Annotated in this window: 214 protein-coding genes and 4 pseudogenes (1 of these 218 running past the window's edge); 111 read left to right on the forward strand and 107 right to left on the reverse strand. The window is 70.8% G+C overall.

All coding sequences use genetic code 11. The annotated features are described in order from the left end of the window. Positions 1-103, reverse strand: a pseudogene (locus OC490_RS26630) (esterase); the annotation flags it as partial. Positions 104-288: 185 nt separating this feature from the next. Here OC490_RS26630 and OC490_RS26635 point away from each other — a divergent pair. Both OC490_RS26635 and OC490_RS26640 read left to right on the forward strand, forming a co-directional pair. Beyond that, positions 289-744 carry a MarR family winged helix-turn-helix transcriptional regulator gene (locus OC490_RS26635; RefSeq protein ID WP_262060539.1) on the forward strand — a complete coding sequence of 152 codons (456 nt, stop codon included), beginning with the start codon at positions 289-291 and terminating at the stop codon, positions 742-744. A gap of 297 nt (positions 745-1041) precedes the next feature. After that, the gene (locus OC490_RS26640; RefSeq protein ID WP_262060540.1) at positions 1042-2673 is read left to right on the forward strand and encodes an MFS transporter; all 1632 of its coding nucleotides are present in this window, start codon (positions 1042-1044) and stop codon (positions 2671-2673) included. Positions 2674-2758: 85 nt separating this feature from the next. On the opposite strand, the gene OC490_RS26645 is transcribed toward OC490_RS26640, so the two are convergent. From OC490_RS26645 to OC490_RS26655, 3 genes are all read right to left on the reverse strand, one after another. Next, complete coding sequence (locus OC490_RS26645; RefSeq protein WP_262060541.1) at positions 2759-3412, reverse strand: TetR/AcrR family transcriptional regulator; 654 nt, start codon at positions 3410-3412, stop codon at positions 2759-2761. Between the two features lie 124 nt (positions 3413-3536). After that, positions 3537-4433, reverse strand: a complete 897-nt coding sequence (locus tag OC490_RS26650; protein WP_262060542.1) for an SGNH/GDSL hydrolase family protein — start codon at positions 4431-4433, stop codon at positions 3537-3539. 271 nt (positions 4434-4704) lie between these two features. Then, a complete protein-coding gene (locus tag OC490_RS26655) occupies positions 4705-5559 on the reverse strand; it encodes an oxaloacetate decarboxylase (RefSeq protein ID WP_262060543.1) in 855 nt (284 codons plus the stop codon). A 156-nt stretch (positions 5560-5715) separates the two neighbouring features. Here OC490_RS26655 and OC490_RS26660 point away from each other — a divergent pair, with 156 nt between their 5' ends. Then, on the forward strand, positions 5716-6756 hold the full coding sequence (locus OC490_RS26660; RefSeq protein WP_262060544.1) for an LD-carboxypeptidase: 1041 nt from the start codon (positions 5716-5718) through the stop codon (positions 6754-6756). Positions 6757-6763: 7 nt separating this feature from the next. Here the strand turns inward: OC490_RS26660 and OC490_RS26665 are convergent, their stop codons facing one another. The 3 genes from OC490_RS26665 to OC490_RS26675 form a co-directional block, all read right to left on the reverse strand. Further along, positions 6764-7585, reverse strand: coding sequence for a class I SAM-dependent methyltransferase (locus OC490_RS26665; protein WP_262060545.1), 822 nt, complete (start codon positions 7583-7585; stop codon positions 6764-6766). Positions 7586-7737: 152 nt separating this feature from the next. Beyond that, positions 7738-8079: a helix-turn-helix domain-containing protein gene (locus OC490_RS26670; protein ID WP_262060546.1), complete on the reverse strand. Its 342-nt coding sequence runs from the start codon at positions 8077-8079 to the stop codon at positions 7738-7740. Further along, positions 8076-8657 carry a hypothetical protein gene (locus OC490_RS26675; RefSeq protein WP_262060547.1) on the reverse strand — a complete coding sequence of 194 codons (582 nt, stop codon included), beginning with the start codon at positions 8655-8657 and terminating at the stop codon, positions 8076-8078. Before OC490_RS26675 ends, OC490_RS26670 begins: the two co-directional genes overlap by 4 nt. A 780-nt stretch (positions 8658-9437) precedes the next feature. Here OC490_RS26675 and OC490_RS26680 point away from each other — a divergent pair. The 4 genes from OC490_RS26680 to OC490_RS26695 all read left to right on the forward strand — a co-directional run bounded on the left by OC490_RS26680 (position 9438) and on the right by OC490_RS26695 (position 14539). After that, a complete protein-coding gene (locus OC490_RS26680) occupies positions 9438-10658 on the forward strand; it encodes a cytochrome P450 (protein WP_262060548.1) in 1221 nt (406 codons plus the stop codon). A 227-nt stretch (positions 10659-10885) separates the two neighbouring features. After that, positions 10886-11587: a G1 family glutamic endopeptidase gene (locus OC490_RS26685; protein ID WP_262060549.1), complete on the forward strand. Its 702-nt coding sequence runs from the start codon at positions 10886-10888 to the stop codon at positions 11585-11587. Positions 11588-12149: 562 nt separating this feature from the next. Beyond that, positions 12150-13715 carry an MFS transporter gene (locus OC490_RS26690; RefSeq protein ID WP_262060550.1) on the forward strand — a complete coding sequence of 522 codons (1566 nt, stop codon included), beginning with the start codon at positions 12150-12152 and terminating at the stop codon, positions 13713-13715. Positions 13716-13816: 101 nt separating this feature from the next. Continuing rightward, positions 13817-14539 carry a GntR family transcriptional regulator gene (locus tag OC490_RS26695; protein ID WP_262060551.1) on the forward strand — a complete coding sequence of 241 codons (723 nt, stop codon included), beginning with the start codon at positions 13817-13819 and terminating at the stop codon, positions 14537-14539. 38 nt (positions 14540-14577) lie between these two features. Here the strand turns inward: OC490_RS26695 and OC490_RS26700 are convergent, their stop codons facing one another. The 4 genes from OC490_RS26700 to OC490_RS26720 are packed head-to-tail and all read right to left on the reverse strand — an operon-like array spanning position 14578 to position 19389. Then, a complete protein-coding gene (locus OC490_RS26700; protein ID WP_262060552.1) occupies positions 14578-14892 on the reverse strand; it encodes an L-rhamnose mutarotase in 315 nt (104 codons plus the stop codon). After that, complete coding sequence (locus OC490_RS49605; protein ID WP_410099008.1) at positions 14880-17234, reverse strand: ATP-binding cassette domain-containing protein; 2355 nt, start codon at positions 17232-17234, stop codon at positions 14880-14882. Before OC490_RS49605 ends, OC490_RS26700 begins: the two co-directional genes overlap by 13 nt. Continuing rightward, a complete protein-coding gene (locus OC490_RS26715) occupies positions 17231-18319 on the reverse strand; it encodes a mandelate racemase/muconate lactonizing enzyme family protein (protein ID WP_262060553.1) in 1089 nt (362 codons plus the stop codon). Before OC490_RS26715 ends, OC490_RS49605 begins: the two co-directional genes overlap by 4 nt. A gap of 53 nt (positions 18320-18372) precedes the next feature. Continuing rightward, a complete protein-coding gene (locus OC490_RS26720; RefSeq protein WP_262060554.1) occupies positions 18373-19389 on the reverse strand; it encodes a sugar ABC transporter substrate-binding protein in 1017 nt (338 codons plus the stop codon). A 251-nt stretch (positions 19390-19640) separates the two neighbouring features. Here OC490_RS26720 and OC490_RS26725 point away from each other — a divergent pair, with 251 nt between their 5' ends. After that, complete coding sequence (locus OC490_RS26725) at positions 19641-20546, forward strand: helix-turn-helix domain-containing protein (RefSeq protein WP_262060555.1); 906 nt, start codon at positions 19641-19643, stop codon at positions 20544-20546. 27 nt (positions 20547-20573) lie between these two features. Here OC490_RS26725 and OC490_RS26730 read toward each other — a convergent pair whose 3' ends face one another. The 6 genes and pseudogenes from OC490_RS26730 to OC490_RS26750 all read right to left on the reverse strand — a co-directional run bounded on the left by OC490_RS26730 (position 20574) and on the right by OC490_RS26750 (position 27596). Then, entirely contained in the window at positions 20574-21389 is an 816-nt protein-coding gene (locus OC490_RS26730; RefSeq protein WP_262060556.1) for an SAM-dependent methyltransferase, read from the reverse strand. Positions 21390-21572: 183 nt separating this feature from the next. Continuing rightward, on the reverse strand, positions 21573-23042 hold the full coding sequence (locus OC490_RS26735; RefSeq protein ID WP_262060557.1) for an MFS transporter: 1470 nt from the start codon (positions 23040-23042) through the stop codon (positions 21573-21575). 420 nt (positions 23043-23462) lie between these two features. Further along, entirely contained in the window at positions 23463-24569 is a 1107-nt protein-coding gene (locus OC490_RS26740; RefSeq protein WP_262060558.1) for a sugar ABC transporter substrate-binding protein, read from the reverse strand. Between the two features lie 313 nt (positions 24570-24882). After that, positions 24883-25315 (reverse strand): annotated as a pseudogene (locus OC490_RS49610) (dehydrogenase); the annotation flags it as partial. A gap of 41 nt (positions 25316-25356) precedes the next feature. Beyond that, complete coding sequence (locus OC490_RS26745; RefSeq protein ID WP_262060559.1) at positions 25357-25563, reverse strand: hypothetical protein; 207 nt, start codon at positions 25561-25563, stop codon at positions 25357-25359. 251 nt (positions 25564-25814) lie between these two features. Further along, on the reverse strand, positions 25815-27596 hold the full coding sequence (locus OC490_RS26750) for a protein kinase domain-containing protein (protein WP_262060560.1): 1782 nt from the start codon (positions 27594-27596) through the stop codon (positions 25815-25817). 423 nt (positions 27597-28019) lie between these two features. Between OC490_RS26750 and OC490_RS26755 the strand changes: the two genes are divergently transcribed. After that, positions 28020-29723: an esterase gene (locus OC490_RS26755; RefSeq protein ID WP_262060561.1), complete on the forward strand. Its 1704-nt coding sequence runs from the start codon at positions 28020-28022 to the stop codon at positions 29721-29723. 81 nt (positions 29724-29804) lie between these two features. On the opposite strand, the gene OC490_RS26760 is transcribed toward OC490_RS26755, so the two are convergent. Beyond that, complete coding sequence (locus tag OC490_RS26760; protein ID WP_262060771.1) at positions 29805-30059, reverse strand: TetR-like C-terminal domain-containing protein; 255 nt, start codon at positions 30057-30059, stop codon at positions 29805-29807. Positions 30060-30516: 457 nt separating this feature from the next. Between OC490_RS26760 and OC490_RS26765 the strand changes: the two genes are divergently transcribed. The 6 genes from OC490_RS26765 to OC490_RS26790 all read left to right on the forward strand — a co-directional run bounded on the left by OC490_RS26765 (position 30517) and on the right by OC490_RS26790 (position 38364). After that, a complete protein-coding gene (locus tag OC490_RS26765) occupies positions 30517-30987 on the forward strand; it encodes a VOC family protein (protein WP_262060562.1) in 471 nt (156 codons plus the stop codon). A 124-nt stretch (positions 30988-31111) separates the two neighbouring features. Next, complete coding sequence (locus tag OC490_RS26770; protein WP_262060563.1) at positions 31112-31552, forward strand: VOC family protein; 441 nt, start codon at positions 31112-31114, stop codon at positions 31550-31552. A 104-nt stretch (positions 31553-31656) separates the two neighbouring features. Then, positions 31657-32532: a PhzF family phenazine biosynthesis protein gene (locus OC490_RS26775; RefSeq protein ID WP_262060564.1), complete on the forward strand. Its 876-nt coding sequence runs from the start codon at positions 31657-31659 to the stop codon at positions 32530-32532. Positions 32533-32645: 113 nt separating this feature from the next. After that, entirely contained in the window at positions 32646-34385 is a 1740-nt protein-coding gene (locus OC490_RS26780; RefSeq protein WP_262060565.1) for a serine/threonine-protein kinase, read from the forward strand. Positions 34386-34697: 312 nt separating this feature from the next. Beyond that, the gene (locus OC490_RS26785) at positions 34698-36452 is read left to right on the forward strand and encodes a hypothetical protein (protein WP_262060566.1); all 1755 of its coding nucleotides are present in this window, start codon (positions 34698-34700) and stop codon (positions 36450-36452) included. A gap of 187 nt (positions 36453-36639) precedes the next feature. Next, on the forward strand, positions 36640-38364 hold the full coding sequence (locus OC490_RS26790; RefSeq protein WP_262060567.1) for an LCP family protein: 1725 nt from the start codon (positions 36640-36642) through the stop codon (positions 38362-38364). 7 nt (positions 38365-38371) lie between these two features. Here the strand turns inward: OC490_RS26790 and OC490_RS26795 are convergent, their stop codons facing one another. From OC490_RS26795 to OC490_RS26815, 5 genes and pseudogenes are all read right to left on the reverse strand, one after another. Beyond that, complete coding sequence (locus OC490_RS26795) at positions 38372-38836, reverse strand: DUF5990 family protein (RefSeq protein ID WP_262060568.1); 465 nt, start codon at positions 38834-38836, stop codon at positions 38372-38374. Between the two features lie 338 nt (positions 38837-39174). Next, a pseudogene (locus OC490_RS26800) lies at positions 39175-39577 on the reverse strand (short-chain dehydrogenase); the annotation flags it as partial. A gap of 66 nt (positions 39578-39643) precedes the next feature. Next, positions 39644-39874: a hypothetical protein gene (locus OC490_RS26805; RefSeq protein ID WP_262060569.1), complete on the reverse strand. Its 231-nt coding sequence runs from the start codon at positions 39872-39874 to the stop codon at positions 39644-39646. Beyond that, a complete protein-coding gene (locus OC490_RS26810) occupies positions 39862-40281 on the reverse strand; it encodes a nitroreductase family deazaflavin-dependent oxidoreductase (protein ID WP_262060570.1) in 420 nt (139 codons plus the stop codon). Before OC490_RS26810 ends, OC490_RS26805 begins: the two co-directional genes overlap by 13 nt. Positions 40282-40355: 74 nt before the next feature. Next, positions 40356-40805, reverse strand: a complete 450-nt coding sequence (locus OC490_RS26815) for an OsmC family protein (protein ID WP_262060571.1) — start codon at positions 40803-40805, stop codon at positions 40356-40358. Between the two features lie 267 nt (positions 40806-41072). On the opposite strand from OC490_RS26815, the gene OC490_RS26820 reads away from it, so the two are divergent. From OC490_RS26820 to OC490_RS26830, 3 genes are read left to right on the forward strand one after another with little or no spacing between them, the layout of a single operon-like run. Beyond that, positions 41073-42320, forward strand: coding sequence for an NAD(P)/FAD-dependent oxidoreductase (locus OC490_RS26820; RefSeq protein ID WP_262060572.1), 1248 nt, complete (start codon positions 41073-41075; stop codon positions 42318-42320). 18 nt (positions 42321-42338) lie between these two features. Beyond that, positions 42339-42656: a TusE/DsrC/DsvC family sulfur relay protein gene (locus OC490_RS26825; protein WP_262060573.1), complete on the forward strand. Its 318-nt coding sequence runs from the start codon at positions 42339-42341 to the stop codon at positions 42654-42656. Positions 42657-42697: 41 nt separating this feature from the next. Further along, the gene (locus OC490_RS26830; protein ID WP_262060574.1) at positions 42698-43171 is read left to right on the forward strand and encodes a DsrE/DsrF/DrsH-like family protein; all 474 of its coding nucleotides are present in this window, start codon (positions 42698-42700) and stop codon (positions 43169-43171) included. Here OC490_RS26830 and OC490_RS26835 read toward each other — a convergent pair whose 3' ends face one another. From OC490_RS26835 to OC490_RS26860, 6 genes are read right to left on the reverse strand one after another with little or no spacing between them, the layout of a single operon-like run. Beyond that, positions 43172-44152, reverse strand: a complete 981-nt coding sequence (locus OC490_RS26835) for an ABC transporter ATP-binding protein (protein WP_262060772.1) — start codon at positions 44150-44152, stop codon at positions 43172-43174. A gap of 23 nt (positions 44153-44175) precedes the next feature. Further along, complete coding sequence (locus tag OC490_RS26840) at positions 44176-45222, reverse strand: ABC transporter ATP-binding protein (RefSeq protein ID WP_262060575.1); 1047 nt, start codon at positions 45220-45222, stop codon at positions 44176-44178. Next, the gene (locus OC490_RS26845) at positions 45215-46183 is read right to left on the reverse strand and encodes an ABC transporter permease (RefSeq protein WP_262060773.1); all 969 of its coding nucleotides are present in this window, start codon (positions 46181-46183) and stop codon (positions 45215-45217) included. The genes OC490_RS26840 and OC490_RS26845 overlap by 8 nt, the downstream gene beginning before the upstream one ends. 5 nt (positions 46184-46188) lie before the next feature. Beyond that, entirely contained in the window at positions 46189-47217 is a 1029-nt protein-coding gene (locus OC490_RS26850; RefSeq protein WP_262060576.1) for an ABC transporter permease, read from the reverse strand. Beyond that, complete coding sequence (locus OC490_RS26855; protein WP_262060577.1) at positions 47214-48938, reverse strand: ABC transporter substrate-binding protein; 1725 nt, start codon at positions 48936-48938, stop codon at positions 47214-47216. The genes OC490_RS26850 and OC490_RS26855 overlap by 4 nt, the downstream gene beginning before the upstream one ends. A 56-nt stretch (positions 48939-48994) precedes the next feature. After that, positions 48995-49891 carry a proline iminopeptidase-family hydrolase gene (locus OC490_RS26860; RefSeq protein WP_262060578.1) on the reverse strand — a complete coding sequence of 299 codons (897 nt, stop codon included), beginning with the start codon at positions 49889-49891 and terminating at the stop codon, positions 48995-48997. 299 nt (positions 49892-50190) lie between these two features. Between OC490_RS26860 and OC490_RS26865 the strand changes: the two genes are divergently transcribed. Further along, the gene (locus OC490_RS26865; protein WP_262060579.1) at positions 50191-50892 is read left to right on the forward strand and encodes a FadR/GntR family transcriptional regulator; all 702 of its coding nucleotides are present in this window, start codon (positions 50191-50193) and stop codon (positions 50890-50892) included. A gap of 15 nt (positions 50893-50907) precedes the next feature. Here the strand turns inward: OC490_RS26865 and OC490_RS26870 are convergent, their stop codons facing one another. Then, complete coding sequence (locus tag OC490_RS26870) at positions 50908-51741, reverse strand: PhzF family phenazine biosynthesis protein (protein WP_262060580.1); 834 nt, start codon at positions 51739-51741, stop codon at positions 50908-50910. 49 nt (positions 51742-51790) lie between these two features. Between OC490_RS26870 and OC490_RS26875 the strand changes: the two genes are divergently transcribed. The 3 genes from OC490_RS26875 to OC490_RS26885 all read left to right on the forward strand — a co-directional run bounded on the left by OC490_RS26875 (position 51791) and on the right by OC490_RS26885 (position 56774). Continuing rightward, positions 51791-52834: a permease gene (locus OC490_RS26875; protein WP_410099013.1), complete on the forward strand. Its 1044-nt coding sequence runs from the start codon at positions 51791-51793 to the stop codon at positions 52832-52834. Then, positions 52831-53556: a TIGR03943 family putative permease subunit gene (locus OC490_RS26880; protein ID WP_262060581.1), complete on the forward strand. Its 726-nt coding sequence runs from the start codon at positions 52831-52833 to the stop codon at positions 53554-53556. Before OC490_RS26875 ends, OC490_RS26880 begins: the two co-directional genes overlap by 4 nt. Positions 53557-53645: 89 nt before the next feature. After that, positions 53646-56774 carry an ATP-binding protein gene (locus OC490_RS26885; RefSeq protein ID WP_262060582.1) on the forward strand — a complete coding sequence of 1043 codons (3129 nt, stop codon included), beginning with the start codon at positions 53646-53648 and terminating at the stop codon, positions 56772-56774. Here OC490_RS26885 and OC490_RS26890 read toward each other — a convergent pair. After that, positions 56755-57546 (reverse strand): ABC transporter permease, encoded by a 792-nt coding sequence (locus tag OC490_RS26890; protein WP_262060583.1) that lies wholly within the window; start codon positions 57544-57546, stop codon positions 56755-56757. The two genes, OC490_RS26885 and OC490_RS26890, sit on opposite strands and share 20 nt — an antisense overlap. Then, on the reverse strand, positions 57543-58514 hold the full coding sequence (locus tag OC490_RS26895; RefSeq protein ID WP_262060584.1) for an ATP-binding cassette domain-containing protein: 972 nt from the start codon (positions 58512-58514) through the stop codon (positions 57543-57545). The genes OC490_RS26890 and OC490_RS26895 overlap by 4 nt, the downstream gene beginning before the upstream one ends. A 242-nt stretch (positions 58515-58756) precedes the next feature. On the opposite strand from OC490_RS26895, the gene OC490_RS26900 reads away from it, so the two are divergent. Further along, positions 58757-59209, forward strand: coding sequence for a phospholipase (locus OC490_RS26900; RefSeq protein WP_262060585.1), 453 nt, complete (start codon positions 58757-58759; stop codon positions 59207-59209). Positions 59210-59284: 75 nt separating this feature from the next. On the opposite strand, the gene OC490_RS26905 is transcribed toward OC490_RS26900, so the two are convergent. Further along, on the reverse strand, positions 59285-60064 hold the full coding sequence (locus OC490_RS26905) for a DeoR/GlpR family DNA-binding transcription regulator (RefSeq protein ID WP_262060586.1): 780 nt from the start codon (positions 60062-60064) through the stop codon (positions 59285-59287). A 124-nt stretch (positions 60065-60188) separates the two neighbouring features. Here OC490_RS26905 and OC490_RS26910 point away from each other — a divergent pair, with 124 nt between their 5' ends. Continuing rightward, positions 60189-61070, forward strand: a complete 882-nt coding sequence (locus tag OC490_RS26910) for an SIS domain-containing protein (RefSeq protein WP_262060587.1) — start codon at positions 60189-60191, stop codon at positions 61068-61070. A 16-nt stretch (positions 61071-61086) separates the two neighbouring features. Beyond that, complete coding sequence (locus OC490_RS26915) at positions 61087-61956, forward strand: ketose-bisphosphate aldolase (RefSeq protein WP_262060588.1); 870 nt, start codon at positions 61087-61089, stop codon at positions 61954-61956. Here OC490_RS26915 and OC490_RS26920 read toward each other — a convergent pair. After that, positions 61946-63079, reverse strand: coding sequence for a methyltransferase (locus tag OC490_RS26920; protein WP_262060775.1), 1134 nt, complete (start codon positions 63077-63079; stop codon positions 61946-61948). The genes OC490_RS26915 and OC490_RS26920 overlap by 11 nt on opposite strands. Positions 63080-63157: 78 nt before the next feature. On the opposite strand from OC490_RS26920, the gene OC490_RS26925 reads away from it, so the two are divergent. The 4 genes from OC490_RS26925 to OC490_RS26940 all read left to right on the forward strand — a co-directional run bounded on the left by OC490_RS26925 (position 63158) and on the right by OC490_RS26940 (position 66699). After that, the gene (locus tag OC490_RS26925; RefSeq protein ID WP_262060589.1) at positions 63158-63799 is read left to right on the forward strand and encodes an alpha-ketoglutarate-dependent dioxygenase AlkB family protein; all 642 of its coding nucleotides are present in this window, start codon (positions 63158-63160) and stop codon (positions 63797-63799) included. A 136-nt stretch (positions 63800-63935) separates the two neighbouring features. Beyond that, positions 63936-65150: an ROK family protein gene (locus OC490_RS26930; protein ID WP_262060590.1), complete on the forward strand. Its 1215-nt coding sequence runs from the start codon at positions 63936-63938 to the stop codon at positions 65148-65150. A 106-nt stretch (positions 65151-65256) separates the two neighbouring features. Further along, a complete protein-coding gene (locus OC490_RS26935; RefSeq protein WP_026178689.1) occupies positions 65257-65508 on the forward strand; it encodes a hypothetical protein in 252 nt (83 codons plus the stop codon). 9 nt (positions 65509-65517) lie between these two features. Further along, entirely contained in the window at positions 65518-66699 is a 1182-nt protein-coding gene (locus OC490_RS26940; RefSeq protein ID WP_262060591.1) for a flotillin family protein, read from the forward strand. A gap of 21 nt (positions 66700-66720) precedes the next feature. On the opposite strand, the gene ilvY is transcribed toward OC490_RS26940, so the two are convergent. Further along, complete coding sequence (ilvY, locus tag OC490_RS26945) at positions 66721-67575, reverse strand: HTH-type transcriptional activator IlvY (RefSeq protein ID WP_262060592.1); 855 nt, start codon at positions 67573-67575, stop codon at positions 66721-66723. Positions 67576-67663: 88 nt separating this feature from the next. Here ilvY and OC490_RS26950 point away from each other — a divergent pair, with 88 nt between their 5' ends. Together OC490_RS26950 and OC490_RS26955 are read left to right on the forward strand one after the other, a co-directional pair. Next, a complete protein-coding gene (locus tag OC490_RS26950) occupies positions 67664-69133 on the forward strand; it encodes a ketol-acid reductoisomerase (RefSeq protein ID WP_262060593.1) in 1470 nt (489 codons plus the stop codon). 174 nt (positions 69134-69307) lie between these two features. Continuing rightward, complete coding sequence (locus tag OC490_RS26955) at positions 69308-69712, forward strand: hypothetical protein (protein WP_262060594.1); 405 nt, start codon at positions 69308-69310, stop codon at positions 69710-69712. A 26-nt stretch (positions 69713-69738) separates the two neighbouring features. Here the strand turns inward: OC490_RS26955 and OC490_RS26960 are convergent, their stop codons facing one another. The 6 genes from OC490_RS26960 to OC490_RS26985 form a co-directional block, all read right to left on the reverse strand. Continuing rightward, a complete protein-coding gene (locus tag OC490_RS26960; RefSeq protein ID WP_262060595.1) occupies positions 69739-70509 on the reverse strand; it encodes a TIGR03943 family putative permease subunit in 771 nt (256 codons plus the stop codon). Continuing rightward, positions 70506-71516: a permease gene (locus OC490_RS26965; RefSeq protein WP_262060596.1), complete on the reverse strand. Its 1011-nt coding sequence runs from the start codon at positions 71514-71516 to the stop codon at positions 70506-70508. Before OC490_RS26965 ends, OC490_RS26960 begins: the two co-directional genes overlap by 4 nt. A gap of 129 nt (positions 71517-71645) precedes the next feature. Further along, positions 71646-72566, reverse strand: coding sequence for a phosphotriesterase (locus OC490_RS26970; protein ID WP_262060597.1), 921 nt, complete (start codon positions 72564-72566; stop codon positions 71646-71648). After that, on the reverse strand, positions 72566-73150 hold the full coding sequence (locus OC490_RS26975) for a DUF4865 family protein (protein WP_262060598.1): 585 nt from the start codon (positions 73148-73150) through the stop codon (positions 72566-72568). Before OC490_RS26975 ends, OC490_RS26970 begins: the two co-directional genes overlap by 1 nt. Before the next feature lie 11 nt (positions 73151-73161). Continuing rightward, complete coding sequence (locus tag OC490_RS26980) at positions 73162-73557, reverse strand: cupin domain-containing protein (RefSeq protein WP_262060599.1); 396 nt, start codon at positions 73555-73557, stop codon at positions 73162-73164. 12 nt (positions 73558-73569) lie between these two features. Then, the gene (locus tag OC490_RS26985) at positions 73570-74169 is read right to left on the reverse strand and encodes a TetR/AcrR family transcriptional regulator (protein ID WP_262060600.1); all 600 of its coding nucleotides are present in this window, start codon (positions 74167-74169) and stop codon (positions 73570-73572) included. A gap of 176 nt (positions 74170-74345) precedes the next feature. On the opposite strand from OC490_RS26985, the gene OC490_RS26990 reads away from it, so the two are divergent. The 3 genes from OC490_RS26990 to OC490_RS27000 are packed head-to-tail and all read left to right on the forward strand — an operon-like array spanning position 74346 to position 77946. Further along, positions 74346-74642, forward strand: a complete 297-nt coding sequence (locus OC490_RS26990; RefSeq protein ID WP_262060601.1) for an SHOCT domain-containing protein — start codon at positions 74346-74348, stop codon at positions 74640-74642. Further along, positions 74639-75388, forward strand: a complete 750-nt coding sequence (locus OC490_RS26995) for an ABC transporter ATP-binding protein (RefSeq protein WP_262060602.1) — start codon at positions 74639-74641, stop codon at positions 75386-75388. The genes OC490_RS26990 and OC490_RS26995 overlap by 4 nt, the downstream gene beginning before the upstream one ends. After that, the gene (locus OC490_RS27000; RefSeq protein ID WP_262060603.1) at positions 75385-77946 is read left to right on the forward strand and encodes an ABC transporter permease; all 2562 of its coding nucleotides are present in this window, start codon (positions 75385-75387) and stop codon (positions 77944-77946) included. The genes OC490_RS26995 and OC490_RS27000 overlap by 4 nt, the downstream gene beginning before the upstream one ends. A gap of 155 nt (positions 77947-78101) precedes the next feature. Here the strand turns inward: OC490_RS27000 and OC490_RS27005 are convergent, their stop codons facing one another. Both OC490_RS27005 and OC490_RS27010 read right to left on the reverse strand, forming a co-directional pair. Further along, positions 78102-78677, reverse strand: coding sequence for an ATP-binding protein (locus OC490_RS27005; protein ID WP_262060604.1), 576 nt, complete (start codon positions 78675-78677; stop codon positions 78102-78104). Positions 78678-78966: 289 nt separating this feature from the next. Continuing rightward, on the reverse strand, positions 78967-79293 hold the full coding sequence (locus tag OC490_RS27010) for a hypothetical protein (protein ID WP_262060605.1): 327 nt from the start codon (positions 79291-79293) through the stop codon (positions 78967-78969). A 330-nt stretch (positions 79294-79623) separates the two neighbouring features. Here OC490_RS27010 and OC490_RS27015 point away from each other — a divergent pair, with 330 nt between their 5' ends. Next, on the forward strand, positions 79624-80748 hold the full coding sequence (locus OC490_RS27015) for a PLP-dependent cysteine synthase family protein (RefSeq protein WP_262060606.1): 1125 nt from the start codon (positions 79624-79626) through the stop codon (positions 80746-80748). Between the two features lie 113 nt (positions 80749-80861). On the opposite strand, the gene OC490_RS27020 is transcribed toward OC490_RS27015, so the two are convergent. Both OC490_RS27020 and OC490_RS27025 read right to left on the reverse strand, forming a co-directional pair. Then, positions 80862-81332 (reverse strand): SRPBCC family protein, encoded by a 471-nt coding sequence (locus tag OC490_RS27020; protein ID WP_262060607.1) that lies wholly within the window; start codon positions 81330-81332, stop codon positions 80862-80864. Positions 81333-81448: 116 nt separating this feature from the next. After that, complete coding sequence (locus tag OC490_RS27025) at positions 81449-82279, reverse strand: DeoR/GlpR family DNA-binding transcription regulator (protein WP_262060608.1); 831 nt, start codon at positions 82277-82279, stop codon at positions 81449-81451. 290 nt (positions 82280-82569) lie between these two features. On the opposite strand from OC490_RS27025, the gene OC490_RS27030 reads away from it, so the two are divergent. Further along, on the forward strand, positions 82570-84909 hold the full coding sequence (locus tag OC490_RS27030; RefSeq protein ID WP_262060609.1) for a lipase family protein: 2340 nt from the start codon (positions 82570-82572) through the stop codon (positions 84907-84909). Here OC490_RS27030 and OC490_RS27035 read toward each other — a convergent pair. The 4 genes from OC490_RS27035 to OC490_RS27050 all read right to left on the reverse strand — a co-directional run bounded on the left by OC490_RS27035 (position 84879) and on the right by OC490_RS27050 (position 89503). Beyond that, positions 84879-87314 carry a right-handed parallel beta-helix repeat-containing protein gene (locus OC490_RS27035; RefSeq protein WP_262060610.1) on the reverse strand — a complete coding sequence of 812 codons (2436 nt, stop codon included), beginning with the start codon at positions 87312-87314 and terminating at the stop codon, positions 84879-84881. The two genes, OC490_RS27030 and OC490_RS27035, sit on opposite strands and share 31 nt — an antisense overlap. Before the next feature lie 106 nt (positions 87315-87420). Then, complete coding sequence (locus tag OC490_RS27040; protein WP_262060611.1) at positions 87421-88026, reverse strand: hypothetical protein; 606 nt, start codon at positions 88024-88026, stop codon at positions 87421-87423. Positions 88027-88204: 178 nt separating this feature from the next. Further along, positions 88205-89029, reverse strand: coding sequence for an MOSC domain-containing protein (locus tag OC490_RS27045; RefSeq protein ID WP_262060612.1), 825 nt, complete (start codon positions 89027-89029; stop codon positions 88205-88207). 42 nt (positions 89030-89071) lie between these two features. Beyond that, positions 89072-89503: a DUF6643 family protein gene (locus OC490_RS27050; RefSeq protein WP_019075119.1), complete on the reverse strand. Its 432-nt coding sequence runs from the start codon at positions 89501-89503 to the stop codon at positions 89072-89074. A 297-nt stretch (positions 89504-89800) separates the two neighbouring features. Here OC490_RS27050 and OC490_RS27055 point away from each other — a divergent pair, with 297 nt between their 5' ends. Then, positions 89801-91096 carry a TerD domain-containing protein gene (locus tag OC490_RS27055; protein WP_262060776.1) on the forward strand — a complete coding sequence of 432 codons (1296 nt, stop codon included), beginning with the start codon at positions 89801-89803 and terminating at the stop codon, positions 91094-91096. Positions 91097-91100: 4 nt separating this feature from the next. On the opposite strand, the gene OC490_RS27060 is transcribed toward OC490_RS27055, so the two are convergent. Beyond that, positions 91101-92267, reverse strand: a complete 1167-nt coding sequence (locus tag OC490_RS27060; RefSeq protein WP_410099052.1) for a glycosyltransferase — start codon at positions 92265-92267, stop codon at positions 91101-91103. Positions 92268-92336: 69 nt separating this feature from the next. Between OC490_RS27060 and OC490_RS27065 the strand changes: the two genes are divergently transcribed. Together OC490_RS27065 and OC490_RS27070 are read left to right on the forward strand one after the other, a co-directional pair. Next, positions 92337-93122: a glutamate racemase gene (locus tag OC490_RS27065; protein WP_262060614.1), complete on the forward strand. Its 786-nt coding sequence runs from the start codon at positions 92337-92339 to the stop codon at positions 93120-93122. 106 nt (positions 93123-93228) lie between these two features. Further along, positions 93229-93774: a hypothetical protein gene (locus OC490_RS27070; protein WP_093630682.1), complete on the forward strand. Its 546-nt coding sequence runs from the start codon at positions 93229-93231 to the stop codon at positions 93772-93774. A 6-nt stretch (positions 93775-93780) separates the two neighbouring features. Here OC490_RS27070 and OC490_RS27075 read toward each other — a convergent pair whose 3' ends face one another. Further along, positions 93781-94848 carry an O-antigen ligase family protein gene (locus tag OC490_RS27075; protein ID WP_262060777.1) on the reverse strand — a complete coding sequence of 356 codons (1068 nt, stop codon included), beginning with the start codon at positions 94846-94848 and terminating at the stop codon, positions 93781-93783. A gap of 232 nt (positions 94849-95080) precedes the next feature. On the opposite strand from OC490_RS27075, the gene lnt reads away from it, so the two are divergent. The 4 genes from lnt (at position 95081) to OC490_RS27095 (ending at position 100135) form a co-directional block, all read left to right on the forward strand. Beyond that, complete coding sequence (gene lnt, locus OC490_RS27080) at positions 95081-96691, forward strand: apolipoprotein N-acyltransferase (RefSeq protein WP_262060615.1); 1611 nt, start codon at positions 95081-95083, stop codon at positions 96689-96691. Positions 96692-96768: 77 nt separating this feature from the next. Next, positions 96769-97248: an NUDIX hydrolase gene (locus tag OC490_RS27085; protein ID WP_262060616.1), complete on the forward strand. Its 480-nt coding sequence runs from the start codon at positions 96769-96771 to the stop codon at positions 97246-97248. 54 nt (positions 97249-97302) lie between these two features. After that, entirely contained in the window at positions 97303-98106 is an 804-nt protein-coding gene (locus tag OC490_RS27090) for a 3-hydroxybutyrate dehydrogenase (RefSeq protein WP_262060617.1), read from the forward strand. A 76-nt stretch (positions 98107-98182) separates the two neighbouring features. Beyond that, complete coding sequence (locus tag OC490_RS27095) at positions 98183-100135, forward strand: helix-turn-helix domain-containing protein (RefSeq protein ID WP_262060618.1); 1953 nt, start codon at positions 98183-98185, stop codon at positions 100133-100135. 287 nt (positions 100136-100422) lie between these two features. Here the strand turns inward: OC490_RS27095 and OC490_RS27100 are convergent, their stop codons facing one another. From OC490_RS27100 to OC490_RS27125, 6 genes are all read right to left on the reverse strand, one after another. Beyond that, positions 100423-101973 (reverse strand): MFS transporter, encoded by a 1551-nt coding sequence (locus tag OC490_RS27100; RefSeq protein ID WP_262060619.1) that lies wholly within the window; start codon positions 101971-101973, stop codon positions 100423-100425. Between the two features lie 77 nt (positions 101974-102050). Beyond that, the gene (locus OC490_RS27105; RefSeq protein ID WP_262060620.1) at positions 102051-103403 is read right to left on the reverse strand and encodes an alpha/beta hydrolase; all 1353 of its coding nucleotides are present in this window, start codon (positions 103401-103403) and stop codon (positions 102051-102053) included. A 147-nt stretch (positions 103404-103550) separates the two neighbouring features. After that, positions 103551-104411 carry a PaaX family transcriptional regulator C-terminal domain-containing protein gene (locus tag OC490_RS27110; protein WP_262060621.1) on the reverse strand — a complete coding sequence of 287 codons (861 nt, stop codon included), beginning with the start codon at positions 104409-104411 and terminating at the stop codon, positions 103551-103553. 109 nt (positions 104412-104520) lie between these two features. After that, positions 104521-105069 (reverse strand): hypothetical protein, encoded by a 549-nt coding sequence (locus tag OC490_RS27115; protein ID WP_262060622.1) that lies wholly within the window; start codon positions 105067-105069, stop codon positions 104521-104523. Between the two features lie 156 nt (positions 105070-105225). Continuing rightward, positions 105226-107334, reverse strand: coding sequence for an NAD-dependent DNA ligase LigA (gene ligA / locus OC490_RS27120; RefSeq protein ID WP_262060623.1), 2109 nt, complete (start codon positions 107332-107334; stop codon positions 105226-105228). Positions 107335-107407: 73 nt separating this feature from the next. Continuing rightward, positions 107408-108055: an Lrp/AsnC family transcriptional regulator gene (locus OC490_RS27125; RefSeq protein WP_262060624.1), complete on the reverse strand. Its 648-nt coding sequence runs from the start codon at positions 108053-108055 to the stop codon at positions 107408-107410. Positions 108056-108216: 161 nt separating this feature from the next. Here OC490_RS27125 and OC490_RS27130 point away from each other — a divergent pair, with 161 nt between their 5' ends. From OC490_RS27130 to OC490_RS27165, 8 genes are all read left to right on the forward strand, one after another. Then, on the forward strand, positions 108217-109803 hold the full coding sequence (locus OC490_RS27130; RefSeq protein ID WP_262060625.1) for an ABC transporter substrate-binding protein: 1587 nt from the start codon (positions 108217-108219) through the stop codon (positions 109801-109803). Beyond that, positions 109778-110857 (forward strand): ABC transporter permease, encoded by a 1080-nt coding sequence (locus OC490_RS27135; protein ID WP_262060626.1) that lies wholly within the window; start codon positions 109778-109780, stop codon positions 110855-110857. Before OC490_RS27130 ends, OC490_RS27135 begins: the two co-directional genes overlap by 26 nt. Then, on the forward strand, positions 110854-111768 hold the full coding sequence (locus OC490_RS27140) for an ABC transporter permease (protein WP_262060627.1): 915 nt from the start codon (positions 110854-110856) through the stop codon (positions 111766-111768). Before OC490_RS27135 ends, OC490_RS27140 begins: the two co-directional genes overlap by 4 nt. Further along, positions 111765-112550 carry an ABC transporter ATP-binding protein gene (locus OC490_RS27145; RefSeq protein WP_262060628.1) on the forward strand — a complete coding sequence of 262 codons (786 nt, stop codon included), beginning with the start codon at positions 111765-111767 and terminating at the stop codon, positions 112548-112550. Before OC490_RS27140 ends, OC490_RS27145 begins: the two co-directional genes overlap by 4 nt. Beyond that, positions 112547-113482: an ABC transporter ATP-binding protein gene (locus OC490_RS27150; RefSeq protein ID WP_262060629.1), complete on the forward strand. Its 936-nt coding sequence runs from the start codon at positions 112547-112549 to the stop codon at positions 113480-113482. Before OC490_RS27145 ends, OC490_RS27150 begins: the two co-directional genes overlap by 4 nt. A 78-nt stretch (positions 113483-113560) precedes the next feature. Continuing rightward, a complete protein-coding gene (locus OC490_RS27155) occupies positions 113561-114703 on the forward strand; it encodes a M24 family metallopeptidase (RefSeq protein ID WP_262060630.1) in 1143 nt (380 codons plus the stop codon). 52 nt (positions 114704-114755) lie between these two features. After that, positions 114756-115229, forward strand: coding sequence for a nuclear transport factor 2 family protein (locus OC490_RS27160; RefSeq protein WP_262060631.1), 474 nt, complete (start codon positions 114756-114758; stop codon positions 115227-115229). A 110-nt stretch (positions 115230-115339) separates the two neighbouring features. Continuing rightward, on the forward strand, positions 115340-116974 hold the full coding sequence (locus tag OC490_RS27165; RefSeq protein ID WP_262060632.1) for a protein kinase domain-containing protein: 1635 nt from the start codon (positions 115340-115342) through the stop codon (positions 116972-116974). A gap of 21 nt (positions 116975-116995) precedes the next feature. Here OC490_RS27165 and OC490_RS27170 read toward each other — a convergent pair whose 3' ends face one another. The 3 genes from OC490_RS27170 to paaI all read right to left on the reverse strand — a co-directional run bounded on the left by OC490_RS27170 (position 116996) and on the right by paaI (position 119727). After that, entirely contained in the window at positions 116996-117784 is a 789-nt protein-coding gene (locus OC490_RS27170) for an SAM-dependent methyltransferase (protein WP_262060633.1), read from the reverse strand. A 150-nt stretch (positions 117785-117934) separates the two neighbouring features. Continuing rightward, positions 117935-119299 (reverse strand): phenylacetate--CoA ligase PaaK, encoded by a 1365-nt coding sequence (paaK, locus tag OC490_RS27175; RefSeq protein WP_262060634.1) that lies wholly within the window; start codon positions 119297-119299, stop codon positions 117935-117937. Next, complete coding sequence (paaI, locus tag OC490_RS27180; RefSeq protein ID WP_262060635.1) at positions 119296-119727, reverse strand: hydroxyphenylacetyl-CoA thioesterase PaaI; 432 nt, start codon at positions 119725-119727, stop codon at positions 119296-119298. The genes paaK and paaI overlap by 4 nt, the downstream gene beginning before the upstream one ends. A 94-nt stretch (positions 119728-119821) precedes the next feature. On the opposite strand from paaI, the gene OC490_RS27185 reads away from it, so the two are divergent. From OC490_RS27185 to paaE, 8 genes are all read left to right on the forward strand, one after another. Further along, the gene (locus OC490_RS27185; protein ID WP_262060636.1) at positions 119822-121027 is read left to right on the forward strand and encodes a thiolase family protein; all 1206 of its coding nucleotides are present in this window, start codon (positions 119822-119824) and stop codon (positions 121025-121027) included. Further along, positions 121024-121803, forward strand: a complete 780-nt coding sequence (locus OC490_RS27190; protein WP_262060637.1) for an enoyl-CoA hydratase/isomerase family protein — start codon at positions 121024-121026, stop codon at positions 121801-121803. The genes OC490_RS27185 and OC490_RS27190 overlap by 4 nt, the downstream gene beginning before the upstream one ends. Beyond that, a complete protein-coding gene (locus OC490_RS27195; protein ID WP_262060638.1) occupies positions 121800-122666 on the forward strand; it encodes a 3-hydroxyacyl-CoA dehydrogenase family protein in 867 nt (288 codons plus the stop codon). The genes OC490_RS27190 and OC490_RS27195 overlap by 4 nt, the downstream gene beginning before the upstream one ends. Positions 122667-122808: 142 nt before the next feature. Further along, positions 122809-123801 (forward strand): 1,2-phenylacetyl-CoA epoxidase subunit PaaA, encoded by a 993-nt coding sequence (gene paaA, locus OC490_RS27200; protein WP_262060639.1) that lies wholly within the window; start codon positions 122809-122811, stop codon positions 123799-123801. Beyond that, positions 123798-124082: a 1,2-phenylacetyl-CoA epoxidase subunit PaaB gene (gene paaB, locus OC490_RS27205; protein ID WP_019075091.1), complete on the forward strand. Its 285-nt coding sequence runs from the start codon at positions 123798-123800 to the stop codon at positions 124080-124082. The genes paaA and paaB overlap by 4 nt, the downstream gene beginning before the upstream one ends. Positions 124083-124091: 9 nt before the next feature. Continuing rightward, positions 124092-124928 (forward strand): 1,2-phenylacetyl-CoA epoxidase subunit PaaC, encoded by an 837-nt coding sequence (paaC, locus tag OC490_RS27210; RefSeq protein WP_262060640.1) that lies wholly within the window; start codon positions 124092-124094, stop codon positions 124926-124928. Further along, positions 124922-125428 carry a 1,2-phenylacetyl-CoA epoxidase subunit PaaD gene (gene paaD, locus OC490_RS27215; protein ID WP_262060641.1) on the forward strand — a complete coding sequence of 169 codons (507 nt, stop codon included), beginning with the start codon at positions 124922-124924 and terminating at the stop codon, positions 125426-125428. The genes paaC and paaD overlap by 7 nt, the downstream gene beginning before the upstream one ends. A 76-nt stretch (positions 125429-125504) precedes the next feature. After that, positions 125505-126617, forward strand: coding sequence for a 1,2-phenylacetyl-CoA epoxidase subunit PaaE (gene paaE, locus OC490_RS27220; protein WP_262060642.1), 1113 nt, complete (start codon positions 125505-125507; stop codon positions 126615-126617). Positions 126618-126705: 88 nt separating this feature from the next. On the opposite strand, the gene OC490_RS27225 is transcribed toward paaE, so the two are convergent. Beyond that, a complete protein-coding gene (locus tag OC490_RS27225) occupies positions 126706-128328 on the reverse strand; it encodes a protease pro-enzyme activation domain-containing protein (protein ID WP_262060643.1) in 1623 nt (540 codons plus the stop codon). 141 nt (positions 128329-128469) lie between these two features. Further along, a complete protein-coding gene (locus tag OC490_RS27230; RefSeq protein WP_262060644.1) occupies positions 128470-131355 on the reverse strand; it encodes a helix-turn-helix transcriptional regulator in 2886 nt (961 codons plus the stop codon). Positions 131356-131625: 270 nt separating this feature from the next. On the opposite strand from OC490_RS27230, the gene OC490_RS27235 reads away from it, so the two are divergent. Further along, positions 131626-133233, forward strand: a complete 1608-nt coding sequence (locus tag OC490_RS27235; RefSeq protein WP_262060645.1) for an amidohydrolase — start codon at positions 131626-131628, stop codon at positions 133231-133233. Between the two features lie 7 nt (positions 133234-133240). Here the strand turns inward: OC490_RS27235 and OC490_RS27240 are convergent, their stop codons facing one another. Further along, entirely contained in the window at positions 133241-133900 is a 660-nt protein-coding gene (locus OC490_RS27240; protein ID WP_262060646.1) for a YceI family protein, read from the reverse strand. A gap of 193 nt (positions 133901-134093) precedes the next feature. Further along, positions 134094-134876: a polysaccharide deacetylase family protein gene (locus OC490_RS27245; RefSeq protein ID WP_262060647.1), complete on the reverse strand. Its 783-nt coding sequence runs from the start codon at positions 134874-134876 to the stop codon at positions 134094-134096. Positions 134877-135584: 708 nt separating this feature from the next. Between OC490_RS27245 and OC490_RS27250 the strand changes: the two genes are divergently transcribed. Continuing rightward, complete coding sequence (locus tag OC490_RS27250; RefSeq protein ID WP_262060648.1) at positions 135585-135890, forward strand: hypothetical protein; 306 nt, start codon at positions 135585-135587, stop codon at positions 135888-135890. Positions 135891-135960: 70 nt separating this feature from the next. Here OC490_RS27250 and OC490_RS27255 read toward each other — a convergent pair whose 3' ends face one another. Continuing rightward, on the reverse strand, positions 135961-136575 hold the full coding sequence (locus OC490_RS27255) for a PASTA domain-containing protein (RefSeq protein ID WP_262060649.1): 615 nt from the start codon (positions 136573-136575) through the stop codon (positions 135961-135963). Positions 136576-136852: 277 nt separating this feature from the next. On the opposite strand from OC490_RS27255, the gene OC490_RS27260 reads away from it, so the two are divergent. The 5 genes from OC490_RS27260 to OC490_RS27280 all read left to right on the forward strand — a co-directional run bounded on the left by OC490_RS27260 (position 136853) and on the right by OC490_RS27280 (position 141720). Further along, complete coding sequence (locus tag OC490_RS27260; RefSeq protein WP_262060650.1) at positions 136853-138334, forward strand: purine-cytosine permease family protein; 1482 nt, start codon at positions 136853-136855, stop codon at positions 138332-138334. Continuing rightward, positions 138331-138885 (forward strand): cysteine hydrolase family protein, encoded by a 555-nt coding sequence (locus OC490_RS27265; protein ID WP_262060651.1) that lies wholly within the window; start codon positions 138331-138333, stop codon positions 138883-138885. The genes OC490_RS27260 and OC490_RS27265 overlap by 4 nt, the downstream gene beginning before the upstream one ends. Beyond that, on the forward strand, positions 138882-139589 hold the full coding sequence (locus tag OC490_RS27270) for a GntR family transcriptional regulator (RefSeq protein ID WP_262060652.1): 708 nt from the start codon (positions 138882-138884) through the stop codon (positions 139587-139589). Before OC490_RS27265 ends, OC490_RS27270 begins: the two co-directional genes overlap by 4 nt. A gap of 28 nt (positions 139590-139617) precedes the next feature. Next, on the forward strand, positions 139618-140622 hold the full coding sequence (locus tag OC490_RS27275) for an ADP-ribosylglycohydrolase family protein (protein WP_262060653.1): 1005 nt from the start codon (positions 139618-139620) through the stop codon (positions 140620-140622). Positions 140623-140805: 183 nt separating this feature from the next. After that, complete coding sequence (locus OC490_RS27280; protein WP_262060654.1) at positions 140806-141720, forward strand: PfkB family carbohydrate kinase; 915 nt, start codon at positions 140806-140808, stop codon at positions 141718-141720. Between the two features lie 13 nt (positions 141721-141733). On the opposite strand, the gene OC490_RS27285 is transcribed toward OC490_RS27280, so the two are convergent. From OC490_RS27285 to OC490_RS27330, 10 genes are all read right to left on the reverse strand, one after another. Further along, positions 141734-143155, reverse strand: coding sequence for a family 2B encapsulin nanocompartment shell protein (locus OC490_RS27285; protein WP_262060655.1), 1422 nt, complete (start codon positions 143153-143155; stop codon positions 141734-141736). Between the two features lie 194 nt (positions 143156-143349). Further along, positions 143350-144732: an FAD-binding oxidoreductase gene (locus tag OC490_RS27290; protein ID WP_262060656.1), complete on the reverse strand. Its 1383-nt coding sequence runs from the start codon at positions 144730-144732 to the stop codon at positions 143350-143352. Positions 144733-144760: 28 nt separating this feature from the next. Then, on the reverse strand, positions 144761-145867 hold the full coding sequence (locus OC490_RS27295; RefSeq protein WP_262060657.1) for an acyl-CoA dehydrogenase family protein: 1107 nt from the start codon (positions 145865-145867) through the stop codon (positions 144761-144763). Further along, complete coding sequence (locus OC490_RS27300; protein ID WP_262060658.1) at positions 145864-146874, reverse strand: ABC transporter substrate-binding protein; 1011 nt, start codon at positions 146872-146874, stop codon at positions 145864-145866. The genes OC490_RS27295 and OC490_RS27300 overlap by 4 nt, the downstream gene beginning before the upstream one ends. 45 nt (positions 146875-146919) lie before the next feature. Next, on the reverse strand, positions 146920-148020 hold the full coding sequence (locus OC490_RS27305) for an LLM class flavin-dependent oxidoreductase (RefSeq protein WP_262060659.1): 1101 nt from the start codon (positions 148018-148020) through the stop codon (positions 146920-146922). Between the two features lie 24 nt (positions 148021-148044). Beyond that, positions 148045-149013 (reverse strand): ABC transporter substrate-binding protein, encoded by a 969-nt coding sequence (locus tag OC490_RS27310; RefSeq protein WP_262060660.1) that lies wholly within the window; start codon positions 149011-149013, stop codon positions 148045-148047. Beyond that, positions 149010-149726, reverse strand: coding sequence for an ABC transporter ATP-binding protein (locus OC490_RS27315; protein WP_262060661.1), 717 nt, complete (start codon positions 149724-149726; stop codon positions 149010-149012). The genes OC490_RS27310 and OC490_RS27315 overlap by 4 nt, the downstream gene beginning before the upstream one ends. Positions 149727-149728: 2 nt before the next feature. Beyond that, positions 149729-150613, reverse strand: coding sequence for an ABC transporter permease (locus tag OC490_RS27320; RefSeq protein WP_262060662.1), 885 nt, complete (start codon positions 150611-150613; stop codon positions 149729-149731). Next, the gene (locus OC490_RS27325; RefSeq protein WP_262060663.1) at positions 150610-151455 is read right to left on the reverse strand and encodes a sulfurtransferase; all 846 of its coding nucleotides are present in this window, start codon (positions 151453-151455) and stop codon (positions 150610-150612) included. Before OC490_RS27325 ends, OC490_RS27320 begins: the two co-directional genes overlap by 4 nt. Next, the gene (locus tag OC490_RS27330) at positions 151452-152162 is read right to left on the reverse strand and encodes an alpha/beta hydrolase (protein WP_262060664.1); all 711 of its coding nucleotides are present in this window, start codon (positions 152160-152162) and stop codon (positions 151452-151454) included. The genes OC490_RS27325 and OC490_RS27330 overlap by 4 nt, the downstream gene beginning before the upstream one ends. Before the next feature lie 338 nt (positions 152163-152500). Here OC490_RS27330 and OC490_RS27335 point away from each other — a divergent pair, with 338 nt between their 5' ends. After that, complete coding sequence (locus OC490_RS27335) at positions 152501-153349, forward strand: LysR family transcriptional regulator (RefSeq protein ID WP_200713807.1); 849 nt, start codon at positions 152501-152503, stop codon at positions 153347-153349. Positions 153350-153502: 153 nt separating this feature from the next. Next, positions 153503-154384: a pyrroloquinoline quinone biosynthesis protein PqqB gene (gene pqqB / locus OC490_RS27340; RefSeq protein WP_262060665.1), complete on the forward strand. Its 882-nt coding sequence runs from the start codon at positions 153503-153505 to the stop codon at positions 154382-154384. 21 nt (positions 154385-154405) lie between these two features. On the opposite strand, the gene OC490_RS27345 is transcribed toward pqqB, so the two are convergent. Together OC490_RS27345 and OC490_RS27350 are read right to left on the reverse strand one after the other, a co-directional pair. Further along, positions 154406-154807 carry a MarR family winged helix-turn-helix transcriptional regulator gene (locus tag OC490_RS27345; protein WP_262060666.1) on the reverse strand — a complete coding sequence of 134 codons (402 nt, stop codon included), beginning with the start codon at positions 154805-154807 and terminating at the stop codon, positions 154406-154408. A 97-nt stretch (positions 154808-154904) separates the two neighbouring features. Next, positions 154905-155255: a VOC family protein gene (locus OC490_RS27350; protein ID WP_262060667.1), complete on the reverse strand. Its 351-nt coding sequence runs from the start codon at positions 155253-155255 to the stop codon at positions 154905-154907. A gap of 301 nt (positions 155256-155556) precedes the next feature. On the opposite strand from OC490_RS27350, the gene OC490_RS27355 reads away from it, so the two are divergent. Beyond that, the gene (locus tag OC490_RS27355; RefSeq protein ID WP_262060778.1) at positions 155557-156273 is read left to right on the forward strand and encodes an alpha/beta hydrolase; all 717 of its coding nucleotides are present in this window, start codon (positions 155557-155559) and stop codon (positions 156271-156273) included. Here OC490_RS27355 and OC490_RS27360 read toward each other — a convergent pair. After that, on the reverse strand, positions 156243-157163 hold the full coding sequence (locus OC490_RS27360; protein WP_410099028.1) for a YihY/virulence factor BrkB family protein: 921 nt from the start codon (positions 157161-157163) through the stop codon (positions 156243-156245). The two genes, OC490_RS27355 and OC490_RS27360, sit on opposite strands and share 31 nt — an antisense overlap. A gap of 144 nt (positions 157164-157307) precedes the next feature. Between OC490_RS27360 and OC490_RS27365 the strand changes: the two genes are divergently transcribed. Next, positions 157308-157793 (forward strand): cation:proton antiporter regulatory subunit, encoded by a 486-nt coding sequence (locus tag OC490_RS27365; RefSeq protein ID WP_262060669.1) that lies wholly within the window; start codon positions 157308-157310, stop codon positions 157791-157793. 5 nt (positions 157794-157798) lie between these two features. Then, on the forward strand, positions 157799-159034 hold the full coding sequence (locus OC490_RS27370; protein WP_262060670.1) for a cation:proton antiporter: 1236 nt from the start codon (positions 157799-157801) through the stop codon (positions 159032-159034). A 21-nt stretch (positions 159035-159055) separates the two neighbouring features. On the opposite strand, the gene OC490_RS27375 is transcribed toward OC490_RS27370, so the two are convergent. After that, the gene (locus OC490_RS27375) at positions 159056-160378 is read right to left on the reverse strand and encodes a hypothetical protein (RefSeq protein ID WP_262060779.1); all 1323 of its coding nucleotides are present in this window, start codon (positions 160376-160378) and stop codon (positions 159056-159058) included. A 218-nt stretch (positions 160379-160596) separates the two neighbouring features. Here OC490_RS27375 and OC490_RS27380 point away from each other — a divergent pair, with 218 nt between their 5' ends. Further along, positions 160597-161835, forward strand: a complete 1239-nt coding sequence (locus tag OC490_RS27380) for a molybdopterin-dependent oxidoreductase (protein ID WP_262060671.1) — start codon at positions 160597-160599, stop codon at positions 161833-161835. Positions 161836-162157: 322 nt separating this feature from the next. On the opposite strand, the gene OC490_RS27385 is transcribed toward OC490_RS27380, so the two are convergent. Genes OC490_RS27385 through OC490_RS27395 form a run of 3 tightly spaced genes read right to left on the reverse strand, consistent with a single transcriptional unit; the run spans position 162158 to position 164345 of the window. After that, entirely contained in the window at positions 162158-162982 is an 825-nt protein-coding gene (locus OC490_RS27385) for a class I SAM-dependent methyltransferase (RefSeq protein WP_410099030.1), read from the reverse strand. Continuing rightward, positions 162979-163596: a DUF2064 domain-containing protein gene (locus OC490_RS27390; protein ID WP_262060672.1), complete on the reverse strand. Its 618-nt coding sequence runs from the start codon at positions 163594-163596 to the stop codon at positions 162979-162981. The genes OC490_RS27385 and OC490_RS27390 overlap by 4 nt, the downstream gene beginning before the upstream one ends. Continuing rightward, the gene (locus tag OC490_RS27395) at positions 163593-164345 is read right to left on the reverse strand and encodes a glycosyltransferase family 2 protein (protein WP_262060673.1); all 753 of its coding nucleotides are present in this window, start codon (positions 164343-164345) and stop codon (positions 163593-163595) included. The genes OC490_RS27390 and OC490_RS27395 overlap by 4 nt, the downstream gene beginning before the upstream one ends. Positions 164346-164450: 105 nt before the next feature. Between OC490_RS27395 and OC490_RS27400 the strand changes: the two genes are divergently transcribed. Next, a complete protein-coding gene (locus OC490_RS27400; protein WP_262060674.1) occupies positions 164451-165206 on the forward strand; it encodes a response regulator transcription factor in 756 nt (251 codons plus the stop codon). A gap of 2 nt (positions 165207-165208) precedes the next feature. Next, positions 165209-166321, forward strand: a complete 1113-nt coding sequence (locus OC490_RS27405) for a sensor histidine kinase (RefSeq protein WP_262060675.1) — start codon at positions 165209-165211, stop codon at positions 166319-166321. Positions 166322-166348: 27 nt separating this feature from the next. Here OC490_RS27405 and OC490_RS27410 read toward each other — a convergent pair whose 3' ends face one another. The 3 genes from OC490_RS27410 to OC490_RS27420 are packed head-to-tail and all read right to left on the reverse strand — an operon-like array spanning position 166349 to position 169345. Then, positions 166349-167347: an NAD-dependent epimerase/dehydratase family protein gene (locus OC490_RS27410; protein WP_262060676.1), complete on the reverse strand. Its 999-nt coding sequence runs from the start codon at positions 167345-167347 to the stop codon at positions 166349-166351. Between the two features lie 40 nt (positions 167348-167387). Next, positions 167388-168122, reverse strand: coding sequence for a response regulator (locus tag OC490_RS27415; RefSeq protein ID WP_262060677.1), 735 nt, complete (start codon positions 168120-168122; stop codon positions 167388-167390). After that, the gene (locus OC490_RS27420) at positions 168119-169345 is read right to left on the reverse strand and encodes a sensor histidine kinase (protein WP_262060678.1); all 1227 of its coding nucleotides are present in this window, start codon (positions 169343-169345) and stop codon (positions 168119-168121) included. The genes OC490_RS27415 and OC490_RS27420 overlap by 4 nt, the downstream gene beginning before the upstream one ends. A gap of 127 nt (positions 169346-169472) precedes the next feature. Here OC490_RS27420 and OC490_RS27425 point away from each other — a divergent pair, with 127 nt between their 5' ends. The 3 genes from OC490_RS27425 (at position 169473) to OC490_RS27435 (ending at position 172790) form a co-directional block, all read left to right on the forward strand. After that, on the forward strand, positions 169473-171002 hold the full coding sequence (locus OC490_RS27425) for a nitrilase-related carbon-nitrogen hydrolase (protein ID WP_262060679.1): 1530 nt from the start codon (positions 169473-169475) through the stop codon (positions 171000-171002). A gap of 37 nt (positions 171003-171039) precedes the next feature. Then, complete coding sequence (locus tag OC490_RS27430; protein WP_262060680.1) at positions 171040-171171, forward strand: hypothetical protein; 132 nt, start codon at positions 171040-171042, stop codon at positions 171169-171171. A gap of 269 nt (positions 171172-171440) precedes the next feature. Continuing rightward, on the forward strand, positions 171441-172790 hold the full coding sequence (locus OC490_RS27435) for a hypothetical protein (protein ID WP_262060681.1): 1350 nt from the start codon (positions 171441-171443) through the stop codon (positions 172788-172790). Between the two features lie 39 nt (positions 172791-172829). On the opposite strand, the gene OC490_RS27440 is transcribed toward OC490_RS27435, so the two are convergent. Continuing rightward, positions 172830-173861, reverse strand: coding sequence for a LacI family DNA-binding transcriptional regulator (locus OC490_RS27440; protein WP_262060682.1), 1032 nt, complete (start codon positions 173859-173861; stop codon positions 172830-172832). A 177-nt stretch (positions 173862-174038) separates the two neighbouring features. On the opposite strand from OC490_RS27440, the gene OC490_RS27445 reads away from it, so the two are divergent. Beyond that, on the forward strand, positions 174039-176060 hold the full coding sequence (locus OC490_RS27445; RefSeq protein WP_262060683.1) for a beta-galactosidase: 2022 nt from the start codon (positions 174039-174041) through the stop codon (positions 176058-176060). Between the two features lie 306 nt (positions 176061-176366). Then, complete coding sequence (locus OC490_RS27450) at positions 176367-176648, forward strand: ArsR family transcriptional regulator (protein WP_262060684.1); 282 nt, start codon at positions 176367-176369, stop codon at positions 176646-176648. A 20-nt stretch (positions 176649-176668) separates the two neighbouring features. Here OC490_RS27450 and OC490_RS27455 read toward each other — a convergent pair whose 3' ends face one another. After that, positions 176669-177499, reverse strand: coding sequence for a ribonuclease BN (locus tag OC490_RS27455; protein ID WP_262060685.1), 831 nt, complete (start codon positions 177497-177499; stop codon positions 176669-176671). A gap of 179 nt (positions 177500-177678) precedes the next feature. Between OC490_RS27455 and OC490_RS27460 the strand changes: the two genes are divergently transcribed. From OC490_RS27460 to OC490_RS49410, 12 genes are all read left to right on the forward strand, one after another. Further along, entirely contained in the window at positions 177679-178641 is a 963-nt protein-coding gene (locus OC490_RS27460; protein WP_262060686.1) for an SMP-30/gluconolactonase/LRE family protein, read from the forward strand. Positions 178642-178805: 164 nt separating this feature from the next. Further along, complete coding sequence (gene crcB / locus OC490_RS27465) at positions 178806-179267, forward strand: fluoride efflux transporter CrcB (protein WP_262060687.1); 462 nt, start codon at positions 178806-178808, stop codon at positions 179265-179267. Continuing rightward, positions 179264-179644: a DUF190 domain-containing protein gene (locus tag OC490_RS27470; protein ID WP_262060688.1), complete on the forward strand. Its 381-nt coding sequence runs from the start codon at positions 179264-179266 to the stop codon at positions 179642-179644. The genes crcB (OC490_RS27465) and OC490_RS27470 overlap by 4 nt, the downstream gene beginning before the upstream one ends. Beyond that, on the forward strand, positions 179641-180015 hold the full coding sequence (gene crcB, locus OC490_RS27475; protein ID WP_200708777.1) for a fluoride efflux transporter CrcB: 375 nt from the start codon (positions 179641-179643) through the stop codon (positions 180013-180015). The genes OC490_RS27470 and crcB (OC490_RS27475) overlap by 4 nt, the downstream gene beginning before the upstream one ends. Positions 180016-180103: 88 nt before the next feature. Further along, positions 180104-180940, forward strand: a complete 837-nt coding sequence (locus OC490_RS27480; RefSeq protein ID WP_262060689.1) for an undecaprenyl-diphosphate phosphatase — start codon at positions 180104-180106, stop codon at positions 180938-180940. A 182-nt stretch (positions 180941-181122) separates the two neighbouring features. Then, positions 181123-181791 carry a FadR/GntR family transcriptional regulator gene (locus OC490_RS27485; RefSeq protein WP_262060781.1) on the forward strand — a complete coding sequence of 223 codons (669 nt, stop codon included), beginning with the start codon at positions 181123-181125 and terminating at the stop codon, positions 181789-181791. After that, a complete protein-coding gene (locus OC490_RS27490; RefSeq protein ID WP_262060690.1) occupies positions 181788-183251 on the forward strand; it encodes an amino acid permease in 1464 nt (487 codons plus the stop codon). Before OC490_RS27485 ends, OC490_RS27490 begins: the two co-directional genes overlap by 4 nt. Before the next feature lie 32 nt (positions 183252-183283). Further along, on the forward strand, positions 183284-184303 hold the full coding sequence (locus OC490_RS27495) for an asparaginase (RefSeq protein ID WP_262060691.1): 1020 nt from the start codon (positions 183284-183286) through the stop codon (positions 184301-184303). A 106-nt stretch (positions 184304-184409) separates the two neighbouring features. Beyond that, complete coding sequence (aspA, locus tag OC490_RS27500; RefSeq protein ID WP_262060692.1) at positions 184410-185810, forward strand: aspartate ammonia-lyase; 1401 nt, start codon at positions 184410-184412, stop codon at positions 185808-185810. Positions 185811-185845: 35 nt separating this feature from the next. Next, a complete protein-coding gene (locus tag OC490_RS27505) occupies positions 185846-186778 on the forward strand; it encodes a glutaminase (RefSeq protein ID WP_262060693.1) in 933 nt (310 codons plus the stop codon). Positions 186779-186913: 135 nt separating this feature from the next. Then, positions 186914-188308 carry a polyprenol phosphomannose-dependent alpha 1,6 mannosyltransferase MptB gene (mptB, locus tag OC490_RS27510; RefSeq protein ID WP_262060694.1) on the forward strand — a complete coding sequence of 465 codons (1395 nt, stop codon included), beginning with the start codon at positions 186914-186916 and terminating at the stop codon, positions 188306-188308. Further along, on the forward strand, positions 188305-189681 hold the full coding sequence (locus OC490_RS49410; protein ID WP_315986709.1) for a glycosyltransferase 87 family protein: 1377 nt from the start codon (positions 188305-188307) through the stop codon (positions 189679-189681). The genes mptB and OC490_RS49410 overlap by 4 nt, the downstream gene beginning before the upstream one ends. Before the next feature lie 59 nt (positions 189682-189740). On the opposite strand, the pseudogene OC490_RS27520 reads toward OC490_RS49410, so the two are convergent. From OC490_RS27520 to OC490_RS27530, 3 genes and pseudogenes are all read right to left on the reverse strand, one after another. After that, positions 189741-190517, reverse strand: a pseudogene (locus OC490_RS27520) (D-alanyl-D-alanine carboxypeptidase family protein); the annotation flags it as partial. 172 nt (positions 190518-190689) lie between these two features. Next, positions 190690-191829: a transcription termination factor Rho gene (rho, locus tag OC490_RS27525; RefSeq protein ID WP_262060696.1), complete on the reverse strand. Its 1140-nt coding sequence runs from the start codon at positions 191827-191829 to the stop codon at positions 190690-190692. A 286-nt stretch (positions 191830-192115) separates the two neighbouring features. Next, positions 192116-192943 (reverse strand): class I SAM-dependent methyltransferase, encoded by an 828-nt coding sequence (locus tag OC490_RS27530; RefSeq protein ID WP_262060697.1) that lies wholly within the window; start codon positions 192941-192943, stop codon positions 192116-192118. Between the two features lie 22 nt (positions 192944-192965). On the opposite strand from OC490_RS27530, the gene OC490_RS27535 reads away from it, so the two are divergent. The 7 genes from OC490_RS27535 (at position 192966) to OC490_RS27565 (ending at position 198486) form a co-directional block, all read left to right on the forward strand. Further along, entirely contained in the window at positions 192966-193220 is a 255-nt protein-coding gene (locus OC490_RS27535) for a zinc-binding dehydrogenase (protein WP_262060698.1), read from the forward strand. A gap of 162 nt (positions 193221-193382) precedes the next feature. After that, positions 193383-194153, forward strand: a complete 771-nt coding sequence (locus OC490_RS27540; RefSeq protein ID WP_262060699.1) for an SDR family NAD(P)-dependent oxidoreductase — start codon at positions 193383-193385, stop codon at positions 194151-194153. A 6-nt stretch (positions 194154-194159) separates the two neighbouring features. Beyond that, entirely contained in the window at positions 194160-194573 is a 414-nt protein-coding gene (locus OC490_RS27545) for a VOC family protein (protein WP_262060700.1), read from the forward strand. A gap of 11 nt (positions 194574-194584) precedes the next feature. Next, a complete protein-coding gene (locus OC490_RS27550; protein ID WP_262060701.1) occupies positions 194585-196117 on the forward strand; it encodes an MFS transporter in 1533 nt (510 codons plus the stop codon). A gap of 130 nt (positions 196118-196247) precedes the next feature. Continuing rightward, positions 196248-196892: a YciI family protein gene (locus tag OC490_RS27555; RefSeq protein ID WP_262060702.1), complete on the forward strand. Its 645-nt coding sequence runs from the start codon at positions 196248-196250 to the stop codon at positions 196890-196892. Next, the gene (locus OC490_RS27560) at positions 196889-197230 is read left to right on the forward strand and encodes a YciI family protein (protein ID WP_262060703.1); all 342 of its coding nucleotides are present in this window, start codon (positions 196889-196891) and stop codon (positions 197228-197230) included. The genes OC490_RS27555 and OC490_RS27560 overlap by 4 nt, the downstream gene beginning before the upstream one ends. Then, on the forward strand, positions 197227-198486 hold the full coding sequence (locus OC490_RS27565; protein WP_262060704.1) for an RNA polymerase sigma factor: 1260 nt from the start codon (positions 197227-197229) through the stop codon (positions 198484-198486). The genes OC490_RS27560 and OC490_RS27565 overlap by 4 nt, the downstream gene beginning before the upstream one ends. Before the next feature lie 13 nt (positions 198487-198499). Here the strand turns inward: OC490_RS27565 and OC490_RS27570 are convergent, their stop codons facing one another. Further along, a complete protein-coding gene (locus OC490_RS27570) occupies positions 198500-199342 on the reverse strand; it encodes a helix-turn-helix transcriptional regulator (RefSeq protein ID WP_262060782.1) in 843 nt (280 codons plus the stop codon). 153 nt (positions 199343-199495) lie between these two features. On the opposite strand from OC490_RS27570, the gene OC490_RS27575 reads away from it, so the two are divergent. Continuing rightward, a complete protein-coding gene (locus OC490_RS27575; protein WP_262060705.1) occupies positions 199496-200455 on the forward strand; it encodes an NADP-dependent oxidoreductase in 960 nt (319 codons plus the stop codon). A 10-nt stretch (positions 200456-200465) separates the two neighbouring features. On the opposite strand, the gene OC490_RS27580 is transcribed toward OC490_RS27575, so the two are convergent. After that, positions 200466-200948, reverse strand: a complete 483-nt coding sequence (locus OC490_RS27580; RefSeq protein ID WP_262060706.1) for a MarR family winged helix-turn-helix transcriptional regulator — start codon at positions 200946-200948, stop codon at positions 200466-200468. Between the two features lie 145 nt (positions 200949-201093). Between OC490_RS27580 and OC490_RS27585 the strand changes: the two genes are divergently transcribed. Both OC490_RS27585 and OC490_RS27590 read left to right on the forward strand, forming a co-directional pair. Then, positions 201094-202059 carry a zinc-binding alcohol dehydrogenase family protein gene (locus tag OC490_RS27585; protein WP_262060707.1) on the forward strand — a complete coding sequence of 322 codons (966 nt, stop codon included), beginning with the start codon at positions 201094-201096 and terminating at the stop codon, positions 202057-202059. A 55-nt stretch (positions 202060-202114) separates the two neighbouring features. Beyond that, a complete protein-coding gene (locus OC490_RS27590; protein WP_262060708.1) occupies positions 202115-203914 on the forward strand; it encodes an FAD-dependent oxidoreductase in 1800 nt (599 codons plus the stop codon). A 49-nt stretch (positions 203915-203963) separates the two neighbouring features. On the opposite strand, the gene OC490_RS27595 is transcribed toward OC490_RS27590, so the two are convergent. The 8 genes from OC490_RS27595 to OC490_RS27630 form a co-directional block, all read right to left on the reverse strand. After that, on the reverse strand, positions 203964-204734 hold the full coding sequence (locus tag OC490_RS27595; protein ID WP_262060709.1) for an SDR family NAD(P)-dependent oxidoreductase: 771 nt from the start codon (positions 204732-204734) through the stop codon (positions 203964-203966). 38 nt (positions 204735-204772) lie between these two features. Beyond that, complete coding sequence (locus tag OC490_RS27600; protein ID WP_262060710.1) at positions 204773-205765, reverse strand: LysR family transcriptional regulator; 993 nt, start codon at positions 205763-205765, stop codon at positions 204773-204775. A gap of 160 nt (positions 205766-205925) precedes the next feature. After that, positions 205926-206882, reverse strand: coding sequence for a fumarylacetoacetate hydrolase family protein (locus tag OC490_RS27605; RefSeq protein ID WP_262060711.1), 957 nt, complete (start codon positions 206880-206882; stop codon positions 205926-205928). Between the two features lie 3 nt (positions 206883-206885). Next, positions 206886-208256: an FAD-binding oxidoreductase gene (locus tag OC490_RS27610; protein ID WP_262060712.1), complete on the reverse strand. Its 1371-nt coding sequence runs from the start codon at positions 208254-208256 to the stop codon at positions 206886-206888. Positions 208257-208264: 8 nt separating this feature from the next. Then, positions 208265-209245: a cyclase family protein gene (locus tag OC490_RS27615; RefSeq protein ID WP_262060713.1), complete on the reverse strand. Its 981-nt coding sequence runs from the start codon at positions 209243-209245 to the stop codon at positions 208265-208267. Continuing rightward, positions 209242-210249 (reverse strand): amidohydrolase family protein, encoded by a 1008-nt coding sequence (locus OC490_RS27620; protein WP_262060714.1) that lies wholly within the window; start codon positions 210247-210249, stop codon positions 209242-209244. Before OC490_RS27620 ends, OC490_RS27615 begins: the two co-directional genes overlap by 4 nt. Next, entirely contained in the window at positions 210246-211370 is a 1125-nt protein-coding gene (locus OC490_RS27625) for an FAD-dependent monooxygenase (protein ID WP_262060715.1), read from the reverse strand. Before OC490_RS27625 ends, OC490_RS27620 begins: the two co-directional genes overlap by 4 nt. 38 nt (positions 211371-211408) lie before the next feature. After that, on the reverse strand, positions 211409-211714 hold the full coding sequence (locus OC490_RS27630; protein ID WP_262060716.1) for an antibiotic biosynthesis monooxygenase family protein: 306 nt from the start codon (positions 211712-211714) through the stop codon (positions 211409-211411). Positions 211715-211942: 228 nt separating this feature from the next. On the opposite strand from OC490_RS27630, the gene OC490_RS27635 reads away from it, so the two are divergent. The 5 genes from OC490_RS27635 (at position 211943) to OC490_RS27655 (ending at position 218195) form a co-directional block, all read left to right on the forward strand. After that, positions 211943-212914: a fumarylacetoacetate hydrolase family protein gene (locus tag OC490_RS27635; protein ID WP_262060717.1), complete on the forward strand. Its 972-nt coding sequence runs from the start codon at positions 211943-211945 to the stop codon at positions 212912-212914. Further along, positions 212911-213846 carry a VOC family protein gene (locus tag OC490_RS27640; RefSeq protein ID WP_262060718.1) on the forward strand — a complete coding sequence of 312 codons (936 nt, stop codon included), beginning with the start codon at positions 212911-212913 and terminating at the stop codon, positions 213844-213846. Before OC490_RS27635 ends, OC490_RS27640 begins: the two co-directional genes overlap by 4 nt. Positions 213847-213864: 18 nt before the next feature. Further along, positions 213865-215184, forward strand: a complete 1320-nt coding sequence (gene hisD / locus OC490_RS27645; RefSeq protein WP_262060719.1) for a histidinol dehydrogenase — start codon at positions 213865-213867, stop codon at positions 215182-215184. A 14-nt stretch (positions 215185-215198) separates the two neighbouring features. Beyond that, the gene (locus OC490_RS27650; protein ID WP_262060720.1) at positions 215199-215987 is read left to right on the forward strand and encodes an SDR family NAD(P)-dependent oxidoreductase; all 789 of its coding nucleotides are present in this window, start codon (positions 215199-215201) and stop codon (positions 215985-215987) included. Between the two features lie 297 nt (positions 215988-216284). Continuing rightward, complete coding sequence (locus OC490_RS27655) at positions 216285-218195, forward strand: hypothetical protein (RefSeq protein WP_262060721.1); 1911 nt, start codon at positions 216285-216287, stop codon at positions 218193-218195. 21 nt (positions 218196-218216) lie between these two features. Here OC490_RS27655 and OC490_RS27660 read toward each other — a convergent pair whose 3' ends face one another. After that, positions 218217-218615: a nuclear transport factor 2 family protein gene (locus tag OC490_RS27660; RefSeq protein WP_200708746.1), complete on the reverse strand. Its 399-nt coding sequence runs from the start codon at positions 218613-218615 to the stop codon at positions 218217-218219. 70 nt (positions 218616-218685) lie between these two features. On the opposite strand from OC490_RS27660, the gene OC490_RS27665 reads away from it, so the two are divergent. Next, positions 218686-219249 (forward strand): PadR family transcriptional regulator, encoded by a 564-nt coding sequence (locus OC490_RS27665; RefSeq protein WP_262060722.1) that lies wholly within the window; start codon positions 218686-218688, stop codon positions 219247-219249. Between the two features lie 5 nt (positions 219250-219254). Then, complete coding sequence (locus tag OC490_RS27670) at positions 219255-219980, forward strand: class I SAM-dependent methyltransferase (protein WP_262060723.1); 726 nt, start codon at positions 219255-219257, stop codon at positions 219978-219980. Positions 219981-219995: 15 nt separating this feature from the next. Here OC490_RS27670 and OC490_RS27675 read toward each other — a convergent pair whose 3' ends face one another. Both OC490_RS27675 and OC490_RS27680 read right to left on the reverse strand, forming a co-directional pair. Further along, the gene (locus OC490_RS27675) at positions 219996-220808 is read right to left on the reverse strand and encodes an alpha/beta fold hydrolase (protein WP_262060724.1); all 813 of its coding nucleotides are present in this window, start codon (positions 220806-220808) and stop codon (positions 219996-219998) included. A 41-nt stretch (positions 220809-220849) separates the two neighbouring features. Further along, the gene (locus OC490_RS27680; RefSeq protein ID WP_262060725.1) at positions 220850-221683 is read right to left on the reverse strand and encodes an alpha/beta hydrolase; all 834 of its coding nucleotides are present in this window, start codon (positions 221681-221683) and stop codon (positions 220850-220852) included. Between the two features lie 143 nt (positions 221684-221826). Here OC490_RS27680 and cynS point away from each other — a divergent pair, with 143 nt between their 5' ends. After that, positions 221827-222273 carry a cyanase gene (gene cynS / locus OC490_RS27685; RefSeq protein WP_200679243.1) on the forward strand — a complete coding sequence of 149 codons (447 nt, stop codon included), beginning with the start codon at positions 221827-221829 and terminating at the stop codon, positions 222271-222273. On the opposite strand, the gene OC490_RS27690 is transcribed toward cynS, so the two are convergent. From OC490_RS27690 to OC490_RS27705, 4 genes are all read right to left on the reverse strand, one after another. Further along, a complete protein-coding gene (locus OC490_RS27690; RefSeq protein WP_262060726.1) occupies positions 222233-222595 on the reverse strand; it encodes a winged helix-turn-helix transcriptional regulator in 363 nt (120 codons plus the stop codon). The genes cynS and OC490_RS27690 overlap by 41 nt on opposite strands. Positions 222596-222717: 122 nt before the next feature. Further along, positions 222718-224247, reverse strand: coding sequence for an MFS transporter (locus tag OC490_RS27695; RefSeq protein ID WP_262060727.1), 1530 nt, complete (start codon positions 224245-224247; stop codon positions 222718-222720). 288 nt (positions 224248-224535) lie between these two features. Beyond that, on the reverse strand, positions 224536-225681 hold the full coding sequence (locus tag OC490_RS27700) for an RNA polymerase sigma factor (RefSeq protein WP_262060728.1): 1146 nt from the start codon (positions 225679-225681) through the stop codon (positions 224536-224538). Beyond that, positions 225678-226097 carry a YciI family protein gene (locus tag OC490_RS27705; protein WP_262060729.1) on the reverse strand — a complete coding sequence of 140 codons (420 nt, stop codon included), beginning with the start codon at positions 226095-226097 and terminating at the stop codon, positions 225678-225680. Before OC490_RS27705 ends, OC490_RS27700 begins: the two co-directional genes overlap by 4 nt. A gap of 261 nt (positions 226098-226358) precedes the next feature. Here OC490_RS27705 and OC490_RS27710 point away from each other — a divergent pair, with 261 nt between their 5' ends. Both OC490_RS27710 and helR read left to right on the forward strand, forming a co-directional pair. Further along, on the forward strand, positions 226359-227594 hold the full coding sequence (locus OC490_RS27710) for a glycosyltransferase (RefSeq protein ID WP_262060730.1): 1236 nt from the start codon (positions 226359-226361) through the stop codon (positions 227592-227594). 95 nt (positions 227595-227689) lie between these two features. Next, positions 227690-227978, forward strand: partial view of an RNA polymerase recycling motor ATPase HelR gene (helR, locus tag OC490_RS27715; protein ID WP_262060731.1) — the start only. Its footprint extends 1886 nt past the window's final position; the window shows 289 of its 2175 coding nt (coding positions 1-289); its start codon is at positions 227690-227692; its stop codon lies off the right edge, out of view.

A 227978-nucleotide genomic window follows, 5' to 3' on the forward strand; every position in this document is an offset into this window, starting at 1 on the left:
CCGCCGGGGGCAGGTCGAAGAGGTAGGGCGGGTTCGCGGTCGCCTCCGCGAAGGCCTGTGCGGCGGGTTCGAGGACGGGGCGGGGTGCGGTGCTGTCGGTCATGACGATCTCCTCGCAAGCGGGTGCCGCGGACGGGCCCGGTGGGGTCCGGGCCGGTGGTGCGGCACGAGGATGAGAGTAGCGTGCGATTAAGTCGTGCACAACTTAAGTGTGCTCGATAGAATCGACCGGACCCGAACGATAAGGTGGTGATTGCCCTGAAGAGCACCCGAACGAGGAGCCGCACCATGAGCCCAGCCGCCGCGGAACCGGCCGAGGGATCGCTGCTCCTCGACGACCAGCTGTGCTTCGCGCTGTACGCGGCCTCCCGCGCGGTGACCGCCCGCTACCGGCCGCTGCTCGACGAACTGGGCCTGACCTACCCGCAGTACCTCGTCATGCTCGTCCTCTGGGAACAGGACTCGATCTCCGTACGTGAACTGGGCGCCGCGCTCCAACTGGAATCCAGCACGCTGTCCCCGCTGCTGAAGCGGCTGGAGGCGAACGGACTGCTGCGCCGCGAACGCCGGCGCGACGACGAGCGCTCGGTCGCCCTCCGGCTCACCGACACCGGCGCGCGGATGCGGGAGCGGGCCGCCGCCGTACCCCTCGCGATCGGCGACGCGATGGGCCTGACCCCCGACCAGGACGCCCTGGCCAAGCAGCTCCTCCGGCTGATCACGGCCAACGTCGCCGCCGGCTGACCGGCCTCCCACCTGCGCGTTCATGCCCCGCGGAGCGGTGTGTCGTCGCCGCTGTTCAGCTTAGTTTGCAGGTCCAACGGCATCTCCAGGACCGGGTCCCCGGTATACGGTCCGAAGCGATTTCCCGAAAGGAAATGGCTTACGTCAATGGAGATTCAAGCCGTACAACCACGTCAGCCTCCGGGCCCCGGGACACGACTGACGGAGTCGGCACCGTCACCCCCGCCCTAGCCGCGCACGCCACGCGCAGTTCACTCCCGGTCAACCCGCCCCCGTACGACGACGTTTAGAGGTGCCATGCCGACCCTGGTCTCCGAAGTCTCGCCTCCGTCCCCCCAGCCGGACTCCCCGTCCCGCCACGTCACCGCCACCATCCTGCTGGCCTGCCTGGGAGTCTTCGTCTCCTACCTGCCGGTCGTCGGTGTGTCGGTGGCGCTTCCGGTGATCCAGCAGGCGCTGGACGCCTCCACCACCGGGCTCCAGTGGATCACCGACGCGTTCATCCTCCCGACCGCCGCCCTGCTCCTGACCTGCGGTGTCATCGGTGACCTCTTCGGCCGCAAGAAGATGTACCTGATCGGCCTGGCGCTGTCCTGCGTCGGCTGTCTCGTCGCCCTCACCGCGCACAGCGTCGTCCAGGTCTGCGTCGGCCAGGCCCTCACCGGGGTCGGCACCGCCGCACTGCTCCCCGCCACCCTCGGCCTGATCAGCCACGTCTGCCCCGACCACCGCAAGCGGGCCGGTGCGATAGCCCTGTGGACGGCCGCCCTCGGCCTCGGCCTGACCCTGGGCCCCCTCTTCAACGGCCTGATCGTCGAACACGCCAGCTGGCGCTGGATCTTCCTGCCCACCCTGGCCATCGGCGCCCTCACGATCCTGGTCGGCGTCTTCGTCCTGGTCGACTCCCGCTCCGACCGCGAACGCCACCTCGACATCCCCGGCCAACTCCTCGCGATCGTCGCCATCACCAGCATCGTCTACGGCGTCATCGAGGGCGGCGGCGCTCCGGGCTGGAGCTCGGCGGAGGTCGTGACCGCGTTCGTCGTGGCCGCCCTCGCACTGCCGGCCTTCGTGGTCGTCGAACTGCGCTCCCGCTGCCCGATGTTGGACATGCGCCTGTTCACGTCCAAGGCGTTCTCCGGGGCCGCGTTCGTCATGGCGCTCACGCTGTTCGCCCAGGTCGGTCTGGTCTTCTCGCTCAGCGAGTACTTCGGCCTGGTCCACCACGCCTCGACCTGGGACATCAGGGTGCGCCTGATCGCGCTCAACGGCTTCACCGTCGTCCTCGGCCCGGTCGTCGGCCGGCTGATGCACCGCTTCTCGCCCGGCCTCGTGCTGGTGACCGGCCTGCTCGTCGGCGGTATCGGGGCGCTCCTGGTGAACCTCTTCGACGCCGGCACCGGCACAGGCGAAGCGGTCCTCGTCATCGCGGTGCTCGGCCTCGGTATCGCGCTCGCCATGGCCCCGATCACCACGATCGCCATGAACAGCCTGCCGCGCCGCCTCGGCAGCACCGCCGGCGCCGCCAACAGCGCGCTCCGCCAGATCGGCAGCGCCCTGGGCCCGGCCATCTTCGGCGTCATCCTCACCAACCGCACCCTGGAAACCCTGCCCGGCCACGTCGCCGCGTCCGGCCTGGGCCCGGCCGACCAGGGCCAGGTCATCGGCACGGTGAACGGCGTCGGCATCCAGGCGGGCGCCTTCCTGCACCTCAACTCCGGCGAGGCGACCGGCCGGGCCCTGGCCGCCTACGGGGCGAGCTTCACCGACGCACTGCACACCTGCGCCCTCGTCGGCGGAGTCGGCATGCTCGTTGCAGCCGCCGTGGCCCTCGTGACGATCGGCATCCGCGCCCGCGCTCCGCACACGGAGCCCGCTGTAGCGACACAACCGGCCGCCGGGGCAACGGCCGTTGGTGAGACCGGCTGACCAACGACCGCTGCTCCAGGGGTGGTTGGCCCTCGGCTACGACACCGACGGCCAACCACCCCTGCCGTACGGTCCGTTGGGCGGGTCAGTCGGAGGCGCCGTCGTTCTCCAGCGCGGGGGCGAGGAGATGACAGAGTGAGTCGGCCAACAGCCGCAGCGGGTCGGCGGTTTCCAAGGGCCACTCGACGGCGATCCAGGCGGAGAAGAACGACTCGGTCTGCAGTACGGCCATCAGCGCACGCTGCCGGGCCTCCGCGGGGTCCACGCCCCGCCACCGCGCGTAGTCACCGACCAGCATCCCGACATACCGCTCGTGCGCCTCGACGTACTGCGTCCGGCCGTCGCCCAGGCTGCGCAGCGCCGTCGGGGCCGCCGCGTTGGCGACGCGACGGATGGGCGCCATCTCGCGCCAGCGGTCCGCCGCCCCCTCCAGCCACGCCCGGATGTCCGCCGGCGTCCACCGGGGCAGCGCGGCCAGCTCGCCGTAGGCCTCGCCCATCAGGCCGTACAGGCGCTCGACCAGCGCGTCCACGATCTCGGCCTTGCCGGGGAAGTGGGCGTAGACCGTCACCCGGGTCACCCCCGCTGCCTGGGCGATGTCCTCCATCCGCGCTTCGAGAAAGGGCTTCTCGGTGAACACCGTGACGGCCGCTTCGAGCAGTCGGCGATGGGTGAGGATCTTCTGCTCTTCGCGCAGGTTCCTGCGGGGCGTCGGCTCCATCCGCCCAGTCTCTTGCATGACGCGACTATACGGCGGGTGGGGCGCGGTCCGTTGACCGATGTTGCCCTGACCTGGTGTTTCCCCGGGGCAGGCACTGCCGTGGGCATGTCGGAAGCCTTGGTGTCCCGCCCCCTCACCACGCCTACGACATGCGAAACGGCTTGTAGATCTGCCAGAGCGCTGACGCTGCCATGGCCGACTGGCCAAGGGAGTTGGGGTGTGCGGCCATGGTGTTCGCGGCGGGGCTGAGGGACTCGATCCACCGTTCGGCGCGGGGTCGGCACATGTCGTGGCCGATCGTCGGCGTATAGGTGTCCGCGAAGGACGTACCGGCCCCGGCGGCCACCGCCTGACGCGCCAGTGCCCGGTTGGCCTTCTTCGTAGTGTCCCGCAGATAGGCGAAGTCGCCCTTGGCGAAAGGGACTTCGGGGCAGGAGACGCCGTCGTCGGGGAAGAGCGCGGGATACCCGACGACGATCATCTTCGCGTGCGGGCTGCGCCGCCTGATGTCGGCGAGCACGTCATGGACGCGTCCCTCCATGGTGGCGACGCGTTCCTCCAGTACGTCCTTGCCGTCCGCCGTGAAGTACCGCTCGCACGGGCTGCCGTCCCGGTCGGAGGAGGCGAGGCGCGCGCAGGTGGCGAGCACACCGGAGAAGCCCACGTCATTGCCGCCCAGCGTCAGGGTGACGAGTTTCGTGTCGGGGGTGAGGGCGTCGATCTGGGGAGGCTTGCTGCCCCGGGCGTTCCAGAAGTCGTGCGTGGTGGCACCGCTGCAGGTGACGTCCTTGAAGGTGTGGCGCGGCCCGACGGCGGCGAAGAACCTGGCGATCAGACTGGGGTAACTGCCGCTCGTACGGTCGCACTCCGCGTCCTTCACCCCGACCAGTCCGGCGCCGGAGGCGTAGGAGTCGCCGAGCGCGACGTAGGGGGAACCGCTGCCGGCGCTGGCCACCGAGGTCTCGGCCGACGCGGACACGGTCGAGATCGGGGTCGCCGTCGGCGCGCTCAGCGTGAACGTGGCGGCCGAGATGACCACAACTGCCGCGGCGGTACGGCGGTTTCGCGACCGTCGGCCAGCGGAATAGGGTAATCCGGAAAAGGGCACAACGCCTCCGCGCTCTCGTGGAATGGGATCGACCCGGCGTGCTGTACTGCCGGCGCCGCGGCCTACCGGAGAGCGGGCGGCCGGCTCCGTCGAGGGGCCGCGCGCTTTCTCGATGTGATCGAGGCTATGGCGGGGGCGGGGCGCCGTCCTCGTGCCGCGGGACGATCACCGGGTCCAACCGGAGATAGAGAGCGCTGTCGTGTCAGCCGTGGTGAGCGCTCTGTGATCCCTGGAGATTGCGGGTGAGCAGTTCGACGGACTGCGGTACGCCGACTCCGGTGTCCCCCGTCTCCGGGAGCCGTCCGTCGGTCACCTTGAGGTCGGTCAGAGCCCTGTCCATCGCCTCGTGCGCGGCGAAGAGGCAGGGGGTGCTGTAGATCGCGACGTCGACGCCGAGTTCCGCCAACTCGCCCAGGGACAAACGGGGGGAGCGGCCGCCGGCGATCTGGTTGAAGAGCAGCGGCTTGTCGCCGATGGAGTCGCGGATCCGGCGGATCGCGTCGACGTCTCGCACCCCGTCCACCAGCACCACATCGGCTTCGGTGGCGGCGAGCGCCTTGGCACGCGTGAGGATCTCGGCCTCGTCGGTCGCGTCGGTCCGTGCGACCACGGTGAGATCGGTGGTCCGGCAGGCCAGCACACGTTCGAGTTTGTCGAGGTACTCGTCGAGCGGGAGGAGCTGCTTGCCCGCCACATGACCGCACCGGCGCGGGCGCTTCTGGTCCTCCAGGATCACCCCCGAGGCACCGGCCCGCTCCAGCCGCCGTACGACATGACAGGCCACCTCCGGGTCGCCGTAGCCGTCGTCGATGTCCACCAGCAGGTGATGGCGGGGGAAGGCCCAGCGGAGGCGTTCCGTGAAGGCCACGATGTCCGGCCACGCGATGAAACCGATGTCCGGCAGGCCGTAGAAGGACGCCGCGAATCCGAACCCGGAGACGAAGAGGCCGTCGTAGTGCTGGGCGGCGATCGACGCCGAGTACATGTCGTACACGCCGATCAGAGGAGTCGTGCCGGTAGCGGTGATCGCGCTGCGCAGTGCGCTGCCGTGAGGCATTGAACGGGTCCTCTTGTCTTGTGCGGTAGCTGTGATGTGCGCTTACGCAACGACCGTTATGTTTTTGGGGTTACGCGGGTGTCGGCGGGTACCCGCGGGTAGCGGCCGCTCGGTAAATGGGTGGCGTGGTGTTGTGGGAGTCGGGACACTCCCTCGGTGACCCGTACCGTGCTGCCTCAACTGCTTCGGCCTCGTGCTCTGGTGCCGGGGGATCTCGTCGTCATCGCGTCGCTGTCCGGACCGCTGCACGCCGTCTACGAGCCGGACCTTGAGCAGGCGGTGGTCGTGCTGGAGCGGATGGGGTTTCGGGTGCGGCGGGCGCCGCTTCTCCAGGCAGGGCGGCAGCGTTGGTGGAGTGCGGCGCGGCCTGCGGAGATCGCCGAGGAGTTCAATGGCCTCCTGCGTGATCCCGAGGTGCGGGCGATCGTCGCGCACGACGGTGGTCAGACGGTGCTCGGTTACCTCGACCTGATCGACTTCGAGGCGGTCGTCGCCGATCCCAAGCCGGTCCTCGGCTACAGCGACATCTCGCTGCTGCATCTGGTGCTCTACGCGCGCACCGGGTTGGTCGGTTTCCACGCCGACCTGGCTACCCCCGGACTCGGCGGGCACTGGCAGGCCGTACCCGCAGCGCGCCAAGTGGTCCTTGAACAGCTCTACTTGAGGCTGCTGACCGGCGACGAGGCGATCGGTGCGCTGCCGGCCACTCCGTCGTGGGAGTGCTGGCGTGCCGGTCGCACCGAGGGCCCGCTGATCGGCGGGGGGATCAACCGCATCGTGCTCGCGCAGGCGACGCCGTACGCGCTGCCGCTCGAACGGTTCGACGGCGCCGTGCTGTTCTGGGAGGAGACGGGTGGCCAGGCGGCGTATGTGTGGAGCTATCTGCAGGTGCTGCGGCACTGCGGCATCCTCGACCGGATCTCCGGCATGGTCGTGGGCGTCCCGCACGAGATCGACGGGCTCGGGGCGCCTGGCGGCGAATCCCCGACCCTGCGCGAGATGGTTCTCGATGTCCTCGGCGACCGTGACATCCCGGTCCTGGGCAACGTCGAGTTCGGGCATGCCGGGCCGAATCTGCCGATGCCGGTCGGTGTCCGTGCCCAACTGGACGCCGGGCAGCGGACGTTGTCGTTGCTCGAATCGGCTGTCGTCGCTTCTCAGGCCGATGGCTCGTCCGCCGCGAGGTCCGAGGGGTGACGATGTCTCAGTCCAACTCGGCCCACGCGGCCACGAGTTCCGGGACGTAGACCGTTGCCTGAACCTCCGTGCAGGCGCGTGACATGCGGGCGCGCAGGGTGTCGAGGTCCGCTTCCCTGGCGGTGGTGATTCCGCCGCGCTCCATCACCGGCAGCAGACTGCGCGCCGACTCGGCGATCAGGGTCACCGCGGCCGAGTCGGGCCCGCCGGTGGGCACGGCGACCGCCACCCGGGGCTCGGGCAGGCCCGAAAGCCTTAGCACATGGGCCAGTTGCTCACCCATGTCAGGGTTGCGGCCCCCTTCCCTGAGCGCCGCGCTGATCCAGCCCACGGTCTCCGTCACCAGGGGTACTTCGGGGACGGCGCGCGTCCTTGAGATGTTGAAGTCCTGGAAGGTGATGACGCCACCAGGGCGCACCAACCGTGTCAGTCCTTTCACGACCGCTGCCGGATCGTCGAGGTGAATCAGGATCAGCCGCCCCACCACGGCGTCGAAGAGCCCGGTTGTGCGGAGGTCGGAGAGATCGTCCTGTTCGAAGGTGACGTTTCCGAAGGAGGACGCCGCCGCGTTGGCGCGTGCGCGCTCCAGGACCACCGGTTCCATGTCGACGCCGAGGACCCGACCGCTCGGGCCGACGATCCGCGCGGCGCAGAGCGACACCTCACCCGTACCGCAGCCGACGTCGAGGACACGCATTCCCTCCTTCAACCCCGCGGTCCGCAAAAGGTATTCGCTGTGGCGGTCGTAGAGAGAGGCCTGTATTCCGAGCCTGTCCGCCTCCTCCGAGCTATTTCCCATGACATAGGAACCCGGGTCCGTCTCTGCCATTCCTGATCCGTTCCATCGTTTATGGGGTGTCCTGAACGCGGCACGTCATCAACTACGGAGTGTAGGAATCGGGCGGTGGGCGGTCTTCGGCGTGACCATGGAGTGATCGGGCGGTTCTTTGTGGATTCCACAGTCGAGGTCAGCTGGTGACGTCAGCTCGTGATGCCGACGACCGAGCGCAGGAGGCCGTCGAAGGTGCGCGGGTCGGTGCCGGTGAGCTTGTGCCACTGGCCGAGCCGGTAGGCCACGGTGTTGGGGTGGACCCGGAGCGCGTCGGCGGCGTGCGCGAGCGACAGCCCGGCGTCGGCGAACGCGAGGACGGTTTCGGCCAGTTGGGGCTGCTCGCCCGCGACCCGGCGGACCTCGGTGAACAGCGGAAGCAGCCGGTCCCGGCTGTCGACGAGGCTCGCCCGCAGCCAGGCGTCCTCGAACGACGTGGCACGGCCGCCCTGTTCGGCCACCACGAGGGCGCGCTCGGCGTCACTGATGCTCATCTCCGCGCCGGCCAGCCCGGGCCGTACGAGGCCGACGCCCACGAGAGCGTCGTCGCCGCCCAGCTTGACCACGCGGGTGACGAGGTCGGCCGGTCGCTTCGCTGTGTGACGGCGACCATCAGCTGTCCGCTCAGGCCGCAGGAGACCTTTCCGGCGACCTGCTGTGCCGCACGCTGCAACAGACCGAGGCGCCCTTCCGCGGCCCACACGGCGGCCGTCGTGCACAGGGCCTGGAACTCGCCGTCCGGGTCGAAGCCCAGTTCACGGGCGATCTCGGCGGTGTGTTCGCGGGGCTCCCCGCCGGTGCGGAGCAGTTCCAGGAAGCGCTGGCGCAGACCGGCCTCGCGTCCGTACCGTGCCCCGGCCTCGTCCGCGTAGACGTCCGCGACGACACCGCTCATCGCCTGGACCCACAACCACAGCGGCGCGACCAGCTCGATCGCGGTGTCCTCGGCCGCCGTACCGCGCGCCGCGGCCCGCAGCTCGTCCCACAGCCGGCGGGAGACGAGATGGAAGGTCGCGAGCACGTCCTGGACGGGCAGACCGTAGTACGCCCTTCTGCGGGACGCGGTCTGCACTCCAGCAGGTCTTCGGCCGTCGGTTCCACATCGAGGGCGAGGCCGCGCAGCACATAGCCGAGGCGGACCCGTACCGTCCTGCGCTGCTCGGCGAGCGGCATCGCCGCGTAGGAAGGGATCTGGCGTCTGATGTCGTCGGTGAGCTCGACGCTGAGTTCGTCGAGCCGGGACTGCAGCGATTCGCACAGCAGACGAAGCGGATGCCCGACCGGTCGTACCGCGGAGGATGTCACGCCCGACACTGTCGAATCGACAACGAGCCGGCGTCAAGCGCGCTCACACGGAGTGACGGGAACGTTTCGCGTGAGTGGCCGACTGGAGCGGAGTTGGTCCTGTTCGTCGAGCAGGCGTCGGAGTTGTCGCACTATGACGTTCACTGTGGCCCCGTGCGGACACCGAGGGCTGCTCGAAGCGGACGCCGCTCTCCGGAGCGGCGCGGTCACCCGGCCACCTCGTCTGAGTCCGGAGCAGGACTACTGGCGTGGCGTCGGTATGACACTGGTGATCCTTCGGCTTCGGCGGAGTTTCTCGGTCATCTGCCAATTGAGCCGGGGACCACACCGCACTACCGACCTCGCGGCTGAGATCAACGCCGGCATCGCAAGGAACCGCGATGTCACGGGAAACCGCACGATGTCGGAGAAGGTCCTCTGGGACACCCTGTCTGAGGGTCATTCAGAGGCGCCGGAGCCTTGCACATCACGCTGAACCTCTAGAGGATCTGCAGAGTTGACGCTCCATCAGATAGATCCGGCCGAGCATCTACCTGGGAGGAGTTCCATGGTGCCGGACACCAGCGAGACAACCAACGACGAGGCCACGTTCCCGTTCCCGCCGGGACCTTGTGGCAGCCCGCCCGGAGCGTACGAGAGCAGACGACGTGGCTGCCCACTGGCACCCGTAGTACTGCCCAGCGGCGACGAAGTCCTCCTGGCCACTACCTATGACGATGTGCGAGAGGTCTACGCGGACCCGCGCTTCAGCCGGAACCTGCGTTACGCCGGCGCTCCGCGCATGCTGCCTGACGCCGACTTCTCGGACGATCCGAACGCGCTGGTCAACATGGACCCGCCGGATCACGCCCGGCTTCGGCGCATAGTGCAGGCGGCGTTCACTCCCCGGAGGGCGGAGAGCTGGCGGCCCCGGATCCAAGCTGTCGCAGACCAACTGCTGACGGAGATGCGTGTCGGGTCGCGTCCGGCGGACCTGATGGCAGCCTTCGCCTTTCCGCTACCGATCAACATCATCTGCGAACTGCTCGGTGTCCCGGCTGAGGACAGTCCGTACTTCCGCAGCTGGTCGGACACGTTCCTGTCCACCAGCACCGCTTCCGCACCGCAGCGCTTCAAGGCCGCCGCGGAGTTCACCGCCTACGTCGATGCCCTCATCGCCGCGCGCCGCAGGAATCCGGGCGAAGATCTGCTCGACGCCCTCATCAATGCGCACGACGAGAACGACCGGCTCAGCGCGGACGAACTGGCCCGCATGGTACGAGGGTTGATTGTCGCGGGCCACGAGACCACCGGCAACGTCATCGGCCGCGGCATCCTCGCTCTCCTACGGCACCCGAACCAACTCACGACGGTCCGCCACGATCCCGCACTCGTGCCCACTGCCGTGGAAGAGATCCTCCGCATGGAAGTCCCGGGCCACGGAGGCCTGTTGCGAGTGGCAACCGAAACCGTGGCGCTTCCCTCGGGGGCCACCGTCGAGCAAGGTCAGGGCGTTCTCGCCCCTGTCGTGGCCGCGAATTTCGATCCGCGGCACTTTCCTGCCCCTGATGCATTCGACATTCGTCGCGCCGACGACAAGCACCTCGCCTTCGGCCACGGCCCTCACTACTGTCTCGGAGCCAACCTCGCTCGCGTTGAGTTGCAAGTGGCCATCGGCTCGGTGATTCGGGAATTTCCCACTCTCGCCCTTGTGGGCACAGCGGAGGAACTCGCATGGACCAACGGAAGCCGGGTCTGTGGCCTTTCGCGTCTCCCCGTCACCTGGTAGCGGAGAACCTGAGGGCCAGTTTTGAAGGCCCGTCAGTAGAGGACTGACGGGCCTTCTCGGTCGTGATGGTGATTCGTGATGGACCGGCAGGTACGCGCGCAGGCACGGCTCCTGACGAAGAGTGGTCGCGAGCGTGGGCGGGACGGAATGATGGCAGACCCGGCGGCGGGAGCCGACCGCCGCCGGGCCCTCCGACCTTCCCAGGGAGCACCCCCTTGTTAGGACGCATGTGCATCTTCCTCGCCTCGCTCGTCCTCGCCGCCGCGTCCGTGCTGTTCTCGGCGAGCGCCGCCGGCGCGGCCCCCGTGCTAAGCGCCGACTGGTCCGGGTACGCCGCCGTAGGCTCCTACAACCTCGTCCAGGCCACGTGGGAGCTGCCGGCGGTCAGCTGCGCCTCCGGCAGCCAGTACTCCAGCGTCTGGGTGGGCCTGGGCGGCTACAACAGCAGCACGGTCGAGCAGATCGGTACCGAGGCCGACTGCTCGAACGGCACCCCGGTGTACTACGCCTGGTACCAGTTCTACCCGGATCAGCGGCACACCTTCAGCGAACCCGTCCACCCTGGCGACGAGTTGACCGCCTTCTCGGCCTACAACGCCGTCCTCAAGAACTACGACATGGGGATCCTGGACTACACCGGGTACTGGTCGGAGCGTCCGGTCGGCGCGGCCTCGAGCCCGCCGCCCAGTTCCGCCGAGGTCATCGTGGGGCTGCCCCCCTGTGACAACGGCTGCATCCCGCCGCTGGCGAACTTCGGCACCGTCTCCATCACTGAAGCCCAGGTCAACGCCGCCCCGCTCGGCAACGCCAACCCGTCGCAGATCATCATGACCACCGGCACGAGGGGCCGGAACAAGGACACCGTCAGCGCGCTGAGCACCAACATCACCGGCAGCGACTTCACCGCAACCTGGGCCAGTGCCGGCTAGGCCAGAACCCGCTGACGTCATGAGACCCCCCCCGTGACCCGAGCCGCCCGGTTCAGTGGGCCGCGCAGTCGTACAGGAATAGTGGCTCCGCGACCGACAACCGTTCCAGTTCACCAGGGGAGACGCTCTTCATGACCCGGCCGTCGGCGACCCTCGGGCTCAGCCCGGGGCGCCTGTCGGGCAACTCGGTCGGCGCCGAGCGCTTGCGGCACAAGTTGAGATCATGTGCTGCTGCCAGTGCGAGTATCCCGAACAGTGCCGCCACGGTGAAGAAGCATCCCTAGCCGCTGGTTCTGCGCATTCCTCTTCCACTTCCTCGATCTGGCGAGAACGAAGATGAGGGCGAGATGAGGTCGATGGCCGGGGAGCCGGGGGCAAGTGGGCGGGCCCTGGTGATTCTCGCCCGTGGTCATGTGCACGCGTTGTGCACTGGCTCAGGTCACGCGCGGCGTCCGAACAGGTCGGACACGACGGCACTCTTCCCCGCCGCTGTACGCCATGTATGGTGAGGCGATGTCGCTATACGCGGTGTATAGCGAGCTGGGTGCTGGGGGTTCGTAGGATGAGCACGGCAGTGAACGGGGCGAGTCCCACGGACACGTCTCCCGCAGCCCGTCGCAAGGTGTTGAAGGCGCTCAGCGGGCTGCTGCTCGCGCTGTTCGTGTCGACCCTCAGCAGTACGGTCGTCTCCAGTGCGCTGCCGAAGATCATCGGGGCGGTGCACGGATCGCAGACCCAGTACACGTGGGTCGTCACCGCGACCCTTCTCACCACCACGGCGACGACACCGATCTGGGGCAAGCTCGCCGACCTGTTCAGCAAGAAGACCCTCGTGCAGGCGTCCATCACCGTGTTCGTGCTGGGGGCCGTGGCCTCCGGGATCAGTCAGACCGCCGGGCAGCTCATCGCCTCACGGGCTCTGCAGGGCGTCGGCGTGGGCGGTGTTCAGGCCCTCGTCCAGATATCCCTGGCGGCGATGATTCCGCCCCGCGAGCGCGGTCGCTACAGCGGCTACCTGAGCAGTGTCACCGCGACGTCGACCATCGGCGGACCGCTGCTCGGCGGGGTCATCGTCGACACCTCGTGGCTGGGGTGGCGGTGGTGCTTCTTCATCGGCGTGCCGATCGCCGTCGTAGCCCTGTTCATGCTCCAGCGGACGCTGAACCTGCCCGTCATCCGCCGTGAGAACGTCAGGATCGACTACCTGGGGGCGACCCTGATCGCCGCCGGGGTCAGTGTGCTGCTGGTGTGGGTGTCCTTCGTCGACAACTCCTTCGGCTGGGCCTCCTGGCAGACCGGGGCCATGGTGGGCGGCGGGCTGGCGCTGATCGCGGTCGCCGTGTGGGTGGAGTCGCGGGCCGCCGAACCCGTCGTACCGCTCGGCATCGTGCGACAGCGGACGACCGCCCTGGCGATCGTCGGCAGCCTCGCCGTCGGCACGGCGATGTTCGGCGCCGCCGTTTTCCTCAGCCAGTACTTCCAGCTCAGTCGGGGGCACAGCCCGACCGAGGCCGGTCTGCTGACGATTCCCATGATGGTGGGCATCCTCGTCGCCTCCACCGTCGCGGGCCGGCTGATCAGCAGGACCGGGAAGATCAAGCCGTTCATCATCACCGGCGCCGTCCTGCTCACGGTCGGCTTCGCCGGTCTCGGCACCCTCGACTCCAGGACGCCGATCCTCCTGCTGAGCGTGGAGATGCTCTGCGTCGGGATGGGCGTCGGGATGACGCTGCAGAACCTCGTGCTCGTCGTGCAGAACACCGTGCCCCTGAAGGACATCGGCGCGGCCAGCTCCACGGTGTCCTTCTTCCGTTCGCTCGGCGGCACGATCGGTGTCTCCGTGCTCGGCGCCGTACTGGCCCGGCACGTCCAGGACCAGATCGCACACGGTCTCGCCGACGCGGGACTGCGGAGCACCGGCACCGCCACCGGAGCGGACGCCGTCGCCGTGCGGGAGATCGTCCGTGTCGCCTACGGCGACGCCACCGCGCAGATCTTCCTGCTCTCCGCCGGGGCGGCCCTGCTCGCGGTGATCGCCGCGATCCTGCTGAAGCCGGCCGGCCTGCGCAGCAGCCTCGACCTGACCGAGAAGAGCGAGGGGGCGGCGGTTCCCGCAGAGGCGGGGTGACGGTCACCCGTCGCCGGACCGAGGTGTTCCGTTCACGGCGGCCCGCTCTGCCCACCTGGCTAAACTGTGCGGATACGCCGAGCCTTTGAGGGGGAGTGGGGATGCCGCCGCACAGTCCTTCCGCGGCCGGGGTTCCGGACGAAGGCGACGAGCCGAGCGTGCCGCCCGCCCGGCTCGCACTGTCGGACAGCGTGTACGAGAGCATCAAGGCGATGGTCATGGACCACGAGATCGCCCCCGGCGCACGTGTCGGCATCGAGGCGCTGGCCCGCACGCTCAAGGTCTCGCCGACCCCCGTCCGGGAGGCGCTCGCCCGGCTGGAGTCCGAGGGCCTGGTCGTGAAGCGCGCGCTCTCCGGATACCGGGCCACGCAGTTGCTGACCCGCCGGGGTCTTGAGGAACTCTTCGAGATGCGGCTGCTGTTGGAACCCAGGGCAGCCGCGCTGGCCGCGGTGAACGCCACCGAGGCACAACTCGACGGCCTGGAGCGGATCGTCGAGGACCTGCAGGCCCACCCGAGCCCCAAGGGCCGGTACGCGTCCTACCGCGACTTCGCCGCTCTCGACCAGCGCTTCCACGAGGCGATCGGACAGGCCACGCACCGGCCGCTGCTCGCGGACGCGGTGGAACGACTCCACGCCCATCTGCACATCTTCCGGCTCAGCAAGGTGGTCGGTGCCGAGGGCCCGACCGTCGCGGAGCACGAACGGATCGTCCGCGCGATCCTGCGCCGCAACCCCGAGCGGGCGGCCGAGGCGATGACGGAGCATCTCACCCGGAGTCTGGAGCGGCAGATCGACGACGGCCCGGACCCTGTTGCCTGAACGGCCCCCGCAGCAGCCGGAGTTGGGACCCGCCCCCGTCACTCCATGAGGAACACCTGTTCCGCCGTGGCCCACCATTCACCGGGCGCCGCCTCCGGTACGGGCACCTGGCAGGGGGCGGTGAGTTGCCACCACCGCTGTGTGGCCTCGTCGTTCGCCATCGCGGCCAGGTCCGCCGCGAGATCGTCGCCGTGGTACTCGAAGTAGCTGAACAGGCGGTCGCCCAGCAGATGGATCGAGTAGTCGGAGATGTGGCTGCGCCGGATCCGGTCGAGCACCGGCTGCGGTACCCGGCGGTGCAACTCCCGGTATTCGTCGAGCAGTTCCGGATGTACGGCGATCACCTGGGCCACGCGCCTCGTGAGCACACCGCGTCGCGGTCATGGATCAGCCGGATCACCCGGCCGCTCACCCGGTCGTAGTCACGGTCGTTGTCGATCTCGCCGCGGACCCGGTGGTCCGTCATGACGACGATGCGGTCGGCAAGGGTGACCATCTCCGCGAGGTCGCTGCTGATGAGGAGGATGGGCAGGCCGCCGGCGGCCAGGTCCCAGATCAGTTCGTGGAAGGCCCGCTTGGTGCGCACGTCGACGCCCACGGTCGGTTCGTCGATGACGAGCAACTTGGTATCCGCGGCGAGCCACTTGGCGAGGCTGACCTTCTGCTGGTTCCCGCCCGAGAGTTCACCGGCGTTCTGCTGGAGTCCCGAGATCCGGATGCCGAGCCGGTCGACGAGATCCTGAGCGGTGTCGCGCTCCTCGCGGGCCGACACGAACCCGAGGGCCCGGGCGAGCCGCTTCCACACCGTCACCGTGATGTTGCGGACGACGGGCTGCTCCAGGAAGACGCCCTCCTCCTTGCGGTTCTCGGTGACGTATCCGATGCCGAACTCGTGCAGGGCCTGGCGGGGTGAGGTGATGCGGGCAGGCGCGCCGTGCACCCGGACCTCGCCGCCGGTGATGCGGTCCAGACCGAGCACCGACTTCACCAACTCGCTGCGCCCGGCGCCGACCAGGCCGTACAGGCCGACGATCTCCCCGGGCCGGACCTCAAGGCTGATGTCACGGTGTCCGCCGGCCGTGGACACCGCTTCCAGTACGAGAGTCGGGGCGGCGGAGCGGTCTACCGTGCGCGGGCGCAGCTCCGTCGCCGTGTGGGCGCGGCCCACCATGAGGCCGACGATGTCGTCGTGGGTGTGGTCGGCCAGGGGCGCGGACTCCAGTACCGACTTCCCGTCGCGCAGCACGGTGACCGTGTCGCAGACCGCGAAGACCTCTTCCAGCTTGTGGCTGACGAACACCACACAGGCACCCCGCCCGGCCAGTCGCCGGATCACCTCGAAGAGGCGCTCCGCCTCCTGCGGTGAGAGGGAAGCGGTGGGTTCGTCCAGCAGCAGCACCCGGCTCTGGGTGTGGAGCGCCTTTGCTGTCTCCACCAACTGCTGCTGGGCGACGGACAGTTCACGTACCAGTTGTCGCGGATCGAGCTCGACGCCCAGCTCCGCGAGACACGCCAGGGCGGGTGCGGTCATGGCCTCGCGGTCGATCAGCCCGCGGTGGGAGGGAGGGTTCTGCAGGGTGATGTTCTCCGCCACCGAGAAGCCCGGGATGAGATTGCGCTCCTGGTGGACGACACCGATACCGGTACGGGTCGCCTCCAACGGCGAGCGGAGCTGGACCTGTTGGCCGCACCAGGTGAGCGTGCCGCCGTCGGGGGAGTGCACCCCGGTCAGGACCTTGAGGAGGGTGGACTTTCCGGCGCCGTTCTCACCGAGCAGCGCGGTGCCCAGCAGTGTGCCCAGCACCGACACCACCCCGCCGGTGAGCAGGGTGCCGCCGAGGACCGCGCCGAGGAAGGAGGGCAGCATGAAGTCGTCGCCGATGGAGGCGCGGAACGTGCCCGTGCCGGCCGCCGCCATGAATCCGGCGAGCGCGGCGAGCAGCCCGGAGAGCGTGTGCGCGAGCAGGATCCGGCGCCCGGTGGGGATGCCGGACAGCTCGGCGGCGGCCGGGTTCGCGCCGGTGAGCAGCAGTTCGCGGCCGATGCGCGTACTGCCGTAGAGGAAACCGAGGCCGAGCATGGCGAGGACGGTGCACTGGGCGATCTGCGGTACGGCGGGGGAGCCGCAGATCGGGCCCGCGCAGATGTCGGCGAGGGAGTAGGAGCGCAGGGCGTCGATGCCGGACGGGTGGGTGGTGAAGGCGGCGTCGTCGGTGAGCGCCGAGTAGAGCAGGGAGACCAGGCCCAGCAGGGCGAAGTCCATGGCCAGGGTGACGACGAAGGAGCTGACTCCGGTACGGGCGATGAGCCAGCCGGTGACCGCGCCGGCGGCGGCACCGGCGGCCAGGCCAGGCACAGGAAGGCCCACCTGCATCGGGACGCCGAGACGGTCGTAGCCGAGGCCCGCGAACATCGCGCCGAAGGCCGCCATGCGGCCGACCGCGAGGTTCATGTGGCCCACCGACAGGGCGACCATCTGGGCTAGCGCGACCACGGTCAGGGTGGCGACGTCCCGCAGGAGCGGGAAGAGCACCAGCCGCTGGTCCAGGAACGCCGGGCGCAGGGCGCCGAACAGGACGCTGAGCGCGATCACCAGGAGCAGCAGGCCGAGCCGCTGGTTGACCCAGAACGGCAGTCGTCGCGGTGCCGTTCTCTCCTCCGTGACGGTGTCCGGCGGGCCGACGGCGGTCGTCACGCCACCCTCCGGTCGTCCAGCGCGTCCGGGTCCCAGTCGATACCGATGCCCGGTACGTCCGGGGCCACCGCCATGCCGTCACGGATGGTCAGCCCGGTCCGGGTTACCGCCCTCAACTGCGGTATGTACTCGACGTATTGGCCGTTGGGCACCGCGGCGGCGAGGCTGACGTGCAACTCCATCAGGAAGTGCGGGCAGACCATGACGTTGTGGCTCTCCGCCAGGTGCGCGACCTTCAGCCACGGGGTGATACCACCGATCCGGGCGGCGTCGACCTGTACGACGGAGGCGGCGCCGGACTCCAGATAGGAGCGGAACTGCATCAGCGAGTACATGGACTCCCCGACCGCGACCGGGATGCGGGTCGCCGCCGCGAGTCGGGTGTGCCCGCTGATGTCGTCCGCGGGCAGCGGCTCCTCCAGCCAGTACGGGTCGTACGGCTCCAGCGCCGCCGCGAGCCGCAGCACCGAGGACGCCGTCTGCGACTGGTTGGCGTCGGTCATGATGTGCAGCGCGGGGCCGACCGCCTCGCGTACGGCACGCAGCCGTTCCGCGTCCTCGTCGGGATGCGGGCGGCCCACCTTGATCTTGACGCCCGCCCAGCCCGACTCCTGGGCGCGCAGGGCGCCTTTGACCAGTTCCTCGGTGCTCAGATGGAGCCAGCCGCCCTCGGTGTCGTAGACCGGAACCTCCTGGCGGTGGCCGCCGGCCAGTCGCCACAGGGGTTCGCCCGTCCGCCTGGAGCGCAGGTCCCACAGGGCGGTGTCGACGGCGGCGAGGGCGAGCGAGGTGATGGCTCCGGTGGTGGTGGCCCGGGTCAGCGCGAACAGCCGCTGCCACAGCGCCTCGATGTTGCGGGAGTCCTGTCCGACGAGGGCGGGCAGCAGGTGGTCGCGCAGCAGCGCCAGTACGGAGGTGCCGCCGGTGCCGATGGTGTAGGAGTAGCCGGTTCCCGTGCCGCCGTCCCACGTCCGCACGTCGACCAGGATCGTCTCCTGTTTGACGAACGACTGCACGGCGTCGGTGCGGTCCTGCTCGACGGCGATGTCGACCAGCCTGGCGGTCGCGGTCGTGATGATGCTCATCCGGCGGTTCCGATTTCTGTCGTGGGTTCGGCGGGGGAGTGGGAGGGGGCCGGTCAGCCGCAGGTGAGGATCTGGTCGGCGAACTGGTGCTTCAGCTGTGCCGTCTTCGCCTGCCGCGCGGTGTCGTAGGCCGAGACGTTCGCCTTGTCGACGACGAACGAACCGGAGTCCACCCGTACGCCGGGATCGCGCACGGTGCACTGTCTCGTCTGCAGGAGTGCCAGGGCCCAGGTCCCGATCTCGGCCTGGCCGGCCGGGTTCTGCACCACGGTCGCCGTGACCGTGCCCTGTCTGATGCCGCTCAGGATCTTGGCGTCGTCGTCGATGGCGATGACCTTCGCCTTCGAACCGGACGTCCTGATCACGTCGGCGGCGGCGACGGCGGGGTTGTAGGCGGTGGCGACGATGCCCGTGATGGTCTGCAGGAGCCTCACCTTGCCGCCCGTCTCCCGCGCGGCCCGGGCGACGCCCTTGATCCTCAACTGGGTATTGGCGTCGACGTTGTTGCCGGTCAGATGGACCAGGACGCCGTGGCCGCCCATGGCCCCGATCGCGGCCTTCGCGGCTTTGTAGGCGGCGAGTTGGACGTCTGTGGAGAGACGGAAGTCGGCCGCGTCCTTGTCGCCGGCGGGGCAGGAACCGAGCGAAGCCACCGGGAAGCCCTGCGACTTGAGGTCCGCGAAGGTCGAGTTGATGTCGGTGGGGGAGACGCCGAAGACCCCGAACGCGTTGTAGCCGCGCGCCGCCAGCGTGGACAGCAGGTTGTTCTGCTTCTGCTGGTCCCACTCCGCCGTCTCGTCGAAGGCGACGGCTCCGAGGCCGTAGGTCTTCTTCGCGGCGGCGCCCGTGGTCTTCCAGGGCTGGAAGTAGGGGTGGGCGCCGCCCGGCACGGGGGCGACCTTGGCCCGGGAGCCGTCCACGAGGTCGGTGCCGCCGCCCGTCCGCGCGGCCGACGAGGCCTGACTCCCGGACTGGACACCCGAGTTGCGGTAGGTGCAGGCCGTTGCCCCGGCGGTGAGCAGCGAGACGGCGACAACTCCGGGCAGGACGGCTCTGGTTGGGAAGCGCATGCCCTACCCCGCCAAATCAAATAGGAAATCGATGCGGCGATCGTGGGACAGGAACCCGCGTGAGTCAAGGCCTGCGGCAACGGCGAGCGATAATGAGGGCACCCCTGATCCTCGAAACGCCTGCTGATCCAAAAAATCGTATAGGAAAGAGAATCCATGGGCGCAGGGAGTGAACAGCCAACAGCCCATAAGATGACGGGCCGTAGCGTTCGTCCCCACACAACGTCGCGTTCACCGCAGGGAGATCGACCATGGGTTCCGACGAGGTCTTAACCACACCGCCCGACAGCGCGCTCCTGGACGGCCGGTCGGCCGGCCCCACGGTGCCGCGTCTGGTCCTGGGCGCACGGCTGCGCGAACTGCGGGAAGCGCGGCACATCTCCCGCACCGACGCGGGCGAGGTCATCCGCGCCTCCCGGTCCAAGATCAGCCGAATGGAGGCAGGCCGGCACGGATTCAAACTGCGTGACGTGGCCGACCTGCTCACGCTCTACGGCGTCCGTGACGAGGGCGAGCGTGCCACCCTGCTGGCCCTCGCCGAAGAGGCCAACACCCCTGCCTGGTGGCAGTACTTCAACGATGTGGTGCCCACCTGGACGCAGGCCTACCTCGGGGCCGAACAGGCGGCGAGCCTCATCCGCTGCTTCGAGGTCCAGCGTGTTCCCCAGTTGCTGCAGACCCCGGACTACGCGCGCGCCTCTCTCCGGCTCGCCCACGCGGACGCCCGCGGGGAGGAGCTCGACCGGCGGGTCATGCTGCGGATGACCCGTCAGCGGATCCTGCGCCGACGGCCCGCGGCGCAGCTGTGGGCCGTGATCGACGAGGCGGCGCTGCGCCGCCCGGTCGGCGGCATCCGCACCATGCGCGCCCAGCTCAGGCATCTCATCGAGATCTGCCGGCTCCCCCAAGTCACCGTCCAGATCATGCCGTTCCTCGCCGGCGGCCATGCCGCGGAGGCCGGTCCCGTGACCATCCTGCGGCTGCCCGGCGGCCGACTGCCCGACATGGTCTACCTCGAACAGCGCGTCACCGCCCTCTATCCCGACCGGCCGAACGAGATCGAGTGCTACTGGGACGTCATGAACCGCCTGGTGGTCGAGGCGGAATCGCCGGAGGAGACTCCGACGATCCTGCATCGCATTCTTCAGGAGACCTGAGCCAGGACGGGGCCGAACCGGGCGGGGTCAGCGCTTGAGGCCGACTCCGCCGTACTGGTGCACCTCCGCGGGAAGGCCCCAGGCGCTGTCGTCGGGACGCCAGCGCGAGCACGACGCCACGCCCGGTTCGAGCAGTTCCAGACCCTCGAAGAAGCCTGCGATCAGCTCGGGGCTGCGCAGGATGTACGGGATCGAACCACCCTCGTTGTACTGCCGGATGGCGTCGACGTAGGCCTCACTCGTGTCGGTGCTGTCGTACTGCACGAGATAGCTGCCGGCGGGCAGGGCCGCGACCAGTCGCCGTACGATCGAACGGGCCTCGTCGAAGTCCTCGATATGGCCCAGGATGCCCATCAGCATGAGCGCGACGGGTTGGTCGAAGTCCAGCGTCTTGGCCGCCTCCCGCACGATGGTGTCCGGGTCGCGCAGGTCGGCGTCGACGTAGTTGGTGACGCCTTCCGGGGTGCTGGTGAGCAGGGCGCGGGCGTGTGCCAGCACCAACGGGTCGTTGTCGACGTAGACGATGCGGCTCTCGGGGGCCACCCGCTGGGCGATCTCATGGGTGTTGTCCACGTTGGGCAGCCCGGTGCCGATGTCCAGGAACTGCCGGATGCCCTCCTCGGCGGCCAGATGACGAACGGCGCGGGCCAGGAAGTAGCGGGCGGCGCGGGCCCCGGTCTCGATACCGGGGAAGATCTCGCGGAAGGCGTCACCGGCGACGCGGTCCACTTCGTAGTTGTCCTTGCCCCCTAACCAGTAGTTCCAGATCCGGGCCGACTGCGGCACCGTCGTGTCGAACTTGGAGAGCGCTTCCTGCTCGGAGCTCGCTGTCTCGTCCGTCATGGTCACTCCTGTGTGTACGTGGTGAGAGCCACGGTGCGTACGTGGTGAGAGCCACGAAACCGTCGAATGCCGGTCGTGGAGGCCCACGTTATTCCCCCACGCCTCGACTCATGCGCCTCGCCGGTCCCAACCACCCTTGTTCGGCCGACCGTTGGCTTGTTTGCCACCCCGGGTGGACGGGAGTCAGCGTTCTGCCGCGTGCCGGGTGAGGAATCCGATGAGAGCGGCCGTGGCGGCGAGGACGGCCACGCTGGTGAGGGCGGTGGGGAGGGAGTACCAGTCCGCCATGAAACCGATGGCGGGCGGTCCCAGCAGCATGCCGCCGTAGCCGAGGGTGGAGGCGATGGCGACTCCGTCGGGGCCGGCGAGGGTGCCGGCGCGTTCGACGGCGACGGGGAAGAGGTTGGCGAGGCCGAGTCCGGTGATGACGAAGCCGAGGACGGCCGCCCACAGGGTGGGTGCGAGCGCGCCGAGCAGCATGCCGGCGGCGGCGGTCGTGCCGCCGGACACGAGGGTGCGGGTCCGGCCGAGGCGTTCGAGCAGCCGGGTGCCGCTGAGCCGGCCTGCGGTCATGGCGAGCGCGAAGCAGGAGTAGCCGATGGCGGCGGCGCCGGCCGTGGCGTCGAGGTCCTGCTGCAGATGCAGGGCGCTCCAGTCGGCGAGGGCGCCTTCGCCGAAGGCCGTGCAGAGGGCGATCAGGCCGAAGGTGACGACGAGACCGCGGGTGCGGGCGTCGAGGCGGCGGGGTGCGGGGTGGCGGGCTTGCGGCGCGTGCTGGGGTGAGCCGGTCGGTGGGCCCGACGGTGCGGTCGTTGGTGAACGGCGGGTCGGACCTGACGATGCGTCAACTGGCGAGTGCAGCTGAGGGCCTGACGGTGTGTCGCTTGACGAGTGGGACGAGTGGGGTGACGGGTTCGGTGGTGTGTCGGTCGGCGAGTGGGGCGGTGGGTCCGTCCGTGGGCCGACCGGTGAACTGGTCGGTGGGTTCGCGGGTGGGGTCGTCGGCGAGCGCGGCAGCGGGGCCGACAGCGTGCCGGTCGGTGAGGCCTTCGACGGGCGGGGCGGTGAGTCCTCGTGCGGCGCCGGAGGCCGCAGGCGGAGCAGGGGGCGGCCGATCAGGGCGGTGACCAGGAGGCCGAGCACCGTGAGGCCGAACAGGTGCTGCGTGGGCGTCAGGGTTCCGGCGACGAGCCCGCCGAGGCCGGCGCCGACCATGCCGCCGAGGCTGAACGCGGCGTGGAAGCTGGGCATGATGGGCCGCCGCATGGCCCGCACCAGCTCGACCGCCGCGCTGTTGAACGCGACGTTGATCCCTCCGTAGGCGGCGCCGAAGATCAGCAGGACGAGGCCGAGTGTGAGCGCGGAGTGGGTGAGCGGGGGGAGGGAGACGCTGAGGGACAGCAACACGGCGCAGGCGACGGTGACTTGGTGGTTGCCGTAGCGGTGGCAGAGGCGGCCGGTGAGCATCATGGTGATGACGGCGCCGGCAGAGACGCCGAGGAGGGCCAGACCGAGGGTGCCGGCGGAGGCGCCGGTCTGCTCCTTGATGGCGGGGATGCGGACGACCCAGCCGACGAAGATGAAGCCGTCGAGGGCGAAGAAGGCGGTGAGGACGGCTCGTAGCCGGGTGAGGTCGGTGGTGGTGCCCGGCACGGCGTTGTGCGTTCGGGGTTTGTTTATTTGCGGCACAAAATCAGGCTAGATGTGTCCCGGTGCGGGGACAAGGGCGCCGACGGGTGGGCTGCCCAGCGTCGTTCGGGGTCACACCCGGTTCCTGCGTCACCCGTTGTGTTCGGCGGTGGATGTCGGGGGCCGGCGACAGGTCGGCCCGACGTGGTGCGCGCGGGCGAGGCCGGGGGCTTCTGCCGCGTTGGGTTCCGGTCCGGTAGCGAGTCCGTTCTGGTGACTGTCGTAGGACGCAGCCCGACACGTGGCGCCGTGGATTCTGAATGGTTGCGTGCGGCTTCTCGGCCTTGTCGCTCCGAAGACCGCGGAGAGACCGCCTGAGGGAACCGCGGAACTCGTCCGCCGTTCCCTTGTCGGCTGTCCCTGGCGGCGGCCGGCCGGTGGCCGCTACTCCAGTCCGAGACTGGCGCACTGCGCCGCGTACTTCGAGGTGCAGATGTCCTTGACGGAGTAGACGCCGTCCGCGATCACCGTGTCCTTGATGTTGGCCTTCGTGAGGGAGACGACCGGTACCAGCATCGCGGGGATCTTCTTCTTGGTGGGGCTGTCGACCGTGTCGCGGGTCAGCGCGTCGAACTGGATGTCGCGGCCCTGGACCTTGTACACCGCGATCTCCGCGGCGCGGGTGGCTTCTTCCGCAAAGGGTTTGTACGCGGTCATGTACTGCTCGCCCGTGATGATCCGCTGCACCGCGTCCAGGTTCGCGTCCTGGCCGGTCACCGGTGGGATCTTGGTGGCACCCGCCTCCTTGAGTGCCTCGATGACGGCACCCGCCAGGCCGTCGTTGGCCGCGTAGACGGCGGCGATGTTGTCGAGGCCGAGGGTCTTGATCGCGTTCTTCATGTTCGCCTTCGCGACCGCCGGCGACCACTTCGCCGTGTCGTACTCCTTGGCTGTCCGGACCCTGTCCTTCAGTTCGCCGAGGGCACCCTCCTTGAACTTCGCGTAGTTCGTGTCCGCGGGGTCGCCGTTCATCATGACGATCCTGCTGGATGCCGCCTTGCTGCCGAGCGCGTCGATGATGGCGCGGGCCTGGATCTCGCCGACGAGTTCGTTGTCGTGCGAGACGTACGCGTCGATCGGGCCCTGTGCGAGCCGGTCGTAGGCGATGACGGGGATGCCGGCGTCCTTCGCCTTCCGGACGTCCGGCGCGATGGCCTTGGCGTCCAGCGCGTCCACCAGGATGACGTCGACTTTCTGGTCCACCATCTGCTGGAACTGCCGGCTCTGTTGGTCCTGGCTCGCCTCGGCGTTGGCGTAGACGACCTTGCCCTTGCCGTGGGTGAGGGCGGCGACCTCCTTCTTGATGACGGGGTGGTCGAAGTTCTCGAAGCGTGCGGTGTCCTTGTCGGGCAGGAGCAGTCCCACCGTGATGTCGTCGCCCTTCACGGGAGATGCGGAGCTGCCGCTTCCGCCGACTCCGTCGATGACGCCGCACGCGGCCAGTGCCAGCGCTGACGCGGAGGCGGTCAGGGCTGTCGCGAGATGGCGCACGGGGATTCCACAACAGGCGGGAGCGCTCACGTCAGGCGCCTTTCGAGTGTGAGGGGAGTGGGGTGACTTGCGGTGGTCGTTGATGTCCGGTGAGGAGTGGCTGCCAGGCAGGGGGTGCGGCTCTTGCACCTGCGGAGGCAGAAAGGCCTCGGTACGGCCTCCGCGACGGGGAGGCGCTTCTTCGCCTGTGCGATGCCTGTCTCCTGTCGTTACCGTCGCACTTCCTTGATGTGGACGGGGTGGTGATCGCGGAGAGAGGTTGTGGCGGCTTCGGTGACCCGGTTTGCTTCGACCGGGGCCGTGAGGGTGTGAGGGAAGGACGATCGCTGTGGACGACCTCGGTGAAGGCGGCGGGTTCGGCGCGAAAAGCGGCCGTGAAGCAGGCGTGGGGGACACCCGAGGGGAAGGTCGTGTCGGGCTCGACGGGGCGGAGAGGCAGCTGGTTCTTGAGTCCGGCGGCGTCGCTGTCGCGGGAGCCGTGGAGTTCCGGACGGACGTCGTGACCGCGTGGACCTCGATCACGTTGCGGCCGGTCACCCGGCGCACGGCGACGAAGCCGTGGACGCCGAACTCGCGGACGACGCCGCCGGAGACGGCTGCGTAGTCGCTTGGCGGCGGGGCCGGGTCGCCGGTGGCGGAGCGATGGTGTGCAGCCGGCCGAGGGCACCGCCGTGCAGGGCTTCGCGGGCGGCGATGAACCCGACGTCGAAGCGGCGCGGCCAACTGATCTGGACGGGGACGCCACGGTTGTGTGAGGGGCATGAGGACTTCGGCGGCCGCCGGCCATTCACCCGGCGGTCACCGCTTGCAGGTCGGTGACCGCTGTCTCGCTGGTCCATGTCGGAGCGAGCCTGGCCAGGGCTGTTGGGAACTCGCCGAGATCCTCCACCAGGTCAACGGCGACCCGAGCCGGCCGGACCGGTTCGTCCTGGAACTCACCGAACACCCCGGCGTGGCCCACCACGATGCCCTCGACGCGTGGTCGCCCTGGCACCACAGCGCCACCCTGCTGCTGCCCGGCCCCTGCCACGGCCGCGACGGCATCGCATTCGTCCCCGGCACGCCGTATCAGGGGGAGGGAGGGGGCGGCCGGTCAGGTGCCGCGGCGGGAACCTGGGCGTCGGCCGTCGGCGGGACGGCAGCCGACAGCAGCGCGGGCGGCCGTCAGCGCGTGGCCGGAGGAAGCAGCCTCCTGCTCCGTTCGACGTGTTGCACGCCGCGGTGGTCGCGCGTGAGTCAGGTGCGTCACTCGGTGCTGCGCAGGGCGAGCCAGGTCTCGCGGCCCACGATGCCGTCGGCGTCCAGCAGTTTGGCGCTCTGGAAGCTCCGCACCGCGGACTCGGTTCCGGCACCGAAGTCGCCGTCCACGCCTGTGCTCCCGACGTCGTATCCGCGCTTCGTCAGCATGCACTGCACCTGCAGCACACGCTTGCCGCTGTCTCCCAGGCGAGTGCGGCCGTTGCCGTGGTAGTACGTGCAGTCCGAGATCCAGGCCGGGGTCGCGGGCTCGGTGGTGGGCGGGCTGCTCGGCGACGAGGAGGGATTCGCGTCGGCCGAGGCGCTGGGATCGGCATCGGGAGCGGAGGGAGTGCCGTGCACCGCCGGTGCGGCGGAGCCGGAGTCCTCGGGGGGCGTGGCCGCGCCCTCGGGGTTCGCGGCGCCGTCGACGTTCTTGCCGGAGGCATCCCTCGCGTCGGAGGCCCCGGGCTTCGGCGAGAAGGCGGTGCCGCCGGGCACGGTGCGGCCGGTCGTCGTGGCGGACCCCGGGGAGGAGGCGCCGGGTGGGGCGTCGTGGTGACTGAGCACGAAGACCCCTGCGGCCACCGCGCAGACGGCGATGCCCACGGCGACGGCCCGTACCGACTTCTTCCGTGCCCAGGTGCGGACCTCGCTCTTCTGAGGGCGTGCCGATGGTGTGCCGGAGGCGGCGTCGGCGGCCATCACCGGTGGTTCGACAGCGGGCGGACCGGGTCGGCCGCCGTGACCGGCCGGCGCCGACGGCATCGCCATCGGCCGTTCGTCCGGAGACAGTAATCGGGCTCGCGATGCGACAGAGAGGCGGTACAGCACGTCGTACGCCCGCTGCCGGGCCAGCAGTTGGCCGGCCAGCGGCTCGGGCCACACGGTCGTTTCGGTGCGTGCCTCGGCCGCATGGATCAAGTCCTGCCCTGTGGGCCGTCGTTCGGGCTCCTTGGCCAGGCAGGCGGTCAGCAGCGAGCCGAGCGCCGCGTCCGCCGCCGAGATCTCGGCGATCAGCTCGGCGTCCGGCTCCTCGAACGCGACCCGGTGCATCACGTCGACCCCCGTACCGTCGCCGAACGGGGCACGCCCCACCGCCGCGTACACCAGCGTCCCGGCGAGTGAGAACACGTCCGACGCCGGGTTGGATCTGCCGGTCCGCAAGTGTTCCGGCGACATGTAGGCCGGGGATCCCACCCGGACACCCGTGCCGGTGATCGTGCTGGCGTCAATGGCCTTCGAAATGCCGAAGTCGATCACGTGCGCGCCCCCGACGGACAACAGCACGTTGGACGGCTTCAGATCCCGGTGCACGATCCCCGTGGCGGCGAGGTCGGCCAGTGCCTGCCCCAACTCCGCCACCAGACGCCAGACCGCGGCCGTCTCCAGGGCGCCGTGCTCACGCACGGCACGCGCCAGATCGAGCCCCGGGAGGTACTCGGTGGCCATCCACAGCAACTTGTCCTGGAAGCCCGTGCCGCACAGTCTCGGTGTGTGCGACGTGCTGACTCGTTCGTGCACCGACGCTTCGCGCTCGAACCGGCGCCGGAAGCCGGGATCGTCCGCGTACTCCGGCCTGATTACCTTCACCGCGGCCAGACCGGAACCGCCGTCCGCGGGACGTGCGAGGTAGACCCGCCCCATACCGCCGCTGCCGAGCAGGGCCAGCGGCGCATAGGGACCGATGCGATCCGGGTCGCCGAGACCCAGGGGTGCGGCACCGGTCTGCCGCAGTGCGGCGGCCTCGTTCGTCGCCAGGTCCGGTGGCAGCGGCCGCTGTTCTGACACGGATCCCCCGAAGTGATGTGCGCCGTACGTCAGTTCGGCCCCAAGGATTGACGAGGCTATCCGAGCCGTGGCGTCCGTTCAGGGTTTCCCTCACTTCCGTTCCTCCGGAGGGCTGCTCGGCGCGAGATCTGGCGGAGTCTTTGTGTTTGCGGGTTGTTGATCCCTCCATAGGCGGCGCCGAAGATCAGCAGGGCGAGGTCCTGCGACGAGACTTCTAACAAAATTATCATCGAAATTGTTAACAATCCTCGACCCTCGGCCGACAGTCTGGGACGCGACTGAGCCGCACAGCCCGATCTGCCCGCGGAGTCGCCAAGGCGGTGGGCGCGTACGGCTGTGACCACGCAACTCGCTGTACAAGGAGGTCTACGGGTGGACGTCAACCGCAGAACTGTGATTCGGAGCGCCACGGGCGTCGCAGCCATGACCGCGTTCGGAATCGCCGAGGGCACGGCAGGCACGGCTTTCGCCGGCACCTCGTCATCGAGCAGTTCGTCGATCGCGTCCTCGGCGTACTCGCTGGAGTTCGATTCCACCGCCTGGTCGTACGACGCGACCAACGACGTGTACTACCAAATCGGGAAGGTGTACGTCGCCAACCCGGCCGCGACGGACTACGAGAACCTGTCGATCTACGTGCCCGGCGCCTATCTGACGGCGACCGCGAACAGTGACGGGACCACGTACACCGCGAAGCTCAACCGGAAGGGCACCGTCGGCCAGTACTCGGGAAGCACGGCGCCGATCGTGATCCCGGTCAACACCCCCGGCTACGCCCAGCAGGCGCCGGCCACGTCCTACAGCTACACCGGGGTGTCGCAGTACCTCAAGGCCGGGCTCATCTACGTGTGGCCTGGCCTGCGCGGTCGGGACAGCTCGACCAGCACCCGCTCCGACGCGGCCCCCTGGGGCGTGACCGACCTGAAGGCCGCGGTCCGGTTCCTCCGGTACAACCGGAGCGTCCTGCCCGGCAGCACGGACGACATCGTCCTGTTCGGCATGAGCGGCGGCGGCGCGCAGGACACCGTGGCGGGCACGTCCGGTGACAGCCCGCTGTACCACCCTTACCTGCGCACGATCGGCGCGGCGATGGAGGACGCCCAGGGCCGCCCCCTCAGCGACGCGGTCGCCGGCGTCATGGCCTGGTGCCCGATCACCAACCTGCACGAGGCCAACCTGTCCTACGAGTGGAACATGGGCCAGTTCGCCTCGACCGGCACGCGCGCGTCCGGCACGTGGACCAGCGCCTACTCGACGGACCTCGCGAAGGCCTGGCCCAAGTACGTCAACCGCCTGGGTCTGCGCGACGAGCACGGCAGGCGCCTGGAGCTGACCGAGTCCAGCAACGGCGTCCACCTGGCGGGCAGTTACTACGACCACCTGATCGAGGTGATCACCACCTCGCTGAACCACTTCCTGTCGGACAACACCTTCCCGTACACGATCACGACGATGGGCGGGCCGCCCGGATCGGGCCAGACGGGGACCTCGACGACGTACGAGACGGTCGACGACTACATCGCCTACCTCAACACCAGCAGCACGTGGGTCACTTACGACGCCACGACCAACACCGCCACGGTGTCCGGCCTCGAAGGCTTCGTGAACAGCCAGAAGAACGCGAACAAGCCGGTCGGCGCGTTCGACGGGTACTCCCGCGGGCAGGGCGAGAACAGCGTGTTCGCGATGGGGCTCGGCGTCCCGTCGCACTTCGCGCCGCTCACCCGTGACGTCATCGAGGCGAACGAGACGACGTACGCCACGTACTCCGACTGGAACTCCGCCTACGGAGCCGCGGCCTACGACAGCGACTTCGCCAAGAAGGACAGCGTCGGCAAGGACATGGCGTGGCGGGCCGAGGCGTACAACCCGCTGTACTTCCTCTCGCCCGCTTTCGCCGGGTACCGGCAGTCGAAGGTGGCGCGGCACTGGCGCATCCGCACCGGCATCATGCAGGGCGACACGGCCAACACGACTGAGATCAACCTCCAGTTGGCCCTGCGGAACTACGGCATCCGTGACGTCGACTTCGCCACGGTGTGGGCCCTGGCGCACACCATGGCCGAGCGCACCGGTGACGCGACGACGAACTTCATCAGCTGGGTGGAGTCAATCGTCAAGAAGTGACGATCAGTTGTGACTCTCCGGGTGCCTGACCGACGAGCCTCGTCGGTCAGGCACCCGGCCGCGTGTTGTCGGCGGCGGAAGTCATCCAGCTGTGTGCCACAGCCCGGCCAGGACCACGTCCGTGATCCTCTTCGCCTCGGCGCGGGTGAAGGGGCGCAGGCCGAGGCTGACGTAGAGGTGAACCGGGCCGGTGAGCAGCTCCCCGAGGAAGTAGCCGTCGACCGGCGGTAGTTCACCGCGTGCCACGGCATGGTCCCCGACCTGCTGGAGGGCCGCCGGCCGCTGTTCGGCGATCCGGTTGACGGGCACGGCGACCTCGGGGTTCTCCCGACCGATTGATGCTTTTGGCTGCGTGCCTCCCCTCGGTACCGGCGTCGGCCGGCATCGTCTACGGCGACTCCGTCAGCCAGATCCGCGTGTCCACCTGGCGCCGAGGCCGTATCGGCCTGGTCGGCGACGCGGCACGCGGCGCTGCTCTCCGGCCGCGGCACTTCACTGGCCCTCAGCGGCGCGCACTTCCTGGCCGAGGGACTCGAAGACGCAGACCGCGATCACACGGTGGCGTTCGAGCGCTACGAGCAACTTCGTCGCCCCTACGTCGAGTTCGCCCGTAACAGCGTCACGGACGGCGGCGAACGCATTGTGCCTCCACACAGAAAGCGATCGACGCGCGGCTCCGGGCCATCGCCATCCGATGACGGCACCGGTGAGCACCGACGAGTACCGATGAGTTTTGTCGGCCGGGCCGGTCTACCAGGACGTACACCATCGAGCCACTGACCGGAGAGCCACCATGACCACTTCCGCACACCCCGGCCGCATGCTGTTCCTGAACATCCCCGTGGCGGACCTTGAGCGCAGCAAGGCCTTCTTCGCCAAGCTCGGATTCAGCTTCAACCCGAAGTTCACCGACGAGACCGCCGCGTGCATGCTGGTCGGCGAGCAGGCCTTCGTCATGCTGCTCACCCGCGAGAAGTTCGCGGAGTTCGCGAAACTGCCGCTGGCCGATCCCACCACGCACACGCTGGCGCTCTACTGCTTCAGCGTGTCCTCCCGCGACGAGGTCGACGCGGTCAGCGCCGACGCGCTCGCGGCGGGCGGCACCGAGGTGGACGGCGCCGAGGACTACGGCTTCATGTATTCACGCAGCTTCTACGACCTCGACGGCCACGGCTGGCAGGTCATGTGGATGGACCCGGCGGCGGCGGAGCAGGGCCCCGAGGAGTTCGCGGCCTCCGCGCAGGACGCGGACGCGCGGGCCTGACCCGAGAAGCCAGAACCCTCTTTCCGAGTTGGGTGGTCCGAGGATGTCGATAACGGACCACCGACTCCGTCCCAGGAGCAGCAGCGGTCGCCACCGGCCGCACGAGGAAGAGGGAGAAGCCACCATGGCGATTCAGCGGATGGACAACGTCGGCATCGTCGTCGAGGACATGGATGCCGCCATCGCGTTCTTCGTGGAACTCGGAATGGAGCTGGAGGGCAGGGGAGAGGTCCAGGGCCTCTTCGCCGACCGGTGCACCGGACTCGACGGCGTCCACTGCGACATCGCGATGATCCGGACCCCGGACGGCCACAGCCGGCTCGAACTCGCGAAGTACCGCAGCCCCGAGGCGACCAGCGCCGGGCCGCGCAACCAGCCGCACAACATCCTGGGCACGCACCGCGTCATGTTCGCCGTCGACGACATCAAGGACACCGTGGCCCGCCTGCGCCCGCACGGCGCCGAACTCCTCGGCGAGATCGCCCGGTTCGAGGACAGCTATCTGCTCTGCTACGTCCGCGGCCCGGAGGGCATCATCGTCGGACTGGCCGAGCAACTGGGTTGAGAAGGAGGGCACTTCAGCCGTACCGGCCATCCTGCCGGGCATGCGCACTGTGAAGTGGAGCGGTGCCCGGGAATGGTCGGGAACCTGCCCCGCGTTGCCAGGGCATGACGACGAACGCGCCACGGCCCGAGGTGTTGCGCTACACCGCCTTCTCCAGCGACCCTGCCGGCGGAAACCCCGCCGGCGTCGTTCTGGACGCCACCGCCCTGACCGACGGCGACATGCTGGCCATCGCCGCCGAACTCGGATACTCGGAGTCCGCGTTCCTGACCGCGCCCCCGGAGGGGCTCGGGGGTCCGGAGGGGCGGGCATACCGCATCCGGTACTTCAGCCCCAAGGCCGAGGTGCCGTTCTGCGGGCACGCCACCGTGGCGACCGCCGTCGCGCTGGCGGAGCGGACCGGTACCGGGGAGTTGGTGTTCGCGACGCGCGCGGGCACCGTGCCGGTGGAGGTGACCGAGGAGAACGGGACGCTCCGGGCCACGCTCACCAGCGTCGAACCGCACATCGAGGAGATCGCCGACGCCGACCTCGACGAGGCGCTCGCCGCGCTCGACTGGCCGCAAGCCGACCTCGACCCCGCCTTCCCGCCCCGTATCGCCTTCGCCGGTGCCCGCCATCTCGTGCTCGCGGCGGCGACCCGCGCCCGACTCGCGGATCTCGCCTACGACTTCGGGCGCCTCGAAACTCTGATGCACCAACTGGACCTGACCACGGTCCAGTTGGTGTGGCGGGAGTCGGCCACCGTCTTCCACGTCCGTGACCCCTTCCCCGTCGGCGGTGTCGTCGAGGACCCGGCGACGGGCGCGGCGGCTGCCGCGTTCGGTGCGTACGCACGTGAACTCGGCCTCGTCCCCGAGGACACCGTCCTCACTCTGCGCCAGGGCGAGGACCTGGGCCGCCCCGGCGAACTCACGGTGACACTGCGCGCGGGCGACCCGCGCGTCCGCGTCGGCGGCGCGGGAGCACGCATCGGCTGAAGCGCCGACCGCCATGACGGTGCACGTGTCCGCCCGTCCCCGGTGTTCGGTGGCCCGCGAGCCGATACGCTGGACGACAGCCATGTACCGGGGGCGGGGCTGGGGGCGTGGACATGGATCCGCGAATGCAGTTGTCGGTGGGCGGGTACGTCTGCGAACGTGAGCTGGGCCGCGGGGGACAGGGCGTGGTGTGGCTCGCCCGGGACCGGGCGGGACAGCAGGTCGTGGTGAAGTTCCTGTTACCGGGCAAGGAGTACGACGAGGTCGCGCTCGCCCGGGTGCGCAGGGAGTTCGGCGCGGCGAGCCGGGTCGGTGAACTTGCCACGGCTCGGGTCCTCGACGCGGATCTCTCGGGCCGACACCCCTACATCGTCAGCGAGTTCGTCCCGGGTCCCACGATCCACCAGCATGTGGCCGCGGGCGGCCCGCTGTCCTCGGGGCGGCTGCAGTCCCTGGCGCTGGCCGTCGCGCACGCGCTGGCACAGGTGCACCGGGCGGGTGTCGTGCACCGGGACATCAAACCGTCCAACATCCTGCTCTCCCCGGACGGACCGCGGATCATCGACTTCGGTATCGCCCGCGACGACCTCCTGTTGGAGTCGGCGCTCACCACACCGGGGAGTGTGCTGGGCTCACCCGCGTACATGTCACCCGAGCAGGTCAAATCCCTCCACGTCACCAGCGCGACCGACGTGTTCTCCCTCGGCGGCACGCTCTACTTCGCCGCCACGGGGAGACATCCCTTCGACGGGGAGAGCGACTACGAGGTGCTGGTCGCCGTCTCCACCCGCGACGCGGATCTCGCAGCGGTACCGGAACCGGTCCGTTCGGCCATCGCCGACTGCCTCCGCAAGGACCCGGCGGAACGCCCCACCGCCGCCCAACTCGTCAACCGGCTCGCGGAATTGGCGGCGGCGGTAGAAGCGGTGGAGTCGACGGACGGCGCGCGGGCCGAGTCGGGAGACGTGCGCACGGAGACCGGTACGCCACGGCCCGGACACGGCGGCGGAAGCAGTGGCTCCGATCCCGCATCCGGCCCCGATGCCGGCCCCGATGCCGGCCCCGATCCCGTCCCCGCGCCCGGCAGAAGCGCCAAACACCTACGCCTGTGGGGGTTCGCGGCCGGCAGTACCGCGGCGGCCGTGCTGCTCGCCGTCGTGCTCAGCACCACCTCGGGGGGATCGGCGAAGGAGAACGGCCCGCAGACGCACGGCTCGGCCTCCGTGCTCTCCTCCGGAGCCCACGGCCAACCCCTCACGTACACCGACGACTTGACCGACTCGGGCGACTGGTCGTACAAGGACCCGACCCTGGCGACGATCACGCACAAGGGCGGGACCATGCTGGTGGATCCCAAGTCCGAGCTGGAGGTGTGGCCGCAGGCCCCCTTCGAGCCGTCGTCGTTCGCGGTACGGCTGAGCACCCAGACGGAGTGGTACGGCGGTGAGGGCGGGGTCGGGCTGTGGTGCGACGGCTCGGGGGACTTCCGCAAGGGCTCCCGCTGGGCCACCTATCTGACGACAGATCAGGAGGCCCTGATCGTGCGCGAGTTCAGGTTCAAGGGAGCCTTCCAGCACGACCGGGTCGTCGAGGTCAACCTCGCGGACCTGGGTCTGGAAGTGGACAGCCGGCAGCAGGTCGACATGTCTATGACCTGTTCCCCGGCCGGTGCGGGCCGGATCAAGGTGGAACTCGCCGTCAACGGCACCCGGGTCGCCTCGTACACCGGCGTCGCCTTCGACGCGCGGGGCTGCGGTCTGGCCGCCTTCCACTACAGCGCGACCGACCCACGCGGCACGGCCTTCCACGCGGGTTTCGAGCGCTTCATCGCGTCCGAGCTTGCGGCGAGTTGACGCCGGTGCGGCCGGCGAGCGGACCCAGTGCACCGGCAACTCCCGCAGCGCGAACCGACGTTGGTTCGCCGCTCCAGCCGGGCGCGAGCGGTTCCGCTCCGAGGGACCGCGAAGGCCTCAGCCGTACCGATGCCGCGCTGCCGACCATGCCGGGCACCCGGATCCGGCCCGATGTGATCCGTGGTTCTTGCCCAGCTCTTCCCTTCCCTTGGTGAACCCCGACGGCTCCTTTCACCTCTACGACATGGAGTAGAGGTTGCCCCGGCATGAACCGCCGGCCGACGAGGGCGGAACGAGGAGGAGAAGGACGCCATGGATGACGGTCCCCGCGCCGGCGGTGGTCTGCGACTGCGGCGCCGTGACGCGCCCGCCACCGCCGGGCCGCCGCTGACCCGGCCGCTCACCACCGGACCCGCCGCGCCGCAGCAACTGCACCGGGGGATGACACTGATCGCCACGATCAGCCTGTTCATCGGCACCCGAGACGCCTGGACGAGGGCGATGACCTCCCGCCCGCCCGTCGCCGGGATCATCTCCGTCTGCTACGCAGGGATCCTGGTCGCCGGAGTCCTGGCCCTCACCACCCGCACCCGGCGCGCCCTGACCAGGGTCGACGCCGGCGTTCTGCTGCTCGCCGTCGCGCTGGTGCTCTGCGGCTACTGGCTCAACCACGCCGGCACCGACGAGGGCGTGCTCACCGCGCAGGCCGCGAACCAGGTCCTGCACGGCCACCCCGTCTACGGCCAGCCCTGGCCCTGGCTCTTCGACTCCTCGTCCGTCGGCATCACCAAGACCATGTCGGGCGGCGCCGACTACACCTACGGCTACCCGCCGCTGACCGCGCTGCTCGCCGCCCCCGTGCACGCCGTGATCCACTCGACGGCCGCCGCCACCCTCGTCACCACCGGCGCACTCCTCGCGGGCGCTGGCCTGCTGTGGCTGCTGCTCCCGGCCCCCTGGCGGTCCGCCGCCACCGCCGTGTGCCTCGGCTTCGGCTTCCTGCCCGGCTACGCCTACTCCGGCTACCCGGCCGTCCTCGCCCTGGTCCTGCTCATCCCGGTGGTGGTCAGGTGGCCCGACACCGGAGCAGGCGGCAGGCTCGGACTCCCCGGAGTGCTCCAGGCCCTCTGCCTCGGCGCGGCCTGCGCCACCCAGCAACTCGCCTGGTTCCTCACGCCGTTCCTCCTCGTCGGCCTCTACGCCGTCCGCCGCGGCGACCTCGGCCCCCGGCTCGCCCTCGGCGTGGTCGCCCGCTACACCGGCACCGCCGCACTGACCTGGGCCGCGATCAACGCCTACTTCGCCGCCGAGGACTTCTCCAGCTGGCTGCACGGACTGCTGCTCCCGATCACCCAGAAAGCGATCCTGCACGGCCAGGGCCTGATGGGGATCTCGTACTACTTCACCGCAGGCAGCAGACACCTCGACTACTACTCCTACGGCAGCCTCCTGCTCCTGTTCGGCCTGCTCGCCGCCACGCTGCTGTTCGTGCGGCGGCTCGGCCCGGCGATCACCGTGCTGCCCTGGCTGAGCTTCTACCTCGCCACCCGGTCCCAGGACGGCTACTTCCTGATGATGACCCCGCTGTGGCTCGCGGCTGCCGCCACCGTCCCCGCCTCCGCGCTCGCCTCGGCCTGGCAGCCCCGCATCCCGCACCTGACCGCACGCCCGGCGCGGGCCGTGCTCGCCGCGGGGCTCCTCGCGCCCGCCGTCGTCTGTGTGACGATCGCCGCGGCCAGTCCGCCGCCGCTGCGCATGAACGTCACGGCGGACATCGTGGAGCGCTCCGGGCACCGTGACATCACCCAGCTCGTCGCCCGGGTCGTCAACACGACCGCCACCAGGCTCACCCCCCACTTCGCCAGCCGCCTCGGGCAGGGCGCCTCCGACTGGTGGACCGCCTCCGGCGGCCCGGAGTCGCTCGCCCCGCACGCCTCGGCGACGTACGTCGTGAAGCCGCCCGGCGGTGTCCGGCGGGTGCCGGGCGGCTCGCATCCGCGCTTCTTTCTCATCGCCGTCACCGGTACTCCGATGACCCTCACCAGCGCCCGCATTCCGACCAGTTGACCGACCTTGACGCAAAATGAAAGTCCGTAAATGAGAAAGCCCCTGCGGTGTTCTCATCTGAGATTGTTATATTGCGCAACCACGCAAGCGAGACGGGAACCCCGCCTCGTCCGACCTGACATGGCCGCGCGCCCCTGGCCGCAGCACCGACGGCCTGAACGGCCCGACCGTTTTGTGGGAGTGCCAGATGACCGACCTCGGGGACGGCCCCGTGGGCCACGCCACGCGCAGCCGCACACGAGGGGTGCCCAGACCGCGGGAGGGTGAGGCCGACGAGCCGCTGCCCACCGGCGGCCGGGCCGCCTCCCGGGCCGCGGCCCGCCAGGCGCCGCGCGGCGGATCCCGGGCGGCCGGCCGTGCCGCCTCGCGCCGCAAGCAGGCCCCGCGCGGCAGGCGTGTGCTGAAGATCACCGCGATATCCCTGTCGGTGCTGATCATGGTGACTGCTGGCGCCGGCTGGTGGTTCTACGAGCACCTGAACGGCAACATCAACAGCGTCCCGATCGACGACGGCGCGGGCGGCAAGGAGAAGGCCGACGCCTTCGGCCGTACGCCGATCAACCTCCTGGTGATGGGCAGCGACGCCCGGTCCAGCGCGACCGACTGCAAGCTCGGTGGCGGCTGTTCGACGACCGGTGTGCAGTCCGGGAACGGCAACGCGGACGTGGAGATGGTGGTGCACATCTCGGCGGACCGTTCCAACGCCACCGTGATGAGCATCCCCCGCGACACCATGACCCAGGTCCCCTCCTGCAAGGACCCCAAGAGCGGCCAGTCCACGGCCGGCTACTACGGGCAGATCAACAGCGCGCTCCAGTACGGGCAGGAATGCCAGGTCAAGACCGTGCACGCGCTCACCGGCATCACCATCGACCACTTCGTGCAGATGGACTTCTCCGGTGTGGTGAAGATGTCCGACGCGGTCGGCGGTGTCTCGGTGTGCGTCGACGCCGACGTCTACGACACCTACTCGCACCTGAAGCTCGCCAAGGGCACCCACACCCTCAAGGGCACCGCGGCCCTGGAGTTCGTCCGCTCCCGGCACGGCTTCGGCGACGGCAGCGACCTCGGCCGTACCGTCTCCCAGCACATCTTCCTCAGCGCGATGATCCGCAAGTTCAAGAGCGCGGGCACCCTCACCAACCCCTCGGCGGTCTACAACCTGGCCGACGCCGCCACCAAGGCGCTCACCGTCGACACGGGCCTCGGCACCGTCAAGAAGCTCATCGGGCTCGCCGCCGACCTGGACAAGGTCCCGACGAAGCGCATGACGTTCACCACCATGCAGACCGGCGCCGACCCGACCAACGCCAACCGGGTCGTGCCCGCCGCCGCAGCGAAGAGCCTGTTCGCGACGATCGCCAACGACCAGTCGCTGACCAGCTCGTCCGGAAAGAAGTCGGCGGCGGCCACCGCGACCGCCACGGCAGTCGCCGTACCGGCCGCGCAGATCGCCGTCACGGTGGAGAACGGCACCAGCATCAGCGGCCGGGCCTCCACCGTCGCCACCGGCCTCATAGACGGCGGCTTCAGCTCCGGCACCACCACGGGCAACGCCTCCGTCAGCGCGACCACGACCACCCTCACCTACGGCACCGGACAGAAGGCCGAGGCCCAGACCGTGGCCAAGGCGATCGGCCTCGCCTCCTCGCACCTCAAGCAGGGCACCGGCACCGGCCTGACCCTGGTGATCGGCACGGACTGGCCCAGCGGAACGACGCTCCCCGGCGGTTCCTCGTCCCCGGCCCCGGCCGACACCAAGGCGGCCACCAGCAACGCCAAGGCCGCAACCGCCGACCAGTCGAAGTGCGCCGCGGTCAGCACCTACAAGACGGTCAGCCTGAACGGCATCGCGATGACCCCGACCCAGGCGTACCGGGCGGCGACGAACAAGAAGGACTCGGCGTCCTGACCCACGGCTAACCGGCGGCGGCGGTCCAGGTGATGTGCGGGGGATCCACCCGCGCGCACAACGGGCCGCCGTTCGCGTCGGTCAGCCCGAGGCGGCCCACCAGCAGGCCGTCGCTCGCGGCGGCGGCGAGGACGTCGGCGGGCACGGAGTCGAGCATGAGCTTGGCGCGCCGGAACATCGTGAAGACCCCGTCCCCGTCGACCGTGCCCCACGACAGATAGACGAACCGGCGGCCCAACCGGTGCTGCACATAAGGGCCCTTGACCACGATCCCGTCCGGCGTGGCCTCCGTCGCGCACTCCAGCGTCCAGGTCGCGGACGCGGCGTCCCCCGCCTGCGGATCGAGCAGTTCGGCCGGCCGGTCCCGGCGCTGCACGGCGACATGGACGTCGTCGTACGCCGGGGCGGAGCTGTCGGCGGGGGCGGGGAAGGTGCGGCCGGGCAGGTCGACGGCGTCGATACGGATGCGCATGTCGGCCATCATGCCGCGTTCCGCGACCGGTCTGTCACTCGGCGCCGACGGACGCCGCACAGAGCGGCGCTCCCGTGCGCGGGACGGGGGACGGGCCGGCCTGGCGGGACACGGCCGCGACCCACGTGCGACCGCGGTCCCTGCAGGGACCTGTCCCCCTGGCGCGGAAGCCGTTGCGGCCCGGGGGGACGGGGGGACCCCTCGTGGTGGCCGTGCCCGGCCTCCGCGCCTGATTCAATGATCGTTCCGTGCCGGGGGTTGCAGGAGGGGCACATGGCCCTGATGGGGGGCCGTTCGGCACCTTGCGGGGTGGTTACGCGCGGTCGGCCGGTCCCGCACGCGGCCAACAGACGAGCCGCTACCACCGGATCGGCCATGTCCGGAGGGGACGGACTCACGCCACGGCAGGCCACGAAGGCCGAAGGCCCGCGGCCCCCAGAGCTGCCCTCCCCGCACCTCGGGGTCGAGGACGGCACGCAGACGGCAGTCGAGTTCGAAGCCGAAGCACATCCGCGCCGGCTTCGACCGGCCGTAGCTGCGCTTGGGCCGGTGGTCCCGCGTCGACTGCGGATCGTCCAGGTTCATTCGCTCGGACCGCGCCGTGAAGCTTCCCACTGGCACGGCGCGGCCCGCCGGCGCCGCGGACAGCAGGAGCGTCAGCCGCTGGGTGAGCGCTAAGTGACCGAGGTGGTTGGTACCGAACAGCAGCTCATGGCCGTCCTCGGTCTCGCGGCGTCCCGGTTGCCGAGTACGACGACGGCACCGGTGGCGGCGAGCTGCTCCGCGGTGAAGTGGCCGTTCCCGGCGTCAGTCTCTCTCGGCGAGGGATCGCATCCTCTCCCGGTAGGAGGCCGCGTCGATCCGGCCGCGCAGCCGCTCCGCCACGAGCCGTTGTTCGGCCGCCTCGAGGGCGGCGCGGCGGGACCGGAGCCCGGACCGCGCCGGACGACGGCCGGCGGACGGGTGCAGCAGGTGGGCCGTGTCGTACAACGCGCCCACGAGGATGAGCAGTTGAAGCAGGCAGGCTACGGCGACCATGGCGGCGTCCCCGCTCGGTCCGGCGGTCCGACGACGGGCAGCTCGACGCAGTCGGTGGTGTGCAGGACGTGGGTGAGTACGGCGCCGAACAGCCACGGCATACCGCGTACGCCCTCCGCCACGGGAACGATCCGTGGCGCACCCAACTCCAGCCAGGAGTCGCCCAGTTGCATCCGGCACCGACCCGCGGCCCGGATGTTCTGCAACCAGTCGGAGTCGCGGCCGAAGTTGATCCCGGCCACGACCGTGTCACCCCTGCGGAAGGCACGCAGCGGCGTGTGATGCACGGTGCCGGTCCTGCGTCCGACGTGTTCGAGGTCGACGAAAGCGAGGTGGCCGGCGAAGCGGAGGGTCGTCCTGTTGACGGCGCCCCGCAGGAGATGGCTCAGAAGCCGGGGAAAAGGCACGAGAACCGCACCTCCTGGGGTCGGGGCACGCAGCACGCCGGAACCGTCCGGGCCCGTCGGCGCGGCCTGTGAGCTCACTGCGCCACCTCGACGACGATCTCGGGCGGCCGCAGCAGGGTGTTGTGGACGGTGCAGTGCGAGACGACGGCGTGCAGGGCGGCACAGCGCTGCTCGGACAGTCCGCGAGGCGGGGCGACGACCAGCCGGACGGTGTCGACGCGGGGCGGCCGGTCGGTCGCCATGGTGAACTCGGCCCGGACCCGCAGTCCCTCGCCGTTCAGACCGTGGCGGCGCAGGTAGCGGCCCGCGTAGAAGGCGACGCAGCCGGCGAGGGACGCGGCGAAGAGTTCGGTGGGAGTCGGGGCCGTGTCCGTGCCGCCCGCCTCCATGGGCTGGTCGACGAGCAGACGGTGGTCGCGGATGTCGATGGCGAAGGCGTCGCCGTGTACATGGCTCACTTCGAGGATGTGCGCGGTGGATTCCGGAGGATGCGGGGCGGTGGTTCCCGGCGCTGTCCCTGCCATGGCTCTGCCTCCTCGTCACTGCCTGTCGCTTCCGCTTCCAGTGGACCGCGGCCGGGGGCGACGGGGCGAGGGGCGGTCGGGGCGCGGCAGGGGCCCGTTCGGCTCTGGCGGGGCGATCGGCGAGTGGGCTATCCTGCCCGGCTCTTCGAGCAGGTGGCACCACCTGCCGTCGCACACCGTGCGGGGTCGTGTACATACCCCTGTGGGTACCTGGGGGAGGACCATCGGCCACTGACTTCGCCGGGGCTCCCGGACCACGCTGGAGGCATGGGCAAACACATCGTGATTCTTGGCGCCGGAACCGCCGGCACCATGACGGCCAACCGGCTGCGCCGCGCGTACGACGAGCGGGACCTCCGGATCACGGTCGTCGACCAGGACGACATCCACGTCTACCAACCGGGGCTCCTGTTCGTGCCGTTCGGCCTCGCCGAGCCGCGCGGCCTGCTGCGCTCACGTCCACGCCAGCTGCACGACGGCATCGACTACCGTAGATGCCGCATCGACCGGGTCGACCTCGAAAAGCACGTGGTGCACTTCGCCGTCGGCGGCTGGGTCACCTACGACGTCCTCGTCGTCGCCACCGGCGCCCGGCTGCTGCCCGACGAGACCGAGGGACTCACCGGCCCCGGCCGGGGCGAGTCGGTGTTCACCTTCTACGACCTGCCCGGCGCCGTCGACCTGCGGTACGCGCTGGAGCGCTTCGAGGGCGGCCGAGTGGTGATCGACGTGGCGGACCTGCCGGTCAAGTGCCCTGTCGCACCATTGGAGTTCGCCTTCCTCGCCGACTGGTACTTCCAGCGCCGCGGCATCCGCGACAAGGTGCAGCTGACCTACGCCACGCCTCTCGACGCCGCCTTCACCAAGCCGGCCGCCGCGCGGGAGCTCGGCGGACTGCTGGAGTGCAAGGGCATCGAGCTGGTCACCGAGTTCACCCTCGGCAGCGTCCGCGCCGACGGCTCCGGCGGCCGGCTGGTGTCGTACGACGACAAGGAGGTGCCGTTCGACCTGGCGGTCGTCGTGCCGCTGCACGGCGGCGCCGGGTACGTCGACCGCTCTCCGGGCCTGGGCGACGAACTCGGCTTCGTGCCCGTAGACCCGCACACGCTCCAGCTCCCCGACCACCCCGACGTGTTCGCCATCGGCGACGCGGCGGGTCTGCCCGCCTCCAAGGCCGGTTCGGTGGCCCACTTCGAGGGCGAGGTAATGGTCCGCAACATCGGCCGCTTCCTCGCCGGACAGCCGCTGGACGCGTCCTTCGACGGGCACACCAACTGCTTCGTGGAGACCGGCTTCCACAAGGCCCTACTCATCGACTTCAACTACGAGACCGAACCGCTGCCCGGCCACTTCCCCGGCTCTGTCGGACTGCCGCTGCTGAAGGAGTCGCACGCCAACCACCTCGGGAAGCTGGCCTTCGAGTGGCTGTACTGGCACACCCTGCTGCCCGGCCGGGAGATGCCCGGCATCGGCTCGGCGATGCCCGAGCAGGGGAAGCATCCCGTCCACGTCTGAGCCGAGGAGGCCCGCACCGTGCCCACCGCCACCTACGACGGCGTCACCGTCCCCGTCGACGACGAGGGTTTCTTCACCGACCCCGCGCGCTGGACCGAGCCCATGGCCGCCCAACTCGCCTGCGAGAGCGACGTCGGGACACTGACCGACCGGCACTGGGAAGTCATCCGCTTCATGCGCACCGCCTACGAGACCAAGGGCACGGGCCCGACCGTGCGCGTCCTCGGCAAGACGTCCGGCGTGAGCGTCAAGGAGCTCTACCAGCTCTTCCCCAAGGGACCGGCGAAGACCGCCGCGAAGATCGCCGGCATCCCCAAGCCCCGTGGCTGCATCTGACACCTCCGTCATCGAGCCCGTCACCGAGGAGCGCGTCCGTCATGGCCGCAACCGCAACGATCGAGAAGGTCTCGATCATCGTCTCCAAGGGATCCCTGGAAGGGATCTACCCGGCCCTGATCATGGCCAACGGCGCCCGCGCCGAAGGCATCGAGGCCGACCTGTTCTTCACCTTCTTCGGCCTCGACGCCATCACGAAGAAGCGCTGGGAGCACATCAAGCTGGCCACCGTCGGCAACCCGGGCCTGCACCTGCCCACCCTGCTGGGCGGCATGCCGGGCGTCCCCGACCTGGTCACCCGGTACATGGAACGCAAGATGGACAAGCTCGACATCCCGCCGATCCCCGAGTTCATCGAGATGATCGCCGACACCGGCGCCGGCATCCACGCCTGCAAGGCCTCGGTCGACCTCTTCGAACTGGACAAGGACGACCTCGTCGAACACGTCCAGGACATCATCACCGTGGGGGAGTTCTACGAGCGGGCGGCCGGCGGCCAGATCATCTTCACCTGATCATCCGGCCAGGGGATAGTGACAGGCCGTGTGCCTGCCACTGGCCGTCACCGTCAGCCGGGGACGTTCCACGGCACACCGCTCCCGCGCGTACGGGCAGCGGGTGCGGAACGGGCACCCCGTGGGCTTGTCCACCGGGTTGGGCACCTCGCCGGTGAGGACGATGCGTTCCCGGGGTGCCTCCTCGGTGAGCGTCCCGTCGTCGATGTCCGGGACGGCCGACAACAGCGCCTGCGTGTACGGATGGGCCGGCTCCATGTACAGGGCCTCCGTCTCGCCGAGTTCGACGATCTCGCCGAGATACATGACCGCGATCCGGTCCGACACGTGGCGGACCACCCCGAGGTCGTGCGCGATGAAGACGTAGGTGAGCGCGAACTCCGCCTGCAGGTCGGCGAACAGGTTCAACACCTGCGCCTGGATCGACACGTCGAGCGCGGACACCGGTTCGTCCGCGACGATCAGCTTCGGGTTCGTCGCCAACGCCCGCGCGATACCGATGCGTTGCCGCTGTCCGCCGGAGAACTCGTGCGGATAGCGGTCCAGATGGGCCGCCGCCAGGCCTACGACGTCGAAGAGCTCGGCGACCCGACGACGAACGGCGGCGGCGTCGCCGTACCGGTGGACGAGCAGCGGCTCCGCCACGATGTCCCCGGCACGGCGGCGCGGGTTGAGCGAGGCCTGCGGGTCCTGGAACACCAGCTGCATCCCCGGACGCACGGGACGCAGCCGGCGCGTGGACAGCGTGCTGATGTCCCGGCCGTCGAACTCGACCCGGCCGCCCGTGAGTTCGGTGAGCCGGACCAGACAGCGGCCGAGCGTGGACTTGCCGCAGCCCGACTCGCCCACGATGCCGAGCGTTTCACCGGCGCGCACCTCCAACGACACACCGTCCACGGCACGGAGTACCTTGCGGTGCCGGGAGAGTCCGTTCGCACGCAGGGGATAGTGCTTGGTGACGTCCGAGGCGCGCAGCAGCACCTCTGTCGTTGTCGTCTGCGCGGTCACGGTGTGGCCTCTCGTTCCATGTCCGGTACGTCCGTCGCCGCCGTCCGTGAGGACAGACGCAGCGAGGCGCGGTCGTCGTCGGGGAGCCAGCAGGCGTCGCGGTGCGCGCTGTCGCCGAAGTCCCTCAGGGCCGGTCGCTCCTCGCACCGGTCGTGCCGCAACCGGCACCGGGGCGCGAACGCGCACCCCTCCGGCAGACTCCCGGGCGAGACCGGCATCCCCGCGATGGTGGGCAGCCGTCGCAGCCGGGGCCCGCCCACGCGTGGCACGGAGTCGAGCAGCCCCCAGGTGTACGGGTGCCGCGGTCCGTGGAACACCGCCCGGCGCGGACCTTCCTCGGCCGCCCGGCCGCCGTACATCACCAGGACCCGGTCGGCGATCTGCGAGATCACGCCCATGTCGTGGGTGATGAGGACCACCGCCGAGCCCTCCGCGTTCAACTCGCGCATCAGGTCCAGTATTTGGGCCTGGACGGTGACGTCCAGCGCCGTGGTCGGTTCGTCGGCGATCAGCAGGGCGGGGCCGCAGGAGAGGGCCATCGCGATGACCGCGCGTTGCCGCATGCCGCCGGAGAACTCGTGCGGGTAGGCGTTCGCGCGGGAGGCCGCGTCAGGGATGCCGACGTCGGAGAGCAGCCGGACGGCACGTGCGTGTGCCTCCTTGCGGGACACCTTCTCGTGCGCCCGGATCTGCTCGGCGATCTGCCAGCCCACGGTGTACACGGGGGTGAGCGCGGTCATCGGGTCCTGGAAGACCATGGCGATCTCCCGGCCCCGTACCGCCCGCATCTCCTTGTCGGGGAGGGCGAGCAAGTCCCGGCCACGGAAACGGACTTCGCCCTCGACCGTCACGTTCGGGCTGGTGAGCAGGCGCAGTACGGCGAGCATCGAGACGCTCTTGCCGGAGCCCGACTCGCCCACCACGCCCAGGATTTCACCGGGCGACACCGAGAAGGACAGGCCGTCGACCACGGTGACGGAGCCTCGGCGGGTGCGGAAGGACACCCTCAAGTCGCGTACGTCCAGCAGGGGTTGGTCAGGCATGGCGGGCCCTCGGGTCGAGTCGGGCGTACAGGATGTCCACCAGGGCGTTGGCGAGGACCACGAAGAACGCCGCGTACAGGACCGTGCCCATGATCACGGGCAGGTCCAGGTTCTGGAGGGCGTCGAAGGTGAGCTTGCCGATGCCGGGGAGGCCGAAGACCACCTCGGTGAGCAGCGCGGCGCCGCCCACCAGCGCGCCGAAGTCCAGGCCGAACAGCGACACGATCGGGATCAGCGAGCAGCGCAGGGCGTGCCGGATCAGGATGCGCCGCTCGGAGAGACCCTTGGCGCGCGCGGTGCGGACGTAGTCCTCGTTCAGGGCGGTGACGACCTCGCCGCGCAGTAGCCGGGCGTAGATCCCGGCGTACAGCAGCGCGAGGGTCAGCCAGGGGAAGAGGAGGTGCAGGGCCCACTGGCCGGGGTCGTGGCCGATGCCGACGTATCCCGGTGGCGGCACCCAGGAGAACACCGAACTGTGCAGCTGCTTCTGGGTGATGAGGTTGACGACCTCGCCGAGCCAGTAGGCGGGGAGGGAGACGCCGACCACGCCGACGAGCATGATGAGCGGGTCGGCCGCCTTGCCGCGCAGGGCCGCTGCGGCCGTGCCCATGATGATGCCGGCCGTCATCCAGATCAGTGCGGCGCCGATGACGAGCGACAGGGTCACCGGGGTGGCCTGCACGATCTGCGGGATGACGCGGGAGCCGCGGTTGACGAACGACTCCAGGTCGCGGTCGATCAGCAGGTGCCGCATCATCAGCAGGTAGCGGATCGGCATGGGCCGGTCGAGGCCGAAGGAGTGGCGTACCTGGGCGAGCGTGGCGGGATCGGCGTTGCGGCCCGCGATACGGGCGGCGGGGTCGACTCCCGGTGTGGCGAAGAAGATCAGGAAGACCAGCACACTGATCGCGAACATCACCAACAGGGCGGACGCGAAGCGTTTGACGACGAAGCGGAGCATGATCGTCACACCCCTCCGCGCAGGCGGGCGCCCGGGTCGAGCGCGTCTCGTACGCCGTCGCCGAGGACGTTGAGCGCCGCCGTGGTCAGCGCGATCAGCAGGCCGGGCGCGATCGTCACGGCGGGCCGGGTGTAGAGCAGCCCGAGTCCGTCCTCGATGATCGTGCCCCAACTGGCGTCCGGCGGCTGCACACCGACGGACAGGAAGGACAGCGCCGACTCGGTCAGCATCGCCAGCGCGGTCATCAGGGGGACGAACACGATCGCGGTGGGCAGTACGTTCGGCAGCACCTCGCGGCGCAGGATGCGCACGGTCGGCGCCCCGGAACCGACGGCCGCCTGGATGTACTCCTTGTTGCGCAGCACCAGCACCTGACCGCGCAACGGCCGGGCGATGTACGGCACATAGATCGCCGCGATGATCGCGACAGGCAGCCAGAGACTTCCCGCCTCGACGGTGAGCGGGCCGAGGTGCAGGCCGTCGGTGAGCAGGACGACCGAGAGGCAGATCGCGAGCAGGTACACCGGGAAGGCCCAAATGACGTCCAGGACACGGGAGATGACCGCGTCCACGACACCGCCCGCGTACCCGGCGACGACTCCGACGACCGTGCCCAGGGCACAGGTGATGAGCGCCGCCGTGAACCCGATGAACAGGCTCGTCCGGCCGCCGTAGAGCAGCCGGGCCATGACGTCGCGCCCCTGGTTGTCGGCGCCGAGGAAGTAGTGGGCGGGGTCCCAGGTCGGGCCGATCGGAGTGACGCCGAGGCCGAGGCCGGTGCTGCTCGGGGTGAGCACCGGCACGGTCTTCCCGTCGACGACCGTGGAGCCGGAGACATGGGACTGGAAGGGGTCGGTGTGCGCGATGTGGTCCGCGTACAGCGGCGCGCACAGGGCCGCCAGGACGACGAGGAAGAGGACGACGGCCGCGGCCAGCGCCGACCTGTTGCGCAGCAGGTCGGCGCCGGCCGTCCGCCAGGGGCCCGGCGAGCGCCGGGCCTCCGGGGTGGCCAACTGGGTTGAGGCGGTGCTCACTTGACCCACGTCTGGTCGACGAGCATGTAGAACTGCTTGCTGAACTGGTAGTTGCCCAGCCGCTTCGACGTGAAGTCGATGATCTTCGGGTTGATCAGCGGGACGACCGGGGACTGCCGCATGATCGCCTGGTCGATCGCGCCCCACTGCGTGTTCGCCGCCGTGGGGTCGGTCTGGGCGGTCTTGAGCGCGGTCTGCATCTGCGCGTCGACGCCCTTGTCGCAGAAGCCCGAGATGTTGATGCTGGAGTCGCTTCCCGGGTGGAACGCGGCGCAGGAGAACAGCACGTTGAGGAAGTCCGAGGCCGCCGGATAGTCCTGGTACCAGGACGTCAGGGCGAGTTGGACCTTGTTCTTGGTGTTCTGGATGTAGGTGAACTGGATGTTCGCCGACAGCGGCTTGAGCGTCGCCTTGTAGCCGAGCTGGGTGAGCAGGCTCTGCAGGTACTGCCCGATCGACTTGTTGACGTCGTCGTCCTGGGTGACGATGCCGACCTCCTGCCCGGCCGTACCGGACTGCTTCACCAGCGCCTTGGCCGTGGCGAGGTCCGCGGCCGTCCAGGTCTTGCCGCCGCCCTTGGTGTAGTCGCAGGAGTCGACGTGCCCGGGGAAGCCCGGCGGCAGGATCGTGCACGCGGGAGAGGCGAGGTTGGTGCCGCCGTACAGCCGCACCACCGCCGACCTGTCCACGGCCCAGTTGATGGCCTGGCGCGCCAACTTGTTGTTGAACGGTGCGATGTTGACGTTCAGCGTCGCGTACCAGAACGCGGTCAGCGGGTTCACGTGTGCCTGGGACGTGTACTTGGTGCCGATCTCGTTGAGCCGGTCGGCGGGCGGCGGGTCGTACATCCAGTCCGCCTGGCCGTTCTCGACGGCGGTGACCTCGGACTCGACGGTCTGCCCGAAGGTGTAGTCGATCTGGTCCGGGTACCCCTGGGGTTCGGCCTCCCGCGACCACTCCTTGAAGTGCGGGTTGCGCACCAGTTTCAGCGCACGGTTCGGGTCGTAGGAGGCCGCCATGTACGGGCCGGTCGTCGGCAGCGGCTTGGTGCCCGCGTCCTTCGTCGGCGAGTCCTTCGGCACGATGCTGGCGTGCGGGACGGCGAGCTTGTACGGGAATTCCGAGTCCGGGGCCGTCAGGTCGATGGTGACCGTGTTCGCCTTCGCGTCGCCGGTCACACCGCCCTTGAGCGTGCAGGACGCGGGTGTCTTCAGGCAGGCGGTGGCGCCGACGATGCCGTTGTAGAAGGTGCCCGCGGTGGGGCTGGAGACCTTGAAGATCCGCTGGAAGGACGCCACCACGTCGTCGGTGGTCAGCGCCTTGCCGTTGGAGAAGGTGATGCCCTTGCGGAGCGTGAAGGTGTACGTCTTCCCGCCGTTGGTGACCTTGGGCATCGCCGCGGCCAGGTCCGGGACGACGGTGAACGACGACTGTCCGCCCACCTTCTTGAACGACAGCAGCCCGTCGTACATCGACTGGTACAACTGCCAGTACTGGAGCGTGTAGTTGACCTGGGGATCGAGGCTGCCCGCCGCCGCGTGGGCGACCAGCTTCAGGGTGCCGCCCTTGTGCTGCGGCTGGAACGCGGAGGTGCCGGACGCCGACGAGGACGTGGTCGGGCCGGAGGAGGAGCTGTCGTCGGAGGACGAACAGGCGGCGGTGGTCAGGGCGAGGGCGACGGTGGCGGCGGCGAACGCGGTCCGTCTCGTGCTGCGGGACATCCAGGGAACTCCCGTCGGGGGAACGGCTGTTGGTGGGCCGGGGATGGGCCGAAGGCTCAGTCGGTGGAGTCGAGGAAGGTGCCCACGACCCGGAGGTAGAGCTCTTCCTCCTCGACGTGCGGCATGTGGCTGGAGTGCTCGAACATGTGCCAGCGCACGTCGGGGATGTGGTCGGCGAAGGGGCGCAGCGTGTCGGGAGTCGCCTCGTCGTACCGTCCGGACACCAGCAGGGTCGGTGCCTCGACCAGATGCAGCCGGTCGACCACGGACCAGTTCTTCAGTGTTCCCACGACGTGGAACTCGTTCGGCCCGTTCATCGTGTGGTACACGGTCGGATCGGCCGCGATGTTCTCCCAAGTCGCCTGCACCTCGGGCGGGTTGGGGGTCAGGCGGCACACATGGCGCTCGTTGAATACCTGCTCGGCGGCGAGGTAGTCGGGGTGGTCGGTGGTTCCGGCCGCCTCGTGGGCGAGCAGGGTGCGCTGGACCTCGGGCGGGAGTTGGGCGCGCAGTTCGGCCGCCGCCGCGAGCCACAGCTCCATGGACGCGGGGGAGTTGGCGATGACCAGGCCGCGCAGCCCGGCCGGCCGGCGTACCGCGTGCTCGGCGGCGAGCATGCCGCCCCAGGACTGGCCGAGGAGGTGATAGGCATCGGCGATGCCCAGCTCCTTGAGCAGATTGTCGAGTTCGTCGAGGAAGAGCTGGACGGTCCAGAAGTCGGCGCCCTCGTCGGGCAGATGGGTGGACAGCCCGGTGCCGAGCTGGTCGTAGTGCACCACGGGGCGTCCCTGCTCTGCGATGCCCGCGATGCTGAGCGTGTAGTGGTGACCGGCGCCGGGTCCGCCGTGCAGGACGACCAGGGGTGTTCGGCCGGGTTCGCCGGTGATCCGGTACCAGGTCGAATGGCCGTTGAAGTCGACGGTGCCGGTGTGATTCGGTTCGGGAATCGCCACGCGAGGGCCTCCCAGGAGGGCCGGACGAGAGCCGGCCGCTGGCGGAATCGGAAAAGGATGTGACGGATGGCTGCGATAGTGATTGGGTAAAAGGTCAGTGCACAAGACCTTTTAGCGGGGGCTGGGCAAGACGTAACGGCGAGTTCACGTGGCCCGCCCGTGTTTACAGCAGCGGCATTGAAGGGGGAGGACAGCTGACATCCGTACCTGAGGCATCCGAGGCCGGGGACGAGTTCTCGCGCGTCCTCGACCGTGTCCTCCTCGGCGGCTCCCCGTCCTCCGCGCTGCGCCCGGTCAGGGTGGCCTCGGCGGTCGACGAGGTGTCCGACCGGCTGCTCACCGCGATCGCCGTCGGCGACTTCCTGCCGGGCGAACGGCTGCCCGCCGAGCGCGAACTCACCGGTCTGCTCCGGGTCAGCCGCCCCACCGTGCGCGAGGCGGTCGCCCGCCTCCAGGCCGTCGGCGTCGTCGAGATCCGCCGTGGCCGCAACGGCGGCACCTACGTCCGCGACAGCTGGACCGAGTCGACGGCCGCCGCCGTCCGGCACACCCTGCTGCCCCGCTGGGAGGAGTTCGAGCAACTCTTCGACCTGCGCGGTCTGGTCGAGGGCATGGTGGCCGCGACGGCCGCCCGGCGCCGCGGCCCGAAGGACCTCGACCCCATGCGGGACGCCCTCTCCGCCTACCTCTCCGCGAGCACTCCACGCGACGCGCACACCGCGGACAGCGCCTTCCATCAGGCCGTCCGCGCCGCCACGGGCAACCCCCAGATCGTCATGCTCAGCCAGGACCTGCTGGCCCGCATCAGCCTCGGTTTCCCCGTCGAACCCTGGGGCAGGGGGGAACAGACCCACTTCCATCAGGGTGGCGAGGACCACAAGGCCCTGTACGAGGCCATCGCGGCGGGCGAGCCCGAGCGCGCCGAGGAGGTCGCCCGCGGCCACTTCACGATCAGCGCCGACCTGATCCGTGACGTGCTGGCACGGGTCCGGGCGAGCTAGACCGACGTCCGCCGGCTACGACGGCAGGATCACGTCCGTGACCTCGGCGGTGCCGCCCACCTGCACGGCCGCCCCGGGCCGCGCCGTCGCGGTGATCGTGGCCGGACTGCCCAGCGAGTCGCCCATGTCGACGGCGATCTCGGTGACGCCCCGGTCGGCCAGGTCGGCGGCGAGGCATGCGGTGCTGTTGGCGTTCGCGATGTCCTCCGGGACGCCGATCGACGGCGCGAACATGCGTGCCGCGATCCGACCGGAGTGCTCCGGTACCGAGTAGACGTAGCAGCCGAGAAGCCCGAACCGGTCGCAGGCCGACCGGAGTTGTCCGAAGTCCGGGGCGAGCGCGGAGCGCGAGGCGACCGGGACGAGCAGGCGCGCCCGCCCCACCGAGGCCACGCGAGCGCCTGGAGCGAGCGTGTCCGAGGTGACGCCCAGCGCGGGCAGGACGAGTGCGCACTCGTCGGCGGTCGGCTCGCGCAACTCGACGGGACCCGGCTCGAAGACGGCACGGAACCGTGCCCCCTCCCGTACGGCTCGCCCGGCGAAGGAACGCCCCGCCGCGTCGAGGGAGGCCCGGTACTCCGCGACTCCGGCACGGTCCGCGAGGTAGGCCAGGGCGGCGACCGTACCGTGGCCGCACGCGGGCAGTTCGCCCTCGGCGGTGAAGAAGCGGAGCGACACCTCGGGCCCGTGCACCGAGACGAAGACGGCGTGCGAAGTCCCCGCGCGGACCGGCACCCGACGCCGTTCGTCGTCGCTCAACGGCACCTCGTCCAGCACCGCGGTGGAGCTTCCGCCGGCGCCCTCGCGCAGACACGCGCGGACGATCGTGACGGACAGTCGGCTGATCACGCGTGAACCGTACTATGTTCTGTCGCAACATCAGACATTCGGAGCAAAAATGCCAAAAACGGATGAGCTGCTTGATGTGACGGAGGCCGTGGCCCCGGCCACCGTCCACCCACCCGAGCGACGGCGCCGCCTTCCGCGCAGACCCCCGCCCACGACGGCGGTCGTCACCGCCCTCGGCCTGGCGGCCTGTGCCCTCCTGCTGTCGGGCACACCGTGGTTGAACGGCCCCGCCGTGGCCGCCTGGCGCACCGTCTGCCTGGCCATCACCGTGCAGGCGCTGCCCTTTCTCCTCCTCGGCACCGCCCTGTCCGGGGCCATCAACGCCTTCGTGCCGGCCGACCTGTTCACCAAGGTGCTGCCCAGGCGTGCCGTGCTCGCCGTCCCCGTGGCCGGTCTCGCCGGAGCCGTCCTGCCGGGCTGCGAATGCGCGTCCGTGCCGGTCGCCAACAGCCTGATCCGCCGGGGCGTCACCCCGGCCGCCGCGTTCGCGTTCCTGCTCTCGGCGCCCGCGATCAACCCGATCGTGCTGACCGCCACCGCCGTCGCTTTCCCCGGCAGCCCCGCCATGGTGCTGGCCCGGCTGCTCGCCTCGCTCGCCACCGCCGCCGTCATGGGCTGGCTCTGGCTCTGGCTCGGCCGCACCGAGTGGCTGCGCCCGGTCGTCCGGCACACCGGACACCAGCACGGACGCAGCCGCTTCACCGAGTTCCGGCTCGGCTTCCAGCACGACTTCCTGCACGCCGGCGGCTTCCTCGTGCTGGGCGCCATGGCCGCGGCCACCTTCAACGTGACCGTCCCGCGCTCCGTCCTCGACACCTTCTCCGGCTCGCCCTGGCTGTCCGTGCTGTTCCTGGCCGCGCTCGCCGTCGTCCTGGCGGTCTGCTCCGAGGCCGACGCCTTCGTAGCGGCCTCACTCACAGGCTTCTCACCCACAGCCCGGCTGGCCTTCATGGTGGTCGGCCCCATGGTCGACCTCAAGTTGATCGCCCTCCAGGCAGGCACCTTCGGCCGCGCTTTCGCGGTCCGCTTCTCCACCGCGACCACCGTCGTGGCCGTGGCCGCCAGCGTCCTGATCGGAGGCGCCCTGCTGTGAAGCGCACCGCACAGATCCCGCTCCTGATCCTGACCGGCCTGGGCCTGCTGCACACCGCCCTCTTCACCGACCTCTACCTGCGCTACGTCAAGGAGGGCCTGCGCCCGCTGCTGATCATCTCCGGCGCCCTCCTGCTGCTCCTGGGCCTGGCCCACGCGGCGTTCGACCACGACACCGGTGAGAAGGAGGACCACGCCCACGGCCACGACCACTCCACCGCACCCCGCATCGCCTGGCTCCTCTTCCTCCCCGCGCTCAGCCTCCTCCTCTACGCCCCTCCCGCCCTCGGCGCCTACACGGCAGCGCACGCCGGCAGCGAGACCGTCAAGCAGCAGAAGGGGTTCGCCGCGCTGGCCGCGACCTCACCCCTCCCGATGACCCTCACGGCCTTCACCACCCGGGTCCAGCAGGACAAGCAACGCGCCATCAACGGCCGTACCGTCGAGCTGACCGGCTTCGTGACACCGGGACACGGCGGCTGGGACCTGACCCGCATCATCTTCACCTGCTGCGCGGCGGACGCCCAGACGGTCAAGATCCGGATGTACGGCACCCCGGCCCCGCCCGCCAACACCTGGCTGGCCGTCACCGGAACCTGGCACACCCAGGGCGCTCTCGGCACGAAGTCCGCGGTGGCGGCCCTCGACGTCCACGGCACCCGGCCCATCGCCCAACCTGTCAACGCCTTCACGGACGATCTGCCCCTCACACCCACCCGGTGACACGAACCGCCTTTGCGGACAAGGGCGTTGGGGCGACGGGCGGCCCACGGCGGGAGCCGCGGCGGCCCGGCCTTGGCTAATCTGCACAGGTGACCACCGATCTGACCCTGCTGCCGCGCGTCGCCCATCGAGGAAAGGAAGTCACCGCGCCCCGGCTGCGCGGTCTCCTCGCGCTGCTCGCCGGCGACCTGCGCACGGGCTGCAGCACCGAGCGACTGGTGGCGGGGCTGTGGCCGGACGAGTTGCCGGAACGGCCGGGCAAGGCGGTCCAGGTCCTCGTGTCCCGGGCCCGGGCCCAGTTGGGCGCCGACGTCATCGCCAGCACCCCGACCGGCTACCGGCTCACCCTCGCCGAGGACCAGGTCGACAGCTCCGCCCTGCTGCTGCACGCCTCGGCCAGCGCGGACCGGTCCAGGGCCGGGGACCACGGGGGAGCACTGGCCGCGGCCGAGGCCGGACTCGACCTGTGGGAGGGCACTCCCGACGGGGACACCGACAGCGCCGACCCGGTGGCCGTACTGCGCGCCGAGCGCGCCCCAGTCCACGACACGCTCGTCCGCGCACAGGCCCTCGCGCTCGCCCGCCTCGGGCGGCACGCGGAGGCGGCCGGCCCGCTCGCCGCCGTCGCCGCCGAGCATCCGCGTGACGAGGAGGTGCTCGCCGAACTGCTGCGCGGCGAGGCCGCGTCGGCGGGCCCGTCCGCCGCGCTCATGCGCTACGAGGCCTACCGCCGGGAACTCCGCGACGACCTCGGCACCGACCCCGGCGCCGGACTCAAGGCCGTGCACAAGGAGTTGTTGCGCGGCGAGGCACCGGTGGTCAGACACGGCGTACCGCACGAACCGAACCCCCTCCTCGGCCGGGACGAGGACATCGCGGCCGTCGAGCGCTCGCTGCGCACCTCCCGCGCCGTCACCGTCGTCGGCCCCGGCGGCCTCGGCAAGACCCGGCTCGCGCACGCCGTCAGCCGCCGGGCCGAACAGCGCGTGGTGTACTTCGTGCCGCTCGCCGGCGTCACGGCCGACGCCGACGTGGCCGCCGAGGTGGCCTCCGCGCTCGGCGCGGGCGAGGGCCGGCCCGGCGCCCTGGGCGGCCACGACCCGGTGACCGGCATCCTCGGCGTGCTCGGCACCGGGTCCGCGCTGCTGGTCCTCGACAACTGCGAGCAGATCGTCCGGGGCGCCTCAGGCCTCGTACAGGCCCTCGTCTCGTCCTCGAAGGACCTGCGGGTCCTCGCCACCAGCCGCGCCCCGCTGGGGCTGACGTCGGAGGCGGTGTACGCGCTCCCCGAGCTGGGCCTCGGCACCTCCGTCGAACTGTTCACCCAGCGGGCGCGCGCCGCCCGGCCCGGCGTGGAGCTGCCGTCGGACGCGGTGACCGAACTCTGCCGCCACCTCGACGGACTGCCGCTCGCCCTGGAACTGGCCGCGGCACGGGTCCGGGTCCTCTCGGTGCCGGACATCGCCCAGCGCCTCGGCGACCGGTTCGCCCTGCTGCGCGGCGGCGCGCGGGACGCACCCGAACGGCACCGCACCCTGCACGCGGTCGTGGAATGGAGCTGGAACCTCCTCGCCGGGGACGCCCGGGCGGCGCTGCGCACGCTCTCCGTCTTCCCCGGCGGCTTCCTCGGCGAGGCGGCGGAGCAAGTCCTCGGCGAGGACCCGCTGTTCCTCCTGGAGCAACTGGTCGACCAGTCGCTGCTCACCGTCGCCGACACCCCGGCAGGCGTACGGTTCCGAATGCTGGAGACCGTAAGGGAGTTCAGCGCCGCCCGCCGCGCCGAGGCGGGCGAGGACGAGGCGGCCGTCGGCCAATTCCTCGCCTGGGCACGGGACTTCGGGGTCGCCCACCACGACGTGCTCTTCGGCTCGGACTCGCAGACCGCCTGGGAGCGGATCAAGGTCGAGCAGGACAACCTCGTCCTCGCCCTGCGGCACGCCATGGCCCGCGCGGACGGCCCCGCGACCGCCGCCGTCACCGCCGTCCTCGCCGCGCTGTGGTCCACCGGCACCAACTACCCCCGACTCACCGCGCTCGCCGAGGACACCGGCCCGCCGCTGTCGCACTACCGCCCCGAGCCCGCATACGTCGAAGTCGTGCGCACCGCAGCGGTGTTGGGCACCGCGACCGTGTTCATGGGCGCCGGCCCACGCGCCGTGCGCCAGCTCGCCGTCCTCCGCCGGCTGCCCCCGGCCCCACCGGACACCCTGATGCGCGCCACCGCCGTCGTGCTCAGCGCGATCCCCGAGATACGGCCGCCCGGCTACGACGTGCTGCGCGCGCTCTGCGTCAGCGAGCAGCCGCTGCTGTCCGGGATGGCGGAGTGTGTCGCCTGCTACGTCTGGGAGTTCGAGCACGACATCGACCGCGCGCTCGTGTCGGCCCGCCGGGCGGTCGCCGGACTGGCGCCGGTCGACAACCCGTCCGTACAGCTCATGGTGCACTCCCGGCTGAGCGAGCTGTGCCTGCGCACGGGACGCGGTGAGGAGGCGTACCAGCACCTCAAGGCATCGCTCGCGGTGCTGCCGCGGCTCGGCGACGGCCACGACCACATCGGCATCCGCCCGCTCCTCGTCTTCGCCTGTCTGCAGCGCGGTGAGCTGGAGGAGGCGGAGGAGTGGCTGCGGCGGGCGGAGAGCGACAACTCCCCCCACCAGGACGACTTCTACCGGACCGACCTCTGCGGTCGCGCCGAGATCGCGCTCACCCGTGGACTGACGGAGGTCGGGCTCGGCCTGTGGCGCGGGGTCGTGGAGCGGATGCTCGCGGCCGGCCCCGCGCGCGGCGACGAAGACCCGTTCGCCCCTTGGGCGTTGGTGATCCAGGCGGTCGCGGTGACGGCGCACGCGCACGCCGGCCGGCTCGCACCGGTCGCGGAGCTGATCGCCCGACTGCGGCTGCGGCTGGGCGAGTTGCTCTCGGAGCCGGTCGGCTCGCCTGCCGAACTCCCCTTGTTCGGCACGATGTTGCACGCCCTCGGCATGGTCGGACTCGCGTCCGGCGACACCGGTGCCGTACGGATGCTCGCGCTGGCCGAACGGCTGCGGGTGCTGCGGGAGTTCCATCCGACGATGTCGGCGGACCGTGCCCGTAAGGCGGCCGAGGACGCCGACAGGGCGGCGTACGCCGACGCGGTGTCGGAGTACGCCGCCCTGGGGCGGGACGAGTTGCGGGAGGCGGCCCGCGCTGTCATGGCGGTTACTTCGGGTCGCGCTTGAACGATGCCATCGACCAGCGGTAGCCGAGTGCGATCAGCCCGACGCACCAGGCGACCGCGATCCACCAGTTGTTGCCGATCTCCGTGCCGAGCAGCAGTCCGCGCAGGGTCTCGATGGCCGGGGTGAAGGGCTGGTACTCGGCGATCGGCTGGAACCAGCCCGGCATCGTGTCGGCCGGGATGAACGCGCTGGAGATGAGGGGCAGGAGGATCAGCGGCTGTGCGCTGTTGGCCGCCGCCTCGGCGTTCGGGCTCGCCATTCCCATGGCGACCGCGATCCAGGTGAGCGCCAGGGAGAACAGGACGAGCAGCCCGAACGCCCCCAGCCACTCCAGCGGGGTGGCGTCCGTGGACCGGAAGCCGATGGCCACGCCGACGGCACCGACGAGGACCACGCTGGCCACGCACTGCAGCACGCTGCCCACGACGTGCCCGATGAGCATGGACCCGCGGTAGATCGCCATCGTCCGGAAGCGGGCGATGAGGCCCTCGTTCATGTCCATGGAGACATGCACGGCGGCCCCGATCACCGTGCCGCCGATGGTCATCATCAGGATGCCCGGGACGATGTAGGCGATGTAGTCGGAGCGGTCCGCGCCGCCGCCACCGATGCCCGCGCTCATCACGTCACCGAAGATGTAGACGAAGAGCAGCAGCAGCATGATCGGTGTGAGCAGCAGGTTCAGGGTGCCGGACGGGTAGCGCCAGGCGTGCAACAGGTTGCGGCGCAGCATGGTGTTCGAGTCGCGCAGGGCGAGGGTGAGGGTGCTCATCGGACGTTCTCCTTGGGCTGGTTGGGGACCTTGGCGTCGCCGGTGAGGGCGAAGAACACGTCGTCGAGGTCGGGGGTGTGCACGGTCAGCTCGTCGGCCTCGATGCCGGAGGCGTCCAACCAGTCGAGGACGGCGCGCAGTTCACGCTGGCTGCCGTCGCTGGGGATCTGCAGCGACAGCGCCTCGTCGTCGCGGGTGACCTCGCGCAGCTCCGTGGCGGCGGACTGGTAGGCGGCCGGGTCGGTGAAGCGGAGCCGGACGTGTCCGCCGGGGATGAGCCGCTTGAGTTCCTCCGCGGTGCCCTCGGCGGCGATCCTGCCGTCGTTCAACACCGCGATGCGGTCGGCGAGTTCATCGGCCTCCTCCAGGTACTGGGTGGTGAGGAAGACGGTGACACCGTCGGAGACCAGCTCACGGATGATGCCCCACATGGTGTGGCGGGAGCGCGGGTCGAGGCCGGTGGTCGGCTCGTCCAGGAAGATGATCCGCGGGCTGCCGACCAGGGTCATGGCGAGGTCGAGGCGGCGCTTCATGCCGCCGGAGTAGGTGGAGGCGGGCTTCCTCGCGGCCTCGGTGAGGTCGAAGCGCGCGAGGAGTTCGGCGGCCACCCGCCGTCCCTCCTGCCTCGACAGGTGGTGCAGATCGGCCATGAGCAGCATGTTCTCCTCGCCGGTGATCAGACCGTCGACGGCGGAGAACTGCCCGGTGACGCCGATCGCGGCCCGCACGGCCTGCGGATCGACGGCCACGTCATGGCCGCCGACGCGCAGTTCGCCGGCGTCGGCGGCGACGAGGGTGGAGAGGATCTTGACGGCGGTGGTCTTGCCGGCGCCGTTCGGGCCGAGCAGGGCGAACACCGTGCCGGCCGGTACCGCCAGGTCGATGCCGTCGAGGACCGTCTTGTCCCCGTAGGCCTTGCGCAGCCCCTTGGCCGCGATGCCGAGTGAGTGCGATGTCGTTGTCGTCATGCCGCAGAGCGTGCGGCAGGGCGCATTCAGCGCGGTTTCACGATGGTTTCAGCGCCTTGGAGCCGGTCGCCCGTGCCCGCCGCCGGTCTCTCCCCGTGGGGTTCATGTCCAACTCTCCCGCCACATCCGAGAGTTAACGGGTCATTGGGGCGCATGCGGTGTGAAGGCGGGGTCGAGCCGGAAATCATCTTGTCATGAACCTGCGATCCGACGGGCGGATCGCGGTCTCATGGAGGTGTTGAATGCACCGCAGACTCACAACCGGTCTCGCCGCCTCGACCCTGGCCCTGGTCGCCGTCGTCGCCACCGCGACAGCCGCCACCGCCGTACCTGCCGACAAGCCCCAGGTCCTCTCCGGCTGGACGCAGACCAGCGCGTCGAGCTACAGCCTCTGGGCCGCGGCTCGCGCCAACCAAACCGCCTGGTCCGCCTACGAGTTCGACTGGTCCACCGACTACTGCTCCGACTCGCCCGACAACCCCTTCGGCTTCCCCTTCGCCACGTCCTGCGCCCGCCACGACTTCGGCTACCGCAACTACAAGGCCGCCGGCGCCTTCGACGCCAACAAGTCGCGGCTCGACAGCGCCTTCTACGAGGATCTCAAGCGCGTCTGCGCCGCCTACAGCGGCGCCACCGCGACCGCCTGCAACAGCACCGCGTGGACGTACTACCAGGCCGTGAAGGTCTTCGGCTGAGACATCGTCAACTGCTCGGCGGGTGCGGGACGCCGATTTCCGGCGTCCCGCAATTCCGGCTCCGGTGAAGCGGGTTCACACCGCGACGACCCGAACCCCCGCTTCCTCGAACCGCCTTGCCGTCTCCGGCGCCACCGCCGTATCCGTCACCAGCGTGTTCACCGACTCGGCCGAACAGATTCGGGCGAACGCCCGCTGTCCGAGCTTGCTGGAGTCGGCCGCGACGACCACCCGCTCGGCGCGCTCGCACAGCAGCCGGTTGATCGCGGCCTCCGCCTCGTCATGGGCCGCCGCACCGTGCGTCACGTCGAAGGCGACCACGCCGAGCACCGCCACATCGACGGTGATCTGCGAGAGCACCCCGTCCGCGAGCGGCCCCACGAGTTCGTACGACTGCGGGCGCGCGACCCCACCGGTCAGCACGATCTTGAACTGGGGCCGTACGGCAAGCTCGTTGGCGATGTTGAGCGCGTTGGTCACGATGGTCAGCGCGGGAGTTCCGGCCGTGAGATCGCCGCGCACGGCCAGGGCGCGGGCCACCTCCGTGGTCGTCGTACCGCCGGTCAGGCCCACCGCCTCGCCCGGCGCGACGAGGTCCGCGACCGCCTTGGCGATCCGCTGCTTCTCGGACGCGTGCCGCGCGGTCTTGTATCGCAACGGCAGTTCGTACGACACCCCGTGCACCACGGCGCCGCCCCGGGTGCGCACCAGCATCTGCTGCTCGGCGAGCTGGTCGAAGTCGCGGCGGATCGTGGCGGCCGACACCGCGAGGTCGGCAGCCGCCTCCTCGACGTCGAGCCGCCCGCGCTCCACGAGCAGCTCCAGCAGCGCCTTCCAGCGGGCGTCGCGCGACATCCGCACTCTCCGTTCCTCGATTCTCCGGCGACCCTAGCGCAGACCACCTCCACGCGATTGCTTGATTATGCTCGAAAGCTCGCTATATCTTGCAAGAACAATCATTACCGGGGAGGGGAACGGCATGACCCATGTCGAGGACGAACTGAGGAGCCAGCCCGAGTGCTGGACACGCGCCGCGTCGGAGGCGGCGGGGTACCGGGATGTGTTGCCGGTGCCGGGGGAGCGGGTCGCGATCGTCGGCTGCGGCACCTCGTACTTCATGGCACAGGCCATCGCAGCGCTGCGCGAGGGGGCGGGTCAGGGCGAGACCGACGCCTTCGCCGCCTCCGAGTTCCCGTACGGCCGCCCGTACGACCGGGTCCTCGCCCTCACCCGCTCCGGTACCACCACCGAAGTGCTCGAACTCCTGGGGCAGTTGAAGGGCCGCACCCGCACCACCGCGATCACCGCCGACCCGCACACCCCCGTCATGACGGCCGCCGACGAGATCGTCGTGCTCGACTTCGCCGACGAACGCTCCGTGGTGCAGACCCGGTTCGCGACCACCGCGGTCACCCTGCTCCGCGCCCACCTGGGCCGACACACCGACACCGCGGTTGCCGACGCCCGCACCGCGCTCGCCGCAGAACTGCCCCAACAGCTCGTCGCCTGCACCCAGTTCACCTTCCTCGGCCGAGGCTGGACCGTCGGCCTCGCCAACGAGGCAGGCCTGAAGATGCGCGAGGCCTCACTGTCCTGGACCGAGGCCTACCCGGCGATGGAGTACCGCCATGGCCCGATCAGCATCACCACCCACGGCACCGCCACCTGGATGTTCGGCGAAGCACCCGAGGGACTCGCCCAACAGGTGCGCGCCACCGGCGGGTTGTGGATCGAGGGCGGCCTCGACCCGCTCGCCGAACTCGTCCGCGCCCAGCGCCTCGCGGTCGCCGTCGCCGCACACCGCGACCTCGACCCCGACCGTCCGCGCCACCTCACCCGCTCGGTGATCCTCGCCCCCTGAAAGGACAGGAGAAGCCGTGCCCCTCGTCACCACCGGCGAACTCGTCACCCGCGCCGCCGAGGCCCGCTCCGCCGTGGCCGCCTTCAACATCATCACGCTGGAACACATTGAGGCCGTCGTCGCCGGCGCCGAGTCCGCCGACGCCCCCGTCGTCCTCCAAGTCAGCGAGAACGCCGTCAAGTTCCGCCACGGCCGCCTCCTCCCGCTCGCCCGCGCGGCCGTCGCCGCCGCCGAACGGGCCGCCGTGCCCGTCGCGTTGCACCTCGACCACGTGCAGAGCGACGACCTGCTCCGGCAGGCACAGGCCGCCGGATTCAGCTCCGTCATGTACGACGCGGCCCGTCTGCCCTATGCCGACAACCTCGCCGCGACCCGCGCCGCCGCCGACTGGGCGCATGCCCAAGGGCTGTGGATCGAGGCCGAGTTGGGAGAGGTCGGCGGCAAGAACGGTGAGCCACCGCTCGACGCCCACGCACCCGGCGCCCGCACCGACCCCGCCCAGGCCCGCGACTTCGTCACCGACTCCGGCGTGGACGCCCTCGCCGTCGCCATCGGCAGCTCCCACGCCATGACCACCCGGACGGCTGCGCTCGACCACGACCTCCTCAAACGGCTCACCGCCGCCCTGGACGTCCCCCTCGTCCTGCACGGTTCCTCGGGAGTCCCCGACGACGAGCTGATCGCGGCCGTCGCCGACGGCATCACCAAGGTCAACGTGGGCACGGCCCTCAACCTCGCGATGACGGGCGCGATCCGCGCCTACCTCACCGAGCACCCCGAGGCGGTGGACTCCCGCAAGTACCTGAGCGTAGGGCGGGAAGCGATGGCAGGGGCGGTGGCCCGCATCATCGGCGTACTCACCGGGCCCGGCAGGGCTAGCGCTTGACGGCCTTCAGCACCACGAACTTCGCGTCGCTGGCGACCAGTTGGCTGTTGCCGAACAGCCGCTTCAGCTTCACGTGGTAGGCGAGATGGCGGTTGCCGATCACCCACAGCTCGCCGCCCTGCCGCAGCGCCCGCCGCGCGTCGGAGAACATCCGCCACGCCGTCGCGTCGGTCGTCGCCTGGTGGGAGTGGAACGGGGGATTGTTCAGCACGAGGTCCACACTCTCGGCCGGCACCCCGGTCAGCCCGTCCCCGACCCTGAACTCGGCCTGCCCCGGCACCCCGTTGGCCTTGTACGTGGCCTCCGCCGACGCCACGGCCTGGAACGACTCGTCCACGAACAGGACTTCGGCCTCCGGATCGGCCAGCGACACCGCCGTACCGACGACACCGTTGCCGCACCCCAGGTCAACGACCCGGCGGGGACCGCGACTTGAGGGCAGATGCTGCAGGAGGAACCGGGTGCCGATGTCGAGGCGCTCGGCGCAGAACACGCCCGCGTGGTTGACCACGGTCCGCCCCGAGACCGTACCGATGCCGTCGGGCAGGGCGTAGCTGTGCGGCCAGGGGTTTGCGGCCCGCGTCCCCGACGACCGGGGCGTGCAGTGGATCAGCCGGGCCTTCTTCTCGGCCAGCGAGGTCCGGGTCGGACCGAGGATCCGCTCGAACAGCTTCAGCGTCGAGGTGTGGATCTCCTTCACCATCCCGGTGCCCACGACGACCGTGTCCGCGTGCACCGCGGGCGCCAGCCGCAGCAACTGGTCCTCCAGCAGCGCGAGACTCTTGGGCACCCGCACCAGCAGTACGTCGACGCGCTCGGGCGGCGGGTCCTGGGTGGTGAGCAGTCGCACGGAATCCGCGGTGACCTCGTTGCGGGCGAGGTTCGCCTTCGTCGCCTCCTGGGTGAGAAACGAGTCCGTGATCTGCACCGGGTCGTGCTGCGCGAGCGCCGTGGCCAGGGCGCCCCAGCGGTCGCCCACGATCACCACCGTCCCGGTCAGCGGGGTGTCCTGTGCCGCGAGGTGTCGCAGCAGGTACTCGTCGGAGGCGTCCCAGGCGCGCAGCCGGTCGCGCGGGTCCTCGGGGAAGCGGGCCAGGGCGCGGTCGCCCCACGGAGTCGTCATGCGGTCGATATGGTCGTCCATCGTGCGCCAAGGCTAACCGAGTACCAGCTCACGGCCGGTCGGGGCAGGATGGAGCGCATGGACGCCGAGCTGTTTCCCCGGGCCCGCACGGAGATCGCGCCGGGCGCGGTGCACGTCCCGGACTGGCTCGACCCGGACCGCCAGCGCGCCCTCCTGACGGCCTGCCGCGAGTGGGCCCGGCCGCCCGCAGGCCTGCGCACGGTCCGCACCCCCGGCGGCGGCACGATGACCGCCCGGCAGGTCTGCCTGGGCTGGCACTGGTACCCGTACGCCTACTCCCGCACGACGGCCGACGGCGACGGCACCCCGGTCAAACCCTTCCCGGCCTGGCTCGACGAGCTGGGGCGGCGCGCGGTCGCCGACACACTGGGGGCGCCGACGGCGTCGTACGACATCGCATTGATCAATTTCTACGACGCCGACGCCCGCATGGGCATGCACCGCGACAGCGACGAGAATTCTCAGGCACCGGTCGTGTCGCTGAGCCTCGGCGACACCTGCGTCTTCCGCTTCGGCAACACCGAGACCCGTACGAAGCCTTACACGGACGTCGAGTTGAGGAGTGGTGACCTGTTCGTGTTCGGCGGGGCGTCGAGGCTGGCGTACCACGGGGTGCCGAGGGTGCACGAGGGTACGGCGCCGGGGGCGTTGGGGCTCAAGGGGAGACTAAACGTGACGCTGAGGGTCAGCGGCTTTTAAGCGGCGGTGAGCTCTGCAGGGGCGCGGGGCTGTATCGATATGCGGCTCCGCCACGTGGGCGCGACCAGCCCCCACCGGCCGCAACTGTGAACACGACCCCAAACGGCTCTCTACGGATCATGGGAGACTCCCCCTCATGAGCGGCGAAGGGACAACCTCAAGGGCGCGGCTGGACCGAGGACGCGGAGCCCTCGGCCCCGCGCTGGAGCTCGTGCACACCGGCCGCGCGCCCACCCGTGCCGTGTTGACTGCCGAACTGGGGGTGACCCGGGCCACGGCCGGCGCGGTCGCCGCCGAACTGGAGGCGCTGGGCCTGATCAGGGTCGACGCGCGGCCCGGCGCGGCAGCCGGTTCGCAGGGCCGCCCTTCGCACCGGCTCGCGCTCGCCGAGGACGGACCCGTCGTACTCGCCGCCCAGGTGCACGCCGACGGCTTCCGGGCCGCGCTGGTCGGGCTCGGCGGCCAGATCGTGGCGACAGCCCCCGGCTGCGAGGCCGTGGACGCCGACCCGGCGAAGGTGCTCGGCTCGGTCGTCGAGGCCGGTGCGGATCTGCTGCGCGAGACGGGCCGGCGCTGCGTGGGCGCCGGACTCGCCGTGCCCTCCGCCGTCGCCGAGCCCGACGGCTTGGCGCTCAACCCCCTGCATCTGGCCTGGCCCGCGGGCGCGCCGGTGCGGCGGATCTTCGCCGAGTGCGTGCGCGCGGCCGGCATCGCGGGACCGGCGTTCGCGGGCAACGACGTCAACCTCGCCGCGCTCGCCGAACACCGGCACGGTGCGGGCCGAGGCGCCCGCGACCTGCTGTGCGTGGCGACCGGACACCGGGGCGTCGGCGGCGCGCTGGTCCTCGACGGGCGTCTGCACACGGGGAGTTCGGGCCTCGCGCTCGAAGTCGGACACCTCACCGTCAACCCCGAGGGCCGCCCCTGCTACTGCGGCAGCCGCGGCTGTCTCGACGTCGAGGCCGACCCGCTCGCCTTCCTCACCGCCGCCGACCGCGCCCCCGGCCCCGAGGTGTCCCTGCTCCAGCAGTCCAACGACCTCATCCGCCACCACTACGACGACCCGTCTGTCCGGAAGGCCGCCGAGACCCTCATCGACCGGCTCGGGCTGGGTCTCGCCGGGCTGGTGAACATCCTCAATCCCGACCGGATCATCCTCGGCGGACTGCACCGCACCCTCCTCGACGCCGACCCGGACCGGCTGCGCGCTGTCGTCGCCGACCGCAGCCTGTGGGGGCAGAGCGGGGGTGTGCCGATCCTCGCCTGCACCCTCGACCACAACAGCCTGGTCGGCGCGGCCGAGTTGGCGTGGCAGCCCGTGCTCGACGACCCGCTGGCGGCCCTTTCCTGAGCGCGCGGACGGCACGTGACGGAAGGAATTGACGAGCCCGTTGGGAGCCGGGGCAGAGTAGGTCTATCGTCGGAAACCTAAGGCCAGAGGATGGAGGCGGCCGGTGATGCCGCAGGATGAGCCCGTGATCGGATGCACGGGGCAGGTGATCATCGGAACCCGTGGAAACGCGGGCCCCGGCGAGATCCTGGTGCGCGTCCGCGGCGGCTCCGAGACCTTCCTCGCCTGGTCTGACGACCCTCTGCCCACGGGGGCGACCGTGCTCGTGATCGAGTCGCGTGGGGGTCGTGAGGTCCACGTCATCGAATGGGTGGATCCATTGGACGCGCTGGGCGGGGACCCCGCCGGCGCAGAGTGAGGAGTACCAATGTTCGGTTACCGCGTTCCCGCTCCCGACGAGGCGATGCTGATCTCGGGTGGTAGGCGGGGACTGGGGGGCGCGCCGTTCCGAGTCGTGACGGGGCACGGAAAGTTCGTGCTCCCGGTTTTCCGCAAGACCCGTTTCCTCACCCTGGCGATGTGCGAGGCAGAGGTCACCGAGACCTGCGTGACCCGGCAGGGCATCGCCCTGAACGTCCGTGCCGTGATCGCCTTCAAGGTGGGCAACGACACCGAGAGCATCATCAACGCCGGCCAGCGCTTCCTGTCCGACCAGGACCAGATGTCGGTGCTGACCGGCCGCATCTTCGCAGGTCATCTGCGGTCCATCATCGGTTCGATGACGGTCGAGGAGATCGTCACCGAGCGGCAGAAGCTCGCCGCCGAGGTGCTGGACACTTCGAAGATCGAGATGGCGAAGATCGGCCTGATCGTCGACTCGCTGCAGATCCAGTCGATCGACGACGGCGACACCGGCTACATCGAGGCCATGTCCGCCCCGCACAAGGCGGCCATCCAGCGGCAGGCCCAGATCGCCCAGGCACAGGCCACCCAGGCCTCGGCCGAGGCGCAGCAGGCCGCGGCCCGCAACCAGGCCGAGTACGCCCGGCAGACCGCCGTCGTCAAGGCCGAGTACTCGGCCGAGGTGGACCGCGCCCAGGCGCAGGCCGCCCAGGCCGGACCGCTGGCGCAGGCCCACGCCCAGCAGGAGGTGCTCGCCGCGCAGACCGAACTGGCGCAGCGCCAGGCCGAGTTGCGCCAGCAGCAGCTGGTCGCCGAGATCGTCAAGCCGGCCGAGGCCGAGGCCCAGCGGATCAAGCTGCTCGCCATCGCCGATGCCGAGCGCATGAAGATCCAGGCCGAGGCCGCGGCCTCCTACGACCGGGTCGCGCTCGACCGCATGCTGATCGACCAGCTCCCGCAGATCGTGAAGGAAGCGGCGGGCGGCCTCGCGGGCGCCAACGTCAACGTCCTCAACGGCGCGGACGGCCTCGGCGAGATCGCGGCCGGTCTGGTCTCGCAGGGCCTCACCATCCTCGACTCGGTCCGGGGCAACCTGGGCAATGCGGACAACGACGGCCGCCGCCCCGGCGAGGACGTCAAGAACCTGCTCCAGCTCCCGGCGAAGAAGGACGACAAGAAGGACGACGGTCCGGTGGACCTCGACTAGCGGACGCGTGAGCGGCCAGGCCTACCAGGGAGCCGTGAGGCTCCACAGCGTCGCCACCAGCGGGCGGCGCAGGTCCGCCCGTCGTACGCACAGCCCGATCGGGAGCGGCTCCGGCGCCGGATCCGCTGCGACCACCGCCAGCCGCTCCCGTACGGCACTGCACTCCAGCACCAGCCGGGGCACCACACCCGTCCCGCAGCCCAGCGCGACCAGCGTCAACAGCCCTTCGTGGCCGTCCGGTTCGCAGGCCACGTCCGGTGTCGTGCCCCGGGCCCGGAACCAGCGGTCGGCCGCCTCCCGGACCAGACCCCGGTGCGGCAGGACGAACGGGCCGTCCAGCCCCGGATCGGGACGGTCGCGCGCGGTGACCAGCACCAGCTCGGTCACCGCGACCGTCCTGCTCACCAACGGCTCCGGCAGCCGCGCCGGAATGCCCGCGACCGCCACGTCCACCTCACCCTCGTCGAGCCGGGCCAACGCCGCCGCGGCGTCACCGGTGCGCAGATCGAGCCGTACCTGTGGATGCGCGGTCCGGAAGGGCGCCAACAGGTCGGGCAGCAGGGCCTGGCAGGCGGTCACCGTGGCGAACAGGGCGAGGCTGCCGGTGAGTTCGGCCGGGTCGGGATGCTCCTCGCGGTAGGCACGCCACAACTCCAGTGCCTGGACGGCGTATTCACGGAACCGGTGCCCCTCCGCCGTCAACGACACCCCGCGCGCCCCACGGTCGAACAACTGGTGCCCGAGGTCGGCCTCCAGCCGCTGCACGGTCCGCGTGAGCGTCGCCGGACTGACATGGCAGTCGAGACTCGTCCGCCCGAAGTTCAGCGTCTGTGCCAGATGCAGGAAAAGATGCAGCTCCCGACGGTCGTCCCGCATCCTTTGACCTTGTCCTTTCATTTCTCGCAACAGTCCGCTGCGCAGATTGCGCTTGCCGCAACACTCGCCCGGAGCCTACAACCGGACCATGACCTCGACCACGCACACCTCCGCCGTCTTCACCCTCGAAACGATGGACGTGCCCGGCGGCACGGAGACCATCCTGCGCGGTGGCCGACACCTCTTCCCGCTGCTCCCGCAGGCCTTCGCCGGCGTGCGCCGCATCGGCGTCATCGGCTGGGGACCGCAGGGCCGCGCGCAGGCCCGCAACCTGCGCGACTCCCTCGCCGGTACGGACATCCGGGTGAGCGTCGGACTACGCCCCGGCTCGGTGTCCGCCGCCGACGCCCGCGCCCACGGCTTCACCGAGGAGGACGGCACACTCGGCGACTGGCTAGCCGTCACCGCCGACAGCGACCTGGTGATCCTGCTCATCGCGGACGCCGCCCTGGCCGCCCACCACGAGCAGATCTTCGCGGCCCTCAAGCCCGGCGCCACCATCGGTCTCTCCCACGGCTTCCTCCTCGGCCATCTCCGGGCAAGCGGCGGCGAGTTCCCGCCCGGACACGGCGTCATCGCCGTCTGCCCCAAGGGCATGGGCGACTCCGTGCGCCGCCTCTACGAACAGGGCGCCGAGATCAACGGCGCGGGAATCAACAGCAGTTACGCCGTCCACGCCGACCCCGACGGCCACGCCACCGACCGTGCGCTCGCCTGGTCGGTCGCGCTGGGCTCGCCGTACACCTTCCGTACCGCTCTGGAGAGCGAGTACCGCTCCGACATCGTCGGCGAGCGCGCCATCCTGCTCGGTGCGGTCCACGGCATCGTCGAGAGCCTCTACACGCGCTACCGCCTGGCCGGCGACGACCCGGTGACCGCGTACGAGCGCTCCTGCGAGAACGTCACCGGACCCATCGCCCAAACCATCTCGCACACCGGACTCCGCGCCGTCCGCGAGGAGTTGGACCCGGCCGGACGCGAGATCTTCGACCGCGCCTACTCGGCGACCTACGGTCCCGCCCGCGAGATCGTCGCCGAGATCTACGACGAGGTCGCCGACGGCACCGAACTGCGCAGCGTCGTGCTCGCCGAACGGCGGCTCGGCGCACGGGAGATGAGCGGGATCGGCGGCTCACCCATGTGGGCCGCCGGACCGGAGGTCCGCGCCCGCCGGGCCGAACGCGCCCTGCCCGTCGAGCCGTTCACCGCCGGGGTGTTCGTGGCGACGATGACCGCCCAGGTCGACGAGTTCGCCGAGCGCGGCCACCCCTGGTCGGAGATCGTCAACGAGTCGGTCATCGAGGCGGTGGACTCCCTGCTGCCCTACATGCACGCCCGCGATGTGGCGTACATGGTCGACAACTGCTCCCGCACAGCCCGCCTGGGCACCCGCCGTTGGGGCCCGCGCTTCCAGGCGGCCTACGAGCAGATCGCCTACCCGGCGTCCGAACTCCCGCCGAACGAGGCCCTGTTGACGGCCTTCGACGGGCACCCCATGCACGAGGCGCTGGCCGCAGCGGCGAAACTGCGGCCGTCCGTGGACATCTCCGTCGCCTAGACGAGTGTCGTCGTCGATCCGCACCTAGAGTGAGGTCGAGAAGGTGTTCAGGTCGGTCGTCACAACCGACATTGGACGCCCTCCGCTCTTGTGTGCAGCCAGACTTCGGCACCTCGGCAATTGACGGTGGGGTGAGCCATGGGAAGGGCCGAAGGACTCTGGGAGGCCGGGGAGATGCCGCTTCGCGACGGGCTGTACCGGCCGGACGACACCGGCTTGGAGTTGCATGTCGACGGCCCGGGGGCGTTCCACCCGGATGCCGGGCAGCCGATTCCCTTTCGTATCGGAAGGCCGTTTGATGTGGCCCAGGCCCTTGAGGAACACCTCGCGGACGAGGTGACTGCCAATTTCGAGAACCCGTTGCCGGACGGATCAGGATGGATGTCCGGCGGAGGCGGCGGAATGGGCAACATCGGCTATCTCGCCCGTCTCAACGCCGACTCCTCGTTGCGGTGGGTCGCCGTGATGTTTCATTCCAACCCGTTCATCAGGGTGCATTTCGAGGACATGCGTGCCACCTTCACCAACGACTGGGGGAACCTGCTGATCCTTGACCTCATGTCCCCTGCCCTTGGCTGACCCACCCGAGCCCACCTGGGTGTCGGTCATCGCGAGGTCGGGAACGGCAGGGCGTCCTGGTAGGCGTTCACCGGCTTGGCGACCTTCTCGACGGTGACGCCGTCGAGCGCGGCCGGGGCGGAACTCGTGCCCAGGGTTCCGCCCGCGTGCCAGGTTCCGGTGATCGTCACCCAGGTGTTGGCGGCCAGGGCCGGGATGCCGTAGACCCGCACCTTGATGGACTGGGCGTCCGCCGCGCAGCACGAGATCATGATGCGGGTCAGGTCCCAGGATGTGCTTCCTTTGTCGGGCGTGACGAAACCCGTCATCTGGACGGTGCGGCCCTTGATGGTCCCCTTGCGGTCCTGCTGCACGCGGCTGGTGAAGTCGGTGAGCGTCATCGGCAGCGGTGAGGTCGCGGGCAGCGGATCGAAGGAGTCCTGCTGGGGGACGGCCTTGGGAGCGGCGCGGGATGCGGTGTAGGCGCCGAGGGCGGGTGGGGCGTAGAAGAGGAGGCTGAGCGCGGGGAGGAAGAGCAGCCAGGCGACCCGGGGCACCTTGGAGTGGTTGTGGCCCATGTGTTCTTCGGCGGGTTCGGTGTGGGCGTGGCCCATGTGGTGGTCGTCCATCCCCGCTTCCCGCCGGGACCGTGACCATGCCTCCGCGATGCCCAGCAGGATCAGCAGGAACCCCGAGGCGACGAGCATCGGGCGCATGCTCGGTTTGACGTAGCGCAGGCACAGGTCGGTGAAGAGCGAGGCGTGCAGCAGGCCCAGGCCGCTGAGGACGAGCAGGGTCACCTGGAGGGGGCGTCTCACAGCAGTACGGCTCCGATCAGCGCGCTGGACAGGACCGCGACGACCGTCGTGGCGGCGGAGAAGCGGGCCGCGAAGGCCCGGCCGAACGTGCCGGTCTGGAGGGCGATCAGCTTCAGGTCCACCATGGGGCCGACCACCATGAAAGCCAGCCGGGCGGTGGGGGAGAAGCCCGTGAGCGAGGACGCCACGAACGCGTCGGCCTCGGAGCAGACCGCGAGGATGATCGCGAGCGCGGCCAGGAACAGGACCGACAGCCACGGCGAACCGGCGAACGTGTCGAGCACGGAGCGCGGTACGGCCACATTGAAGGTCGCCGCCGCCATGGCCCCGACGACCAGGAACCCACCCGCGTGCAGGAAGTCGTGCTGGAAGCCGGTGCGGAACTCCGTGAAGCGGCTGTGCCCCGGCTGGTGCCCGGTGTGGCGCGCGACCGGGCGCAGCCACTCCTCACGCCCCAGCCAGAGCCACAGCCAGCCCATCACCACGGCGGTGGCGAGCGAGGCGAGCAGCCGGGCCAGCACCATGACCGGACTGGCGGGGAACGCGATCGCGGTGGCGGTCAGCACGACCGGGTTGATCGCGGGCGCCGACAGCAGGAACGCGAACGCGGCGGCCGGGGTCACCCCGCGCCCGATCAGGCTGTTCGCGACCGGTACCGACGCGCACTCGCAGCCCGGCAGCACGACTCCCGCCATCCCGGCGACCGGCACCGCGAACGCGGCCCGCTTCGGCAGGATCCTCGTGAACACCCGCGCCGGCACGAACGCGTTGATCGCCCCCGACAGCGCCGTACCCAGCAGCAGAAAGGGCAGCGCCTGTGTGGTGATGGCGAGACAGACGGTCCGCCAGGCCTGCACGGCCGGCGAGTCCAGCCACCGCCCGACGGAGAAGAGCACCAGACCGGGAACGACGGCCGCGCCCAACAACAGCAGTGGCCAGGACCGGGGCCACCCGGCCGCCACGACTTCCGCCTCCGCCGCTCTGGGCGGCTCAACCGTCGTCTGCACACGAGCTCCACATGTTCGATGTCCGCGTCGAACATATCGGGCTCCCGTCAGCCCTCGGCGACCGGCTCCGAGGAGAGCGCGCGAGAGGCCATCCGGGTACAGCGCAGGGGGTTCTTCCGCGGGCGGCCCTCAGCCCCATGCCACGGCGAACGCCCGCGCCGGATTCTCCCGGAACACGCGCCCGACCAGTTCCCCGCCGAGCTCCAGCGCGAGCCGCGGCCCCACCCGCTGCAGCAGATACGGCATCCCCGGGCCGCCGTCCACCGAGCGTGCCCCGGCGACCACCGTGTCCCCGCCGAGCAGCAGCCGGTCGCCGAAACCGGCCTCGGCCAGCGCCCGCACTCCGTCCGGCATGCGCCAGTCCGTGGCGTGGTGGGTGCGGGACGGGCCGTCGAACGCGAGGTAGGCACCCGTCTTGGCGGCCTGGCGTTGGACCACGAGGTCGGGGGAGCGGTTGAGATGACCGAGGATCACCCGATGCGGCTCGACGCCCAACTCCCCGCACAGCAGGTCGAGTACGTCGAGTGCGCCCGTGCCCATCTCCAGGTGGACGGCGATCGGGGCGCCCGTCGCACGGTGGGCCTCGGCCGCGGCGGTCATCGTCCAGCGGGCATGCGCGTCGAGGCCGTGGAAGCCGCCCGCGACCTTGACGAACCCGGCGCGGACACCGGACGGCCCGATGCCCTCCGTCAACTCGGCGACGAACACCTCGGCCAGCCCGCCACGCAGGCCCTCCAGCAACTCCGGGCTGTAGTGGGCCGCTTGATGCAGCCCGGTCGCGCAGACCACGTGCACACCCGTGGCCCGTGACAGCAGGGGCAGATCCGCCACCCGGCGCCCCATACCGTACGGCGTCCACTGCACGACACTGGCACCGCCCACCGAACGGAACGCGGCCAACTCGGCCCGCGCGGCCGAGGCGTCCTCCAGCTCCTGGCCGGGGAGTCGGGGACTGCGCAGAAAGAGATGATCGTGCGCGTCGCACACCCCCAACTCCCCTGGCTCCACATCCCCCAGCACCGTACGAACGGCGGCGACGCCACTCCCCACTACCACTGCCGACCGCGCGGCAACGCGCCCCGCCCGGGCTCCGAAACGTGCAGCACCTGGAACACGTCCCCCTCCGCCTTCGGCGTGTCGTGCGCCCAGAGGGAGAAGTGGACCAGCTCCCAGCGGTGCGGGTCGACGGCCGCCGCAGCGAGCACCGCGCCGTCCTCCCCGGCCAGCCGCCGGGTCTCACCGACCGCGTCCTCCATGACCGCGGCCAGTTCCGCCCCCTCCGGTATCCGCCGCCGGCTGCGCACGGCGACGGCGGTGGGGGAGCCCGCGGCGCCACCCTCCTCGTAGGCGAGGCCCGTCCACTGTCGTACCTCCGGCCGCCCGAAGTCGTCGGCGAGCCGCTGGAAGGCGCCGCCCCAGAGGAAGCGGTTCATGCCCTCCACCGTGTTCCACAGATAGAACGGCGCGTACTGGTTGACCGGCGAACCGTGCACCCCGCGCTCACGCAGCAGATACGTCTTGAAGCCGAGGCCGTCCCAGTCGTCGAGCACATGCCCCACCCGCGCCACCCGGCCTCGGATGACATCCATGTCGTAGTCGGCGGGCAGGGTGAGTTCGTACTGCATGGCGTGCATCAAGTGCCTCCTCAGGAGGGGTAGTTCCCGGGGTCGACGTGCCCGTGCCAGTCGGCGGTCGTGCCGTCCTCGGCGGCCTCGACGACCGCGAGATGCGTCATGAACGTGCGCGGTCCGGCGCCGTGCCAGTGCCACTCGCCCGGCTCGATCCACACGGTGTCGCCCGCGCGGATCGTCTCGGCGGCACCGCCCCTGCGCTGCACGAGTCCCTCGCCCTCCGTCACGTACAGCACCTGGCCGTGCGGATGGGTGTGCCACGCGGTGTGCGCGCCGGGCGTGAAGTGCACGCTGAACATCCGTATCCGGGACGGTGGTTCGGGAGCCGCGAGCTCGTCGAGCCACACCGTGCCGGTGAAGTTCTCCGCCGGACCCTGCCGTGTGTCGGGACGCTTCCTGGTGATCTGCACGTACCTGGACTCCTATCGGGAAGAAATGGGGGACATGCGAGAGATCGGGGAGAGCAGGGCGAGCAGTCCCCGGACCGCCGCGTCGAACGCGCCCGGTGAACCGGACGCACGGGCCAGGACGTACCCGCCCTGCACGGTCGCGAGGATCGTCGACGCGATCTCCTCACCGTCCAGCTCCGGCCCGAACTGCCCCTGTTCCTTGCCCTCTTCGACGATTCCGGCGAGCCGCTCACGGATCGCGTCCAGGGCCTCGTCCACCGGCTCGCGCAACTCGGCGCTGGCGATCACATCCGGATCCATCGTCAGCCGCCCGACCGGACACCCGCGCAGCACATCGCGCTCGCGCCGCAGATACGCCTCGATCCGCTCGTACGGCGTGCCCGGACCGTCGAGTACTCCCTCGGCGGTAGCACGCAGCTCCTCGGCCGTCCGCCGGATCGCGGCAAGCGCCAGATCCGGCTTGCCCTTGAAGTGGTGGTACATGCTGCCCTGCCCGGCGCCCGCCCGCTCCAGGATCGCCTTGGGACTGGTGCCTACGTAGCCGCGCTCCCACAACAACTCGCGGGTGGACTCGATCAACCGCTCCGGAGTGCTCACACAGCGACTGTACATACTAGTAGTTACAGAAGTCGAGCCCTTAAGGAGCAGCCGGAACGACCCCACGTACTCCCCGGGAGGTACACAGACGGCCGCTGGCGGTACGACGACCCGACCCCCTCCCCGGAGCCAGTCTCGATACATCACCGGAAGCCCGCTGAGGGCTCAGGACTCCTTGGAGATGAATCGACATGCAGACTCTGGCGAACTGGAACGGCGGCGGCCCCGGCCCGTGGATCCTGTTCTTCCCGCTGATCTGGGCGGCCGTAGTGGTCGGCGTGGTGACCGTGCTCCGCCGCACGGCCTGGCGCGGTCGCGTCGCCCCCTGGCGCGCGATGAACGACATGCGCCCCACCGGCGACTCCCCCCTCGCCGTCCTCGGCCGCCGTTTCGCCTCCGGCGAGATCGACGAGGACGAGTACTGGCGCCGACTGTCCGTCCTGGACGAGCAGTTCGGCCGTGTCGGCAAGGGCGGCGGCCCGGCATGACCACCGAGACCACCACCCGCACGGCCGCGCGGGTCGTCGACGCCGTCAAGGTGTACGGCGTCGGCGACACCGCCGTTCGCGCCCTGGACGGGGTGAGCGTCGACTTCCCGGCCGGCCGCTTCACCGCGATCATGGGCCCCTCCGGCTCCGGCAAATCCACCTTGATGCACTGCGCGGCCGGACTCGACACACTCACCTGCGGCGCCGCCTACATCGGCGACACGCAACTCGGCGCGCTCGACGACCGACGCCTCACCCTCCTCCGCCGCGACCGCGTCGGCTTCGTCTTCCAGGCCTTCAACCTGATCCCGACGCTGACCGTCGCCGAGAACATCACCCTCCCCCTCGACCTCTCCGGAGCCGGCGGCGACCACGACTGGATCGACGAACTCATCGACGTCGTCGGCCTGCGCGACCGCCTCCACCACCGCCCCTCCGAACTCTCCGGCGGCCAGCAGCAACGCGTCGCCGTGGCAAGGGCGTTCGCAGGCCGCCCCGAGGTCGTCTTCGCCGACGAGCCGACCGGCAACCTCGACTCCCGCTCCGGCGGCGAGGTCCTCGGCCTGCTCCGCCGCGCCGTACGGCAGACGGACCGCACGGTCGTCATGGTCACCCACGACCCGGTGGCCGCCGCCCATGCCGACGAGGTCGTCTTCCTCGCCGACGGACGCCTGGTGGACCGTATGGAATCCCCCACGGCCGACAAGGTGCTGGACCGCCTCAAGGCCTTCGAGGTGAGGTCATGAACGCGTCCGTACGCCTGAGCATGTCCTCCCTGCGGGCCCACAAAAGGCGCTTCGCCGGTACGTTCCTCGCAGTGTTCCTCGGGGTCGCCTTCCTCGCCGGGACCCTGGTCATGGGCGACACCCTGCGCGCCAACTTCGACACCATGTTCGGCGACGCGACCAGCGGCACGGACGCAGTGATCCGCAGCGCCGACGCCATCACAGCACCCGGCGAGAGCCAGGGGGTGCGGCAACCGGTGAGCACGTCCTTGCTGAAGACCCTCGCCCAGATCCCCGGCGTGGCAGCCGCAGCCCCCAGCATCCAGGGCGCGGGCCAACTAGTCGGCGCCGACGGCAAACCCATCGGAGGCCAGGGCCCGCCCACTCTCGCCGGCAACTGGATCACCGACCCGGAACTCAACCCGTACCGCCTGGCCGAGGGCCGCACTCCCGCCGTCTCCGGTGAGGTCGTCGTCAACCGAGGCGCCGCCGACAAGGGCCACCTGAAGATCGGCGACACCACAACGCTGCGCACACCGGACCCCGTCAAGGTGAAGATCGTCGGCCTCGCGACCTTCGCCGGCGAGGACGGCATGGCACAGGTGACGTTCACCGGTATGACACAGGCGGACGCCGAGAAGTACCTCACCGCCAAGCCCGGCGAGGCATCGGGCATCAGCGTGCGCGCAGGCCCCGGCCTGAGCCAGCAGCAACTGGTCGACCGCCTGACTCCTGTCCTGCCCAAGGGAGTTGAGGCCATCACGGGCCAGGAGTCGGCGCGGGAGAACACGGACATGATCTCCTCCCAATTCCTGACGATCTTCACCACGTTCCTCCTGGTCTTCTCGGGCATCGCCCTGCTGGTGGCGACCTTCTCCATCCACAACACCTTCGCCATCGTCATCGCCCAACGCACCCGCGAGAACGCCCTGTTGCGGGCTCTCGGCGCTTCCCGCCGCCAGGTCACCGCGGCCACCGTCACCGAGGCGAGCGTCGTAGCCGTGACCGCATCGGCAGCCGGCCTCGCGGGCGGAATCGGCATCGCAGCCGGACTGAAGCTGCTGTTCCCGGCAATCGGATTCCCTTTCCCAGGCGGCGACTTGGTGATCCGCACTCTCTCCATGGTCCTGCCACTGGCGGTAGGCACGGTCGTCTGCCTGGCCTCCGCGCTCATGCCGGCCATCCGTGCGGGCCGCACCGCTCCCTTGGCCGCGCTCCGCGAGACGGCGGTGGACCAGTCCGGAACATCCCGCGTCCGAGCGCTCACCGGAGCGACCCTGGCCACCCTCGCGCTCGCCGTGACACTCACCGGCGTACTCGTCTCACCATCCCTGCTGCTGGCGGGACTTGGGGCGCTGCTGGCCCTGATCGCCTTCGTGGTCCTGGGCCCGGTCGCCTCCACCACGGCGGTACGCGTCCTGGGCATCCCGCTCGACCGACTGCGCGGCATCACCGGCGGCCTCGCCAGGCGCAACGCCCTGCGCAACCCCCGCCGCACGGCCGCCACCGCGAGCGCGCTGATGATCGGCGTGGCCGTCGTCTCGCTCTTCACGGTCTTCGGCGCCTCACTGAAGGCCACGATGGACCAGACCGTGTCCCGGTCCTTCGCCGGTGACGTGGCCGTCAGTACCCCCTCCTTCGGTGCGGGCGGCAGCGGACTGAGCCCTCAACTGGCAGGGGCCATCGGCAGGTTGCCCGAAGTGGACACAGCAGTCGGACTGGGCCGAGGAGTGGCCGAAGTCAACGGCAAGGGAAGGGCGTTGACGGTGACGGACCCCACCGCCCTGGCCCGCACCTTCGACCTCGGCAAGATCCAGGGCTCCCTGAGCACCCTGGGCACCGACGGCATGGCCATCACGCGCACAGAAGCGGACCGCCAACACCTCACCACCGGCAGCAAGGCCCAACTCACCTTCACCGACGGCAAGAAGAAGACCTTCACGGTCCGCGCGGTCTACGGCCAGTCCGAACTCGCCGGCGACTACGTCATCACCCGAGCCGCGTGGTCCCCACACCGCACCCAGGACTCCGACACATTCGTCGCAGTCTCCTTCAAGGACGGAGTGAGCACGGCGAAGGGCAAGGCCGCCGTAGAGAAGGTCGCCGACCGCTACGGCGCCCCACAAGTCCAGACCCGCCACGAATACGCCCAGTCCTCGGCAGGCGGCATAGACATGATGCTGACCCTCGTCTACGCACTACTCGCCCTCGCGGTCCTGATCGCTCTCCTGGGCATCGCCAACACGCTGACCCTGGCGATCCACGAACGCACCCGAGAACTGGGCCTGTTGAGGGCCGTGGGCCAGACCCGCCCCCAACTCCGGGCCATGGTCCGCTGGGAGTCGGTCCTGGTGGCAGCCTTCGGCACGCTGGGCGGCCTCACCCTCGGCGCCTTCCTGGGCTGGGTCCTGGTCAAGGCCTCGGACGGAGCAAGCGACAGCACCTTCGCCTTCTCCATCCCACCCCGACAACTCCTCCTGGTAGCCCTGGTGGGCCTGACAGCAGGGGCACTCGCAGGCCTCCGCCCAGCCCGTCGAGCCGCACATCTCGACCTACTGCGAGCCATCACCGCGGAGTAACCCCGGCGAGGGCCCGAAGGGCTGAGCACGGTGGGGCTCTCGACACCGGCTTAAGGCGCCCCGAAGGCGACCGAACCAAAGGAGGTGCGCGAACGGCGCCTACCCGACACCGGCCCAGTCAGCCCCAAGCCCCCCCAACCCAAATCACCGCCCGATCAACCGGCAACGGCCGACCGGGCGGGAGCGTGCTGGGCCCGGTGTTCGTCCACCGGAAGCTCGACCTCACTGACGAACCGGTGCGTGGGCTTCTCCGATCCAATCCCCACCCGACGTGCGGGCCGAGCCGATGCCGGCGTAGACGCCACCGCCGTCGGCACAGGCGCAGGAGAAGGCGCGGAAAGCGTGAACCAGACAACCTTCCCGGACTCCCCGTCCGGCCGCACCCCCCAGCTCTCGCTGACGGCGGCCACCATGGCGAGCCCCCGCCCACACGTGGCAGTGGCCGCGACGTCCGAGATGTCGCCGACGACCGGAAGCCGGGGGTCGTGGTCGTGCACGGAGACGACGAGGTGGTCGAGCAGCAGCTCGATCTCGACGGTGCATGTCTTGTCGGGCTGGGCGTGCCGGTGGACGTTGGTCAGGAGCTCTGTCACACCGAGCGCGGCCCGGTCTATCAGTGGATCCAGATGCCAGTAGCGCAACTGCGCAGATACGATTCTGCGGACCTGGCCGATCCGCGACGGCAGGGCTTGGAGCTCTACCGCGCAGTGCCTGTTTGGGTGAGTGATCACGGCTGCGACTCCCCGACGAGAGGTCCGGAAGAACACGGAGTTCGGATCCAGCAGGCTGGTCGAGGGAAATAGGCCGCCTGCTGTTGTGCCCGGCGGCTGGTTCGCAGCGTTATCGCCGGTAAACCCAGAGTGACGTGAGACCAGAGTGACGCAGGGGTGGCGGTCCCGCAACTTGCCGCTCTTCACCGCCTGCTCGCGGCACCGGTCAACCGATGCTCTCCACCGCCTGCTCGCGCCACGGTCGGCTGCCACCCTGCGCGGCCGGCCCGCGCCGCCCGCCGCCGATCAGTCAGCCGCCCCCGCGTCCGGCCGCCTTGCGCACGGCCTCGATGAACCGTCGTGCCGCGGGGGGACCAGGCTGCCCCGGCGCGGGGTCGTGCTCGCCGAGCGTCAGCAGGTACCGCTTGCCGTTCAGGTCGGCCAGCGCCCGGTCCTCCGGGGCGAACCAGGGCTTCGACGCGCGTACCGCCTGCACCGGCGCGCTGTCGATCTCACTGCCGTAACTGGTGAGCAACTCCAGCCTGCCGTCGTTGATCCGGACCTGTCCGGCCCGGGTGAGTGACCGCAGCCGCTTTCCGATCCGCACGCCTGTGGCCGTGAACTCCGGCTCCGCCATGCTTCCCCGCCCCCTTGCTCCAGGACATCTCGTGATCCAGTGTGCGCCCCCGTTCAGGACGTTCGTCCCGCTCCGGTGCAGTCTGCCCGCACCGGGCGTCGAGCACCAGTACGCACGACGCGGTCACGGTGAGTACCCGGAGCACTCGCATAAATGCGCCCCCAGGATCCGCGGTGATCGCTTCCCGGGATCCGCGGTGATCGCTCCCCAGGGGTGCCTTTGACCTTCCCAAAGGCATGTTTATGCAGGTGAGAAGCGTGTGGAAGGTGCATATGATCGAGGTGTCGGCCGCGCGAGGCGCCGTCGGCGCGAAGCGTAAGGAGCCCCGCCGTGAGCACCACCCCACAGGCCCCGACCGGTGCCACCCCCGATGTCGACCGCAGTGACGCCGCCTACCGGAGCTGGCTGAAAGAAGCCGTCCGCAGGGTCCAGGCCGACGCCAACCGCTCCGCCGACACCCACCTGCTCCGCTTCCCGCTGCCCGAACGCTGGGGTATCGACCTCTACCTCAAGGACGAGTCGACCCACCCGACGGGCAGCCTCAAACACCGCCTCGCCCGCTCCCTCTTCCTCTACGGCCTGTGCAATGGCTGGATCCGGCCCACTCGCCCGGTGATCGAGGCGTCCAGCGGCTCCACTGCCGTCTCCGAGGCGTACTTCGCCAAGCTGATCGGTGTCCCCTTCATCGCGGTCATGCCCCGCACGACCAGCGCCGAGAAGATCCGCCTCATCGAATTCCACGGCGGCCGGTGCCACTTCGTGGACGACCCGCGCAAGATGTACGAGGAGTCGGCCGCCCTGGCGGTGGAGACCGACGGCCACTACATGGACCAGTTCACCTACGCGGAGCGGGCCACGGACTGGCGCGGCAACAACAACATCGCCGAATCCATCTTCCGCCAGCTGGAGTTGGAGCGGTTCCCGGAGCCCGCGTGGATCGTCGCCACGGCCGGCACCGGCGGCACCTCGGCGACCCTCGCCCGCTACGTCCACTACACGCAGCGCGACACCCTGGTCTGTGTCGCCGATCCGGAGAACTCCTGTTTCTTCGAGGGCTGGACCACCGGCGATCCGGACGTCACCCGCGACTGCGGCTCCCGTATCGAGGGCATCGGCCGCCCCCGGATGGAACCGAGCTTCGTGCCCGGCGCCATCGACCGCATGATGCAGGTCCCGGACGCGGCCAGCATCGCCGCCGTACGAGCTCTGGAACAAGCCATCGGCCGCAAGGCGGGCGGCTCCACGGGCACCGGCCTCTGGAGCGCCCTGAAGATCATCGCCGAGATGGTGGCAGCGGGCCAACAAGGCAGCGTGGTAACCCTGTTGTGCGACCCGGGCGACCGCTACCTGGACAAGTACTACTCGGACGAGTGGCTGACGGAACAGGGCCTGGACATCACCCCGTACAGCAAGGCGATCACGTCGCTCTTGGCAACGGGAGTATGGCCGACCTGAGCTGAAGAGCGCCGGTTGGTCAGCGTCCCTTTCAGGGGCGCGGGGCTGTGTCGATTCGCGGCTCCGCCGAGCGGGCGCGACCAGCCGCGACGGACCCGCGGAAGAACGACGAGCTATCGCCCCAGCCGCCGGTCCAAGGCAGCCACCGCCCCCTTGAACGCCCGCCCCAACCCGGGACGCGCCATCCTCACCGCACCCCGAAACACCGCGTTCCCCTCCACGGCGAACGTCCACTGGACGCGCGTCCCACCCCCGGAGGGGATCAGCCGCCACTCCTCGGCCATCGCCCGCGCCCCCGGCGCATTGGTGACGTCGACCCGGTACGCGTACACCTCTGCCTCCTTCGCCGCGATCACCGTCTCCCGGAAGTGACCGCCGCCCCTGAGCCGGATGTCACGTCCGGCACCGTCGTCGACGGACTCCGCCCGGGTCACGGCCGAGAACCACTCGGCCCACCCGGGCACATCGTCGTTGAGGGCGTGGAAGACCGCGTCCGGTGCCGCGGACATCTCCTGCGCGAAGACCAGCCGTACCGGAGCGGTGTCGATGAAGTCGAGCCCCACGGGGCGCAGACGGTGGGCCATGGACGTGAACCCCCTTGCCGGAGAAGGGAAGTTGACCGAGCGACGTTGACCGAAACGACGTCGTCCGAAGCGAGGTCACGATAGCTGGCGATCCGTCAGATGTCTGCCCCGTCCCGTCAGATGTCGTCCTCGTCGTCGGGTTCGCCCGCCACCACCAGTCGCCGCAGATGCTCCGAGATGTCCTCGCGCGCCTCGGCCGGCAGCCCCGCGTCCGTCACCAGCGTGTCGACCTGCTCCAGCGCGGCGAACGAACTCAGGCCCACCGTCCCCCACTTGGTGTGGTCGGCGACCACCACGACCCGCCGCGCGGACTGCACCAGCCTGCGGTTGGTCTCGGCCTCCGCGAGGTTCGGCGTGGACAGTCCGGCCTCGACCGATATGCCGTGGACGCCGAGGAAGAGCATGTCGAAGTGGAGCGCCGCGATCGCCTGGTCGGCGACCGGGCCCACCAGCGAGTCGGAGGGGGTGCGCACCCCGCCGGTCAGGACGACCGTCGCCGCGCCCTGCCGCTGCCCCGAGGTGCGCTGCGCCGCGTGGAAGACGTCCGCCACTCGCACCGAGTTGGTGACCACGGTGAGATCGGCGACCTCAAGCAGATGGTGTGCCAGCGCGTACGTCGTCGTACCGCCCGAGAGTGCGATCGCCGTGCCGGGCGCGACCAGCTCCGCCGCGGCCCGTGCGATGTCCTCCTTGGCGGTCAGCTCAAGACCCGACTTCGCTTCGAAGCCCGGTTCGTGCGTGCTCGCCTCGACGACCGGTACCGCCCCGCCGTGCACCTTCTCCAGGACGCCCTGGCGGGCCAGCGCGTCGAGGTCGCGGCGTACGGTCATGTCCGACACGCCGAGCTTGCGGGTCAGTTCGTTGACGCGGACACCGCCCCGGCGCCGGACCTCGTCGAGGATCAGGGCGCGCCGCTGCTCCGCGAGGAGGTTCTGATTCTCACTCACGTACGCTCCGGTCCTTTCGCCTCAACCCGTCCGACCGTCCGGCGCACCGGCTCGGAGCAGGACCTTCGTCCCGGCTGCGGTGCGCGGACGTCCCATCCTCGCACGCCCCCGCAAGCACTGCGCCATCGCCTGTCCCGACGCGCACATGTCATCGGGGTCTCATCCGTCCCCCGTGTTGTCACACGGATCGGGGAGATTCGGTCACAGGGCGTGTGCGACGCGCCGGAAGGGGCGATCCTGTTGTGCACACGAACACAGCCAGACGGTGCGTCACGGGGGATGTGCGAACAGTGGAGCGTGTGCAGGAACATGCCGTCACGAGCGGGGTCGACGAGCCCGCCGGACGGCCCGACCGGACCGAACCCGCCCTGGAACTCCTGGTCCACGGAGTCGGCGGCGCCACACCCGAGGCGATGCTCGGTGATCCGCGCACGGTGCGGATCACCGGCGACGACACAGCGGCCGTCTTCCGGCGCGCCGCCGACGTCGACGCCGAGTCCAGAACCGCCGACGGCCGCACCGGACCGATCCGCGAGGCGTACGTCTGGTGCAACCTGACCTCCGGCAACGGCACCCGCGCCCTGTGGCTGTTGCTGCTGCCGTTCATGGTCGTCAACCTCGCGCACTGGATGCGCCCCACCGCGCGCGACCGGAAACGGACGGTGCGCTTCTACGGCCTGCTGGTGCGGCTCGCGGGACTCACCCTGACCGTGCTGCTCGTGGCGGCGGCCTGCGAGGTCGCCCTCGATCTCGCCGCCTGGCAGTGCGCGGGCACGCGCGCGTGCGCCGAGCGCCACTCCTGGCTGGGCTTCCTTTCGCCCGCCGTGTCGCACGACAGCTGGTGGAGCCGCCCCGGCCGCCGCCTCGCGCTCGCCGCCCTGGTGCCGACCGCGCTGACCGTGCTGCTCTGGTACCTCTCGCGCCGTACCTGGAGCGAGTACGAGTCCCAGCAGCCGATGCCCCGCAGAGCCGAGCCCGACGACGAGCCCGACAGCAGTGCCCTGGGCCGCCCCGGCTTCTGGTACGGCCGCCGCCTGGTCGCCCGGCTCCGTGCCGCCCACACGGCGGCCGGCCTCCTGGTGGTCGCCGCTGCCGTCACCGTCTCGGCGGCCCGCTTCGACCGCGGCCCCGACGGCTCCCACGCACTGGTCGGCCTCGGCGCGCTCCTGGAGGCCGCGCTCGCCGGCCTCGCCTTCGTCGTGGTCTACGTCGTGTGCCGCCGAGGCCGCAGCGAGCACCGCCTAGACCAGGCCCTGGACCGCCGTCTCGTACGACGCCTGCCGCTCGGCGCGCTCCTGCTGCTCGTTCTCGCTCTGCTGTACGCCGGCTGGTCGCGTCCGGGATGGGAGTCCTCCGGCCGGCTGCCGGGAGACCCCGTCTTCGGTGGAATCGCCCTGGTCCAGGGTCTGCTGGTGATCGTCCTCGCGGTCGTCGCCCACCTGCTGCAGCGCACCCACCCCGACCCGCGCGCCGCGATGCGCGGCCTCGGCGGACCGGCCGTCGCGATGCTGGCCTGCGCCCTGGGCGGTGTGATGTCCGGCGGGGTGTCCCAGCGGGTCTCCGACTGGCTGGACGGCACCGGCACGTCCATCGCGGGCCCGCCCGTCCTGCTCACCTGGCAGGCCTCGGTGATCCCGCTGCTCCTGGTCGTCGTACTCGTCCTCTGCTGCGCACTCGGCCACCGCACCTGGCGGCTGCGCCGTAGCGAACTGGCCGCCGTGGCGCTCGACTACCCGGGTGGGCGCAAGGACCGGACGCGCACCGCCCGGATCGCGAGCACGCGCGCGATGGCCACGCTCACCGACCGCGGCCCCCTCCTCGTCGCCGTCACCGCGACCGCCACCTTGCTCCTGGGTGCCGGAGCGCTGATCGGTGCCTTCACCACCGACAGAACACCGTCGCGGGCAGGGCAGGGGGGTCATGCCTTCGTACACGGGGCCGCCCAGACCTCCCAGGGCCTCGGCTCCTGGCTGATCGGGCTCGGCTTCGTACTCTTCGTCACCTGGGGCAGGCGCGCCTACAAGGACCCCTCCGCGCGGCGCACCATCGGCATCCTGTGGGACGTCGGAACCTTCTGGCCGCGCGCCGCCCACCCCTTCGCCCCGCCCTGCTACGCCGAGCGCGCGGTCCCCGACCTGACCTGGCGGATCGCCACCTGGACCCGCGCCACCGGCGGCCGGCTCGTCATCTCCGGCCACTCCCAGGGCAGCGTCCTCGCCGCCGCCGCGGCCTGGCAGCTCAAACCGGCCCAGCGCAAACGAGTCGCCCTCCTGACCTACGGCTCACCCCTGGAGCGCCTCTACGGCCGCTGGTTCCCCGCCCACTTCGGACCGGCCGCGCTCAGCCGTCTGCACCACGAGGTCGACTGCTGGCGCAATCTGTACCGGCTGACCGACCCCATCGGCGGCCCGGTGCGCCTGACCGGCGACTGCGGCCCCGAGGTGGACCACGGTCCCCTCAAGGACCCGCTGGAGTACGGCCGTACCGCCCAACACCCGCTGCCCGCCCCGATCCTGGGCCACTCCGACTACCAGGCCGATCCGGCGTTCGCCGAGGAGCGGGCACGGCTGTTGGCGAGGCTGCGGCCCGAGGTGCCGCCTCAGGGCAGCTCGGGCAGGTCCTCCGCGTAGAGCAGGGTCAGGTCGTCCGTGCTCGGCTCCTGGACATGGGCGACCCGGCTCGCGTGCCGCTCCACCATCGCCTCGAAGGTCTGCCGCGCCGTACGGCCGTTGCCGAACGCGGCACCCTTCGGGATCGTGGTGAAGTACTTCGTCAGCCCCTCGGACGCGCCCTCGGCCAGCCGGTACTCGTGCTCCTCGGCCTGCTGCTCGACGATCCTCAGCAGTTCCTCGGGGTTGTAGTCGCTGAAGGTGATGGTCCGTGAGAAACGGGACGCCACACCGGGGTTGACGGACAGGAACCGCTCCATCTCGGCCGTGTAGCCCGCGACGATCACCACGACCGCGTCGCGGTGATCCTCCATCAGCTTCACGAGCGTGTCGATGGCCTCTTTACCGAAGTCGCGGCCCGAGTCCTCCGGGGACAGCGCGTACGCCTCGTCGATGAACAGCACCCCGCCGCGCGCCTTGTCGAAGGCCTCCTGGGTGCGGATCGCCGTGGAACCGATGTGCTCGCCGACCAGGTCGACCCGGGACACCTCGACCAGATGCCCCTTCTCCAGGACGCCGAGCGAGGCGAGGATCTCGCCGTAGAGCCGGGCGACCGTCGTCTTGCCGGTGCCGGGGGAGCCGGTGAAGACCAAGTGCCGTTTGACGGAAGCCGCCTTGAGGCCGGCCTGCTGGCGGCGGCGGCCCACCTCGATCATGTCGATGAGGGAGCGCACCTCGCGCTTGACGCTGTCCAGGCCGACCAGCGCGTCGAGTTCACCGAGGACCGCCTTGGAGGTGCGGGACTCCTTGTCCGGTTCCGGCGCGGTGACCGGGGGCGCTTGTTCGGCGGTGCGCTGGCCGGGGATCGCGCCCAGCACGCTGGTCGACTGGCTCGCCGTCTCCACGGCCGTCTCATGGGCGGTGGGCTGCTTGAGGCCGCTCTCGTCGCTGGTGCAGTCCTCGACGACGGGTCCGGTGCCGGGCCCCGCGTCCGGTCCGGCGTCCGCGAACTCGTAGCCACCGCGCGCGCACCGCTCTGTACGGCACTTCTTGAGCGTCGTACGACAGCCGTCTATGACGTGGAAGCCGTAGCCACCGCTGCCCGTCACCCGGCAGCCCTGGAAGGTGCCCCGGCCGCCCGCGGAGACGTAGAAACCGGCCTCGGCGGGGGAGTCGACCGTGCAGCGCTCGATGGTGGGGTCGGCGCCCTTGGTGACGATCACGCCGGTCTGGGTGGCGTCCACCGTGCAGTTGTTCAGGGTGCCGCCGCTGCCGTGGTCGCGGAACCAGGCGCCCGTGGCCGCGTCCCGGATCCGGCAGTCGTCGAGCTGCGCGGTCGCGCCGTCGCTCACCGACACGGCCGTGTTGCGCACCTGCGAGATGTCGCTGTCGACGACGTCCGCGCGCGAGCCGCGGTCGAGCACGAACAGCGCGTCCGGTACGTCGTGCACCCGGCAGGAGTCGAGGACCACCGTCGCGCCGTCGCTGACCCACACCGCCGGATAGTCGCCCGTGCTGTCGAAGATCTCGCACTGGTTGGCGTCCACGCGCGTGCCCGGGTCCCACACCGACAGTCCGTTGCGCCCGAACTGACGCACAGTCGTCCGTGTCAGCGTCAGGACCGAACGGGAGCGCAGGTCGACCGCGTTCTCCGGGATGTCGTGGATACGGCAGTCGGCGAGCGTCAGCACCGCGTCCGTGTCGAGCGTGACGCCGTCCGCGGCCGTACGGTGCACATCGCAGTCGGTGAGGTGCGCGGTGGCCCGGGCGGTGATCTGCACGCCGCTGCCGCGTGTCTCGTAGACCTCGCAACCCACCGCCTCCAGCGAGGAGTTCTCGCCCGTGGCGGACAGGCCCACGCCCGACGCGTGGTGGATGCGGCAGCGCTCCAGGCGCGGGTGGCCGCCCGCGCGGACCGCGACGCCCGCCTGGCCGGCCGAGACGACCTCGCACTCCTCGAACACCCCGCCACCGCCGTCGAGTACGGCGATCCCGATGCCGGCCGGGTTGTCGACCGTGCAGCGCCGCACGGTGGGGCGGGCACCGCCGCGCACCTCGATGCCGGACGCGGAGCGCGTGACGATCCGAAGGTCCGTCAACTCCGGTGCGCCCTCCTCGACAAGGAGCGCGGGCGCGGCCGAGTCCTGGCCCTCGACATGCAGGTCCTGGACCGCGGCGGAGGCGCGGACGGTCAACGGCACGCCGTCCAGGGGCGCGATGCGCACCGAGCCGGGCGAACCCTCGGGGCCGCGCAGGGTCACCGACCGCTGGACGACGAGGTTCTCCCGGTAGGTGCCGGGAGCGACGGTGAGGACGTCTCCCTCGGCCGCGGCCTCCAGGGCGGCGGCGAGCGACGCGTACTCACCTGTGCGGCGCCGCCACCTCGATGTACCGGTGTGCGTCACCTGGACCGTGCCCTGTGCCATGGCGCTGCTGTGCCCCCACCTCGTGGTACGCGGGTTGATGCCGAAGCCTTCGCCGGTCCACCGTAGCGTGCGTGCGGGCGGTGGGTTGACCAGAGCCGGAAGGCTGTCAGCTGCCGGTGCCGGTCCGGCCCCAGTCCGGGCCCGCCCGCTCCCATGCCCGGTCCCAACGCGCGTACCTGCGGCGGACCATGCGCCACAGCACGAACCGTCGGCCGCTGTCGACGAGCCCGGCGGTCAGCAGCGCCGCACCGAACCCGGCGAGCACGGCGTGCGTCGTCGCCGTGGCCGAGTCCAGCGGGCGGGTCACTATGCGGCCGTGCTGGTCCGTCCAGAGCCTGAAGTGGTCGCCCTTGTGCGGGGTGTTGAGGCTCGCCATCACCGCGCCGTGCTGGACGGTGCCGTCCGGCGCGGTCCAGTCGGCGAGGACCCGGGTGCGGACGTCCCGCGCGGTGGCCGAGTCGGGGTCGGGGTCGATCTCGGTCCCCTTGAGTTTCTTGACCACCGTGGCCGTCACGGCATGCCGGTCCGCGTGCTGCTCCCGCACCGACCGCTGCAGGGTGTCCTGCGCGACGGCGCCGACGAGCGAACCGATCAAGGGTGCGGCGATCAGGACCAGCAGCAGGACCACGAGGGCCAGCCAGGCCTCGACCAGATCGGTCGCGCGACGCAGCGGATTGCGCCGCCAGCGCCACAGACCCCTGATTGCTCCCACCGTCCCGCACCCCCTTCCCGCTCCGTGATAACTCCTGGGAGAGCCGTCCACGCGAGACCGGTGTCGAAGAGAGAGCGAAATCACCTCTCCCGGGGCCTCTCATGAACTTCTCACGGATCTCAACGACCGGGCCCACGGGGAGGGTTCCCGACCCGCACCCTCATCGGCGGATCCCCGCCTACGCGAGAATCCGGACCGGATCACCGACGCGGATCGTGCCGGTGGACAGGGGCACCAGGTTCTGCCCGAAGATGAGCCTGCCGCCGATACGGCGGTGCCGGGCCAGGGTGCGCAACGGCTCCTTGCCGCGCTCGGCGGTGCCCTGGTCGGTGGTGGTCACGACGCAGCGCCCGCACATCTTCACGACCCGGAAGGCGACCTCGCCGATCGCGAGACGCGACCAGTCGTCCTCGGCCCAGGCAGCCGTACCCGCCACGACGGCGTTGGGCCGGAACCGGTTCATGGGCAGCGGCCCCTCGGCCGGGTAATCACCTTGCGCGATCAGGGAGTTCAGGGCGTCGAGGGAGGCCTCGGAGGTCAGCAGCAGCGGATAGCCGTCGGCGAAACCGACCGTCTCACCGGGAAGTCCGTACTGAGGGTCGACGGGGCGGCGCGTGGCGGGATGGTCCATGTGGACGAGACGGACCCCGAACTCCAGATACGCGCTGCACCACAGGTGCGCGGAGTCCGAGGCCGGTACCGCGTCCACCTTGGTACCGAAGATCTCCATCGCCACGGTGGCGACCGGCTCCGGAACGGGCACGGTCAGCGGGTCGAGGCCGGGCGCGGACAGACGAACACCGCCGCCGGGCAGAAGCTCGGCGGCGGCCAGTGCGAGACGCGGGTGCTCGCGTTGCGTGACGACCTTTCCCCCGTCGTCGATCAGCGCCCAGCGTCGGTCACCGGCCGGCCCCCAAGGCTCCACCTGAGCCTCCCGGGGAGAGAAGCCCCGGAGCGCCTTGACCGGATGAACGTGGATCGACCGCAGCTCCGCATTCCCCATCACTCCATCGTGCCAGGTGGCACCGACAGCGCAGGATGCGGATCAGTAACCGCGGTACTGCTGGTTGTTGCTGTACGGGTCCTGCTGGTACGGAGCGGGGGCCGGGCGGGGAGCCGCCGGACGCATCGCCTCGTAGCCGGCCGGAGCCGCCATCGGACGCGGCTGCTGTTGCTGCTGGCCGTAACCGCGCGGCGGGGCCTGCTGCGGGATGTAGGCGGCGGGCGCCTGCTGCAGCGGCGAGGGCTGCTGCGCCTGCGGGTAGCCGTAGGGGGTCTGCGACGGGCCGGCCGGGAGGGCGGGCAGCGCCGACGGCAGCGCGGGCAGGTTGCTCCCCGGCATGTCGTACGCGGCGGGAACCCGGATCGGTGCGATCTGCGGGGTCCCCCGCTCGGCCACGAGGGAGTCGTAGATCGGAGTGTCCGGGAAGGAGGCGGAGTAGTAGCCGCCGCCATAAGTGGAGCGGGGGGAGGTCATGGCACATAAGTTAAGCCCACGATGTGGTGGTTGGGGAGACCGATTAGAGGGTTGTTTTCCGTGTCGGCAGTGGCATGGGATCCCCAATGCGAGCGAACTTGTCAAAAAAGGGCATGGATCCGTGTTCGGATCGTGTAAAGCCCGAGTTCCCGGCGGGTTACCAGCGGTTGGCCACGGGTGTTGCCGCGCTCCTCATGGGCGTTCGCGGCCCCGGGGAATAGGTTGTGCGAGTAGACACCCAATGGGCTGCCGGGGCGTGACCTGGCACGGCGACACGTGATGGGGGCAGACATGTCAATGCCGAAAGGATCGAATGTTCCGGTGCCGACGACGGCACTGCGCGTCGAATTGGGGTGGCGGTCCGGCCCCGGAGTCCCCGACGCGGACGCCTCGGCCCTGCTCCTGGTCGACGGGAAGGTCCGCACCGACGGCGACTTCGTCTTCTACAACCAGCCGACGCACTCCTCCGGCGCGGTCCGTCACGAGGGCAAGGGCAACGCCGGCGGGCGGATGACCGACACCCTGCTCGTCGACCTCGCGCGCGTGGAGCCCGCCGTGGACCGCGTCGTCCTCGCCGCCTCCGCCGACGGCGGAACGTTTGGCCAGGTCCCCGATCTGTACATCGAGGTCCGGGACGCCGCACAGCACACCGTGGTCGCCCGCTTCGACAGCACGGGCGCGACGGTCGAGACAGCCTTCGTGCTCGGCGAGTTCTACCGCCGCCAGGGCGCCTGGAAGTTCCGCGCCGTCGGCCAGGGCTACGGCAGCGGGCTCGAAGGCCTGGCGACCGACTTCGGCATCACCGTGGACGAACCGCAGCAGGCGGCACCGGCCGCCACCATGCCGCCACCCTCAGGACCGCCGGTGAACCTGCCCCCGCCGCCCGTGACCGTGGTTCCACCCGTGACCATGGCGCCGCCGCCCCCTCCGCCCCCGATGCCGCCCACCGCCCCAGTCCGGCTCTCCAAGGTGACCCTCACCAAGGCGGCTCCCTCGGTCTCCCTGACCAAGCAGGGCGGTACCTCGGGTGCCATGCGCGTGAACCTCAACTGGGAGGTGCGCAAGCAGTTCTCGGGCTGGGGCAGCAAACGCGGCCGGGCGGTCGCGATGCACGCGGACCTCGACCTCGACCTGTGCGCCCTGTACGAACTCGCCGACGGCCGCAAGGGCGTCGTCCAGGCCCTGGGCAACGCGTACGGCTCCCTTCAACTGCCGCCGTACATCCACCTCGACGGCGACGACCGCACCGGCGCGTCGGCGAGCGGCGAGAACCTCACCGTCAACCTCGACCACATCAAGGACTTCCGGCGCATCCTCGTCTTCGTGACCATCTACGAAGGCGCCCGTTCCTTCGCCGACCTGCACGCCACCGTCACCCTCCAGCCGCAGCACGGCGCCGCGATCGACTTCTCGCTCGACGAGTGCACGGTCCCCTCCACGGTGTGCGCGCTCGCCCTGATCACCAACACCGGGGGCGACCTCGTCGTCCAGCGCGAGGCCCGCTACCTCGTCCCGGACCGCGGGGTGAGCCCGCAGCGGACCGTGGACCGCATCTACGGGTGGGGCATGAACTGGACACCAGGTCGCAAGTGAACGCTCAGCTCTCCTCGCCGACGACGGCGTCAGGACGCGCGTAGGTGCGGCCCTTCCAGGCCGCACCGCGTCCCCTGTAGTGCTGCACCGCGGAATCGACCGTCATGAAGAGGTACAGAAACGCGGTGAACGGCAACAGGGGAGCGAGCCACAACGGCTGCCCGTAGTAGCGGAGCATCGGGACGTACGTCCCCGTCATCACCAGCCACGCGAGCCCGCCGAGAACCGCCGCCCCAGCGCTGCCCGCGCCCAGCCCCACGAACAGGGCCACCGGGGGCACGAGATACACCAGCGCCAGCCCCACGACGGTGCCCAGGAGGAGCAGCGGGTTGTGCCGCAGCTGCGCGTACGCGCTGCGCGAGACCATCCGCCACAGGTCGTGCAGTCGCGGATACGGGCGCACACTGTCCACCCGCTCGGCGAGCCCCAACCAGATGTGGCCCCCACCGCCCTTGACGGCACGCGCGAGTGCCACGTCGTCGATCACCGCGTGCCGGATGGCGTCCGGGATCCGCGCCCGCTCGGCCGTGTCGGCACGCAACAGGACACAGCCGCCCGCCGCTGCCGCGGTGCGGGCGCCCTTCCGGCCGATCCGGCGGAACGGATACAGCTGCGCGAAGAAGTAGACGAACGCCGGCACCACCAGCCGCTCCCACAGACTCTCCACCCGCAGCCGGGCCATCAGCGAGACGACGTCGAAGCCGCCGGTGCGCGCCGCCGCCACCAACTCCCGCAGACTGTCCGGGGCGTGCGAGATGTCCGCGTCCGTCAGCAGCAGATACTCGGGGCCACGCGCGCGTGCCAGCTCGACACCGTGCCGTACGGCCCACAGCTTGCCCGTCCAGCCCGCCGGCGGTTCACCGGGGGAGTCCACGGTCAGCGGCAACCCGCCCCGTGCCCGCGCGAGTTCACGGGCCAGGTCCCCGGTGCCGTCCGAACTCCCGTCGTCGACAAGGAAGATCTCCGCCCGCCCGGGATAGTCCTGGGCGAGCAGCGACGGCAGACTCTCCGGCAGTACGGCGGCCTCGTCACGGGCCGGCACGACCACGCAGACCGACGGCCAGTCGTCCGGGTCGGTACGGGCCGGCAGTCTGACATCCGTGCGCCAGAAGAAGCCCTGACAGAGCAGCAGCCACAGCCAGGCGGCGAGTGATACGGCGGCGGTCCACACGACGGTGCTCACGGGCGCAGTTTGCCCCACGGAGGCGGCTCCACAGAGGCCATCGTCTATCGTGGCCGGGTGAAGATCGCGCTCATGGACTCCGGAATCGGCCTTCTGGCGGCCACCGCGGCGGTACGACGCATGCGCCCCGACGCGGATCTCGTACTCTCCCTGGACCCCGACGGCATGCCCTGGGGACCGCGGACTCCGGAAGACCTCACGCGGCGCGCGCTGGCCGTGGCCGAGGCCGCCGCCGCGCACCGGCCCGACGCCCTGATCATCGGGTGCAACACCGCGACGGTCCACGCCCTGACCGCACTGCGGGACCTCCTGGAGCCGGGCATCCCGGTCATCGGCACTGTCCCGGCGATCAAGCCGGCCGCCGCCGCGGGCACACCCTTCGCGATCTGGGCCACACCCGCCACCACCGGCAGCCCCTACCAGCGGGGCCTCATCGAGGACTTCGCCGAAGGTGTGCCGGTGACCGAGGTCCCGTGCTGGGGACTGGCCGAAGCCGTGGAACACGCGGACGAGACGGCCATCGACGCCGCCATCGCCGCGGCCGTCGCGCTCACCCCCGACGATGTAACGACCGTCGTCCTGGGCTGCACCCATTACGAAATCGTCGCCGAACGCATCCGCGCCGCAGTCCAGCGCCCCGACCGCCCGCCGCTCGTCCTGCACGGCTCCGCCGACGCGGTCGCCGCCCAGGCGCTGCGTCGGATCGGTGTGCAGCCCGCCCCCGAGGCGTCGGCCGACGGCACCCTGACGGTGCTGCTGAGCGGTCGTGAGGGCCCGCTGCCCGTCGAGGCGGCGGCCTACGCGGAAGGCCGACTGCTGCGGGCCGTCACCCCCGCCCACTGACCACCGGCGACGAAGCGGACGCTGCGCGTCCACCTTGTCGTTGCGCAAAACGGTCACCCTGCGCAACGCGGTTCCCGCGCAGCGAAACCTGAGTAGTCTCGTAGGCATGAGGGACCACCCCCGCGACGAAACCTTCCCGCAGACCGAGATCTGGACCGGACGCGCCACCAACCGGTTCCAGTGGCTGCTGGCGCTCGCCGGTGCCGCCTGCATGGCGCTCGGCATCGAGCTGGCCGTGGACTCCGCCTGGACGTCCGGTGTCGCCCCGCTCGCCATGTCTGTCGTCGGGTGCATCGCGGCCGGACTGCTCATGCTGTTCGGCACGCTCGCCTTCGTGCACGTCGCCCTGAAGGTCGACACGGAGACCCTCGAAGTGCGTTGTGGCCACATCGGTGTGCCGCGCCGCCGTATCCCCCTCGCCAGCGTCGCGGGCGCCGAGTTCGCCCCGCACGTCACCCCGCGCCAGTGGGGCGGCTGGGGCTACCGCTGGCGGCCCGAGAAGGGCACCGCCGTCGTCGTACGGCGGGGCGAGGGCATCGTGCTGCGACTGTGGGACGGGCACACGTTCACCATCACCGTGGACAACGCGGAGGCGGCCGTACGGATCATCACGGACCGGCTGGTGCCGCCCACGCCCGGCGCGGTGCACTGACGTCATTCACGGCGCCAGGTGATCGCCACGCGCGCGTGCCTCCCCGGCGGTGCGTGAGGCGCCGTCGGTGATCGGGTGGGCCGTGGCCAGTCCGGCGAGGAAACCCGCGCCGGCCGTGACGGTGGTGAAGCTGAGCGCGTTGCCCACCGAGGCTATGACCGCGAGCCCTGTCAGCGCGGCCCCCGCGGTGAGCGCGATCGGGGTGGAACGCGGAGTGCGCCACAACGCGTGGAGCACCCAGCAGAAGGCCGCCGCCAGCAGGAGCACACCGACGATCCCCTGCTCGGCCGCCATCTGGAACGGCGCCGAGTGCGGCTTCCCGTCCGGCAGCAGAGCCTCGGCCGCCGCGTTGCTCAGCTCCCCGAAGCGCCCCGGGCCCACTCCCAGGGCGGAATCCCGGTGCGCCATGTGCAGGGCGTCCTGCCACAGCTGGACCCGGTGCGGGCTCAGCTGGCCCTCCATGGACTCGGTGAGCCCGTCCGGCAGTACGTTTCCGGCGATGGCCCAGGTGGCCCCGGTCATCAGCGCCGCGGCCAGGCCGAGGCCCACGACTCCGAGACCGCGGTGACGCATCCGGCCGGCGGCGAACGAGCACAACAACACCGCCGTACACGTGACGAACCCCGAGACCGAGCCCAGGACGAGAGCGGTGACCGTGATCCCGGCCGCGACCAGCCGCAGCGCGAGCCGCAGTGCCGGGGCCGGGGCGGCCCAGGCCGCGCAGCACGCGCAACCGACGGCCAGGGTCAGCAGGGCTGCGGTGGCACCGGCGTCGCCGAGCGGGGCGACGAACTGGGGGCCCGGGGCGAGACGCGGTTCGGCCAGCGCCAGACCGAGGCCCGCCAGCGCCCCGGCACAGGGCGCGGCGACCGGCACGAGCGCCCCGGAGATCCGCCCCGACGCGTACCCGGCGGAAACCGCCAGGACCGCGAGCAGCACCCCCTCGGGCCGGCCGTCGTGCATCGCGGCGGTGATCAGCGACCACGCGGCACACGCCCCGAGCACCGCGACACCCACGGCATCCGAAACGTTTCGTCTCTCACTGTCGGCGTCCGGACCGGTCGCCGACGCCATCCCCGTGGAACCCACCCCGCCGCCCCCCGAACCGAGCCCCCCGACCCGTGACCGACCCCGGCCGCCGGCCTGGACCGACCGCACGACAGGGGCTCCGGCACACCGTAACGGCTGATGACCGATTTGTGGACGAGTTGCGCAGGAACGATGCGGCTCCCGGCCTGTTCAGTGCCCCGTGCTGCGATCCGGACCGTGCTGTCGGCCCCAAGGTCAACCGCCGTACACTCCCGGAGTGACCGTCACCGCAACTTCCGTGGACGAGTCGGACCAGCTGGAGCCCCAGGCCGCGCCCGCAGCGCGCCTTGCCCGGCTCGTCCGTCTGGTCCCGGCCGCCGTAGCCGCCCTCTCCGGAGTGCTGCTCTACGTCAGTTTCCCGCCCCGCACACTGTGGTGGCTGGCGCTGCCCGCCTTCGCCTGTTTCGGGTGGGTGCTTCGTGGCCGCAGCTGGAAGGCGGGCCTCGGCCTCGGCTACCTCTTCGGCCTCGGTTTCCTGCTGCCGTTGCTGGTGTGGACCGGCGTAGAGGTCGGCCCCGGGCCCTGGCTCGCGCTGGTCGCCGTCGAGGCGATCTTCGTCGCGCTGGTCGGCGCGGGCATCACCGCGGTGTCGAAACTACCCGCCTGGCCCCTGTGGGCGGCGGCCCTGTGGATCGCCGGTGAGGCGGTACGCGCGCGTGCCCCCTTCCACGGCTTCCCCTGGGGCAAGATCGCGTTCGGCCAGGCGGACGGCGTCTTCCTGCCGCTCGCCGCGGTGGGCGGCACCCCGGTCCTCGGCTTCGCCGTCGTCCTGTGCGGTTTCGGCCTGTACGAGATCGTGCGCCTGGCCCTGGAGACCCGGCGCACCCATGAGGTACGGCGATCCGCAGCGGCCGTGGCCCTGCTGAGCGTGGCCGTACCGGTGGTCGGCGCGGTGGCGGCGCGATCCCTGGTGAGCGACAAGGCCGAGGACGGCACCACGACCGTCGCGGTCATCCAGGGCAACGTCCCGCGCGCGGGGCTGGAGTTCAACGCCCAGCGCCGTGCCGTCCTCGACTACCACGTCAAGGAGACCCTGCGGCTGGCCGCGAAGGTCAAGGCCGGCAAGGTCGCGAAGCCCGACGTGGTCCTGTGGCCGGAGAACTCCTCCGACGTCGACCCCTTCGCCGACGCACAGGCGTACACGGACATCGACGAGGCGGCCAAGGCGATCGGCGCGCCCATCTCGGTCGGCGGTGTGGTCGAGCGGGGCGGCAAGCTCTACAACGAGCAGATCCTCTGGGACCCGGTGAAGGGACCGACCGACACCTACGACAAACGGCAGATCCAGCCGTTCGGCGAGTACCTCCCGATGCGCTCTCTCCTCGGGGCGATCAACAAGAACTGGACCAGCATGGTCCGCCAGGACTTCAGCCGGGGCACCAAGCCGGGTGTGTTCACCATGAACGGCGCCAAGATCGGCCTGGTCACCTGCTACGAGGCCGCCTTCGACTGGGCCGTGCGCTCCGAGGTGACCGACGGCGCCCAGCTGATCTCGGTGCCCAGCAACAACGCGACCTTCGACCGTAGCGAGATGACCTACCAGCAGCTCGCCATGTCCCGGGTCCGCGCGGTCGAGCACAGCCGGACTGTCACGGTCCCGGTCACCAGCGGCGTCAGCGCGATCATCATGCCGGACGGCAAGATCACCCAGAAGACCGGCATGTTCGTGGCCGACTCCCTGGTCCAGAAGGTGCCGCTGCGCTCCTCGGAGACACCGGCCACCAAGCTCGGCATCCTGCCCGAAATGGCCCTGGTCCTCGTCGCCGCGGGCGGACTCGGCTGGGCGATCGGCGCGGGTGTGCGCCGACGGCGCGCGGGCGACGTGTAGCCGTACGCCCGCTGTACGCCCGCCGCACGCACGGCAGTTCGTGGAGTAGCCATGGATCGTCCCGTTAGGGTCGGACCATGGCTACTCCTGATTTCATTCGTACGATCCGGGAATCCGCCGGGCACCAACTGCTGTGGCTTCCCGGGGTGAGCGCCGTGGTCTTCGACGACGCGGGACGCGTTCTGCTGGGCAAGCGGTCGGACAACCACGAGTGGGCGTTGCCCTCCGGCATTCCCGAGCCCGGTGAGCAGCCCGCGGTGTGCGCGGTGCGCGAGGTGTTCGAGGAGACGGCCGTCGAGTGCGTGGCGGAGCGGATCGTCATGGTCAAGGCCGGGGGACCGATCAGCTACCCGAACGGTGACGCCTGCCAGTTCATGGACATCACACTGCAGTGCCGGGCCGTCGGCGGCGAGGCGGCCGTGAACGACGACGAGTCCTTGGAGGTCGGCTGGTTCGAGCTGGACGCGCTGCCCGAACTCAGCGATCACCAACTGTTCCGGATCAAGCAGACCCTGGCTGACGCACCCACATGGTTCGACACCACGACTTCTGACTGAAGTATGGGCTCGGCCCATATGTGTTGGGGCAACAGCCCTGCCTAGGCTCGACACATGACCGCGCCCAGTCCCCTCTCGGGGCCCCACACCACCCCTCTCCTCGACCTCGGTGGCCGTATCGCACTCGTCACCGGCGCCGCCGGCGGTATCGGCCGTGCCTGCACCCTGCGGCTGGCCGCCGCCGGGGCGAAGGTCAGAGCGGTCGATGTGGACGCCCCGGGACTCGCGGCCCTCGCCGAGCGGGCGCGGGACCTGGCGGGCACCGTCGAACCGCATGTCCTCGACCTCACCGACCTGGACGCCGCCGAGCACGCCGCCGCCGGCACGGATGTGCTCGTGAACAACGCGGGGCTGCAACTGGTGCGCCCCATCGAGGAGTTCCCGCCCGACGTCTTCCACACGGTGCTCACCGTGATGCTGGAGGCACCCTTCCGGCTCATCCGTGGCGCCCTGCCCCATATGTACGCGCAGGGATGGGGCCGGATCGTCAATATGTCCTCGGTCCATGGGCTGCGAGCCTCCGCCTTCAAGTCCGCGTATGTGGCCGCCAAACATGGTCTGGAGGGACTCTCCAAGACCGCCGCCCTCGAAGGCGCACCCCACGGCGTCACCTCGAACTGTGTGAATCCCGCCTATGTGCGCACCCCACTGGTCGAGCGGCAGCTCGCCGACCAGGCACGGGCGCACGGCATTTCCGAGGAGCAGGTGCTGACCGAGGTGCTCCTGCGGGACAGCGCGGTGAAACGGCTCATCGAGCCGGAGGAGGTCGCCGAGGCCGTCGCCTATCTGTGCGGCCCGCACGCGTCCTTCGTCACCGGCACCTCGCTGGTGCTCGACGGCGGGTGGACCGCGCACTGAACCGCCCGATGCGCAGGCGATTCGGGGTTATCCACAGGCCTGACCGGTCGGCCCGGCGATGGGGAATCCTGTGAGCATGTCCAGCGATCACGCGCAGTCCGCCGAGCGCTCCGCCACCCTCACCAGTGCCGGAGCGCGACCGAGCAGTGCCGAGACGCCGTTCCTGGAGCTGTTGGCCCGGGGCGCCTCCGCCGACGCCTACGAGCAGCCAGTGCTGCTCGCCCGCGCCGAGGGAAGACCGGCCGAGCTGATCGCCGGACTCGAACACGCCAAGTCGCTCGCGCTGCACGTGCGTTCGGAGCAGGAGGGCCGCCGACGACGTGAGGCCGAGCTGTCCGCGCTCTTCGAGACCGCCCACGATCTCGCAGGCCTGCGCGACCTGGACGCCGTACTGCGGGCGATCGTCCAGCGTGCCCGGTCGCTGCTCGGCACCGATGTCGCCTACCTCAGCCTGAACGACCCGACCAGGGGCGACACCTGTATGCGGGTCACCGAGGGCTCGGTCGCGGCCCGCTTCCAGCAACTGCGCCTGGGCATGGGCGAAGGACTCGGCGGACTCGTCGCCCAGACGGCGCGGCCCTATGTCACCGACGACTACTTCAAGGACGACCGCTTTCAGCACACTCCCACCATCGACGCCGGGGTGCGGGACGAGGGGCTGGTGGCGATCCTCGGAGTGCCGTTGATGCTCGGGCACCGCGTGATCGGGGTGCTGTTCGCGGCGGACCGGCGGGCGCGGGTCTTCGAGCGGGGGCAGATCGCGCTGCTCGGCTCCTTCGCCGCGCTCGCCGCAGCCGCCATCGACACCGCGAACCTCCTCACGGAGACCCGTTCGGCGCTCGCCGGCCTGGAGCGCGCCAACGAGATCATCCAGGACCGCAGTCGAGTCATCGAGCGCGCCTCGGACATCCACGACCGGCTCGCCGAACTCGTGCTGCGCGGCGGCGGGGTCCAGGACGTGGCCGCCGCCGTCTCCCAAGTCCTCGACGGAGTCGTCGAGTTCACCGAGACCGACGCCTCACCCACGAAAGCACTGGAGGCATCCCGTACGGAGGGACACGCGGTCCGGCACCGGGACGACTGGATCGCCGCCGTCGCCGCCGGAGGCGAGTTGCTCGGTGCTCTCGTGCTGCGGGGCCACCCCGGACTCGACCCCGTCGACCAGCGCACCCTGGAGCGCGCCGCCATGGTCACCTCCCTGCTCCTGCTCGCCCGCCGGTCGGCGGCCGAGGCCGAACAGCGCGTCCGCGGGGAGCTGCTGGACGACCTGCTCGACGCCCGCGACCGCGACCCACGCCTGCTGCGGGACCGCGCGTCCCGGCTGCACGCCGACCTGGACGCCACCCATGTCGTCCTCGCCGCCCGGCTCGACGGCCCGGCGGGCGACGCCGACCAGGAGGCTGCCGCCCGCAGACGGTTGTGGTCCGCCGCCTCGCATCTCGCCGGAACCCGGCACGGCCTGGCCGCCGCCCGCGACGGGGGCACCGTCCTGCTGCTGCCCCTCGACTCCGGCGACACCCCCACGGACCTCGCCCGCCGCACCGCCGCCCACCTGGGAGCGGCGGTCCACGAAGCGGTCACCGTCGGCGCCTCCGGGCCCGTCGAGAAGCCCGCCGCGGCGCCCGACGCCGTGGTCAACGCCTACCAGGAGGGCCTGCGTTGCCTCGACGCCCTGCGTCTCCTGGGCCGTTGTGGAGACGGAGCCGCCGCCGAGGACTTCGGCTTCCTCGGACTGCTCCTCGCCGGGGACCGCGACATCGGCGGATTCGTCGAGCGGACCATCGGCCCGGTCATGCGGTACGACGAGCGTCGCGGTACCGATCTGCTGCGCACCCTCGACGCGTACTTCGCCTGCGGCATGAGCCCGGCCCGCACGAAGGACGACCTGCACGTCCATGTGAACACCGTGGCGCAGCGACTGGAGCGCGTGGGCGGACTCCTAGGCGAGGACTGGCAGGCCCCGGCCCGCGCCCTGGAGATCCAACTCGCCCTGCGGCTGCGACGGTTGCTGGTTTCGCCGCGCCGGTGACCCTGCGGCCGGGTCGATCATTTCGAGTACTCCGACATGGCGAAGTCCTGGCGCGGTCCTACGAGGCGGCGGCGTCGGCGTTCACCTGGATCACTCGTGCCCGGCGATTCCCAGTGCCTCGACGATCCGGTCGGCGGCGGACGAGGAGAAGAGACCGTCCCTACCGTGTCTCTGTGACGATGGTCGGAGCTCCAGGCTTGCCGCCCTACTTCGGGATCCTGCCCTACAGCTCGTCGGACTCCGCGTCGGCCACACGTCGTCACCCGCCCGCGCGCTCGCTCCTGTGGTCAGGATGAGGAAGCTCTGCGGCCCCGGAGTGTGGCGAGGGCGAGCAGCGCCGAGCACAGGGCGGCGCTGCCGCAGACGACGAAGCCGATCGAATAGCCGTGGCCGAGGGCGTCCAGGGCGAGTGGGTGCAGGTCGGCCAGTTTCGGGGAGGCCGCCGAGGCGCCGTTCACCGCGAGCGGGCCGCCCTCTTCCAGTACGGCCGTGCCGGCGCCCTTCAGTGCCTGGGGCAGGGCGGAGTTGTTGAGGGAGTCGGTGAAGCTGCTTGCCGCGCGGCTCAGGGCGACGGCGCCGATGATGGCCGGGCCGAGGGTGAAGCCGAAGTCGCGCAGCAGGTTGGTGGTGGCGCTCGCCATGCCGGCCAGGTGGGTCGGCACGGTGTTCACGGCGGTCGCCGTGATCGACGAGACAGTGATCGCGAAGCCCAGGCCGACCAGACCGAGCGGCAGGATCAGCGAGGTGAAGGCGGTGTCGGTGATCGGGAGCGTGGCCGCCCAGTAGTCGCCCGCCGCGATCAACAGCAGCCCTGTCCCCAGGAGCAGGCCGGGGGCGACGGTTCGCAGCAGCCGTTCCGTCAGCGGCAGCATCGCCAGGGTGATGCCGTTGAGGAGGACGAACGCCAGGCCCGTGCGCATCGGCGCCTGGTCCTGCACCGGACCGAGCCGGATGCTCACGGAGTAGGCGGTGCCGAGGAAGGCGAACATGCCCACCACCGCCACGACCGAGGCGACGGCGAAGGCGCGGTTGCGGAAGAGGTCCAGGCGGAGGAGCGGGGACTTGGCCCGCTTCTCGGCCAGCACGAAGGCGGCGAGGAACACGGCCGCCAGGACGAAGGCGATGACGATCGAGGGCGAGGCCCAACCGTCCGTGGGGCCCTGGATGATGGCGTAGAGCAGGGAGAACAGGCCGAGGCCGATGGTGACCTGTCCCGCGATGTCGAGTGAACGGCCTTCAGGGGCACTGGAGTTGACGGCGAACAGGGCGCTGACCGCGATGCTCGCCACGGCGACGGCGGTGACCACGACGAAGGACCAGCGCCAGGAGCCGTAGGTGGCGGTGACGCCACCGAGCAGCGGTGCGATGAACCCGCCGGTGGACAGCAGCGCCGCCCACATCGCGATGACGCGGGCCCGTTGCGCGGGTGAGGTGGTGCCGGCGGCCAGGATGGCCAGCGAGGTCGGGAACAGGGCGGCGGCTCCCAGCCCTGCCAGGGCCTGTCCGGTCCAGAGTTGGTGGACGCCGGAGGAGGTGGCGCTGACCAACTCGCCCACGGCCAGCAGCGAAGCGCCGCCGACCAGCAGCCGCTTGCGGCCGAAGAGGTCGCCGAGCAGGCCGAAGGTCAGCTCCAGTACGGCGACCGGGAGCAGGAACGCGTCGGAGATCCAGGTGAGTTGGGAACCGACCGGATGCAGGTCGGACTGGAACAGCCCGTTGAGGGTGGCCGGTATGGCCAGGCCGATCTGCGCGAGGCAGACGGCGAGGAGACCGGCGACCAGGGTGCCGGTGGTCAGACCGGGGCCGGTGGCGGTTCTGGCGGAGGATTCGGTCGTCATCGACACGGAGGACTCCTGATGCATGCAGAACGGGGACGGGGCGGGGACGGGACGGAGATGGGGCGAGCGTTTCGGGATCAGCGCGTGCCGGTCAGGCGGCTTGGTCGGTAGTCGGTGAAGGCCGCGCCGTCGAGGCCCAACTCATCGGCGCTGCGCTGGAGTTGGGCGGCAGAGGCGGAGTCGCCCCAGTGCCCGGTGTCCAGTCGGTGTTCCACCGCGTGCAGACCGGCGACGACTTCGGCGGTGGTGAAGTTGCAGTGGCTCTGGCGGGCCACATAGGCCTGGCGCAGGAGCGAGGAGTCGCCGGCCGCGCGCACCCGCCCGGCGAAGGCCGATTCCTGTTCCACGGGCACCAGTTGGTCGGCGGTGGTGTGGATGTCCAGCAGCGGCACGGCCAGGCCCTGCCCGGCGGTCGAGGTCCGCTTCAGACGGGCCACCGCGGCCGGGTCGGCCGTGATGTCCGCACCACGGGTGAGCCGGTTCAGATCGGTGCGCAGGTCGAGCCGGGCGTCACGGTAGAGCGCCTCGACCTGCTTCGCGTGGGCGGACCCGCGCAGCAGCCCGGCATAGTCGACGCCCTTGTTCCAGGACGTGTTGCCGCCGGCCGACTGCTCCACCGACCAGCGCGCGGGGACGATGAACCCCAGCAGCCCCTGAGCCAGCCACGCGTACTGCTGCTGCTCCTGGCCCGCGAAGTCCCCGCGGGCGGGCGGTTGTTGGCCGGGTGCCCAGTCGGCCAGGTTGAGGTAGGCGGCGGCCAGGGCGATCCGGGCGCGTCCCGCCGGAGTCTGCTGCGCCGTCTCCACAGCCGTTGTGAGCCGACCGGCGAGGGCGCCGGCGTCGGCCTGACCGTCCAGGCTCACCAGGTCGTCGGCGTCGGCGGGATCGAAGAACGTGGCCAGCGTGTATTCCGCGTCCAGCTGGTAGTTGTCCAGGTCGACACCGCCCGCGACCAGGCCGCACAGGCCGAGCGCACCGTCGATTCGGCCGGCGCCGTCGCGGGCGATCTCCGCGTTGACGAGGCCGCCCATGGACTGGCCCACCGAGATGACGCGGGTCGGGGTGCCGACCTGTCGGCGGAACGCGGTGAGCGCGGCGAACTGATCCCGTTCGGCCGAGTCGAGCGCCCACATCGAGCCGTTCGGGTCGTAGGAGGAGCCGGCGAGGGCGTAACCGGCGGCCAGCAGGGCCTGGGCCACCGCGGGCGACGGGGCGTCGGCAGCGGTCGTAGGGCCGAAGCCGTGGCTGAACAGCAGCAGGGTGCCGTTCCAGTGGTCGGGTGTGTCCGCGATCCAGGTGGCGCCGTCGGTCAGCGTGCCGGAGTAGTGGGTCGCGGTGGCGGCGTGGGCGCTGGACACCGGGCCGATCAGAGCGGTTGCAAGGGCGGTCGCGCAGGCTGCGGCGAGGGTCGAGAAACGGGGTCGGGGCATGACGGCGGCTCCGCGGGTCGAGTGGGGAGGCCGAGCTGGAAGAGCGCTGCGAATGTAGGGCTCTTTTTTCATTGCCGTCAAGAGACTGACCAATAAAGAGGCGGACGGGTCCGCATGGGGGCACATCGGATCCGGTGCGAGCCGGGGTCAGCCCAGCGTCAGGGTGTCCAGCAGATGTGCCGCGGCGCGTGCCGCCGGGCGGTCCCAGCGGCTGGCCAGGCCGCGGAAGACGGTCTCCGCCTGGGCGGCCGGCCAGTCCGCGGGCAAGTGCTCGGCGGGCAGGTGCGGGTCCCGTCGTACGAGGTCCAACCAGTCGGTGTGCAGCAGGAGTTGGCCCGCGAGTTCGTCGCCGGAGGCCGTCGCGGGCAGCGGGTCGGTGCGGTCCCAGCGCTCCAGGAACGCCCGGTACCGTGCGCCGATGGCGGGTACGTCGAACGCCTGCTCAAGCACCTCGCGGACGTCGGTCGGCGACTCCACCTCGGCCCGGAACACCCGCAGATACGGCTCCAGGCCGAGGCCCGCAACCATCTCGCGGACGTCGACGGGCGCCGGGGCCACCCACAGGCCGTTCTGCAGGGGGCCGAAGCCGGCCCAGATCAGCCGGGAGCGCAGATCGTGCCGCTCGCGGCTCCAAGCCTCGGGCAGCGAGAAACCGACCATCGTCCAGCGGCCGTCCCAGTCCCGGTTCACCGCGCCGGTGCGCCAGATGCGGTCGCGGCCGTCCGTCAGTACCTGGACGGCGTGCGGTGTCAGTCCGAAATAGGTCTTGCGGCCCTGACGGCTGCGCTCCAGCAGATCACGTTTGACCATGCGGTTCAGGGTGGTCCGCACCGCTTCCTCGGTGCTGCCCAGCCTGCCGAGCGCGGCGATCACGCTGCCCGACGACACGGCGATGGGCCGCCCCAGTACATGGGCGCCGAAGAAGGTCAGCATCAGGGACTGGGTGCGCGGCTCGGGGCCGCTCTCGGCGGCGGGTCCTGCGGCGACATCGACACTGGTCACCGGCACAGCCTAGGCCCGGGGTGGGCGCGAGGTGCCGTCGCGCCATGAACTGTGTCATGTCTGTAACGGCAGTTTGCTGAGTGCCGAATGATGATGTCATCGGACCCCGAGGTGGTCAGAAGGCGAACGCCTCCGTCAGGCGCAGGTTGTAGCCGTCCTCTTCCATCAGGACGACCGTGACGCCGAACGGCGAGGGGTGGTCCAGATCGAGGGGCGTGAAGGCATAGTCGACGGCGGCCTGTACGGGCGGCACCAGCTTGCCGTCGGGCTGGGGAGCCGGGGCCGGCTGCCAGTGCGGTTCGGCTGATGCCGGGTCCTCGGTGTAGGGGAACTGGTGGAGCGTGTGGCCGGCCTTCGTGGCGTGCACCATGTTGAGGCACGGTGACGGGCCGTCGACGGGAAGTTCGCAGACGGTGGCGACGTCATGGGTCTCCCAGGCGAGGACGACCTCGTCGGCGCCGGCCGCCGCGGCGATGTTCGACAGCGACGCGATCGCGGTGAGGGCGTCCCGGCCGGGTTCGACCGGGCGCAGCCAGATCAGCCCGACCAACTCGCCGCGCACGAGCGGCATGATGACCGGGCGGGGCGCGGCGCCTTCACCGAGACCCGCGACGTACGCGCTCTTCATCGACTCCGTCAGCGCGTCGAACGTACGCGTGTCCATGAACTCCCCATCCGCAGCGGCTGTGTGGCGTCCATTCTGCCCCTGCCGCGGAGTGCGGGAGGTCGCCCCTCGGAGTGAAAGGGGCCCCGACTGGACGGGGGAGACCAGCCGGGGCCGCACATGATGAACAACGGCCGACCGGCCCGGGTTGTTCCCTCAGTCGAGGTAGTCGGCGATCAGGATCGCGAACTCTTCGGGGGTGGCCAGCCGGATGCCGAGCGATTCGGCCTTGGCGCGCTTCGACCCCGCGTTGGCGCCCGCGACGACCAGGGTGGTCTTCTTGGAGACGCTGGAGGAGGAGCGGCCACCGGCACGTTCGACGAGTTCGTTCATCTCGTTGCGGCTCAGCTTCTCCAGCGGGCCGGTCATCGCGCCGGTGACGACCACCGCCATCCCGGCCAGCGGACCGTCCGCCGTGGCCGCACCCGCAGCCGTGTCCAGCGGGCCGTCGCCGTCGGCCGCGGCGTCGTCCGTCACGGGAGCGGGCGGGGTCGCGCCGGGTTCGGTCATGTTGACCCCGGCGGCGGCCAACTTGTCGATGAGCGGGGCCAGTTCGACGAGTTCGGCGACGATCGAGGGCGCCTTCTCGGTGCCGATGCCCTCGACCCGCTGCATCGACTCCGCGTCGGCGGCACGGATGTTGTCCATGGTGGCGAAGCAACGGGCGATACGGCGGGACATGGACCGGCCGGTGCCGCGCACCCCGAGCGCGCACAGCACCCGGGACAGTGGCTGCCCCTTGGCCGTGACGATCGCGGCGAGGAGGTTGTCCGTGCTGGTCTCGCCCATCCTTTCCAGACCCAGGAGTTGCTCGCGGGTCAGGGCGAACAGATCGGCGAGATCGGCGACCAGGTCCGCTTCGACGAGCTGGACGACGCGGGTGTGGCCCAGACCCTCGATGTCGAGCTGGTCGCGGCCGGCGGCGTAGGACAGGGCGGCGACCAGATGGCAGTTGCGGCCCTGTTCGCAGCGCCAGCGCAGTTCGCTGGTGTCGATGCCGGAACCGCAGCGCGGGCACACCTCGGGGAAGACGATGGGCTGTTCCTCGCCGGTACGCAGATGCGCGACAGGCGCTTCGACGCGCGGGATGACATCGCCGGCCCGGTGGACCATGACATGGTCGCCCAGGCGCAGGTCGCGGCGGGTGATGTCGCCGGGGTTGTGGAGGGTGGCGTAGGTGATGGTGGCCCCGTCGATCTCCACCGGTTCCAGGACGGCGCGCGGGGCGATGATGCCGGTGCGGCCCACGTTCCACTCCACCTCCAGCAGCCGGGTGATCTTCTCCACGGCGGGGAGCTTGTAGGCGATCGCCCAGCGCGGGGCCCGCGAGCCCGACCCGGCGGCCCGCTGGTCGGCGGCGAGGTCGGCCTTGATGACGATCCCGTCGATCCCGAACGGCAGCCCGGCCCGCAGCGCGGCGATCTCGCGCACCCGGGTCAGCACCTCCTCGACCGTGTCGGCGGTGATGCCGGGCACGGGTGTGGTGGCGGTGGTGTTGATGCCCAACGCGGCCGTCCGGTCCATGAGTTCGCTGTGCGCGAGCTCGCCCAGCCGCTCCGCGAGCCCCGCCTCCGTGTCGGCGAGCGGCAGCAGGCCGTAGCTGAAGAACGTCATCGGCACGGTGTAAGCGCGTTCCTTGGCGCGCAGGGTGCCCGCCGAGGCGCCGCGCGGGTTGGCGAACGGCTGTCCGTCGTGCGCGGTGCGGACCTCGTTGGCGTACTCGAACTGGGCGGTGGTCATGAGGACTTCGCCGCGCACCTCGACGGTGACCGGCTCGGTCAGCTCGGCGGGCAGGCCCTCGATGGTGCCGATGGCGTGGGACACGTCCTCCCCGGCCGTCCCGTCGCCGCGGGTGATCAGCCTGGTGAGGCGGCCGTCGACGTAGCGGGCGGCGATCGCCAGGCCGTCGAGCTTCGGCTCGACGCTGAACCGCGTGATCTCGTGGTCGGTTCTTCGGGCCAGCGAGACGGTCCAGGCGGTGAACTCCTCGGGGGAGAACACATTGTCCAGGCTCAGCATCGCCACCGTGTGCGGGACATCGCCCTCGACCGCGCCGCCGGCGACCTTTCCGGACGGGGAGTCGGGCAGCACCTGATCGGGATGGTCGGCCTCCCACGCGGTGATGCCGCGCACCAGCCGGTCGTAGGAGTCGTCGTCCAGCACCGAGGTGCCCCCGGTGTAGTAGGCGGCCGACGCCTTCACCGCGTCCTCGACCGCCTGCGCGTAGCCGGCGGCATCCACGATCACTGCAGCTGCTGTAGTCATGACGTCATCCTGCCTGCCACCACTGACAATGCCCCGGGCGTGCGCGGCCTCGGGGCACGGAGTCCGGTGCCCGTCACTCCTCCGGATCGGAGGTGCGCTGGAGGTCGGCCCGGCCCTCGGCGGCGCGGATGAAGCGGGTCATGCCGAACTGGCTCGTGCCGGAGGTGTCCTGGGGAGTGCCTGCCGTCGTCTCGCTGGAGCGGGGCGCGGACGGCAGGACGTAGGGGCGGCGGAGCACCTCGTCCAGGATGATCACCGTCTCGGTGGCGCGGACCGCGGGAATCGTGGACAGCCGGTCGGTGACCAGGCGGTGCACGGCGGAGACGTCGGCCACCCGGATCTGGATCATGGCGTCGTGCTGGCCGGTCGTGACGGCGCAGTACTCCACCTCAGGCATCTGGGCGAGAGCCGTGCGGAACTGCTTCCACAGCTCCTGGCGGACCGTGACGAAGATCAGGGCGCAGATCTCCAGCCCGACCCGGGTGTGGTCGACCCGGGCGCTGAAGCCGTTGATCACGCCGTCGGCACGCAGGGCTTCGAGGCGGGTGTAGGCGTTCGCGCGCGAGACACCGACGCGTTCCGCGAGGGCCGCGACGGAGATACGGCCCTGGGTGCGCAGTACATCCAGGATCTTGAAATGCACCGAATCCAGGGCAAGGCCGATGCCGATCCGTCCAGAGCGGCGTTCGGGAGGGGTCTCCGGGGTCGACAGATCTTCCATGTTCGCGCCTCTCCGTCAATTTTCGTCTCGCGGTGATCCCGTCGGCCGAAAGTCCTGGTTAGTTTCAGCCCACCCTAACGGCGAATCGTCCAGGTCCCCTCCCGGTGCCCGCCCGTTCCCGCCCGGCCTTCTTCCGCTCCGCCCTGCTCACGGAGGCACTCATGCCCAGATCCAGTGCCGGGTCGTACCCGGTGGCACTCTCCCTCGTCGCGGTCGCGGCGCTCGCCCTGAGCGCCTGCTCCGGCGGTACGAGCGCCTCCGGTTCCTCGGCCGGCAAGACCCTGGTCGTCGACACGTCGTTCAACCTGAAGACCGCCGACCCGGGCCGTGAGTTCGAGCCCACCGGGCAGATCGTGGACAAGGCGCTCTACGAGACGCTGCTGACCTTCAAGGGCTCCGACGTCACCAAGCCGGTGCCGGGCCTTGCCTCCTCGTACGAGCAGTCCGCGGACGGCAAGACGCTCACCCTGCACCTGCGGACCGGCGCGAAGTTCGCGGACGGCAGCGCGGTCACCGCCGACGACGTGGTGTTCTCGCTGAACCGGGTGATCGCGCTCAAGGGCAACCCGTCGTTCCTCCTCGACGGCGTCACGGTCACCAAGACGGACGCCTCGACGGTCACCCTGGTGTCGAAGAAGGCCAACCCCGCCCTGCCCTTCATCCTCCCCAACCCCGCGCTCGGCATCCTCAGCGCCAAGACGGTCCAGGCCCACGGCGGCTCGGCGACCTCGACGGACGGGGCGGAGAAGTACCTCAACACCACGTCGGCCGGGTCCGGGCCCTACACGCTGACCTCGTTCAACACCAACACCGAGGTCGTCCTGACGAAGAACCCCAAGTACACGGGTGCGGACAAGCCGACCTACGACAAGATCGTCATCCGCAACGTCCAGGCCCCCACCCAGAAGCTGAACGTCCAGCGCGGCGACAGCCAGATCGCCCTCGACCTCACCTCCGACCAGGTCAGTGGGCTCGCCGGGGGACTCAAGGTGGACAGCGGCGCGTCCTCGGACGTGATCTTCCTGCTGCTCAACCGGAACACCAAGGTCAGCTCCACGACGGCCAACGCGAAGTTCGCCGAGGCGGTACGCAAGGGCATCGACTACGAGAGCCTGCTCTCCCTCGCGGGCAGCGGCTCGGTCCAGCCCGCCGGGATCATCCCCTCCACCTTCCTCGGCGCGCTGCCCGCCTCCGAGGCCGCCGGCCGCGACCTCGCCGGAGCGAAGGCGGCCCTGAAGGCGAGCGGGATCGCCAAACCGTCCGTCACGCTCGGCTACGCCAGCGACCTGACCGTCGACGGCCTGTCCCTGCAGACCCTCGCCGAACGGGTCCAGGCCCAGCTGAAGGAGGTCGGCATCACCGTCACGCTGGCCCCCGCGCCGACCACCACCGAACTGGACAACTACCGCAACGGCAAAGAGCAGTTGGGCCTCTGGTACTGGGGCCCGGACTACCCGGACCCCAGCGACTACCTGACCTTCCTGCCCGGCAACCTGGTAGGCCTGCGCGCGGGCTGGAAGGCCGGCGCCGACCCCGCCCTCACCGCGCTCGGCGACAAGGCCGCCACCACCATCGGCGACGACACCCGCAAGACGCTGTACGAGCAGATCCAGACGAAGCTGAACGCCGACGGCCCCTTCATCCCGCTGATGCAGCCGAGCCGCAACACCGTCTCCGCCGCGTCCGTCACCGGCGTCGCCTACAACCCCGTATGGACGATCGATGTCGCCGCGCTGGGCACGAAGTAAGGACACGGGTGGTGGCAGGCGACTCCTCGCCCGACACCCCCTCGCCCGCTTCCTCCTCCGCCGTACCGCCACCGCCGTCCTGCTCGCCGTCGGCGTGACCCTGGTGACGTTCGTCCTCACCAACCTCGTCCCGGGCGACCCGGCGGCGGCCAATCTCGGCCAGCGGGCGATCGGCGATCCGGCGATCGTCGCGCAGTTCCGCCACCACTACGGCCTCGACAAGCCACTGCCGGTCCAGTACGTCACCTACCTCGGCAACCTGCTCCACGGCGACCTCGGGGAGTCCCAGCAGAGCCATCAGTCGGTCCTCACCGACCTGTCCACCGCCGTCCCCGCCACTCTGGAACTCGCCGGGGCCGCGATCGTCGTCTCGCTGATCGTGGGGGTGGCGTTCGGCGTGGTCGCGGCCCTGCGCCGGGACCGCTTCACCGACCAACTCCTGCGTGTCATCAGCCTGTTGGGCGTGTCGGTGCCGACGTTCTGGCTGGCACTGCTCGCCTTCTACATCTTCTTCTACCGGCTCGGCTGGGCCCCCGGCAGCGGTCGCCTCGACCCCGGCATGACCGCCCCGCCACACGTCACCGGCCTCTACACGGCCGACGCGGCACTCGCCGGACAGTGGCCGGTGTTCTGGAACGCGGTGGGCCATCTCGCCCTCCCCGCACTGGTGTTGACGGCATACACGGTCGGCCTGCTCACCCGCTTCACCCGCTCCGCCGTCCTGGAAGTCCTGAACCAGGACTACGTCCGCGCCGCCCGCGCCAAGGGCCTGCCCGGCCGCACGGTCCTCTTCCAGTACGTGCTCCGGGCAGCCCTCGTGCCGGTCATCACGGTCGCCGGACTGGCCTTCGGGGCGTTGCTGTCGGGCACGGTCCTGGTCGAGTCGATCTTCGCCTGGCCGGGCCTCGGCGCCTACGCCTACCGCAGCGCGACCACCCTCGACCTGCCCGCCGTCATGGGCGTCGGACTCGTCGTGGGCCTGGTGTACCTGACCGTCAACCTCGCCGTGGACGTCCTGTACGGAGTGATCGACCCGAGGGTGAGGGTGCAGTGAAACGCAGTCCCGAAGTGGCGGTGAAACGGAGTTCTGAGGGTGCGGCGAAGTTCTCTCTGCTACGACGGCTGCCGCCCGCCTGGCGCCGCCCCCTCGCCGTCACCGGTGGCCTGGTCGCCGTGTTCTGGCTGGTGATCGTGGTCGCCGCCCCGCTGTTCGCCCCGCACGACCCCCTCGCACAGGACCTGCCCCGGCTGGCCGCCCCCGGCTCCGGACACTGGTTCGGCACCGACGAGTTGGGCCGGGACGTGCTGAGCCGGGTGCTGTACGGCGCCCGGGTCTCCATCCCCCTCGCCCTCCTGCTGGTGACCATGTCCCTGCTGGTCGGCGGGGTGTTGGGAGCCTGCGCCGGGTTCTTCGGACGGTGGGTGGACGAGACCGTGATGCGGATCGCGGACCTGGTGTTCGCGTTCCCCACCGTCATCCTCGCGATGGTGGTCGCCGCCGCGCTCGGCGCCAGCCTGCAGAACGCGGTGCTGGCCGTCCTGGTCGTGTCCTGGCCGTCGTACGCACGCGTCACCCGGGGCCTGGTCATGGGCCTGCGCAACCGCGAATTCGTGCTCAGTGGACGGCTGTTGGGCTTCTCCGCCTGGCGCTCGCTGCGCGTGGACATCCTGCCCAACGTGCTCGGGCCGCTGCTCGTCCTGGCCACCCTCGACATCGGTACGGCGACCCTGCTGCTGTCCGGGCTGTCCTTCCTGGGGCTCGGTGCGAAGCCGCCGACCGCCGAGTGGGGTGCGATGGTGGCGGACGGCACCCAGCAGTTCGACAAGTGGTGGATCGGGGTCTTCCCGGGCCTGGCCATCCTCACCGTCGTGCTCGCCTTCAACTTCCTCGGCGACACGCTCCGGGACGCCCTCGACCCCGGCACGGCCCGAACCATCGGCGCGGAGAAGGAGCGTGTCGGATGACCACAGGCACTGTGCTGGAGATCAGCGGCCTCACCCTCGACCTGGGCGGCCGGCGCATCCTCGGCGGCGTGGACCTCGCGGTGCGGCCGGGGCAGGTGCACGGGCTCGCGGGGGAGAGCGGCTCGGGCAAGACCATGACCGGCCTCGCGGCGCTGGGTCTGCTGCCGCCGGGTGCCCGTACCGGTGGCCGGATCGAGCTGGAGGGCACCGACCTGCTGACCCTCGCGCCCCGTCAACTCGCCGCGCTGCGCGGCCGATCGGTGAGCATGGTGTTCCAGGACCCGTCCACCAGCCTGCACCCGATGCTCAGCATCGGACACCAGCTCACCGACCATCTGCGCCACCACCTGAAGCTGAGCCGAAAGGCCGCGAAGGAGCGGGCAGTCGATCTGCTGACGCAGGTCCGAATTCCCAACCCCCTTGAGGCGCTGGGGCGTTACCCGCACCAGTTCTCCGGTGGAATGCGGCAGCGCATCGCGATCGCCATCGCGCTGGCCTGCGAGCCGAAGGTGCTGATCGCCGACGAGCCGACCACCGCGCTCGACGTGACCGTGCAGGCAGGCGTACTGCGGCTGTTGCGCGGCCTGTGCGACGAACTCGGTCTCGCCGTCCTGCTGGTGACCCACGACCTGGGCGTGATGTCCGCGATCGCCGACGAGGTGAGCGTGATGCGCCACGGCCTCGTCGTCGAGACCGGCCCGCGCGGCCGGGTCCTCACCGAGCCGCGGCACGAGTACACCCGCCAGCTCCTGGACGCGCTCCCCGGAAGGAGCACCGTATGACCCCCCTCCTCTCTGTCGACGACCTCGTCGTCCAGTACCACCGGCCGGGCGCCTCGCCCACCCGCGCCGTCGCCGGGGTCAGCCTCCAGGTGCGGGCCGGTGAAGTCGTGGGCCTGGTAGGCGAGTCGGGCTGCGGCAAGTCCACCCTGGCCCGCGCGGTCTGCGGCCTCACCCCGGCCGCGGAGGGCCGGATCAGCTACGACGGCACACCGGTACGCCCACTGCGCGTCCGCCGCCGCGCCCCGGCCCTCACCGGCATCCAGATGGTCTTCCAGGACCCGTACGGCTCCCTCAACCCCCGGCGCCGGGTGGGCGCGCAGATCGCCGACGGCATCCGTACCGCGACCGGGCGGGGCGAGGCTGTCGACGGGACCACCCCGGAGGATCTGCTGACCCGAGTCGGACTGACGGCGAGCGCCGCCGAGCGCTACCCGCAGGAGTTCTCCGGCGGCCAGCGGCAGCGCATCGCCATCGCCCGTGCGCTCGCCGCCCGGCCCCGGCTGCTCGTCGGGGACGAGCCGATCTCTGCGCTCGACGCCTCCGCCCAGCTCCAAGTGGCCACGCTGATGCGGTCGTTGGCCGTCGAGTCGGGCGCCGGGCTGCTGTTCATCAGCCACGACCTGTCCGTCGTACGGCTGATCGCGGACCGGATCGCGGTCATGTACCTCGGGCGCATCGTGGAGACCGGTCCCACCGCCGAGGTCTGGGCCGACCCACGACACCCTTACACCCGGGCCCTGTTGGCCGCCGTACCCAAGCCGGACGGAGCGGGCGTGCTGCCCGCCGAGCTTCCCGGCGATGTCCCCGATCCCGCCGAACCGCCCAGCGGCTGCCGCTTCCACCCCCGGTGCCCCCAGGCCTTCGACGGCTGCGACCGCGAGGAACCGCAGCTGATCGCCGGGGGCGTGGCCTGCCGGCTGTACGCCGCCTGAGCCGTGCCGCACCGGACGGCCGTCCGCCGGAGCGGGGCACGGCCCTCGCCGACTCCCACGACACCTCACGGAGAACCGATGTCCGACGACGACCACCCCGCCGAACCCGCGCTCCCGCCCCTCCACCCGGCCGGCCGCCTCCACCGGGCCCGGGAGGCCACGGCCCGGGCCGGTCTGGACGCCCTGCTGATCTCGCCCGGCGCGGATCTGCGCTATCTGACCGGCTACGACGCCCTGCCGCTGGAGCGGCTGACCTGTCTGGTCCTGCCCGCCGACGACGACCCCTTCCTGCTCGTCCCGGCCCTGGAGGAACCCGCCGCGCGGGCGTCCCCGGCCGGTGACCTGGGCATCGAGATCACCGGCTGGCAGGAGACCGACGACCCGTACGCGCTCGTCGCGGCCCGGTTGCCCGCGCGGACGTCCCGCGTCGGAGTCGACAACCGCATGTGGGCGGAGAAGACCATCGCCTTCCGTGCCGTACTCCCGGGCGCGGAGCAGGAGTTGGCCGGAGGAGTGCTCAACGAGCTGCGGATGCGCAAGACCCCGCAGGAGGCGGACGCCCTGCGGCGGGCCGGTGCGGCCATCGACCGGGTGCACGCCCGCATGGGGGAGTGGCTGCGGGCCGGACGCACCGAACGCGAGGTGGGCCGCGACATCGCGGACGCCATCGTCGCCGAGGGGCACGTCCGGGTCGACTTCGTGATCGTCGGCTCCGGTCCGAACAGCGCCAGCCCGCACCACGAAGTCTCCGACCGCGTGATCCGCCCCGGTGACCCGGTGGTGGTCGACATCGGCGGTACGACCCGGGACGGCTACTGCTCCGACTCCACGCGCGTATACGCGATCGGCGAGCCGCCCGCCGAGTTCCGCCGTCTCCACGACGTGCTGCTGCGCGCCCAACGCGCCCAGACCGACGCCGTACGACCGGGTCTGACGGCCGGTCAACTCGACGCCGTGGGACGGGACATCATCACCGACGCCGGATACGGGCCGCACTTCATCCACCGCACCGGGCACGGCATCGGACTGGAGAGCCACGAGGAGCCGTACATCGTGGCCGGCAACCCGCTCCCGCTCGCGCCCGGCATGGCCTTCTCCGTCGAGCCCGGCATCTATCTGCCCGGACGGTACGGAGCGCGGATCGAGGACATCGTGATCTGCGCCGAGTCGGGCGGCGAACGTCTCAACCGCAGGCCGCGGGACCTGGTCGTCCTCCCCTGACCGACGCCGCCGGGCGCCCCGCTCCACCAGTCACCCACCCCAAGGATCCGCCATGCCCGCTCCACCGCCCCCCTCCACCCGTCCCGCAGCCGACGGCGGTGCCCGCCCGGGTGGCGCGCCCGCCGAACTGGCGGAGGTGTGGACGGTGATCACGGGTATGTACGAGGCCTACACCGCGGGCGACCGGGAGCGCATCGACGGCTTCCTCGATCCCGAGGCCACCATCTGGGACTCGGCGACCCGCGAACTCATTCGCGGCAGAACGGAGTTGAACCAGGTCCGAGACGGCCGTCCCACCTCCGAGGGAGGCCCCGACGAAACCGGCCTCACGGCCTACGACCAAGTCGTCGACGTCTTCGGTGACTTGGCGGTGGCCCGCTACTGGCTGCGGGTCGACTACCGCGCGGCACCGCCGGAACTGGCCCGCATCACGGCGGTCCTGCGGCGGGCCCGTCCCGAAGGCCAGTGGCTCGTCGTCCACCTGCACGAGGACATCCATGGACAACCGGCGGTCGATGGCGGGTAGTTGGCCTGACGTCGACGATCGCACCCCTAGTATGTCGGGTCGGAGCCCGGCCGCGTCGACCTCATGGTGGATCCGGTGATCGTCGGTTCCGCTCAAGGAGGACATGTTCCGTGCTTTCGCTCGATGGCTCCGACCCCTCGCACATAGGCCGCTACCGTCTGGTCGGCAGACTCGGCGAGGGCGGGATGGGGAAGGTGTACCTCGCCCGGTCGCCCGGTGGCCGTCCCGCCGCCGTGAAGGTGATCAACGACCACCTCCGGCACGACGAGCACGCCTTGAGCCGGTTCCGCCGCGAGGTGGAGACCCTGGCCACGGTCCGCAGCGCGTACACGGCCTCGCTCATCGACGCGGAGCTCGGCACGCCGCCGTACTGGCTGGCCACCGAGTACGTGCCGGGGCCCACGCTGCACGCCGCCGTCGTGACCGGGGGACCGCTGCCCGCGGACCTGGCCCGGGTCATGCTGGCCGCGCTGGCCGAGGGTCTTGACGCCATCCACGTCCGCGGTGTGTGGCACCGGGACCTCAAGCCGCACAACGTCATCCTCTCCGCCACCGGCCCGCAACTGATCGACTTCGGCATCGCCAGGTCCACCGACGCGTCCAACCTCACGCAGGTCGGCAGCGCGATCGGCAGCCCCGGATACATCGCGCCGGAGACCTTCACCGGCGGCCGGACCGGTCCGGAGGCTGATGTGTTCGCCCTCGGGGCCACCCTGGCGTTCGCCGTCACCGGCCGACCGCCGTACGGGGACGGGCCGTTCGCGGCCGTGTCCTACCGCTCGGTGCACGGGGAGATCGACCTGCGGGGCGTGGACCCCGGTGTCGCCGAGCTGATCGAGGCCTGCGTGCGGAGCGATCCCGCGCAGCGCCCCACCCCGCAGCGCATCATCGAACTCGCCCGGGCCGAGGCCGACCTCGTCCACCATCCGGCCTATCAACGCGCCCTCGCCGTGGGCTCGTTGACGGACCGGCAGCGTGCCGCGACCGTCGCCGACCTCGGGGGCGGCGCGGTCTCCGTGGCTCCGGACGCGGTGACGACCACCCTGGACAGTGCCCGTCAGCCCCGCGCCGTCACACTCCTCGCACCGGACGCGGACCTCGACACCCTCACGCCGCCGCACCCGCCGGGCACCTACGGTCCTTACCCGCCCGCGCAGCCGGACGGTGGCGGGACCCGACGCGGGCGCCGCGTGCTGTGGGCCGCCATCGGCGCGGCCTCGCTGGTCGTCGCCGTCACCGGTGCGCTGCTGCTGTCCCACGCCTTCGAGGACAAGGACTCCACCTCCGCCCACGCCTCACCGTCCGTGAGTTCCGGCCGGGGCGCCGTGACGTCCGCCAGTCCGTCCGCGAGCGGTGCGACGACGTCTCCCTCCGCCTCCGCCTCCGCCTCCGGCACGGGCGCGGCCCGCCTGGCCGATGCCGTGGTGGTGAAGCCGCCCTTCACGTTCGACCCCGGGAAGGTTGTGGAGACCGTCCGCTCCAAGCTGATCATGCAGACGGACGGCAACCTGGTGCTCTACGACCAGGACGGCACGGCACATTGGGCCAGCCAGACCTCGGGCGAGGGGAACACGGCGGTGTTCCAGGCGGACGGCAACCTGGTGGTCTACAACGCCCAGACGCAGCCGGTGTGGGCGAGCAACACAGGGGGCACCGCCGGGGCGACCCTCAAGGTGCTGGAGGACGGCAACATGGTCATCGCCACCGACGGCGGGGTCGTATGGCAGACCAATACCGCGCATTGACAGCACGGTAGGTCCGAAGGCTCAGGGGATCCGCGCGACCGCCGCGTAGATCCCGCTGCCCTCCGGGGTCTCGCCCGGTGTCGGAGGGTTCCATTCCGTCGCCGTGACCAGGCCGGGCGGCACCAGGTCGAGGCCGTCGAAGAAGCGGGCGACCTCCGGGCGGGTGCGGAAGCCGAGCTTGATGCCGCCCTTGGCGTACTCGGCGGTGACCTGCGCCGCCAGTTCGGGGTAGAGGTCGGACGCGGCGTGCGACAGGACCAGACAGCTGCCGGACGGCATGGTGGCGACGAGGTCGCGGACGATGCCGTGGGCGTCCTGCTCGTCCGGGATGAAGTGCATCAGCGCGATCAGCGAGAGGGCGATCGGGCGGTCGAAGTCCAGGACGTGGCGGGCGTGTTCGACGATGGCCTCGGGCTCGCGCACATCGGCCTGGATGTAGTCGGTGACCCCGTCGGGGTGGCTGACCAGCAGCGCCTCGGCATGGCGCAGCACGATCGGGTCGTTGTCGGTGTAGACGACCTTCGCGGACGGCACGGTCCGCTGGACGATCTGGTGCAGGTTGGGCGCGGTGGGGATGCCCGTGCCGATGTCCAGGAACTGGTCGATGCCCCGGCCGGCCAGCCAGGTCGCCGCGCGGTGCATGAACTGACGGTTCTGCCGGGCCGCGTCCTTCGCCTCCGGCGGCAGTTTCTCCCCGACGGCCTCGTCGACCGGGTAGTTGTCCTTGCCGCCCAGCAGCCAGTCGTAGACCCGTGCGGGATGTGCCCTGCCGGTGTCGATCTGCGGTGCCGACTGGGGGTCGGTCGTCATGGCAACTCCATCGTGCCGAGTGGACGGATCGGGCCGAGCTCTCGATCATCGTACTCGGGACGGTCATGTGGCCTGTGGGGGAGGGGAGTTGGCCCGGACGAGCCGGTCACCGGCAGTGCGGAGCCGGCCCGGTGACCACCGCCACGGACGTCACTGCTCCCGCAGGTCCTTGACCCGGCGGATCTTGCCCACCGAGCGCTCCAGCGTCTCGGGGTCGACGATCTCCACGTCCACGGTCACGCCCACACCGTCCTTGACGCCCTTGCCGATCGCCGCCGCCGCGGCCGTCCGCTGCTCGGGGTCGGCGCCGGGGCGGGCCTCGGCGCGGACCGTCATGTGGTCCATCCGGCCGCGGCGGGTCAGCTGGATCGTGAAGTGCGGGGCGACGGCGGGGGTGCGCAGGATGATCTCCTCGATCTGACTCGGGAAGACGTTCACCCCGCGCAGGATGATCATGTCGTCGCAGCGGCCGGTGATCTTCTCGATCCGCCGGAACCCCGGGCGGGCCGTGCCGGGCAGCAGCCGGGTCAGGTCGCGGGTGCGGTAGCGGATGATCGGCAGCGCCTCCTTGGTGAGGGAGGTGAAGACGAGTTCGCCGCTGTCGCCGTCGGGCAGTACCTCGTCGGTGAACGGGTCGACGACCTCCGGGAAGAAGTGGTCCTCCCACACATGCAGGCCGTCCTTGGTCTCCACGCACTCCTGCGCCACACCGGGGCCGATCACCTCCGACAGGCCGTAGATGTCGACCGCGTGGATGTCCATGCGCTCCTCGATCTCGCGGCGCATCTCTTCCGTCCACGGCTCGGCGCCGAAGATGCCCACCTTGAGGGAGCTGGTGCGCGGGTCGATGCCCTGGCGCTCGAACTCGTCGAGAAGGGTGAGCATGTAGGACGGGGTGACCATGATGATCTCGGGCTCGAAGTCCTGGATGATCTGCACCTGACGGGCCGTCATGCCGCCGGACGCGGGGATCACGGTGCAGCCCGCGCGCTCGGCGCCGTAGTGCGCGCCCAGGCCGCCGGTGAACAACCCGTAGCCGTACGACACATGGACCTTGTGACCGGGACGGCCGCCGGCCGCGCGGATCGAACGGGCCACCACGCCCGCCCACATGGAGAGGTCGTTCTCCGTGTAGCCGACGACCGTGGGGCGGCCGGTGGTGCCGCTGGAGGCGTGGACACGGCGGACCTGGTCCATGGGGACGGCGAACATGCCGAAGGGGTAGGTGTCCCGCAGGTCGGCCTTGGTGGTGAAGGGGAACCGGGCCAGATCCTCAAGGGTGCGGCAGTCACCGGGTTTGACCCCGGCCTCGTCGAACTTGCGGTGGTACAGCTCCACGTTGTCGTACGCGTGCCGCAACGTGGCCTGGAGCAGGCCGAGTTGGTGCGCGCACAGCTCCTCGCGGGTGAGTCGCTCGGCGGCGTCCAGCAGCCCTTCGGGGAGCGGCTCGCCCAGGCGCGGGCTCGCCGGCGCCGAAGCCGGTGCGGTCACCCGGGCCGTCGGGTCGCTGCTCATGGAGACTCCTTCGTCCTCGTGCCGTTGATACTGCGGCTCCGTCCCCGGAACTCCGCGATCACCTGGTCGCTGCGCTCCACGCGCACGTCGTAGATGCCGCTGCGGCCGAACCGGGTGCGCTCGCGCGCGGTCGCCACCAGGACGTCGCCCTCGTGCGCCGGGGCGACGAAGTCGATGTCGGCCGCGGCGGCCACGGTCACCGGGCCGTGGCCGTTGCAGGCACAGGCGAAGGCGGAGTCGGCGAACAGGAAGAGATAGCCGCCGTGGGCGGTCCCGTGTCCGTTGACCATGGCCGGGGTCACGGTCATACGCAGCACGGCGGTCCCTTCGCCGTGTTCGACGAGCTCGATACCAAGAGCCCGGGACGCCTCGTCCGCGGCGAACATCTTCTCCGTGGGACCGGGGGCCGTGTTCGTGGCCTGCGTCATTTTCCACCACCTTGTGGACCGACCGAACATTCGGTTAGCGTGCGGCACGGCCAAGTAATCCAGCATCACCACTGCCTGTCAAGAGGTGGAACGCATGCCCCAGACCAGCTCCGAGCCGTCCTCCGACGAGGTCTATCTGATCGACGGGGCCCGCACCCCGCAGGGCCGCTACGGCGGCGCCCTGGCCTCCGTGCGGCCCGACGACCTCGCGGCGCTGGTCGTCGGCGAGGCGGTCCGCCGTGCCGGGATTCCGGCCGAAGAGGTGGACGAGGTGATCCTCGGCGCCGCCAACCAGGCCGGCGAGGACAACCGCGACGTGGCCCGTATGGCCGTCCTGCTGGCCGGGCTGCCGCACACCGTGCCCGGCTACACCGTCAACCGGCTCTGCGCCTCGGGACTGACCGCCGTGGCCTCGGCCGCCCAGGCGATACGCGCCGGAGAGGCGGACCTCGTCGTCGCCGGCGGGGTCGAGTCGATGACCCGCGCGCCGTGGGTGATGGCCAAGCCCGGCACCCCGTGGGCCAAACCGGGGGAGGTGCACGACACCTCGCTGGGCTGGCGCTTCACCAACCCGCGCTTCGCCGCCCAGGACACCCTGTCCATGGGCGAGACGGCCGAGGAGGTCGCCGCGCTCGACGGCATCACCCGCGCCGACTCCGACGCCTTCGCGCTGCGCAGCCATCAACGGGCCGTCGCCGCACAGGAGTCGGGCCACTTCGACCGGGAGATCGTGCCGGTCGCGGTGAAGGACGGCGAGGTGACCCGCGATGAGGGCCCGCGTCCCGGCACCACGCTGGAGAAGCTCGGCTCCCTGCGCACCATCTTCCGCGACGGCGGCATCAGCACCGCCGGCTCCTCCTCACCGCTGTCCGACGGCGCCGCCGCCCTGGTGGTCGCGAGCGGGGCGGCGGTTCGGCGCCACGGGCTCACCCCCAGGGCCCGGATCGTCACCTCCGCCTCGGCCGGAGTGCGGCCCCACCTCATGGGGCTGGGCCCGGTACCCGCCACCGAGAAGGCGCTCGCCCGCGCCGGATGGGGGACCGGTGACCTGGACGCCGTAGAACTGAACGAGGCCTTCGCCGCCCAGGCGCTCGCGGTCACGCGCCGCCTCAAGCTGGACGAGGAGAAGGTCAACGCAGACGGCGGTGCCATCGCCCTCGGCCATCCTCTCGGGTGCTCCGGTGCCCGTATCTTGCTCACGCTGCTCGGCCGTCTGGAGCGGGAGGATGCCCAGCGGGGCCTGGCCACGCTGTGCGTCGGCGTCGGCCAGGGTGTCGCGATGCTCGTGGAGCGGGTGTGAGCGCCCCGGCCGTCTCCGGTCCGTACGAGACCCTCCTCGTCGAGGAGCGCGCGGACCGAGTCGTCGTCACCCTGCACCGGCCCGCGGCCCGCAACGCCATCAGCGGGCTGATGATCCGCGAACTGCACGCCGTCTGCGAGCAGTTGGAGCAGGATCCGAAGCTGCTCCTGCTCACCGGTCATGGCGGGGTCTTCGCGGGCGGGGCCGACATCGCGGAGCTGTTGGAGCGCGGGCGGGACGAGGCGCTGCGGGGCATCAACAGCCGGCTGTTCGAGCGGGTACGCCGGCTGCCGATGCCCACCCTTGCCGCCGTGGACGGCTGGGCGCTGGGCGGCGGCGCCGAGCTGTCGTACGCCTGTGATCTGCGGATCGCCGGTCCGGACGCCGTCTTCGGGAACCCCGAACCCGGCCTCGGGATCCTCGCCGCGGCCGGTGCCTGCTGGCGGCTGCCCGAGCTGGTCGGTGAGTCCGTGGCCAAGCAGGTGCTGCTCGCCGGACGGAACCTCGACGCGGCGGCGGCACTGGCCGCAGGCCTTGTCATCGACGTCGTACCGACGGAGAAACTGCTGGACGAGGCGCACGCGCTGCTCGACCGCATGGCCAGGTCCTCGGCCACCGCCCTCCGGCTCACCAAACTCGTGGTCGACTCACCCGGTGCCCATCCGGTCGCCGACGACCTCGCGCAGGCCGTGCTCTTCGAGGGGCAGGACAAGAGGGACCGCATGACACGCTTCTTGGACAAGAGGGGACCGGAGAAGAGGAGCAGCCGCGCATGAGCCCAACACCCCGCTCCGCGCCCGCAGTTGTCGGTGTGATCGGCGGTGGCAGGATGGGTTCCGGTATCGCGCAGTCCTTCGCCGCCGCCGGATCGTCCGTGACCGTCGTGGAGAGCGGTGAGCAGGCCTCGGCCGCCGCGCTGGACCGGGTCGCGACCGGACTGAAGCGGGCCGCCGAGCGCGGCCTGCTCGGCGAGCCGGCGGAGCAGGTGCTCGCCCGCGTCACCATGGCCGACTCGGTCGACGGGCTGCCCGCCGACGCCGACCTGGTCGTAGAGGCCGTCCCCGAGGACGCCGGTCTCAAGGCCCGCGTGCTCGCGGCGGCCGAGCGGGCGGTGGGCGCGACGACCGTCCTGGCCACCAACACCAGTTCCCTGTCGGTCACCGAGCTGGCCGCCGCGCTCACCCGGCCCGGCCGCTTCCTGGGCATGCACTTCTTCAACCCGGTGCCAGCCTCGGCGCTCGTCGAGATCGTTGTCGCGCCCGGCACCGAGGCCGCCGCAGTCGGCGCCGCTCTCGACTGGACGCACGCCCTCGGCAAGAAGGACGTGACCGTCAAGGACTCGCCCGGCTTCGCCAGCAGCCGCCTCGGACTGGCGCTCGGCCTGGAGGCGATCCGGATGATCGAGGAAGGCGTCGCCGAGCCGGAGGCGATCGACGACGCGATGAGCCTCGGCTACAAGCACCCCATGGGGCCGCTGCGCCTGACCGACCTGGTCGGCCTCGACGTACGCCTGGCCATCGCCGAATACCTGCACTCCACCCTCGGCGAGCGCTTCGCCCCGCCCCGGCTGCTGCGCGAGAAGGTCGCCCGCGGTGAACTGGGCCGCAAGACGGGACAGGGGTTCTACACGTGGGAGTGAGCGGAGAGCAGGGCGGGGGCGAGGCCGGAGCCGTGCTGCGCGCGCCGCTGACCAGCCATTCGCCCGGCAGGTCTTGCCTCACCCGGGGAAACCCTTCACACTGGGAACCGAACGAATGGTCGGTAGGGGAGTTGATGTGTCGATGACCAGCACAGGCACGGAGGCGTCAGCCGCCGACCGGGACGAGACGCGGTTCGAGGAGCAGTTCGACGCCACGATCGCGAAGGACCAGCGGATCGAGCCCCGCGACTGGATGCCCGACGGCTACCGCAAGACCTTGATCCGGCAGATCGCGCAGCACGCGCACTCGGAGATCATCGGGATGCAGCCGGAGGGCGACTGGATCACGCGCGCGCCCTCCCTGCGCCGCAAGGCGATCCTCTTCGCGAAGGTGCAGGACGAGGCCGGACACGGCCTGTATCTGTACTCGGCCGCCGAGACCCTGGGCGCGGACCGCGCGGAGCTGACCGAGGCGCTGATCGAGGGCCGGCAGAAGTACTCGTCGATCTTCAACTACCCGACGCCGACCTTCGCCGACGTCGGCGTGATCGGCTGGTTCGTGGACGGCGCGGCGATCTGCAACCAGGTGCCGCTGTGCCGCTGCTCGTACGGGCCGTACGCGCGGGCGATGGTGCGGGTGTGCAAGGAGGAGTCCTTCCACCAGCGCCAGGGCTTCGAGCTGCTGCTCACGATGATGCGCGGCACGGACGCCCAACGGGCCATGGTCCAGGACGCGGTGGACCGTTGGTGGTGGCCGTCGCTGATGATGTTCGGTCCGCCCGACGACGACTCGCCCAACTCGGCCCGCTCCATGGCCTGGAAGATCAAGCGGCACAGCAACGACGAACTGCGTCAGCGCTTCGTGGACATGACGGTCCCGCAGGCGGCGAAGCTCGGAGTCACCCTGCCCGACCCGGAGTTGAGGTGGAACGAGGAGCGCGGCCACCACGACTTCGGCACCCCCGACTGGTCCGAGTTGCAACGCGTGATCCGCGGCGACGGACCGCGCAACACCGAGCGGGTCTCCCGCCGCCGGACCGCCCACGAGGAGGGCGCCTGGGTCAGGGAGGCGGCCACCGCCCACGCGGCCAAGCAGGCCGCCCGTACCCGGAAGACCGAAGGAGCGGCGGCATGACGCAGGACTGGCCCCTGTACGAGGTGTTCGTCCGTGGCAAGCGCGGCCTGAACCACGTCCACGTCGGCTCGCTGCACGCCGCCGACGACGCCATGGCCCTCACCCACGCCCGCGACCTCTACACGCGGCGCAACGAGGGCGTGTCCATCTGGGTCGTGCGCTCGGAACACATCGCCGCCTCGACCCGGGACGAGAAGGACCCGTTCTTCGCGCCGAGCGCCGACAAGGTCTACCGCCACCCCACCTTCTACGACATCCCCGACGACGTCCCCCACATCTAGGAGCAGGGAATGAGTGACGACCACCTCTATCTGTCCCTGGCCGAGGGACACGACGACAGCGACGCCCGCTGGGCCTTCGGCACCGGCTTCGAGGACCCGCTGCACGGCGTCGACCAGAGCGTGCCGGAGGGGACGAACGCCGCTCAACTGGCCGCGTACTGCCTGGCACTTGGCGACGACACGCTCGTCAGCGCCCAGCGGCTGGCCCAATGGTGCACCGCCGCCCCCGAGTTGGAGGAGGAGGTCGCGCTGGCCAACATCGGGCTCGACCTGCTCGGCCAGACGCGTCTGCTCTACGCGCGTGCCGGCCAGGTCGACGGCACCGGACGCGGCGAGGACGCGTACGCCTACTTCCGTGACGCCGACGCCTTCCGCAACGTACGGCTGGCCGAACTCCCCAACGGGGACTTCGCGTTCTCGATCACCCGGCTGCTGGTGCTGTCCTCCTGGCGGCTGGCCCTCTTCGAGCGGCTCGCCGTCACCACATCGGACCCGGTGCTCGCCGCCATCGCCGCCAAGGGCGTCAAGGAGCTGGCGTACCACCGGCAGTACGCCGCCGAGTGGGTCGTACGGCTGGGTGACGGCACCGAGGAGTCGCAGCGGAGGATGCGGGACGCACTGGCCGCCATCGTGCCGTACCTGGACGAACTCTTCGCGGAGACAGGGGAGTTGAAGGCCGAGGTACTGGCCGTGCTCCGCCAGGTCACCGACGCCGCCGGGCTCGTCTGGCCCGAGACGGCACCGGTCCCCGGACACGGCCGCGACGGCGACCACACCGAACACCTGGCCCCGCTGCTGACCGAACTCCAGAGCGTGGCCCGCGCCCACCCGGAGGCGACATGGTGACCACCCTGCTCGACGCGCGGCGCGCCCGGCACATCGCCGCGCAGGTGCCCGACCCCGAGATGCCGATGCTCACGCTCGCCGACCTCGGCGTACTGCGTGACGTCGAGGTGGGCGAGGACGGGACGGTCGTCGCGAGTCTGACGCCCACCTACTCCGGCTGCCCGGCCATGGCCGAGATGCGCGCCGAGGTGGCCGCGCGGCTCACGGATGCCGGGTACGCGCGCGTGGAGATCCGTACGGTCCTGACCCCGCCCTGGAGCAGCGACTGGATCACCCCGGCCGGCCGCGCCAAGCTCGCCGAACACGGCATCGCACCGCCCGGTGCCGCCCCGCGCGGTCCGCTGGTGCTCACGCTGTCGCCGACCCGCCGTACGGTGGCCTGCCCCCGCTGCGGGGCGACGGACACCGAGGAGACCTCGCACTTCGCCGCGACCTCCTGCAAAGCCCTGTGGCGGTGCCGCGCCTGCCGCGAGCCGTTCGAGTACGTCAAGGAGATCTGATGGCGAGCCCCCACCACTCGACTGCGGCGAGCCCGGCGAGTCCTCAACTCCCGCTCGTGGAAAGGACGGTGGACCAGTGACCGCCCCGGCCCCCACTACCCCCACCACCCCCGCCCGCCCGGCGCGCCGCCGCCCGGCCTTCCACGCGCTGCGGGTCGCCGCCGCCGAGCCGCTGTGCGAGGACGCCGCCGCCATCAGCTTCGACATCCCCGACCACCTCGCCGAGGAGTTCGCCTACCGGCCCGGCCAGTCGCTCACGCTCCGCCGCGAGGTGGAGGGCCGGGACGAGCGCCGTTCGTACTCCATCTGCTCCCCGGCGGGAGCGCGCCCCCGCATCGGCGTACGGGTCGTCCCCGGCGGCCTGTTCTCCTCCTGGCTGGTCAGCGAGGTACGCCCCGGCGACACCGTCGAGGTGATGGCCCCCACCGGCGCCTTCACCCCCGACCTCACCCGCCCCGGCCACCACGTCCTGATCGCCGCAGGCTCCGGCATCACCCCGATGCTGTCCATCGCGGAATCCGTCCTCGCCGCCGACACCCGCTCCCGCGTCACGCTCTTCTACGGCAACCGGCGCTCCGACACCGTGATGTTCGCCGACGACCTCGCCGACCTGAAGGACCTGCACCCCGGCCGGTTCCAGCTCGCGCACGTCCTGTCCCGCGAACCGCGCGAGGCGGAGATCCTCTCCGGCCGCCTGGACGCCGATCGGCTCACCACGCTCGTCGACGCCCTCGTGGACGTGGAGACCGCCGACCACTGGTGGCTGTGCGGCCCGCACGGCATGGTCCGCGACGCCCAACAGGTCCTCACCGGACTCGGCGTCCCCGCCGAACGCGTCCACCAGGAGCTGTTCTACGCCGACGACGAGCCCGTACGGACCAACGAACACATCGACAAGGTCTACGACGGTCCCGTCAGCCAGGTCAGCGTCACCCTCGACGGCCGCACCACCAACTCCGCGCTGCACAAGGACCGTTCGATCCTCGACGGCGCCCAGAAGACCCGGCCCGACCTGCCCTTCGCCTGCAAGGGCGGCGTCTGCGGCACCTGCCGCGCGCTGGTCACCGACGGCACGGCGGACATGCGGCGCAACTACGCCCTCGAACCCGCCGAGGTCGACGCCGGTTACGTCCTCACCTGCCAGACCTTCCCGGTGTCCGACACGCTCGCCGTCGACTACGACAGCTGAGGCGGGCCACGACAGGTTGACCCACGTGAAGAGCGGGCCGGGAGGGATCCCGGCCCGCTCTTCAGTCAACTCATTCAGCTATCGGCGGTCAGCCGAGGAGCTTGGCCGCCAGGGTCGCGGCGTTGTACGAACCCCAGCCGGTGGTGAAGTCCCAGCCGGTGGCGGCGGAGTAGGCGCCGTTGCTGCCGCTGGTGATGTCGTGGAAGCCGGTGCCGCTCGCCGTGTAGAGCGCGGGGTTGGCGAAGCCGAGGTTGGCCTTGCCGGCCGCCGCGGCCTGCTGGTTGTAGAGCGCACCGAAGGCCGCCCACTCGGGCGCGGCGGCGCTGGTGCCGCCGACCGTGCCCCAGCTGCCCTGCGAGTAGATCGAGACACCGGGGCTCGGGTTCGCGAGCGCCGACACGTCGGGCACCTGGCGGTAGCCGCCGCCCGCGGTCTTCTGCACCGCGGTCTGCCAGCTCGGGATCTTGAAGACGGAGGACTTGCCACCGCCACCGCCCGACCAGGCCGTTTCCTTGCTCCACGCGTTGGCGGAGGTCACGGTCAGCGTGGTGCCGCCGACGCCCGTGACGTACGGGTCGCTGGCCGGGTAGTCGACGGTGGTGGTGCCGTCGCCCGCGTCGTCCGAGCCGTCGTCGCCGGAGGCCGCGTAGAAGCCGAGGCCCTCGGCCGCGCCCGCCTTGAAGACGGCGTCCACGGCGTTGATGTTGGAGGTGGTGCGCTGGCTCTCGGAGGCACCCCAGCTGATCGAGGTGGTCGGGATGCCGCTGTCGACGATGGCCTGGTAGGTGTCGACCTCACCGGCGTCGGAGTTGGGACCCTCGAAGACGGTCACGTTCGCCTTCGGGGCGATCGCGTGCAGGACCTCGATGTCGAGCTCGACCTCGACCTGGCCGTCACCGAGCGCGCCGGAACCGCCGTCCACCTTCGACACGGTCGGGGTGGGGGAGCCCAGGCTGTAGTTGGTGTCGTACTTCGTGATGTTGGACTGCGCGAAGCCGTCGAACTCCAGCAGCGCGATCTTCTGGCCGCTGCCGGTGTACGTGCTGGAGACGTTGTAGCCGCCCTTGATCTGGGCCGGGGTGTAGCCGCCGCCGGGGCCGTTGTGCGGGTTGACCTTGGCGGACCCCTGGTGGTGCAGCTGGGCGCGGTTGTTGAGTCCGGTCACGTCGCTGACCAGGCCGGCGATGCCGGTGGGCAGGGTCGGCGCGGTCTCGTTGGCGTAGAACGCGCGGCCCGACTTGGCGTCCTTCCACGTCGACAGCTTCGTGCCGAAGGCCTTCTCCAGCTGGGCGGCCGTGCCGCTGGCGTCGACCAGCAGGTTCCCCGAGTGGACCTTGCCGACGGTGAGACCCTGGGCCCGCAGGAAGTCCTTGACCTGCTTGACCTCGGCGTCCGTCCGGCCGAACCGGGCCGCGAACTGCGCCTTCGTCAGATAGTGGCCGTACGAACTCGACCTCGGATTGCTGACATCGGCCACGAACGTGTCCAGCGCCTTGTCGTTTCTCGGCGTCAGGCTGATGGCCACCGATATGCGCTTGCCGGCCGCGACGGCGCCGGTGCGGGACGCGTCGTGGTTCAGGCCCTTGAGGACATCTCCCGCGACGGCGGCGCGAGTTGAGTGCGGCTGGACGGCGGCGTAGGCGCTGGGGACGGCGGCGGCGAGCAGGGCCGGTACGGCGACGAGGCCGACCAGCTTCAGACGTGACGTCACGGAGGTCCTCCGAGGAGTGGGGGGTTGCTGTCCCGGAAGCGGAACGGCTTCACCGTAGGAACAGCGGCCCCACCCGCATAAGCGGGGGAACCCTTGCGTCACGTGTTAACTGCGGGTGTCACATGAACCGCGGATGACAGGTCAGCGGCGGGTGTCGAGGGTGCGGGGGGTGCGCAGCCGACCGGGCTGACTGATCGTCACCGCCTGTGTCGTGGGCAGCTGTTGGTCGTCGTCGCCGACGCTCACGGTCGCCGCTCCGGACGCGATGACGGCGACCGCCATGGCATGGGCGAGTGCGGTGCGCGAGCGGACACCGACCTTGCGGTAGACCCGCGACAGGGTGCCCTCGACCGTCTTGACGCTGATGAACAGCTCGGCGGCGACCTCCCGGTTGGTGGCCCCGCCGCCGACCAGTTCGGCCACCCGCGCCTCCGTGGGCGTGAGTTCTGGCCGCCCCTCACCGTCCCGGTCGCCCGCCTCCAGCCGGGCCAGTTCGTCGCCCGCCCGCGCCGCCAGCGGAGCGGCGCCGATACGGGTCGCGGTCTCCAGAGCCTCGCCGAGCGCGGTGCGGGCCGCGTTCCGGTGGCGGGCCCTGCGCTCGACCGCACCGAGTGAGATGAGCGTGCGTACCAGCTCTACGGGCAAGGGGAGTTGACGCAGCCGGTCCACGGCGGTGCGCAGCCGTACCGCCCCCTCCTTCGCCCGGCCGAGCCCGGCCTCGCGCAGCCCCTCCGCGCGTTCCAGGGCCGCCAGTACGCTGCCGGGCGCGTCGCCGGTCACCCGTGCGCGGGCCTCGTCGAGCACGGCGCCGGCCTCGTCCGTCTCGCCCAGTACGACCAGGGCCTCGGCCAGGTCGCTGTACCAGTGCAGCAGGGGCGGATCGGCGGCCGACATCGCCTCGCCGAGCTCCTTGACGCGCTGCAGCACCTCGACCGCCGCGGCGGCCCCGCGCGGATCGCCGGCCAGCAACTCGGCCTGCCCCAGCACCGCGAGGGCGCGCAGCAGGAACAGCCGGTCGCCGTCCGCCTCCGAGGCCCGCACCGCCTGCCCGGCCAACTGCCGGGCCTCGTCGGCACTGCCGCCGGCGGTCGCCGCGAGCGCCGCCGCGTACAGCGCCGGAGCCGCCTGTACGCCGGTCTCGGCCACGGCGCGGGTGCAGCGGGCGGCGGTGTCCAGCGCCTCCGGGCAGTGCCCGGCGCGCACTTGGATGCGGGTCAGCGCGACCAGGGTCGCCATGAACTCCTCGACCCCGGCGAACTCCCCGATCTCCGCGAGGAGTTCGGTGACCCTCCGCTGGGCCTCGGTGACCTTGTCGGAGTCCAGGGCGAGGATCGCCCGCATCCGGATCAGCCCCCAGCTCTCCGGGCCGGCGCCCGCGCCGCCGGTCAGTGCGAGGGCCTCCGCCAACGCGGCGTCGGCGGCGACCGGTTCACCGCCCAGCGAGCGCACCCGGGCGAGGGTGGCGAGCGCCCCGATCCGGGTGTCGGTGTCACCGGCCACGGCCGCCTGCCGGGCCGCGCGCCGGGCGTGCCGGGCGGCCGCCGCCAACTCCCCGCACAGCAGGCCCCGTACCGCCGCCCAGTGGTGCAGCCACGCCTCCGCCTCCGGGTCGCCGGCCGCGTCCCGGAGCCCTTCCTCGATCAGCTGGTGGGTGCCGTGCAGGGCCTGACCGGCGTTGCGCAGCAGGACCAGCCGGGCCCGCACCCGCTGCCGGGCCGAGCCCGAACCGGCGAGGACGGTCTCGGCCGCCTGTCCGGCCTGCTCCAACTGCCCGGCGTCACAGGCGTATTCGGCCGCCGCCAGCAGCCGGTCGGCGTGCTCGGCCGGGCGGTCGGCCGGAGTGCGCAGGGCCGCGAGCCCTGCGAGTTCGAAGGCCGCGTCGGGATCGCCGTCGCGGCGGGCGGACTCGGCGGCGGCCAGCAGCGTACGGGCCGTGGTCTCGTCCTCGTAGGGGTGGGCGAGCGCGAGGTGCCGGGCCTGCTCGACGGGATCGGTGACCGCGCGGGCCAGCAGCGCGTGCGCCTGTCGGCGGCCGTACTCCGGCGCGTCGGCATACATGGCGGCCCGGAGCAGCGGATGCCGGAAGCGGACGGTCCCGTGGGCGTCGGCCGTGGCGACCCCGAGCCGTTCGGCCTCCGCCAGGTCCGCGGCCGGGTCGTCGAACCCGGCGGTGCGCAGCAGCGTGAGAGTCGGGCGGGCGGCGGCGCTCATGACGAGGAGGGTGTGCCGTGTGCGCTCCGGCAGGGTGTGCACCCGCTCCAGCAGCAGGGTGCGCAGCCGGTGCGGGACCGGCAGCGTCCGGCCGAGGCCGACGGCCGCTCCGTCGCGTGGGGCGGCCCGCCCCAACTCCAGGGCGTACCAAGGGTTTCCGGCGGCCGTGTCCTGGACGGCCCGCAACACCGCCGGTGGCAGGTCGGCGGGCAGCAGCCGCGCCATCTCGTCGTCCGTCAGTGGCGGCACGGGCAGTTCGACGGTGTCGGGCGGGCAGCAGCGCGGCCGTTCGGGCTGATCGCCGTCCGCCGCCCGCTCGGCGGCCACCACCCGTACGTCGAGGCCCTCGACACGGCGTACGACGAAGGCGAGCACCTCGACGGTCTGTTCGTCGAGCCACTGGAGGCCGTCGAGGACCAGCAGCACCGGGCCGGTGACGGCGAGGGTGCGCAGCACTTCGAGAACGGCGACACGGACGGCGAGCCCGCCACGGTCGCCGCCCGGTACCTCGCCGCGCAACAGGGCGGCCCGCAACGCCCCTTGGGGTTCGGGTGCCAGGGCCTCAAGGCAGCTCTCCGGCACCCGTGCGAACAGGTCGACGAGACCGGCGAACGGCAGCCGGGCGTCCGCCTCGGCGGGCGAGCAGTGCAACACCGTTCCGGACGGCTGGAGATGGGCGCCCGAGGACGCCACGAGGGCGGCCACGAGCACGGACTTGCCGATCCCCGCGGGGCCGTGCAGCAGCACTCCCTGACGGTCCGTCAACTCGGTGCGGGCGGTGCCGATCAGCTCGCGGTGCCCGGTCAACGACCGCACTTCCGCGCCACGGCGGGGCGGGCGGGTCGGCGCGTGCGGCGAGTCTCCGGGCGTCTGAGCATGTGTTCATGACAACCGTTGCGGAATCGCCTTGTCAATGATGATCCGGAGCGGCGGACGAGACCTGTCGGTGAATTGGCGCATGATCTCCATTTCCGACGGCTGTGATGGCGTGTTTCCTGCGCCAGAACCCGCCCCAAGTGCATGAAACGGCTAATCGCCCGTACAACAGCCTGGTCAGCGGATGCACCGAGGAAGTGGGAGAGAACGATGACTGATCACGGAGCCGATCTGGTGATCCGGGCCGGGGCGATCCACACGTTGGTACCCGGCCAGGCCCCGCAGCGGGCGCTGGCCGTGCGGGGCGACCGCATCACGGCCCTCTCGCCCGACCCCGACGGACTCGACCACCTGCTGCGCCCGCACACCACCGTGCACGACCTGCCCGGCGCCACCGTGCTGCCCGCCTTCGACGACACCCACACCCACCTGATCTATGCCGCGCTCGGCGCGCACGACGTCCCGGTGCACGAGGCGCACGACATCCCCGAGTTCCTTGACCTGATCCGGGAGCGGGCGAAGACGACCCCCGAGGGCGAGTGGATCCGCACCACCACCAACTGGCAGGAACTCAACCTGGCCGAGCGCCGCATGCCCACCGCCGCCGAACTCGACCTGGCCACCGACCGGCACCCCGTCCTGGTCAAGCGCGGTGGCCACAACGACGTCGTCAACAGCTACGCGCTGCGCCTGGCGGGTATCACCGAGGACACCCCCGTACCGCCGGGCGGGGTCATCGGCCGCGACGCCGACGGCCGGCTCGACGGGCGGCTGATCGACAACGCCATGGGCCTGGTGGAGCGCCTGGTCCCGGCCCCGGACCGGGCCGAGCGGGTCGACGGGCTGCGGCTGGCCACCGCCCAGTACGCCGCCACCGGCATCGGCACCGTGCGGGACTGCGCGGTCGGCCTTGAGGACTACGCCGTACTGCTGGCCGCCCGCGAGGCGGGGGCGCTCGGCATCCGGGTGCGCGCCCTGATCTCGGCGCTCGGCATGACCAGCGCGGCCCAGGTGGAGGATCTGCTCGACGCCATGGAGAAGTGGCGTGACGACTCCGACCGGTGGCTGCGGGTGTGGGGCGTGAAGTTCGGGCTCGACGGCGGCCTGGAGGCCGGCGCGACCGAGGAGCCGTACGCCTGTGACCACGCGTTCTCCGGGACGCTGAGCTGGGAGCCCGACGCGCTGGTGGAGGCCGTGGAGGCCGTGGTCCGGCGCGGCTGGCGGGTCGGCACCCATGCCTACGGCGACCGCGCGGTCCGTGCGCTCCTGGATGTCTACGAGCGGGTCCTCGCCCGCAACCCCGGACTGCCCGCCGGCACGCTGGTGATGGAGCACGGCGGTCTGGCCGGTCCCGAACAGCGCGCCCGCGCCGTCGAGTTGGGCATCCCCGTCACCATCCAGCAGCCGCTGCTGCACGACACCGCCGAGGTGGAGGAGGGCTTCTGGGGCCCGGACCGCGTCGCCCGCCTCTTCCCCGCCCGCGGCTGGATCGACCTCGGCGCCCAGGTCAGCGCCGGATCGGACTTCCCCGTCGGCCGGTTCGGCGCCATGCGCTCGGTCTACGGCATGATCACCCGCCAGACCGTCATCGGCCCCAAGGGCCCCGAACACGCCATCACCTACGACGAGGCCCTCACCCTGCACACCGCCAACGCGGCGCTGCTGCTGGGCGACCAGAATCTGCGCGGCACGCTGAGCCCGGGCCGTCTGGCGGACCTCACCGTCTGGGAGCGGGACCCCGCCCGTTGCCCGAGCGACGCCCTGCGCGACCTGAACCCCCTGCACACCTTCGTCGGCGGCCGTCCGGTCACCCGGTAGACGTCCGTCAGGTGGTCGGCATCGTCCTGATCGCGGCGATGTCGAACTGGAGCCGTACCTTCTCGCTCACCATCGCACCGCCCTCGGCCAGCCGGGAGTTGTAGGTCAGGCCCCAGTCGGACCGGTCGATGGTGGTGGTGCCGTCGAAGCCGACCCGTTCGTAGCCGAACGGGTCGGTGACATGTCCGATGTAGGTGAGTTCCAGCACGACGGGACGGGTGGCGTCCTTGATGGTGAGGTCGCCGAGCATCCGGTAGACATCGTTGCCGGCCATTTGCACCGCGGTACTGGCGAAACGCATACGCGGGTAGGTCGCGGAGTCCAGGAAGTCGCGCCCCACCAAGTGGGCGTCGCGCTGTTCCACACCGGTGTCGACACTGCCGGTGGACACCACGATCTCCGCCTGCGAACGGGCCGGGTTGCGGCCGTCGAAGTAGAGCCGGCTTTTGTATTCGGCGAAGGACCCGCGCACGGTCGTCACCATGGCGTGCCGGACGGAGAAACCGATCCGGCTGTGCGCGGGGTCGATCATCCACTCTCCGGTCAGCGCCGCCAGGGCGGGATCTGGCAGGCCGGAGGCGGTGAACGCCGGTGGGGCGGCGGGGCGTTGCGGAGCTGTGGGGGGTGCCGGGCGGCGGAGGGGCGCAGCACGGTTGAACAGGTTCATGCTTCACGTAGTTACTGCACGAGTGAAATCGCCGCAAGACTTGATGGCGAATCGACAGCTGCGCGAACCGGCACCGACACGCTTAAATACCGCCACCTCGTCGGCCGTTCCACATTTCCCACACATATTCGCCACCCGAAAAACGGCGACCGTCAATTCGGCGCATCGTTCCACACCATGCTCAACGCACTGTTCAGCGCATCGGGAACCCGAACGAATAGCCCTGCTGCTTCAGCCACGGCAGAATCTCGCGGAGCGCGGCCACGGTCTCGGAGCGGTCACCGCCCGCGTCGTGGAACAGGATGGTCGGCCCGTTGGGCAGTTCGCTCTTGACGGTGGTGACGATGGCGCCGGTGCCGGGGAGTTCGAAGTCCTTGGAGTCGACGTTCCACCCCAGCGGGCGCATGCCCTGGGCGGCGGCGAGATGGCGGCTGTACGGCGTGAAGGCGCCGCCCGGCGCCCGGTAGTACAGCGGCCGTACGCCGCCGGAGGCCTTGGTGATCATGGCGGCGGCGTTCAGGATCTCCTGCGACTGATAGGACTCGGACTTCTTGTCCATGGTGGTGTCGTGCGACACCGAGTGGTCGCACAGCCTGTGCCCGGCCGCGACGACCGCCTTGACCAGGTCCGGGTGGGCCTCGGCCTGGGGGCCCACCATGCAGAAGGTGGCCTTCACCCCGTACTCCTTGAGCACTTGGAGCACCTGCGGTGTCCAGGTCGGGTCGGGACCGTCGTCGATGGTGATGTTGACGCCCCGCGCGCCCCGGTCGGAGGCGTGCACGATCTCCGCCGACACGGCCGCCACCCGGGCCGGAGCCGAACTGGCGGCGCCGGGACGCGCGTTGGCTCCACCCCGCTGCGCGTCGACCACACCGGCCTGCGCGGTCCACACCGAGGTGGCCGCGGCCACCGCCGTCACACCGACCGCCGCCGCGAGTACCCGGCCGTACCATCCCCGCCCGCCATGCCGTGCCATGTCCGCCCTGTTCCCTGTCCTGTTGTCCGGTTCCGTGCATTCGTCAGGACGGGATAAACGAGCGGAAGGATCCCGCTGTTACGGACTACGGACAATTTCCCGGGAGTTCGAGGACCGCGGCCGACGATCCCGGCCGACGCGGGGCCACCCGCCGGACGGTTCCGACTCCACGGAGCGAAGGCCCGCACGTCCATCGGCCCGGGGTCTGCCCATGTATTCGACGAGCATCGAACTCCTTGAGGCGGGTGGCCTCCTCGCGAACGATGTCCGGGTGAGCGGGGCGACCTCCCGCCGCAGCACTCAATGGGGGTTATGGCTCTATGGCAAGACGAAACGGGGCGAGACGCGGTCTGATCACCGTCCTCGCGGCGGGTGCCTTCGTGTTCGCGTCGGCGACCGGAGCGGCGGCCGGCGCGAGCGGGCCCGTCCGGACCGACTTCGCCGAACAGGCGCAGGAGTTGGGACTGACCGGCGCGCAGGCGCAGGGACAACTTCCGCATCCCATGGCTGCAGAACGGATCGTGGATCAACAACCAGTCCAAGGGAACGGTCGCGAACTTCCTGGATGACGACGGCGTCTCGAAGTGGCACGACGCGGGTGCCTTCTCGCAGGACCCGGACGCTCCCTGGTACCGGGTTCACTGGATCAAGAACTGCTGACGGATCCCCGCTGACGGAAAGTCACCTCTCGCGAAAGGCAGTACCAACATGATGACTCGGACACGTCTCGCGGCGACCCTGTGCGCCGCCGCTTCCGTGGTCGCGATCGGTCTGGCGACTCCGGCGGCGGCTCAGTCGGACCAGGCCGCCGCCAGGTGCACCACGTCCCGCTCCTCCGACGGAAAGTACGTGGGAGTCAGTTGCACCACCGGTCGCTACTACGTCGTCGGTACGGCGTGCAGCGCGGGCGGCTGCACCACGATCGGGGGAAACATCGTCAACGCCCCCAACACCTCGGTGGCCTGGGCGGGCAGCGGCTACTTCGGCGGTGACATCATGGCCGTCTTCGTCTGAGTGCCGGGACGTGCCGGGGCCGCGGGATGCGGTCCCGGCACGAGGGCGAGGAGGCTGTCGATCGGACGGTTCATTCACATTGGGCGGGCGGGGTGGGCTTCTTGCCCATCTTGATCGAGACCGAGGACCCGGTGGGCAGTACGGTGCCCGCGGTCGGAGACTGCGAACTCACCGTCTTGACGTGGTCGCAGTCGACGACGCTGCCGACGGTGCCGAGGACGTATCCGGCAGCCGCGAGGTCCTGGCCGGCCTGCGTCTGTGAGTCACCCACCACGTTGGGCACGGTCGTCACACCGACCACCGAGGCCGACACGGACGCCAGGCCCCGGCTGTATCCGGTGTCCGACGACAGGTCGAGGACCGTCACACTCCAGCCCACGGTCCCGGTCTGGTTGATGAACACCGACTGCGATCCGCCACCGACCGGGAAGATGGTGGTCGTCGGGTCGAAGCCCGGCCCGACGATCTGCAGCGCGTCCTCGGCGGTATTGGACACGCAGTCCGCGCTCCACTGCACCAGGGCGGTGTGTCCGTAGACCACGGGGGAGGGCGTCACCGTGATGTTGGCGGTCGCGGTGACCGCGCAGTTCAGCCCGGGATCGTCCGCGTAGGCGGGTGTCACGGCGAACACGGTGGCCACCAGCGCCGTCACGACGAGCACCACCGCCTTCGGCGAGCGCGCCACCCGGGCCGCCCACCTCCGCAACCCCGCCCCTGCCCCGGCGAGCACGTGACGACGCGCCGGATTCGATGCCTCTCTCATAACTCCCCCTAGGTGGTTGCACTCCGCACACCGAGCGGCCCGGGGCCGTCGGCGACCGATGGCCAGCGTGCTGCACCGGCACGCGGAAGTCGCCCATGGATCCGCTCAGCGGAACGGCCGTGGACCCACCCTTTCCTCTTGACGCCCGTCACCACCGCACCTAGCCTCGAATGAACACGTCTAGACAGGTAGGTCGACGATGGCGGACTCCCAGACTTCCCAGTCCCGGCAACTTCAGGTCGAGACCCACGGCCTCGATGTGATCGGCGACGACGAACGCAAAGGCACCCCTCGCACGCTGTTCTGGCCCTGGTTCGGGGCCAACGTCTCGATCCTGGGCCTGAGTTACGGCGCGTTCGCGCTCGGCTTCGGGATCTCCTTCTGGCAGGCGCTCGTCGCCGGTGTCATCGGGATCGTCTTCTCCTTCCTGCTCTGCGGCTTCATCGCGGTCGCGGGCAAGCGAGGCTCCGCGCCCACGATGGTGCTCAGCCGCGCCGCCTACGGCGTGCGCGGCAACCGGCTGCCGTCGGCTATCTCCTGGATCCTCACCGTCGGCTGGGAGACCGTCCTCACCGCCCTCGCGACCATGGCCACCGCGACCGTCTTCAGCAGACTCAGCTGGGGTGGCGGCACCGAGACCAAGGTGGTCGCGCTGATCATCGTCGGCGCGCTCATCGTCGTCGGCGGAGTCATGGGCTTCGACCTGATCATGCGGCTCCAGACGGTCATCACCGTCGTCACCGCGGTGCTCACCGTCGTCTACATCGCCCTCGTCGCCGACCACATCCACTGGAGCACGGTCAGTGCCGTACCGGCGGGCTCCGCCCAGGAGTTCATCGGCGCGCTGGTGTTCATGATGACCGGCTTCGGCCTCGGCTGGGTCAACGCCGCCGCCGACTACTCCCGCTATCTGCCCCGGAGTTCCTCCAGCAGAGGCGTGATCGGCTGGACCACGTTCGGCGCCTCCGTGGCCCCGTTGCTCCTGCTGGTCTTCGGCCTGCTGCTCGCCGATTCCTCCAGCACGCTCAACAAGGCGGTCGCCGCCGACCCGATCGGCGCGCTGACGACGATCCTGCCCACCTGGTTCCTGGTCCCGTTCGTCGTGGTCGCGGTCCTCGGCCTGGTCGGTGGCGCGGTCCTCGACATCTACTCCTCCGGCCTGGCCCTCCTCTCCGCGGGCCTGCGGGTGCCGCGCTACCTCGCCGCGCTCGTCGACGGCGTCCTGATGATCGCGGGCTCCATCTACATCGTGTTCTTCGCCGACAACTTCCTCGGCCAGTTCATGGGCTTCCTCACCACCCTCGGCGTCCCCATCGCCGCCTGGTGCGGCATCATGCTCGCCGACCTCGCCCTGCGCCGCCGCGACTACGACGAGGGCGACCTCTTCCGCCGGACCGGCCGCTACGGCGACGTCCAGCTCACACCTCTCCTCCTCACCCTCGGCGCGACCGCGATCGGCTGGGGCCTGGTCACCAACACGGCCGCCAGCTGGCTGACTTGGCAGGGCTACCTCCTCGACCCGCTCGGCCTCGGCGGCAAGTCGGGCGCCTGGGCCTACGCCAACCTCGGCGTCCTGGCCGCCCTCGCCCTCGGCTTCCTCGGCACCCTCGCCCTGGGCCGCGCCCGCATCCAGCGGCAGGAGCAGCAGGCCGCCAGCCCCGAGGCGGTGCCCGCCGTATGACCACCGCACCGGGCCACCTCGCCGTCATCGACATGCAGCGCGTCTTCGCCGAACCCGACAGCCCCTGGGCCACCCCCCGCTTCGAGGAGGCGGCGGCAGGCGTACGACGACTGCTGCCGGCCTTCGCGGAAGACGTCACCTTCACCCGCTTCATCGCCCCTGACAAACCCGCGGGCAGCTGGCGCGCCTACTACGACCAGTGGCCCTTCGCCCTCCAGCCTTCGGACGCCCCGCTCTGGCGGCTGACCGACGAATTCGCCGCCGAGGCACGGCACTTGGTGGACGCGCCCACCTTCGGCAAGTGGACCCCCGCACTCGCCGAACGCGTCGCCCCCACCGGCCGCCTCTTCCTCGCGGGCGTCAGCACCGACTGCTGCGTCCTGTCCACGGCACTCGCCGCCGCCGACGCCGGAGCAGAGGTACTGGTCGTCGCCGACGCCTGCGCCGGTGTGGACGACGACTCCCACGCCAAGGCACTGCACGTCATGGACCTCTACCGGCCCCTGATCCGCGTGGTCACCGCCGCCGAGGCGGTCGGGGAGGCCTCATGACCGGCGTCCGGCTCAAACACCAGCGCATCACCGAGGTCCTCGCCAAGGAGATCCGCAGCGGCCACCGCCCCGCCGGCGAGCAGTTGCCCGGCGAACACGCCCTGGCCCAGCGCTTCGGCGTCAGCCGTACGACCGTCCGCGCGGCCCTCGCCGAACTCAGCGAGGCAGGCCTGATCGCCACCCGCACCGGCAAGGGCTCCTACGTCCTCTTCGACGGCCGCCCGCTGGACGACAGCCTCGGCTGGGCCCACGCGCTCGCCACCCAGGGCATCGACACCCGGGTCCGGACGCTCGCGGTGGACGCCAGACGGGACGAGGAGCTGGCCAGTCAACTCACTCTCAACACCGCCGAGTTCGTGTGCGTGGAGCGGATACGGGAGCTGGTCGCGGACGCGGTCGTCGTATCGTACGAACGCAGCTTCCTGCCGCCCGTGCCCGGAGTGCGGGACCTGCCGTCGCGCGGGCTCGGGCAGGAGTCGCTCACCGATGTGATGCTGCGGGCCGGGCTGCGGCCCGACCACGGCGAACAGCGGGTCGGCGGACGGCGGATCGACGGCCGGGAGGCGGAGCTGCTGCGCCGCGAAGCGGGTGACTGGTTCCTCGACACGCGCCGCACCAGCCGGGCCGCCGACGGCTCCTTCGTCGAACATGTCGTGAGCCTCCTCGACCCCGACCACTTCCAACTCACCCTCGCGTTCGGCTGAACCGCTGAACCCGCCCCGGAAAGTACTCATGACCCTCCAGAGCCGCGCCACCGGAGCCCTCCACGGGCTCGCCCTCGGCGACGCCCTCGGCATGCCCACCCAAATGCTGTCCCGCCCACAGATCACCGCCCGCTACGGCCCCTTCCTCACCGGCTTCCACCCGGCCGACCCCGACCATCCCCTCGCCGCCGGAATGCCGGCCGGAGCCGTCACCGACGACACCGAACAGGCTCTGCTGCTGGCTGAGTTGCTGCTCGACGGCAAGGGGCGCGTCGACCCGGCAGAGCTGGCCCGGCGCCTGGTCGCCTGGGAGGACGACATGCGGGCCCGGGGCTCGCTCGACCTCCTCGGCCCGTCCACCAAGCGTGCCGTGGAGCAGGTCCTCGCGGGCACCCCCGTCGACGAGGTGGGACGCTACGGCACCACCAACGGCGCGGCGATGCGCATCGCCCCCGTGGGCATCGCGGTGCCGGTCGCGGACCCGGCCGCTCTGGTGGACCGGGTGGTGGAGGCGAGCAGCCTCACCCACAACACCGGGGTCGCACTCGCCGGAGCCGCGGCCGTGGCTGCCGCCGTGAGCGCGGGAGTTGACGGGGCGTCGATTCCCGAGGCGGTCGAAGTGGCCGTGTCGGCGGCCCGGTTGGCGGCGGGGCGGGGGCACTGGGTGGCCGCAGCCGATGTCGCCGAGCGGATCGTGTGGGCGACCGGCCTCGTGCGGGGCCTCGGTCGGGCCCAAGTCTGCGAGCGGGTCTACGCGTTGGTCGGGACAAGCCTCGCCACCCAGGAGTCCGTACCGGCCGCCTTCGCCGTCCTGGCCGCCTGCCCCGACGACCCCTGGCAGGCCGCGCTGCTCGCGGCGTCCGTCGGCGGCGACTGCGACACGATCGCCGCGATCACCGGCGCCGTCGGCGGCGCCTGCCACGGAGTGGACGCCTTCCCGGCCGACGCGCGGGAGACGCTCGTCCGCGTCAACCCGGCGCTCGACCTGGACGCCACGGCGGCAGCCCTGCTCGGCCTGCGGGAGCGGCCGTGAACGGGCGGCTCTGGTACCCCGGCAATCTCGTCGTCCGCCTGGATGCCACGGCCGCCGCCCTGCTCGGCCTTCGGGTCGGGTCATGAGCGGGCGGCCCGTGAGCGGGCGGTTCCGGCACCTCGGCACTCTCGTGGTCGACCGGGATGCCACGTCCATGGCCCCGCTCGGCCTGCGGGAGCGGACATGAGCGCGCGGCTCTGGCACCTCGGCAACGTCGTCGTCGATCTCGTCCTGGAGGTCCCCGCCCTTCCCGAGCGCGGCGGCGATGTCCTCGCCACCCGCACCGAACGCACCCCCGGTGGCGGCTTCAACGGCATGGCTGCCGCCGCCCGCCAGGGCCTCCCGGTGACCTACGCCGGAGCCCACGGCACCGGACCCTTCGGCGACCGGGCCCGCGCGGCCCTACGTAGCGAGGGCATCGACGCCCTCCTCGCCCCGCGCCCGGAACCGGACACCGGCTTCGTGGTCTGCCTGGTCGACGCGGACGGTGAGCGCACCTTCGTCACCAGCCCCGGCGCCGAGGCGACCCTGACCGCTGCCGACCTGGTCGAACTCCGGCCCGGAGCGGGCGACTTGGTGTACGTCACCGGATACAGCCTGCTGTACGACAGTAACCGGGCGGCCCTGCTCGACCTCCTGCCCCGACTGGACCCGGCCGTCACGCTGGTCGTCGATCCGGGCCCGTTGGCGGCCGACATCCCGGGCGGCGCACTGGCGTCGCTGCTCGCCCGCGCCGACTGGTGGAGCTGCAACGCCCGCGAGGCCGCGCTGCTCACCGGCGTCGATGACGTGGTCGAAGCCGCCCGCATCCTCCAATCCCGCCTGGGACGTGGCTCGGTGCTGGTCCGCACCGGTCCCGGTGGCTGTCTTGTGGACCGGGGCGGACGCCTCGTCGACGTCCCGGGGTTCGCCGTGGACGCCGTCGATCTCAATGGCGCGGGTGACGCGCACACCGGGGTCTTCATGGCCGCCCTGGCCCGAGGGCTGGACCCGGTGATCGCCGCCCGCCGGGCCAACGCGGGCGCCGCTCTGGCGGTCACCGCGTCCGGCCCGGCGACCGCGCCGGACGCGGCACGGCTGGACGCGTTCCTGAACTAGCGTCTCTCCTCGGTCAGTTGCCGTCCCGGCGGGAGACCTCGACGTTCTCCAGGATGCCGATCGCGTCCGGAACCAGGACCGCCGCCGAGAAGTAGGTGCTCACCAGGTAGGAGATGATCGCCTGCTCGTTGATGCCCATGAACCGTACGTTGAGGCCCGGTTCGAGCTCGTCCGGGATGCCCGTCTGGTACAGGCCGATCACGCCCTGGTCGTCCTCGCCGGTGCGCATCGCGATGATGGACGACGTACGGGACGCGCTGACCGGGATCTTGCCGCACGGCAGCAGCGGTACTCCGCGCCAGGCCGGCAGATGGTGGCCGCCGACGTCGATGCCGCTGAAGTAGACGCCCCGTTTGTTGCACTCGCGGCCGAACGCGGCGATAGCCCGCGGATGCGCGAACAGGAAACGGGTGTCGCGCCGCATGCTCAGCAACTCGTCCAGGTCGTCGGGGGTCGGCGGCCCGGACTGGGTGGAGATCCGCTGGTCGTAGTCGGCGTTGTGCAGCAGCCCGAAGTCCCGGTTGTTGACGAGCTCGTTCTCCTGTCGCTCGCGCAACGCCTCGACGGTCAGCCGGAGTTGCTGCTGCGTCTGGTTCATCGGCTGGTTGTAGAGGTCGGTGACCCGGGAGTGCACCTTCAACACGGTCTGGGCGACGCTCAGTTCGTACTCGCGCGGCGCGAGGTCGTAGTCCACGAACGTGCCGGGCAGGTCCGGCTCGCCCACATGCCCGGCGCTGAGCGCGATCGCCGTCTCGCCGAACGGGTTGAGGGGACCGGGCTCGTCCCCGGCGCGCGCCTCCACATGCGCGCGCAGCTCCGCGTGCCGGTCCGCGACGGCCTGGTACGCCGCGTGCGGCAGCGTCAGCACCGTGGTGGCCGTCGCCGCGCGGGCGGTGAACTGCCAGGCGCCGTCGGGTTCGGCGAGCACCTGCCCGCCGAAGGTGTCACCGTCGGCCAGCAGCCCGACGACCGCCTCGTCACCGTAGGGACCCTCCCCGAGCTGCTCCACCTTGCCGTGCGCGACCAGGAACACCGAGTCGGCGGGCTGCCCTGCCTGGACGATCAACTGCCCCGGCGTGTAGTCCCGTTGCTCGAACCGTTCGGCCAGCGCGCCGAGCGCGTCGCCGTCCGCGAAGCCGCGCAGCAGCGGGAGTTCACTCAACTCGGCCGGGACCACCCTCACTTGCGCTCCGGTCTGCACGAACGTCACCCGTCCGTCGCCGCGCGTGTACGACAGCCGGCGGTTGACGCGATAGGTGCCGCCGGGCACGTTCACCCAGGGCAGCATCCGGGTCAGCCAGCGGGAACTGATCCCCTGCATCTGGGGTTCGGACTTGGTCGTGGTCGCCAGAGTGCGTGCCGCGGCGGTACCGAGGCTCTGCTGTTCCCGCTCCTCGGCGCCCGCCTCGGGCGCGGTACCGGTCTCGACCGACATGGTGCCTTCTCTCCTGTCGCACGGATGACGGAATGCCTGCGTCCCGTCACGTTCCGTGCGTACAGCTACCCGTCATCGGTCACGACGAGTGATGATCCGGGACGGCGGTCGAGGCACATGCCGATCGCACGTGCCTCCGCACGACCCCCGGTTGACCCGGCATCACCCTTTCGGGGTATCCGGTACAGGGCCGTTCACAGCGTCTTGCCGGGATTGAGGATCCCGTGCGGATCGAAGGCGTCCTTGAGCCGCCGCTGCAACGCGTGGGCGGTGGGGCCGAGTTCGTCCGCCACCCACTGCCGCTTCAGCACCCCGACACCGTGCTCGCCGGTCAGCGTCCCGCCGAGCCGCAGCGCCAGCGCGAAGATCTCGCCGGCCGCCTCCCAGGCCGCGTCGGGCAGCCGGTCCAGGGCGGGATCGACCACGATGATCGGATGCAGATTGCCGTCCGCCGCGTGCGCGAGCGTGTAGACCGGCACGGCATGGCGGGCCGAGATGGCGCGGATCTCGCGAACCGCCTCCGCGAGCCGGGAACGCGGCACCGCGATGTCCTCGATCAGCGGCCGGCCCAGCCGCTCCAGCGCCGGCAGGGCCAGTCGGCGGGCCGCTAGCAGCGCCTCCGCCTCCACCGGGTCCGCCGTGGTCTCCACGGTCGTGGCCGTCGCCGCGAGCATCCGCGCGACCTGCTCCGCCTCGGCGCCCGCCCCCGCCCCGTCGCACTGCACCAGCAGCAGCGCCGCCCCGCGCGCCCCCAACGCCGGGTCTACGGCGTGCAGCACCGGCCCGTCGAGCAGCTCCGCGAGCGCCGGTACGACCCCGGCCCGCCCGATCGCGTGCGACGCCTCGGCCGCCGTCTCGAACGAGTCGAAGTAGGCGGCGACCGTGGCGGTCGCCACCGGCACCGGGCGCAGCCGCAGGGTCGCCGACGTGATGACGGCGAGAGTGCCCTCGGAGCCGGTCAGCAGCGCGGTGAGGTCGTAACCGGTGACGCCCTTGACGGTACGGCGGCCGGTCGTGACCACCGTCCCGTCGGCGAGTACGGCCTCCAGGCCGAGCACGCTGTCCCGCGTCACCCCGTACTTCGCGCACCGCAGCCCGCCCGCGTTGGTCGCGATGTTCCCGCCGATGGTCGAGATCGACGCACTCGCCGGATCGGGCGCGTACCGCAGCCCGTGCCCGGCCGCCGCCCGGTCCAACTCGGCGGTGATCACGCCCGGTTCGACCACGGCCAACTGGTCGTCGGCCGAGAGCTCCAGGATGCGGTTCATCCCGGACAGGTCCAGCACGAGCACGCCCTCACCCGCCGACGCCCCACCCGAAAGACCGGTGCCCGCACCGCGCGGCACCACCGGTACCCGTAGCGCGTTCGCGTGCCGGAGCGTGACGGTCACGTCCTCGGTACGCCGTGCGTGCACCACGGCCAGCGGGACACCGTCCGGCCGGGTGCCCGAACGGTCCGTGCTGTGCGCGGCCAACGTGCGCGGATCCGTGGCCAGTCGGTCGGGCGGCAGATCCCGGGCGAGCAGTCCGAGGAGTCGGGCGGCGGCAGTGGGGGTGGTCGGGGGAGCTGTGGTCACGGGTTCCGTACCTTCACTGTGCGTGCCTTCACGGATTCAGCGCCTTCGTTCCGATCGCGAGCAGGGAGATGTCCTCCTGGGGCGCGTGCACGGGCGCGCACTGGATGTCCCGGAAGTGCCGCTCCAGCGGATTGCCGCGCGCGAGACCGGGATTCCCGAGCAGCCGTACCGCCAGTTCCACGGCCCGGACGCCGTGCCGGTCTGCCAACACCCTTGCTCCCAGCGCCTGTTCGGGGGCGTACGAGGAGTCGCCCGCGTCGACGCGCGCGGCTCCGCCGAACACCAGCTCCTCGGCGGCGGTCAGCAGCACCTCGATCTCCCCTGCGGTCCTGCGGAACCGCTCCGTACGGGCCACCGGATGACCGAGGTTGGCGGGCACCCGCTCGTGGGCGAACGTGTGGAAGAAGGACTGCGCGGCCCGCGCGACCCCCAAGTAGAGGGCAGCGAGCGGGAGATGGAGCGCCGCGCCCGCCCGGTTGTCCTGCTCGGCCGCCGCACCGTACGGGCCGATGCCGATGACGTGCTCGTACCGAATCTCCACGTCCCGGAACGTCACGTCGTGGCTGCCGCTGGCCCGCAGCCCCAACTGGTCCCAGCGGCCGGTGATCTCGATACCGGGGGAGCCGCCCGGCACCAGGAAGGTGCCGACGCGCGGCTCCGGTTCGTCGGTGGTGGCCCATACAAGGAACCAGTCCAGGCCCTCCGCGCCGGTCACGAAGCGCTTGGTGCCGCTCAGCGACCAGCCGTCGGGGGTGCGCCGGGCGAGGGTCGAGGGGAGTCCCCCGCGTGCAGGGGAGCCCAACTCAGGTTCTACGCGCGCGTGGTTGACGAGCACGGGCCGTTCGAAGGACTCCTTGACGAGCCGCGCGTACAACTCCTCGGGCCAGTGCGGCTGTACGGCCTGCCGGGCGTGCGTGTTGAGGGTCATCGCCGCGATCAGGGCGACGGACGGGTCGCCCCGGCCGATCCGGTGCAGGATGCGCGCGCTCTCTTCCACGCGGGCGCCCCGACCGCCGTACTGCTTCCCGATGGTCGCGGTGAGCAGTCCGGCCTCGTGGGCGATCCGGAGGGACTCGGCGGGGAAGGCGCCCGACTGGTCGTAGCCGGCGGCCAGTTCGGCGATGCGGGCGGTCACAGGGCCTTCTTCAGGTCGGAGTTGAGTTCGGTGGTCCAGAACGACTTCACGTCCAAGTGCGCCTTCAGCGCGCCGAGTTCGGTGAAGGCGTCAGCCACCTTCTGCTGCGAGGCGATCGTGTCGTCGCCGACCGTCCGGGCCTGGGTCGGGCGCTGCTTCTGCGCGGCGACCAGGTCCGCCTTGGCCTGCGCCACCGGCTGGTGGGTGGCGTCGGCGGTGACCGTCGCGAAGCCGTCCACGTGGCCGTCGCGGACGTAGGCGTACGCCTTGGTGATCCGGGCGATCAGATCGGCCGCGGCGGCCCGCTGGGCGGGGCTCTTGAGAACGCTGTCGCGCGCCGACCAGAGGAAGTTGCCGGACAGGATGTCCGCGCCGGAGCCGACCGTGCGGGCGCCCTGCTGATGGGCCGTGATGATCGACGTGCCGTAGGACGCGAAGGCGTCGATGGAGCCGCCGTTCAGGGCCGCGAGGCCGTCGTTGGGCAGCAGCGGCTTGGCGTCGATGTCCGACCACTTGAGGCCCGCTTGCTTCAGCAGCTCGTAGAGGAAGTAGTGGGCCGTGGTGTTCTGGACGTAACCGACCTTCTTGCCCTTCAGACCGGCGATGTCGGTCACCTTCGAGCCCTTGGGGACGACGACTTCCTGGTTGAGGGTGGTGCCGCGCTGGACGGCGACGACCTTGAAGTCGGGCTTGCCGTCGGCGGCCGAGAAGATGGGCGGGATCTCGCTGGAGGAGGCGAGGTCCAGTGCTCCGGCGCGGACGGCCTGGAGTTGCTTGTCGCCGCCGGGGAAGAGGTTCCACTTCACCTTGTACGGGGTGTCGTCGAGATGGGCGTACTTGAGGACGGCCTCGTCGACCTTCCAGCCGGTGTCACCGACCCGCAGGGTCACGGAGGAGACGTCGGAGGAAGCGGAGTCGGCCGTCGCGCTGCCTCCGCAGGCCGCGGCGAAGGGCAGGAGGAGGGCGAGGGCGGCGGTGGACGCGCGCAGGGTGTGACGCAACAACACGGGGTCTCCATAAGGGGGTTCGCAATCAGAGGGGTGACGGACGGGTCAGGCGGCCTGCGAGGAGGTCGCCCGGTGGGCGAGTTCCTGGCGGACCAGGGGCAGGACGTGGCGGGCGTAGTCGATCGCGTCGTTGAGCGGGTCGTAGCCGCGGATCGAGAGCAGGTCGCAGCCGATGTCGACGTAGTCGAGGAGTGCCTGCGCGACCGTCTCGGGCGTGCCGACAAGGGCAGTTGACGCGCCGGCCGCGTTGGTGGCGACGGCGGGCGCGGTCCACAGGCAGCGGTCCTGGACCTCGCCGCGCTCGGCGATGTCGAGGAGACGCTGCGAGCCGACGTTCGCCGGGCGGCCGGTGGTGCGGTAGTGGCGGAGCAACTCGGTGTTCTTCGCCTGGTCCTTGAGGACGCCGAGGGTGCGGTGGGCCTTCTCCCAGGCCAGTTCCTCGGTGGGCGCGATGATCGGGCGGAACGACACCCAGATACGCGGGTGCGGGCGTCCGGCGGCGTCGGCGACCGCGTTGACGGCGGCGATCTGCTCCGCCGTCTCCTTCAGCGGCTCGCCCCACAGCCCGAAGATGTCGCCCTGCTGACCGCCCACCCGGTACGCGTCCTGGGAGGAACCGCCGACGGAGATCGGGACCAGCCCGTCGACCGGCTTCACGTCGGAGTAGTAGCCCTCGAATTTGAAGTACTTGCCCTCGTGCGAGACGGGTCCCTCGGCCTGCCACACCTTCCGCAGGATCTGGATGTACTCGTCCGAACGCTCGTACCGCTCCTCCTTGTTGAGGTAGTCGCCCTCCCGGCGCTGCTCCTCGTCGCTGCCCCCGGAGATGATGTGCAGGGTGAGCCGGCCATTGCTGATCCGGTCCAGGGTGGCCAGGGCGCGGGCCGCGTGCGTCGGGAAGATCACGCCGGGCCGGTGGGCGAGGATCGGGCCGATCCGCTCGGTGTGGGTGGCGACGAACTGGGCGATCTGGAAGGCGTCCGGCGAGGCCGAGTGGTAGGCGACCAGGGTGTGGTCGAAACCGCCGTCGTCCAGTGCCCGGGCGTACTTGCGCAGGTGGTCGACGTCGAGACCGGTGCGGCTGGAGGCGGCGGGACCCGAGGCTCCGGAGTCGGTGTGGACGGCGCTGATGAACTCGACAGGCATGAGCGAACTCCTAAGACGTGAAGGTCACTTGATCAGGGAGGCGTCGGTGGACTTGGCCACGTCCACGTTCGGGTCGAGGACGCCGATGCTGTTCATGAGGTCGGCGACCTGCTGGACGGTGGTGTTGACGTCCGAGGTGACCGGCAGCACCTGGCTGTAGGCGGCCGAGGCGAGGGCCTTCGCCACCGAGGCGTCGGCGCCGTTGCGCTGCTCGATGGCCTTGGCGTACGCGTCCTGGTGGGTGCTGGTCCACTTCAGCGCCGTGCTCAGGCGCTGGAGGAAGTCGCTCAGGGCGGTCTTCTTCGCGGAGTTGGCGAGCGCCTTCTCGGAGGCGTTGACGAAGCCGATGCCGCTGACCCGGCCGTCCCCGCCGTCGACGAGGAGCCTGCCGCCCTGCTCCAGGCCGACGGCCTGGTAGACGCCGAAGGTCGCCCAGATCTTGATCTTCCCGGAGGCGAACGCGGCCTGCGCGTCCGTCGGCAGCAGGTACTGCACCTTGACGTCCTTGTAGCTGAGCCCGTTCTGCTTGAGGACGTTGGCCAGCAGATACTCCGAGACGCTGCCCTTCGCCGAGGACACCACGACCTTCTGGCCCTTGAGGTCCTTCACGCTGTCGATGCCGGAGTCCTTGCGCACGACGATCCCGACGTGCGTGCCGTCGTTCTTGAGGGCGGCCACGTTCTTGATCTTGACGCCGCCGCTGAGCGCCTGGAGCGCGGGCAGGTCGGCGGAGAACCCGGTGTCGGCGGCGTCCGCCTGCACGGCCTGGTAGAGCGGGGCCGCGCCCTGGAACTCGGCCCACTTCACCTTGTACTTGGCGCCCTTGAGCGCGTCGGAGGCGGCGATGATCGTCTGGAGGGTCTTGGCCTGGTCGCCGATGGTGAGGGTGACCTGTCCACCGGAGGCGGCGTCCGCCGAGGAGTTGCCGCCGCAGGCGCTCAACGCCAGCAGGGCGGTCAGGCTCAGGGAGGCGGCGGCGATTCTGCGGATCACGAGGAGGTTCCTTCCAGGGTGCGGGTCACGCCGAGCCAGTTCAGGAGGCGGGCGCGCAGGGTCACGAACTCGGGGGCGGTCAGATCACGGGGACGGGGCAGGTCGACGGTCAACTCGTGGGCGATACGCCCCTCGTCCATCACCAGCACGCGGTCGGCGAGCAGCAGCGCCTCCTCCACGTCATGGGTGACCAGGAGGATCGCGCACCCGTGCAGCCGCCACAGCTCGGCGACGAGCGCCTGCACCTTGCCCCGGGTCAGCGCGTCCAGGGCGCCGAACGGCTCGTCCAGGAGCAGGAGTTCGGGCTCCCGGACCAGGGCGCGGGCCAGCGAGACGCGCTGCGCCTGACCGCCGGACAGCGTCTTGGGCCAGACGGTCGCGCGCTCCGCGATGCCGACCTCGTCGAGGGCCTTGAGCGCGAGCGCCCGGTCGGGGCGGCCCGGCAGGCCGAGCACGACATTGCGCCACACCTTCAACCAGGGGAGCAGGCGCGGCGATTGGAAGGCCGCGCTGCGCCGCGCGGGTACGGTCACCTCGCCGCCGATCTCGTCGTCGAGCCCCGCGAGGATCCGCAGCAGCGTCGACTTCCCGCAGCCGCTGTGCCCGAGCAGGGCCACGAACTCGCCCTCACGGATGTCCAGATCGAGCTCGTGCAGCACGGTGTTGCCGTCGAAGGCCCGCGAAAGGCCCCGTATTTCCACGGAGTTGGCCATGACTACGCCTCGCCCTCGAAGTTGGCCCGCCAGGTCAGCAGGCGGCGCGACAGGATCCGTACGGCGAAGTCGCAGGCCAGCCCGAGCAGCGCGTACACGACGAGGCACAGCACGATGACGTCCGTGCGGAAGTACTGCTGGGCGTTGCTCATCAGATAGCCGAGCCCCGCGTCCGCGTTGATCTGCTCGGCGAACACCAGCGCCAGCCAGGCGGTGGACAGCGCGTACCGGAGTCCCACGAGTGCCCCGGGCAGCGCGCTCGGCAGGATGACGTACATGATCAGACCGAGCCGGCCGAGCCCCATCATCCGTGCGGCCTCGACGAGTTGGGCGTCGGTGGAGCGGATGCCGCCGTAGATGTTGAAGTACAGCGGGTAGGTCACGCCGAGCGCGACCAGGGCGATCTTCGGGGTCTCCTCGATGCCGAACCACACGATGAACAGCGGGATCAGACCCACCCAGGGGATCGCCCGGAACATGCCCATCGAGGAGTCGATGACGTCCTCGCCCAGCCGGAACAGCCCGGCCACCAAGGACAGGACGAGCGCGACGCTCGTGCCGATGAGGAATCCGATGGCGGCACGGCGGCCCGACGCGGCGATGGCGCGTGGGAGTTCACCGTCCTTCGTCAGCTCGACGGCCTGTCGGATGACGTCGACGGGGGAGGCCAGCACGGATTCGGGCAGTACTCCGGTGGCGGAGGTGATGAACCAGAGCAGCACCAGGCCGACCGGTCCGGCGGCCCGCCGCACGGAGCGCGGGACGGTGAAGCGGCGGGCGGTCTTCGCCGTGCCGCGGATGGTGACGCGAGCCGCCGCCACCGGGGCCTTGTCCTCGGGGGTGGGCTGTGCGGGCAGCACCGGCGCGTTCAGCGGTTTCGTCGTCATGGCCGGCCTCCCGTCGCCGCCGGGCGCGCGGGGTCGGCGGACCAGGCGGACCAGGAACCGGGGAAGAGTGTCGCGTCGAACCCGGCGATCTCCAGCGCCGCGATCTGATGGGCGGCGGTGACACCGGACCCGCAGTACACGCCGATGCGAACCGCCTCACCGGCACCGTGTTCCTCGAACCGCTTGCGCAGTTCCTCGGGCGAGCGGAAGGTCCCGTCCGCCGTGAGGTTCTCCCCGGTCGGCGCGGACACCGCCCCCGGGATGTGCCCGGCGCGCGGGTCCACCGGCTCGACCTCGCCCCGGTACCGCTCACCGGCGCGGGCGTCCAACAGCAGCCCGGACGCGGCGAGTTCGGCGGCACCGTCGGCATCGGTGATCGGCAGCGCACCCGCGCGGAGTACGACGTCGCCGGGTTCCGGATCGGCGGGGATCCCGGACTCCAGCGGCAGCCTGGCCGTGCGCCAGGCACCCAACGCCCCGTCCAGCAGCGTCACTTCGTCGACGCCGGTGTACCGCAGCAGCCACCAGGCGCGGGCCGCCGCCGTGTTGCCCAGGTCGTCGTAGACCACGACGGGCCGACCGCTCCCGATGCCCCAACGGCGCGCGAATTCCTGCAGCTCCGCGAGGTCGGGCAGCGGATGCCGGCCGCCGTCCGGACTCGCCGGCGCGGCCAGTTCGGTGTCCAGGTTGACATAGACCGCGCCGGGGATGTGTCCGTCGGCGTAGTGGTCGCGGCCGTAGGGATCACCGAGGGCCCACCGGACGTCGAGCAGCACCGGCGGCTGCTCGGAGCGGAGGAGTCCGGCCAGCTCGGGGACTGTGGTCGTCACTCGGCGGCTCATGTCAACTCCTCGGCGATCGAGGGGAGTTCGGGGGAGAGACGGAGCCGTTCGAGGAAGAGGACGACCGTGGCGGCGACGGTGCGGTGCAGGGCGTCGTTGAGGACGTCGTGCCGGCCGTCCACGAAGGTCACGGTGTGCACGTTCGAATGACCGTCGTAGACGTTCAGTGCCCGGTCGAGCGGGCTGATCGTGTCGTCCTTGCCGTGCAGGGCCAGCACCGGGACGCGCACCAGGTCCAGGCGCGGTTCCGGCAGTTCGGGGGTGTTGTCGATGGCACCCCGGCGGAACTCGGAGTCGTTGGTGAGGCGCCCCTGATGGGTCGGGCAGGCGGTGCGTGCCGCGGCCTCCTCCTCCCAACTCCCGGAAGTCCAGGCGCCGGTGGGCAGCCCGGCCAGGATCAGCGCGTCGATGCCCGCGGTGTGCTCGGCGGCGAGCTGCAGGGCGTAACGCGCGCCCGTGTCGGAGCCGACCAGCACCTTCGGGCCCGGCAGCGACTCGTCGGCGAGCAGCTTGGCGGCCTGCTCCAGGACGGCGGGATCGGCGGCCGGGTCGCCGAGGGCGCGGACGCGGTAGGCGTCGTAGCCGAGCCGGCGGCCGAACCGTTCGTAGACACCGCCGTGTTCGCCCCGCCCGGCCAGCACGATCAACGTGCCGCGCGCGGCGAGGCCTTCGGGTTCGTCCCAGGACGAGACGGAGTGAGAGGGCATGGGGCGACAACTCCCAACGAGGGGAAAGGGGAGGGGAATTCAGCAAGGGGGGAGGAAGCGAGCAGGCCGGAGCCGCCGTCACGTGTCAGTGCGCAGGGCGGACGTGATCAGCGAGAACGCGGAGTGGGTGCCGGAGAACGGCGTCAGGTCAACGACAGCGCGCGCTGCACGCCACGCCGAAGTCAATGACTCGGCGCTGCGTCAGAAAGGCAGCGAAAGCGGTCGTGTGCAGCATGCGCTCATCATGACCGGCCCCGACCGATCGCGTCCAACGATGATTCCGCATCGAAATCGATCAGTTGTCGCGATCGATGTCCGGAACGGCTACCGTCACCGGCATGCCCCAACCTGTCCTCGACATCGTGGCCCTGCGCAGCCTGACCGCGATAGCCGACTGCGGCGGCTTCCATCGCGCGGCCCGGGCTCTCGCCCTGAGCCAGTCCGCGGTCAGCCAGCATGTGCGCAGGCTGGAGAAGACGCTCGGGTTGCCGATCGTCGAGCGGGAGGGGCGCGGCACCCGGTTCACCCCCGAGGGGCGACTGCTCCTCGAACAGGCCCGGCGCATCCTCGCCGTGCACGACGAGGCCGTACGCACCCTGCTCGACGTGGACGGCGACACCATCACCATCGGCTCCACCGAACACGCGGCCGACCAGTTTCTGCCACGGCTGACCGCGGCCGTCCAGGAAGTGCGGCCGGGCTGCCGCGTCCGCTTCCGCATCGACCGCTCGGCCCGCCTGGTCGAGGCCGTGGAACGCGGCAGCGTCGACGTCGCGGTGTACGTCACCGAGGCCGCCGCCACCGAGGGCACACCGGTCGGTGGCCTCCCGCTGACCTGGCACGCCACACCCGGCTGGCGGCCACCGGCCGCGCCCGCACCGGTTCCGCTGGTCGCCATCGAGGATCCGTGCGCGATCCGCCGCCGTGCCATCTCGACCCTCGCCGCGCACGGCGTACCCGCCGCGGTCGTCGGCGACGCAGGCTATCTCGCCGGCGTTCTCGACATCGCCCGGACCGGACAGGGCGTCGCCCTGCTCGCCGCCGTCGGCACCGCCCCCGACGGCCTCACCCCGTACGACGGGCTGCCCTCGGTCACCCCGATCCCCATGAGCGCGCTGGCCCGCCCGGGCACCGACCCGGCGACGGTCGACGCGGCCTTCGCCGCCGTACGGGATCTGCTGCGCTGAGACGGGCGAGAGCCGCGGACGGAGATCGGCCGGAACTGTCCCCTGCGGTGGGGTAGTCCGGTCCGTTTCGGAGGAAAGATCCCCCGGGGAGATTTCGGTGAGGCGATTTCGACGCTGATTCCGAATCCGATTCTGCAAGGGGGCGCGATCGTCGTGAGGGTCGTCCTGCTCGGTACCGCCGCCGGTGGCGGTTTCCCGCAGTGGAACTGCGCCTGCGCGCTGTGCGCCGCCGCCCGCGACGGGAAACTGCCCTCGCGCACCCAGGACTGCGTGGCCGTCACCGGCAACGCACGCGACTGGTGGCTGCTCAACGCCTCACCCGACGTCCGCACCCAGCTCGCCGCCACCTCCGCGCTCTGGCCGGGCCCCGGCCCGCGCGACAGCCCCGTCCGCGGTGTGCTCCTCACCGACGCCGAGCCCCACCACGTGGCGGGTCTGACCGCGCTGCGCGGGGCGATGGGCCTCAAGGTGTACGCCCCGCGGCCCGTCCTCGCCGCGCTCACCCCGGCCCGGACCGTCCTCGACCGCTACGCCCCCTGGGAATGGGCCGACAGCCTCGCCGAGGGCGGGTTCGTGCTCGCCGGAGGGCTGGTCGTCACGGCCCATCCGGTAGGCGACAGGCCACCCGAGTACGTGCCGCCGCTTCGCCGTCGTCCGGACGACCGTTGGGTGGTCGCGTACCGCGTCGAGGATCTGGCTACCGGCGGGGCATTCGTCTACGCACCACGCGTCGCCGCCTGGACGGCTACCCTCGACGACCTGTTGGAGACGGCGGACTGCGCGGCGCTGGACGGCACCTTCCTCGGCGCGGACGAGGTGAGCGTGGCAGGCACCGGTCGGCCGAGCACGGGACAGTTGCCCGTCACCGGCCCCGACGGCAGCCTCACCGCCCTCGCCCGGCACCCCGGCGTCCGCCGGATCTACACCCACCTCGGCAACACGAACCCGCTGCTCGACCCCGGCTCGACGGCGCGGGCGCAGGTGAACGCAGCGGGGGTCGAAGTGCTCATGGACGGAGCCGAGTTCGTGGTGTGAGGCGCGCAGACCGGGCGGCGGCTACTCCTGCGCGCTGTCCAACATCCTTGCCAGCACGCCCCGTTGGAGCGGCAGTACCTCCGCGTGCAGGTCGCGGCCCTTGCGGGTCAGGGCGACCCACACCCCGCGTCGGTCCTCGACGCACACGGAGCGTTCCACGAGGCCGTCCTTCTCCAGCCGGCCGATGAGCCGCGAGAGCGCGCTCTGGCTGAGATGGACCCGTCCGACCAGGTTCTGCACCCGGCACTGGTCGCCGTCCCGGGGCGCCTCGGACGCGAGCATGTCCAGCACCTCGAAGTCGCTCGCGCCCAGCCCGTGCGGGTGCAGCACGCGGTCGATCTCGCACATCGTGCGCGCGTGCACGGACAGGATGTCCCGCCACTCGTCCTCTAGTTGCCGGGCACCGGCCGACTTCACTGCCATACCTGCACGGTAACACCGATCCGGCCAATCGTTGAGTCTGCAACTAGTGCGCGTGCAAGTAGCGCGTGCGGGTCGCCGGGCCGGTACGGCAACGGTGTCAGGCGGCCGGATTCTGTGTCAGCCCGACGAAGTTCCCGTCCGCGTCCTTCACGAAGGCGATCAGCTTGCCGCCGCCGACGTCCTGGACGTCCTGGACCAGCTCGGCCCCCGCCTCCACCAGCGCCGCCACCCGTGTCCGGATGTCGTCCACGGTCCAGTACGGCACCGGTCCGGTCATGCCCTTGGAGTGCCCGTTCGGGTCGAGGCCGACGTCCTGCCCTGCGGCCTTGTAGCCGACGTAGTACGGCTCGTCCGCGTACGGCTCGACCCCCAGCAGGGCGCCGAACAGGGCCTTCGCGCGGTCCAGGTCCTTGACGGGGTAGATGATCGTGTTCAGACCGTCGGTCATGGCGAACTCCTCTGTGAAGCGTGGTCCGGCGGAATTCGCCGGTGAATTCAGGCTAGGCCGGGGGAGCGGCTGGAGGCTTCTCCAATCCTGACCGGCTGCCGCGCGGGGCGGGTCCGTCACCGGTTGCCGTGCCGGGCGAATCCGTTGCCAACTGCCGCGCCCGGCGGGCTCGTCGACGATGCCGGCCGGTCCGCCGCCCGACCCGGGGCCGGGGCGGGGCGTCGTCCGGGAGAGGATCATCTCCGTGACCCGCGACGCGGAGGTCGCGGTGAGGCCGGAACACCGGAACAGGGGGCACAGCGTGGTGCAGCAGGACGAGACCGAACTTCCGCCGCCCGTGCCCGGAGGCGCACTGCTGCTCCGGCACCGCCCGGCCCGCCCGCGAGCGGCCGTCCTGGTCCTGCACGGCGGTCAGGAGACGAGCCACCGTCCCGCCAGGCCCTGGCAGCTCGCCGCGCTGCGGATGGGACCGTTCGTGCGGGCGGTGTCCGGCGCGCTGCCGGACGACGACGTCCTGCTCGCCCGGGCCCGATACCGCGTGCGCGGCTGGAACGGCGAGTGCGCCGACCCGGTGCGGGACACCCACCGCGCGCTGGACGAACTCGCCGAACTGGCGGGCCCCGTACCGACCGTGCTGCTCGGCCACTCCATGGGTGGCCGGGCCGCTCTGCGTGCCGCCGGTCATCCGCAGGTGTGCGGTGTGGTCGCGCTGGCGCCGTGGTGGCCGCCGGGCGAACCGGTGGAACAGACGGCCGGCCGACACGTCGTCTGCCTTCACGGCGACCAGGACCGCGTCACCTCACCCGCCGACTCGGCGGACTGCGTGCGCAGGGCGCGGACCACGGCGACCCGTACCGCAATGGCGCTCGTCGGCGGGGGCGACCACGCCATGCTCCGCCGCCACCGTCTCTGGCACGACACCGCCGCGGCCCTCGTCGCCCACCTCCTCGACCCCGCCGGCGCACCGGATCCACTGCCCGAGGAGTCCTACGGGACGGCCGACTTCCCGGTGCTGTGACCGGATGACCGAGGAACTGGACCACCGGTCGGCCCGGCCAGTTCGGCGGCGAACTGCGCTCCCGTGAGCAGCGCCAGGTTCGACAGCCACAGCCAGATGAGGAAGACGACGATGCCGGAGAGCGAGCCGTAGAGCCTGCTGTAGGCGCCGAGCGTCGAGGCGTACGACGAGAAGCCCGCCGAGACGGCCAGCCACAGCGCGGCGGCCAGGGCGCCACCGGGCAGGGTGTGCCCGCGTCGGCGCGCTGAGGCCGGGCCCGTGTGGAAGACGACCACGACCAGGAGGACCACCAGGCACAGCAGTACCGGCCAGCGCAGCAGACTCCACGCCCAGGCCGCGCTGGTGCCCATGCCGAAGATCCGGCCGACGACCTCCGCGAGCGGGCCGGTCAGCAGCAGCGTGAGCGAGCCGACGAGGAGCAGTCCGAGCACCAAGAGCGCGGTGAGCACGATGCGGGGCGCCTTGCGCCAGGTCGAACGCCGGTCCTCGGTGCGGTGCATCCGGTGCAGGGCGCGGCGGAACACGGCGAGATAACTGGAGGCCGACCACAGCGCGCTGCCCGCACCGGTCACCAGCAACGGCCAGGCCGTGCCGTCCGCGTCCAGCGCGTGCGACAGGACGGTGTGCAGATCGGCGCCCGAGTCGGCCGGGGCGTAGGCGGCGACATGGCTGATGAACTCCTGGGCCGTGTCCGGGCTGATCATCCCGAACCCCAGGACCGTCGCGAGCATCGCGGGGAGCACGGTCAGGATCGCGTAGTACGTCAGCGCCGCCGCGTAGTCCGTGATGTCGTCGTTCCACAGCGCGACCGGCGTCCGCCGCAGCGCGGGCCACCACGCGGCGGGCGGCCGGACCGCGATCATCCCCGCCCACGGTGTGCTCATGCCCATCCACCTCTCACCCGGTTCTCCTTCTGCCCGTGTTGGGACGCACTACTCCAAGCAGGTCCGACGGCGAATCGGTCAAGAAATGGCAAAGAAGGGTCAAGAACATGTAAGGTTCACGGAGATCCGCGAGGAACAGGGGGACACGTCATGGGCACTCCACGCGTGAGCAGTACGCCGTTGCCGGGCATCGGCGTCCGCTACGACCTGACGACACGTGAACAGCGCCTGCTGTCGGTGGTCGCGCACCGGGACGGCGAGCGGACCCTGAACGCGTACCGGTCCGACGACCCGGACGCCTGCGCCCTGTCCGTACGGCTGACCACGGCGGAGACGGCCGCGCTCGTCGACGCCCTGCTGCCCGAGCACCACAGCCCGAACCTGCTGTCCACCACCGAACTGGGCCTGGTCGCCGAGCGCATTCAGCTGTCGGCGCTCTCGTACTGGAACGGGAGGGTGCTGGGCGAGACCAGGATGCGCACCGAGACCGGTGTCTCGATCGTGGCCGTGCTGCGCCGGGCCGAGGCCGTCCCCTCCCCGACGCCGGACTTCCGGCTGGCCGGCGGGGACACCCTGATCGTGATCGGCACCCGCGAGGGCGTCGAGTCGGCCGCCGCGATACTCGGGCGGGAGTGACCGCGATGCACTCCTCCGCGAGGTTCCTGATCGAGTTCGGCGCGATCATCCTGGCCCTGGGACTGCTGGGCCGGTTCGCCGCACGCTTCCGGTTCTCCCCGATACCGCTCTATCTGCTGGCAGGGCTCGCCTTCGGTGAAGGCGGGCTGCTGCCGCTGGGCACCAGCGAGGAGTTCGTCGCCATCGGCGCCGAGATCGGCGTCATCCTGCTGCTGTTGATGCTCGGCCTGGAGTACACGGCCAGCGATCTCGTCTCCAACCTCAAGACCCAGTACAGCGCGGGTCTCGTCGACGCCGCCCTGAACGCGCTGCCCGGCGCCGCCATGGCCCTGCTCCTCGGCTGGGGACCGGTCGCCGCCGTGGTGCTGGCCGGGGTCACCTGGATCTCCTCCTCCGGCGTCATCGCCAAGGTCCTGGGCGATCTGGGCCGCCTCGGCAACCGCGAGACCCCCGTCATCCTGAGCATCCTCGTCCTCGAAGACCTCTCGATGGCCGTCTACCTCCCGATCATCACCGCACTGCTCGCCGGCACGGGTCTCGCCTCGGGCAGTCTCACGCTGGTCGTCGCCCTCGGTGCCGCGGCCCTGGTCCTGCTGGTCGCGGTCCGCTACGGCCGCCACATCTCCCGTTTCGTCTCCAGCGACGACCCCGAGAAGCTGCTGCTGGTCGTCCTGGGCCTGACCCTGCTGGTGGCCGGTGTCGCCCAGCAGCTCCAAGTGTCCGCAGCCGTGGGCGCGTTCCTGGTCGGCATTGCCCTGTCCGGAGAGGCCGCGGAGGGTGCGCACAGTCTGCTCTCCCCGCTGCGGGACCTGTTCGCCGCCGTGTTCTTCGTCTTCTTCGGCCTGCACACCGACCCGGCGAGCATCCCGCCCGTCCTGCTGCCCGCGCTCGCCCTGGCGGTCGTCACCGCCGGCACGAAGATCGCCACGGGGTACTGGGCGGCCCGGCGCGCGGGCATCTCCGCCAAGGGCCGCTGGCGGGCGGGCGGCACTCTGGTCGCCCGCGGCGAGTTCTCCATCGTCATCGCCGGCCTCGCCGTCACCGCCGGCATCGAACCCTCGCTCGGCCCGCTGGCGACGGCGTACGTGCTGATCCTGGTCGTCGTAGGCCCGCTCAGTGCCCGCTACACCGAGCCGCTGGCCACCCGCCTGACCGGGCGCCGACGGGACAAGACAGCCCCCGTGGCCGAAGCGGCAGGGACCGCGAACAGCACTGCTCCGGAGCCCCACGAGGTGGCGTAGGTCGGTGCCCTGTCCCGGTCGTCACCAGCCCGTCAGGAGCAGGTGGTTGAGGAGCAGGGCCAGAACGGCCTGCGCGGTCAGCCAGGTGCGGGGCCGGGGGAGGAATGCGCAGGCGGGCAGCAGCCACATCGCGAACGGCAGCCAGATGCGCTCCGTCTCCGCCTTGCTCATACCGGAGAGATCCGCGAGGAGGAGGGCCAGCAGCGCGGCGAACACCAGCAGCGCGAGCCGGGGTTGGGGTGCGGGGGTGCGCAAACCGCCCCGCAGGTCCGGGAGTTGGGGGCGTACGGGAGCGGTGCCCGCCTGCCGTAGGCCCGCCACCGTTGCCGGGCCCACGATCAGGACTGTGCAGGCCAGGTTCGCCCACACCCAGTAGCCGTACGGCCGGGTCCCGCCGACGCCTTCGTAGTAGCGGGTGATCAACAGGCGGTACGCCTCCCACCAGTTGAAGCCGAGCAGCGTGAACACCACTGGTACGACGGCGAGTCCGGCGACGACGTACGGGAGCGGACGAAGCCGCCGGTGCCCGAGCAGCAGTGCTGCGCCCGCGATCACCGCGAACAGGGTCAGCCCGTACGAGAGATACGCGGTGAGGCCGAGGAGCAGCCCGGCGGCGAGGCCTGCCGGTCGCGGCCGGTGTCCGGTCACCGCGAGGGCGAGGAACGCGACGGCCCAGGCGGCGACCGCCGCGAAGTATCCGTCCGCCGAGGTGCCCATCCACACGGCGGCCGGGGCGAGGACGAGGAACGGCGCGGCGCGGCGGGCGAGTTGCTCACCGGCGAGCACGCGCACGGTGACGAGAACCGCCGCGCCCGCCGTCGCCCCGACGGTGATGCACCAGACGCCCGCCCAGGCCCCGCCGCCCAGTCCGATCCGGTCCAGGAGGACGAAGGTGACGGTGGCCGCCGGGGGATGCCCGGCGATGTGCGCGGGCCAGGGCGCGGGGGAGTGGCTGAGGATGTGGTGGGTGAAGTCGCGCAGGGTGGCGGGGATGTCGTGGAAGCGGCCGATGACCGTCAGGTATTCGTTCGTGGTCGTCAGCCGTCCCGCGATACCGCGCTGCCAGCCGTCGACCAGGGCCAGCGAGAACGTCCAGGCCATGGCGGTGCCCCAGACCGTCAACAGCAGTGCGCGCCAGGGCAGTTGGGCGGCAAGCGCGGGACCGTACGCCACCACGGCGACCGCGACGGCGAGTGCCGCCGGGGTTCCGGGGCCGACGTGCGGCTCCCACTGCGCGAACACGGGCGGCCAGCCGACGAAGAGCGAGTGGTGGCGGTGCTGGATCGCGGTACCGACCAGCACCGCCACCAGGACGAGCAGCGCGGCGGCGAGGGCGGCCGACAGATCGCGGACGTGGTCGCGCGGACGGTCGCCCGGAACGTCACGGGGACGGTCGTCGGCGCGGGCATCCTGGTGGCGCTCGTGGTCGCGGAGAAGATCGGGGTTCACGCCGACACGTTAGGTCGGGGTGTGCCCGGCGGAGCCGCCGCCGAGGGAGACGTCAGGGTTTCGTCATGGTTTGCGAACCCGTTCGGGGGGTGTTTCCGGCCTACGGTCGGGGCATGCCACGCTCCCCCTCCTCGCCCGCCTTCTGGCGCAGCCCACTGCGCGGCCCCTGGTTCACCTCCGTGCTGGGCCTCGTGCTGCTCGTCGGGATCACCGTGCTGTTCGTGACGGGGCTGCTGTCGTACGCCGCCTACAACCCGGACCTGTCGCCGGTGAACGACCAGACCCCGGACAAGGGCCTCCTCGGCTTCTATCTCTTCGCCTGGCCGACCGACCCGTCCTGGCTGTACCGCCTCACGCAGGGCACGCACGTCACCCTCGGCATCGCGCTGATCCCCGTACTGCTGGCGAAGCTGTGGTCGGTCGTCCCCAAGCTGTTCGCCCTGCCGCCGGCCCGCTCCCTCGCCCACGCGCTGGAACGGCTCTCGCTGCTGCTCCTCGTGGGCGGCGGCCTGTTCGAGTTCACCACGGGCGTGCTCAACGTCCAGCTCGACTACGTCTTCCCCGGCTCCTTCTACCCCCTGCACTTCTACGGCGCCTGGGTCTTCTTCGCCGCCTTCCTCGCGCACGCCGTCCTGAAGACCCCCGCGGCCCTGCGCAACCTGCGCCACCTCCGACAGGAACACCCTTATGGGGAAGGGGAGTTGGTGTCCCCGAACCCCGCCGAACCCACCGTCTCCCGACGCGGTGCCCTCGGTGTGGTCGGCGGGGGATCGCTGCTGCTCTTCGGCACGACAGTGGGCCGCGGCTTCGACGGACCACTGCGGGAGACCGCCCTGCTCGCACCGCACGGCGGGCCCGAACCGGGGTCGGGACCCGGCGCCTTCCAGATCAACAAGACGGCGGTGGCGGTCGGGATCGACGCCAGGGAGACGTCCGAGGACGCGTGGCGACTGGTGGTCGAGGGCAACGGCCGCACGGTCCGCCTGGGCCGGGCCGCACTGCTCCGACTCCCGCTGCACAGCGCCGCGTTGCCCATCGCCTGCGTGGAGGGCTGGTCGACCTCCGACCAGTGGTGGCGAGGCGTACGGCTACGGGACCTGGCGGCACTCGTCGGCTACGAGACGGACGCGGCACCCGACGTCCTGGTGGAGTCCCTGCAACGCCACGGGGCGTTCCGCCGGTCCGCCCTGCGCGACAATCAGGTCCGCGACCCGCGCTCGCTGCTCGCCCTGTTCGTCAACGGCGCGGACCTCACCCCCGACCACGGCTACCCGGCACGCGTCATCGTCCCTGCGGCGCCCGGTGTGCTCAACACCAAATGGGTGGCCCGTATGACGTTCGGAGACCTGTGATGCGCGTTCCGTTCAGGCGGCCGGCCCTCGGCAGTCCGCTCCAACTCCTGCTGCTGGCCTGCTCGTTCGCGCTCGCCGGGTACGCGGGCGCGCGGCTGCTCGCTGACGACTGGTTCGGGGTGGCGCTGTGGTTCGTGGGCGCGGCGGTGCTGCACGACCTGGTGCTGGTGCCCTTGTACGCGGGCGCGGACCGGGCGCTCGCCCGGGTGCTGGGCAGCGCCGGACACCGGGAGTGGACGGGGTACGTCCGGGTCCCGGCGCTGCTCTCCGGCCTACTGCTGCTGGTGTGGTTCCCGCTGATCGGCGGGCAGGTCGCGGACCGCTACAGGTCCGCCACCACGCTCTCCGGCGAGGGGTTCCTGTCCCGCTGGCTGCTGGTCACGGCGGCGCTGTTCGGCGGCTCGGCCGTGTTGCCCGTCCTGCGGTCGCTGCGGTTGCGCAGGGTGAGGAAGGAGCGGCCGTCGGCCGTCCACTGACCCTCCGTGCGCCACCCCGCCCAGCCGGCGTGGCGCAGCAGGGCCGGGGTGCCGAGACGGGCCCACGGGAAGGACGTACCGGAGGCTCCACGACCGTCGGCGACCCGCACCCGCACCCGTTCGTCGACATCGACCGGAGCGGTCTCCGCGACCAACAGCCCGCCAGGCGCGATGAGTTGGGACAACCGCCGCAGCAGGGCGTGCGGGTCGCCGCCGATGCCGACGTTGCCGTCGATGAGAAGGGCGGTGTCCCAGCGGCCCTCGCCGGGGACGGCTTCGAAGACGGACCGGCGCAGTGCCTGCCCGCCCAGCCGCACGGTGTGCGCGACGGCGGCCTCACTGACGTCGATGCCCAGCACCGGCCGCCCCTGCGCGGCGAGCGCCGCGACGAGCCGCCCGGGCCCGCAGCCCACATCGAGCACGGCCCCCTCGCACCGGCGCAGCACCTCCCGGTCCGCCGCGTCGGCCGCCGCGCACCAGCGCTCCACCTCCAGGGGCAGCAGCCAGCCGTCGGTACGGCGGAGGAAGAGCGGACCGCGACCGGTGCGCAGGGCGTCGGTGTACGGGTCGGCGGACCAGGGGCGTGCGGGGGAGTCCGACGGTGGGCAGTCGATGAGCGCGGTCACCGGGCGCGTGCCCTCGCCGGTCGGCACCGGACGCGCCGCACTCACCTGCCGACTCCCGTCCTCAGCCGCGCCAGTTCCTTCGCGAACCGTCCCTCCGGTGCCTGGGCGGCGACCAGTTCTGCGTCGTGCGCCGTGTCGACATCTCGCAGGGGTGGGAGGTCGCGGACGCGGAGGCCCGCGGCGGTCAGCCGGGCCCGCTGGACGGTGCCGGTGGTGGGCGTCGACATCGGTACGCCCCGCAGCAGCGCCGGATCGGGGTCGGCGAGGCCCAGGGCCCAGAAGCCGCCGTCCTCGGCCGGGCCGAAATACGCGTCGCAGCCGGCGAAGTCGACGGTGAGGAGCGCGGGCGTCACCTGCGGGGTGTCCATGCCGATCAGCAGCGCGGGCCCGGCGCAGCCCGCGAAGGCGGCGGCCAGCCGTTCGTCGAGCCCTCCGCCGCACTGCGCCACGACGTCGAAGCCGGGCGGCAGCCAGGGGCCCGGCGCTCCGTCGAGCACCAGCACCCGCCGCCGTGCGGGTGTCGCCAGCAGTACGTGCAGGGTGTCGACGAGTGAGGCCTCGGCGAGAGCGGCGGCCTCCTCGGGTGTGAACGGCGGAGTCAGCCGGGTCTTCACCCGCCCCGGTCGCGGTTCCTTGGCGATGACGAGAAGGGTGATCACCGGGATTGGGCTCCTTGAGGTGAGGGGGCGGCCGTCGGCACCGTCGCGGGAGCCGGGGGTTCTGCCAGTACCCGGCGCATGTCGCGTACCGCCTGCCGGGTGCCGCGCCAGGTCCCGGTGACCTTGGAGGCGCCGGTGCGCGGCAGATACGGCACGTCGTGCTCGGCGACGCGCAGACCGGCGTCGGCGGCACGCACCACCATCTGGAGCGGATAGCCGCTGCGGCGGTCCGTGAGGCCGAGCGCGAGCAGATCCGCGCGCCGGGCGGCCCGGAGCGGGCCGAGGTCGTGCAGGCGCAGCCCGGTGCGGCGGCGCAGCATCCGGGCCAGCGCGAGATTGCCCGCCCGGGCGTGCGCGGGCCAGGCCCCGCGCCCCTGCGGACGGCGCCGCCCGAGCACGAGATCGGCCTCGCCGTCGCGCACCTCGCACACGAAGTCCACCAGCAGGGACGGGTCGAGCGAGGCGTCGCAGTCGCAGAAGCAGACGATGTCCGCGGTGGCGGCCAGCAGCCCGGCATGGCAGGCGGCGCCGAACCCGCGGCGCTCCTCGCGCACGACGGTGGCGCCGAGGCTGTGGGCGAGTGCCGCGGAACCGTCCGTGGATCCGTTGTCCACGACCAGCGCGCGCCAGCCTCGCGGAATGCGGGCCAGCACCCAGGGCAGGGCCTCGGCCTCGTTCAGACAGGGGAGGACCACGTCGACGGGCGCCGGGTCCGGTTCTGGTGGGGGAGAGGTCGTCACGGCTTTCACCCTACGAGCGCGAATCCGGCATACCGGACTTCGGTTCCTTACGAAACACGGACGTCCGGGCAGTGGATCCGGGAGGAGGGCGCGGCCGGTGGGACCCTGGATCACATGCAGCAACCGTACGAATCCCCAGGTGCCGTACCCGCCCCGAGCGCGCACGCGAACCCGACGCGCGTCCTCGTGGTCGACGACGACCCGACCGTCGCCGAGGTCGTCTCCGGATACCTCGACCGCGCCGGATACGTCGTGGACCGTGCCGAGGACGGGCCGGGCGCGCTCGCCCGGGCCGCCGCGCACTGGCCGGACCTGGTCGTCCTCGACCTGATGCTGCCGGGCATGGACGGCCTGGAGGTGTGCCGTCGGCTGCGCGGCCACGGACCCGTGCCGGTGATCATGCTCACCGCGCGCGGCGACGAGGACGACCGCATCCTCGGTCTGGAGGTCGGCGCCGACGACTACGTCACCAAGCCGTTCAGCCCGCGCGAACTCGTCCTCCGCGTGGAGTCCGTACTGCGCCGCAGCGGCCCCCCGGCCGCGACCCGCCCCCTGCGCGCGGCGGGACTCACCGCCGACCCCGCCGCCCGCCGCGCCACCAAGAACGGCACCGAACTCGCCCTCACCCTGCGGGAGTTCGACCTCCTCGCCTTCTTCCTACGACACCCCGGGCGGGCGTTCAGCCGGGAGGACCTGATGCGGGAGGTGTGGGGATGGGACTTCGGCGACCTGTCGACCGTCACCGTGCATGTGCGGCGGCTGCGCGGCAAGGTCGAGGACGATCCCGCCAGGCCCCGCCTGATCCAGACGGTGTGGGGGGTCGGCTACCGCTTCGAACCGGCTCGCACCGGCTCCGTGGAGGAGGGCTGATCATGCGCGACATGCTGCTCATCGCCCTGTTCGCCTTTCTGGGCGCGGCCGGAGCCGGGGTGCTCGGCGCGGGCGCGCTGTGGCTGCTGCGCCGGCGGTCGCTCACCACGTCCGTGTCCGTGGTCGCCGCCGTCGCCGTGACCGCGATGCTCGCCGGCACGCTGGCGGTGGCGCAGGCGATGTTCCTGTCCTCGCACGACCTGTCCGTCGTCACCACCGTCGTCGCCATGGCGGCCGTGGTCTCCCTGGCCACCGCGCTGCTGCTCGGCCGCTGGGTCGTCGCCCGCAGCCGTGAACTCGCCCGCGCTGCACGGGACTTCGGCGACGGCGGCGACTTCTCGGCACCCGAGGGTGCGGCGACGGCCGAACTGGCCGACCTGAGCCGGGAGTTGGCCGCGACCAGCGCCAAGCTCGCCGAATCCCGGGACCGTGAACGCGCGTTGGAGTCCTCGCGCCGCGAACTCGTCGCGTGGATCTCGCACGACCTGCGCACCCCGCTCGCCGGTCTGCGCGCGATGTCCGAGGCCCTGGAGGACGGGGTCGCCGCCGACCCCGACCGTTATCTGCGCCAGATCCGCACCGAGGTCGAACGCCTCAACGACATGGTCGGCGACCTCTTCGAACTCTCCCGCATACACGCCGGGACGCTCACGCTCTCCCCGTCCCGGATGTCGCTCTACGACCTGATCGGCGACGCCCTCGCCGGCGCGGACCCGCTCGCCCGTGAGCACGGGGTGCGGCTGGTCGGCGACCGGATCGTGGCGGTGCCGGTCGAGGTGGACGGCCGGGAGATGAGCCGGGTGCTGGGGAACCTGCTGGTCAACGCGATCCGGCGGACACCGGCCGACGGCACGGTCGCGGTCGCCGCCGAGCGGTCCGCCGAGGGTGTGGTGCTGTCCGTGACGGACGGCTGCGGCGGTATCCCGGAGGAGGATCTGCCACGCGTCTTCGACACGGGCTGGCGCGGCACCCACGCGCGGACACCCCCGGCGGGGGCGGGCCTGGGCCTGGCGATCGTGCGCGGCATCGTGGAGGCCCACCAGGGACGGGCCGCCGTACGGAACGTGTCCGGCGGCTGCCGCTTCGAAGTGACGCTGCCGATGGCCGAGGGGTGAACACCGAAGGCTCCCTCGGCCGCCCGGCTACCGCTCCCCGCGCAGCTTCGACAGCGCGAACTCGCGCATCCCCTCCGGGAATCCGACCTCCGCCTTCCAGCCCAGCTCGGCCCGCAGCCGTGCCGAGTCCGCCGTGATGTGGCGGACGTCGCCGAGCCGGTACTCCCCGGTCACCACGGGCTCGGGCCCGCCGTACGCGGAGGCCAGCGCGTGTGCCATCCCGCCGACCGTGTGCGGGTCCCCGCTGCCGGTGTTGTACGCGGTCAGCACCCCTTCCCGGGGCTCGGACTCCAGTGCCGTCACGTTGGCCGCCGCGACGTCCCGTACATGCACGAAGTCCCGCCGCTGGCCGCCGTCCTCGAACACCCTCGGTGCCTCACCACGGGCGAGCGCGGACCGGAAGAAGGAGGCGACCCCGGCGTACGGGGTGTCGCGCGGCATCCTCGGGCCGTACACGTTGTGGTAGCGCAGCGAGACGGCCGAACCACCCGTGGCGCGCGCCCAGTTCGCCGCCAGATGTTCCTGGGTCAGCTTGGTCGTCGCGTACACGTTGCGGGGGTCGACCGGAGCGTCCTCGCCCACCAGTCCCGGCGTCAACTCCTCGCCGCAGCGCGGACACCGGGGCTCGAAGCACCCGGCGTCCAGATCGGCCACGGCTCGGGGCCCCGGCCGCACCGGGCCGTGCCGTTCGCAGGTGTAGGCGCCCTCGCCGTAGACGACCATCGACCCGGCGAGCACCAGTCGGCGCACCCCCGCGTCGGCCATCGCGCCGAGCAGCACGGCCGTACCGAGGTCGTTGTGGGAGACATAGTCGGGCGCGTCGCCGAATCCCGTGCCCAGTCCCACCATCGCCGCTTGATGGCAGACGGCGTCCACGCCCGGCAGCGCGGACGCGACCGCCTGGGGATTGCGCACCTCGTGGCCGTCACGCAGGTCGAAGACGATTGCTTCGTGTCCGCGTGCGGTCAGTGCCTCGACGACATGGGACCCGATGAACCCGGCACCGCCGGTGACCAGTACTCGCATGTGTCAGACGCTAGGACCGCCGGCCCACCGCGCGGCAGTGTCACGGCCGTCGCGTCACCGGTCCGTAAGGCCTTCTCGGCATCGGTGCGGTTCCGGTGAGGCCCGCCCGCTGCGCGATCAGGGCGGCCTGCACCCGGTTGTCGAGGCCGAGGCGGGTGAGGATGCGGTTGACGCGGCTCTTCACGTTCGCCTCGGTGAGCCCCAGGTCCGAGGCGATCCGGGCGTTGGACAGACCGCGCGCGACCAGGACGAGGACCTGCAGCTCGCGCTCGGTGAGCAGTTCCGTCAGCGCGGGCTCGCCGGGTGCCGGGGCCGGTGCCTCTGCGAGCAGCGCTGTCGGCAGCGCGGTCAGGGTGTCGATGAGCCGGCGGGTGACGCTCGGCGCGAGCACGGGCTCCCCGCCGACCGCCGCGTGGAGGGCGCGGGCGAGGTCGTCGGGATGACTGTTCTTCAGCAGGAAGCCGTCCGCGCCCGCGCGAAGCGCCGTGTGCACGTACTCGTCCAGGTCGAACGTGGTGAGGACGACCACCCGCGGCGCGGGCCCCGGCCCGGGCCAGTCGCCGACGATGCGCCGGGTGGCCTCGACGCCGGTCGTGCCGGGCATGCGTACGTCCATCAGCACGACGTCGGGCCGGAGTTCGAGCGCCCGGGCCACGGCCTGCTCCCCGTCCGCCGCCTCGCCGACGACCGACAGGCCCTCCCGGCGGTCGATGACCAGCCGCAGCGCGGTCCGGACGATCTCCTGGTCGTCGACGACGAGCACGCGTACGGTCATCCGGCCGCCTCCACGGGTCGTGGCGCCGTCCCGCACAGGACGGCGCGCAGCCCCCAGCCGCCGTCCGGGCGCGGCCCCGCAGCCAGCTCACCGTCGAAGGCCGCCACGCGTTCCCGCATGCCGATGAGCCCACGACCGGAGCCGATGACGGACCGGTGGCCCGGAGCGGCCGGGTCGTTGCGCACCTCGATGACGAGCCCGCTGTCGTCGCCGCACACGCTGACCAGCACATCCACGGGCCCCGCGTGCCTGACCACGTTCGTCAGCGCCTCCTGGACGATTCGGTACGCCGAGACCCGCATCCCCGCGGACGGTGCCGTCCCCGTCCGGATCTCCGGCGCGTACGTCACGCGGCACCCCGCCGACCTGGCGGCGTCGATGAGCGTGTCGAGGTGGTCCAGGGACGGTTCGGGCGCGAGTTCCCGCTCCCGGAACGACAGCAGCCCGAGCAGGCGCCGCATCTCGACGAGCGCGGTGTCGGCGGTCACGGCGATCAGCTCCACCCCGTGGGCCGCGAGGGGCGGATCGTCGTCCATGACGTCCTGCGCGGCCCGCGCCTGTACGGCGATGGCGCTGACGTGGTGGGCGACGACGTCGTGCAGATCGCGGGCGATACGGGCCCGCTCGGCGATCGCCGCCTGCCGGGCGTTGAGCTCCTGCTCGGCCCTGAGCCGCCGGTTGAGGTCGCGCAGCCGGTCGGCGTCGGCGCCGATCCTGCGTCTGCCGTGTCCCAGGGTCCAGGCGAGGGCGAAGAAGAAGACGAACGTCGTGGCGCTGATCGGCTCAAGCGACCCCAGCTGGGGTGTCTGCCAGTGTCCGCTGAGAGCGTCGGCGGTCATGGCGGCGGCGAGGCACAGCAGAGTCCCTGGCACGCTGGCCGCGACCGGCTCGTACCGGGCGAGGGCGTATACGCCGATCATCAGCAGGAACGGGCCGGGGATCTTCCCCGGGATCGGGCCGAGCACCTGGAAGGTGACGTAGAGGACGGTCATCGCGGCCAGGACGGTACGGGGACGGGGCCGTCGCCACAGCAGCGGGACGGTCTGCGCTCCCCACAGGGCCACGGCCCATGCGCCCGGCGCGGGGCTGCGGCCGAGCACCGTGGCCATGTCGAACAGCGTCAGACCGCCGCCGAGCGCGACATCCGTCAGACGCGGCCGGGCGGCGAACCAGCGCTGTGCGGCCCGTGGCAGGGCCCTTGTCTCCATGACCATCTCAGTCATCAGGCTAGGGCAGCGGGTGTCCGCCGGGATCCTCCGCCGGGCGCGCATCGATGGTTGCGCGGTCCGGCCGGAGATCGCCGCAGGGACGGAGGCGTCCCGGGGTCCCGCCCTCCTAGCGTCGTTCCCCATGACGAACCTCCCCACAGAGCAGACCCGCCCCTCTCTCGCTACGGCCACGGCGGCCAAGTTCCTTGACAAGAAGGGGAGTTCACGTCTCGCCGCCAGGTGGGCCCTTCTCCTCCTCGGCACCGGGACGACGCTGCTCGCCGTGGGCGGCCGTTGGGACGTCCCGGCCGCCGCCTGGATCTGCCTGGTGCTCCTGCTGCGTTTCACGCGGCTCAGCCGTGCGTGGTCCGGAGCCCTGTGGATCTGGGCGGCGCACACGGTGGCCGCCGTCTTCTGGGTCCAGGAGTCGGCGATCGGCTTCGGGCCGGTGGTGGTCGCGGGCGCCGTCGCCCTGGCCGCCCTGCAGACGCTGCCGTTCCTGGCCGACAGACTGCTGACCGGCCGGCTGCGCCCCGGCCCGGCGGCCCTGGCCTTCCCGGCCGCCGTCGCCGCCACCGAGTTCCTGATCACCGTGGTGTCCCCGTTCGGCACGGCCTACGGCTCACTCGCGGTCACCCAGTACGGCGACCTTCCGCTCCTCCAGGTCGTGTCCGTCACCGGCCCGTGGGGGATCGGTTTCCTGATCGCCTACTTCGCCAGTACCGTCAACCGCCTCTGGGAACAGCCCAGTTGGCGAAGCGGCCTGGTCTACGTGGCCGTACTGCTGACCGTCGTGCTCGCCGGCGGCGCCCGTCTGGCCCTCGCCCCCTCCACGGCCCCCACCGTCCGTGTCGCCGGCATCAGCCCCGGCCGGACCGTGACCGACGCCCAACAGGCGGTGTTCTCGAAGGTCCCGGACATCGCCACCGCGCCCGCCGTGACGGTCGAACCCGCCATGACCGCGGTCGAGAACGACCTGCTGGCCGCCACCGGGCGCGAGGCCGCCGCCGGCGCGAAGATCGTGATCTGGCCCGAGGAGGCCGTCAAGGCCCAGGAGTCCCACGAGTCGGCCGCCGTCGCCGCCGCACAGGACCGGGCCCGCCGGTCGGGCGTCTACCTGGAGATCGGCGTCCGCGTCTACAGCAGGAGCGGGCCCGCCCACGACAAGGACGAGGCGATCCTCATCGACCCGCGCGGCAAGGTGCTGTGGACCTACCAGAAGGCCCACCCCATCCCGGGCTCCGAGAAGTTCACGCCGGGCGACGGCCGTGTACCCGTCGCCGACACCCCGTACGGCCGGATCGCCAACGTCATCTGCTACGACGCCGACTTCCCCGCCATGATGCGGACCCGCGCCGACATCATGCTCGTCCCCTCCCACGACTGGCGGGAGTACGGAGCCGCACACACCGAGAAGGCGAGCCTGCGGGCCGTCGAGGGCGGCTACTCACTGATCCGCCAGGACGCGGAGGGCGTCTCGGCCGCCTACGACGACGAGGGCCATGTCCTCGCCGCCACCGACTACTTCACGACCGAACACCAGACCATGGTGGCCTACGTGCCCGTCCACGGCGTCACCACGATCTACGACCGGATCGGCGACACCTTCGCCTGGCTCTGCCTGGCCTGCGTCCTCGCGCTCACCGTGACCGCCCTCGCCCGTCCCGAGTGACGGACCGTCCCCGCCGAAGAAGAAGCTCAGCACGACCGTGACGGTCGAGGCTACGGCGAGCCGCAGACCCCAAGTCGCGGCGGAGCCGTCCACGAGCACGGACGAGACGGCGGGCAGGTCGAGCAGGACACCGCTCAGGGGCAGCGAGCCCGCACCGCTCAACAAGTAGACCCACAGCGGGGGTTCGTTGGAGACGACGAGGACCGAGGCGGCGAGGACCACGATCACGCTGAGTACGACGGTGAGCGAAGTGATGTCCATGGCCACGAGCATTCCGCCCGCCGGACGACGAAGCGTCGGCGCGACGGAGGATCGACGTCTCTACCGAAGGGTATAGACACGCCTCCCACTACAACCTTCCGTATCGGCAGACCGTCCAACTCCCGCCCGGCATCTCCTACTTGCCGGGGTCTCTGCCGTACCAACATGGGGGATGTCATGATATCTGTCTCCGTCGGGCGCCACTTGCGTCGCGGAGCCTGTGCCGGAGCCGTGGGGGCGTTGGTCCTCACCGGTCTCGGGAGCGGGGCGGCCTTCGCCGACGACGAGCCGCAGACCGACCAACTGTGGATCCAGGCGCCGTACGACCAGTCGGTCACCGTGGCCCCGGACGGTGGCACGGCGCAGTACCGGACGCTGAAGCTCGGTCTGTACCACGACAACGGCAACTTCACGGTGACGGACGGCCGCCTGACCGTCGACGTCTCCGGACTGGCCGGGGTCGCCGAGGTGGCCTGGCCGGACAACTGCACGCCGAACGGCGCGGGCACCGTCGCGGTGTGCGACACCGGGGACGTGCCCACGCGCTACAGCGCACAGGTGCAGCTCCAGGTGCGGGCCGTCGCAGGCGCCGCCGTGGGAGCGCAGGGCGCGATCGAGTACTCCGCCGAGGCCACCGGCGGACCCGACGGCACGCTCACCGCTCCGGAGGGCAGCGCGGAGACCCCCGTCACCGTCCGCTCCGGCCCGGACCTCGGTATCGACGCCCCGCAGGACACGAGCGGCGTCGCGGTCGGCACCGACCTCACCGTGCCCTTCGCCGTCACCAACACCGGCAACGAGACCGCCCACGGCTTCACCGTGCAGATGTGGGCGACATACGGCCTCGACGTCGTCACCCGCTACCCGCAGTGCACCTACACCGAGCCCGACGTCAGCGGCACCTCCATGCCCACGACTCACGCCACCTGCGCCTTCGACACAGACATCGCGCCCGGCGCCACCGTCGAACTGCCCGCGCCGCTGCGGCTCGCCGTCACCGATCACGCGCTCTTCGACCGGTTCGACTACGAGGTCGAGCCCGTCGACGGCATCACCGACCTCGACAGCTCGGACAACGGCCGCGCCTGGAGCATCGTCGCCGACAACACCGCCGACTTCGCCGCGCACGGCACCGAGGTGAGCGGCGCGGCCGGCGACACCGTCACCGCCGCCTTCCGGTTCACCAACGACGGCCCGGCCTGGGTCGGCAACATCGGCTCCGGCGACCCCGTCGCCGTGATCGACTTCTATCTGCCGGAGGGCACCACCGCCACGTCCGTGCCCGAGGGCTGTGAGACCGCCTGGACGTCCGGCGACGACCCGGCCATCGGCCACTACGCCTGCTACCCGCAGATGTGGGTCAAGCCCGGCCTGGACATCAGCTTCCCGTTCCAGCTGCGCATCGACCGGGTCGTCCCCGACGCGACGGGCCACGTCGTCGTCCACCCGCACACCGACAAGCCCGTCACCTTCGACCCGAACAGCGCGAACAACACGGCCGAGGTGGTCGTCAACCCGACCGCCTGACGGCGACGACGAGGGGGCGCGCCGCGAGCTCGCCCCCTCCTACGTCGACTCCCGCTTCACCAACTCCGTCGGCAGTATCACCGCCGCCGTGTCCTCGCCCCCGATCTGCGCCAGCAGCACCCGCACCATCTCCGCGCTGATCCGGTCGAACGGCTGCCGCATCGTGGTGAGTTCGGGGCTGGAGGCGAGCGCGGCGGGGGAGTCGTCGAAGCCGCCGACCGCCACGTCCTCCGGCACCCGCCGCCCGGCCCGCTCCAGCGTGGTCAGCACACCCCGCGCCATCAGGTCGGAGGCGACGAACACCGCGTCCAGATCCGGGACCTGGGCGAGCAGCCGCTCGGCGCCCCGCTCGCCGCTGAGCCGGCTGTAGTCGCCGGAGACGACGAGCCGGTCGTCCACCTCGACGCCCGCCTCGGCGAGCACCTCCTTGTAACCGGCGAGGCGCTCGACACCGCCCGGGGTGTCCAGCGGTCCGGTGACCGTGCCGATGCGGCGACGGCCCAGGGAGAGCAGATGCCGGGTCATGTCACGGGCGCCGTCCCGGTCGTCGGCGGCGACGTAACTGATCTTGGAGCCGAGCCCGATCGGCTTCCCGCACGCGACCAGCGGCACACCCGCCTCGCTCAGCTCCTCAGCCACCGGGTTCCCGGAGTGGCTGGACACCAGCAGCACCCCGTCGACGTGCCCGGAGGTGATGTACCGCGTGATGCGCCGCCGCTCGTCCTCGGTACCGGCCAGCATCAGCAGCAGGGGGATGTCGTGCGCGGCCAGCGCCTGGGTGCAGCCGCGCAGCAGGATGTTGAAGTTGGGGTCCTCGAAGAACTTCTCCTGCGGTTCCGTCAACAGGAAACCGACCGAGTCCGAGCGCCCGGTGATCAGCGAGCGGGCGTGCCGGTTCACGACGTAACCCGTCCTGCGGATGGCCGCGTTGACGGCCTCCTGCGCGGCCGGGCTCACATAGTGCCCGCCGTTGAGGACCCGCGACACCGTGCCCCGTGAGACGCCCGCCTCGCGTGCCACGTCGTGGATCGTCGGCGGCCTGCGCCGACCCCCCGTATTGCTCATGGTCACGACTCTACGGCTCCCGGGCCCGGAGCCTGAAGCACGCCTATGGGAGCGTTCACAGCATTCACGGTAGAGAAACATCAGGGACACTTGTCAGCGGTCACGGACGTGCGGTTATGTTGAGGCAGCGCCCCAGGGCGCGCTGTGTGCACGTTCCCAAATGATCGACTACGGGAGAGATCCATGCCGGAGACCACACCCAAGGGCCTCACCAGGCTCGCCTTCGGTGGGGACTACAACCCCGAGCAGTGGCCGGAGAGCGTCTGGCAGGAGGACGTCCGGCTGATGCGGGAGGCCGGCGTCACCATGGTGAGCGTCGGGATCTTCTCCTGGGCGCTGCTGGAGCCCGAGCAGGGTGTGTACGACTTCGGTTGGCTGGACCGGATCATCGGCCTGCTGCACGAGAACGGCATCCGCGTCGACCTCGGGACGCCCACGGTCTCGCCGCCCGCCTGGTTCTACCGCGCCCACCCCGAGGCCCTCCCCGTCACCGCCGACGGCACCCGCTACGAGTTCGGCTCACGCGGCGCGATCTGCCACAGCAACGCCGACTACCGCGCCGCCGCCGCGAACATCACCACACAGCTCGCCGAGCGCTACGGCTCCCACCCGGCCCTCGCGCTGTGGCACGTCTTCAACGAGTACGGCGTCCCCGTCTCCGCCTGCTACTGCGACTCCTGCGCCGCCCACTTCCGCCGCTGGCTGACGACGACGTACCAGACCGTCGAAGGCGTCAACGAGGCCTGGGGAACGGCCTTCTGGGGCCAGCGGTACGCGGACCTCGGCCAGATCAACCCGCCCCGGCTCACCCCGACCGCCGTCAACCCGGCCCAGGCGCTGGACTACACGCGGTTCGCGGACGCCACGATGCGCGAGAACTTCATCGCGGAACGGGACATCCTGCACCGCCTCGCGCCCGGTATCCCGGTGACGACCAACTTCATGACCGCCCTCAGCCAGTGCGAGTCCGTCGACTACTGGGCCTGGGGCCGCGAGGTCGACCTCGTCACCAACGACCACTACCTGATCACCGACGGCCGCCGCACCCACGTCAACCTCGCGATGGCCGCCGACCTCACCCGCTCCGTCGCGGGCGGCGCCCCCTGGCTGCTCCTCGAACACTCCACCTCGGGCGTCAACTGGCAGCCCCGCAACCCCGCCAAGGCCCCCGGCCAGATGGCCCGCAACGCCCTCTCCCACGTGGCGCGCGGCTCCGACGGCGCGATGTTCTTCCAGTGGCGCCAGTCCCGGCGCGGCGCCGAGAAGTTCCACTCCGCGATGCTCCCGCACGGCGGCACCGAGACCCGCGTCTGGCGCGAGGTCGTCGAACTCGGCGCCTCCGTCGAGGAGTTGGTCCGGATCCGCGGCACCCGCACCCAGGCCGACGTGGCCGTCGTATGGGACTGGCAGTCGTGGTGGGCGCAGAAACTGGAGTGGCGCCCCAGCCAGGACCACGACGCCCGCGAGCGCGCCGACGCCTTCTACGAAGCCCTCTACGACCGCCACCTCACCGTCGACTTCGCCCACCCGGAAGCCGACTTGTCGGCCTATCCCCTTGTCGTCGTACCCGCCCTCTACCTGACGACGGAGGCGGCCGGCCGCAACCTGAAGCGGTACGTCGAGCAGGGCGGCACCCTCGTCGTCTCCTACTTCTCCGGCATCGTCGACGAGCACGACGCCGTCCACGAGGGCGCCTACCCCGGTGCCCTGCGGGACGTACTCGGCCTGACGGTCGAGGAGTTCTCGCCCTTGCTCGCGGGCGAGCGGGTGCGTGTCACCGGACCCGACGGCTCCGAACTCACCGGCGACGTATGGACCGAGTTCGTGGTCCCGCGCGGCGCCGAGACCGTGTGGACGTACGCCGAAGGTCTCACCGCCGATCACCCGGCTGTCACCCGGCACCGCCTCGGCGAGGGCACCGCCTGGTACGTGTCCACGCGTCTCGACGCCCATGGCCTCGACGCGCTGCTCGGCTGGGCCGCCGAGGACGCCCGGATCGCGCCGCGCGCCGAGCTGCCGTACGACGTCGAAGTCGTGCGCAGGGAAGGCGAGTCGGGCAGTTTTCTCTTCGCGGTCAACCACAGCGCCTCGGACGTCAAGGTGCCGCTGGGCGCCGATGGCACGGAGCTGCTGACCGGGGAACGTGCCGCGGGCGGTCTCGCGGTTCCCGCGGGTGCCGTGCGGGTCGTGCGACTCGACGGCTGAGCCGACTCCCCTCCGCCCGCGAGAGCCGTGAGCCGCGGGCGGAGGGGGACGTCCGACCGCTCCGTACGCGTGCGTTCTTGAGCGGCTGCGACGGTGTGGTTCGGCCAACACCCGTTCCGGACGCCGGAGTTCGTTCCCGGTGGTGTCACCGCGTCCCGCCCGTTGTCCCATGCCCCGGCGGCGACGGCCGTGCCGAACAGGAACGGTCGGTCCCGGACAAGGGGCACCGAGTCCGGGACGCGGTGGACCGTGCTGCGGGAGAGTGGGGGGACGCGGCAAGCGGCGCGCAGGACGGAGGGGCACGAGATGCTGAGGACTCCGGCAAGTCAGCGACGACTGGACATCCTGGAGTGGCTGAGAGATCCGGCCGCCCACTTCCCGGCACACCGGTATCTCGCCGAGGCCGGGGTCGGCTCGGAGGCGGTGGCGGCCAAGCTGGGCGTGTCCCGCCAGGTCGCCGAGACCCACCTCGAACTCCTCGCGTCCCTGGGCCTGTTGCGCACCCGGCGGATCCGGCTGCGCACCTACTACCAGCGCGACGAGGTCCGGATCGCCGAGGTGGCCCGGATGTTCGAGAAGGGCTGGTAGCAGGACCGGTGGGCCGGGCATCACACCGTGTCCTGCCCGGAGTCCGCCTCCTCCGGTGACTCCGGTTCGGTGCGGAACGACGCCTCCGGGTCCCCGAACCGCTCGCACAGCAGCCTGCCCACCAGCGCGCCGCCGTAGAGCACGAACCCCACGCCGACCAGCCAGGACTCCACCACCAGCACCGTGCCGACCGGGCCGTAGCTGACCGCGTTGGTGACCAGGAGCGGGGTGAACACCAGGTACGAGAACCAGCGCAGGCCGACCAGGCCCGCCATCGTGGCGAGCGCGCCCGGCAGCAGATACCGCCAGTGGACCTGACGGCTGAGCAGGAAGTGCGGGCCCCACCAGAAGAACAACAGGCCGGCCGCCATGCTGAGCAGGATCCGGGGCGTGCCCGCGAGGACGTTACGGGTCTGCACCTGCGCGTACAGATAGCCCATCAGCATGACCAGCCAGATCAGTTGGCGCCAGATGCGGTGCCAGGGAGTGCCGGTCGGGCGCCACACGTGCTCGTAGCCGCTCTGCACACTCGACGCGAAGGACAGACCGAACAGCGCGAGCAGCGCCACGCTCCAGGCGCTGGTGGTGCCGATGACCTTGCGGGGCGGGGTGAAGACGTCGGTGAGCGCGCGGGCGGAGCGGCCGGACAGATCCATGCCGTCCACCAGCCACAGCGCGAACCCGCCGTGCCCGATCGGATCGGCCGCGGCCACCACGATCAGCAGCGGCGCCAGCGTGACCAGGGCGAGCGTCGCGAACCCCATGGCCCGGTGCAGCAGCTCCAACTCCCGCCCGCGCCGGTTGAGTTCGGCCAGGCCGAGGCGCTGCCACGCGCTGCGGAGGCGGTTCACCGAGGGGTTCCCGCGCGGCGGGCGGCCGACCACGACATGCGGGGCCCCCTTCTCACTTCTCGCCGACCGGCAGCGCGATCCGGGTCACCGGGAATACGCTCGGGAAACGTGACCGGGTGCCGCGATGACCGGGAAGAACAGCAAGAGTACGCGCGCCGGTCCCAACCGTGGAGGTGTTCGTGGACCGACCCAAGGCGCTGCTCGCCCGCCGTTACGTCGCGATCGGCGGCCGTGGTCCCGAGGACGTGGTGGCCGACGCCCGCGGCCGGGTGCTGACCGGCGTTGAGGACGGCCGCATCCTCCGCCTCGACGGACTGATCGACCCCGAGGCGGTACGGGTGGAGACCCTCGCCGACACCGGCGGACGGCCGCTCGGCCTCGAACTCCTCCCGGACAACGCCCTGTTGGTGGCCGACGCGGAACGCGGGCTGCTGCGCGTCGACTTGGTGGACGGAACCGTACGCGTCCTCGCCGGCTCGGTGGCGGGGGAGCCGCTGCGGGGCTGCAGCAACGTGGTCGCGCTGTCGGACGGCAGTGCGTACTTCACCGTCTTCAGCCTCCGCTACCCGATGGAGCGGTGGATCGGTGACATCGTCGAACACACCGGCACGGGACGGCTGTTGCGACTCGCACCCGGTGCCGACAGTCCCGAAGTCCTCCTGGACGGGCTCCAGTTCGCCAACGGGCTCGCCCCGAGCGCCGACGAGTCCTTCCTGGTCGTCGCGGAAACCGGCGCCCGCCGGCTGACCCGCTACTGGCTCACCGGACCGAAGGCGGGCCGGAGCGAGTCCTTCGTCGACGACCTCCCCGGAATGCCCGACAACCTCTGGCGCGCCGGCCCGGACGGGCCGATCTGGGTGGCGCTGGCCGGCCCGCGCGTCGCGCCGCTCGAACTCCTCCACCAGGCCTCGCCCGCCGTACGGCAGGCGGCGGCCCGTGTCGCCGTGCGCGTGCCCTTCCGCCCCACCGGCATGATCGGAGCCATGGCGTTCGACGACGACGGAGCCGTCGTCCATCACCTCGTCGCGCGCGGCTCCTCGTACCGGATGGCCACCAGCGTGTGCGAGGCGTCCGGACACCTGGTGCTGGGGAGCGTGCGGGAGCGCGGGATCGCGCTGTGCGAGCCGCCCGCTCCGAAGTGACCCCGGCAGGTCACCGGCGTTACCCTGTTGCCCGGCCGCGAGCACTCCTCGCGGCGCGGCGGTGGGGCCCGCCGTACCCGAACCGCGGCAGAGGTGCCGCCAACGGTCCCTACTTGTAGAGGCGTGTGCCCCCAGGGCCCCCGACGAGTAGGAGACGTACGGCCATGACAGCCCCCGAAGCCGAGAGCGTGCGCACCCGGCCACAGGCCCCGCGGCCGTCCGTCTGGCGCGGCCAGGGACCCGTGGTCGCGATGGTGGCACTCGGCGGCGCGATCGGGGCCACGGGACGTTACGCGGCCTCCCTGTGGTGGCCCGCGCAGAGTGGCGGTTTCCCCTGGACGACGTTCTGGATCAACGTCGTCGGGTGTGCCGTGATAGGCGTGTTCATGGTGGTGATCACCGATGTGTGGGCCGCGCACAGGCTGGTGCGGCCGTTCTTCGGCACCGGTGTGCTCGGCGGCTTCACCACCTTCTCGACGTACGCCGTCGACATCCAGAAACTGGTCGACGCGGGCCATCCCCGCACCGCGCTGGCCTATCTCGCCGCGACCCTGCTCGCGGCGCTCGCGGCGGTTTGGCTCGCGGTGACGGCGGCCCGGCGCGTCCTGAAGTGGAGGCAGCGATGACCAGGCTGACCGGCAGCGCCCTGCGCGTGACCGTCTTCATCGGCGAGAACGACACCTGGCACCACAAGCCCCTCTACACGGAGATCGTCCACCGCGCGCACACCGCCGGGCTGGCCGGCGCCAGCGTCTTCCGAGGCATCGAGGGCTTCGGCGCCTCCTCCCTGATCCACACCACGCGGCTGCTGTCGCTCAGCGAGGACCTGCCGGTGGCGATCGTGATCGTGGACGCCGAGGAGTGCGTACGGGCCTTTCTGCCGCAGCTCGACGAACTGGTCACCGAGGGACTCGTGATCCTCGACGACTGCGAGGTCATCCGGTACGCGGGCCGAACGGATGCGTCCCGCGAACCGGGCACGAAGGGTAAGAAGTCGTTGTGAACTGGCTGTTGGTCGTCGCGGGAGCCGTCGTCGGCGCTCCGCTCCGCTATCTCACCGACCGTGCCGTGCAGACCAGACACGACTCCGTCTTCCCCTGGGGCACCTTCGCGGTGAACGTCACCGGCTGTCTGATCCTGGGCACACTGACCGGAGCGGTGTCTGCCGGCGCGGCGGGCTCGCATCTCCAACTCCTCGTCGGTACAGGTCTTTGCGGGGCCCTGACGACGTACTCCACCTTCTCGTACGAGACACTGCGACTGACCGAGACAGGGGCGGGGCTCTACGCTGCCGCCAACGTCGTCGGCAGCGTGATGGCGGGCCTCGGTGCGGCATTTGTCGGGGTGTCGATCGCGCAGGCCCTGTGGGCGTAAGAAATCGGGCGGATCCCACGCCCGAACAGGACCGCCTCCAGCGCTATTGTCTACAGCACTGTCGACCAACCCCGAAGAACTGGATCTCATGAGCGTCATCAGCGTCGGTCAGGCCGCCGTCCTCGGAGTCGTCGAGGGGGTGACCGAGTTCCTTCCGGTCTCCTCGACCGGCCATCTGAAGATCGTCGAGGGGCTGATGAAGATCCCCGTGGACGACGATTCCGTCGTCGGGTTCTCGGCCGTCATCCAGGTCGGCGCCATCGCCGCCGTGCTCGTGTACTTCTTCAAGGACATCGTGCGGATCGTGACCGCGTGGGGCCGTGGCCTGCGCAATCGCGAGGAGCGCTATCACCACGACTACAAGTTCGCCTGGTGGGTGATCTACGCGACGATCCCGATCGTCCTGGTGGGTCTGGCCGCGAAGCCGCTCATCGACGGGCCGCTCGGCTCGCTGTGGGTGGTGGCCGCCTCGCTCATCGTCGGCAGTGGTGTCATGTGGGCGGCGGACCAGATGGGCCGGCACAAGCGAGGTGAGGACGACACCACGTTCAAGGACGCGATGCTGGTGGGCAGTTCGCAGATCCTCGCGCTGCTCTTCCCCGGCTTCTCGCGCTCCGGCGCCACGATGTCCACCGGGCTCATCCTCGACCTGGACCGCGTCGCCGCGACCCGGCTCTCCTTCTTCCTCGGCATCCCGGCGCTGACCGGCGCCGGTATCTACGAGCTGAAGGACGCGCTCGGGGCGGGCGTGGGCGCCGCTCCGCTGGCCGTCGGCACGATCGTGTCCTTCGTGGTGGCCTACGCCTCCATCGCCTGGCTGCTGAAGTTCGTCGCGAAGCACTCCTTCAACGCGTTCGTGATCTACCGGATCATCATCGGGCTGCTGCTGTTCGGGCTGCTCGGCACGGGTGTGCTCAACAGCTGACAGTCACCGACACCGCACGGACGATCATCGCAGCGGGCGTGAAGCCGGATTTTCAGGCTTCACGCCCGCTGTATTTTTCTTTTCCGATCGCTTGACAGCACTGTCCCGTCACCCGCAGGATCACGTCCGTGAACCTGTCAGACAGCCAGACAGGTGGAGTCGGACCGCGGCGCGTCAGCGCCATGGAAGCGGTGCTCGTCCACCTCCGCGGCGCCATCGAGCGCGGCGACTACGCCATCGGCGACAAGCTGCCCTCCGAGGCCGAGCTGTGCCGCACCCTGGAGATCAGCCGACCCGTGCTCCGCGAGGCCCTGCAGACCATGGGCCTGACCGTCTCCAAGACCGGCAAGGGCACCTTCGTGGTCGCCAACGCCGTGGAGGACCCCACCTTCGGCGACTACGCGGCCAGCGACCTGCTGGAAGTGCGCCGCCACGTCGAGATCCCGGTCGCCGGATACGCGGCACTGCGCCGCACCCCGGAGAACCTGGACCATCTGGCCCACCTCCTGGACCGCATGGAACGGGAGACGGACACCACCGCGTGGGTCGCGATGGACACCCTCTTCCACCTCGCCGTGGCGGAAGCCGCCCAGAACCCGGTGTTCCGCCGGGTGATCGAGGAGATCCGCGACGCGCTGGCCCGCCAGTCCGCGTTCCTCAACGAACTCGGCGGCCGGCGCGAGCAGTCCAACCGCGAGCACCGGGCGATCGTCGAGGCGCTGATCGACGGCAGCGAGCCGGACGCCGTCGAGGCCATGTCCCACCACCTCGACCGGGTCGAGACGACCCTCACCGACATCGTGCGCCCCGCGCGCACGGACACCCCCACGGAAGGCGGACCCGAGGCGTGAGCGAGCAGTCCCTGCACGACAGCGAGCAGCCCCTGCACGACGGAGTGCAGAAACGATCCGGCCATGTCGATGCCGGAGACGCCGGCTACAGCAAGTCCCTGAAGTCCCGGCACGTCAACATGATCGCCATCGGCGGCGCGATCGGCACCGGCCTCTTCCTCGGCGCGGGTGGTCGCCTGGCCGACGCCGGACCCTCCCTCTTCATCGCGTACGCGGTCTGCGGACTCTTCGCCTTCCTCGTCGTCCGCGCCCTCGGCGAACTCGTCCTCTACCGGCCCTCGTCCGGCGCCTTCGTGTCGTACGCCCGGGAGTTCCTCGGCGAGAAGGGCGCCTACGTCGCGGGCTGGATGTACTTCCTGAACTGGGCCACCACCGGCATCGCCGACATCACCGCCGTGGCCGTCTACACCCACTACTGGGGCATGTTCTCCGACATCCCTCAATGGTTGATCGCATTGATCGCCCTCGCGGTCGTCTTGACGGTCAACCTGATCTCGGTCCGGCTCTTCGGCGAGCTGGAGTTCTGGTTCGCGATCATCAAGGTCAGCGCACTCGTCGTCTTCATGCTGATCGGCATCTTCCTGCTGGTCACCCAGCACCAGGTCGACGGCACGACCCCCGGCCCGTCCCTGATCACCGACAACGGCGGCATCTTCCCCAACGGCCTGCTGCCCATGCTCCTGATCATCCAGGGCGTCGTCTTCGCCTACGCCTCCGTCGAACTCGTCGGTGTCGCCGCCGGAGAGACCGAGAACCCCGAGAAGATCATGCCGAAGGCGATCAACTCGATCATGTGGCGCGTCGGCCTCTTCTACGTCGGCTCGGTGCTCCTGCTCTCGATGCTGCTGCCCTGGAACAAGTACAGCGCCGGCCAGAGCCCCTTCGTGACCGTGCTGTCGAACATAGGCATCCCGGCGGCGGGCGGCGTCATGAACCTCGTCGTCCTCACCGCGGCCATGTCCTCGCTCAACTCCGGCCTGTACTCCACCGGCCGCATCCTCCGCTCCATGGCGATGTCCGGCTCGGCCCCCAAGTTCACCTCGGTGATGAGCCGCAGCCAGGTCCCCTACGGCGGCATCCTGCTGACCAGCGGCATCTGCGTTCTCGGCGTCGGCCTCAACTACGTAGTGCCCGCCGATGCGTTCGAGATCGTCCTCAACTTCGCGGCGATCGGCATCCTCGCCACCTGGGGCATGATCATGCTCTGCCACTTCCTCTTCTGGCGGAAGACCGAGAAGGGCGAACTCTCCCGGCCCGGCTACCGGCTGCCGGGTTCCCCCTGGACCGAACTCGTGACGCTGGCCTTCCTCGCCTCCGTCCTGGTCCTCATGTACGCCGACGGCGGCGCCGGACGCACCACCGTGCTGTGTCTGCCGCTGATCGCCGCCGCGTTGGTCGCCGGATGGTTCGCCGTCCGCCGCCGCGTGGCGAGCACGTCCACCACCGCACCCGACGCGTGAGACCCACGCCGTCCTGACCCCGACAGGCAGTGATGTACAGCAGTCCCCTCGCGGACCCACCCCTCATCCGTGAACCCCTCCACGCACCCGTCGCCCACCTCATACGCGGCGGGATGATCGAGGGCATCCACTACGGCTCCGTCGTCGTCCTCGACAGCGACGGCCAGGTCCAGCTCCAACTCGGCGACATCGAGGCCGCGTTCTACCCGCGCTCGGCGATCAAGCCCGTCCAGGCCGTCGCCATGGTGCGGGCGGGACTGCCGCTCGACGGCGAGCTGCTCTCGCTCGCCGCCGCCAGCCACTCCGGCGAGGAACGCCACCTCGCCGGGACCCGGCGCATCCTCGAACTCGCCGGACTCACCGAGGACGATCTGCGCAACGTCCCGGATCTGCCCTTCGACCCGGTTGTTCGCGATGCCTGGGTGCGTGAGGGGCGGCTGCCGTCCCGGCTCGCCCAGAACTGCTCCGGGAAGCATGCGGCGATGTTGTACGTGTCGAAGCTCAATGGCTGGTCCCTGGACGACTATCTCGATCCCGCGCATCCGCTTCAGCAGGTGATCGCGGAGATCGTCGAGGATCTCACCGGGCAGCGGATCGCTCGGGTGAGTGTCGACGGGTGCGGGGCTCCCTTGTTCTCCATCTCTCTTCATGGGCTTGCGCGGGCTGTTTCGCGGATTGCTACCGCTGCGCCCGGTACGCCCGAGGCTCGGGTCGCGGACGCGATGCGGGGGTACGCCGAGATGGCGTCCGGGGCGGGGCGGGATGTGGCCGCGCTGATGCGGGCCGTGCCGGGGCTGTTGGCCAAGGACGGGTTCGAGGGGGTTGAGGTCGCCGCGTTGCCCGATGGGCGGGCTGTTGCCGTGAAGATCGCGGACGGGGCCAATCGGGCGCGGGTGCCTGTCGCTGCCGCTGGGCTTGTGCGGGCTGGGGTTGATCCGGTTCAGCTTGCCGAGTTCGCGGGGGAGTCGTTGCTCGGGGGTGGAGAACCGGTGGGTTGTGTTCGGCCTGTGCGGGCTTTGGACCCGGTGTCGCCGTTGTCAGCGTGTGCCTAGATCGGTTGTGGGGGAGCTGCGGGCCGGGTGTGGCTGGTCGCGCAGTTCCCCGCGCCCCTGAAAGGGGCGCTTGCTCTGACGTCATTGAGAAAGGACCCCCACCCTCATGTACCGCAGCGAACACGACCTCCTCGGAGACCGGGACGTTCCCGCCGATGCCTACTGGGGTGTTCACACCCTGCGGGCCACGGAGAACTTCCCCATCACCGGGACGCCGATCTCCGTCTACCCGCACTTGATCAATGCCCTTGCCGCCGTCAAGGAAGCCGCCGCTCTCGCCAATGAGGAGTTGGGGCTGCTCCCGTCGGAGAAGACGGCCGCCATTGTCGCCGCCTGCCGGGAGATCCGGGACGGGAAGCTGCACGACCAGTTCGTGGTGGACGTGGTTCAGGGCGGGGCCGGCACCTCGACCAACATGAACGCCAACGAGGTTGTCGCCAACCGGGCGTTGGAGTTGCTGGGACACGGCAAGGGTGAGTACCAGTACCTGCACCCCAATGAGGACGTCAACCTCGGGCAGTCGACCAATGACGTGTATCCGACCGCGGTCAAGATAGCGACTGTCTTTGCCGTGCATGGATTGATCGCGTCAATGTCCGTACTGCAGGACGCGTTCGCCCGTAAGGCCGTCGAGTTCCATGACGTGCTCAAGATGGGCCGTACACAGTTGCAGGACGCGGTGCCCATGACGCTCGGTCAAGAGTTCTCGGCGTATGCGGTCATGATTGACGAGGATCGTCAACGTCTTGACGAGGCTGTCCAGTTGATCCATGAAATCAACCTGGGGGCCACGGCCATCGGGACTGGGCTCAATGCGCCCGCGGGATACGCGGAGTCGGCCCGGCGGCATCTCTCGGAGATCACGGGGCTGCCGCTGGTGACCGCGGCCAACCTGGTCGAGGCCACGCAGGACTGCGGGGCGTTCGTGCAGATGTCGGGTGTGCTGAAGCGGGTCGCCGTCAAGCTCTCCAAGAGCTGCAACGATCTGCGGCTGCTGTCCTCGGGGCCCCGCGCGGGGCTAGGGGAGATCAACCTGCCGCCGGTACAGGCCGGTTCGAGCATCATGCCGGGGAAGGTCAACCCGGTGATCCCCGAGGTCGTCAACCAGGTCGCCTTCGAGGTGATCGGCAACGACGTCACCATCACGATGGCCGCCGAGGCGGGACAGCTCCAGCTCAACGCGTTCGAGCCGATCATCCTGCACTCGCTGTCGGAGAGCATCACGCATCTGCGGGCCGCCTGCCTCACGCTGGCCGAGCGCTGCGTGGACGGCATCACCGCCAACACCGAGGCGCTGCGCGCGAGCGTGGAGAACTCCATCGGTCTGGTGACCGCGCTCAACCCGCACATCGGGTACACGGCCGCCACCGACATCGCCAAGGAGGCCCTCGCCTCCGGCCGGGGCGTGGCCGAACTCGTCCTGGAGAAGGGCCTGTTGCCCGCCGATACCCTCGCGGCCCTGCTGCGGCCCGAGGTCCTGGCCGGCAGCGGCCCCGTGGCCGGCTGACCGCAGACGCGCACCAGGACCGGCCCGGAGGCACAATGGTGATCATGTCCCCCTCGATGACCTTCCAGCCGGTCCTGGAGCGCATCGCCGGCGAGATCGAGCGGATGCCCGGCCGTGGCCGGGCCGCCGACTACATCCCGGCGCTCGCCGCCTGCGACCCGCGCCGCTTCGGCATGGCCGTCGCGGAACTGGACGGCACGGTGTACGGCGTGGGGGACTGGCGGCAGCCGTTCTCCACGCAGTCCATCACCAAGGTCTTCACCCTCGCCCTCGACCTGGCCCGCGAGGGCGACGAGCTGTGGGAGCACGTGGGCCGCGAGCCCTCCGGCAACCCCTTCAACTCCCTGATCCAGCTGGAGTACGAGAGCGGTATCCCGCGCAACCCGTTCATCAACGCGGGCGCGCTCGTCGTCACCGACCGGCTGCAGACCCGTACCGGAGACGCGGCCGGCGAACTGCTGGCCTTCCTGCGCGCGGAGAGCGGCAACGCGAGCCTCGACTTCGACAAGGAGGTCGCCGCCTCCGAGTCCGCGAACGGCGACCGCAACGCGGCCCTGGCCCACTTCATGAAGTCCTACGGCAACATCGACAACGAGGTGCCCGTCCTCCTCGACCAGTACTTCCGGCAGTGCTCCATCATGGCGTCCTGCGCCGACCTAGCCCTCGCGGCCGGTTTCCTGGCCCGGCACGGCAGCCGCGCCGACGGCACCCGACTGCTCACCCTCACCCAGGCCAAGCAGGTCAACGCGGTGATGCTGACGTGCGGGACGTACGACGCGGCGGGCGAGTTCGCCTACCGGGTCGGTCTACCCGGCAAGAGCGGGGTGGGAGGCGGGATCATCGCCATCGTGCCCGGCCGGTGCACTCTCGCCGTGTGGAGCCCGGGACTCGACGAGCGGGGGAACTCGGTCGCCGGGGTCGCCGCGCTGGACCGCTTCACCACGCTCACCGGGGTGTCGGTCTTCTGACCGGAGCCCCACTCGCATGGCGAATTGACTGACAGCGAGGCCCGAGCACACGGAGGTCACGCGCAGTCCGCCGCACGGAGAGCGGGGCGTCGCTTTCCCGCCATCCCGCGTTGACAAGCTGACCGAGTGTTGGCCATGGCTTTTCCCGTCGATCTCCGCCGCTGCCAGGTACTGGGTCTGGCCGGTACCGCCGTCCTCGCGCTGGGCGGTGAGACGGCCGGCGCGCTTCCGTCCGCCGACCTCTTCTCCCCGGCCTCCGCACAGGCCGCGCTGGGGCTGGTCGGGGTCTACTTCGGTGTCGTCCTGCTGATAGCGGCCTGGCTGCTGCTGGGCAAGCTGATCCGCAGCGCCGAACCGCCGACCCCGCGTTCCCTGCTGCTGGTCCTCGCCGTGTGGGCGGCCCCGCTCTTGCTCGCGCCGCCGCTGTTCAGCCGGGACGTGTACAGCTATCTCGCGCAGGGTGCCATGGTCGACGCCCACATGGACGTCTACGCGCACGGCCCCGCCGCGCTCGGCGGTCCCCTCGCCGACGAGGTCGCCCCCCTGTGGCAGCACACCGGGGCGCCGTACGGCCCGGTGTTCCTCGCCATGGCCTCGGGGTTGTCCGGACTGACCCGTGGCCAACTCCCCGCCGGACTCTTCGGGATGCGGCTCGTCGCCCTGCTCGGGGTGGGACTGATGGCCGCCGCGCTGCCCCGGCTCGCCCGGCACAGCGGCGCGGACCCGGCCGCCGCGCTCTGGCTGGGCGCCCTCAACCCGCTGGTGCTGCTCCACCTGGTCGCGGGCGCCCACAACGACGCCATCATGCTCGGACTGCTGGGCATCGGCCTGGTCGCCGCACGTGGCCGGTGGCCGATCCTGGGCGCCGTACTCGTCACGCTCGCCGCGCTCGTCAAGGCGCCCGCCGCGCTCGGGCTCGCCGCGGTCGTGCTGCTCCAGATCCGCGCGGGCCGCAGCCCGGCCAAGGCCGTCACGACGACGGTCGTCGCGTCCGCGGTCACCACGGTCGCCGCCACGGCCGTCGCAGGCACGGGCTACGGCTGGATAGGCGCCCTCGACACCCCTGTCTCGGCGCACAACTGGGCCCTCACCAGCCTCCTCGGCCGTGCCACCGGCGCCCTGCTGGAACACCTCGGCAGCGGTCTCGCCCCCTTCGCGATCCCGGCCTGGCACGCCTTCGGACTCGCGGTCACCGGCGCGGCGATCCTCGCCATATGGCTGCGGCTGCGGCCCAGCCCGGTCTACGCGCTCGGCCTGAGCCTCGCGGTGGTGGCCGCCTTCGGTCCGGCGATCCGTCCCTGGTACGCCCTGTGGGGTCTCTTCCTCATCGCCGCCGCCGCGCCCAGCACGTCCGTACGCCACCGGGTGGCCGCCGTGACAGGCGTCCTCGCGCTCGCGGTCCTGCCCAGTGGCGGGCCCGCGGACATCGGACAACTCGTGCTGGCCGTCTCCGGCGGCGTCCTCGCGATCGTCGTCCTCTGGCAGGCCCGCCAGGCGGCAGAGGCCCCGGCCCTGGGACGTACGGCATGAGAACACCCACCACCGACCGCGGCCGAATCCTCCTGGTGCTGGCCCTCGCCACCACCGTGACCGTCTTCACCGCGACCGTCCCACTGCTGCGCGACTGGTTCGACCTGCGCGTCTACTACGGCACCGTCCACACCTGGCTCCACCACGGCGGCCGGATCTACGACTACCACGTGCCCGGCACGACATACGGCTTCACCTACCCGCCGTTCGCAGCCGTCAGCATGGCCCCGATGGGATACCTCGGGCTCGGCGCCGCGATCGTCGCCGCGCTGCTCCTCAACCTGGCGGCGCTCGCCGTGGTGCTGCGCATCCTGGCGGGGCCCGGATGGCGGCGCTACGGCTGGTTCGGGTGGGCCTTGGTGGCCTGCGGGCTGGCCTTGTTCGAGCCGTTGCGCGACACCTTCAGTTTCGGCCAGGTCAACCTCCTGCTGCTGGCCCTCGTCCTCGGCGACGGCTGGCTGCTCTCCACCGGCCGGAGCCGCTGGGCGGGTGTCGGCATCGGCCTCGCGGCGGCCATCAAGCTCACGCCGGCGCTCTTCATCGGCCTGCTGCTGGTGGCCAGACGCTGGAAAGCCGCCGCGGTGGCGACGGCCGTGGCGCTCGCGGCGACCGGGCTCGCGGCCCTGGTGGTCCCGAGTGCCTCGAAGTTCTACTGGACCCGGGCGATGTGGGACACCACCCGCGTGGGCCGCCTCGACTACGTCTCCAACCAGTCCCTGCAAGGCGTCCTGGCGCGCCTCGGCGAGACCGGCCGCCCGCTCTGGGCGACGGTCGTCCTGCTCGTGCTGGGCGTATGGGCGGTGCGGGTCCGGCGTGCGGTCGTCGCGGGGAACTGGACGGCGGCCTTCGCGCTGACCGGGCTGACCGCGTGTCTGATCAGCCCGATCACCTGGGTGCACCATCTCGTGTGGCTGCTGCCCTCGTTCGCCGTGCTGGTCCGCGCCGGGCACCGGCGCATCGCGGGCGCCCTGTACGCGGTGATGTGCACCAGCGTCGTGTGGCTGTGGTTCGACGACTCCTCGGGCATCGACGGCTTCCTCGGCAGCAACACGTACACCTGGGTCACGCTCGGCCTGCTGCTGTGGCTGCCGACCGGTCAGGCCCCGGGAAGCCGCCGGCCTTTCAGCCGCAACGCCAGCACCACCGCTCCCGCACCGAGTACGGCGGCGCCTACGACCGCGGCCGTCTCCGCCCACCCCGGACCGTCGTCCGCCGCGACCGCGGCGGCCACCGGCACGGCGGCGGGACCCGGCCGCGGGCTCGCTCGCAACGCGTCCAGCGACCCCACCGGATCGACCCGCCCGGCAGCCGCGAAACCCCAGTCGAGCAGCTCGCGCGCCTCCTCGTACACGGTGAAGCCGCCGCCCGCCTGAGGGTTCATCACCGTGACGACGAGCGACCGCCCGCCCCGACGCGCTGCCGCGACCAGCGTGTTGCCCGCGTGGGTGGTGTAGCCGTTCTTGACACCGATGAGCCCCGGATACGGCTCGACGCCGTCGTTGCCGGTCAGCAGCCGGTTGGTGTTCTGGATCGCGTACGACGATCCGTCACCCGGGAACTCGGCCTCGGCGGTGGAGCAGTACCGCGCGAAGTCCGCGTTGCGCAGCCCGGCCCGCCCGAACACCGCTAGGTCGAAGGCGGAGGACACCTGGCCGTCGGTGTCGTAGCCGTCCGGCGAGATGACATGCGTGTCGAGCGCGCCCAGAGAGCGCGCCTTGGCCTGCATCCGGGCGGCCGTGACGTCCCAGCCGCCGTTGAGGGCGGCCAGGACGTGCACGGCGTCGTTCCCGGAGTTGAGGAAGACCCCGCGCCACAGGTCGGCGACGCGATACGTGTGCCCCGCCTCGACCCCGACCAGACTGCTGCCCTCGCCGATGCCGGCCAGGTCCTGTTCGCTGACGCGGTGCCGGAGCCCTCCGGGGAGCGTGGGGAGGACGGTCAGGGCGAACAGGGTTTTCAGGGTGCTGGCGGGCGGGAGTCTGCGATGCGCGTCGTGGGCGGCCAGTACTTCCCCGGTGTTGGTGTCTGCGACGAGCCAGGAGAGGGCGGAGATGTCCGGGAGTTGGGGGGCGCCGGGATGGAGGTGGACCTGGGTGCTGGGATCCGACCCGGTGTTGGCTGTCGCCGTGACGGGGGTGAACGCGAGGACGCCTGTCAGGCAGAGGGCGCAGGCCGACATTGCGATCCGGGGTGAGAATCCGATTGTCATACCGCAAACGTAGGAACGGAGTCGTCGCCGAGGGTGCTGGCGGGGCCGAGCGGGGTGAGTGTGCACCCGGATGCGCTAGTGGTTTGTCTGCCGGTCGGTGGGGGCTGGTCGCGCCCACACGGCGGAGCCGCATATCGACACAGCCCCGCGCCCCCAGGGGATGAGGCTCGGGTCAGTTGGAAGGCAGCGTGGGCTGGATGCGGCGCAGGAACGTCGCGTTGTCCGGAGTCTCGCGCATGCGCTCCAGCAGGGTTTCTGTGCTGCTCTGGCCGTCCCTGTTCTGGAGGACGCGACGCAGGCCGCGTACTGCCGTCAACTCGGCCGGGGTGAGCAGGAGTTCCTCGCGGCGGGTGCCGGACGGGTTGATCTCGACGGCCGGGAACACCCGGCGGGAGGCCAGCTCGCGGCTGAGGCGCAGCTCCATGTTGCCGGTGCTCTTCAGCTCCTCGAAGTAGAACTCGTCGGCACGGGAACCGGTCTCGACCAGTGCGGTGGCGAGGATGGTGAGCGAGCCGCCCTCCTCGGCGAGGCGTGCGGCGCCGAAGAACTTCTTCGGGCCGATCAGCGCGGTCGCGTCGACACCGCCGCTGAGGGTACGGCCGCCCGAGGCCGCCGCGTTGTTGTGCGCCCGGCAGAGTCGGGTCAGGGAGTCGAGCAGGATCACTACGTCCTCGCCGGCCTCGACGAGCCGCTTGGCCCGTTCGATCACGAGCTCGGCCAGCGCGATGTGCTGCTTGGGGGCCTTGTCGAAGGTGGAGGCGTACACCTCGCCGCGCACGGAGCGCCGCATGTCGGTGACCTCCTCGGGCCGCTCGTCGAGCAGCACGACCATCAGCCGGGCCTCGGGGTGGTTGCCGGCGACGGCCGCCGCGATCTGCTGGAGCAGTACGGTCTTGCCGGTCTTGGGCGGGGCCACGATCAGCCCGCGCTGGCCCTTGCCGACGGGGGCGATCAGGTCGGCGACGCGTCCGGTCAGGCCGGCCGCCGGGTGTTCGAGGTGCAGCCGCTCACGCGGGTGCAGCGGAGTGAGGTCGCCGAAGTGGCGTCGGCCGCGCAGTTCCTCGGGCGTACGGCCGTTGACGAACGCGACCTCGGTCAGGGCGCGCTGCCCGCCGCGGACGCCTTCCACGAGGTCGCCCTTGCGCAGGCCGTGACGGCGGATCAGCGCGGGGGAGACCTGGAGGTCGGTGGATGAGGGCTGGAGGTTCAGCGCCCTCAGGTGCCCCTTCCCGTTGCCGTCGATGTCGAGGACACCGGTCGCGGTCTGGGTGCGGGGCTGGTCCTGTACGGGGGGTTCGAGTGTGGTGGTCATGATGGGTGGTCCTTTCAAGGACGGTTGCATGTGTCATGCGGAAGGAAGGGGGAGAAGCCGCAGAGGGAGGGCGCATGAGCGCTCCTCGGGGCGGCGGGAACATCACCTCGGGTGCGACGGAAAAAAGCCGGTCACGAGGTGATGTGAAGAAGCCGTGTGCCGGTCGGAATCGACGGGCCGGTCGGCGGAGAAGAAGTGGTGCTGGCACCGGCGCCCGGAACGGGGCGTACACAAGTGCTGACCGCACCGTAGCACACCCGGTGCGGGTCCGGCTGTGAGATACGGCTCAGCGGCTCGCCAGCAGGCCGTAGAGAAGAGGGATCCGCGGCTCGGGCAGTCGCCACCAGCCGGTCGGGGTGCGCTCCATCCGGGGCCAGCGCGGCCACGGGAGTTCGTCGCTCTCGCGGAGCCGTCGAATGCTCAGTCCCGCCGTCGACAACGCGTTGATGACCTCGTCTATTCCGTGCATCCACTCGTAGCTGTCGGTCGCGTCCACCACGGCCGGGCCGTCGGTGTACGTGAACGTCGCGTCCCGGTGCACCGGACCACCGCCACCCAGGTAGTCGTGGCGCAGCAGCAGTTCGGGTCCCTCGCCCGGATTCGGCTTCGGGCCCAGGGAGTTGAGCAGGGGATGGAATTCGACGATGTACAACAGGCCGCCGGGGCGCAGGAGTTGGGCGATCACGTCGGCCCAGCGCGGGAGATCGGGCAGGTAGCACAGGGCGCCCTTGCCGGTGTACACGACGTCGAACTGCCGTTGTCCCAGGGCCTCCACGGCGTCATACACGTTGGCCTGTACGTAGCCGACGTCGAGGCCCGCCTTCGCCGCGATGTCGTTCGCGGCGGCCACCGAAGCCTCGGAGAAGTCGAGGCCCGTGGCACGCGCCCCGCGCCGCGCGAACGCGAGGGTCTCGGTGCCGAGATGGCACTGGAGGTGGAGCACGTCACGGCCGGTCAGCTCGCCGAGGTCGTCCCACTCGAAGGCGGCGAACCAGCGCTCCGGGTCCGGGTCGCCGTCGAGGCCGTAGAACCGGCTGGCGAGGTGGACGGGGGTGCGGGCGTCCCAGTTGGCCTGGTTGGCGCGCATCAGCCGTGCGTGCTCGTCGGTGCTCATGGCTCCATCCAACCGTGATCGGGTGGCGGACGGCGGGAAGAACACCGGTTCCGGGCAGGTTGCCCCGAGACGAGTGACCAAGGCGATCGTGTCGGTCTACAACGGCGGTGGACTCGCCGACCGGCAGGCGCAGTTGAAGCGGCTGCTCGCGCTGGTCGGCGACGGCCGGCTGCGGGTGCCGGTCGGCTGGCGCGGCCCGTGGGACCGGATCGCCGAGCCCGTGCAGGCGCTGAGCGGTCGCAGCCTGCGTGGGAAGGCCGTTCTCGACGTCCTCTGACGATTCCTGTGAAACCCGGGACGAGTCCTTCACTCCGCGCCTCATACCAGCCATACGAACCCCCGATGGCCCTTCGTTGACCCATTTCTTGTTCTGGTCAATGGCCGTACCTACGCTGCCACCACCGCACCACGGCGGCACGGGACAAGGGACTTGGCAATCATGGGTCGACTGGCCGGGAAAATCGCTTTCATCAGTGGGACGGGGGCAGGAATAGGGCGGGCCGCGGCGCAGATATTCGCGGCCGAGGGCGCCGAGGTTTTCGGCTGTGACATCGACGAGGACAGTGCGGCCGAGACCGTGGAACTCGTCGAAAAGGCCGGCGGAATCATGCGGTCCCCGGCACCCGTGGATCTGTCCACCCAGGACGGCGCCCGCGAGTGGATCGAGGCCGGGATCGCGGCCTTCGGCGGGATCGACATCCTCTACAACAACGCCTCCGCGCTGCGGAACGGCCCGTTCGAGACCATGCCGGCCGAGGACTGGTACTTCACCATCAAGAACGAGCTGGACATCCCCTACTTCTGCACCCAGGCCGCCTGGCCGCACCTGATCGCGCGTGGTGGCGGAGCCGTTCTCAACGTCGCCTCCGTGGCCGCCGTACGCGGGGCGCCGTTCATGCCGATGGTGCCCCACGGGGCCGCCAAGGGCGGGGTGTTGGCGATGAGCATGCACCTGTGCGCGGCCGGCGCCCCGCACCGCATCCGCGTCAACACCATCGCTCCCGGCATGACCCGCACCTCCGCGACCGCGCCCTTCCTCGACGATCCGGACGGCCCCAGGGCCCAGTTGGAGGCGCGTATCCCGGTCGGGCGGGTGGGGCAGCCCGAGGACATCGCGCGGGTCGCCGCCTTCCTCTGCTCCGACGAGGCGGCCTTCGTCAACGGCGCCAACCTCATGGTCGACGGCGGCGACAGCGCGATGGCGGGCTGAGCCGCCGTGACCGTCCGACTCGACCATGTGGGCGTCAACGTACGCGATCTGGTGGCCCAAGTCGCCTGGTACCAGAGCGCGTTCGGGCTCGAGAGCGTCTTCGAGTTCCACCTCGAAGGGCCCGGTCTGCGCGGCGTCGTCCTGGAGCATCCGCGGGGCTGGCGCATCGAGCTGCTCGCCAGGCCCGGTTCCGCCCCCGGCCCGCGCGCGCCGGACCCGATGACCGCCGTACTCACCGAGGGATACGGGCACTTCGCGGTCACCACCCCCGAACTCGACCCCGTCCACGAGGCGTTGGTGGCCCGTGGCGCGGGCGAGGTCATGGCACCCGGGCCGTCCCCCGAGCCCGGAGTGCGCATGGCCTGGGTCAGCGACCCCGAGGGAAATCTCATCGAACTCATAGAGAAAAACGCAGAGTGAGGGCACGCACGATGACGGATTCGATCTCCTTGAAAAGACTGGACCCCGGAACGCTCATAGCGTGCTGTCTCGCGGTCGCGGCGGCACAGTTGTGCATTACCGTTCCCTCGCCCATCAACGGGGAAATCCAGGCCGCATTCGGCGCCTCGGGTTCCCAGGTCGCCTGGGTCACCTCCGCATTCATTCTCCCCACCGCGATTCTGGAACTGAATTTCGGTGTGGTGGGCGATCTCTTCGGCCGCAAGCGGCTGTTGGTGCTCGGCGGGCTCGTCCTGGCGCTCGGTGAACTCCTCAACGCCACCTCGCAGAACATCACCATGATGTGGACCGGGCAGGCCCTGGCCGGCATCGGCGCCGCCGCGCTCTTCCCCAGCTCTCTCGCGGTCATCGCGGCGGCCACACCGGACGGCAAGGACCGGGCGAAAGCCGTCTCCACCTGGGCGCTGTCCATCTCCCTGGCCTCCGCGCTCGGCCCGCTGTCCTCCGGGATCCTCGCCACGGTCGCCGACTTCCGCTGGGCGTTCGTACCGCCGGTCGTCCTCGGTCTGGTCGTCGCGGTCGCCTCCTGGAAGCTCGTCACCGACTCCAAGGCGCCCGAGGGGCGCGCGCTGGACTGGCCCGGGCAGATCACCATCGCCGTCGGCCTGACCGCCCTGCTCTGGGGCGTCATCGAGGGCGGCGACCGCGGCTGGGGCAGCGCGGCGATCGTGGGCTCGCTGACCCTGGCGGCCGTCGCGCTCGTCGGGTTCGTCGTCGCGGAGACCCGCGCGGCCTCCCCGATGTTCAACCTCGGCCTGCTGAAGATCCCCTCGTTCGCTGCGGCGGCCGTCGTCGCGCTGGCCGGCATGTTCGGCTTCATCGGCACCGCCTACTGCGTCTCGATCCGCCTCGGCGCGGTGATGCACCTGAGCCCGCTGCGGGCCGGAATGCCGTTCGTGATCCTCCAGTTGATCCCGCTGCTGCTGGCGCCGGTGCTCAGCCGGATGCTCACGAGGATCGACGCCCGCTGGCTGCTGATGGGCGGCCTGCTGCCGATGGCCGCCGGACAGTTCTGGATCGCCGCCCTGCCCATCACCACCACCTCCCTCGCGGCCTTCATCGGCCCGGTGCTGCTGCTCGGCGTCGGTTTCATCTGCGTGGTGTCCTCGCTGACCTCCGCCGCCGTGAACGCCGTACCGATCAACATGACCGGCATGGCCAGCGGCGCGACCAGCCTGGTCCGCGAGTTCGGCCAGGGCCTCGGCCCGGCCGTCATCAGCACCATCGCGATGAGCGCCGCGTCGTCCGCCCTCGTCGGCAAGCTCAGCGGGGCCGACGCGGGCATGGAGAAGGCGGCCGGTCCGCTCGCCGTCGTCAACGCGGGCAGCGCCCAGGCCAAGGCCGCCGCGCAGACCGCCCTCGGCCACGGCATGGCCCTCGGCGTGGTGATCTGCGGCTGCGCCTCCCTGCTGGGCGCGGTCGTCACCCTGCTGCTGGTGCGCAAGAACACCGAGCGCTCGACCGTGGCCGCGGGGGAGCCGTCGGTGCAGGCGGCGACCGCGTAGGCCGTACGTCGTAGAAGGAGGCCGGGGCCTTGCCGCCCCGGCCTCTTCATGTTTTTCGGAAGGGGTGTCGATTCGGCGCGGCTGCGTTCGTCGGTGGGGTGTAGGAAGCTCATGAGGACCGGGAGGATCCATGAAGTACATGCTGCTCGTGTGCGGCGACGACACCGCCGACGCCTCCGGGATGGCACCCGTCGAACCCTGGGTGGAGGAACTGGGCGACCGCGGCGTACGGCTGCACGGTCACCGGCTCGCGCTGCCCGCCGACGCCGTCACCGTAAGGGTGCGCGGCGGGGAGGTGCTCCGTACGGACGGGCCGTTCGCGGAGACCAAGGAGTACGTCGCCGGATTCGACATCCTGGAGTGCGACACACTGGAGGAGGCCGTCGAGGCCGCCGCCAAGCACCCCGTGGCCACCCTCGGCGCCATGGAGGTGCGCCCCTTCTGGCCGATGGACGGCGAGGAGGACGCCGAGACGCAGATCCGGGCGCTGGACGCCGAACGGCCCGGGACCGCCGCCTTCCGCAAGGCCGTCGAGGACGTCCTCGGGGGCGTGACCTGGCCCCTGACCCGCGAGGTGCTGGAGTTCCACGTCCACGTCGACGAGTCCGTCGCCTTCGGGCACGCCCTCGTCCGGCTGCGCGGCACCCGCACCGACGGCCGGCCGCTGGACGACGTACTGCGCGTGACCACCGGCTACCGCAACACCGGACTACGCTGGCAGATCGTCCACGAACACATCTCACCCGCCACCGAGAAGACCGGGGAACGGTCATGAAGTACGTCCTGCTCATCTGCACACCCGTGGACGGCGAGGAACTCAGCCCCGCCGAGATCGCCGCCGACCCCCGCTTCACCTCCTACATCGACGAGGTCCGCAGCCGTGACCTGATGCGCGGCGGGGCCCGTCTGCGTCCGTCCTCCGACGCCACCACCGTCCGCGTCCAGGGCGACGAAGTCCTGCTCAGCGACGGCCCGTTCGTCGAGTCCAAGGAGTACGTCGCCGGCATCGACATCATCGAGGTCGCCGACCTCGACGAGGCGATCTCGCTCGCCTCCCGGCACCCCGCCGCGCTGGCCGGCGGCTCGGTCGAGGTGCGGCCGGTCTGGGAGTGAACGTGCCGGACGTCGAGGAGGCGGTCGCCGCCGCCTTCCGCGAGGAGTGGGGCCAGGTCGTCGCCACCCTGATCCGGGTGACCGGCGACTGGGACCTCGCCGAGGAGTGCGCGCAGGACGCCTTCGCCCAGGCGCTCGACCGGTGGCGGCGCGACGGAATCCCGCGCCGCCCCGGCGCCTGGCTCACCACGACCGCCCGCAACCGCGCCCTCGACGTCCTGCGCCGGGAGGCGGTCGGGGCGGCGAAACTCCGGGAGGTCGCCGTGCTGGGGCGGGACGAGGGACCGTACGACCCGGAGTACGACGGCGACGACAGCGGGGTCGAGGACGACCGGCTGCGGCTGCTCTTCACGTGCTGCCACCCCGCGCTGCCCATCGAGGCCCGGGTCGCGCTCACCCTGCGCACGCTCGCTGGGTTGACCACCCCCGAGATCGCCCGCGCCTTCCTCGTCCCCGAGGCGACCATGGCGCAGCGGTTGGTGCGCGCCAAGAAGAAGATCCGCAACGCCGGCATCCCCTACCGGGTACCGCCCGCGCATCTGCTGCCCGAGCGCACGACGGGTGTGCTCGGCGTGGTCTACCTCCTCTTCAACGAGGGATACGCCGCCACGTCCGGCGCCGACCTGGTCCGCACGAGCCTCTGCGCCGAAGCCGTCCGACTGGCCCGCGTGCTGGCCCAGTTGATGCCGGACGAGCCCGAAGTACTGGGGCTGCTGGCTCTGTTGCTGCTGCACGACGCCCGCCGCGACACGCGCGTGGACGCGGCGGGTGAGTTGGTGACATTGGAGGACCAGGACCGTACGGCGTGGGACCGGGCCGAAGTCGACGAGGGCGCCGCCCTGTTGGAGACCGCGCTGCGCCGGGGCCGCCCCGGGCCGTACCAGATCCAGGCCGCCATCGCCGCCTGCCACACCACCGCGCCCACGGCCGACGACACCGACTGGGCCGATATCGCGGGCCTGTACGGCGAGTTGGAGCGCTTCGTGCCCTCCGCCGTGGTGCGCCTGAACCGGGCCGTGGCCGTGGGCATGGCCCAACACCCGGACGCGGGCCTGGAGTTGGTGGCCGAACTGGAGCGGTCGGGCCAACTGGCCGACTACCACCTGCTGCCCGCGACCCGCGCAGATCTGCTGCGCCGCAGCGGTCGTACGGCGGAAGCGGCCGAAGCGTACGAGCGGGCGCTGGAGTTGGTGGAGAACGCGGCGGAGCGGAGGTTTCTGGAGCGGCGGCTCGCGGGACTGCGGCTGGGCGGCTGACCGAGGACCGGCCTCAGCGGACGTCGAGCAGGCCCGCGAGGAGTTGGAGTCGCTCGGCGTCGAGGCTGCCCTCGGCGGCGGTGCAGACCATGAGCGCGGGACCGGGGTTGCCCGGTATCGGGTAGGCGTCCCAGTCCAGGTTCAGTTCGCCGACCCGGGGGTGGTCGAGGCGCATCTGGCCGCGGGTCGGTTCCGTCACGTCGTGGAGCGCCCACAGCGCCGCGAACTCGTCGCTGCGGACGGCGAGTTCACCCACCAGCTCGACGGCGCGCGGGTGGCCGGGATCGGCGGCGACCTGCGTCCGCAGCATCCCGATCAGCTCCGCCACGGTGGCCGCCCGGTTGGGGCACGTCTGATCGGCCTGGGGGTGGAGGAACAGTGCCAGCAGGTTCCGCTCCTTCTGAGGCTGCCGGGTGAACTCCCCCAACAGGGCACCGCCGAGCGGGTTCCAGGCCAGCACGTCCAGGAAACGGCCGACGACGAGAGCGGGCGCGGTCATGCCGTGCAGCAGTCGTAGCGTGGTGTCCGGTACCTCCTCCGGCTCGTACGAACGCGGCGGGCGGGCCGGGTTGCGTGCGGCGGCGGCGAGGCCGTGCAGGTGGCGGGTCTCCTCGGCGGAGAAGTCGAGGGCGCGCGCGAGGGCGTCGAGGACCTGTTCGGAGGGGCGTACGTCGCGGCCCTGCTCCATGCGCTGGTAGTAGTCCGAACTCACCCCGGCCAGCAGGGCCAGTTCCTCGCGCCGCAGTCCGGCGACGCGCCGTCGCGGGCCGGGTTCCAGGCCGACGTCCTCCGGCCGCAGCCGAGTTCGGCGGGTGCGCAGGAACTCCGCGAGTTCGCGTCGGGGATCGTCGCTCATGGCGTGGGAGGAGTCGGTCACCGCGCCAGTATGCCGTCGACACGGCCCGCGAGGGTGGGTCTGGCAGACCCAGGAAAAGGAGAACGACCGTGATGTCGCGTGCAGGGTCCAGCATCGGATCAACCACACAGCGCACCACGGAAGGACAGCGACATGAAGGCCGTTCAGATCACGGGTTTCGGTACTGCGGACGTTCTGCAGGTCAATGAAGTGGACCGTCCCGCTCCCGGCTCCGGTGAGGTCCTGGTGGCGGTCGAGGCGTCCAGCGTCAACGGGCACGATGTGATCGTCCGGACGGGGCAGCTGAAGATGGTGTCGGGGCGCCGCTTCCCGATCGGTGTGGGGCTGGACTTCGCCGGCGTCGTCGCCGCGACCGGCGCCGGTGTCGAGGGCTACCGGGTCGGGGACCGGGTGTGGGGCATGGTGCACCCCCGGCAGCGGCACTCCGTCGCGGGGGCGGCCGAGTATGTCGTGGTCTCCGCGGAGCGCATCTCGCACGCCCCGGCGGACCTCTCGTCCGTCGAGGCGGCCTCCCTGGTGGTCGCGGGTTCCACCGCGCTGATCGCGCTGCGCGACAGTGTGCGCCTGGAGAGCGGCGAGAAGGTCCTGGTCCGGGGCGCGGCCGGCGGAGTCGGCACCGCCGCCGTGCAGTTGGCGCACGCCATGGGCGGCCATGTGACCGCGCTGGCCCGCGACCGCCACGCCGAGCTCCTGACCGACCTCGGCGCCGACGAGGTCCTGGACTACGGCTCCACCACCTCGGACATGATCGGGCCGTTCGACGTCATCGTCGACACCGTCGGCACGGAACTGCACTGCTACCGCGGCCGGTTGGCCAAGGGCGGCCGGATGGTCACCGTCGGACTGTCCCCGTCCGCCATCGCCGCGATCGCCGCGTCGAGCGTGCACGGCTCCCGCCGCATCCGCACCTTCAGCGCCAACCCCGAGACACCCGTGCTGCGCGATGTGGCCGACCGTGTCACCTCGGGCGCGCTGCGCCCGGTGATCGACAGCGTGTACCCGCTCGCGGACATCGCCGCGGCGCACCAGGCGTTCGAGCGCGGCGGCGTCGTGGGCAAGCACGTGGTGACGGTGCCGCGCGGCTCCCTCTGACGGAGTCCGGTCAGCGGGGATCGGTGCGCAGGTCGATGCCCCGGTCGAGGGCGTCGGCGGTCACGATCCGCGTCGCCATTCGTGACAGCCGCTTCCGGTCGGCTCCGGGAAGCGGCTCGACACACCTCTCGATCCGCTCGGCGAACTGAGCGGCGACCTGCTCCACTAGCTGTCGGCCGGTGTCGGTGATCGACACCTGGAACGAGCGGCGGTCGACGGTACTGGGCGTACGGGTGACCAGGCCCCGGCGCTGGGCGCGGTCGACGAGGCCGGTGATCGAGGACTTGTCGAGGCCGAGGTGACGGCCGAGCTCGTTCATCGTCGGCTCCCGGTCCCGCAGTATCCCGAGCAGCCGTGTCTGGGTGACCGACAGGTCGTGCTCCCCGGCGAGCTCGGCCAGCGCGTTCTGCACCAGGAACGACAGCTGGGCGAGGGCGTCGACCAGGCCGAGGTCCTCGGCCACAGGGGGCGCGGTGTCGCGCGGTGAGGTCATGTTGCGGATTCTACTTGCAAAGGTACGTGGCACCTACTAATTTAATTGGTGTCACGTACTAAAACCTTCGTGGCACCTACTAAATCCGTGCCTCCAGTCGCCCAGCCCCGCGACCTCCCGCGCACCGCATCCGAGGAGAGCAGCCATGGACATCCATGCCGCAGTGGTCAACTCGTTCGACAACCCGCCCCGCTACGAGCCCTTCGATCTGCCCGCGCCGACCGACGAGGACCAGGAAGTCGTCGACGTCCTCGCCGTGGGCCTGCATCCCCGAGTGCGCACCGGCGCGTCGGGCAGCCACTACACCAGCACCGGGAAGCTGCCGATGGTGCCCGGAGTCGACGGGGTCGGCCGACGTGCGGACGGCCGCCTGGTGTACTTCGTCGCCGATGACGAACTGGCCGGCCCGATGGCCACCCGCACCGTCATCGACAGCCGCCACAGCATCCCGCTGCCCGACGGCGCGGACGTCGTGAAGATCGCCGCCGCGATGAACCCCGCGATGTCGTCCTGGGTGGCGCTGCGCCGCCGCGTCCCGATCGAGGCCGGGCAGTCGGTGCTCATCCTCGGCGCCACCGGCAACGCCGGACAGATGGCCGTCCAGGTCGCCAAGCGGCTCGGTGCCGGGCGGGTCGTCGGCGCCGGACGGGACCGGGCCCGCCTCGCGTCCCTGCTCGGAATCGGCGCGGACGCGACCGTCGCGCTCACCGACGACGCCGAGGCCACCGCGACGGCGCTGGCCAAGGAGGCCGCCGAAGTCGACCTGGTCATCGACTACTTGTGGGGCAAGCCCGCCGGTGACGCGATCATGTCGGTGCTGCGGGCCCGAGCCGACCGCGGTCGCGCCCTGAACTGGATCCAGATCGGCGCCATGGCCGGTCCCACCATCGAACTCCCGTCAGTCGCACTGCGTTCGGCGAACTTCCGGCTCCAGGGCAACGGCCAGGGCGCGGTGTCCACCAGGACGTACCTGGAAGAACTCCCGTCCCTGGTCGAGGAGATCGAGAGCGGCGGCATCGCGGTCACCGCGAAGGCGGTACCCCTCGCCGACGTCGAGAGCGCCTGGAACGCGCCCGAGGTGCCCGGCGTACGCACCGTCCTCGTGCCCTGACCCCCGCGTGACTCTCATGCAACTCGTCCTGGAATTACCGAAGGAGCTCGGAGCCATGTCCCCCACCACAGACACCGACGTCGTCATCTGCGGCACCGGCGCGGCCGGACTGACCCTCGCCCTCGACCTCGCCCGCAGGAACATCGCCTTCCTGCTGATCGACAAGGCGCCGCAGCCGTTCGCCGGCTCCCGCGGCAAGGGCATCCAGCCCCGCAGTCAGGAGGTCTTCGAGGACCTCGGCGTGATCGATCGGATCGTCGCCTCCGGCGGTGAGTATCCCGTCCAGCGTGTCTACACCGCCGACGGGCCCATCGACCAGGTCGGCGTGGAGATGTCGGAGCCGACGCCCGAGGAGCCGTACCAAATACCCTTGCTCGTCCCGCAGTTCCTCACCGAGCGCCGACTGCGCGAGCGCCTGGCCGAACTCGGGCACGCCCCGCGCTACGGCCATGAACTCGTCGGGTTCGACCAGGACGGCGACGGTGTGACCGCGCGCATCGCCACCCCGGAGAGTGAACAGGCCGTACGGGCAAGGTACTTGATCGGTGCCGACGGCGGATCGAGCTTCGTCCGCAAGACCCTCGGGATCGGCTTCCCCGGCAAGACCCTCGGCGTACGGGCGATCGTGGCCGATGTGTACGTGGACGGCGTTTCGTCGGACGCCTGGCACCGCTGGGGCGAGGACACCGCCGGGCAGGTTTCGATGTGCCCGCTCTACGGCACCGACATGTTCCAACTCCAGGCCCCCGTCCCCTTCGACGTGGACCTGGACCTCTCGGCCGAGGGGCTCACTGCCTTCCTCCGCGAACGCACCGGCCGCGACGACGTCGAGATCCGCTCCGTGTCCTGGGCGTCAGCGTTCCAGATGAACGCCCGGCTGGCCGACACCTATCGACGGGGGCGCGTGTTCCTCACCGGGGACGCGGCGCACTGCCACCCGCCGACCGGCGGACAGGGCCTCAACACCAGCGTCCAGGACGCCTACAACCTCGGCTGGAAGCTCGCCGCCGTACTCGACGGCGCCCCGGAAACCCTGCTGGAGACCTACGAGCAGGAACGCCGGCCCATCGCCGAAGCCGTCCTCGGCCTGTCCGAGAAGCTGCTCGAAGCGGCCAAGAACCGCGACATCCACCGGGGCCGCGAAGTCAGTCAGCTCGACCTCGGCTACCTGAACTCGCCCCTGTCGCTGCGCACTTCCGGGCGAGACAAGGGCGTACTGGCCGGCGACCGCGCGCCCGACGCGCCCGTAACCGGCACAGGCGGCCTCCCCACCCGCCTGTTCAGCCTGTTCCAAGGGCCGCACTGGACCCTCCTCGGCCACGACGTCGACGAGGCCTCGGCCCCGGCACCGCGCCCCGGCCTGCACATCCACACCATCGGCACCCGGGGCGACATCCTCGACAGCGGCGACCGCGTCCAGAACGCCTACGGACTGTCCTCCGAGCAGTGGGTGCTCGTCCGCCCGGACGGATACGTCGCCGCCGTGCTCGACACGGCCGAACTCGGCGCCGTAGAAGCCTATTTGGAGACCGTCGGCGTCCGCCCCCTCGCGGCGACGCGACCCACCACCACGGAAGCGAGCACCGCCATGCCCACAGAGACCTCGTCCGACGGCACCGGCACTCCCCGCACCCGACGGGAGCACCGACAGGCCCGAAGCGCCGCCGAGCAGCGGCTCGCCACCGCCCAACGCGAACTCCACCAGCTCTCGCGCCAGGTCCAACGCGACCTGCGCAGCGTCCGACGGCACGGCGAGACGACCGCCATCGTCGCCCGCTCGAACTTCGCCGAACTCGCCGTCAAGAGCATCAACCGGCTGACCGCCAACCTCCGCACCGACCGCACCGATCAGTAGCGCCGGACTCCGCACCCACGACGGCCGGTGCCGCCCGGGGCGACGGCCGTCACGAGGCGTCGAGCGCGTTCGTGATCGCCTTCACCCCGCCGTGCGCCGCGTACCCGCCGTCGACCGTGATCTCCGCGCCGTTGACGTACGACGCCTCGTCCGACAGCAGATAGACGACCAGCGGCGCCACCTCGTCCACCGTGCCCGCCCGACCCTGAGGCGTCAGCGACAGATGGGCCTGGACGAACACCGGGTTCGCGGACGCCATCAACGGGGTCTCGATGTAGCCGGGGTGGATCACGTTCGTACGGATGCCGCGCGGCGCCAGCTCCAGCGCGGCGACCTTCGACAGACCGCGCAACGCCCACTTGCTGGTCGTGTACGCGACCGCGTGATGCGCGGTGAGCCCCGCGACCGAGCCGACGTTCACGATGGACGAACCGGTCGGCATCAGCGGGGTGAGGGCCTGGATGCCGAGCAGGGCGCCCGTGGTGTTCACCGCGAACGCCCGGTTCCAGTCGGCGAGTTGGACGTCACCGAGCCGCGCCCGCATGGGAATGCCCGCGTTGTTGACCAGGCCGTGCACTTCCGTGAGGGAGGCCGCGAGGTCCGCCCAGTCGTTCTCGGACGACACGTCCAGGTGTCGATAGGTGACGTCCAGGCCGTCGGCGCGCAGGGACGCGGCGAGCTTCTCGCCCGCCTCGTCCAGGACGTCGCTCGCCACCACCGTCGCCCCCTCCCGGGCCGCGGCTGCCACCTCGGCGGCTCCCTGGCCCTGCGCGGCCCCGGTGACGACGACGGTACGACCGGCCAGACGCGTGCGGCTCACGGCTACCTCCAGGGGATGCGGGCTGTCTCCCGTCCACGCTAGGAAGCCGCGGTCAGCTCCGGAAACGCACGATCGGCATGGGTGGCATCCGCGCCGACGATCTCGGCGGCGATGTCGCGCGCCACCGGGTCGTCCAGCGACGCGCCCACCTTCCGGACCGTCTCGCGCAGCCAGCGGTGCGCCGGGTCGGAGTGCCGGTTGTGGTGCCAGTACATGGCCTCCACCAGCGGTACGTCGGGGAAGGGCGTCGGTACGACGGCACAGCGCGCGAAGCCCTCGTAGCGCCGGGCGAGCCGCTCGGGGACCACGGCGACCAGGTCGGTGCCGCCCACCAGGAACGGCAGCACGTTGAAGCCGGGCGTGCTCACCTGCACCCGGGGCGTGATGCCCAAGGTCTCCAACTGCCGGTCCGCAGGCGTGAGTTTGCCGACCGCGCAGGCCGCGTGCGGCATCTCCGCGAGGTCGCGCAACGAGAGTCGACCGTCCACCAGACGAGGGTTGTCCGGGTCGACGAGACACACGAACCGGTCGTGCATCACGGCCTCGCTGACACCGGGCAGCTGATAGCCGAGCGGCACGATCATGAGGTCGTGGCAGCGCAGATGCGTCTCGGTCTCCAGCTGCCCGATGACGATCGGGTGGAAGTCGATCCGGATGCCGGGGGCCTCCTGCGCGAGGGCCCGCAGCAGGGGTTCCACGAAGACCGTCATCACGTAGTCGGACATCACGACCGAGAACCGCTGCCGACTGCGCGAGGGGTCGAAGTGCCTGGTCAGCGACAGGGCCTCCTCCGCTTTGTGCAGGGAGGACTGGACGACCGGCAGCAGCCGCTCCGCGAGCGGGGTCAGCTCGTACTCGCGGCCCACCCGCACCAGCAACTCGTCGTTGAAGTGCCGCCGCAGCCGGGCCAGGGAGCCGCTCATCGCGGACTGACTGGTGGACAGCCGCACCCCCGCGTGGGTGACGTTCTTCTCCTCCAGGAGGGCTTCCAGAGCCACCAGAAGATTCAGGTCGATTGCTCCCAGACCCATGCGTGTGTCCTTCCGGCCGCGTCGTTGAAGCTCGGTGGAACCGGAGCGTAACGACCGCCTTCCCGCCGAGGAAGAGTCCGGGAGGGAAGTCACAGGGATCCGATAGCTGCCATCGGATCCCCGGATGTGTGCAGGTCGGAAGGCCTACCGATGGGCGGGGCTACGGCCTCGGCGTTCGGCCGCGCTTGCGGGCGCGCGGCAGGTACACGTCCGTACGGCCGGGCACCACGCGGTTGGAGAGGGTGCCGAGGCGCTCCACCGCGAGGGTCACCTCGTCGCCGGGCCGGAGCGGCGGCGGGGTGCGCTCGCCGACCCGGCCCCAGAACTCGGCCAGTGCGCCCCAGCCGCAGGTGCCCGAGCCGAGGATGTCCCCGGGGCGCACCCAGGCGTCCCGGGAGGCGTAGGCGATCATCTCCTCGAAGGTCCAGGACACGTTGGCGAGGGTGTCGCGGCCGATCAGCTCCCCGTTGAGGGTGACGGTCATCTCCAGGTCGAGGAAGCCGTCGGGGTCGCGCCGGTCCTCGACCTCGTCGGCGGTGACCAGGCAGGGGCCCAGTGTGTTCGCGAAGTCCTTGCCCTTGGAGAATCCGAGCCCGAGGTTCTTCTCCGGTTTCTGCAGGTCCCGCGCCGACCAGTCGTTGAAGACCAGGTAGCCGACGATGTGCTCACGCGCCTGCTCCGGCGTGAGATCTCGTCCCGCGCGGCCGATGACCACCCCCACCTCCAGCTCGAAGTCGAGCACCGAACAGCCCGCGGGAACCGGTACGTCGTCGTGCGCGCCGTACGCCGCATGGGGGTTGGTGAAGTAGAAGTTGGGCGCCCGGTACCACTCCTCGGGTACGTGCTCCAGTCCGTCCAGGGACTTCGACACCCCTTCGATGTGCGCCTCGAAGCCGACGAAGTCCCGGATGGACGGCGGCTTCAGCGGCGGCAGCAGCCGCACCTGATCCACCGTCAAGTCACTTGGCTGCCGCAGTGCTTCGGTGCCCGCCGCGTGCAGGACCTCCTGCTCCAGCAGGGTCAGTACGGTGACGCCCTCGGGCAGCGGATGGACGGTCCCGTCCCGGACGACCCCGGCGCGCTCCACGCCCTCGTACTCGTATGTCGCGAAACGCATCGTTCACTGCTCCCAGTGGTTGGTGTTGGTGACGGTCCCCGCGCTCAGGTAGCCGGCGAACAGCCCCTTGGGGTCACGGGCGGCCCGGATCTCCCGCAGCCGCCGCCACTGCTCGTCGCCCATGAACCGCAACTGCCGCACGGTGAAGTCCGAGTCGCCGAGGTACTGGCCGGCGGTGACCAGTTGCATGTCCGCCATCGCGCCGTCCAGCCAGGAGCGCAACTCCGCGTCCCGCGCGGGGTCGTCGTGGATGACGTACGTGGCGCAGTAGATCTCCGACTGCAACGAGAAGGCCATGTCGGGGAGTTGGCGCAGCGGGGCCATCGAGAACCAGATGGTGAAGGTCTGCCGGGTGGGCTGCTCGGTGAACGCCCTGCGGATCGCCGGTACGACCTCCTCGGCCGGGCCGGACAGCCAGGCGTTGTCGACCAGGTAGCGGTGGCCCTCGGGGTTGGCGGTGCGCTGTCCAGCCAACTGCTCGGCGAACGTGGTCTGTTGGGCCTCGACGCGGAACAGGGCCCGGTCCGCGTACGGGTTGGCGTGCAGGGGTGCCAACGCCTCGGCGGCCTGCTCGGCGGTGTCGGTCATCGACACGCCCGTGACCAGCAGCACCGGTTCGTCGAGGTCGGGCGGTGTCTGCGTGAGCGCGACGATCTCCACCAGGTCCGAGACCGTGTGGTGCATGCCGTGCAGCCAGGTCATGACCTCGTCGAACAGGTCCAGCGGATACGCGTGCACGGTGTGTCCGAGGTACTTCGGCAGCGGGCGCGTGCGCAGGTGGAAGCGGGTGACGATCCCGAAGAAGCCCGGGCCCGCTCCGCGTGCCGCCCAGAAGAGGTCGCTGTGCCGGGTCTCGTCGGCGCGCACCAACTCGCCCTCGGCGGTGACGACATCGATGGCCACGATGTTCTCGGCTGCCCAGCCCCAGCCGCGCGCGTTCCAGCCCTGCCCGCCCTGGAGCAGAAAGCCGCCGATGCCGACGGAGGGGCAGTGCCCGCCGTTGAAGAAGCGGCCGAACTCGCCGAGATACGGGTTGAGTTCGTCGCCGCCCTTGACGCTGGGGGTGGCCGTCACGATCCCCGTTCCCGGGTCGTACACCATCTCGCGAAAGCCCTCGAGGTCGATCAGCAGCGCGTCCTCGCGCACCGACCAGGCGGCCCAACTGTGCCCGCCGGAACGGACGGCGACCTGCCAGCCCCGCTCCAGAGCCAGCCGTACCCCCTCCACCACGTCCTGCTCCGATTCGGCCATCAGGACGGCCGCCGGTGAACGGTCGTACGGGCGACGGGCGTTGAAGACCCGGGCGAAGCACGCCGTCTCGAAGTCCTCGTCGTCGGGGAGGTGGAGGGTGCCGGAGAATCGGTTCAGGTTCAAGGGCGTACTCACTTGATCGCGATCGGGTTGACGGGGGCGCCCACCGCGCCGGTCACCGGCAACGGCGCGGCGACCAGCAGGAACTCGTGGACGCCGTCGGCCGCGCAGTCCTCGGCCAGTGCCTCCAGGTCCCACATCTCGCCCAGCGGGAGGCCCATGTTGGGGATCGCTATCTGGTGCAGCGGGGACATCGCGGGCTGTGGGAACTCGTAGGGCCGTACCTCAAGTCCCCAGGTGTCGGAGGCGATCGCCGCGATCTCGGTGCGGTGCAGCCAGCCGAGGGTGGTGAAGGAGAGGCCGGGCGCGTCCCCGGCGGCGTAGCCGCCCCACGCGCCGAGGCGTCGTACGCGGCCGAGTTGGCCGGTGCGGATCAGGACGAGGTCGCCGCGCCGGACCGAACTCGTGGCGCCCTGCGCCTCGATGGTGGCGCGCAGATGCTCCTCCAGGATGGCGAATCCGTCCGGGAGTTCACCGTGCTCGTCGCCGACCGCTCGGCCCACGTCCAGGAGGACTCCGCGGCTGGTGAAGGCGTCCTTCATGTGCTCGATGCCGGTGACCGAGTCGCCGTCGCCGTTGACGATGGTGCACGGACGGCCGTTCCACGCCTGCTTGTTGTCGTAGATGTGGCCCAGACCGTCCCACTGCGTCGAGGCCTGCAGGGGCATCACGATGTGGTCGTCGGCGCCGCCGAAGCCGTGCGGGAAACCCTGGGTGCCGGCCGCCGCGTCGGAACCGGTGTCCTTCATGTAGTGCACCGGGTTGATACGGCCGCGGAAACCGCGCTGCGGGCCGGACTCGTTGAACTCCTGGGCGAGCGAGAAGGACCGCCCCCGCCGCACCAGGCCCACCGCGTGGGCGCGGATCGCGTCGTCGATGAAGTTCAGGGTGCCGAGCACGTCGTCCTCACCCCAGCGGCCCCAATTGCGGTAGGCGGCACGGGCCTTGGCGAGTTCTTCCTCGATCGGGCCGAGGGCGGGGCGGGTCGTCATCGGGTGTGTCCTTTCCACAGCAGGTCGAGGGCGTTGCCCCCGGCGATCGCGGCCCGGTCGGCGGGGGCGAACCCGGCCGAGTCCAGGCGGGCCACCGGGTCGTCGACTCCCATGTCGAAGGGATGGTCGGTGCCGAGGACGACCCGGTCCGCGCCCACCTCCTCGACCAGCCGGCGCAGTGCGCGCGGGGTGTACACCAGCGCGTCGAACCACATCCGGCGCAGATAGGAGCTGGGCAACTCGGCACTGCCGCGCGCGTCTTGGCGTACCCGCCAGGCGTGGTCCGAGCGGCCGATGTACGTCGGCAGATAGCCGCCGCCGTGCGCCGCCACCAGCTTCAGTCGCGGGAAGCGGTCCAGGACACCGGTGAAGATGAGATGTGAGAGCGCGACCGCCGTCTCCACCGGCTGACCGACCGTGTTTCCCAGGTAGTTGGTCGCCAGGCGTTCGCCGAGGGAGCAGCCCCAGGGGTGGATGAACACGACCGCGCCGAGTTCCTCGGCCCGCTGCCACACCGTGTCGTGTGCGGGGTCGGCCAGTTCGCGGCCGTCGACCGTCGTGGAGACGCTGATGCCGTACAGGCCATGGTCGTTGACCGCCTGGTCCAGCAACGCGACCGCCAGGTCCGGGTGTTGGAGCGGAACGGTGCCCAGGCCGAACAGCCGGTCCGGCGCGGTGGCACAGTGGGCGGCCACGGCCTCGTTGACGGTACGGGCGAGCCGGATCGCGAGATCCTGGTCCGCCCAGTAGTGATGCATCGGCATCGGGCCGACCACCTGGATGTCGACGCCCATCGCGTCGAGGTCCGCGAGGCGGGTGGTGACGTCCGTCAACCTGCCTGCCAGCCGCTGGAGTTGGGCACGATTGACGGCCAGGGACGCGGGGGAGTGGGCGCGCTGCTCCGAGGCCAGTTCGGCGGCGAGACCCGGGGTGCCCGCGACCAGGGCGTCGGCGGCGGGGACGGCGAGGTGGCCGTGGAAGTCGACCACCGGCGAGCCGGTCATGCCGCCGCCGTCAGGTTGTCCAGCGTCTCCGACATGATGCGGGCCGGGTCGGCGCCGGGCGTGCCCGGGTGGATCTCCCAGTCGGCGAGCCGCAGGGAGTTCTCCAGGACCATCCGCACCCGGGGGAGCCGTCTGGCCATGAAGCGGTCCAGGGCCTGGTCCGTCGGCTCGTCCGCCGTCACCAGCTCGGCCAGCAACACCGCGTCCTCCATGCACATCGCCGCGCCCTGTGCGATCAGCGGCGGGCAGGCGTGTGCGGCGTCGCCGATGACCATCGCGCGGCCCCGGTGCCAGGGCTCGTCGACGAGGATCGCCTCGATCCAGCGGTAGTCGACCGCCGTGTCGTCGGGCAGCGAGGCGAGGATCTTCCCCCAGGTCCCGCCGTACCCGGCGCCGCGCTCGCGCAGCAGGGAGAGCGGGGCGCGCGGGCCGATGAGCGAGGTGTCGAGGTTTTCGTCGAGGAGGTAGGCGTAGCACTGGTCCGGCGAGATCGGGCTGTAGCCGGCCTTGAAGCGGGGCCCGCCGTAGTACACCTCGGCGCAGTCCATCTCGGCCGGACGGTCCGCGACGACCCGGAAGATCGACATGCCGACGGGACGGGGCTTGGCGTCGATGCCGATCAGTGCGCGCATCGCAGAGTTGATGCCGTCGGCGCCCACGACGAGGTCGTAGCGGCCGGTCGTACCGTCAATGAAGGTCACGTCCACATGGCCGGGCGCCTGGTCGAGCCGGTCCACGCTCAGCCCGAGCCGCACCCGCACCCCGTGCCCGCGCACCGCGTCGCAGAGCGCGTCCTGCAGATCCGAGCGCAACGCGCCCGCCGTGGACGGCAGTTCGGGCCCGCCCGTGTGCGGGGTGTCCAACTCGGTGATCAGCCCGCCGTCGGCCGAGCGCAGCCGCATGACGTCGAACGGCACCGCCCGGGCGAGTACCCGGTCCAGGACACCCACGGAACGCAGCGCCTTGAGCGCGTTGCCCTGGACGGTGATGCCATGGCCCACACCGAACCACTGCGGAGAGATCTCGACGAGCTCCACCTCGGCGCCCCGTTGGGCGAGCGCGAGACACAGCACGCTACCGGTGATGCCGCCGCCGACGACGAGCACCTTCTGTACGGGCATGGGCGATCCTTGCGAACGTAGAAGAAAGGAGTGGGGGGTCACCGGAAGAAGCGCGGCCCGAGTTCGTGGAAGTGCTCGACGGCCGGCGGTTCGGCGAAGAACGGTCCGACCAGGGCCCGCCAGCGCGCGAAGGGCTCGGACTCCCGGAAGCCGACCATGTGTGCCTCGACCGAGTCCCAGCCGACCAACAGCAGGAAGACTCCCGGCCGTTCGGCCCCGCGCAGCAACTCGGCCCAGCGGAACCCGTCGGCCTCGGCCAGCACCTCCCGGGCCTTGCCGAACACCTCCGCGAACTCCCGCTCCCGACCCGCCTCGACGGTCAGCTCGGCATGCTCGACTATCACGTTCTTCTCCTCGGGAAAGTGGGTGCTCCGAGCCTGCGTGGGCGGTCGATCCACGGTCAACGGATCGAGGCATCGCCAAGGGGGACGTCATGCATCCCGTACGGCGATGGAGCCGCAGTTGAGGGCCCGCGCGGCCGGTGATGGCAGGCATCGCGGATCGCCATTTCCGCCGGGTCCCCGGGCTGCCTAGCGTCGAGGGCGAGCCCCCACCCGTACGAGGAGAGCGCCGTGCCCGATCAACAGCCCACCCATGCCGGACCCTTCGCCCTCGGTACGTTCGCCTCCGGCGCGGCGGTCTTCCCCGGCCTGGTCACCGGTTCCCGAGTGCGCGACCTCTCCGACCTCGTGCCGTCGGTCCGGGCGCTCGTCGAGGACTGGGCCGACTGGCTGCCCCGGCTCGGCGACCTCGCTACGTCGATGGACGACACCGGCTCCTGGTACGAGCTGGCCGCACTGTGCGTCCTGACCCCGATCGAGCCGGGCCAGGTCCTGCAGAGTGGCGCCAACTACCGCAAGCATGTGGTCGATCTGGTCGCCGCCGAGAAGGAGAGCGTGCACGGCGCCACCCCCGAAGAGGCCCGCGCCGACGCCGAGTTGATGATGGACGAACGCGCCCGCAACGGAGTGCCGTACGTCTTCCTCGGCTCCCCGCGCGCGATCAGCGGCCCCTACGACGACATCGTGCTCCCCGCGCTCGGCGAACAGCACGACTGGGAACTCGAACTCGCCCTCGTCATCGGCAAGCCGGGCAAGAACATCCCGGCCGAGGAGGCCATGGAGTACGTCGCCGGATACACGATCTCGAACGACCTCACCACCCGCGACCGTCTCTACCGGCCCGACCTCAAGGCCATCGGCACCGACTGGTTCACCGCGAAGAACGCCGACACCTTCCTGCCGACCGGGCCCTTCCTGGTACCGGCCGCCTTCGTCGGCGACCCCGGGGACCTGCGGATCACCCTGCGCCACAACGGAGTTGTCCGCCAGGACGAGTCGACGAAGGACATGATCTTCGACATCCCACGGCTCATCGCCTACGTCTCCACGACCACCACCCTGCGCCCCGGCGACCTGTTGCTCACCGGTTCACCGGCCGGCAACGGCGCGCACTGGGGCGTCTTCCTGAAGCCCGGCGACGTCGTCGAGTCGGAGATCACCGGCCTGGGCCACCAGCGCAACACCGTCAGGAGCGGACAGTGACCTTCCAGCCCATCACCCATCTGCGCCATGTCGACCTGGCCGTACCGGACTTCGCCCGCCAGCGCGCCTTCTACGGCACGACGTGGGGCCTGACCGAGGTCGCAGGCGACGGCGGTGTCGCCTTCTTCGCCGCCGAGGGCAGCCCCGAGCAGTACATCGTCCGCATCCGCGAGGACCAGCGGAAGCGGATGGACCTGGTCGCCTTCGGGGCCGTCTCACCGGAGGCCGTCGACGCGTTGCACGGGCGGCTGGGGCGGGCCGGTGTCCAACTCCTCGGTGAGCCCGGTGCGTTGGACACCCCGGGCGGTGGCTACGGCTTCCGGTTCTTCGATCCGGACGGGCGGGTCGTCGAGGTCTCCGCCGACGTCGCCACCCGCACCCACCGCAGGATCGAGGAGCGCGAGGCGATCCCCGTCCGGCTCTCGCACTGTGTGGTCAACTCCCAGGACCCGGAGGGGCTTCGGGACTTCTACGTCCAGCACCTCGGGTTCCGGCTCACCGACACCCTGTACTCGGCGCACATGGGCGACCTCATGTACTTCCTGCGGTGCAGCCCGCTCCATCATTCGTTCGCGATAGCCCGGGGACCCCATGTCTCCCTGCACCACGCCTCGTTCGAGATGCGCGGGGTCGAGGAGTACATGCGAGGCACCGGGCGGGCGCTGCGCGCGGGGACCCGGCTCACCTGGGGGCCCGGCCGGCATCTCGCCGGTGACAACACCTTCTCCTACTTCCACGACCCGCACGGCAACACCGTCGAGTACACGACCGAACTCGCCGTCCTCGAAGAGGACTTGTGGCACCCGGGCCGTCATGACGTCGACGACCCGATCACCCAGGACCAGTGGGGCACCGCCGACCCGATGAGCGAGTCGGTCGCCAAGGAGCAGTTCAACGACCCCGACGTGCTCTTCGAAGCACCGCCGGTCTGAGCAGAACACCCAACCCGCATGAGAGAGGCCGTAGTTGTGGCAACGATCCTGAAGCACGCCGTGCCCAAGGCGGAGGTGACCGCCTCCCTCGACCAGGTGCGGGAAACCGTGACCGGCGTCATCGCGGACATCCGTGAGCGCGGCGACGACGCGGTGCGCGCCTACTCCGAGAAGTTCGACAAGTGGACCCCGGAGTCCTTCCGGCTGTCCGACGAGGAGGTCGAGAAGATCGTCGCGTCGGTGCCGCAGCAGGTCATCGACGACATCCGATTCGTCCAGGACCAGGTGCGCACCTTCGCCCGCCACCAGCTGGACTCCTTGCGGGAGTTCGAGGTCGAGACCCTTCCCGGTGTGAGGCTCGGGCAGAAGCACATCCCCGTGCAGGCGGCGGGCGCCTACATCCCCGGTGGCCGCTACCCGCTCACCGCCTCCGCCCACATGACCATCGTCACCGCCAAGGTCGCGGGCGTACCGCGCGTGGTCGCCTGCACACCGCCCATCCACGGCGAGATCCCGGCCGCCACCGTGGCCGCCATGCATCTCGCGGGTGCCGACGAGATCTGGCTGCTCGGCGGAGTGCAGGCGGTGGCCGCCATGGCCGTCGGGACGGACACGATGCGGCCGGTGAACCTCATCGCCGGACCCGGCAACGCCTATGTCGCCGAGGCCAAACGGCAGCTCTTCGGGGAGATCGGCATCGACCTGTTCGCCGGACCGACCGAGATACTCGTCCTGGCCGACGACCAGGCCGACCCGTTCGTGTGCGCCGTCGACCTGCTCTCGCAGGCCGAGCACGGCCCGGACTCCCCGGCCGTCCTCATCACCACCTCCCGCGAGGTCGCCGAGAAGACGATCGCCGAGGTGGAACGCCTGCTGCCGGGCATGCCCACCCGCGACTTCGCCGGGCCCGCCTGGCGCGATCACGGACAGGTCCATGTCGTCGACACCCTCGACGAGCTGTACGCCCTCGCCGACGAGTTCGCCTTCGAGCACGTCGAGGTGCTGACCGCCGAACCACGCCTCGCGCTGGAGCGCATGACCCAGTACGGCGCCCTGTTCCTCGGCGAGGGCACGTGTGTGTCGTTCGGCGACAAGGTGATCGGCACGAACCATGTGCTGCCCACACGTGGTGCCGCGCGCTACACCGGCGGCCTGTGGGTGGGGAAGTACCTCAAGACGGTCACCTATCAGGAGGTCACCGACACCGACTCCCAGGCGCTGCTGGGCCGCTTGTGCGGGCGGGCGGCCCGTGTCGAGCTGTTCGAGGGACACGCGCGCTCCGGTGACGTACGCGCCGCGAAGGCCGCGGGTGACGAGCTGCCCTGGAACACTCCGTGACCTCGGAGCACCCCGTGACGTCGGACCGCCGCAGGGCCCTGGACGGTCGTACGGCACTGATCACGGGCGGCGGCGGACCACTGGGGCGCGCCTTCGCGCTCACCCTCGCGGACGCCGGCGCCCGGGTGATCCTGGTCGGCCGCAACGAGACGGCGCTCGCGGAGGCGGCGGCACATGTGGTCAAGGACGGTGGACAGGCCCGTACGGGAGTGTGCGACGTCTCCGACCCTTCCGCCGTCAGTGCCCTGGCCGCCCAACTCGCCGACGAGGACGTGTCGTTGCTCGTCAACAACGCCGGAGTCGCAGGACCTGTCCGGCCCCTCGTCGACATCGAGCCGGACGAGTGGGACGACGTGTTCGCCGCCAACGTCCGGGGCGTCTATCTGATGTGCCGGGCCTTCCTGCCGCCGATGCTCGCGGCCGGACGCGGCGACATCGTCAACGTCGCCTCGGTCAGCGGCAAACGCCCCCTCCTCAACCGCACCCCGTACACGGCCTCCAAGATGGCGCTGCTCGGCCTGACCCGGACCCTCGCCGGGGAGGTCGGGCCGCGCGGGATCGCGGTCAACTCCCTCTCACCGGGCCCGGTTCGGGGCCCGCGGATGGACCGCAACTTCCGGCTCACCGCGGAACTCACCGGCTGCACGGTCGCCGAGGCCGAACGCGACTTCGCCTCCCGGGCCGCCCTCGGCCGACTCGTCGAGGAGCACGAGGTCGCGCAGGCGTTGGTGGCGATGCTCGCGATGCCCGGCCTGTGCGGGGCGGACATCGACCTCTCGGCGGGGATGATCGCCCCGGCATAGCCGAACAGCGTCCGGGAAACGGTGAGGTGGACGGCCCGTGAGCCGCCCGCCTCACCGGCGTACGCACGGGCGTTGACTCCCTATGACGACTCTGTGTGACCGCCATGAAATGGTCGGCGTGATCCGAGGCATCGGACTCCCATATGCGTCTGCCGCCCGCCTATTCCCTGGTTCTCAGGGCTGCTTCACTCCCTCGTGCGCACCTTCGGTGCCGCCGCCGGGCCCGTCCGCATACCGCGTTCGACGGCCGGCCGGTCACACTGCGCAACGGCGCATCGATCCCTGGGAAGGCAAGCAATGACGCTGATCACCCGACGCTCGGTCCTGATCGCCGGTACCGCCACGGCCGGAGCCGTACTGGTGCCGGCGGTCTCCGCGACCGCCGCGCCGACGGCCAAGAAGGCTTCGGGCACCCGGATCTCGGTCGGATCCGGTGAGACGTACACGGTCGCCGCGACCACCCGCGTGAGCGAACTGACCATCGCGGCAGGCGGGAAGATCGTCGCCCCGGACGGCTCCAGCCTCTCGCTGACCGTCGACGGCGTGGAGACCGGCCAGCTGCTCACCGCCACCGGCGCCACGGCCACCCTGATCCAGGCCGGCACCTACCGGGGCGATGTGGTCCTGACCGTCGCCGCGGCCAACGAGGTGACGTACCAGACGCTCACCTTCCCGTTCCGGCAGGCGGTGTACGTCGACGGCGACGGCGTGGTCAAGGACAAGTCCGTCCTCGCGGCCGTCCTCGGCGGCAAGCTCACCGACGCCTACGCCAGAAACGTGTCGATCACCTCGACCGGCGAGTGCTTCGACGGCGTGTACGTCCGGGACGCCACCTTCACGCTCGACCGGCCCACCATCTCCCTTACTGGCAACGGCCGTTCGGACTTCGCGGGCTACGGCGCCGCAGTGGTCGGCGACGGCTCGGCCACCACGCTGGTCGTGGACGGCGCCCGGATCGACACCAGGGGAGTGGTCCGCACCGCCGTCATCGCCGACGACGGCGCCAACGTCATCGTCAAGGACTCGCTTCTCCGCACCCGCAACGGCGTACTGCCCGCCGACTACCAAGCCACCGTGGAAACGCCGTACATGGAGTCCGTGCCCTGGATGCTCGGTCTCGACGGCAATGTCCGCGCCACCAACCTGATCGGCAAGAACAGCAAGGCCACCTACCTCAACTCCACGATCTTCTCGGAGACTTGGGGCGCCCTGTCGGTCGAGGGCGGCAGCGGACTCAAACTGACCGCGATCAACAGCCACTTCGGCAACACGGGGGAGTACGGCTACGGCACCTACGCCATCGGTGACGCGACCGTGCGGGTGCTCGGCTCCCGGCTCGACGTCGGCAGCTACGCGACCATCATCGCGGGCCCGGCGGCCGTCGTGCACTACGGCGACAGCACCAGGTCCGCCGTCTCCGCGCTCAACACCGAGCTGGAACTCGGGCTGTCCAAGGGCGAGTTGGCGGCGATCCCGGTGCGCAGGACGGTCGTGGACTCCGGTCACTTCGGCTACATGTTCTTCGGGACCGGCCAACTCACCCTCGACGGCGGGACGGTGATCAACTCCGAGCGGGCCACCTTCCTCAACAAGGGCCAGCAGACCACGATCAGCGTCGACGGCTCCCAGGGCGCCCGGCTCAACCCGCGCGACGGGATCATCCTCCAGATGATCGAGCTGGACGACCCGGGCCCGGTGCCGGTCAACGGCAAGATGATGAACATCGGCGTCTACACCGAACCCACCGGCGACCCGGCGAAGGACGCGAGCTTCGACCCGACCGCCGTGCACACCACCGACGGAGCCGCCACCTTCAACTCCATAGCTTTGAAGGGCGACTTCTACAACGGCATGCGCAAGGGCAAGAACATGGTCCTCACCTTCGAGGACGCGAGCGTCGAGGGCGTCATCTCCGCGACGACGGCCAAGCACCGCGTCTCCAGCATCGACGCGTCGACCTTCTACGAGCTGGGCATCGTCACCAACACCGTGGGAGCCGCCGTCAACAACGGCGCGATCGTGCAGCTGAACAGCGGCTCGACGTGGACGGTCACCGGCACCTCGTACCTGACCCGGCTCGCCCTCGCCGCCGACGCGACCGTCAAGGCGCCCAGGGGCAAGAAGGTCACGCTGACGGTCGACGGGACGGCCACGGCCATCACGGCCGGCCAGACCTACACCGGCGCGCTCGCGCTGACCGTCGGGTAAGTCGCTTCGGAGGCGCGGTACTCACCCGAGCCGCGCCTCCGCCTCCTTGGCGATCTGCTCGAACTGCGCCGCCATGGCCTCCTGGAGAGCCTGGGCGCCCGACAACGGACGGACCATGACCGTCAACTCGTCGATCAGGCCCGCCTCGTTGACGTGGATGAAGTCGCAGCCGGTCAGCTCACGGTCGCCGACCCGCGTACGGAACACCAGCGCGTGGTCGGCGCCGTCCGGGTCGCCGATCTCCCGCTCGTACCGGAAGTCCTCGAAGACCCGGGCGACGGCGTGCAGGATCGCCGCGGTGATCGCCTTCCCGGGATACGGCTTGAACACGACGGGGCTGGTGAAGACCACATCCTCGGCCAGCAGCGCCTCGACGGCGTCCATGTCCTGCGCCTCGACCGCCTCACGGAACGCACGCATCGGCTCACCTCATAGTCAATTTGTTGAGTAGGTGTGGATGAGACTAATCAACCGCTGTTAGCGTGTCCACATGTCCCTCAAGTACGCGGTCCTCGCGGCCCTCCTGGAAGGCGAGGCCTCGGGCTACGAACTGGCCAAGACCTTCGACGTGTCGCTGGCGAACTTCTGGCCCGCGACACCGCAGCAGCTCTACCGCGAACTGGAACGCCTCGCGCAGGACGGACTGATCGAGGCGCGGGTCGTACAGCAGGAACGCAGACCCAACAAAAGGATGTTCACGCTCACCGAGGCCGGCCGGCGCGACCTCGACACCTTCGCCGCCGAGCCGCCCAGGCGACCCACCGCCATCCGAGACGAGTTCCTCATCAAGATCCAGGCCATGGACGGCACCGACCCCGCCGTCATCCGTGGACTGATCGAGGAGCGCGGGACGTGGGCGCGCGGCAAGCTGGACCGCTACGAGCGGATGCGGCACCGGCTCCTCGACGGGCGGACCGAGGAGGAGTACCTCCGGGACGCCGACCGCATCGGCCCGTACCTCACTCTGATGGCCGGGATCACCTTCGAGGAGGAGAACCTGCGCTGGTGTGAACGCGCTCTGGCGATCCTGAAGCACCGGGTTGCCCTAGGCTGACCCGGATGTTCAGCCCCGAAGGTCCCAGTCTGCGTGAACTCGCCGTCCAGGCACTGTCGTCCGTCGAGCACGGCTACGACCTGCTGGCGCCCAAGTTCGACCACACCCCCTTCCGGACACCGGCCCCGGTGCTCGACGCGGTCGCCTCGGCACTGCGGCGCATCGGGCCCTTCGACGACGGACTCGACCTGTGCTGCGGCACCGGCGCGGGCGCCGAAGCGCTGACGACGGTGTGCCGGAAGAGCGTCACCGGCGTCGACTTCAGCGCGGGCATGCTCGCGGTCGCGCGAGAGCGCGTGAAGAGCGACGAACCGAGCGTCTCGTGGGTGCGCGGTGATGCGCGGGCCCTGCCGTTCGGGGCCGACTTCGACCTGGTGGTCAGCTTCGGCGCGTTCGGCCACTTCCTGCCCCGCGAACTGCCGGGGCTGTTCGGCCAGGTCCACTCCGTGCTGCGGCCCGGCGGATGCTTCGCGTTCCCCGTCCTCGCGCCGCCGCGCCCCACCTCGCCCGCGTACTGGATGCTGTCCGGCTTCGACGCGGTGATGAAGGTCCGCAACGCCGTCTGGCGACCGCCCTTCGTCATGTACTACCGGGACTTCCAACTCGGATTCGTGCGCCGGGAGTTGGAGCGGATCGGCTTCGACGTCGAACTCCATGCCCTGCCTGAGTTCGGGCACCGCGGCGACGGCAGCCCCTGCGTCCGCACGATCGCGGCGCGACGGCTGCCGTAGCGGCTGGTGCGGGTGTCAACTCGTCGCGGATGCCGCTGACTTGATGACCTTCGTGACCAGATCGGGGTGGGAGATCATCACCACGTGCGAGGCGTCAACCACGACCGTGTGCGAACCGGCCCGCTTGGCCTCGAAGCGCTCCAGGTCGGGCGCGATCGCCCGGTCCTGCGCTGCCACGACCGCCCACGAGGGGATGTCGTGCCAGGCCGCCGCCGTGGTGACATCCGTGAACGCCGCCGCACTGATGGGGCGTTGAGAGGCCCCCAGCAGTGCGGAGGTGGACGCCGGGAGGTCGGCGGTGAACACCGCGTGGAACTTCGCCGTCTGGATGGCCAGATCGGTACCGCCGGAGCCGTCGGGCAGCGGCTGCAGCGCGTCGTTCAGCTGCGACCCGGGGAACCGCGCGGCGAGTTCGCCCAGTTGCTCGCCCTTGTCGGGCACGAAGGCCGCGACGTACACGAGCGCCTTCACACTCGGGTCGCCCGCGGTCGCCTGGGTGATCACGGCGCCGCCGTAGGAGTGTCCTACGACGACTTTCGGGCCGTCGATCGTCTTGAGGAGCGCGGAGAGGTAGGCGGCGTCCGAGGTCAGTCCGCGCAGCGGATTGGCGGGCGCCACGACGGTGTAGCCCGCCTTCTGCAGCCGTGAGGTCACGGCCGACCAGCTGGACGCGTCGGCGAACGCCCCGTGCACCAGGACCACGGTCGGCTTCGGTGCGCTGGGCCTGCCTCCGGTGGCGGGTGCCGCCGAGGCGGGGAGAGCGGTGGCCGCGAGGGCGCCGGCCGCGGCAGCCGCCCCGAGAAGTAAGGGTCTACGGGAAATCGACATGGGTCAGCTCCGGGTGAAGTCGAGGAAGGTGGTGCCGGAGTTCAGGCGTAGCGGCGCACGAACGACAGGGCGGTGTCGGCGACTTCCTGCCAGCCGTTGTCGATGGTCAGTGCGTGGCCCCGGCCCTTGATCTCGGTGATCTCGGTGACGCCCTTGTTGTGCTGCTGCTTCTTGTAGGAGGCGTTGGCGATCGACCAGGGCACGGTGTGGTCCTTCTCGCCGGAGATGATCAGGAGCGGCCCGCGATCGGGGTTCTCCGTGTCGACCTTGGCCTCGGTCCACGGGTTGAGGTTCGCCGTGGCCGCCTGGAACAGCGGGGCACCGGGCGCGGGTACGGCGTACGTCTCGTACAGCTCCCGTGCCTCCTCCTCGCTGACGGCGTTGGCGAATCCGTAGCGGAACTGGTCGTAGGTCAGGGGGACCGCGCGATTGCGGTTGGCGGGGTTGCTGAGGACCGGTGCGGAGGAGCGCAGCGCGGACACCGGCAGCGGCAGCACACCCCGGAACGGCGCCGGGTCGATCGCCACGGACACGGCGGACAGTCCGCGCCCGGCGAGGATCTGGGTGAGCAGTCCGCCGAAGGAGTGGCCGACGATGGCCGGTTTGCGGGTCAGCGTGCCGATCAACTGCGTGAGATGGTCCGCGACTTGGCCGACCGTTTTGCCCGCCATGACCTCGGGGTGCTCGTTGGCCTCCGCGACCGTCTCCGGGTCGTCGGGCCAGGACAGGGAGACTGGCGCGTACCCGGCCTGCTCGAAGTGGGCTGCCCAGCGGTCCCAACTGCTCGGCAGCAGCCACAGACCGTGGACGAAGACGACCGGCGTACGTTCGACGGCGTTCGCCTTTTCGAGCTGTTGTACGTCGATGTGGGTCATGTTCGGAAGTATGCGTCCGAGGGGGTCCTGGAGTCCGGCATACGACCGCACTTGGCGGAGGAGGACGCCATTGTCGCGGCCCGGGTGATCTCCTACGCTGAGCGGCGTGTGGCCAAGAGTGCTGTCCGGGAACGGAGTTGCGCATGCTCAGCAAGGGTGAAGCCGGCGAAGCGGTCCGCCTGGCCAAGGTGAAGACCGGTGTCACATGGGCCCAGTTGGCCGAGGCCGTCGGCCGGCCGCTCGCGTGGACCACGGCGGCGCTGCTCGGCCAGCACCCCATGACCAAGGACGAGGCAGCGACGGCCGCAGCCCTCCTCGAACTCGGCGAGGACGCCGCCCTCGCCTTCCAACTCCAGCCGACCCGGGGCGCGTTGGACGCGGCGGTTCCCGTGGACCCCACGATCTACCGGCTCTACGAGGTCATCCAGGTCTACGGCCCCACCATCAAGGAACTGATCCACGAGCAGTGCGGCGACGGCATCATGAGCGCCATCAACTTCCGCCTCGACGTCAGCCGCGTGCCCGACCCTGCCGGTGACCGAGTCGTCATCACCCTCGACGGGAAGTACCTCCAGTACCAGTGGGAGTGACCATGAGGTGCTCCTCGGCCCAGACGGCCAGCGCGGCGAGGGGGATCAGGAAGGCGTCGCCGTGCGGGGTGAGGGCGTAGGAGGAGCGCTGCGGGATGCGGGTGAGGAGACCGGCGGCGGCCAGTTCGTGCAGGCGGTCGGCGAGCATGCGGTCGCTGATGCCGGGCACCCGCTCGCGCACCTCGCCGAAGCCAGCCGGGCCCTTGGCCAGCGCGGCGAGGACCAGGCCGCTCCAGCGCCTGCCGAGCAGGGCGAACGCGTGGGTCAACGCCTCGACGGGCGGGGGAAGTTCGGGATTCGCTGAGGAGAGCTGCTTCGTCATACGGGGCTCCAGCGGCGCGGTGGCCCTACCCACCTGCGGTGCCCCGCCGCGCAGGGCTGCGGGGCGCCGCGGGCACGGTCTTCGCGCCGGTTCGACGTGATGGTGCCTGGATGTGCGGGGGCTCAGCCCATGTGGACCGGGGCAGCGCCTTCGGTGTGCTGCTGCCGGCCCGCGTCGACGGCGAACGCGGTCACGGCGGCACCGGCCACGAACACGACTCCGGCGGCGACGAAGGCCATCGTGTAGCCGTGGGTGAGAGCGTCACCCGCCTTCGAGACAAGGCCCAAGTCCCTTGTCGCCAGGCCGCGGTAGAGCGCGGAGGCCGCATGGGGCAGCTTGTCGTCGGCCGCCGAGTTCGAGATCGTCGACAGGACGGCGAGGCCCAGGGCACCACCGATCTGCTGGGCCGTGTTGAGCAGGGCCGAGGCGATACCGGTGTCCTGGTGGGCGACACCGCTCACCGCGCCCAGCGTCATCGGCACGAAGCTCATGCCCAGACCAAGAGCGGTGACGAACATTGCGGGCATCAGGTGCCCGGCGTAGGACGAGTCCGGCTCCAGGGTGGCGAACCAGAACATGCCGACCGCCGCGACCAGCAGGCCCGGTGCGGCGATCAGCCGGGGCGCGATGTGGGCGACGAGCTTGGAACTGATGCCCGCCGCCGCGGCCATGCCGAAACTGAACGGCAGATACGCGAAGCCGGTCTTGATGGGGCTGTAGCCGAGGATCAGCTGCATATAGAGCGTCAGGAAGTAGAAGAAGGCGAACATGCCGGAGCCGATGAACAGCATGGTGGCGTAACTGCCCGACCGATTACGGTCGTTGAACAGGCGCAGCGGCATCATCGGGTCCGGCGTACGGGCCTGGAGGGACAGGAACGCCACCAGCAGAACGGCGGCGACCGCGAAGCAGCCCAGTGTGAGGCCGTTGGTCCAGCCGTGCTCGCCGCCGCGCGTGATGCCGTAGACGAGGGAGATCAGACCGCCGGTCCCGGTGACGGCACCAGGGACGTCCAGGCGGCCCGGGTGGCGCTCGGCCTCGACGAGGCTGCGGGTGCCGGCGAGGACGGCGAGGCCGATGGGGATGTTGACGAAGAACACCCAGCGCCAGTCCAGCACATCGGTGAGCAGACCGCCGAGCAGCAGGCCCACCGTGGCACCGAGGCCGCCCATCGCGGCGTAGACGCCCATCGCCCGGTTGCGAGGCTTGCCCGCCGGGAAGGTGGTCGTGATCAGCGCCAGCGCGCTGGGTGCGGCGAGGGCCGCGCCGACGCCCTGGAGGATGCGCGCGCCGATCAACAGGCCCTCGTTCGGGGCGAGTCCACCGAGCAGGGACGCGAGGGTGAAGACGGCGATGCCCACCTGGAAGATCCGGCGGCGGCCGAACAGGTCCCCGGCCTTTCCGCCGAGCAGCAGCAGACCGCCGAAGGCCAGCGCGTACGAGTTGACGATCCACGCCAGATTCGCGTCGGAGACGCCGAGGTCCGTCTGGATGGCGGGCAGGGCGATATTCGTGATGGTGGCATCGAGGATGACCATCAACTGGGCCGCCGCGATGACGAAAAGGGCGAGACCGAGATGCCGGTCTCTGGGGGCGGGAGCGGAATGCTCCGGTGCCGTGGAAGTGGCGGTGGCCACGCTCTCAGCAGACATGGTTCAAGAACTCCAGGGAGTGCCGCGAACAGGGAAAGGTGAGAGTGAACGGAATCCGGTGAGAAGCGGAACACTCGCTGTGCAATCCGAGGTCGGGGCGCCGACACGGCACATCGCTCGACCTCGGGACGAGTGCTCACCGTAGCAGCGATTCACCGTCGGTCGTGACCCGACAACTCCCTTTCCGGTGTTGCCAATATCGCCCTTGACGAAGCCTCCCATGGTGTGGGCAAGGGGAATTCGGGACGCCCGTCAATTGCCCATACTTTCCGGGAAAAAGCAAACAGCTCACACGGATCGGAGGGAATTCAGCCGGGCTGCCTGGCGGGTCAGATGGTCGCGCTCGGCGAGATTGGGGGCCTTGTGTGCCGCCTCCGCGTACAGCCGGGCCGCCGTCGTCGGATCGCCGTCGCGCTCGTGGAGGTAGGCCGCCACGGCGGTGTGGCGGGGCAGCGAGTCGTCCACGGCGGCGAGTGCGGCCAGACCCGCGCGCGGGCCGTCGGCCTCGCCGACCGCCACCGCGCGGTTGAGGCGGACCACCGGGCTGTCGGTCAGGCCGGCGAGTTCGTCGTACCACTCGACGATCTGCACCCAGTCCGTCTCCTCGGCGACGGGCGCGTCCGCGTGCAGCGCCGCGATCGCGGCCTGCGCCTGGAACTCACCCAACTGGTCCCGGGCGAGGGCGAGTTGAAGGATCGTGACACCCTCGGCGATCAACGTGGTGTCCCACCGCCCGCGGTCCTGCTCGGCGAGCGGCACCAGGGTGCCGTCCGGCGTGGTCCGGGCGGCGCGGCGGGCGTGGTGGAGCAGCATGAGCGCGAGCAGGCCCGACACCTCGGGGTGGTCGATCGCGCCCGCGACCTGCCGGGTGAGTCGGATGGCCTCTGCGGCGAGGTCGACATCACCGGAGTAGCCCTCGTTGAAGACCAGGTAGAGGACGCGCAGCACGGTGGCGACATCGCCGGGCTGGTCGAGCCGCACGCCGGACACAGTGCGCTTGGCCCGGCTGATGCGCTGGGCCATCGTCGCCTCGGGCACCAGATAGGCCTGCGCGATCTGGCGCGTGGTGAGCCCGCCGACCGCGCGCAGCGTGAGCGCGACGGCCGACGACGGCGTCAACGACGGGTGTGCGCACAGGAAGTAGAGCTGGAGCGTGTCGTCCGCCGCGGGCGTGGGGCCGGGAGACGGCTCCTCGTCCACCAGGTCCTCGCGTCTACGGCGGGCGGTGTCCGCGCGCGTCGCGTCGAGGAACCGCCGCCACGCCACCGTGACGAGCCACCCCTTCGGGTCGCGCGGCGGATCGTCCGGCCAGACCCGGACCGCCTCGACCAGTGCGTCCTGTACGGCGTCCTCGGCCGCCGCGAAGTCTGCTCCGCGGCGGACGAGGATGCCGAGCACGCTCGGCGTGAGGCTCCTCAGCAGGACCTCGTTCACTTGAAAGTGCAGTCCGTGGTGGTGGAGTGGACGCCCAGGAACGGGCGCAGCTCCAGCCACTCGTGGATCGGCCTGCCACCCGCTCCGGGGGCGGCCGACAGCTCGCCGGCCAGTTCCACGGCCCGCTCGTAGCTGTCGACGTCGATGATCATCCAGCCGGCGATGACGTCCTTGGTCTCGGCGAACGGGCCGTCGGTGACCGGCGGGCGCCCTTCGCCGTCGTAGCGGACGAACGTCCCCTCGGGCGAGAGGGCCTGGCTGTCCACGTACTCGCCGGTCTTCTCCAGCCGGGCCGCGAAGTCGTTCATGTACTGGACGTGGGCCGTGATCTCCTCGGGTGTCCACTGGTCCATCGGGACGTCGTTCACGGCGGCGGGGGCGCCGCGGTAGTGCTTCAGCAGCAGGTACTTGGCCATGGTCGTTCTCCTCGGTGCCGGCACGACCCATTGTGGTCGCGTTCACCTCGGGGACGGAGCCGGGCGCGGGTTCTCGACATGGGTGAGCGGATTTCTTCGCGCGAGTTTCGCGGGCTCTGTGGGGGGAGGGCGGAAAGGGAGGCGTACTCACTCCTCTTCCCTTCTTAACGTATAGCGCACCGGGGGGCTTGCGGCAAGGCCCCCGTCGTACCGCAGAATGTCCGGCCTGAGGGCATGACCTGCGGAAATGGGAGTCGCGGAATGCGTGTGCTGTTGACGACGTGGGGATCGCGCGGGGATGTCGAACCGCTGGCGGGACTCGCGGCGCGGTTGCTGGAACTCGGCGCGGAGGTCCGGGTGTGCGCGCCGGCGGACGAGGAGTTCGTGGAGCTGCTGGCCCGGATCGGCGTGCCGCTGGTGCCGCTCGGGCCGACGGTGCACTCGGTGGTCACGGGGGCGAGGCCGCCGTCGCCCGGGGCCGCCTTCCGGCTCGCGCCCGAGCTGGTCGCCGCCCGGTACGAGACGCTGACGGCGGCGGCCGAGGGGTGTGACGTGCTGCTGGCGACCGGCCTGATGCCGGCGGGCGCCCGCTCGGTGGCTGAGAAACTGGGCATCCGCTATGTGTTCGCGTGCTTCCACACGGTCGGCCTGCCGTCGCGGCACCGCCGTCCGCCGTCGCGGCCGGGCACACCGTCCCCGGAGGAAGAGACCGACAACAAGGTGCTGTGGGAGCAGGACGCCCAGCGCGTGAACGCCCTGTACGGCGAGGCCGAGAACAGGCACCGGGCGGAGATCGGGCTGCCACCGGTGGAGAACGTCCGCGACTACGTCTTCACCGAGCGGCCGTGGCTGGCGGCGGACCCGGCCCTCGTCCCGTGGCAGGACCTGACGGATCTCGACGTCGTGACCACCGGACCGTGGATCCTGCCGGACGAACGCCCGCTCCCGGACGAGCTGGAGACGTTCCTGAAGGCCGGCGAATCGCCGGTGTACGTCGGCTTCGGCAGCATCGCCCTGCGCACCACACCGGACCTGGCCGGGATCGCCATCGAGGCCATCCGCGCGCGAGGTCGCCGTGTCGTCCTCGCCCGGGGCTGGGCGAACCTCGCCCCGATCGACGACCGGGACGACTGCTTCGTCGTAGGAGAGGTCAACCACCAGGCACTCTTCCGTCGGGTGGCTGCCGTCGTGCACCACGGCGGCGCGGGCACCACGACGACCGCCGCACTGGCCGGCGTGCCTCAGCTGGTGGTGCCGCAGATCGTGGACCAGCCATACTGGGCCGCAGGGGTGGCCGAGCTGGGCATCGGCGCGGCACACGACGGTCCGACGCCGACCTACGACTCCCTGTCGGCCGCGCTCACCATCGTCCTGGCTCCGGAGACCCGGGCACGGGCGCGGGCCGTGGCCGGCACGATCCGCACCGACGGGACGACAGTGGCCGCGAAGATGCTCCTCGACCCGGCCGGCGGGGAAAGGCCGACCACACGCGCGTGAACCGGCCGAACCCCGCACACGAGAACCCGTACGCACCGGTCCACACGGCCTGCCGCCCGCACGGCCGTGAGCGACCTCAGATCGGAATTGATGCCGTGAACCCCCTGACCACCAGTGCCTTCGACCTTCCCGACCGGCTCTCGGCCAAGGCCGACCCGACACTGATCGCCGGTGACGAGCAGCACTTCGTGGCGATCGCGGAGTGCCTCGACCAGTCGATCGCGGAACTCACCGAGCAGCTCGACGCCGAGCGCAGGGCGCCCGGGGGCATCGGCCGGGCGGCGATGGACCGGGACACGGAGATCCACCGGCTCACCACACGGCTGCGGACACTGCGTCGCTTCGGCCTGGACCTGTGTCTGGGCCACATGGTCGACACCGACA

Origin of the sequence: Streptomyces sp. STR69 (assembly GCF_024519455.1) — a bacterium.
Taxonomy (GTDB): Bacteria; Actinomycetota; Actinomycetes; order Streptomycetales; family Streptomycetaceae; genus Streptomyces.

Excerpts from the sequence above, each read along its gene's own strand:
- OC490_RS26685 (WP_262060549.1), top strand. The coding sequence starts at position 10,886 with ATGTGCATCTTCCTCGCCTCGCTCGTCCTCGCCGCCGCGTCCGTGCTG.
- OC490_RS26950 (WP_262060593.1), top strand. The coding sequence starts at position 67,664 with ATGACCTCGACCACGCACACCTCCGCCGTCTTCACCCTCGAAACGATG.
- OC490_RS27495 (WP_262060691.1), top strand. The coding sequence starts at position 183,284 with ATGTACAGCAGTCCCCTCGCGGACCCACCCCTCATCCGTGAACCCCTC.
- OC490_RS26900 (WP_262060585.1), top strand. The coding sequence starts at position 58,757 with ATGCACCGCAGACTCACAACCGGTCTCGCCGCCTCGACCCTGGCCCTG.
- OC490_RS27710 (WP_262060730.1), top strand. The coding sequence starts at position 226,359 with ATGCGTGTGCTGTTGACGACGTGGGGATCGCGCGGGGATGTCGAACCG.
- OC490_RS27425 (WP_262060679.1), top strand. The coding sequence starts at position 169,473 with ATGACGAACCTCCCCACAGAGCAGACCCGCCCCTCTCTCGCTACGGCC.
- OC490_RS26780 (WP_262060565.1), top strand. The coding sequence starts at position 32,646 with ATGGATCCGCGAATGCAGTTGTCGGTGGGCGGGTACGTCTGCGAACGT.
- OC490_RS27575 (WP_262060705.1), top strand. The coding sequence starts at position 199,496 with ATGAAGGCCGTTCAGATCACGGGTTTCGGTACTGCGGACGTTCTGCAG.
- OC490_RS26715 (WP_262060553.1), bottom strand. The coding sequence starts at position 18,319 with ATGAGCATCATCACGACCGCGACCGCCAGGCTGGTCGACATCGCCGTC.
- OC490_RS27135 (WP_262060626.1), top strand. The coding sequence starts at position 109,778 with ATGTCGCCGCGCTGGGCACGAAGTAAGGACACGGGTGGTGGCAGGCGA.
- aspA (WP_262060692.1), top strand. The coding sequence starts at position 184,410 with ATGTACCGCAGCGAACACGACCTCCTCGGAGACCGGGACGTTCCCGCC.
- OC490_RS27240 (WP_262060646.1), bottom strand. The coding sequence starts at position 133,900 with ATGAACCTGTTCAACCGTGCTGCGCCCCTCCGCCGCCCGGCACCCCCC.
- paaK (WP_262060634.1), bottom strand. The coding sequence starts at position 119,299 with ATGAGCAGCGACCCGACGGCCCGGGTGACCGCACCGGCTTCGGCGCCG.
- OC490_RS27625 (WP_262060715.1), bottom strand. The coding sequence starts at position 211,370 with ATGCCCGTACAGAAGGTGCTCGTCGTCGGCGGCGGCATCACCGGTAGC.
- OC490_RS26975 (WP_262060598.1), bottom strand. The coding sequence starts at position 73,150 with ATGCACGCCATGCAGTACGAACTCACCCTGCCCGCCGACTACGACATG.
- OC490_RS26855 (WP_262060577.1), bottom strand. The coding sequence starts at position 48,938 with ATGTCCCGCAGCACGAGACGGACCGCGTTCGCCGCCGCCACCGTCGCC.
- OC490_RS26725 (WP_262060555.1), top strand. The coding sequence starts at position 19,641 with ATGGGTTCCGACGAGGTCTTAACCACACCGCCCGACAGCGCGCTCCTG.
- OC490_RS27585 (WP_262060707.1), top strand. The coding sequence starts at position 201,094 with ATGGACATCCATGCCGCAGTGGTCAACTCGTTCGACAACCCGCCCCGC.
- OC490_RS27285 (WP_262060655.1), bottom strand. The coding sequence starts at position 143,155 with ATGTCGGTCGAGACCGGTACCGCGCCCGAGGCGGGCGCCGAGGAGCGG.
- OC490_RS27155 (WP_262060630.1), top strand. The coding sequence starts at position 113,561 with ATGTCCGACGACGACCACCCCGCCGAACCCGCGCTCCCGCCCCTCCAC.
- OC490_RS26930 (WP_262060590.1), top strand. The coding sequence starts at position 63,936 with ATGAGCGGCGAAGGGACAACCTCAAGGGCGCGGCTGGACCGAGGACGC.
- paaD (WP_262060641.1), top strand. The coding sequence starts at position 124,922 with ATGGTGACCACCCTGCTCGACGCGCGGCGCGCCCGGCACATCGCCGCG.
- OC490_RS26670 (WP_262060546.1), bottom strand. The coding sequence starts at position 8,079 with ATGAGCATCAGTGACGCCGAGCGCGCCCTCGTGGTGGCCGAACAGGGC.
- ilvY (WP_262060592.1), bottom strand. The coding sequence starts at position 67,575 with ATGCGGGACGACCGTCGGGAGCTGCATCTTTTCCTGCATCTGGCACAG.
- OC490_RS27570 (WP_262060782.1), bottom strand. The coding sequence starts at position 199,342 with ATGAGCGACGATCCCCGACGCGAACTCGCGGAGTTCCTGCGCACCCGC.
- OC490_RS27160 (WP_262060631.1), top strand. The coding sequence starts at position 114,756 with ATGCCCGCTCCACCGCCCCCCTCCACCCGTCCCGCAGCCGACGGCGGT.
- OC490_RS27270 (WP_262060652.1), top strand. The coding sequence starts at position 138,882 with ATGACCGGCGTCCGGCTCAAACACCAGCGCATCACCGAGGTCCTCGCC.
- OC490_RS26655 (WP_262060543.1), bottom strand. The coding sequence starts at position 5,559 with ATGCCTCACGGCAGCGCACTGCGCAGCGCGATCACCGCTACCGGCACG.
- OC490_RS26905 (WP_262060586.1), bottom strand. The coding sequence starts at position 60,064 with ATGTCGCGCGACGCCCGCTGGAAGGCGCTGCTGGAGCTGCTCGTGGAG.
- OC490_RS27450 (WP_262060684.1), top strand. The coding sequence starts at position 176,367 with ATGCTGAGGACTCCGGCAAGTCAGCGACGACTGGACATCCTGGAGTGG.
- OC490_RS26955 (WP_262060594.1), top strand. The coding sequence starts at position 69,308 with ATGCCGCTTCGCGACGGGCTGTACCGGCCGGACGACACCGGCTTGGAG.
- paaA (WP_262060639.1), top strand. The coding sequence starts at position 122,809 with ATGACCAGCACAGGCACGGAGGCGTCAGCCGCCGACCGGGACGAGACG.
- OC490_RS27420 (WP_262060678.1), bottom strand. The coding sequence starts at position 169,345 with ATGACTGAGATGGTCATGGAGACAAGGGCCCTGCCACGGGCCGCACAG.
- OC490_RS27105 (WP_262060620.1), bottom strand. The coding sequence starts at position 103,403 with ATGCCCCGACCCCGTTTCTCGACCCTCGCCGCAGCCTGCGCGACCGCC.
- OC490_RS27655 (WP_262060721.1), top strand. The coding sequence starts at position 216,285 with ATGACGCTGATCACCCGACGCTCGGTCCTGATCGCCGGTACCGCCACG.
- OC490_RS27090 (WP_262060617.1), top strand. The coding sequence starts at position 97,303 with ATGACCGCGCCCAGTCCCCTCTCGGGGCCCCACACCACCCCTCTCCTC.
- cynS (WP_200679243.1), top strand. The coding sequence starts at position 221,827 with ATGCTCAGCAAGGGTGAAGCCGGCGAAGCGGTCCGCCTGGCCAAGGTG.
- OC490_RS27380 (WP_262060671.1), top strand. The coding sequence starts at position 160,597 with ATGCCACGCTCCCCCTCCTCGCCCGCCTTCTGGCGCAGCCCACTGCGC.
- OC490_RS27075 (WP_262060777.1), bottom strand. The coding sequence starts at position 94,848 with ATGGCGTCGGCGACCGGTCCGGACGCCGACAGTGAGAGACGAAACGTT.
- OC490_RS27000 (WP_262060603.1), top strand. The coding sequence starts at position 75,385 with ATGAACGCGTCCGTACGCCTGAGCATGTCCTCCCTGCGGGCCCACAAA.
- OC490_RS27550 (WP_262060701.1), top strand. The coding sequence starts at position 194,585 with ATGACGGATTCGATCTCCTTGAAAAGACTGGACCCCGGAACGCTCATA.
- OC490_RS26995 (WP_262060602.1), top strand. The coding sequence starts at position 74,639 with ATGACCACCGAGACCACCACCCGCACGGCCGCGCGGGTCGTCGACGCC.
- OC490_RS27100 (WP_262060619.1), bottom strand. The coding sequence starts at position 101,973 with ATGACGACCGAATCCTCCGCCAGAACCGCCACCGGCCCCGGTCTGACC.
- OC490_RS27275 (WP_262060653.1), top strand. The coding sequence starts at position 139,618 with ATGACCCTCCAGAGCCGCGCCACCGGAGCCCTCCACGGGCTCGCCCTC.
- OC490_RS27330 (WP_262060664.1), bottom strand. The coding sequence starts at position 152,162 with ATGCCCTCTCACTCCGTCTCGTCCTGGGACGAACCCGAAGGCCTCGCC.
- OC490_RS27415 (WP_262060677.1), bottom strand. The coding sequence starts at position 168,122 with ATGACCGTACGCGTGCTCGTCGTCGACGACCAGGAGATCGTCCGGACC.
- OC490_RS27350 (WP_262060667.1), bottom strand. The coding sequence starts at position 155,255 with ATGACCGACGGTCTGAACACGATCATCTACCCCGTCAAGGACCTGGAC.
- OC490_RS27405 (WP_262060675.1), top strand. The coding sequence starts at position 165,209 with ATGCGCGACATGCTGCTCATCGCCCTGTTCGCCTTTCTGGGCGCGGCC.
- OC490_RS27675 (WP_262060724.1), bottom strand. The coding sequence starts at position 220,808 with ATGTCGATTTCCCGTAGACCCTTACTTCTCGGGGCGGCTGCCGCGGCC.
- OC490_RS27260 (WP_262060650.1), top strand. The coding sequence starts at position 136,853 with ATGGCGGACTCCCAGACTTCCCAGTCCCGGCAACTTCAGGTCGAGACC.
- OC490_RS27145 (WP_262060628.1), top strand. The coding sequence starts at position 111,765 with ATGACCACAGGCACTGTGCTGGAGATCAGCGGCCTCACCCTCGACCTG.
- OC490_RS49410 (WP_315986709.1), top strand. The coding sequence starts at position 188,305 with ATGAGAACACCCACCACCGACCGCGGCCGAATCCTCCTGGTGCTGGCC.
- paaB (WP_019075091.1), top strand. The coding sequence starts at position 123,798 with ATGACGCAGGACTGGCCCCTGTACGAGGTGTTCGTCCGTGGCAAGCGC.
- OC490_RS27315 (WP_262060661.1), bottom strand. The coding sequence starts at position 149,726 with ATGGCCAACTCCGTGGAAATACGGGGCCTTTCGCGGGCCTTCGACGGC.
- OC490_RS27130 (WP_262060625.1), top strand. The coding sequence starts at position 108,217 with ATGCCCAGATCCAGTGCCGGGTCGTACCCGGTGGCACTCTCCCTCGTC.
- OC490_RS26985 (WP_262060600.1), bottom strand. The coding sequence starts at position 74,169 with ATGTACAGTCGCTGTGTGAGCACTCCGGAGCGGTTGATCGAGTCCACC.
- OC490_RS27170 (WP_262060633.1), bottom strand. The coding sequence starts at position 117,784 with ATGACGACCGACCCCCAGTCGGCACCGCAGATCGACACCGGCAGGGCA.
- OC490_RS27085 (WP_262060616.1), top strand. The coding sequence starts at position 96,769 with ATGGCTACTCCTGATTTCATTCGTACGATCCGGGAATCCGCCGGGCAC.
- OC490_RS27235 (WP_262060645.1), top strand. The coding sequence starts at position 131,626 with ATGACTGATCACGGAGCCGATCTGGTGATCCGGGCCGGGGCGATCCAC.
- OC490_RS27020 (WP_262060607.1), bottom strand. The coding sequence starts at position 81,332 with ATGGCCCACCGTCTGCGCCCCGTGGGGCTCGACTTCATCGACACCGCT.
- OC490_RS27045 (WP_262060612.1), bottom strand. The coding sequence starts at position 89,029 with ATGGGGAATGCGGAGCTGCGGTCGATCCACGTTCATCCGGTCAAGGCG.
- OC490_RS26645 (WP_262060541.1), bottom strand. The coding sequence starts at position 3,412 with ATGCAAGAGACTGGGCGGATGGAGCCGACGCCCCGCAGGAACCTGCGC.
- OC490_RS27125 (WP_262060624.1), bottom strand. The coding sequence starts at position 108,055 with ATGGAAGATCTGTCGACCCCGGAGACCCCTCCCGAACGCCGCTCTGGA.
- OC490_RS27265 (WP_262060651.1), top strand. The coding sequence starts at position 138,331 with ATGACCACCGCACCGGGCCACCTCGCCGTCATCGACATGCAGCGCGTC.
- OC490_RS26775 (WP_262060564.1), top strand. The coding sequence starts at position 31,657 with ATGACGACGAACGCGCCACGGCCCGAGGTGTTGCGCTACACCGCCTTC.
- OC490_RS27115 (WP_262060622.1), bottom strand. The coding sequence starts at position 105,069 with ATGGACACGCGTACGTTCGACGCGCTGACGGAGTCGATGAAGAGCGCG.
- OC490_RS27035 (WP_262060610.1), bottom strand. The coding sequence starts at position 87,314 with ATGGCACAGGGCACGGTCCAGGTGACGCACACCGGTACATCGAGGTGG.
- OC490_RS26910 (WP_262060587.1), top strand. The coding sequence starts at position 60,189 with ATGACCCATGTCGAGGACGAACTGAGGAGCCAGCCCGAGTGCTGGACA.
- OC490_RS26770 (WP_262060563.1), top strand. The coding sequence starts at position 31,112 with ATGGCGATTCAGCGGATGGACAACGTCGGCATCGTCGTCGAGGACATG.
- OC490_RS27530 (WP_262060697.1), bottom strand. The coding sequence starts at position 192,943 with ATGAGCACCGACGAGCACGCACGGCTGATGCGCGCCAACCAGGCCAAC.
- OC490_RS26795 (WP_262060568.1), bottom strand. The coding sequence starts at position 38,836 with ATGCGCATCCGTATCGACGCCGTCGACCTGCCCGGCCGCACCTTCCCC.
- OC490_RS26755 (WP_262060561.1), top strand. The coding sequence starts at position 28,020 with ATGACCGCGTTCGGAATCGCCGAGGGCACGGCAGGCACGGCTTTCGCC.
- OC490_RS27480 (WP_262060689.1), top strand. The coding sequence starts at position 180,104 with ATGAGCGTCATCAGCGTCGGTCAGGCCGCCGTCCTCGGAGTCGTCGAG.
- OC490_RS27470 (WP_262060688.1), top strand. The coding sequence starts at position 179,264 with ATGACCAGGCTGACCGGCAGCGCCCTGCGCGTGACCGTCTTCATCGGC.
- OC490_RS27580 (WP_262060706.1), bottom strand. The coding sequence starts at position 200,948 with ATGACCTCACCGCGCGACACCGCGCCCCCTGTGGCCGAGGACCTCGGC.
- OC490_RS26895 (WP_262060584.1), bottom strand. The coding sequence starts at position 58,514 with ATGACGACAACGACATCGCACTCACTCGGCATCGCGGCCAAGGGGCTG.
- OC490_RS26920 (WP_262060775.1), bottom strand. The coding sequence starts at position 63,079 with ATGACGACTCCGTGGGGCGACCGCGCCCTGGCCCGCTTCCCCGAGGAC.
- OC490_RS26845 (WP_262060773.1), bottom strand. The coding sequence starts at position 46,183 with ATGCTCCGCTTCGTCGTCAAACGCTTCGCGTCCGCCCTGTTGGTGATG.
- OC490_RS26935 (WP_026178689.1), top strand. The coding sequence starts at position 65,257 with ATGCCGCAGGATGAGCCCGTGATCGGATGCACGGGGCAGGTGATCATC.
- OC490_RS27615 (WP_262060713.1), bottom strand. The coding sequence starts at position 209,245 with ATGACGACCCGCCCCGCCCTCGGCCCGATCGAGGAAGAACTCGCCAAG.
- OC490_RS27335 (WP_200713807.1), top strand. The coding sequence starts at position 152,501 with ATGCCCCAACCTGTCCTCGACATCGTGGCCCTGCGCAGCCTGACCGCG.
- OC490_RS27410 (WP_262060676.1), bottom strand. The coding sequence starts at position 167,347 with ATGCGAGTACTGGTCACCGGCGGTGCCGGGTTCATCGGGTCCCATGTC.
- crcB (WP_262060687.1), top strand. The coding sequence starts at position 178,806 with ATGACAGCCCCCGAAGCCGAGAGCGTGCGCACCCGGCCACAGGCCCCG.
- OC490_RS27555 (WP_262060702.1), top strand. The coding sequence starts at position 196,248 with ATGAAGTACATGCTGCTCGTGTGCGGCGACGACACCGCCGACGCCTCC.
- OC490_RS27665 (WP_262060722.1), top strand. The coding sequence starts at position 218,686 with ATGTCCCTCAAGTACGCGGTCCTCGCGGCCCTCCTGGAAGGCGAGGCC.
- mptB (WP_262060694.1), top strand. The coding sequence starts at position 186,914 with ATGGCTTTTCCCGTCGATCTCCGCCGCTGCCAGGTACTGGGTCTGGCC.
- OC490_RS27705 (WP_262060729.1), bottom strand. The coding sequence starts at position 226,097 with ATGGCCAAGTACCTGCTGCTGAAGCACTACCGCGGCGCCCCCGCCGCC.
- hisD (WP_262060719.1), top strand. The coding sequence starts at position 213,865 with ATGAGAGAGGCCGTAGTTGTGGCAACGATCCTGAAGCACGCCGTGCCC.
- paaC (WP_262060640.1), top strand. The coding sequence starts at position 124,092 with ATGAGTGACGACCACCTCTATCTGTCCCTGGCCGAGGGACACGACGAC.
- OC490_RS27325 (WP_262060663.1), bottom strand. The coding sequence starts at position 151,455 with ATGAGCCGCCGAGTGACGACCACAGTCCCCGAGCTGGCCGGACTCCTC.
- OC490_RS27095 (WP_262060618.1), top strand. The coding sequence starts at position 98,183 with ATGTCCAGCGATCACGCGCAGTCCGCCGAGCGCTCCGCCACCCTCACC.
- OC490_RS26815 (WP_262060571.1), bottom strand. The coding sequence starts at position 40,805 with ATGGCAGGGACAGCGCCGGGAACCACCGCCCCGCATCCTCCGGAATCC.
- OC490_RS26785 (WP_262060566.1), top strand. The coding sequence starts at position 34,698 with ATGGATGACGGTCCCCGCGCCGGCGGTGGTCTGCGACTGCGGCGCCGT.
- OC490_RS26820 (WP_262060572.1), top strand. The coding sequence starts at position 41,073 with ATGGGCAAACACATCGTGATTCTTGGCGCCGGAACCGCCGGCACCATG.
- OC490_RS26765 (WP_262060562.1), top strand. The coding sequence starts at position 30,517 with ATGACCACTTCCGCACACCCCGGCCGCATGCTGTTCCTGAACATCCCC.
- OC490_RS27305 (WP_262060659.1), bottom strand. The coding sequence starts at position 148,020 with ATGCCTGTCGAGTTCATCAGCGCCGTCCACACCGACTCCGGAGCCTCG.
- OC490_RS27280 (WP_262060654.1), top strand. The coding sequence starts at position 140,806 with ATGAGCGCGCGGCTCTGGCACCTCGGCAACGTCGTCGTCGATCTCGTC.
- OC490_RS27590 (WP_262060708.1), top strand. The coding sequence starts at position 202,115 with ATGTCCCCCACCACAGACACCGACGTCGTCATCTGCGGCACCGGCGCG.
- OC490_RS27360 (WP_410099028.1), bottom strand. The coding sequence starts at position 157,163 with ATGGGCATGAGCACACCGTGGGCGGGGATGATCGCGGTCCGGCCGCCC.
- OC490_RS27245 (WP_262060647.1), bottom strand. The coding sequence starts at position 134,876 with ATGGCACGGCATGGCGGGCGGGGATGGTACGGCCGGGTACTCGCGGCG.
- OC490_RS27250 (WP_262060648.1), top strand. The coding sequence starts at position 135,585 with ATGATGACTCGGACACGTCTCGCGGCGACCCTGTGCGCCGCCGCTTCC.
- OC490_RS26830 (WP_262060574.1), top strand. The coding sequence starts at position 42,698 with ATGGCCGCAACCGCAACGATCGAGAAGGTCTCGATCATCGTCTCCAAG.
- OC490_RS26635 (WP_262060539.1), top strand. The coding sequence starts at position 289 with ATGAGCCCAGCCGCCGCGGAACCGGCCGAGGGATCGCTGCTCCTCGAC.
- OC490_RS27055 (WP_262060776.1), top strand. The coding sequence starts at position 89,801 with ATGCCGAAAGGATCGAATGTTCCGGTGCCGACGACGGCACTGCGCGTC.
- OC490_RS27620 (WP_262060714.1), bottom strand. The coding sequence starts at position 210,249 with ATGACCGGCTCGCCGGTGGTCGACTTCCACGGCCACCTCGCCGTCCCC.
- OC490_RS26730 (WP_262060556.1), bottom strand. The coding sequence starts at position 21,389 with ATGACGGACGAGACAGCGAGCTCCGAGCAGGAAGCGCTCTCCAAGTTC.
- OC490_RS26640 (WP_262060540.1), top strand. The coding sequence starts at position 1,042 with ATGCCGACCCTGGTCTCCGAAGTCTCGCCTCCGTCCCCCCAGCCGGAC.
- rho (WP_262060696.1), bottom strand. The coding sequence starts at position 191,829 with ATGACCACCACACTCGAACCCCCCGTACAGGACCAGCCCCGCACCCAG.
- OC490_RS26940 (WP_262060591.1), top strand. The coding sequence starts at position 65,518 with ATGTTCGGTTACCGCGTTCCCGCTCCCGACGAGGCGATGCTGATCTCG.
- OC490_RS27600 (WP_262060710.1), bottom strand. The coding sequence starts at position 205,765 with ATGGGTCTGGGAGCAATCGACCTGAATCTTCTGGTGGCTCTGGAAGCC.
- OC490_RS27345 (WP_262060666.1), bottom strand. The coding sequence starts at position 154,807 with ATGGCAGTGAAGTCGGCCGGTGCCCGGCAACTAGAGGACGAGTGGCGG.
- OC490_RS26720 (WP_262060554.1), bottom strand. The coding sequence starts at position 19,389 with ATGCGCTTCCCAACCAGAGCCGTCCTGCCCGGAGTTGTCGCCGTCTCG.
- OC490_RS26665 (WP_262060545.1), bottom strand. The coding sequence starts at position 7,585 with ATGGCAGAGACGGACCCGGGTTCCTATGTCATGGGAAATAGCTCGGAG.
- paaI (WP_262060635.1), bottom strand. The coding sequence starts at position 119,727 with ATGACGCAGGCCACGAACACGGCCCCCGGTCCCACGGAGAAGATGTTC.
- OC490_RS27660 (WP_200708746.1), bottom strand. The coding sequence starts at position 218,615 with ATGCGTGCGTTCCGTGAGGCGGTCGAGGCGCAGGACATGGACGCCGTC.
- OC490_RS27670 (WP_262060723.1), top strand. The coding sequence starts at position 219,255 with ATGTTCAGCCCCGAAGGTCCCAGTCTGCGTGAACTCGCCGTCCAGGCA.
- OC490_RS27690 (WP_262060726.1), bottom strand. The coding sequence starts at position 222,595 with ATGACGAAGCAGCTCTCCTCAGCGAATCCCGAACTTCCCCCGCCCGTC.
- OC490_RS27370 (WP_262060670.1), top strand. The coding sequence starts at position 157,799 with ATGCACTCCTCCGCGAGGTTCCTGATCGAGTTCGGCGCGATCATCCTG.
- OC490_RS27605 (WP_262060711.1), bottom strand. The coding sequence starts at position 206,882 with ATGCGTTTCGCGACATACGAGTACGAGGGCGTGGAGCGCGCCGGGGTC.
- OC490_RS27435 (WP_262060681.1), top strand. The coding sequence starts at position 171,441 with ATGATATCTGTCTCCGTCGGGCGCCACTTGCGTCGCGGAGCCTGTGCC.
- OC490_RS27070 (WP_093630682.1), top strand. The coding sequence starts at position 93,229 with ATGAGGGACCACCCCCGCGACGAAACCTTCCCGCAGACCGAGATCTGG.
- OC490_RS26680 (WP_262060548.1), top strand. The coding sequence starts at position 9,438 with ATGGTGCCGGACACCAGCGAGACAACCAACGACGAGGCCACGTTCCCG.
- OC490_RS27680 (WP_262060725.1), bottom strand. The coding sequence starts at position 221,683 with ATGACCCACATCGACGTACAACAGCTCGAAAAGGCGAACGCCGTCGAA.
- OC490_RS27560 (WP_262060703.1), top strand. The coding sequence starts at position 196,889 with ATGAAGTACGTCCTGCTCATCTGCACACCCGTGGACGGCGAGGAACTC.
- OC490_RS27320 (WP_262060662.1), bottom strand. The coding sequence starts at position 150,613 with ATGACGACGAAACCGCTGAACGCGCCGGTGCTGCCCGCACAGCCCACC.
- OC490_RS27445 (WP_262060683.1), top strand. The coding sequence starts at position 174,039 with ATGCCGGAGACCACACCCAAGGGCCTCACCAGGCTCGCCTTCGGTGGG.
- OC490_RS26925 (WP_262060589.1), top strand. The coding sequence starts at position 63,158 with ATGGACGCCGAGCTGTTTCCCCGGGCCCGCACGGAGATCGCGCCGGGC.
- OC490_RS26695 (WP_262060551.1), top strand. The coding sequence starts at position 13,817 with ATGCCGCCGCACAGTCCTTCCGCGGCCGGGGTTCCGGACGAAGGCGAC.
- OC490_RS26805 (WP_262060569.1), bottom strand. The coding sequence starts at position 39,874 with ATGGTCGCCGTAGCCTGCCTGCTTCAACTGCTCATCCTCGTGGGCGCG.
- OC490_RS27505 (WP_262060693.1), top strand. The coding sequence starts at position 185,846 with ATGGTGATCATGTCCCCCTCGATGACCTTCCAGCCGGTCCTGGAGCGC.
- OC490_RS26990 (WP_262060601.1), top strand. The coding sequence starts at position 74,346 with ATGCAGACTCTGGCGAACTGGAACGGCGGCGGCCCCGGCCCGTGGATC.
- OC490_RS27195 (WP_262060638.1), top strand. The coding sequence starts at position 121,800 with ATGAGCCCAACACCCCGCTCCGCGCCCGCAGTTGTCGGTGTGATCGGC.
- OC490_RS26790 (WP_262060567.1), top strand. The coding sequence starts at position 36,640 with ATGACCGACCTCGGGGACGGCCCCGTGGGCCACGCCACGCGCAGCCGC.
- OC490_RS26890 (WP_262060583.1), bottom strand. The coding sequence starts at position 57,546 with ATGAGCACCCTCACCCTCGCCCTGCGCGACTCGAACACCATGCTGCGC.
- OC490_RS27010 (WP_262060605.1), bottom strand. The coding sequence starts at position 79,293 with ATGGCGGAGCCGGAGTTCACGGCCACAGGCGTGCGGATCGGAAAGCGG.
- OC490_RS27540 (WP_262060699.1), top strand. The coding sequence starts at position 193,383 with ATGGGTCGACTGGCCGGGAAAATCGCTTTCATCAGTGGGACGGGGGCA.
- OC490_RS27695 (WP_262060727.1), bottom strand. The coding sequence starts at position 224,247 with ATGTCTGCTGAGAGCGTGGCCACCGCCACTTCCACGGCACCGGAGCAT.
- OC490_RS27365 (WP_262060669.1), top strand. The coding sequence starts at position 157,308 with ATGGGCACTCCACGCGTGAGCAGTACGCCGTTGCCGGGCATCGGCGTC.
- OC490_RS27050 (WP_019075119.1), bottom strand. The coding sequence starts at position 89,503 with ATGACCTCCCCCCGCTCCACTTATGGCGGCGGCTACTACTCCGCCTCC.
- OC490_RS27485 (WP_262060781.1), top strand. The coding sequence starts at position 181,123 with ATGGAAGCGGTGCTCGTCCACCTCCGCGGCGCCATCGAGCGCGGCGAC.
- OC490_RS26840 (WP_262060575.1), bottom strand. The coding sequence starts at position 45,222 with ATGCCTGACCAACCCCTGCTGGACGTACGCGACTTGAGGGTGTCCTTC.
- OC490_RS26875 (WP_410099013.1), top strand. The coding sequence starts at position 51,791 with ATGCCAAAAACGGATGAGCTGCTTGATGTGACGGAGGCCGTGGCCCCG.
- ligA (WP_262060623.1), bottom strand. The coding sequence starts at position 107,334 with ATGACTACAGCAGCTGCAGTGATCGTGGATGCCGCCGGCTACGCGCAG.
- OC490_RS26690 (WP_262060550.1), top strand. The coding sequence starts at position 12,150 with ATGAGCACGGCAGTGAACGGGGCGAGTCCCACGGACACGTCTCCCGCA.
- OC490_RS27400 (WP_262060674.1), top strand. The coding sequence starts at position 164,451 with ATGCAGCAACCGTACGAATCCCCAGGTGCCGTACCCGCCCCGAGCGCG.
- OC490_RS27185 (WP_262060636.1), top strand. The coding sequence starts at position 119,822 with ATGCCCCAGACCAGCTCCGAGCCGTCCTCCGACGAGGTCTATCTGATC.
- OC490_RS27150 (WP_262060629.1), top strand. The coding sequence starts at position 112,547 with ATGACCCCCCTCCTCTCTGTCGACGACCTCGTCGTCCAGTACCACCGG.